The sequence below is a fragment of the Bacillus sp. KNSH39 genome (assembly GCF_052656585.1).
Window position 1 is genome coordinate 3,380,344 of sequence record NZ_JBQXYO010000001.1, and the last position, 230,686, is coordinate 3,611,029.

At 36.1% G+C, this 230,686-nt stretch carries 215 protein-coding genes, 1 tRNA gene, 1 other RNA gene, 2 pseudogenes, 2 riboswitches and 3 other annotated features (2 of these 224 running past the window's edge); of the genes and pseudogenes, 73 read left to right on the top strand and 146 right to left on the bottom strand.

Features of this window, described 5'->3' with window-relative positions; translation table 11 throughout:
- On the top strand, positions 1-1,094 hold the 3' portion of the coding sequence (locus ACUL40_RS17400; RefSeq protein ID WP_000788577.1) for a hypothetical protein. It extends 121 nt beyond the left edge of the window; only the last 1,094 of its 1,215 coding nucleotides appear in the window; the start codon falls outside the window, past its left edge; its stop codon occupies positions 1,092-1,094.
- A 124-nt stretch (positions 1,095-1,218) separates the two neighbouring features.
- Here ACUL40_RS17400 and ACUL40_RS17405 read toward each other — a convergent pair whose 3' ends face one another.
- Complete coding sequence (locus tag ACUL40_RS17405; RefSeq protein ID WP_000546301.1) at positions 1,219-2,532, bottom strand: APC family permease; 1,314 nt, start codon at positions 2,530-2,532, stop codon at positions 1,219-1,221.
- Positions 2,533-2,780: 248 nt separating this feature from the next.
- Positions 2,781-4,328: an IS200/IS605 family accessory protein TnpB-related protein gene (locus tag ACUL40_RS17410; protein ID WP_445422804.1), complete on the bottom strand. Its 1,548-nt coding sequence runs from the start codon at positions 4,326-4,328 to the stop codon at positions 2,781-2,783.
- Positions 4,329-4,497: 169 nt separating this feature from the next.
- Positions 4,498-4,734: a binding site (T-box leader), on the bottom strand.
- A gap of 165 nt (positions 4,735-4,899) precedes the next feature.
- On the opposite strand from ACUL40_RS17410, the gene ACUL40_RS17415 reads away from it, so the two are divergent.
- Positions 4,900-5,127, top strand: a complete 228-nt coding sequence (locus ACUL40_RS17415; RefSeq protein WP_000562231.1) for a hypothetical protein — start codon at positions 4,900-4,902, stop codon at positions 5,125-5,127.
- A 78-nt stretch (positions 5,128-5,205) separates the two neighbouring features.
- On the opposite strand, the gene ACUL40_RS17420 is transcribed toward ACUL40_RS17415, so the two are convergent.
- The 3 genes from ACUL40_RS17420 to ACUL40_RS17430 all read right to left on the bottom strand — a co-directional run bounded on the left by ACUL40_RS17420 (position 5,206) and on the right by ACUL40_RS17430 (position 7,246).
- Positions 5,206-6,021, bottom strand: coding sequence for a hypothetical protein (locus ACUL40_RS17420; protein WP_000730850.1), 816 nt, complete (start codon positions 6,019-6,021; stop codon positions 5,206-5,208).
- A gap of 129 nt (positions 6,022-6,150) precedes the next feature.
- Positions 6,151-6,933: a membrane protein insertase YidC gene (yidC, locus tag ACUL40_RS17425; protein WP_000920524.1), complete on the bottom strand. Its 783-nt coding sequence runs from the start codon at positions 6,931-6,933 to the stop codon at positions 6,151-6,153.
- A 28-nt stretch (positions 6,934-6,961) separates the two neighbouring features.
- Entirely contained in the window at positions 6,962-7,246 is a 285-nt protein-coding gene (locus ACUL40_RS17430) for a hypothetical protein (protein ID WP_445422803.1), read from the bottom strand.
- 277 nt (positions 7,247-7,523) lie between these two features.
- On the opposite strand from ACUL40_RS17430, the gene ACUL40_RS17435 reads away from it, so the two are divergent.
- A complete protein-coding gene (locus tag ACUL40_RS17435; RefSeq protein ID WP_000530044.1) occupies positions 7,524-8,417 on the top strand; it encodes a YitT family protein in 894 nt (297 codons plus the stop codon).
- Positions 8,418-8,526: 109 nt separating this feature from the next.
- Here ACUL40_RS17435 and ACUL40_RS17440 read toward each other — a convergent pair whose 3' ends face one another.
- The gene (locus ACUL40_RS17440) at positions 8,527-9,048 is read right to left on the bottom strand and encodes a GNAT family N-acetyltransferase (RefSeq protein ID WP_000397307.1); all 522 of its coding nucleotides are present in this window, start codon (positions 9,046-9,048) and stop codon (positions 8,527-8,529) included.
- A 460-nt stretch (positions 9,049-9,508) separates the two neighbouring features.
- Between ACUL40_RS17440 and ACUL40_RS17445 the strand changes: the two genes are divergently transcribed.
- Positions 9,509-9,895 carry a DUF3938 domain-containing protein gene (locus ACUL40_RS17445; protein ID WP_001077773.1) on the top strand — a complete coding sequence of 129 codons (387 nt, stop codon included), beginning with the start codon at positions 9,509-9,511 and terminating at the stop codon, positions 9,893-9,895.
- Positions 9,896-10,103: 208 nt separating this feature from the next.
- On the opposite strand, the gene ACUL40_RS17450 is transcribed toward ACUL40_RS17445, so the two are convergent.
- The 5 genes from ACUL40_RS17450 to ACUL40_RS17470 all read right to left on the bottom strand — a co-directional run bounded on the left by ACUL40_RS17450 (position 10,104) and on the right by ACUL40_RS17470 (position 13,194).
- Positions 10,104-10,244, bottom strand: coding sequence for a DUF3985 family protein (locus tag ACUL40_RS17450; protein WP_000404758.1), 141 nt, complete (start codon positions 10,242-10,244; stop codon positions 10,104-10,106).
- 96 nt (positions 10,245-10,340) lie between these two features.
- Complete coding sequence (locus ACUL40_RS17455; protein ID WP_002182986.1) at positions 10,341-11,393, bottom strand: hypothetical protein; 1,053 nt, start codon at positions 11,391-11,393, stop codon at positions 10,341-10,343.
- A 42-nt stretch (positions 11,394-11,435) separates the two neighbouring features.
- The gene (locus tag ACUL40_RS17460) at positions 11,436-12,143 is read right to left on the bottom strand and encodes a DUF3169 family protein (RefSeq protein ID WP_000837717.1); all 708 of its coding nucleotides are present in this window, start codon (positions 12,141-12,143) and stop codon (positions 11,436-11,438) included.
- Complete coding sequence (locus ACUL40_RS17465) at positions 12,133-12,354, bottom strand: helix-turn-helix transcriptional regulator (protein WP_000776168.1); 222 nt, start codon at positions 12,352-12,354, stop codon at positions 12,133-12,135. Before ACUL40_RS17465 ends, ACUL40_RS17460 begins: the two co-directional genes overlap by 11 nt.
- Before the next feature lie 225 nt (positions 12,355-12,579).
- Positions 12,580-13,194, bottom strand: coding sequence for a DedA family protein (locus ACUL40_RS17470; RefSeq protein ID WP_000454754.1), 615 nt, complete (start codon positions 13,192-13,194; stop codon positions 12,580-12,582).
- Between the two features lie 401 nt (positions 13,195-13,595).
- On the opposite strand from ACUL40_RS17470, the gene ACUL40_RS17475 reads away from it, so the two are divergent.
- The 6 genes from ACUL40_RS17475 to ACUL40_RS17500 all read left to right on the top strand — a co-directional run bounded on the left by ACUL40_RS17475 (position 13,596) and on the right by ACUL40_RS17500 (position 18,346).
- Entirely contained in the window at positions 13,596-14,039 is a 444-nt protein-coding gene (locus tag ACUL40_RS17475) for a DUF3978 family protein (RefSeq protein WP_000388769.1), read from the top strand.
- A gap of 30 nt (positions 14,040-14,069) precedes the next feature.
- Entirely contained in the window at positions 14,070-14,531 is a 462-nt protein-coding gene (locus ACUL40_RS17480; protein ID WP_000735063.1) for a L,D-transpeptidase, read from the top strand.
- A 364-nt stretch (positions 14,532-14,895) separates the two neighbouring features.
- Positions 14,896-15,561, top strand: coding sequence for a response regulator transcription factor (locus ACUL40_RS17485; RefSeq protein ID WP_000148833.1), 666 nt, complete (start codon positions 14,896-14,898; stop codon positions 15,559-15,561).
- A complete protein-coding gene (locus ACUL40_RS17490; RefSeq protein WP_000201958.1) occupies positions 15,539-16,981 on the top strand; it encodes a sensor histidine kinase in 1,443 nt (480 codons plus the stop codon). Before ACUL40_RS17485 ends, ACUL40_RS17490 begins: the two co-directional genes overlap by 23 nt.
- Positions 16,982-17,121: 140 nt before the next feature.
- Entirely contained in the window at positions 17,122-18,024 is a 903-nt protein-coding gene (locus ACUL40_RS17495; protein ID WP_000410484.1) for an EamA family transporter, read from the top strand.
- A 67-nt stretch (positions 18,025-18,091) separates the two neighbouring features.
- Positions 18,092-18,346, top strand: coding sequence for a hypothetical protein (locus ACUL40_RS17500; protein WP_000154129.1), 255 nt, complete (start codon positions 18,092-18,094; stop codon positions 18,344-18,346).
- Between the two features lie 41 nt (positions 18,347-18,387).
- On the opposite strand, the gene metG is transcribed toward ACUL40_RS17500, so the two are convergent.
- Complete coding sequence (metG, locus tag ACUL40_RS17505; protein WP_000021601.1) at positions 18,388-20,022, bottom strand: methionine--tRNA ligase; 1,635 nt, start codon at positions 20,020-20,022, stop codon at positions 18,388-18,390.
- 50 nt (positions 20,023-20,072) lie between these two features.
- Positions 20,073-20,343: a binding site (T-box leader), on the bottom strand.
- Between the two features lie 114 nt (positions 20,344-20,457).
- On the opposite strand from metG, the gene ACUL40_RS17510 reads away from it, so the two are divergent.
- The 4 genes from ACUL40_RS17510 (at position 20,458) to ACUL40_RS17525 (ending at position 25,728) form a co-directional block, all read left to right on the top strand.
- A complete protein-coding gene (locus ACUL40_RS17510; protein WP_063220573.1) occupies positions 20,458-21,276 on the top strand; it encodes a class I SAM-dependent methyltransferase in 819 nt (272 codons plus the stop codon).
- 414 nt (positions 21,277-21,690) lie between these two features.
- On the top strand, positions 21,691-23,385 hold the full coding sequence (locus tag ACUL40_RS17515; RefSeq protein WP_445422802.1) for a methyl-accepting chemotaxis protein: 1,695 nt from the start codon (positions 21,691-21,693) through the stop codon (positions 23,383-23,385).
- Positions 23,386-23,598: 213 nt separating this feature from the next.
- The gene (locus tag ACUL40_RS17520) at positions 23,599-25,290 is read left to right on the top strand and encodes a methyl-accepting chemotaxis protein (protein ID WP_326037923.1); all 1,692 of its coding nucleotides are present in this window, start codon (positions 23,599-23,601) and stop codon (positions 25,288-25,290) included.
- Positions 25,291-25,410: 120 nt separating this feature from the next.
- Positions 25,411-25,728: a metal-sulfur cluster assembly factor gene (locus ACUL40_RS17525; RefSeq protein ID WP_000076422.1), complete on the top strand. Its 318-nt coding sequence runs from the start codon at positions 25,411-25,413 to the stop codon at positions 25,726-25,728.
- Between the two features lie 77 nt (positions 25,729-25,805).
- On the opposite strand, the gene nprB is transcribed toward ACUL40_RS17525, so the two are convergent.
- From nprB to ACUL40_RS17560, 7 genes are all read right to left on the bottom strand, one after another.
- Positions 25,806-27,455, bottom strand: coding sequence for a neutral protease NprB (gene nprB, locus ACUL40_RS17530; protein ID WP_000745123.1), 1,650 nt, complete (start codon positions 27,453-27,455; stop codon positions 25,806-25,808).
- A 156-nt stretch (positions 27,456-27,611) separates the two neighbouring features.
- A complete protein-coding gene (locus tag ACUL40_RS17535; protein WP_000488929.1) occupies positions 27,612-28,310 on the bottom strand; it encodes a pirin family protein in 699 nt (232 codons plus the stop codon).
- Between the two features lie 51 nt (positions 28,311-28,361).
- Positions 28,362-28,772, bottom strand: coding sequence for a MarR family winged helix-turn-helix transcriptional regulator (locus ACUL40_RS17540; protein WP_445422801.1), 411 nt, complete (start codon positions 28,770-28,772; stop codon positions 28,362-28,364).
- A gap of 109 nt (positions 28,773-28,881) precedes the next feature.
- The gene (locus tag ACUL40_RS17545; RefSeq protein ID WP_000422806.1) at positions 28,882-29,316 is read right to left on the bottom strand and encodes a DUF3920 family protein; all 435 of its coding nucleotides are present in this window, start codon (positions 29,314-29,316) and stop codon (positions 28,882-28,884) included.
- 137 nt (positions 29,317-29,453) lie between these two features.
- Complete coding sequence (locus ACUL40_RS17550) at positions 29,454-30,047, bottom strand: DedA family protein (protein WP_000900214.1); 594 nt, start codon at positions 30,045-30,047, stop codon at positions 29,454-29,456.
- 84 nt (positions 30,048-30,131) lie between these two features.
- Positions 30,132-31,331, bottom strand: a complete 1,200-nt coding sequence (locus tag ACUL40_RS17555; RefSeq protein ID WP_000380223.1) for a cation:proton antiporter — start codon at positions 31,329-31,331, stop codon at positions 30,132-30,134.
- A gap of 4 nt (positions 31,332-31,335) precedes the next feature.
- The gene (locus ACUL40_RS17560; RefSeq protein WP_001026075.1) at positions 31,336-31,830 is read right to left on the bottom strand and encodes a cation:proton antiporter regulatory subunit; all 495 of its coding nucleotides are present in this window, start codon (positions 31,828-31,830) and stop codon (positions 31,336-31,338) included.
- A gap of 409 nt (positions 31,831-32,239) precedes the next feature.
- Between ACUL40_RS17560 and ACUL40_RS17565 the strand changes: the two genes are divergently transcribed.
- The 3 genes from ACUL40_RS17565 to ACUL40_RS17575 all read left to right on the top strand — a co-directional run bounded on the left by ACUL40_RS17565 (position 32,240) and on the right by ACUL40_RS17575 (position 35,527).
- Complete coding sequence (locus ACUL40_RS17565) at positions 32,240-33,673, top strand: alanine/glycine:cation symporter family protein (protein WP_445422800.1); 1,434 nt, start codon at positions 32,240-32,242, stop codon at positions 33,671-33,673.
- 581 nt (positions 33,674-34,254) lie between these two features.
- A complete protein-coding gene (locus ACUL40_RS17570; protein ID WP_001041895.1) occupies positions 34,255-34,695 on the top strand; it encodes a Dps family protein in 441 nt (146 codons plus the stop codon).
- A 634-nt stretch (positions 34,696-35,329) separates the two neighbouring features.
- Positions 35,330-35,527 (top strand): hypothetical protein, encoded by a 198-nt coding sequence (locus tag ACUL40_RS17575; RefSeq protein ID WP_000656312.1) that lies wholly within the window; start codon positions 35,330-35,332, stop codon positions 35,525-35,527.
- Positions 35,528-35,542: 15 nt separating this feature from the next.
- On the opposite strand, the gene ACUL40_RS17580 is transcribed toward ACUL40_RS17575, so the two are convergent.
- Positions 35,543-35,824 carry a hypothetical protein gene (locus tag ACUL40_RS17580; RefSeq protein ID WP_000390910.1) on the bottom strand — a complete coding sequence of 94 codons (282 nt, stop codon included), beginning with the start codon at positions 35,822-35,824 and terminating at the stop codon, positions 35,543-35,545.
- A gap of 104 nt (positions 35,825-35,928) precedes the next feature.
- On the bottom strand, positions 35,929-36,507 hold the full coding sequence (locus ACUL40_RS17585) for an LOG family protein (RefSeq protein ID WP_001225758.1): 579 nt from the start codon (positions 36,505-36,507) through the stop codon (positions 35,929-35,931).
- Positions 36,508-36,580: 73 nt separating this feature from the next.
- On the opposite strand from ACUL40_RS17585, the gene ACUL40_RS17590 reads away from it, so the two are divergent.
- The 3 genes from ACUL40_RS17590 (at position 36,581) to ACUL40_RS17600 (ending at position 38,784) form a co-directional block, all read left to right on the top strand.
- Positions 36,581-36,904, top strand: a complete 324-nt coding sequence (locus tag ACUL40_RS17590; RefSeq protein WP_445422799.1) for a MazG nucleotide pyrophosphohydrolase domain-containing protein — start codon at positions 36,581-36,583, stop codon at positions 36,902-36,904.
- A 53-nt stretch (positions 36,905-36,957) separates the two neighbouring features.
- Positions 36,958-37,464: a ferritin gene (locus ACUL40_RS17595; RefSeq protein ID WP_000949403.1), complete on the top strand. Its 507-nt coding sequence runs from the start codon at positions 36,958-36,960 to the stop codon at positions 37,462-37,464.
- A 150-nt stretch (positions 37,465-37,614) separates the two neighbouring features.
- On the top strand, positions 37,615-38,784 hold the full coding sequence (locus ACUL40_RS17600) for a DUF418 domain-containing protein (protein ID WP_001076361.1): 1,170 nt from the start codon (positions 37,615-37,617) through the stop codon (positions 38,782-38,784).
- A gap of 44 nt (positions 38,785-38,828) precedes the next feature.
- Here the strand turns inward: ACUL40_RS17600 and ACUL40_RS17605 are convergent, their stop codons facing one another.
- From ACUL40_RS17605 to ACUL40_RS17620, 4 genes are all read right to left on the bottom strand, one after another.
- Positions 38,829-40,010, bottom strand: a complete 1,182-nt coding sequence (locus tag ACUL40_RS17605; RefSeq protein WP_000673874.1) for a NupC/NupG family nucleoside CNT transporter — start codon at positions 40,008-40,010, stop codon at positions 38,829-38,831.
- Between the two features lie 346 nt (positions 40,011-40,356).
- The gene (locus ACUL40_RS17610) at positions 40,357-41,538 is read right to left on the bottom strand and encodes a NupC/NupG family nucleoside CNT transporter (RefSeq protein ID WP_445422798.1); all 1,182 of its coding nucleotides are present in this window, start codon (positions 41,536-41,538) and stop codon (positions 40,357-40,359) included.
- Between the two features lie 295 nt (positions 41,539-41,833).
- Entirely contained in the window at positions 41,834-43,276 is a 1,443-nt protein-coding gene (locus ACUL40_RS17615) for an alanine/glycine:cation symporter family protein (protein WP_000346371.1), read from the bottom strand.
- A gap of 335 nt (positions 43,277-43,611) precedes the next feature.
- Positions 43,612-45,042, bottom strand: a complete 1,431-nt coding sequence (locus tag ACUL40_RS17620; protein WP_001022929.1) for an alanine/glycine:cation symporter family protein — start codon at positions 45,040-45,042, stop codon at positions 43,612-43,614.
- 304 nt (positions 45,043-45,346) lie between these two features.
- Here ACUL40_RS17620 and ACUL40_RS17625 point away from each other — a divergent pair, with 304 nt between their 5' ends.
- Positions 45,347-45,985 carry an NAD(P)-dependent oxidoreductase gene (locus ACUL40_RS17625; RefSeq protein WP_000689902.1) on the top strand — a complete coding sequence of 213 codons (639 nt, stop codon included), beginning with the start codon at positions 45,347-45,349 and terminating at the stop codon, positions 45,983-45,985.
- Between the two features lie 46 nt (positions 45,986-46,031).
- On the opposite strand, the gene ACUL40_RS17630 is transcribed toward ACUL40_RS17625, so the two are convergent.
- The 4 genes from ACUL40_RS17630 to ACUL40_RS17645 form a co-directional block, all read right to left on the bottom strand.
- Positions 46,032-49,832: a putative mucin/carbohydrate-binding domain-containing protein gene (locus ACUL40_RS17630; protein WP_139245377.1), complete on the bottom strand. Its 3,801-nt coding sequence runs from the start codon at positions 49,830-49,832 to the stop codon at positions 46,032-46,034.
- 572 nt (positions 49,833-50,404) lie between these two features.
- On the bottom strand, positions 50,405-51,325 hold the full coding sequence (locus tag ACUL40_RS17635; RefSeq protein WP_001022532.1) for a thioester domain-containing protein: 921 nt from the start codon (positions 51,323-51,325) through the stop codon (positions 50,405-50,407).
- A 109-nt stretch (positions 51,326-51,434) separates the two neighbouring features.
- A complete protein-coding gene (locus ACUL40_RS17640; RefSeq protein WP_000793532.1) occupies positions 51,435-52,274 on the bottom strand; it encodes an aldo/keto reductase in 840 nt (279 codons plus the stop codon).
- 16 nt (positions 52,275-52,290) lie between these two features.
- The gene (locus ACUL40_RS17645) at positions 52,291-53,454 is read right to left on the bottom strand and encodes an MFS transporter (protein ID WP_002026553.1); all 1,164 of its coding nucleotides are present in this window, start codon (positions 53,452-53,454) and stop codon (positions 52,291-52,293) included.
- 373 nt (positions 53,455-53,827) lie between these two features.
- Between ACUL40_RS17645 and ACUL40_RS17650 the strand changes: the two genes are divergently transcribed.
- From ACUL40_RS17650 to ACUL40_RS17660, 3 genes are all read left to right on the top strand, one after another.
- A complete protein-coding gene (locus tag ACUL40_RS17650) occupies positions 53,828-54,172 on the top strand; it encodes a winged helix-turn-helix transcriptional regulator (RefSeq protein WP_000760481.1) in 345 nt (114 codons plus the stop codon).
- A gap of 432 nt (positions 54,173-54,604) precedes the next feature.
- Positions 54,605-55,045 (top strand): DUF1641 domain-containing protein, encoded by a 441-nt coding sequence (locus ACUL40_RS17655; RefSeq protein WP_001115309.1) that lies wholly within the window; start codon positions 54,605-54,607, stop codon positions 55,043-55,045.
- 44 nt (positions 55,046-55,089) lie between these two features.
- Positions 55,090-56,268 (top strand): NAD(P)/FAD-dependent oxidoreductase, encoded by a 1,179-nt coding sequence (locus ACUL40_RS17660; RefSeq protein WP_000043202.1) that lies wholly within the window; start codon positions 55,090-55,092, stop codon positions 56,266-56,268.
- Positions 56,269-56,606: 338 nt separating this feature from the next.
- On the opposite strand, the gene tyrS is transcribed toward ACUL40_RS17660, so the two are convergent.
- The 5 genes from tyrS to ACUL40_RS17685 form a co-directional block, all read right to left on the bottom strand.
- The gene (gene tyrS, locus ACUL40_RS17665; RefSeq protein ID WP_326037920.1) at positions 56,607-57,869 is read right to left on the bottom strand and encodes a tyrosine--tRNA ligase; all 1,263 of its coding nucleotides are present in this window, start codon (positions 57,867-57,869) and stop codon (positions 56,607-56,609) included.
- Positions 57,870-57,920: 51 nt separating this feature from the next.
- Positions 57,921-58,136, bottom strand: a binding site (T-box leader).
- A gap of 97 nt (positions 58,137-58,233) precedes the next feature.
- The gene (gene murB / locus ACUL40_RS17670) at positions 58,234-59,151 is read right to left on the bottom strand and encodes a UDP-N-acetylmuramate dehydrogenase (RefSeq protein ID WP_001057102.1); all 918 of its coding nucleotides are present in this window, start codon (positions 59,149-59,151) and stop codon (positions 58,234-58,236) included.
- A gap of 383 nt (positions 59,152-59,534) precedes the next feature.
- Positions 59,535-59,930 (bottom strand): SET domain-containing protein, encoded by a 396-nt coding sequence (locus ACUL40_RS17675; protein WP_000573649.1) that lies wholly within the window; start codon positions 59,928-59,930, stop codon positions 59,535-59,537.
- A 166-nt stretch (positions 59,931-60,096) separates the two neighbouring features.
- Positions 60,097-61,599 (bottom strand): DUF4077 domain-containing protein, encoded by a 1,503-nt coding sequence (locus ACUL40_RS17680; RefSeq protein WP_445422797.1) that lies wholly within the window; start codon positions 61,597-61,599, stop codon positions 60,097-60,099.
- Between the two features lie 32 nt (positions 61,600-61,631).
- Positions 61,632-62,690 carry an endonuclease/exonuclease/phosphatase family protein gene (locus tag ACUL40_RS17685; protein ID WP_000714050.1) on the bottom strand — a complete coding sequence of 353 codons (1,059 nt, stop codon included), beginning with the start codon at positions 62,688-62,690 and terminating at the stop codon, positions 61,632-61,634.
- A 232-nt stretch (positions 62,691-62,922) separates the two neighbouring features.
- Positions 62,923-62,982, top strand: a riboswitch (Fluoride riboswitch).
- A gap of 54 nt (positions 62,983-63,036) precedes the next feature.
- Between ACUL40_RS17685 and crcB (ACUL40_RS17690) the strand changes: the two genes are divergently transcribed.
- Together crcB (ACUL40_RS17690) and crcB (ACUL40_RS17695) are read left to right on the top strand one after the other, a co-directional pair.
- Positions 63,037-63,441 (top strand): fluoride efflux transporter CrcB, encoded by a 405-nt coding sequence (gene crcB / locus ACUL40_RS17690; RefSeq protein ID WP_000639315.1) that lies wholly within the window; start codon positions 63,037-63,039, stop codon positions 63,439-63,441.
- Positions 63,438-63,794 carry a fluoride efflux transporter CrcB gene (gene crcB, locus ACUL40_RS17695; RefSeq protein ID WP_000568587.1) on the top strand — a complete coding sequence of 119 codons (357 nt, stop codon included), beginning with the start codon at positions 63,438-63,440 and terminating at the stop codon, positions 63,792-63,794. The genes crcB (ACUL40_RS17690) and crcB (ACUL40_RS17695) overlap by 4 nt, the downstream gene beginning before the upstream one ends.
- Before the next feature lie 30 nt (positions 63,795-63,824).
- Here the strand turns inward: crcB (ACUL40_RS17695) and ACUL40_RS17700 are convergent, their stop codons facing one another.
- The 5 genes from ACUL40_RS17700 to speG form a co-directional block, all read right to left on the bottom strand.
- A complete protein-coding gene (locus tag ACUL40_RS17700) occupies positions 63,825-64,064 on the bottom strand; it encodes a DUF3947 family protein (RefSeq protein ID WP_000980930.1) in 240 nt (79 codons plus the stop codon).
- Between the two features lie 79 nt (positions 64,065-64,143).
- Complete coding sequence (locus tag ACUL40_RS17705; RefSeq protein ID WP_025921788.1) at positions 64,144-64,356, bottom strand: DUF3955 domain-containing protein; 213 nt, start codon at positions 64,354-64,356, stop codon at positions 64,144-64,146.
- A 180-nt stretch (positions 64,357-64,536) separates the two neighbouring features.
- A complete protein-coding gene (locus tag ACUL40_RS17710) occupies positions 64,537-65,730 on the bottom strand; it encodes an MFS transporter (protein WP_139372046.1) in 1,194 nt (397 codons plus the stop codon).
- Between the two features lie 5 nt (positions 65,731-65,735).
- Positions 65,736-67,283 carry an ABC-F family ATP-binding cassette domain-containing protein gene (locus tag ACUL40_RS17715; RefSeq protein ID WP_079004601.1) on the bottom strand — a complete coding sequence of 516 codons (1,548 nt, stop codon included), beginning with the start codon at positions 67,281-67,283 and terminating at the stop codon, positions 65,736-65,738.
- Between the two features lie 437 nt (positions 67,284-67,720).
- Positions 67,721-68,236, bottom strand: a complete 516-nt coding sequence (gene speG / locus ACUL40_RS17720) for a spermidine N1-acetyltransferase (protein WP_001071092.1) — start codon at positions 68,234-68,236, stop codon at positions 67,721-67,723.
- Positions 68,237-68,504: 268 nt separating this feature from the next.
- Here speG and ACUL40_RS17725 point away from each other — a divergent pair, with 268 nt between their 5' ends.
- Positions 68,505-68,981 carry a DUF4362 domain-containing protein gene (locus ACUL40_RS17725; protein ID WP_445422796.1) on the top strand — a complete coding sequence of 159 codons (477 nt, stop codon included), beginning with the start codon at positions 68,505-68,507 and terminating at the stop codon, positions 68,979-68,981.
- Between the two features lie 48 nt (positions 68,982-69,029).
- Here the strand turns inward: ACUL40_RS17725 and psiE are convergent, their stop codons facing one another.
- Together psiE and ACUL40_RS17735 are read right to left on the bottom strand one after the other, a co-directional pair.
- Entirely contained in the window at positions 69,030-69,434 is a 405-nt protein-coding gene (gene psiE, locus ACUL40_RS17730; RefSeq protein WP_000834704.1) for a phosphate-starvation-inducible protein PsiE, read from the bottom strand.
- A 49-nt stretch (positions 69,435-69,483) separates the two neighbouring features.
- Positions 69,484-70,443 (bottom strand): nuclease-related domain-containing protein, encoded by a 960-nt coding sequence (locus ACUL40_RS17735; protein WP_000635763.1) that lies wholly within the window; start codon positions 70,441-70,443, stop codon positions 69,484-69,486.
- Positions 70,444-70,886: 443 nt separating this feature from the next.
- On the opposite strand from ACUL40_RS17735, the gene ACUL40_RS17740 reads away from it, so the two are divergent.
- On the top strand, positions 70,887-71,852 hold the full coding sequence (locus tag ACUL40_RS17740; protein WP_079004599.1) for a DUF4822 domain-containing protein: 966 nt from the start codon (positions 70,887-70,889) through the stop codon (positions 71,850-71,852).
- Positions 71,853-71,959: 107 nt separating this feature from the next.
- Here ACUL40_RS17740 and ACUL40_RS17745 read toward each other — a convergent pair whose 3' ends face one another.
- From ACUL40_RS17745 to ACUL40_RS17815, 15 genes are all read right to left on the bottom strand, one after another.
- Positions 71,960-72,148, bottom strand: coding sequence for a hypothetical protein (locus ACUL40_RS17745; RefSeq protein WP_000222858.1), 189 nt, complete (start codon positions 72,146-72,148; stop codon positions 71,960-71,962).
- A gap of 272 nt (positions 72,149-72,420) precedes the next feature.
- Positions 72,421-72,786 carry a YxeA family protein gene (locus tag ACUL40_RS17750; protein ID WP_002164645.1) on the bottom strand — a complete coding sequence of 122 codons (366 nt, stop codon included), beginning with the start codon at positions 72,784-72,786 and terminating at the stop codon, positions 72,421-72,423.
- A 409-nt stretch (positions 72,787-73,195) separates the two neighbouring features.
- Positions 73,196-74,734, bottom strand: a complete 1,539-nt coding sequence (alo, locus tag ACUL40_RS17755) for an anthrolysin O/cereolysin O family cholesterol-dependent cytolysin Alo (protein ID WP_000576727.1) — start codon at positions 74,732-74,734, stop codon at positions 73,196-73,198.
- A gap of 438 nt (positions 74,735-75,172) precedes the next feature.
- Entirely contained in the window at positions 75,173-75,925 is a 753-nt protein-coding gene (locus ACUL40_RS17760) for an iron ABC transporter ATP-binding protein (protein ID WP_000590071.1), read from the bottom strand.
- Positions 75,922-76,986, bottom strand: a complete 1,065-nt coding sequence (locus tag ACUL40_RS17765) for an iron chelate uptake ABC transporter family permease subunit (protein ID WP_000631245.1) — start codon at positions 76,984-76,986, stop codon at positions 75,922-75,924. Before ACUL40_RS17765 ends, ACUL40_RS17760 begins: the two co-directional genes overlap by 4 nt.
- Positions 76,983-77,999 (bottom strand): ABC transporter permease, encoded by a 1,017-nt coding sequence (locus ACUL40_RS17770; protein WP_000042077.1) that lies wholly within the window; start codon positions 77,997-77,999, stop codon positions 76,983-76,985. The genes ACUL40_RS17765 and ACUL40_RS17770 overlap by 4 nt, the downstream gene beginning before the upstream one ends.
- 19 nt (positions 78,000-78,018) lie before the next feature.
- Complete coding sequence (locus tag ACUL40_RS17775) at positions 78,019-79,035, bottom strand: siderophore ABC transporter substrate-binding protein (protein ID WP_000749449.1); 1,017 nt, start codon at positions 79,033-79,035, stop codon at positions 78,019-78,021.
- A gap of 327 nt (positions 79,036-79,362) precedes the next feature.
- Positions 79,363-80,040: a response regulator transcription factor gene (locus ACUL40_RS17780; protein WP_000815809.1), complete on the bottom strand. Its 678-nt coding sequence runs from the start codon at positions 80,038-80,040 to the stop codon at positions 79,363-79,365.
- Positions 80,041-80,440: 400 nt separating this feature from the next.
- Positions 80,441-80,795, bottom strand: a transfer-messenger RNA (tmRNA) gene (ssrA, locus tag ACUL40_RS17785).
- 126 nt (positions 80,796-80,921) lie between these two features.
- Positions 80,922-81,389 (bottom strand): SsrA-binding protein, encoded by a 468-nt coding sequence (gene smpB, locus ACUL40_RS17790; protein ID WP_001123919.1) that lies wholly within the window; start codon positions 81,387-81,389, stop codon positions 80,922-80,924.
- 373 nt (positions 81,390-81,762) lie between these two features.
- Positions 81,763-84,189: a ribonuclease R gene (gene rnr, locus ACUL40_RS17795; RefSeq protein ID WP_000391087.1), complete on the bottom strand. Its 2,427-nt coding sequence runs from the start codon at positions 84,187-84,189 to the stop codon at positions 81,763-81,765.
- Positions 84,190-84,331: 142 nt separating this feature from the next.
- Positions 84,332-85,072, bottom strand: coding sequence for a carboxylesterase (gene estA, locus ACUL40_RS17800; protein ID WP_000761986.1), 741 nt, complete (start codon positions 85,070-85,072; stop codon positions 84,332-84,334).
- Between the two features lie 162 nt (positions 85,073-85,234).
- Positions 85,235-85,468: a preprotein translocase subunit SecG gene (secG, locus tag ACUL40_RS17805; RefSeq protein WP_000557262.1), complete on the bottom strand. Its 234-nt coding sequence runs from the start codon at positions 85,466-85,468 to the stop codon at positions 85,235-85,237.
- Positions 85,469-85,562: 94 nt separating this feature from the next.
- Entirely contained in the window at positions 85,563-86,255 is a 693-nt protein-coding gene (locus ACUL40_RS17810; protein WP_000078309.1) for an LrgB family protein, read from the bottom strand.
- The gene (locus ACUL40_RS17815) at positions 86,252-86,620 is read right to left on the bottom strand and encodes a CidA/LrgA family holin-like protein (protein ID WP_000673222.1); all 369 of its coding nucleotides are present in this window, start codon (positions 86,618-86,620) and stop codon (positions 86,252-86,254) included. Before ACUL40_RS17815 ends, ACUL40_RS17810 begins: the two co-directional genes overlap by 4 nt.
- A gap of 352 nt (positions 86,621-86,972) precedes the next feature.
- Here ACUL40_RS17815 and ACUL40_RS17820 point away from each other — a divergent pair, with 352 nt between their 5' ends.
- Positions 86,973-87,923: a nucleoside hydrolase gene (locus ACUL40_RS17820; RefSeq protein WP_001125050.1), complete on the top strand. Its 951-nt coding sequence runs from the start codon at positions 86,973-86,975 to the stop codon at positions 87,921-87,923.
- A 51-nt stretch (positions 87,924-87,974) separates the two neighbouring features.
- Here the strand turns inward: ACUL40_RS17820 and eno are convergent, their stop codons facing one another.
- The 11 genes from eno to ACUL40_RS17875 form a co-directional block, all read right to left on the bottom strand.
- Positions 87,975-89,270, bottom strand: coding sequence for a phosphopyruvate hydratase (gene eno, locus ACUL40_RS17825; protein ID WP_017657033.1), 1,296 nt, complete (start codon positions 89,268-89,270; stop codon positions 87,975-87,977).
- A gap of 30 nt (positions 89,271-89,300) precedes the next feature.
- Positions 89,301-90,830 carry a 2,3-bisphosphoglycerate-independent phosphoglycerate mutase gene (gene gpmI / locus ACUL40_RS17830; RefSeq protein ID WP_063219974.1) on the bottom strand — a complete coding sequence of 510 codons (1,530 nt, stop codon included), beginning with the start codon at positions 90,828-90,830 and terminating at the stop codon, positions 89,301-89,303.
- A complete protein-coding gene (gene tpiA / locus ACUL40_RS17835) occupies positions 90,827-91,582 on the bottom strand; it encodes a triose-phosphate isomerase (protein WP_001231038.1) in 756 nt (251 codons plus the stop codon). The genes gpmI and tpiA overlap by 4 nt, the downstream gene beginning before the upstream one ends.
- 32 nt (positions 91,583-91,614) lie before the next feature.
- Positions 91,615-92,799 carry a phosphoglycerate kinase gene (locus ACUL40_RS17840; protein WP_001036350.1) on the bottom strand — a complete coding sequence of 395 codons (1,185 nt, stop codon included), beginning with the start codon at positions 92,797-92,799 and terminating at the stop codon, positions 91,615-91,617.
- A gap of 139 nt (positions 92,800-92,938) precedes the next feature.
- Positions 92,939-93,943 (bottom strand): type I glyceraldehyde-3-phosphate dehydrogenase, encoded by a 1,005-nt coding sequence (gap, locus tag ACUL40_RS17845; protein WP_000161236.1) that lies wholly within the window; start codon positions 93,941-93,943, stop codon positions 92,939-92,941.
- Positions 93,944-93,969: 26 nt separating this feature from the next.
- Complete coding sequence (gene cggR, locus ACUL40_RS17850; RefSeq protein WP_001258185.1) at positions 93,970-94,998, bottom strand: gapA transcriptional regulator CggR; 1,029 nt, start codon at positions 94,996-94,998, stop codon at positions 93,970-93,972.
- A gap of 136 nt (positions 94,999-95,134) precedes the next feature.
- Positions 95,135-95,380: a glutaredoxin family protein gene (locus tag ACUL40_RS17855; RefSeq protein ID WP_000869730.1), complete on the bottom strand. Its 246-nt coding sequence runs from the start codon at positions 95,378-95,380 to the stop codon at positions 95,135-95,137.
- 9 nt (positions 95,381-95,389) lie between these two features.
- Positions 95,390-96,697, bottom strand: coding sequence for an RNA polymerase factor sigma-54 (gene rpoN, locus ACUL40_RS17860; RefSeq protein WP_000647955.1), 1,308 nt, complete (start codon positions 96,695-96,697; stop codon positions 95,390-95,392).
- Between the two features lie 301 nt (positions 96,698-96,998).
- The gene (locus ACUL40_RS17865; protein ID WP_000505575.1) at positions 96,999-97,196 is read right to left on the bottom strand and encodes a hypothetical protein; all 198 of its coding nucleotides are present in this window, start codon (positions 97,194-97,196) and stop codon (positions 96,999-97,001) included.
- Positions 97,197-97,215: 19 nt separating this feature from the next.
- The gene (locus ACUL40_RS17870) at positions 97,216-98,436 is read right to left on the bottom strand and encodes an ABC transporter permease (protein WP_063246367.1); all 1,221 of its coding nucleotides are present in this window, start codon (positions 98,434-98,436) and stop codon (positions 97,216-97,218) included.
- Between the two features lie 3 nt (positions 98,437-98,439).
- Positions 98,440-99,324, bottom strand: coding sequence for an ABC transporter ATP-binding protein (locus ACUL40_RS17875; protein WP_000863489.1), 885 nt, complete (start codon positions 99,322-99,324; stop codon positions 98,440-98,442).
- A 316-nt stretch (positions 99,325-99,640) separates the two neighbouring features.
- Here ACUL40_RS17875 and ACUL40_RS17880 point away from each other — a divergent pair, with 316 nt between their 5' ends.
- Together ACUL40_RS17880 and ACUL40_RS17885 are read left to right on the top strand one after the other, a co-directional pair.
- On the top strand, positions 99,641-101,959 hold the full coding sequence (locus ACUL40_RS17880; RefSeq protein ID WP_445422795.1) for a sensor histidine kinase: 2,319 nt from the start codon (positions 99,641-99,643) through the stop codon (positions 101,957-101,959).
- A gap of 3 nt (positions 101,960-101,962) precedes the next feature.
- Positions 101,963-102,604 (top strand): response regulator, encoded by a 642-nt coding sequence (locus ACUL40_RS17885; RefSeq protein WP_000621765.1) that lies wholly within the window; start codon positions 101,963-101,965, stop codon positions 102,602-102,604.
- Positions 102,605-102,698: 94 nt separating this feature from the next.
- Here the strand turns inward: ACUL40_RS17885 and ACUL40_RS17890 are convergent.
- Positions 102,699-102,774: transfer RNA gene (locus tag ACUL40_RS17890), tRNA-Arg, on the bottom strand.
- A 204-nt stretch (positions 102,775-102,978) separates the two neighbouring features.
- On the opposite strand from ACUL40_RS17890, the gene ACUL40_RS17895 reads away from it, so the two are divergent.
- The 8 genes from ACUL40_RS17895 to clpP all read left to right on the top strand — a co-directional run bounded on the left by ACUL40_RS17895 (position 102,979) and on the right by clpP (position 107,564).
- The gene (locus tag ACUL40_RS17895) at positions 102,979-103,185 is read left to right on the top strand and encodes a DUF1657 domain-containing protein (RefSeq protein ID WP_000216166.1); all 207 of its coding nucleotides are present in this window, start codon (positions 102,979-102,981) and stop codon (positions 103,183-103,185) included.
- Between the two features lie 93 nt (positions 103,186-103,278).
- Positions 103,279-103,764, top strand: coding sequence for a YhcN/YlaJ family sporulation lipoprotein (locus ACUL40_RS17900; RefSeq protein WP_001228545.1), 486 nt, complete (start codon positions 103,279-103,281; stop codon positions 103,762-103,764).
- Positions 103,765-103,793: 29 nt separating this feature from the next.
- Complete coding sequence (gene spoVAC / locus ACUL40_RS17905; RefSeq protein WP_000146953.1) at positions 103,794-104,270, top strand: stage V sporulation protein AC; 477 nt, start codon at positions 103,794-103,796, stop codon at positions 104,268-104,270.
- On the top strand, positions 104,271-105,287 hold the full coding sequence (spoVAD, locus tag ACUL40_RS17910; protein ID WP_000938970.1) for a stage V sporulation protein AD: 1,017 nt from the start codon (positions 104,271-104,273) through the stop codon (positions 105,285-105,287). It begins immediately after the preceding gene.
- Positions 105,284-105,634, top strand: coding sequence for a stage V sporulation protein AE (spoVAE, locus tag ACUL40_RS17915; protein WP_000575919.1), 351 nt, complete (start codon positions 105,284-105,286; stop codon positions 105,632-105,634). Before spoVAD ends, spoVAE begins: the two co-directional genes overlap by 4 nt.
- 11 nt (positions 105,635-105,645) lie before the next feature.
- Positions 105,646-105,852 (top strand): DUF1657 domain-containing protein, encoded by a 207-nt coding sequence (locus ACUL40_RS17920; RefSeq protein ID WP_000215909.1) that lies wholly within the window; start codon positions 105,646-105,648, stop codon positions 105,850-105,852.
- A 20-nt stretch (positions 105,853-105,872) separates the two neighbouring features.
- Positions 105,873-106,742 carry a DUF421 domain-containing protein gene (locus ACUL40_RS17925; protein WP_000018924.1) on the top strand — a complete coding sequence of 290 codons (870 nt, stop codon included), beginning with the start codon at positions 105,873-105,875 and terminating at the stop codon, positions 106,740-106,742.
- A 240-nt stretch (positions 106,743-106,982) separates the two neighbouring features.
- Positions 106,983-107,564: an ATP-dependent Clp endopeptidase proteolytic subunit ClpP gene (gene clpP, locus ACUL40_RS17930; protein ID WP_001049162.1), complete on the top strand. Its 582-nt coding sequence runs from the start codon at positions 106,983-106,985 to the stop codon at positions 107,562-107,564.
- Between the two features lie 394 nt (positions 107,565-107,958).
- On the opposite strand, the gene ACUL40_RS17935 is transcribed toward clpP, so the two are convergent.
- From ACUL40_RS17935 to ACUL40_RS18035, 21 genes are all read right to left on the bottom strand, one after another.
- Entirely contained in the window at positions 107,959-108,207 is a 249-nt protein-coding gene (locus ACUL40_RS17935; protein WP_000250307.1) for an HPr family phosphocarrier protein, read from the bottom strand.
- Positions 108,208-108,230: 23 nt separating this feature from the next.
- Positions 108,231-109,181: a DNA-binding protein WhiA gene (gene whiA / locus ACUL40_RS17940; RefSeq protein WP_000006558.1), complete on the bottom strand. Its 951-nt coding sequence runs from the start codon at positions 109,179-109,181 to the stop codon at positions 108,231-108,233.
- A gap of 88 nt (positions 109,182-109,269) precedes the next feature.
- Positions 109,270-110,223, bottom strand: coding sequence for a gluconeogenesis factor YvcK family protein (locus tag ACUL40_RS17945; protein ID WP_000712188.1), 954 nt, complete (start codon positions 110,221-110,223; stop codon positions 109,270-109,272).
- A gap of 3 nt (positions 110,224-110,226) precedes the next feature.
- A complete protein-coding gene (rapZ, locus tag ACUL40_RS17950) occupies positions 110,227-111,108 on the bottom strand; it encodes an RNase adapter RapZ (protein WP_000138459.1) in 882 nt (293 codons plus the stop codon).
- Positions 111,109-111,128: 20 nt separating this feature from the next.
- Positions 111,129-111,587, bottom strand: a complete 459-nt coding sequence (locus ACUL40_RS17955; protein WP_001190080.1) for an NUDIX hydrolase — start codon at positions 111,585-111,587, stop codon at positions 111,129-111,131.
- 229 nt (positions 111,588-111,816) lie between these two features.
- Positions 111,817-112,623 (bottom strand): DUF368 domain-containing protein, encoded by an 807-nt coding sequence (locus tag ACUL40_RS17960; protein WP_000455197.1) that lies wholly within the window; start codon positions 112,621-112,623, stop codon positions 111,817-111,819.
- Positions 112,624-112,788: 165 nt separating this feature from the next.
- Positions 112,789-113,745 carry a thioredoxin-disulfide reductase gene (gene trxB / locus ACUL40_RS17965; RefSeq protein ID WP_001288078.1) on the bottom strand — a complete coding sequence of 319 codons (957 nt, stop codon included), beginning with the start codon at positions 113,743-113,745 and terminating at the stop codon, positions 112,789-112,791.
- 85 nt (positions 113,746-113,830) lie between these two features.
- The gene (locus tag ACUL40_RS17970) at positions 113,831-115,342 is read right to left on the bottom strand and encodes a tetratricopeptide repeat protein (RefSeq protein ID WP_445422794.1); all 1,512 of its coding nucleotides are present in this window, start codon (positions 115,340-115,342) and stop codon (positions 113,831-113,833) included.
- Positions 115,343-115,481: 139 nt separating this feature from the next.
- The gene (locus ACUL40_RS17975) at positions 115,482-115,994 is read right to left on the bottom strand and encodes an acyltransferase (protein WP_001255070.1); all 513 of its coding nucleotides are present in this window, start codon (positions 115,992-115,994) and stop codon (positions 115,482-115,484) included.
- 33 nt (positions 115,995-116,027) lie between these two features.
- The gene (gene ppaX, locus ACUL40_RS17980) at positions 116,028-116,678 is read right to left on the bottom strand and encodes a pyrophosphatase PpaX (RefSeq protein WP_001222403.1); all 651 of its coding nucleotides are present in this window, start codon (positions 116,676-116,678) and stop codon (positions 116,028-116,030) included.
- A gap of 67 nt (positions 116,679-116,745) precedes the next feature.
- Positions 116,746-117,558 (bottom strand): prolipoprotein diacylglyceryl transferase, encoded by an 813-nt coding sequence (lgt, locus tag ACUL40_RS17985; RefSeq protein WP_000922849.1) that lies wholly within the window; start codon positions 117,556-117,558, stop codon positions 116,746-116,748.
- A gap of 26 nt (positions 117,559-117,584) precedes the next feature.
- On the bottom strand, positions 117,585-118,514 hold the full coding sequence (gene hprK, locus ACUL40_RS17990) for an HPr(Ser) kinase/phosphatase (RefSeq protein WP_001127250.1): 930 nt from the start codon (positions 118,512-118,514) through the stop codon (positions 117,585-117,587).
- A 156-nt stretch (positions 118,515-118,670) separates the two neighbouring features.
- On the bottom strand, positions 118,671-119,051 hold the full coding sequence (locus ACUL40_RS17995; RefSeq protein ID WP_001267308.1) for a phage holin family protein: 381 nt from the start codon (positions 119,049-119,051) through the stop codon (positions 118,671-118,673).
- Between the two features lie 188 nt (positions 119,052-119,239).
- Positions 119,240-122,116 carry an excinuclease ABC subunit UvrA gene (gene uvrA / locus ACUL40_RS18000; protein WP_000045572.1) on the bottom strand — a complete coding sequence of 959 codons (2,877 nt, stop codon included), beginning with the start codon at positions 122,114-122,116 and terminating at the stop codon, positions 119,240-119,242.
- 5 nt (positions 122,117-122,121) lie between these two features.
- On the bottom strand, positions 122,122-124,098 hold the full coding sequence (gene uvrB / locus ACUL40_RS18005) for an excinuclease ABC subunit B (protein WP_000441059.1): 1,977 nt from the start codon (positions 124,096-124,098) through the stop codon (positions 122,122-122,124).
- A gap of 150 nt (positions 124,099-124,248) precedes the next feature.
- Positions 124,249-124,680, bottom strand: a complete 432-nt coding sequence (locus ACUL40_RS18010; RefSeq protein ID WP_050229123.1) for a DUF4362 domain-containing protein — start codon at positions 124,678-124,680, stop codon at positions 124,249-124,251.
- 45 nt (positions 124,681-124,725) lie between these two features.
- Complete coding sequence (locus ACUL40_RS18015; RefSeq protein WP_000025211.1) at positions 124,726-125,346, bottom strand: hypothetical protein; 621 nt, start codon at positions 125,344-125,346, stop codon at positions 124,726-124,728.
- Positions 125,343-126,104 carry a MerR family transcriptional regulator gene (locus ACUL40_RS18020; protein ID WP_031312723.1) on the bottom strand — a complete coding sequence of 254 codons (762 nt, stop codon included), beginning with the start codon at positions 126,102-126,104 and terminating at the stop codon, positions 125,343-125,345. Before ACUL40_RS18020 ends, ACUL40_RS18015 begins: the two co-directional genes overlap by 4 nt.
- A 100-nt stretch (positions 126,105-126,204) precedes the next feature.
- Entirely contained in the window at positions 126,205-126,432 is a 228-nt protein-coding gene (locus tag ACUL40_RS18025; protein ID WP_000524139.1) for a hypothetical protein, read from the bottom strand.
- 147 nt (positions 126,433-126,579) lie between these two features.
- Positions 126,580-126,777, bottom strand: coding sequence for a helix-turn-helix transcriptional regulator (locus ACUL40_RS18030; protein WP_000538364.1), 198 nt, complete (start codon positions 126,775-126,777; stop codon positions 126,580-126,582).
- 317 nt (positions 126,778-127,094) lie between these two features.
- A complete protein-coding gene (locus ACUL40_RS18035) occupies positions 127,095-128,117 on the bottom strand; it encodes a YeiH family protein (protein WP_050279521.1) in 1,023 nt (340 codons plus the stop codon).
- Positions 128,118-128,267: 150 nt separating this feature from the next.
- On the opposite strand from ACUL40_RS18035, the gene ACUL40_RS18040 reads away from it, so the two are divergent.
- The 4 genes from ACUL40_RS18040 to abc-f all read left to right on the top strand — a co-directional run bounded on the left by ACUL40_RS18040 (position 128,268) and on the right by abc-f (position 132,031).
- The gene (locus ACUL40_RS18040; protein WP_050279520.1) at positions 128,268-129,161 is read left to right on the top strand and encodes a LysR family transcriptional regulator; all 894 of its coding nucleotides are present in this window, start codon (positions 128,268-128,270) and stop codon (positions 129,159-129,161) included.
- Positions 129,162-129,212: 51 nt separating this feature from the next.
- Complete coding sequence (locus ACUL40_RS18045; protein WP_001219225.1) at positions 129,213-129,581, top strand: MerR family transcriptional regulator; 369 nt, start codon at positions 129,213-129,215, stop codon at positions 129,579-129,581.
- A 4-nt stretch (positions 129,582-129,585) separates the two neighbouring features.
- Positions 129,586-130,131: a flavodoxin family protein gene (locus ACUL40_RS18050; protein WP_065212329.1), complete on the top strand. Its 546-nt coding sequence runs from the start codon at positions 129,586-129,588 to the stop codon at positions 130,129-130,131.
- Between the two features lie 265 nt (positions 130,132-130,396).
- Entirely contained in the window at positions 130,397-132,031 is a 1,635-nt protein-coding gene (gene abc-f / locus ACUL40_RS18055; protein ID WP_445422793.1) for a ribosomal protection-like ABC-F family protein, read from the top strand.
- Positions 132,032-132,131: 100 nt separating this feature from the next.
- Here abc-f and ACUL40_RS18060 read toward each other — a convergent pair whose 3' ends face one another.
- The 9 genes from ACUL40_RS18060 to secA form a co-directional block, all read right to left on the bottom strand.
- Complete coding sequence (locus ACUL40_RS18060; protein ID WP_000637521.1) at positions 132,132-132,443, bottom strand: YbjQ family protein; 312 nt, start codon at positions 132,441-132,443, stop codon at positions 132,132-132,134.
- 65 nt (positions 132,444-132,508) lie between these two features.
- Positions 132,509-134,224, bottom strand: a complete 1,716-nt coding sequence (locus tag ACUL40_RS18065; RefSeq protein ID WP_000944620.1) for an ABC transporter ATP-binding protein — start codon at positions 134,222-134,224, stop codon at positions 132,509-132,511.
- A gap of 231 nt (positions 134,225-134,455) precedes the next feature.
- Positions 134,456-135,640: a PDZ domain-containing protein gene (locus ACUL40_RS18070; RefSeq protein ID WP_000388606.1), complete on the bottom strand. Its 1,185-nt coding sequence runs from the start codon at positions 135,638-135,640 to the stop codon at positions 134,456-134,458.
- 109 nt (positions 135,641-135,749) lie between these two features.
- Complete coding sequence (locus ACUL40_RS18075) at positions 135,750-137,186, bottom strand: S41 family peptidase (RefSeq protein WP_000830313.1); 1,437 nt, start codon at positions 137,184-137,186, stop codon at positions 135,750-135,752.
- A gap of 118 nt (positions 137,187-137,304) precedes the next feature.
- Entirely contained in the window at positions 137,305-138,198 is an 894-nt protein-coding gene (gene ftsX, locus ACUL40_RS18080) for a permease-like cell division protein FtsX (RefSeq protein ID WP_000645027.1), read from the bottom strand.
- Positions 138,188-138,874, bottom strand: coding sequence for a cell division ATP-binding protein FtsE (ftsE, locus tag ACUL40_RS18085; protein WP_000594321.1), 687 nt, complete (start codon positions 138,872-138,874; stop codon positions 138,188-138,190). Before ftsE ends, ftsX begins: the two co-directional genes overlap by 11 nt.
- Positions 138,875-139,159: 285 nt before the next feature.
- Positions 139,160-139,483 (bottom strand): cytochrome c551, encoded by a 324-nt coding sequence (cccB, locus tag ACUL40_RS18090; RefSeq protein WP_000727971.1) that lies wholly within the window; start codon positions 139,481-139,483, stop codon positions 139,160-139,162.
- Positions 139,484-139,922: 439 nt separating this feature from the next.
- Positions 139,923-141,021, bottom strand: a protein-coding gene (gene prfB, locus ACUL40_RS18095) for a peptide chain release factor 2 (protein ID WP_096001716.1) whose coding sequence is annotated in 2 segments (ribosomal slippage) — positions 139,923-140,948 and positions 140,950-141,021 — 1,098 coding nt in all. Because the reading frame shifts where the segments join, the coding sequence is not laid out codon by codon here.
- Between the two features lie 144 nt (positions 141,022-141,165).
- On the bottom strand, positions 141,166-143,673 hold the full coding sequence (secA, locus tag ACUL40_RS18100; protein WP_000579385.1) for a preprotein translocase subunit SecA: 2,508 nt from the start codon (positions 143,671-143,673) through the stop codon (positions 141,166-141,168).
- Positions 143,674-144,030: 357 nt separating this feature from the next.
- Between secA and ACUL40_RS18105 the strand changes: the two are divergent.
- A pseudogene (locus ACUL40_RS18105) lies at positions 144,031-144,180 on the top strand (tyrosine-type recombinase/integrase); the annotation flags it as partial.
- On the opposite strand, the gene ACUL40_RS18110 reads toward ACUL40_RS18105, so the two are convergent.
- The 14 genes from ACUL40_RS18110 to ACUL40_RS18175 form a co-directional block, all read right to left on the bottom strand.
- Entirely contained in the window at positions 144,177-144,704 is a 528-nt protein-coding gene (locus ACUL40_RS18110) for a hypothetical protein (protein WP_033671094.1), read from the bottom strand. The pseudogene ACUL40_RS18105 and the gene ACUL40_RS18110 sit on opposite strands and share 4 nt — an antisense overlap.
- A 41-nt stretch (positions 144,705-144,745) precedes the next feature.
- Positions 144,746-145,384: an ATP-binding cassette domain-containing protein gene (locus tag ACUL40_RS18115; RefSeq protein WP_000371033.1), complete on the bottom strand. Its 639-nt coding sequence runs from the start codon at positions 145,382-145,384 to the stop codon at positions 144,746-144,748.
- A 3-nt stretch (positions 145,385-145,387) separates the two neighbouring features.
- Positions 145,388-146,143: a hypothetical protein gene (locus ACUL40_RS18120; RefSeq protein WP_002094202.1), complete on the bottom strand. Its 756-nt coding sequence runs from the start codon at positions 146,141-146,143 to the stop codon at positions 145,388-145,390.
- A gap of 71 nt (positions 146,144-146,214) precedes the next feature.
- Positions 146,215-146,910 (bottom strand): hypothetical protein, encoded by a 696-nt coding sequence (locus ACUL40_RS18125; protein WP_000466505.1) that lies wholly within the window; start codon positions 146,908-146,910, stop codon positions 146,215-146,217.
- A complete protein-coding gene (locus tag ACUL40_RS18130) occupies positions 146,897-147,685 on the bottom strand; it encodes a hypothetical protein (protein ID WP_000120052.1) in 789 nt (262 codons plus the stop codon). The genes ACUL40_RS18125 and ACUL40_RS18130 overlap by 14 nt, the downstream gene beginning before the upstream one ends.
- A 27-nt stretch (positions 147,686-147,712) precedes the next feature.
- Positions 147,713-148,282, bottom strand: coding sequence for a hypothetical protein (locus ACUL40_RS18135; RefSeq protein ID WP_001211060.1), 570 nt, complete (start codon positions 148,280-148,282; stop codon positions 147,713-147,715).
- 117 nt (positions 148,283-148,399) lie between these two features.
- Positions 148,400-148,882: a hypothetical protein gene (locus ACUL40_RS18140; RefSeq protein WP_445422792.1), complete on the bottom strand. Its 483-nt coding sequence runs from the start codon at positions 148,880-148,882 to the stop codon at positions 148,400-148,402.
- A 271-nt stretch (positions 148,883-149,153) separates the two neighbouring features.
- Positions 149,154-149,696 (bottom strand): ribosome hibernation-promoting factor, HPF/YfiA family, encoded by a 543-nt coding sequence (hpf, locus tag ACUL40_RS18145; RefSeq protein ID WP_000671185.1) that lies wholly within the window; start codon positions 149,694-149,696, stop codon positions 149,154-149,156.
- 322 nt (positions 149,697-150,018) lie between these two features.
- Positions 150,019-150,216, bottom strand: a complete 198-nt coding sequence (gene cspC, locus ACUL40_RS18150) for a cold shock protein CspC (RefSeq protein ID WP_001990088.1) — start codon at positions 150,214-150,216, stop codon at positions 150,019-150,021.
- Positions 150,217-150,342: 126 nt separating this feature from the next.
- A complete protein-coding gene (locus ACUL40_RS18155) occupies positions 150,343-151,047 on the bottom strand; it encodes a ComF family protein (RefSeq protein ID WP_033693505.1) in 705 nt (234 codons plus the stop codon).
- Entirely contained in the window at positions 151,047-152,396 is a 1,350-nt protein-coding gene (gene comFA / locus ACUL40_RS18160) for an ATP-dependent helicase ComFA (RefSeq protein WP_000225359.1), read from the bottom strand. The genes ACUL40_RS18155 and comFA overlap by 1 nt, the downstream gene beginning before the upstream one ends.
- A gap of 126 nt (positions 152,397-152,522) precedes the next feature.
- Positions 152,523-153,968 (bottom strand): C40 family peptidase, encoded by a 1,446-nt coding sequence (locus tag ACUL40_RS18165; protein ID WP_000499476.1) that lies wholly within the window; start codon positions 153,966-153,968, stop codon positions 152,523-152,525.
- 148 nt (positions 153,969-154,116) lie between these two features.
- A complete protein-coding gene (locus tag ACUL40_RS18170) occupies positions 154,117-154,431 on the bottom strand; it encodes a winged helix-turn-helix transcriptional regulator (protein WP_000400857.1) in 315 nt (104 codons plus the stop codon).
- 172 nt (positions 154,432-154,603) lie between these two features.
- Positions 154,604-155,446, bottom strand: coding sequence for a DegV family protein (locus ACUL40_RS18175; RefSeq protein ID WP_000684725.1), 843 nt, complete (start codon positions 155,444-155,446; stop codon positions 154,604-154,606).
- A 236-nt stretch (positions 155,447-155,682) separates the two neighbouring features.
- On the opposite strand from ACUL40_RS18175, the gene ACUL40_RS18180 reads away from it, so the two are divergent.
- Positions 155,683-156,318, top strand: a complete 636-nt coding sequence (locus tag ACUL40_RS18180; protein ID WP_000926669.1) for a YigZ family protein — start codon at positions 155,683-155,685, stop codon at positions 156,316-156,318.
- An 83-nt stretch (positions 156,319-156,401) separates the two neighbouring features.
- A complete protein-coding gene (locus ACUL40_RS18185; protein WP_065382497.1) occupies positions 156,402-157,526 on the top strand; it encodes an LCP family protein in 1,125 nt (374 codons plus the stop codon).
- A 37-nt stretch (positions 157,527-157,563) separates the two neighbouring features.
- Here ACUL40_RS18185 and wecB read toward each other — a convergent pair whose 3' ends face one another.
- Positions 157,564-158,679, bottom strand: coding sequence for a non-hydrolyzing UDP-N-acetylglucosamine 2-epimerase (wecB, locus tag ACUL40_RS18190; RefSeq protein WP_000140145.1), 1,116 nt, complete (start codon positions 158,677-158,679; stop codon positions 157,564-157,566).
- Between the two features lie 74 nt (positions 158,680-158,753).
- On the bottom strand, positions 158,754-160,079 hold the full coding sequence (locus ACUL40_RS18195) for a UDP-glucose dehydrogenase family protein (protein WP_000704930.1): 1,326 nt from the start codon (positions 160,077-160,079) through the stop codon (positions 158,754-158,756).
- 532 nt (positions 160,080-160,611) lie between these two features.
- Here ACUL40_RS18195 and ACUL40_RS18200 point away from each other — a divergent pair.
- From ACUL40_RS18200 to ACUL40_RS18210, 3 genes are all read left to right on the top strand, one after another.
- Positions 160,612-161,685, top strand: a complete 1,074-nt coding sequence (locus tag ACUL40_RS18200) for a glycosyltransferase family 4 protein (RefSeq protein WP_000378319.1) — start codon at positions 160,612-160,614, stop codon at positions 161,683-161,685.
- Between the two features lie 199 nt (positions 161,686-161,884).
- Positions 161,885-162,622, top strand: coding sequence for a polysaccharide deacetylase family protein (locus ACUL40_RS18205; RefSeq protein ID WP_000597149.1), 738 nt, complete (start codon positions 161,885-161,887; stop codon positions 162,620-162,622).
- 104 nt (positions 162,623-162,726) lie between these two features.
- Positions 162,727-165,402, top strand: a complete 2,676-nt coding sequence (locus tag ACUL40_RS18210) for a PRD domain-containing protein (RefSeq protein ID WP_000820967.1) — start codon at positions 162,727-162,729, stop codon at positions 165,400-165,402.
- Between the two features lie 144 nt (positions 165,403-165,546).
- On the opposite strand, the gene exsM is transcribed toward ACUL40_RS18210, so the two are convergent.
- Positions 165,547-165,960, bottom strand: a complete 414-nt coding sequence (gene exsM / locus ACUL40_RS18215; RefSeq protein WP_000207046.1) for an exosporium regulatory protein ExsM — start codon at positions 165,958-165,960, stop codon at positions 165,547-165,549.
- A gap of 187 nt (positions 165,961-166,147) precedes the next feature.
- Here exsM and ACUL40_RS18220 point away from each other — a divergent pair, with 187 nt between their 5' ends.
- The gene (locus ACUL40_RS18220; RefSeq protein WP_065212333.1) at positions 166,148-167,329 is read left to right on the top strand and encodes a chromate transporter; all 1,182 of its coding nucleotides are present in this window, start codon (positions 166,148-166,150) and stop codon (positions 167,327-167,329) included.
- A gap of 39 nt (positions 167,330-167,368) precedes the next feature.
- Here ACUL40_RS18220 and chbG read toward each other — a convergent pair whose 3' ends face one another.
- The 5 genes from chbG to ACUL40_RS18245 all read right to left on the bottom strand — a co-directional run bounded on the left by chbG (position 167,369) and on the right by ACUL40_RS18245 (position 171,580).
- On the bottom strand, positions 167,369-168,073 hold the full coding sequence (chbG, locus tag ACUL40_RS18225) for a chitin disaccharide deacetylase (protein ID WP_016123775.1): 705 nt from the start codon (positions 168,071-168,073) through the stop codon (positions 167,369-167,371).
- 49 nt (positions 168,074-168,122) lie between these two features.
- Positions 168,123-169,448 (bottom strand): 6-phospho-beta-glucosidase, encoded by a 1,326-nt coding sequence (gene celF, locus ACUL40_RS18230; RefSeq protein ID WP_000145750.1) that lies wholly within the window; start codon positions 169,446-169,448, stop codon positions 168,123-168,125.
- A 3-nt stretch (positions 169,449-169,451) separates the two neighbouring features.
- Entirely contained in the window at positions 169,452-169,775 is a 324-nt protein-coding gene (locus ACUL40_RS18235; protein ID WP_000989059.1) for a PTS lactose/cellobiose transporter subunit IIA, read from the bottom strand.
- A gap of 182 nt (positions 169,776-169,957) precedes the next feature.
- Positions 169,958-171,262: a PTS cellobiose transporter subunit IIC gene (gene celB / locus ACUL40_RS18240; RefSeq protein ID WP_001168855.1), complete on the bottom strand. Its 1,305-nt coding sequence runs from the start codon at positions 171,260-171,262 to the stop codon at positions 169,958-169,960.
- Positions 171,263-171,277: 15 nt separating this feature from the next.
- A complete protein-coding gene (locus ACUL40_RS18245; protein WP_001023567.1) occupies positions 171,278-171,580 on the bottom strand; it encodes a PTS sugar transporter subunit IIB in 303 nt (100 codons plus the stop codon).
- Between the two features lie 410 nt (positions 171,581-171,990).
- On the opposite strand from ACUL40_RS18245, the gene ACUL40_RS18250 reads away from it, so the two are divergent.
- Together ACUL40_RS18250 and speD are read left to right on the top strand one after the other, a co-directional pair.
- On the top strand, positions 171,991-173,100 hold the full coding sequence (locus tag ACUL40_RS18250) for a polyamine aminopropyltransferase (RefSeq protein ID WP_445422791.1): 1,110 nt from the start codon (positions 171,991-171,993) through the stop codon (positions 173,098-173,100).
- Positions 173,101-173,128: 28 nt separating this feature from the next.
- On the top strand, positions 173,129-173,500 hold the full coding sequence (gene speD, locus ACUL40_RS18255) for an adenosylmethionine decarboxylase (protein WP_000456821.1): 372 nt from the start codon (positions 173,129-173,131) through the stop codon (positions 173,498-173,500).
- A 160-nt stretch (positions 173,501-173,660) separates the two neighbouring features.
- Here the strand turns inward: speD and ACUL40_RS18260 are convergent, their stop codons facing one another.
- From ACUL40_RS18260 to ACUL40_RS18270, 3 genes are read right to left on the bottom strand one after another with little or no spacing between them, the layout of a single operon-like run.
- On the bottom strand, positions 173,661-173,978 hold the full coding sequence (locus ACUL40_RS18260; protein WP_000379645.1) for a PTS lactose/cellobiose transporter subunit IIA: 318 nt from the start codon (positions 173,976-173,978) through the stop codon (positions 173,661-173,663).
- 9 nt (positions 173,979-173,987) lie between these two features.
- The gene (gene celB / locus ACUL40_RS18265) at positions 173,988-175,289 is read right to left on the bottom strand and encodes a PTS cellobiose transporter subunit IIC (protein ID WP_000617789.1); all 1,302 of its coding nucleotides are present in this window, start codon (positions 175,287-175,289) and stop codon (positions 173,988-173,990) included.
- Between the two features lie 14 nt (positions 175,290-175,303).
- A complete protein-coding gene (locus ACUL40_RS18270; protein ID WP_001023543.1) occupies positions 175,304-175,606 on the bottom strand; it encodes a PTS sugar transporter subunit IIB in 303 nt (100 codons plus the stop codon).
- 224 nt (positions 175,607-175,830) lie between these two features.
- Here ACUL40_RS18270 and ACUL40_RS18275 point away from each other — a divergent pair, with 224 nt between their 5' ends.
- The 3 genes from ACUL40_RS18275 to ACUL40_RS18285 all read left to right on the top strand — a co-directional run bounded on the left by ACUL40_RS18275 (position 175,831) and on the right by ACUL40_RS18285 (position 178,793).
- Positions 175,831-177,048, top strand: a complete 1,218-nt coding sequence (locus tag ACUL40_RS18275) for a dicarboxylate/amino acid:cation symporter (protein WP_000649362.1) — start codon at positions 175,831-175,833, stop codon at positions 177,046-177,048.
- Positions 177,049-177,215: 167 nt separating this feature from the next.
- Positions 177,216-178,373, top strand: a complete 1,158-nt coding sequence (locus ACUL40_RS18280) for an acyltransferase (RefSeq protein WP_000194332.1) — start codon at positions 177,216-177,218, stop codon at positions 178,371-178,373.
- A 39-nt stretch (positions 178,374-178,412) separates the two neighbouring features.
- Positions 178,413-178,793 carry a VOC family protein gene (locus ACUL40_RS18285; RefSeq protein WP_000610162.1) on the top strand — a complete coding sequence of 127 codons (381 nt, stop codon included), beginning with the start codon at positions 178,413-178,415 and terminating at the stop codon, positions 178,791-178,793.
- Positions 178,794-178,933: 140 nt separating this feature from the next.
- Here ACUL40_RS18285 and ACUL40_RS18290 read toward each other — a convergent pair whose 3' ends face one another.
- The 4 genes from ACUL40_RS18290 to ACUL40_RS18305 all read right to left on the bottom strand — a co-directional run bounded on the left by ACUL40_RS18290 (position 178,934) and on the right by ACUL40_RS18305 (position 187,003).
- A complete protein-coding gene (locus ACUL40_RS18290) occupies positions 178,934-179,752 on the bottom strand; it encodes a class C sortase (protein ID WP_000827774.1) in 819 nt (272 codons plus the stop codon).
- A gap of 87 nt (positions 179,753-179,839) precedes the next feature.
- Positions 179,840-181,546, bottom strand: a complete 1,707-nt coding sequence (locus ACUL40_RS18295; RefSeq protein ID WP_065212335.1) for a SpaH/EbpB family LPXTG-anchored major pilin — start codon at positions 181,544-181,546, stop codon at positions 179,840-179,842.
- A gap of 23 nt (positions 181,547-181,569) precedes the next feature.
- Positions 181,570-184,563, bottom strand: coding sequence for an isopeptide-forming domain-containing fimbrial protein (locus ACUL40_RS18300; RefSeq protein ID WP_445422790.1), 2,994 nt, complete (start codon positions 184,561-184,563; stop codon positions 181,570-181,572).
- A 439-nt stretch (positions 184,564-185,002) separates the two neighbouring features.
- Positions 185,003-187,003 carry a YhgE/Pip family protein gene (locus ACUL40_RS18305; RefSeq protein WP_372468244.1) on the bottom strand — a complete coding sequence of 667 codons (2,001 nt, stop codon included), beginning with the start codon at positions 187,001-187,003 and terminating at the stop codon, positions 185,003-185,005.
- A gap of 135 nt (positions 187,004-187,138) precedes the next feature.
- Here ACUL40_RS18305 and ACUL40_RS18310 point away from each other — a divergent pair, with 135 nt between their 5' ends.
- Entirely contained in the window at positions 187,139-188,023 is an 885-nt protein-coding gene (locus tag ACUL40_RS18310; protein ID WP_078385761.1) for a LysR family transcriptional regulator, read from the top strand.
- A 54-nt stretch (positions 188,024-188,077) separates the two neighbouring features.
- Here the strand turns inward: ACUL40_RS18310 and ACUL40_RS18315 are convergent, their stop codons facing one another.
- Complete coding sequence (locus ACUL40_RS18315; protein ID WP_445422789.1) at positions 188,078-189,157, bottom strand: transcriptional regulator; 1,080 nt, start codon at positions 189,155-189,157, stop codon at positions 188,078-188,080.
- A gap of 91 nt (positions 189,158-189,248) precedes the next feature.
- Positions 189,249-189,398 carry a hypothetical protein gene (locus tag ACUL40_RS18320; protein ID WP_000283180.1) on the bottom strand — a complete coding sequence of 50 codons (150 nt, stop codon included), beginning with the start codon at positions 189,396-189,398 and terminating at the stop codon, positions 189,249-189,251.
- A 254-nt stretch (positions 189,399-189,652) separates the two neighbouring features.
- On the opposite strand from ACUL40_RS18320, the gene cydA reads away from it, so the two are divergent.
- The 3 genes from cydA (at position 189,653) to ACUL40_RS18335 (ending at position 193,756) form a co-directional block, all read left to right on the top strand.
- Positions 189,653-191,008: a cytochrome ubiquinol oxidase subunit I gene (gene cydA / locus ACUL40_RS18325; protein WP_000381984.1), complete on the top strand. Its 1,356-nt coding sequence runs from the start codon at positions 189,653-189,655 to the stop codon at positions 191,006-191,008.
- Complete coding sequence (locus ACUL40_RS18330) at positions 191,001-192,026, top strand: cytochrome d ubiquinol oxidase subunit II (RefSeq protein WP_000544187.1); 1,026 nt, start codon at positions 191,001-191,003, stop codon at positions 192,024-192,026. Before cydA ends, ACUL40_RS18330 begins: the two co-directional genes overlap by 8 nt.
- Positions 192,027-192,397: 371 nt before the next feature.
- A complete protein-coding gene (locus ACUL40_RS18335; RefSeq protein ID WP_000021127.1) occupies positions 192,398-193,756 on the top strand; it encodes an arsenic transporter in 1,359 nt (452 codons plus the stop codon).
- Positions 193,757-193,857: 101 nt separating this feature from the next.
- On the opposite strand, the gene thiC is transcribed toward ACUL40_RS18335, so the two are convergent.
- Entirely contained in the window at positions 193,858-195,618 is a 1,761-nt protein-coding gene (thiC, locus tag ACUL40_RS18340) for a phosphomethylpyrimidine synthase ThiC (RefSeq protein ID WP_445422788.1), read from the bottom strand.
- Between the two features lie 112 nt (positions 195,619-195,730).
- Positions 195,731-195,846: riboswitch (TPP riboswitch) on the bottom strand.
- 71 nt (positions 195,847-195,917) lie between these two features.
- A pseudogene (lldP, locus tag ACUL40_RS18345) lies at positions 195,918-197,578 on the bottom strand (L-lactate permease).
- A 296-nt stretch (positions 197,579-197,874) separates the two neighbouring features.
- Between lldP and ACUL40_RS18350 the strand changes: the two are divergent.
- Positions 197,875-198,192: a DUF4870 domain-containing protein gene (locus ACUL40_RS18350; protein WP_001014096.1), complete on the top strand. Its 318-nt coding sequence runs from the start codon at positions 197,875-197,877 to the stop codon at positions 198,190-198,192.
- A 70-nt stretch (positions 198,193-198,262) separates the two neighbouring features.
- Here the strand turns inward: ACUL40_RS18350 and ACUL40_RS18355 are convergent, their stop codons facing one another.
- Both ACUL40_RS18355 and ACUL40_RS18360 read right to left on the bottom strand, forming a co-directional pair.
- Positions 198,263-198,754 carry a metal-binding protein gene (locus tag ACUL40_RS18355; RefSeq protein WP_001139056.1) on the bottom strand — a complete coding sequence of 164 codons (492 nt, stop codon included), beginning with the start codon at positions 198,752-198,754 and terminating at the stop codon, positions 198,263-198,265.
- Between the two features lie 50 nt (positions 198,755-198,804).
- Complete coding sequence (locus ACUL40_RS18360; protein WP_000810369.1) at positions 198,805-199,170, bottom strand: YkvA family protein; 366 nt, start codon at positions 199,168-199,170, stop codon at positions 198,805-198,807.
- 546 nt (positions 199,171-199,716) lie between these two features.
- Here ACUL40_RS18360 and ACUL40_RS18365 point away from each other — a divergent pair.
- The 6 genes from ACUL40_RS18365 to ACUL40_RS18390 all read left to right on the top strand — a co-directional run bounded on the left by ACUL40_RS18365 (position 199,717) and on the right by ACUL40_RS18390 (position 208,997).
- The gene (locus ACUL40_RS18365; protein WP_000665358.1) at positions 199,717-201,645 is read left to right on the top strand and encodes an LTA synthase family protein; all 1,929 of its coding nucleotides are present in this window, start codon (positions 199,717-199,719) and stop codon (positions 201,643-201,645) included.
- A 630-nt stretch (positions 201,646-202,275) separates the two neighbouring features.
- The gene (locus ACUL40_RS18370) at positions 202,276-203,160 is read left to right on the top strand and encodes a D-amino-acid transaminase (protein WP_002026582.1); all 885 of its coding nucleotides are present in this window, start codon (positions 202,276-202,278) and stop codon (positions 203,158-203,160) included.
- Positions 203,161-203,369: 209 nt separating this feature from the next.
- Positions 203,370-205,103 (top strand): C40 family peptidase, encoded by a 1,734-nt coding sequence (locus tag ACUL40_RS18375; RefSeq protein ID WP_059304240.1) that lies wholly within the window; start codon positions 203,370-203,372, stop codon positions 205,101-205,103.
- Positions 205,104-205,470: 367 nt separating this feature from the next.
- Positions 205,471-206,682: a NupC/NupG family nucleoside CNT transporter gene (locus ACUL40_RS18380; protein WP_050292948.1), complete on the top strand. Its 1,212-nt coding sequence runs from the start codon at positions 205,471-205,473 to the stop codon at positions 206,680-206,682.
- Positions 206,683-206,943: 261 nt separating this feature from the next.
- Positions 206,944-207,699, top strand: a complete 756-nt coding sequence (locus tag ACUL40_RS18385) for a diguanylate cyclase domain-containing protein (protein WP_000653222.1) — start codon at positions 206,944-206,946, stop codon at positions 207,697-207,699.
- Positions 207,696-208,997 carry a glycosyltransferase family 2 protein gene (locus tag ACUL40_RS18390; RefSeq protein ID WP_000988752.1) on the top strand — a complete coding sequence of 434 codons (1,302 nt, stop codon included), beginning with the start codon at positions 207,696-207,698 and terminating at the stop codon, positions 208,995-208,997. Before ACUL40_RS18385 ends, ACUL40_RS18390 begins: the two co-directional genes overlap by 4 nt.
- A gap of 622 nt (positions 208,998-209,619) precedes the next feature.
- On the opposite strand, the gene opuD is transcribed toward ACUL40_RS18390, so the two are convergent.
- Positions 209,620-211,134: a glycine betaine transporter OpuD gene (gene opuD / locus ACUL40_RS18395; protein WP_001229103.1), complete on the bottom strand. Its 1,515-nt coding sequence runs from the start codon at positions 211,132-211,134 to the stop codon at positions 209,620-209,622.
- Between the two features lie 664 nt (positions 211,135-211,798).
- Between opuD and ACUL40_RS18400 the strand changes: the two genes are divergently transcribed.
- Together ACUL40_RS18400 and ACUL40_RS18405 are read left to right on the top strand one after the other, a co-directional pair.
- Positions 211,799-212,677: a cell wall-binding protein EntA gene (locus ACUL40_RS18400; RefSeq protein ID WP_000733326.1), complete on the top strand. Its 879-nt coding sequence runs from the start codon at positions 211,799-211,801 to the stop codon at positions 212,675-212,677.
- An 85-nt stretch (positions 212,678-212,762) separates the two neighbouring features.
- Positions 212,763-213,065 (top strand): DUF3910 family protein, encoded by a 303-nt coding sequence (locus ACUL40_RS18405; protein WP_001102539.1) that lies wholly within the window; start codon positions 212,763-212,765, stop codon positions 213,063-213,065.
- A gap of 171 nt (positions 213,066-213,236) precedes the next feature.
- On the opposite strand, the gene ACUL40_RS18410 is transcribed toward ACUL40_RS18405, so the two are convergent.
- From ACUL40_RS18410 to ACUL40_RS18420, 3 genes are read right to left on the bottom strand one after another with little or no spacing between them, the layout of a single operon-like run.
- Positions 213,237-214,616, bottom strand: coding sequence for a zinc ribbon domain-containing protein (locus ACUL40_RS18410; protein WP_000666884.1), 1,380 nt, complete (start codon positions 214,614-214,616; stop codon positions 213,237-213,239).
- A 12-nt stretch (positions 214,617-214,628) separates the two neighbouring features.
- A complete protein-coding gene (locus ACUL40_RS18415) occupies positions 214,629-216,179 on the bottom strand; it encodes a zinc ribbon domain-containing protein (RefSeq protein ID WP_139847063.1) in 1,551 nt (516 codons plus the stop codon).
- 5 nt (positions 216,180-216,184) lie between these two features.
- Positions 216,185-216,676: a zinc ribbon domain-containing protein gene (locus ACUL40_RS18420; RefSeq protein WP_001281754.1), complete on the bottom strand. Its 492-nt coding sequence runs from the start codon at positions 216,674-216,676 to the stop codon at positions 216,185-216,187.
- A gap of 158 nt (positions 216,677-216,834) precedes the next feature.
- On the opposite strand from ACUL40_RS18420, the gene ACUL40_RS18425 reads away from it, so the two are divergent.
- Positions 216,835-218,454: an SWIM zinc finger family protein gene (locus tag ACUL40_RS18425; protein WP_139847064.1), complete on the top strand. Its 1,620-nt coding sequence runs from the start codon at positions 216,835-216,837 to the stop codon at positions 218,452-218,454.
- Positions 218,438-221,194 (top strand): DEAD/DEAH box helicase, encoded by a 2,757-nt coding sequence (locus tag ACUL40_RS18430; RefSeq protein WP_065212339.1) that lies wholly within the window; start codon positions 218,438-218,440, stop codon positions 221,192-221,194. The genes ACUL40_RS18425 and ACUL40_RS18430 overlap by 17 nt, the downstream gene beginning before the upstream one ends.
- Before the next feature lie 72 nt (positions 221,195-221,266).
- Here the strand turns inward: ACUL40_RS18430 and ACUL40_RS18435 are convergent, their stop codons facing one another.
- Entirely contained in the window at positions 221,267-221,752 is a 486-nt protein-coding gene (locus ACUL40_RS18435; RefSeq protein WP_001080707.1) for a VanZ family protein, read from the bottom strand.
- A 111-nt stretch (positions 221,753-221,863) separates the two neighbouring features.
- On the opposite strand from ACUL40_RS18435, the gene ACUL40_RS18440 reads away from it, so the two are divergent.
- Both ACUL40_RS18440 and ACUL40_RS18445 read left to right on the top strand, forming a co-directional pair.
- The gene (locus ACUL40_RS18440; RefSeq protein WP_000963861.1) at positions 221,864-222,088 is read left to right on the top strand and encodes a DUF1659 domain-containing protein; all 225 of its coding nucleotides are present in this window, start codon (positions 221,864-221,866) and stop codon (positions 222,086-222,088) included.
- A gap of 116 nt (positions 222,089-222,204) precedes the next feature.
- Entirely contained in the window at positions 222,205-222,420 is a 216-nt protein-coding gene (locus ACUL40_RS18445) for a DUF2922 domain-containing protein (protein ID WP_001197593.1), read from the top strand.
- Positions 222,421-222,441: 21 nt separating this feature from the next.
- On the opposite strand, the gene ACUL40_RS18450 is transcribed toward ACUL40_RS18445, so the two are convergent.
- Positions 222,442-222,840: a DUF4359 domain-containing protein gene (locus tag ACUL40_RS18450; protein WP_000731405.1), complete on the bottom strand. Its 399-nt coding sequence runs from the start codon at positions 222,838-222,840 to the stop codon at positions 222,442-222,444.
- A gap of 192 nt (positions 222,841-223,032) precedes the next feature.
- Between ACUL40_RS18450 and ACUL40_RS18455 the strand changes: the two genes are divergently transcribed.
- Positions 223,033-223,539: a competence protein ComK gene (locus ACUL40_RS18455; protein ID WP_000997459.1), complete on the top strand. Its 507-nt coding sequence runs from the start codon at positions 223,033-223,035 to the stop codon at positions 223,537-223,539.
- Between the two features lie 55 nt (positions 223,540-223,594).
- On the opposite strand, the gene ACUL40_RS18460 is transcribed toward ACUL40_RS18455, so the two are convergent.
- From ACUL40_RS18460 to ACUL40_RS18490, 7 genes are all read right to left on the bottom strand, one after another.
- The gene (locus ACUL40_RS18460) at positions 223,595-224,065 is read right to left on the bottom strand and encodes a sigma-70 family RNA polymerase sigma factor (protein WP_002026588.1); all 471 of its coding nucleotides are present in this window, start codon (positions 224,063-224,065) and stop codon (positions 223,595-223,597) included.
- 218 nt (positions 224,066-224,283) lie between these two features.
- Complete coding sequence (locus ACUL40_RS18465; protein WP_000387955.1) at positions 224,284-224,952, bottom strand: Yip1 family protein; 669 nt, start codon at positions 224,950-224,952, stop codon at positions 224,284-224,286.
- Between the two features lie 114 nt (positions 224,953-225,066).
- Entirely contained in the window at positions 225,067-226,269 is a 1,203-nt protein-coding gene (locus ACUL40_RS18470; RefSeq protein ID WP_336766284.1) for an ABC transporter permease, read from the bottom strand.
- Positions 226,266-226,946: an ABC transporter ATP-binding protein gene (locus tag ACUL40_RS18475; protein ID WP_000631624.1), complete on the bottom strand. Its 681-nt coding sequence runs from the start codon at positions 226,944-226,946 to the stop codon at positions 226,266-226,268. Before ACUL40_RS18475 ends, ACUL40_RS18470 begins: the two co-directional genes overlap by 4 nt.
- The gene (locus ACUL40_RS18480; protein WP_000937319.1) at positions 226,943-228,136 is read right to left on the bottom strand and encodes an efflux RND transporter periplasmic adaptor subunit; all 1,194 of its coding nucleotides are present in this window, start codon (positions 228,134-228,136) and stop codon (positions 226,943-226,945) included. Before ACUL40_RS18480 ends, ACUL40_RS18475 begins: the two co-directional genes overlap by 4 nt.
- Positions 228,137-228,379: 243 nt before the next feature.
- Positions 228,380-229,714 (bottom strand): MFS transporter, encoded by a 1,335-nt coding sequence (locus ACUL40_RS18485; RefSeq protein ID WP_000477602.1) that lies wholly within the window; start codon positions 229,712-229,714, stop codon positions 228,380-228,382.
- A gap of 19 nt (positions 229,715-229,733) precedes the next feature.
- Positions 229,734-230,686, bottom strand: partial view of an ABC transporter substrate-binding protein gene (locus ACUL40_RS18490; RefSeq protein WP_048655547.1) — the 3' portion only. Its footprint extends 82 nt past the window's final position; 953 of the gene's 1,035 nt are visible here — the last part of the coding sequence; its start codon lies beyond the right edge, outside the window; the stop codon is at positions 229,734-229,736.

Genomic DNA, 230,686 nt, shown 5'->3' on the forward strand with positions numbered 1-230,686 from the left:
ATAAAAATTTTTTAGATGATAAAAAGGCTGTGCTTTACTTCTCATCCACTGCCGATCAAGATTTAGATGGTAAAGGCATTAGTTATGCCATATTTATAAATAAACAAGGCGTTGCTAGCGGATATAAAATGGGTGGTCTAGAGCTCGGCGGTATTGGTGTATCTGACGATAAAAAACAAGTTCTATTAGAGAGTAAAAATACTATAACATTTCTAGGAGAAAATCCTACTACTCATAAAATAAAATACCAACATACCGGTGATTTTAATGGATATTTAGCAAACCAAAAGATATTTGTTACTATTTACAATTCAGGAATGGACAAAGAGAACGGGAACTATAATTCAAATGTTTTATTCGGAAATGAAAAAGTTATTCATAAAAGTAATATCCCTCATTTCATTATTAGCTCTGGATTAGATGGGGAAAATATTTTAGTAGCCACTCAAGAATTAGTTACTAATAAATACGAATTGAAAAAATTAACGTTTAATGATGCAACAATGAATATAGAGAATATTACAGCGCTTAATATAAATGGAAAAGAGGACCATGCTAATCTTTCACCTATTTTAGTAGATTCAGAGAATTACTACATGGTTATGAGTACAATTGATAAGGATGATCCGCTAAAAGGGGAAACATTCTTGTTACGTACTAATAAAGCCACTTTAGAACAAAATACAATATTTATGTATAAAGAAGAAAACTCAACTGCAACCAGCCCATTTTCATTAGATAATTCCGCATATATATATAACAACGAATTATATTTTTTAAACGGTCTTGGTGATATATATACATATAACCCTAAAAATAATACGATGAGCCATAAATTCACCATAGATTACCATGTTAAAGATGGTGTTAGATATAATGAACAAACTTATTTCGAAAACGACTCATTATATGTTCTACGTTATGATGCAAAGCGCAATAATAAATACTATATAGAAAGATACAACTTAACAAACGGAAGAAAAGTATCCGAACAAGAAATACAAGGTATAGAATCTATACTCGCCACTGTGAAAGGCGGAAAGAAAGTTTATGCTTATGACTTTAAAATGTTACTACCCAAAACAGATAATTAACTATACTTAATTACCTGTTTCTAGGTTATAGAATAGGGTAATGTAATTCCCCATAATTCTAATTTTATACTTTCAAATTTTTTCATATAAAAAACAGGCGTATGATACGCCTGTTTTCTAATTATTAAACAGCAGTTTTATTCTTCTTATTTAAATACCAATATACCGGCAGTCCCGTAAAGACAATTCCAATTGATAAGAAACAACTTAGTGGATCGTTAATAATCGCACTACCGATTACAAAGAGTGAGCCCAAAATCGCAACGATTGGGACGATTGGGAATAACGGTACACTGTATGCACGCTCTTTATTTTTATTACGTTTTCTTAAAATGAAGACACCGATAAACGTCATTACGTAGAAAATATAAATAATGAATACGGAAATCTCAGATAGCTTATTTGGATCACTAATAATCATTAAAATAATTCCTAAAATGATTTCAACAGTAATCGCATTTGCTGGTGTTTTAAATCTTGGACTTTCCTTTGCAATAAACTTAGCAAATGGAAGTTGTCCACGTTCTGCCATCGACATCGGGATACGTGGGAATGTTAAAATCTTTCCATTTAAACAACCGAAAATAGAAACGATAATACCGATACTAATAATTTTCCCGCCATATTCTCCAAGTAGCATTCCTGCAGCTGTCGCTGTTGCATTTTCTCCAAGTTCTACAATTTGCGTTGCTGGTAATACATTCAATAACGCCAAATTAATTAATACGTAAGCAGCTGTTACAATTAAAATCCCAACTGTCATTGCTTTCGGTAATAGCTTTGTTGGATTCTTCATTTCTCCACCAATTGACGCAAGTAGAATCCAGCCGTCATAAGCAAATAATGTTGCTAAGATCGCCATCCCGATACTTTGATTTTCTGATATCGGCACAACTACGTTAAAGATATCGCTATTCCCTTTCCAAAAACCTAACACAACAATTAATACGATTGGAATCATCTTCCCGATTGTCGTGATCGTTTGGACGATACCTCCGTATTTTGTTCCCATACTATTTACAACGCCAAGGAACACAACTGTTCCAATTGCGATTGGTAAATTCCATACTTTATCTAAATAGAAAAAATTAATCATTAAAGAACTAAAGTATAACCCTAACGTTCCAATAATAGCTGGCCCATACACAATTGTTTGCATCCAGCCTGATAAATACCCCCAAAAACTTCCATAAATCTCCTCTAAATACGTATACAACCCACCATTTTTCGGGATTTGCGCTCCAATTTCGGCTACTGTTAAACCACTTGCTAACGTTAACAGACCACCAATTATCCAAGCAAGAATCGCCATATTAGAACTCCCCGAGTAATCTAATACGCTGCCTGGTTTCATAAACACACCAGACCCAATAATCGTTCCTACTACGATAGAAAGTGCTACCGTTAAACCAATTTTGTTCTTCTCATCATGATGCATGCTGCGTATCCTGGTTTAAAATTCTTATAAAAATCTATAAATTGTTGGCGAACCAAGTCAAATGCCAACTACCGAAAAGGAATCTCACCTTTTTCCTGTCCGTAAGGGTTGTGACCTTTTCATCCACCTATTGTGAAAGAATGACGGCAGGTTCCTGTTAGGAACGATCTGTCCTTGCATACTACCATTCATCCAAGTCAGTAGTATGCAAGAGGTTATAAGAAATAAACCAGTACCCCCCTTCTCATTTAAATTTTAAATACGAATTGTTGATTGCTCATATAAACAGTTTTATGAAGAATGCTCCACAATTTCCAATTGTGATATTCTTTCCACGTTTGAATTGTTTGTAACCATTTTTTATATACTTTTTGCGTATTCTTTTTACTTTCTTCCATGGAAGCAACAAGAATACGCAGTTTTGTTGTAATTTGGTTTTTTAATAATAATATAATCTCTTGTGGTACTTGTTCTTGCAATTCTAATCCACGTCTTGCGATCGCGAATGCGGCTGCTTCATGAACGCTAATACCGAAATTTTTACTGTATTTTAATTTTCCAATCACACTTGTATAAGCGGGGTTTACTGTTTTAACAGAAAATCCGTTACGAAGAGACATACGAATTAAACTGTTCAACATCTTTTTATACGTAAATTGATGGAAATTACGATTACTGTATTTATCAGTATCATGAGATTGTTGAAACTTTAAATCTTCTAAAACAATTCCACCTACATTGTTTTCCAATAACCATGTTTTAATTTGTTGTACGATTTGTCCAATTATCGTTGCGCGTTTGTTTGTTGAAAACGCATTCAGATTGTGTGGATAAAAAATTTTTGAACCTTTAAAATTACCTTGTTTTGTACATAAACTAACTGCAATACGGTCCGGATTTACATCAATTCCTGCAATTACATCTGATTGTGGTGTTTCCTTGAAATCTAGTACACGACCTATTTCTGTTTCATCAAACGTAATATTCACATAAAATTCATTTTGTTTACGAATGATTTCTACACTATATTTTTGATGCTCTATAATCGGTTTTCCTTTTGGATTTACACCGATTTGCTTTCCCATAACGACATTTGTGATTTGATGATAAAAATGATATGGAATGATAATCGGAACTTTGATTCGTGGGCTTTTTGTTTTTCCATTTGTTCGTCCTAATGGATTTGCAATTTCTAACCATCCTTGCCCACAATCATCAACTGTAATGCGCATGTTCAAATTCCCTTTTTTGCTTTTATCTCCGCGAGAATATAATTGTCGTGTCCGCAAATCTTTCCATTCTTGATTGGATATCTTATCTTTCATTCTTTCATAGAAATTTTTCCGCCCACCAAAAATAATAGGAGGTAATGTTTTATTTTTAATATGTTTTGCATACGTTTCAATTTTTTGTTCTAATTTTTGTTTTCGTTTTCTTAATCCAATTAGACAAGTTTCTAATGCAACTTGTTTAGGTCTTTTTTTGCCGCGTTCATAATCATCTATTTTTTGTAACGTCTTTTCTAACTTTTTTTGATTGTTTTCTAGGTAAACAGGAAGAAGTTCTTTTTGAGAGAAAAGGATCGTTTGCGCTTGTAAAATTGCATCTTCACAAAAACGTTTATTTAACAAATATTTAGGTTGTAGTTTTTTTATCAATTCTTTCTCGTTTTCGCCCTCAATCAAACGATTAAAACTATATCGTTTTGCACTTTCGAACGTACGGATCAAAGTAATTAAATCTTCCGTTTGTTCTTTTGTAATAGAATTGATTTTACAAGTACGTGTTGTTTTCATCCTTTTCCCCCCTTTTCATCACCTGAAAATATTATAGGTTGAATTCTGTAAAATATAAAACCTGTAATTGTAAATTTTTATAGTTTTTTATAGATTCTTATTTACTGTTATTACCTCCTTCCAATTCTAGTGTGATGCAAAAATGAAATAAAAAAACACTCCTCCCTAAAAAAGGGACGAGTGTTGTATTCGTGGTTCCACCCTTGTTTCAATTCGTAAAGTAACACACTTCACCAATTTCTCAAGTCTAAATAACGGTTTTTGCCGGCAAGCAATTACTAGATGCTCGTTCACTGCTGCAGTTCAGAGGTGGTAATCCATTTTTCCGTATTAGGAAGCTCACAGCCAAAGGCTTCCCTCTCTGAAAATCGTAAAAAATTGATCGTGTCCTCATCATCACTTCTTGATGTCGAATTTTGTAGTTATTGTTCATTATATTGAATTGTTAGAAAAAATCAATATATTTTTTATATAACATAGGAAATATTTCTCTTCTTATATTATAACAGAAGATACAAAACTTCCCTATTTCCCTAAAAATGGTATAATCCGTTTAGGAGGTGCACCAATAATGATTGCTGTCTTTTGTATCATTGCTACGTTTCTCTCTATTCTATTCGCTATCATGCATCGGCACAAGTATCCTGGTTATAGCATTTTAGCGGTAGCTATTATACCAGCTGTTTCCTTCTACGTATTGGGTAAATATCAATATACGGAAGTGTTTATCGGTTTTGCAATCTTCTACTGCATCTTCGGATACATACTAACAATGAAAAGAATTTTATTGAATCATTAAAAGGGACCGATTTCTGCTGACAGAAATCGGTCCTCGCACGTACCTTCCGGTTGCCCACACGAAAGATACATAAATCAATTATTTATCTTCTTTTTTCATAAAAAACTTATGGTGCGGTAAATCAACATTCAATGCCTCTAATTGTTTCTTTTCGTTGTCTAAAATCGCTTTTGCTTTTGTTTTTGTTGCTTCATCTAATCCAGCAAAGATGTCTTCATGCTTCTCTTTCTCTGGAAGTTTCACACCTAATTTTGTTAATTCTTCTTTTGCTTGCTCATGCGTTAATTTTCCGGATTTCTTTTGCTCTAAAATTGACTTCGCTTTCTCTTTTGTCTGTTCATCTAAGTTAGCAAACATGTCTCCATGTTTACCTTTCTCCGGCATTTTCACGCCTAGCTTTGTTAATTCCTCTTTTGCTTGCTCATGCGTTAATTTTCCAGATTTCTCTTGCTCTAAAATGGACTTCGCTTTTTCTTTCGCCTGTTCATCTAATCCCGCAAACATTTCTTTGTGCTTACCCTTTTCTGGGAACTTCACGCCTAATTTTGTTAATTCTTCTTTTGCCTGTTCTCGTGTTAATTTACCAGACTTCTCTTGCTCTAAAATGGACTTCGCTTTTTCTTTCGCCTGTTCATCTAATCCTGCAAACATGTCTTTACGCTTCTCTTTCTCTGGAAGCTTTACACCTAGTTCCTCTAACTGTTTCTTTGTATCGTCCATAATTGTTTTTACTTTTTGTTTTGTAGCGTCATCCAAATCCTTTTTCGCCGTTTTTGCAGGCTGATCCACTGCTGGAGTATTCGTTGCCGCGAATGCCGGAATGCCGACTCCTCCAATGATTCCGAATGATAAAGCACCTGCAATCGCTAAATAACCAACTGTTTTCTTCTTCATAGGAAATTTCCTCCTTCATATTTCTAATGCATGTACACTTTCGTATACAATGCCTATAGTAATGTCGGTTTCTTAACATTTCCTTAACGATTTAACAAAAAAACACCGCTCGTAATGAGCGGTGTTTCTCTATGCTTTTTGTAATTGTAACTCTTCACGTTCCATTATTTTTCTTAATACAATTGTTTGTGTCATTGTAAATAAGTTACCTGTTATCCAGTACAACACAAGTCCTGATGGCGCCGCAAACCCCATAAATAGAATCATTGCCGGCATCATAATTTGCTGCATCTTTAGCATCTGTACTTGTTCTCCAGGTGTAATATTCGATTGGAAAACTTTCATCTGAATAAATGTCGTTAACGCTGCAATAATCGGTAATATATGATATGGATCTGCATGTCCTAGGTTCACCCATAAAAACGAAGATGTGCGAATCTCTTCAGTTCTGCTAATCGCATAATACAAAGCAGAGAAAATCGGCATTTGTATTAATAATGGCCAGCAACCAGCAAGTGGATTCCAACCGCCTGATTTCATTAGTTCTGACATTTCTTTTTGATACTGCTTTTGTTTTTCAAGGTCTTTGCTTACATCACCGTACTTTTTCTTTAGCTTCTGCAATTCAGGTTGCATTTTCTTCATTTTCGCTTGGCTGCGATATTGCGAAACAGCTAATGGAATCATTGCTGAACGAATAACGAGCGTCATAATAATGATAGCAATCCCAAAGCTAGCTCCAGGTATATGATGAGCAACAAATTGAATCATAAACGAGATTGGATATACAAAATAATGATCCCAAATTCCCGTACTATGTGCATCAATTGGGGCTGCATTACTGCAACCAGATAAAACAAAAACAAATAATAATGATAAACTAACGAGCACAGCTCGGTATGATTTTAACATGTTCATTCCTCCAATGTTTCGTAATTATTTAGCGAAACATTGGCGTATACGGACCGACCTCGTCATTCTCTTCACTTGATTCTTGTCTACGTACAGAACGAATCATTCCATATTTATAAAAAATAGAAAATAGCGGTACATTTCCCGCACTATCTTCACATGTATCAACTAACGCAAAAGCTCTTTGTCTACTGCTTGATGCTTGTTGACGCACAAAGCGAGAAACATTAGCAAGGAAGAAAACTTCTAATAAACAAAGTGCCGTCGTTACAAACGATATATATAGAATTGCATCCTGCAATAAAAATTCCATCGCTTCACATCCTTAATAAGGTCATTTTAGCACATCGGGCAAATATTCTCTATTTCCTTTTATTTTCAAAAAAAGTATTTTGCATATTTTCTCAAGAAAACAATAATTAAGAAACGTTGTATTCGCTTTCTTTAGCATATTCACACACATCAATGAATAGGCTTGATTTATTAGAAATTTATAAAATTTTTGCATTATAATAAAACTATTGCCAGTTTTTGAAAAAACCTTTATTCTCTTCTTGTAATCAAAAATGAATATGGAGATGAAACATACTATGGGTCAACTAGGAGACGCCGATTACGTTCCCGACACCGCCTTTTTATCCTTCCCAGCAGCTAAAACATTTCACTTAGAATTTATGATACAGTTGGTTGTTATTTTTATAGCTTCTATTTTGTATGCAATTTCTATGAATATGTTTTTTATCCCGCATAATATGATTAGCGGTGGATTCGCTGGTGTAGGGATGATTATCGGTTATTTAATGCACTACAATATCGGTGCACTTATCTTTTTACTAAACATTCCTCTTCTTATTTTAAGTCACTTTTACTTAGGCAAGAAGACAACCTTTTTAACAGCTTACTTTGTAGCTGTATCATCGTTAGCGATGAACATTATCCCGGTACACCAAGTTTCAGACGATATTTTACTTTCTTCTGTATTCGGTGGTGTCATCTGCGGAGCAGCTTCAGGAATTATATTCCGATTTGCTTCTTCAACAGGTGGTTTTGATGTTGTTGGATTGATTGTAGCGAAATATCGAGATGTTTCAATTGGAGCAATCATATTTGTATTCAACTTAATCTTACTTGTAGCAGCAGGTTTTATTTTCGGATGGGATATTACACTTTATACGTTAATTAGTCGATTTGTAGTCAGCAAAGTTATCGACGCTGTGCATACGAAACATATTAAATTAACGATAATGACTATTACAGAAAAAGGCGAGGAAATAAAAAGCGCACTACTACATCACGGCATACGCGGGGTGACAATGGTAGACGCTGTCGGCGGCTATACAAACCATAAGAAAAAAATGATTTACACTGTCGTGACTCGCTATGAGTTAGGCGAAATGAAACGTATTATCCGTCAAGTGGATAACAAAGCATTTATGAACATTACTGAAACAGTTGAAATTGTCGGCCGTTTCAAACGCATATAAAAAGGTTAATAAATTAAAGGGCATAACATATTAGTCATATATAATATGTTATGCCCTTTGTTATTCAACTAACGTACCTTTTAGCATAATAAAATCACTAAGTTTATTACTACAAATCGGAGGATAGCATTCCATATACAATACTATCTGTCCATTCATCTTTATTCCAAAAATCTTGTATGAAATGGGCTTCCTTTCTCATACCTATTCGTTCACACAATTTTTGTGAAGCTGTATTACGTGCATCAAGATTAGCCTGTATACGATGTACATTACATTCATTAAATAATTTCAATACCAAACTACTTACTGCTTCTGTCGCCAAACCTCTCCCAGCTACTTCATTTGAAAAACTATAACCAATCTCAACAGTGTCTTTCATATTTGTGTACCATACGGATAAATCACCAACTACTTTAGTTTTGTATATAACTGCCAAACTTAATATTGTTTCTTTAGTAAGTACATTATTTGCTAACTTCTTATTAAATCTTTTCTGCATGTCTTCATGAGTCCACTTATTATGTAATAGGAACTTACATGTATCATCACTATTATAAATAGCAAATACATCCTGTAAATCAGTACTCTTAAAAGGTCTAATTATTAATCTTTCTGTTGTGAACTCCAAGTTAGCTCTCCTCCCTTACATTCATGCTATAAAACATTTTTTATAGTATTTAAGCCTCATTCTTAGATCTCACCTTGATTACATATTTCATCATAATAAATTAAAATCCTTCTTCCACTAAACTGCACCGTTAATGGTATTTCCTTGCGCTTTTTATTTTTTACACTTATTACAAAATCAGATAATTCTATTATTATGTCCCTAAATGTGTTATAATGAAAGCAGACTCACAAAAAAAGAGTATATAGACTTGGAAGTTTCTCTTATTTTACAAGCAAAAAGAAACGAGCAGTCGGGTATATTTCAGACACCATACACGTAACGGTTTAAACAACCGATCATCTTAGTTACTCTTCAATGATCTTTTTATAAAAAGATACGTACAATTAAAACTCACTTCAATATACTATACCTACCTTTTTGACTTCCAAATCATCTTATTACATAGGGAGATGAACATATGAATCAATATATACGATATACAATAGCTGTCCTGTTTGCTATTATCGGCGGAACAATCTGCTTCTGGACAAACACTCAGCTTGGAGAGAATATCATCTTTAATGGAATCGAAACACTTGTAAGCGCTTCAATTTTAGGCGGATACATTTACTTCCTCTTCAATCCAGAAGAAAACGCTCAAAAAACAATGTTATTAACAATGATCGGAATCGTTGGTGGATGTATTTCCTACTCAATGACAAACTATACATTACCACTTCAATTAAGCTCAGCTTTCTTCCACGGTCTATGGACTTGGTTCATTGCATTCTGCCTAGCAGACGTATTCAACCTTTTACAAGACAATGAAGAAGATAGCGGTCGCCAAATTGAAAGTAACTCTTAAGCTGGAAGATACTCTTCCAGCTTTTTCATGTTGGTTTGCATATCCCCGCATCACGATAAAAAGAAGTTACCCTCACGGCAACTTCTTTTCCACATACCCCACTTCGTATTCACTAAAATATATCAACGATTTTTTTCATTATATCAACGATTCGACGTAGGATATCGATTTACCGACATCCTTCGACACTCAAAACGCACAACATACCCTATCCCCCAAGCAACTTACTGCCGAACTCTACGATTAAAAAGATAATTAATAGGATCGCGAGTATCTTTAATGCTACATATGCCACTTTAAAAACAACATAAATGAGCAAGACTATCAAAATAATTGATAAGATTTCCATATTTACTTCCTCCAAGCTTTGCTCTTCTTATCTCATTTTACTCGCCCTAGGCTGTTTATGGAACGGCATAAGATGACATATAAAAAAGAGGATACCTCACCCATCGTAAGATACCCTCTCTTTCAGCTGCTCAAACCATTCTCTTTCTACTTGTAAATATCCCATCTCACTCTTCTCGGCGCTCTTTAATTCTTGATCGGCTTTCTTCATATAAGTACGGGACGCTTCCATATTACCCTCTACATATCTAATAATTCCTTGTGTACGGTAATATCCACTTAGGTCCATTTTTGTAATAGCCTTTGCATGTTCCTTTGCTTCTTGCAAAGAAAGACTATCCATCTGATAAAGGGCTTTATATAAAAGGTACCAACTATGAAAACTACTAACGAAAAACTTATTTTCTTTCGTTACAGGTAGTTGAACAATTCGTTCTATATACGGTATCGCTCTTTCCATTCCCTCTTGATCTGCACGAGCAAAAAAGACGAGCATAAGTCTACTCATTATCTCTCTTATCCCTTTATTCTCTTTTATTTTCTCCTCACTCAATTCTACTAACCTTTCATCCCAATCTTTCGGTCTTTTATAACTAAATAACTCACTCGATATTTGAATCTCATATAAGTGATTTCTAGCTCTTTCATCATCTTTAATTAAAATAAGAAATTGCATCCCATCACTCATAAGCATTCCTTTTATCGGCACAATTGTAACCGCAAAGATTGCAAAATGGAAAAAGGAAAAATATAAAAGATATTGATAATAACTCACCATATATATGTAACCGGAAGTAATACCAAATAGTAAACTCGTAATCGGTCCACCTAAAGTGAGCCACGCCCACTTTTTCGAAAGATTCGGTGTCTCTATAGAAGGTGGTACTAGTGTTGCAACGCCTCCAAAGTACGCCCACAATTTATTTTCTCGAATGCGTAATTTTCCTTTTTCTTTTTGAATAGTAATGGGTCCTACTGTCATAAATTTAAATGTCAAACCACCTATTACACCAAATACTACATGTCCTAGCTCATGAATGGCTAACACTAACAATGAAATTCCAACTATTGCCCATAAGTTCAAAATTACTTCTAATTTCCCAGTTCGGATTACTCCGTATAAAATGGACAGAATTAGCGCCACTGTCATTGAGCCAGCTGGCCTTCTTAAAATATCCACCTTTTTCTCCCCTTAATAAATCATTTTTCTTTGCATTTCGTACATGAACTTCCCGAGATGCAATATCCAAATAAATGAGATTAAGCCAATTAATACAAAATCGATATCACTAGCAGCTGTATATATAACGGCAGCCCACCATACATATGCCAATATTGTATTCGTAAATTCATACGCTTTATATCCAGCCTCATGCACAATGTGCTTTAATCCTTCATCTGCGTTTTTCGTCCACATTTTCATAGATTCCATATACGTTACACCTTGTTCAGGATATAGCTTATTATAACGATTTTTTGTTATAAGTCCGATAATTACTACAGTAGTTAAACAAACAATAGAAGCCACTAAATTCCACACCGCAAATGAAACATTTGTATCCTGCAACAGTGCACGTCTACATGTAATAACTGCATATACAAACCATGCCTGCGTAACTATATCGCCTACACGTAAATATATACTTATAATGCCTAATTTTCTGCCTTGTACGCTCTCTTCTTCATCGCGTGCCTCTGCTAACATACGTGTATTCTTCCAAGTATAGTACATCATTAAGATTCCAAAAATAGTACATATACCTATAAATGTATTGGATGATAATTTTCTCGGTTCATCCGAGAGTAAATTTAAAGCTATATAAGACGTTAAAAAGCCGCCCATCATACTTAATGCTATTTTCCCCACAGAATCAAATTGTTTTTTTCGTTTACTCTTCATCGTCCTCTTCCCCCTCTACTAACGTAAATATTTCCTCCACCGGTACATTGAAAATTTGTGCGATTTTTAACGACAATACGATAGATGGTGCATAATCCCCGCGCTCAATTAAACTAATCGTTTGCCGTGATGATCCAATCGCTTTCCCTAAATCCCCTTGTGATAAACGATGCTTTGCTCGCAATTCCCTCACTCGATTTTGAAGCTTCATGTCTTCCCTCTTTTTCATTTATTTAATTAAAATTGTAAATAATATCCTTATTTTTGTCAATTATAATTGTCATTACGACTATAATAATTGACAAGATACTTATTTCTTATCCTGTATCAAATTCCTATAAAGAATGTAAAATGTGCATTAAACATAGTCTTAAAAATAAAAAAGTCAGTGCTTTTGCACTGACTTCCTAAATTCTGACATAGAATGGATTTCATATTAACTTGCGTTTTGTAGTAATACTCGTTTTAACTGCTTACGGAAACGAATACCTAACGTAACCGCTACAATCACAATAACTCCAAAAATGATTTTACCGATATGACCTTCTAGCACTCCAAAGATATCATGTAAGTTTCCACCTAACCAGTAACCACCGATTAAGAAGAATGATACCCAAAATAGAGCACCTGAATAAATTGTAATGGCAAAACGACGGAATGGTAAATTAATAATTCCTGCAAAGTATCCTGTGAAATGACGTACACCAGGAATAAAGAAACCAATAAAAATTAAGAAGTACCCATACTTATCAAACCACATTCTCGTTAAGTCAATTTTTCTTTGCGTTAAAAATACGTATTTCCCATACTTTTGAATGAAAGGCATACCTAATTTATTTCCTAAAAAGTATTGAATCGTCATTCCTACACTTGTCCCAATAAAGGATAGAATAATTAAAATCGGTAAACTTAAATCACCCTTATGTGCTAAAAATCCCGCATATGCTAACGTTGGCTCTCCCGGAAACGGAAGTGCAATATATTCTAACAGCAAGCCGACAAGTACAACATAGTACCCGTATTGCTGAAATAATTCATGAATCCATTCCATGTCATCTCTCCTTTCAATCACGTACAACTTCTTACTATTATTGTATAAAAAAATTGTCGAAATAACTATCACAATAGCTTACATTTTTATTACATTTTTGTAAGGGTCACACTAGTGATTTTCGTTCTTTATTAAATAGTAAAAATCATTTTTCAAGTCGAAATAGCGAAAAGGCGCATTAATAACATGCAAATTTTATCCATTTTTTAGCACTAAAAAACCTCTCTTATTTTGTTCTCAATAAAAAACCATCACAAACTCATGCTAACTTCATATTAGCTTCATATACGTATTGTAAGATTATATCGGAATTTGTTGAAAAATTTAACCAATATATGACTAAGCATTAATTTGAATAAATATAAGTCGTTTTTCGAAATTGAAAAAAGGGTGAATACGAAATGGAAGCATATAAAATGCACGATTTTATTAATACAAATGTTGAATCTCATCAAAATGAAACCGTTTTTAATTTACAAATCTGTGAAACAAGTGAATTTGACGTAAGTTTAACAAAATCTACAACACTATCTTTTATCGTTTCAAAAAAGAATATTAAAATTGTCACGAAAAAATGGATTAATTCAAATCAAGAAAGCATGATTGGCAAAAGCTACATCATTCCAACAAAAGCTTTTCATTATTTCTTACCAATCATCTCTGAAAATGAAGATGAGCTAAATATTCAAGTTCAAAGTTTTGGACTACGTGGTGAGCTTTTATTAAATGAAAGATTACTTATTGATAACAACAACAAACACAACAGCAAAATCACTACATTCTTTGAAACATTAGATGAAAATGTAAATAAAGCATTACGAGGATTACAACTTCATTGTATGTAAGACTCTTACGATAGTAAAAGGAGAATAACAATGAAAAAATTATTATTAAGCGCACTATTATCATTAGGATTTTTAACTCTTCCATTCTCTAGCGCAGAGGCAGCTACAACGAAAGATCAATTAATCGTAGACACTCAGTTAAATAAAATGGATTATTATCAGGATGGAAAATTTATAAAAAGTTTTACTGTCGCTACTGGAAAAGCTGCAACACCTACACCTAAAGGCACTTTTCAAATCGTAAATAAAATTAAAAATCGCCCTTATTATACAGGCAAAATTAAAGGCGGCGATCCACGTAATCCACTTGGTGACCGTTGGCTCGGATTAAATATGGCAGGAACTTACGGAACAACTTATGCGATTCACGGAACTAACAATAATCAAGCAATCGGCAAATGGACAACACTTGGTTGTATTCGTATGTATAACAATGATATACACTGGTTATTTGAGCGCGTTCAGCAGCAAGCTACTGTCACTGTAAAATAGCCTAAAAACAAGATTTATGTGTAGCCAAGAATTTTATGTCTTGGCTTATTTTATTTATTCATTTACAGTAGCAAAACAACTGTATTTACATATATAATAGGAATAGATTTGATTAGCTAATATTTAAACATTGATAAACGTAGATATTAAAATTATACAGTTATAATGTTTTATAAATTTTATAATACATACTATAATAGAACTACTGTAATTCTGAACTATTCAGTAACACTAAACTATTCCCCTTGCTACCTTCATGATTATTTTATAGCGGGGGCTTATTATATGTATAAACAATCTGAGTCACTCGAAAAATGATGAATTCGAATATTGCAGTAAAAAGCGTTATTTAGGAGGTGTTACTATGACGCATATACTGGTGATTGAAGACAACCCAGATATACAAGAACTTATTCGTGAATTTCTAATGGCACAAAACTTTACAGTTGATGTAGTTGGTGCTGGAACAGAAGGTATTCTTCTTTTCCAAAAAAATTCATACGATCTTGTCCTCCTCGATGTAATGTTACCAGATATAGATGGCTATAGTATTTGTAAAATTATGCGAGGACAATCTGATGTACCAATCATTATGTTAACAGGCTTACATAATGAAGAAAGTGAAATTAAAGGATTTGAGTTAGGTATTGATGACTATATTACGAAACCGTTCCATTATACTGTATTTATTAAGCGTGTAGAGGCTGTATTAAGAAGGGCAGCAACGAAGGAAGCAGAAGCTGCAACTATACTACAATTCCATGAATTGATGTTAAACTCTACAGCATATGCAGCTTATGTTCATGGTAATCAAATTGAATTGACAACAAAAGAATTTGAAATTATTTATACTTTACTGCAAAATCGAGGAAAAGTATTATCAAGAAGTGATTTGTTGAATAAGGTATGGGGCTATGAACATTATGGTGATGTAAGAGTTATAGATACACATATTAAAAACTTAAGAAAAAAATTAGGAATTCCTTATATTAAAACGGTGAAAGGCATTGGCTACAAAATCGAATCGTAGCAAAGACAACATCACCAAAAATATTTTCATCAAAACCTTATTATTTTGTATTCTTTTATCACTTTGTCTTTATCAAATTATTTACTTTCTAGCTTCAAACTACGATAAAGAACGTTTTGCGAAAGAAAATGGAACGCCGACTACAGAACAGGCCGATTCAGATAAGCAAAACGACGGAAGTAAAACGAAGCAAAATAAAGCTGTGTCAGAGGGGAGCATTTCTAATTTCCAATCTTCTATTATAGATTATAAATCTCTTTCTACAGCTATCAATCACCTTTTGCAGCCTAGCCAAACTGTAAAGGCAAAAGAACATACACAAAATCTTTCGGGGAAAAATAGCACTTCTAATCCGCCTACAGAAGCAGAAAAGAAAGCCGCTAATAATGATGCCTTACATACACAAAATGCAGCAAGTAAAACAAATGATACAAATGATAATCCAAAGTTAGCAGATGCGTTGCAGCAATTAGCTCCACATATTGGCGCGACAATGCTTGCATTATCACTACTCGGATCTTTAATTTATACAAAACTAATTGCCAAACCTTTTCAATATATGAGCGATGCTTTAAAAGATATTATGAATCTTGATTTCTCAGATAAAAAGCTACTTAACAAAAATACAGATCAAACAGATTTTAATTTGCAAGTAGCTGCTTCACAAGTACCAAATATTGTGAAGAATTTACATGCAAGCAATCAAGATTTAAGAAATGAGCTCAAGAAGGAACAACAATTAGAACAATCTCGTAAAGAATTTATGTCTATGGTATCCCATGAATTAAAAACACCAATCGCAGCCGTTATGGGACAACTAGATGGCATGATTCACGGAATTGGAGCTTATAAAGATAGAGATAAGTATTTGAAACGTTCCTACGAGATGATGCAAGACATTAACATATTAACGGAAAAAATGTCGGAATTATCCAAAATACAAAACCCTCAATTTAAACCTAATTTAGAAGTCATTTCTTTATCTAATATTATTGAGGATGTTATGAAGAAAGTAGATTACTTTGTATCTGTAAAACAATTAAATGTACAATCTAATATTAAACACGACGTACAAATTTTAGCTGATCCTAAATTTATTCAAACTGCTATTTTTAACATTATTTCAAATGCAATTCATTATACAATCGACCATCAGCACGTATATATAAAGCTTTATGAAAAACCAAATGGTTACGCATTAGAAGTATTAAATACAGGTTCACAAATTGATGAAGATAAACTTGCTCATTTATTTGAGCCTTTCTATCGCGCAAACCCTGATAAACACGGTTTAGTACAAGGTAGTGGTCTTGGATTATATATCGTGAAACAAATATTAGATAAACATCAGTTTCCTTATGGGATACAAAACACGCCTCAAGGTGTAAAATGTTCTATTGTATTCCCAAAAGCAATGTAAAAACCTACTACAATTTCATACCCCAAATTCATACTTCGTATGAGTGGCGGAATTTTGTAGAGTATATGACTCTGTTTCGTTCGCCCGTTATCCTTATTTGGATAGCGGGCGTTTTTTATTACTTAAAAGGAGGATTTTTTATGGAAAAGTTTAAATATTCATTGCTCGTTTTATTCGGTGCTTGCAGCTATGGCATACTTTCAACTATTTTCAAACTCGGATTCATAAATGGATTTTCAGCACATCAACTATTAGGGGGACAATATGTCTTCGGATGGATTGGACTATTTCTACTCGTTCTTTTCTTTTCACGTCATAAAGTAACAAAAAAACAATTCTTTTCCTTACTAACCGTCGGAACAACAATGAGTATGACCGGGATTTTCTACGCTATTTCTGTAGAAGAACTACCCGCATCTATCGCTGTCGTCCTACTCTTTCAGTTCACTTGGATTGGTGTCATTATCGAAGCAATTGCAAATCGAACATTTCCAAGCCGCGATAAGATTATATCTATCCTTATTTTATTTGCTGGTACATTGTTTGCAGGTGGTGTATTTGAAGGCCTCGGACAAAGTTTTTCTACGAAAGGGATTATCTTTGGACTATTAGCTGCTGTCTCTTTTTCATTCTATGTTTTTGCAAGCGGGCGCGTCGCTACGGATGTTCCGCCTTATACGAAAAGCTTCCTTATGACAACAAGCGCTACTCTTATCGTATGCCTATTCTTTCCGCCAACCTTTTTAACAGACGGTGCTTTGCAAGCCGGTCTATGGAAATATGCTTTCTTCCTCGGATTATTCGGCGTTGTTGTACCTGTCATTTGTTTTTCAATCGGTGTACCAAAGGTTGGAACAGGGCTTGGTACAATATTAGGTGCAGCTGAATTACCAACTGCTATTATTGCTTCTATTACACTTGTACATGAAGTCGTAACGTTCATGCAGTGGATTGGAATTATTTTCATATTAGTTGGGATCTTCACTCCTCAGCTGCTTACGGCTAGGAAAGAAAGGAAACAAAATCGCGTGCATAGCGCTTGAAAAAATACAGAATTTATATAAAAGATATAACTACAATTAAAATAAGTAAATTTATCTGGAGGTATAAATGACTATTTTAAGCATCGTATTTTTTGCTATTATGTGTATCTTCTTCCTAATAAGATATATGAAAGAAAAGAAATTTTACGATTTACTTCTCATTCCCGTTTGTATATATGCAGGAGCAGTGAAAACTCCTTTCGTAGAGTACTTAAACTTTAATACTACATTTAAAATAACGTATGATATTGCAGCTATTATTCTTGTAATCCTTGCTGTACTTTTCTTTTTGAAAGATAAGAAAGAGAATCATACTGCATAACAAAAGACCTTTCATTTACTTGAAAGGTCTTTTTCTCTATCTCATTTTACCGCTCCATACAGCTTCTCTATCTCATGCTCAATTTGTTTTACATCGATTCGCTCAAATAATGGCTGTACGCTATCAATTCTACTTGGCAACGTATTTTGCGGTTCCCAATTTCGTTTCACAATCGACAATGTGTTTCGAACTCTTTCACTTGAAAATGGTAAAAACGGTTCAAGGAGATTTGCAAAATTAGCGATAAGATACACACAGTTATAAATCGTTTCTTCACATGAAACTGGATCATCTTCTCTTTGTTTCCAAGGCTGCTTTTCATCAAAGTATTTATTTGCAAAACGTACTGCATCAAATATTGTTTCTAGCGCCACCTTAAATTTAGTTTGCTCAATCGCCTCTCCTACACGCTTATATAATCCTTCTACTTTATCTTTCAGCTCTACCTCAATACTCCCCTTCGGCACGATACCACCATAATATTTTTCGATAAACTTTAATGTCCGGTTCACAAAGTTCCCGTATGCACCTAATAATTCACTATTATGACTGTAAATAAATTCCCGCCATGAAAAATCAGTATCGCGATTTTCTGGTGCGTTGACGGTTAAAAAGTAACGAATAGAATCTGGATCATAGCTTTCTAATATGTCAGGCACCCATACTGCCCAATTTTTACTTGTAGATAATTTTCTTTTTTCAACTGTTAAATATTCATTCGAAACGATATGACGCGGGATTGCTTCCTCCCCTATTCCAAGTAATACCGCTGGCCAAATGACGGAATGAAACGGAATATTATCCTTTCCGTGCACATAATATGTTTTCGCTTCGCTATCCCAAAACTCTTGATCATCTTTCCCTGTTTCTTCAGCCCAATGTTTACTCGCTGAATAATAGCCTGTCACTGCTTCAATCCATACGTAAATTTTCTTATCTTCATACCCTTCTACTGGAATTGGTACCCCAATTGGTAAATCACGTGATACGGCCCTATCTAGTAATCCTTCCTTTACATATCTCTCTGTTAGTTGAATCGCATTGTCGCGCCATGTCCCTGTTTGCTTGGCAATTTCTACAGCCCTTTTAATTTGCTCCTGAAATGTATGCAATGCGAAATAGAAATGCTCTGTTTCCTGTACGGATGGTGTACTACCACATAACTTACATTTCTTTTCTAACAAATCGAGTGGATCTAAAATAGCAGAACACGCATCGCATTGATCTCCTCTTGCTGCTTCATGGCAATGTGGACATATTCCTTCTACATAACGATCCGGTAAAAACTGCGTACACGTTTCACAATACGCTTGTTCCACTATTTTTTTATAAATATGTCCTTCTTCTAATAAACGTAAAAAAACATTTTGAACCGTTTCATGATGGTGCTCACTATCTGTACGTGTATAGCAATCATAAGTAAAACCAAGGCTACGAAAACATCGCTGGAACTCTTCATGATACTGATCAGCAATTTCCTTCGCTGTCACACCTTCTTGTTTTGCTCTAATTGCAATCGGTGTTCCATTACAATCACTTCCCGAAACATACAACACATTCTCACCTTTGGACCGGTAATAACGTGCTAAAATATCTCCAGGTAATAAACTCGCAATATGGCCAAGATGTAATGAACCATTCGCATACGGCCAAGCGCCCCCAATAAAAATACTCATCTTACATTCCTCCTTTAAAATATAAAAAGCCCCACCCCTATCTTAAAAAAGATAAGGGCGGGGCTGTATAAACAGTCGCGGTACCACCTTATTTCGCCAATTACTCACATAATTAGCCTTAACAAGTACGGAGCTCTATGCTCTTATACTGTGGTTTTGATAACGAGTACCAACTCTCGTCGCCGCCTACTATTATCATTTGATAAGTTCAGGACGAAGCTCAAAGGCCATTGTTCAAATGAATATTCTTGCTTCTTCTCAGCTACCGAAGCTCTCTGGAAAGAATGTGTTCATCCTACTTTTCCTTTTCAACGCTTTTACGTATAACAAGTATTGTACGACTTAATCACAGAAAAATCAAACTTTTATCCAGAACGAAAAGGAAATCCCACCCTCCCGCCGAATACCTATACGTTCACAAAAGGAGTGATAACATTGAACCAAAAACAACTAAGCACTATAAATGAAAAAAGCTGGAATACAGCTGCTTATGAAGCTTGGACGAATCGCCATGGGGCGCCAGAGGATTATGCAAAAAAAATTATGGAAGATCCCACACGCGAAGTAGCACATTATTTACCTTACATACAATCTCCAAAAGGAAAACGTATTATTAACTTACTCGGCTCAAAAGGAAATAAAGGTGTTGCTCTCGCTCTTTTAGGCTCTGACGTAACAGTTGTTGATATTTCAGCAAGTAATGCAAAATATGCAAATGAACTTGCGGACGCAGCAGGTGTCTCTATCCAGTATGTCGTTTCTGATGTATTAAATGTGCAGCTCTCCGAATCATTTGATATCGTATTGCTGGAACTTGGTGTACTCCATTACTTTCTAGATTTAAAACCACTCTTTCAAAAAATTGCTACTTTACTTAAGCGAGATGGAATGCTTATACTTCGTGACTATCATCCTGTTTACACAAAATTATTAGGAGTCGACCACCCATCATTTAAGGCCAATGGAAATTATTTCGATGAAGAATTAATTGAAGATGATGTTGCTTATAGCATCCTTCTTACAGAAGCACAGAAAGAATCGCTACCTAAAACAACCATCCGTCGCTGGACGCTAGGAGAAATCATTACAACACTTGCGGAAGAACGTTTTAAAATCGAAAAACTAGTTGAAGAACATGGATCTCATCAAAGATGGGTCTTTCCTTCTACTGCACCAGAAGGAATCGAAGAACGTATCCCTGGTCTATATACAATAATTGCGACAGCATGCAAAAAAGGATCCCTTCACGGATAGGATCCTTTTTGCATGCTCACGCATATAAGTTGAGGTTGGAGATTACCATAATTCTGTAGAATAGGACACAAGATATTTCAACATTTCGTCTCTGACTTACGTCGTCAAAAAGGGGTATGACCAACATAACGAAGAGTAATGTTTTTAGTTGATACTGATAATCGTTATCAACTAATTAGAAGTATACATGATGTCATTTCAAATTTCAATAGCATTTCTAATATTTATTTATGAATTTTATGATATGCAAATGTATACATTTTAAGAACTTTTTCTAATACTAATCTGACTCCTTCCATTATCTGCTATAATTTTCATTGAACAGATTAATAACTTCATAATAATGTTTTTATTAATTTTGTTTTAAATATCTATAAATCATAATAAACAGTTTAAATGAGGGTAGGGGTAACGATGAAATATGTTAGTATTCGAAAAAAACTACTGTTCACACTCTTAAGCATTTCTTCTTTATTTAGTATTGCTCTTATTGTTATTCTTTCATTCGCCATGAATCAAGCAAGTGAAATCGAAACGTTAAAAAATGATGTATCAAAAAGAGCGACGATTTTAAAAGAACGTGGCGATTGGTTCCAAGCACAAGTTGCTGGTTTACAAGAATATTTGCTATCACATGATCAAAAAGGATTAGATAAGTTCAATCGAGAAGGGAAAAAATTAGCTGATACTAGAGAGAAAGTAACAAGTGACAAGAAGCTCCCAGAAGGAATGAAAGAAGCTATTTTAATGGGTGGAAAATGGCGTAGCGTCATAGATAATGAGGTACTACCTCTTGCGCGTGAAGGAAAATGGGACGAAGCATCCAAAATTGCTTTATCACAAACAGATTATGTAAATGATCTTTTAGGTCGTTTTAATAAATATACAAATGAAGAGAATGAGAAACGTGACGCATTAATTGCTGATGTCGAGTCTTCTTCATCACTTATTCAATATATTATTTTCTTCTCACTTATTACATGTACATTAACGTCTATCTTATTAGCATGGTGGTTCTCTGGTAAACTCGTTAAACCAATTCGACAAATTGATGAGAAGTTAAAAGAATTAGCTTCTCAAGACGGAGATTTAACGGCTAGATTACACGTAACAAGTAAAGATGAAATTGGTGACATTGCAAATTCCTTTAATCAAATGCTCACTAACTTACAGCATATAATAAAACAAGTTCAACAAACATCAACAAGTGTAAAAGAAGCTTCCGAAAATGTATTTATCGAAACAACCGCTTCTATGGAAAATACCGCAAGAATCCAAGAAACTATGAATGCTCTTGAACACAATATTCGTTCACAAGTTTCTAGCATTGAAGAAAGTTCAACCGCAATGGATGACATGGCAACGAGTGTTCAGCGTATCGCTGAGTCCGCCTCTTCTGTTACTAGTTTAGCTGTCACAACTTCAGAAAAAGCAGATGATGGGAATAAAGTCATTGAGAAATCTATTACACAAATGCATACAATTAACGAAGCTGTTAACGCTACATCACAAGTAGTTGAGCGACTCATTACACATACAAACCATATTGATACTGCACTTCAATCTATTTCGAATATCGCTGAGCAAACAAATTTGCTCGCTTTAAATGCTTCTATTGAAGCAGCTCGTGCTGGTGAACACGGCAAAGGATTCGCTGTTGTTGCCGATGAAGTTCGAAAACTTGCTGAACAATCTCAACTAGCCGCAACTGACATTAACCATTTACTTCATCAAATTCAAGCTGATACAAAAATAGCAAATGATATGATGACACAAGGTCAAGCAGAAGCTTCTGAAGGAATTACGGTTATTCGTACCGCCGGATCTTCATTCTCAGAAATTGTTAACCACATTAACAAAGTCTCTACACAAATGCAAGAAATGTCTGCAACTGCTGAAGAGATGGCTGCAAGCTCTGAAGAAATGAACGCAGCTTTAAATAATATCGCTTCTATTTCAAACGAAGTTGCTGCAGAAACATCACAAACAGCGCATTCGGCTGGTGATCAAGTAAACAAAATGAGTATCGTGGCTAACAAATCATCTGAAATGAAAACAATCGTACAAGAACTTGAAGTTCTCGTCTCTCATTTCAAAACAAACGCTTAAAGTGAAAATGACACGAGCTCAAAGGTATAGGAATGAAAGTTTTACAGTCTCTCTTTTTTCACTTTAAAATATCTCTTTCTATCTCTCATTCCGTCTGCTATAATTCCTAAAGGAAATAAGAAAGCTTTATTCCAGCTGGAGTAAAGCTTTCTTTCAATTTTTTACATTTATTAATTCTAATACTAAGATTTCACAAAGGAGGCTTTTAATTATATGAATTTTGTAAGTATCAGAAAAAAACTTATGTTCATGATGGGAACGATTTGCGCTTTATTTGGTGTCGCCTTAGCATTTATTTTATTTTTTGCTATCGACCAATCTCGTAAAGCTGAAACATTACAAAAAGAAATTTCTCCACTGGCAACAGAATTGAAAGAGCGTGGAGACGCTTATCAAGTACAGCTCTCTGCTTTAAGAGGTTATTTACTACAACATGATCAAGTCGAATTAGACAAGTTTAATGAGATGAGTAAACGTCTTGAGGATTCAAAAGATAAACTTCTTTCTAATCCAAATCTTTCTTCGTCCGTAAAAAGTACAATGGAATTAGGGTCTACTTGGAGAAAGTTCGTTGAAGAAAAAGTATTCACTCTTGCAAAAGAACAAAAATGGGAAGAAGCTTTACAAGTAGCTTCTTCAGAAAACGGAACGGTCTATAAAGTAATTGGTGACTTCACAAATTACAGTAATGAACAAGCTAAATTACGTGAACAATCTATTGAACAAATTGATCAATCTTCACTAGGAATTGAATATGCAGTCTTTCTATCACTTGTTATTTGTATTGTCGTTGCAATTATTCTTGCATGGTGGTTCTCTGGTAAACTGGTGAAACCAATTCAACAAATTGACACGAAACTAAAAGAATTGGCCTCTCAAGAAGGTGACTTAACGGCACGTCTACAAGTAAATAGCAACGATGAAATAGGTGCTATCGCAACATCATTTAATAAAATGTTAGAAAACCTACAACATATTATTAATCGTGTTCAAAAAACATCAGTGGAAGTACAAACCGCTTCTGAAAATATGCTAGAAAAAACGAATACATCACGTGAGGCGACATTAAGAGTCCAAAGCTCGATGTCCAACTTAAATGCAAGTATTCAATCACAAACTTCTAGTATGGAAGAAAGTTCAACTGCAATGGATGATATGGCAGTAAGTGTTCAGCGCATTGCCGAATCTGCTTCATCTGTAGCGGAACTTGCTGTTGCCACATCTGAACATGCTAGCGATGGAAGTACCGTTATCCAAAAATCTGTTTCACAAATGACAACAATACACGAAGCTGTAAATGCTACGTCAGAAGTGGTTGAACGTCTAATCACTCATACGAAATATATTGATACTGCTGTACAATCTATTTCTAATATTGCTGAGCAAACAAACTTACTTGCTTTAAATGCTTCTATTGAGGCAGCTCGTGCTGGTGAGCAAGGAAAAGGATTTGCTGTCGTAGCTGACGAAGTTCGAAAGCTTGCTGAACAATCTAAAACAGCTGCAACAGACATTAATCAATTACTACATCAAATTCAAAATGATACAGAAACTGCTAGCTCTATGATGTCTCAAGGCCGTTCTGAAGCATTTGAAGGTATCAATGTTATTCGTGAAGCTGGTACTTCTTTCACAACAATTGTAGAACAAGTAAATAAAGTATCTACTCAAATGCAAGATATATCAGCAACTGCTGAAGAAATGGCTGCAAGTGCTGAAGAAATGAACGCTTCACTTAATAACATCGCTTCTATCTCTACTGAAGTATCGAGCGAAACTGCCGCAACGGCACAATCTGCTGAAAAAAAAGTTATCGTTATGAATGAAATGGCAGTAACTGCTGGAAAAATGAAACAAACAGTTGAAGAGTTAGATCAACTCGTATCTCATTTTAAAACAGAATAGATGTTCAAAAAATATCCCTTCTTTGAAAGAGGGATATTTTTTTGAGCTCATTTCCTGCACATTATGCTCATTTCCGTTATAATGAGAATCGATATCATTAAAGTGTAGGAGGGGCTGCTTATGTCACAAGAAGCATTTGAAAATAAATTACTTGCCAATTTAGAGGCTGTTATTGACCCTGAACTAGGTGTTGATATCGTTAATCTTGGATTAGTTTATGATGTTACAGCAGATGAAAATAATAATGCTGTCATTACGATGACTATGACTTCTATCGGTTGTCCAATGGCTGGGCAAATCGTATCAGACGTTAAAAAAGTATTATCAACAAACGTACCTGAAGTTAATGAAATAGAAGTAAATGTCGTTTGGAATCCACCGTGGTCGAAAGAACGTATGTCACGTATGGCGAAAATCGCATTAGGTATTCGCGACTAAATAAAGTGGAAATTTCATCATTTGCGGATAGCGGGATAAAGAAAAGACCTGACTAGGATGTCAGGTCTTTTCTCTTATTATTTTACACCTACTGCATCATAAGCTTTCGTTACAGCTTGTACAGCTTTAGAGTTTTTACCGTATAAATCTTCAGCTGACTGAAGTGCAGCTTGACGCATCATTTTGAAGTCAGAGTTTGCAGTTAAATATTTCGTAAGCGCACGGTAGTAAATTTTTTCTGTCGCTTCACGGCCCACACCAGTTACTTTCACGCCGTAATGATCTCCGCCTTCAGATACTAAATATGCAGCTTTATTGTTAATACTACTGTTAATATGAACGCCGCCATTATCAGCTGTTCCAGTATAACGTTTACTATAGTGATCTGGGTAACCTTCACTTGGTTTTAATGGGTTTGGAATAGATGCTGGATCTTTTAGTGAACGAAGTGCATCGCCTGGTTTATCAGGTGTATAAATGTCAGCACCTAAATCCCAGCTCTTCTTCTCAACCATAACACCCATAATATCAGATAACGATTCATTTAACGCCCCTGACTCATTTTTGTAAACAAGGTTTGCTGTATGTTCAGTTACAGCATGCGTTAATTCGTGACCGATAACATCAAGTCCAGCAGATAATGGAATGAACGTTTTTCCATCGCCATCACCGTACATCATTTGCACACCATTCCAAGCTGCGTTATTCCAGCTCTCCCCTACGTGAACAGTTGAAATAAGTTTCGCACCTTTATCATCGAAAGAGTTACGATTAAATGTCTTTTTGTAGTAATCATATACTTTTCCTGCATTTACATGCGCATCAACTGCAGCTTTATCTTCGAAGAACTTAGATTTACTTTCAACTTCTTCTCCTGTATATCCAAGCCATTGTGAGAATAAATTAAACCAGTTCTCGTCCATATTTTCTGCATCAAATGTATGAACACCTTGTCCTCGTTTACCATCAAACAAGTTGAATTGTCCTGTTTTCGTATCTTGAGCAATTTCAAATGATTGTCTAGCACCTAATACTCCGTAACCAAATCCAGTAATGTTATCTACAGCGTTATATTTCTCAATAACATTTCCATTCGTTGCATCAACAAAATAATGCCAATACCCTGGAGCTGGTTTTGAAATCGATGCCTTAACTAAGTATGCAAGGTAGTAATTACCGTCTTTTTCATATACAAATAAATCTTTTTTCACACCATCATAACTCTTTACTTTACCAATTTCTTTCTCAATATCTGCCTTTGCAATTGTTTCTGCTTGTTCCGCAGTAATGCTTGCAGCTGCAGGAATATTTTTATCATCTAAATTCGGAATAACTTGTCCGAAGAATGCTTTTACATTATTCTCTTTATCAAGTGTAACAGTTTGATCAGAACCGTACACAGGAATGTTATTATGTTTCTCAACTAGCTTCACATGTGTCGTATCAGATTCAGCGTCTTTTTCTTCCCCAACGATATTAAAATGCTTTTCAATATTTCCTGCTAATTTAAACATATCTTTCTTACTCTCTAAGTATTGAAAGACTGTCTCTTTTTTATCTAGTCCTTCCGGTGCTTTCCATTCTTCACCTATGTATGCAGGTGTTTTAAATTCTTGATGATATTGAATTTTTTGTTCTTCCGCTTTCGTTGTCGTTGCCCCAAACGCTCCAAATCCCCCGGCGATAACAGTTAACGCTAATGCTGATGAAATGACTTGCTTTTTCACTATAACATTCCCCATTCCCATAAAGATTTTTGACACTTTTATACAATTCTTATTTTCCCAGCTGATACCTCTACCTAAAATTTGAGAAACATTTTTCAGACAATTCCAATCAAAAAAAGAGGACATCTATCGGATGTCCTCTTTTCTATAAACCTTTTATTGTTTTTTCAATTCAATTGCTAAATAGTGTGATTGCTCTTTCGCTTGAATATGAATATCTTCTTCTACAGATTCTGCTGCATCCCGCATAACAAACGTTTCACCATTTATTACACTGCTTCCTTCAATTTGTACAAGGTACAATTGACGGCCTTCTTTCACTGGAAAATGAATTTCTTTTCCAGCCTCTAATGATAAAGAATATAAATTCGCATCTTGGTGAATTTGAATTGGTGCATTTCCTTCTACTGAAGATACCATATGGAACCATTCATTTTCACGCTTGCTCCAATCAAATTTAAACTCACCATAGTTTGGTTTATGATCTGCGCGGTCTGGTAAAATCCAAATTTGTAATAAACGCAGCGTTTCATCGCCTAAATTATGCTCGCTATGAAATACACCCGTGCCAGCACTCATATATTGAACATGTCCACGCTCAATTGTTCCGCGATTTCCCATGCTGTCTTCATGTGTTAAAGCACCATCTACAACGTAAGAAATAATCTCCATATCACGGTGCGGATGCATATCAAAACCAGTTTGCGCCGCTACTAGATCATCATTAATAACACGTAACGCTCCGAAGTTCATGTTATTTGGATTATAGTAATTGGCAAAAGAAAAATGAAAATGTGTATTTAACCAACCATGATTTGCTCTGCCCATATTTTTATGATCAACTTTTCTAAACATATCCTTCACCTCATACTATCTCGAATTCGAGATTTATTTTAAAATTTTTTCTTACTGTAACTTTTTTAGTAGTATTAATAATTGCTTTTGTTCCTCTATATTTAAATTATGAAACTTCTCTGCTTGGAACGTTTCTTGAGGTGGGACGATTTCCTCATATAAAGCTCTTCCCTTTTCTGTTAAAGAAATATATTTCGTAGTACCCTCTTGTTCACGCAAAATCCACTCAAGCTGCTCCATTTTATTTAAAAGCTGCGTTACATTTCCTTTCGTAACAAATAGCTTATTTCCAAGTTCTTGCTGCGTTAAACGATTATGTCCTCCAACTTGAGCTAACACATCAAACTGGGCGGCAGATATATTCCATTTTTTCAAATGCTGATTCGTCTCACGAATACTCTTATTATAAAAGCGTGACAAACGAAACCATAATAGTAGCCCTAGTCTATCTTCTGTTTTCATTTCATCACCTCGCTCGTTTCATATCATTAGTTTAGAACTAAACTTATTAAAAGTCAAATACTTATTTTTTATAAGCACAAAAAGCACAGCGCTATTTCTCCACTATGCTTTACATTAACTTTCTACTCTTATATTCATCCAATTTCCTCTCCGCGAACTTCCTCGCATCTTTTTCAATCCACCGCTCTTCGTACCGTTCACTTCCCACATACAATATATCTCTCTTATGCTGCATCGCATGGCGGAATTCATGCAGTAGCGTTTTGAGAACTTGATCATACTCTTCCCACATACAAACGAAAATTAATTGCTTTTCTTTATGATAAAAACCACCTACTGGGAATAGGAACTCTTCTTCCTCTTCCCCTAATGATAGAAGCACATCATTTGCATCACACGTATCACAAAAAATAACGGGCGTTTTACATACTCCAATAAGAGAAAACAAATCCTCTCTCAACTTTTTGACATCCCAAGGAAGCTCCGAATCCAACACATACCAATTCTCTACCTGTTGATATACATTTTGAAACTGGAGTTCCATTTCTCTTTATTCCCCTTTCCAAGCACCCTTTTTCTATATGTATGCCACAATATGATAAATATTAAACGTATTCTTTCATCCTTGAAAAAATGCCAATAAGAAAGGAATCTACGTCGACATAGATTCCTTTTCTGTAATCACTTTTTTTTCATCATTTTTTTTAATACAAAATAACCAATTGCACAAACAATAGCAGCAAGTGCAAAGTATTTCACATATGGCCCCGCAACTTTATTAATACTTTCCCACTCTGTTCCTAATTTAAAACCTAAATATACAAACACAATTGACCACGGAATAACAGCTAATGTAGTTAGCGTAATAAACTTAGCATGTGACATTTTCGCAATACCCGCTGGTATCGAAATAGCATGCCGCACAACCGGAATAAAACGTGCGGTAAAGATAACGCCAGTTCCATAACGATTAAACCAATCTTCAGCATAATCAATATGTTTCTTCTGAATTAAAATATATTTTCCATATCGCTCAAGAACAGGTCTTCCTCCATATCGACCAATCCAATAAATGAATAGTTGTGCAATTACACCACCAATTGTACCGAACGCGACAGCGCCCCAAAATGTAATGCTTCCTGTTGATACTAAATAACCTGCATAAGACAATACGATTTCACTTGGAATAACCTCTAGCATTAATCCAAGCATAATTCCCCAATAACCAAGTCCTTCTAAAAAAACTAAAACCGAATGGATCAACTCTCCTAACATCATGTACCTCTCTTTACTGTTTTCATTACAAAAATGAAAGTACAAGCAGGAAATATCTTGTACTTTTATTTTTTAAAATTTAGTTTAGTTAGTCTTCGTATCCCACTTAAAGATTTTATTTAAGAATTTATATACATTCTTCGACTCTTTTGTCAAAAGTGGGCCTAAAATGGATAGTATAAGCACGTATAGTGCTGAGAATGGTTTCAGTACTGACATTAAACCACCGGCGATACCGATATTAGCCATAATGATGGAGAACTCTCCTCTTGAAACGATTGTTAATCCGATATTTGTTGATGCTTTATGAGATAATCCAGCTTGTCTTCCTGCAATCATTCCTGCTACAAAGTTACCGATTATCGTAAGAAGGACAGCACCTAACGTTAACCATATCGCTCCGCCTAATGAGAACGGATCAATACTTAACCCGAAGCTGAAGAAGAAAATAGCTCCGAAAAAGTCTCTAAATGGAACAACAAGATGTTCAATTCGGTCACTATGCTCTGTCTCAGAGAAAACTAATCCTAGAAGAAGTGCTCCAATTGCTTCTGCAACGTGAATTGTTTCTGAAAAACCAGCAATGAAGAATAATGAAGCAAATACTACAATAATAAAGATTTCATCTGAGCTAATATTGAGCAATTTATTTAATAACGGCGTAGCCTTTCTAGCTACTATAAAGAATAGAAGCATATATCCTAAAGCAATTCCAATTGAAGTAAGGGCACCTAAGAAGGAAGCGTGATCCCCTAGTACTAAACCAGAAACAACTGATAGGTATACAGCAAGGAATATATCTTCAAACATAATAATTCCTAAAATTAATTCGGTTTCATTATTACCAGTTCTTCTTAAGTCCACTAACACTTTAGCAACGATAGCGCTAGAAGAAATCGTAATAATACCCGCAATAATTAAGATCTCTAGTAATGGGAATCCCATTATAAATCCGTATAACAAACCAAGTGAAAAGTTAATTAAAATATAAATCGTTCCGCCAATCGCAATAGAGCGTCCAGATTTAATTAGTTTTTTCATTGAAAATTCTAATCCTAGATAGAACAGAAGGAATAGAACCCCAATCCGTCCAAGGAAGGAAATTACACTTGCACTTTCAATAAATTTGAGATCGATAACACCTATTGTCGGTGCATGCGGTCCTACTAACATTCCAAGAACGATTAGAAAAGGAATTACTGAGAATTTAAATTTTCCAGCAATTACTGCTGCAATTGCCACTAAAACTAAAGCTGTACCAACTTCAAAAATTAACGTATCCATCTAATCAGTCCCCCCTATTTGAAAGTAATTCATTAATGATTTTTTTAATTTCTTCTCTCTCACCTGAAACTACAAGCATATCTCCTTCTTCAATTACTGTTTCTGGTCCTGGATTAAATAACTTCTTCATGTTCTTCTTCATAACCGCGATTATTGTTACGCTATATGTTTTTCTTATTTCAAGATCGCCAATTGTTTTTCCGATTGCTGGAGCTGTATTCTCCACTTTGAACCACTCAATCGCTAAACCTTCAAAAACCATCTCAACATTTTCTAACGCCCTAGGCTTATATACCATTCCACCTAATATTGCAGCGATTTGTCTCGCCTCTGAGTCACGTAGCGAAATACTTGAGATGCTTTCTTCATGATCTGAATCAAAATGATACATTTCTCTACGACCATCATCATGAATGACAATTACCATCTTTTCGTTACCTTTCGTAACGATTTGAAACTTATAACCAATACCTGGAAGTTCACTTTCTCTAATATTCATTTTTAGCTCCTCCATAACTTATTTATTTTAATTTTCTGTTTTTCTGTCTTTTATTCATCCAATCAACTTTAGAAATTCTAACCACTCAGGATATTTGTGATTTGGAAATCTTTTATTGTAATAATAAGTGGACCCTAAAAAGATACTTAAAGATGTAATGATAAAAAATATATTACTTCTCATTTTCAAACTCTCAAGGCTTACTTTCCATAAAGAATTTTCTTTCAAATTATCCCCACCTTCTCGCTTTAAATTTAGTTTTTTAAAATGTAAATAATTCTAAAAATATTACGATGTAACATAATCATAACACAAAAATGATTTAAGTAACATAATTTTTTAGAAAAATTGATTCTCGTATATTTTTTGCATATAATTTTCTTATTACGAAAAAAAGGAAGTGTATTATATGGTTGATATCTTTAGCAGATTCCTTGAGGTAACGAATAATATTTTATGGTCATATATTCTTATTGCAATGCTAATCGGCTTCGGTCTTTACTTCTCTTTTAAATTAAAATTTGTCCAAATTACTCATTTCAGTGAGATGGTCAGCTTAATTAGTAAAGGGTTTAATCGAAAAGAAAAAAAGAAAGATAGCATCTCACCATTCCAAGCATTTTGCTTAAGTGCAGCAGCACGTATCGGTATCGGAAACTTAGCTGGTGTAGCATTAGCAATTTCAATGGGTGGACCTGGCGCAATATTTTGGATGTGGTTTATCGCAGTTATCGGAGCAGCTACTAGTTTTGTAGAATGTACACTTGCGCAAATTTATAAAGTAAAAGATGGAAGTAGGTTCCGTGGTGGACCAGCATATTACATGGAAAAAGGGTTAAACAAACGCTGGATGGGCGTCTGGTTTTCACTTCTTATTACAGTTGCGTACGGATTAATTTTCAATTCAGTGCAAGCAAATACAGTAACAATAGCGTTTGAAAATGCTTTTGGACTAGAGCGAACAATCGTAGGAGCTCTATTAGCCTTATTAGTTGCAGTTATTATTTTTGGTGGTATTAAGAGCATTTCACGTATTACAGAAATGATTGTTCCGCCAATGGCAATCGTTTATATCGGCGTGGCTATTTTTGTCGTTATTAACAACTTCAGTATGTTACCAAGCATTTTCATGGAAATCTTTAACGGTGCATTCGGTTTAGACCAAGCCATCGCTGGTGGTATTGGAGCAGCAATCAAGTTCGGAATTCAGCGCGGTTTATTCGCTACAGAAGCGGGAATGGGTAGCTCTCCTAATGCAGCAGCAACATCTGATGTATCTCACCCTGTAAAACAAGGGCTTGTTCAAGCGTTAGGCGTTTTCGTAGATACATTCTTAGTATGTACATCAACAGCATTTATCGTATTATGTTCTGGACTTTACAAAGGATCAAATTTAGAAGGTATCGAATTAACACAAAACGCATTAAGTTCACAAATTGGACCGTGGGCAAGCACTTTCTTAGCGATTATTATTTTCCTATTCGCTTTCAGTTCACTTCTAGGAAACTACTATTATGGTGAAACAAATATCGCATTCATTAAAGAAAGTAAAACATGGTTAATGATTTATCGTGTTGCAGTTGTCGGAATGGTATTCTTCGGATCAATCGCTGCTCTTAAAACAGTTTGGAGTTTAGCTGATTTATTCATGGGACTAATGGTATTCACAAACTTAATTGCCATCTCATTCCTTAGCAAATTTGCTTACGCTGCATTAGTAGACTATTTGAAGCAAAAGAAACAAGGAAAAGATCCTGTCTTCGTTGCAAACTCTATCCCTGGCTTAAAGAATACAGAGTGCTGGGATGGGCAGGATGTAGAAGAAAAACAAAAGGCCGTTTAACAAATAAAAGCGGAAGTGGCTCGTTCAGAACAGGAGGGTATTGGAACTCCTGATTACGAGGCGCTTTTTGCCTCGAATGAAGGATTGAAACAACCGACTGTTCTAGCCGCTGGAGCTGGATATCATTTAAAGCGGAAGCGGCTCGTTCAGAATCGCAGGACACTTCAAGCTCTCGACCTTGAAGCGCTTTTTGCTTCGAGCGAGAGAGCGAAATGACCGGAGATTCTAGCCGCTGGAGCTGGATATTAATTAAAAGCGGAGGTGACTTGCTCAGAACAGGAGGGCATTGGAGCTCCTGACGAAGAGGCGTTCTTTGCCTCACAGGAAGGCGCGAAATGACTGACTGGTCTAGTCACCGGAGCTGGATATCACTAAAAGCACAAGCGGCTCGTTTAGAACAAGAGCCATATCTCAAACAAAGGCCCTATTACTTCACCGTAATAGGGCCTTTTATTTACAACAGTTCATAATTTGTTCAAATTAATTCCAGCAAAAGGGTTGATTTATAGAGATTACTAGATTATAATTATTATAAATTAGTAATTGATATCACATAACAACTCAAAAGGAGATTGATCATAATGAACAAACAAGTAATCGAAGTATTAAACAAACAAGTAGCAGACTGGAGCGTTTTATTCACAAAACTTCACAACTTCCATTGGTACGTAAAAGGACCTCAATTCTTCACATTACACGAGAAATTCGAAGAACTTTACACAGAATCAGCTACTCACATCGATGAAATTGCAGAACGTATTTTAGCAATTGGCGGCAAACCAGTAGCAACAATGAAAGAATACTTAGAACTATCTTCTATTCAAGAAGCAGCATACGGAGAAACTGCAGAAGGGATGGTCGAAGCAATCATGAAAGACTACGAAATGATGCTAGTCGAACTGAAAAAAGGCATGGAAATCGCTCAAGACTCTGACGATGAAATGACATCTGACCTACTACTAGGCATCTACACAGAACTAGAAAAACACGCTTGGATGCTACGTGCGTTCTTGAATCAATAATAATTAAAAGCGGAAGCGGCTCGCTCAGAATCGCAGGACACTTCAAGCTCTCGACCTTGAAGCGCTTTTTGCTTCGAGCGAGAGAGCGAAATGACCGGAGATTCTAGCCGCTGGAGTTGGATATTACTTTAAAGCGGAAGCGGCTCGCTCAGAACAGGAGGGTGTTGGAACTCCTGATTACGAGGCGCTTTTTGCCTCGAATGAAGGAGTGAAACAACCGACTGTTCTAGCCGCTGGAGCTGGATATCATTTAAAAGCGGAAGCGGCTCGTTTAGAGTCGCTTTTTTATGTAATGGTCGCACTTAACGGTACACGAAATTATATCAACGATTTTTCAAATATATCGATCATAACTCGCAATATATCAACGATTTTTCAAATATATCGATCATAACTCGCAATATATCAACGATTTTTTCATTATATCGATCATTACCCGCAATATATCAACGATTTGACAAAGGATATCAATTTGCCGACAAATCACGACAATATCAGCGCCCCTCTCCCCTACTTTTATCAATATATTACAATCTCATCTATGTTAAAATATAGGAAACACCCTTTAGTATCATAGATCCAAAAAGCTTTTCCAAATTCATCATTTACTACTTAAATGACGGGAGTGGTTCAGTTGAAAGACTACTTAATTAGAGCATTTTTTGCGTTAATAACAGTTGGGATTCTCTTACTTATAGCTAATATTTTCAATATACGTGTCGAGGTTAAGGACTATGCTTTCCTCGTTGTCGTAGCAATTGGTGGCGGCTGGGGTGGCTGGTACCTGTATAAAAAACAAAGCAATCAAAATGATAAAGGCATTCCAAAGTAATATGGAATGCCTCTTTTATTGCCTTCTGTAATAAATAATGAAATTCAGACCACTAATACAACCAATCGCAATAAACATACAAAACGATTGTGGATCTCCACCTAGATTATACTCATCAACGATAAATCCGGACATAAACAACGTTATCGCTGAAACACCGATACACAATACCGAGATAAACCAAAGCGAAAATTCATTAATCAACTCTTTCTTCTGTCTCAAAACAATTAGCATAACAAGAATAGACGCTGCTAAAATACTTTTAAAAACCGGACGTAAATATACGAACTCCTCCATCTATCTCTCCTTTCCCCAAAACATTACATCTAAACATTAACATATTTAACCAAATTAAAAACACATGCCATCTTAAATTAAAACGACATGTGTTTCCGTATTTGCTATGATAGTTGCTTCCACTTCGTTCCCAAAACAGGACGCTCATAATTTTGGATTGCATGAATTAGTTTATCTGCTGTCTCAGCTGAAACGATCAATTCTTTATTTGATGAATTCATAAATCCTTCTTCTGCTGCACGTTCAACCATTTGCAAAATTGGTCCGTAAAAACCTTTTATGTTTAATAAACCAACCGGCTTATTATGTATACCAATTTGTGACCAACATACAACTTCAAATAGTTCTTCAAACGTTCCGTATCCGCCTGGAAGCGCAATAAAAGCATCTGCAAGCTCTGCCATTTTCGCTTTACGTTCATGCATCGTCTCTACTTCAATTAATTCTGTTAATCCTGTATGCACAATTTCTCCTCGAAATAGACCGCGCGGCATAACACCTGTTACACGTCCACCTAAACGAAGAACTTCGTTTGCTACTTCTCCCATTAATCCAACGCATGAACCACCGTATACAAGCTCATACTCGTTCTCAACAAACATTTTACCTAACTGAATTGCCTGCTCTTTGAATTCTGGTCTCTCCCCTAAATTAGAACCTGCAAACACACAAATCTTTCTCATTCCTACACCCCGAAACTATATATTGTTATGATACAATTGACATTGTACAACATATTGAGGAGATGAGGAAGAAATGGATATCGTTGCATTTCAAAGATGGGTTGAGGAATTTTACGAAAAACGAAGCTGGTCACAGTATAATGCCTTTATTCGCTTAAATTTCTTAACCGAGGAAGTTGGGGAAGTTTCACGAGTCGTTCGTGCTATTGAAATTGGCCGCGATCGCCCTGATGAAGATGTGAAAACAGAAGAAGAGCTAAAACAAGAACTAAAAGAAGAACTTGGCGATGTACTATCTAACCTTATTATTCTTTCGCAAAAATATGATTTAGACTTACAAGACATTATGGACGCACACGTCGCAAAGCTTTCAAAAAGGTTCGAAGTATCTAAATGAGAATATTATCAATTATGGTATAATATTCTTGTCACAATACTAAGGGGGATTTTATGTTATCAAAAAAATTGCACGACGCATTAAATGAACAAATGAACTTTGAATTTTACTCTGCCCATGCTTATATGGCAATGGCTGCTTACTGTACAGCTGAGAGCTATGATGGATTCGCTAACTTTTTCCTTGTACAAGCTGAAGAAGAACGTTTCCACGCAATGAAGCTTTACAACTATATTAATGACCGCGGAGAGCGCGCTATTATTACTGGATTTGATAATCCGAATAACGAATACGAATCTGTATTAAACGCTTTTGAAGTCGCACTTGAGCACGAGCGTGAAGTAACGAAACGTATTTACAACTTATCTGATATCGCTTGGGACGAGCGTGAACATGCAACAATTACATTCTTAAAATGGTTCGTTGACGAACAAGTTGAAGAAGAAGCTTCATTCGATAGCATCATTCAAAAATTAAAACGTATTACAAGCGATTCAAACGCACTGTTTATGCTAGATGCTGAATTAGAGAAACGTACATTTACGCCTCCAGCTGAGTAATATTTCAATCACCTTAATACATGTATTAAGGTGATTTTTTTGTTTGCTCTCTATCTTAAAATCACCTTAAATTTCCTCATATTTGACATAGTGCCAGATATAAAATGGTATTATTTTCAATATAAAAACGAATATACGAGGAGAGGAAAAATGAATCAACGTGTAGAAGCTGTTGATGCAATTCGTGGTTTTGCTTTGTTTGGCATTTTACTAGTCAATATGACATTAATTCAATTTGGGTTCTTCACCAGTGAAAAACCAACTTATCTATTTGGCGATCTTGATAAAGGTGCTAATTGGTTTATTCAATTTTTCGGCACACATAACTTTATATCCCTATTTTCTTTTCTATTTGGGCTTAGCATTATTTTGTTACAAAAAAGTATTATCACAAAAGGAAAAAAATTCTTCCCCACATACATAAGACGTATTATCATTCTTTTACTACTCGGCTACATTCACGGCACTTTTGTTTGGGAGGGAGATATTTTATTTGCATACGGAATAATCGGGATTTTTTTAATGATATTCATCAATCGAAAACCGAAAACTTTGCTTATTTGGGCGATTATTCTACTCGCACTTATTACACTTATGTCTTATCAAACTGATCCATCTACAAATATAAATGATTTCGCACCTTATACTGAAAAAGAACATAAAGTCCATCAAACTGGAAGCTATATGGATCACGTCAACTTTAGATTGACTGAAAATCCTTTTGATTACATGGGAATTGACGGTGCATTCGGATTATTTTTCATATCAGTTTTCGCAATAATTTTTATGTCTCCACTGTTCCTACTCGGAATGTATGTAGGGAAAAAAGGCTGGCTATTTGAGGTCAGTAAACATATACCTGCTGTCAAAAAAATATGGTTTGCCACCGGTCTCTTCTCTTTTACAATTAAAATCTTAGCTATGTTCATAAAACACCCGGTTTTAATTATGTTACAAGATGGCCTTACACCAGTAACTATGACCTTCTTTTACGGAAGCACAATCATTTTATTATTCCATTACAAAAAAGCAACCCGTCTACTAACATACATGGCGAACATGGGGAAAATGTCCGTTAGTAATTACTTAGCGCAATCTATTATCGCAACAACCATTTTTTACGCATATGGATTTGGCTTATACGGGAAAATCGGCTATTTCTTCGGTATTCTTTTAACCATCGGAATTTATACAATTCAATTATTCGTTAGCACCTATTGGCTCCAGAAATACCGAATGGGGCCAGTGGAATATGTGTGGAGACTGGGAACTTATTTAGAGAAACCACGTTTTAAAAGAGACTTGGATAAAGCAAGTTAAACAAAAAAAGCAATGAGCCTACGCTCATTGCTTTTCTTAATTTATTAAAGCATAACCCCAACGATAATCGCTGATAATATACTTACTAACGTTGCACCGTATACAAGTTTTAAACCGAATGATGATACAACGTTTGCTTGTTTGCCATCGATACTCTTCGTTGCACCTGCGATAATTCCGATAGATGAGAAGTTCGCAAATGATACAAGGAAGATAGATAAAATACCTACTGTACGAGCTGATAAATCACCAGCTACTTTACCAAGATCAAGCATTGCAACGAATTCGTTCGTTACTAATTTTGTTGCCATAATTTGTCCTGCTTGTAACATCTCTGATGTTGGAATACCCATTACGAATGCTAATGGTGAGAAGATATATCCTAAAATGCTTTGGAATGTGATTCCGAAAATTGAATCGAATACACCATTAATTGCTGTAATTAATGCCACGAAACCGATTAACATCGCCGCTACTGTTACAGCGATTGAGAAACCAAGCATAATATATTCGCCTAACATTTCAAAGAATGTTTGTTTCTTGTCTTCTTGTAATTCTAAAATATCGTCTTCTTCTTTTACTTCATATGGATTAATGATATGAACGATAATAAATCCACTGAATAAGTTTAATACAAGTGCTGTTACTACATATTTTGGATCAATCATTTTCATATAAGAACCGACAATTGACATCGATACTGTAGACATTGAAGATGCACAAAGTGTGTATAAACGATTTTTCGGTAATTTGCTTAGTTGATCTTTTACTGTAATGAATACTTCCCCTTGACCAACGATTGCAGCTGCTACCGCATTATATGATTCTAGTTTTCCTAAACCGTTAACTTTACTTAATAGGAAACCGACTGCACGAATGATAATCGGTAAAACTTTAATATGTTGCAGAATCCCGATTAATACTGCTAAGAAAATAATCGGTAATAATACTGTTAAGAAGAATGGTGCTTGTCCATCGTTTGCTAGACCACCAAATACGAAATTAACCCCAGCTTCCGCAAATTTTAAAATAGCGCCAAATCCATCTGCGATCCCTTTTACTAATACAAATCCGACCTTTGTATTTAGTAAGAAATACGCAAGTACCAATTGAATGACAAGCATAAGTGCAATTGGTTTATATTTAATTTTCTTACGATCTGAACTAATAAGGAAACCTAGTACAAACACTACAAGTAAACCGACTAGAAACATTACGAACTTCATATGTGAATCCTCCACTTCTCCCACGAGTTATTGGTCGTATAACGAATGACGTCTGACCATTGTTGTTAAAAAAATTTAAAACCCCTAAAACTATTCAACTGTCATCTAAAATCAGTAAGCGTTTACATAAATTGCAATTTATAAAAGGTAGCTTCTTCTCTCCTACCATACTTGAAAGTCTGAAATTGATACCACCTACAAATCAAATTGTAAGCGTTATCTAGACGAAATGCAATATAAATTTTAAAAGATTTTTATATGTTAATATATTCCTAATTAATTGGTTTTTTCATGTAAATTTACCATAAAAAAATAGCCCTAGCTATGAGCTAGAGCAATCCTTTTTTTATAACATAACACCAACGATAATCGCTGATAGAATACTTACTAACGTCGCACCGTACACAAGGCGTAGACCGAATGATGATACAACATTTGATTGATTTTCATCGATACCTTTTGTTGCACCTGCAATAATTCCGATAGATGAGAAGTTCGCAAATGATACAAGGAATACAGAAAGAATACCAACTGTACGAGCCGATAAATCACCAGCTACTTTTCCAAGATCAAGCATCGCAACAAACTCGTTTGATACTAATTTTGTTGCCATAATTTGTCCCGCTGTTACCATTTCTGCTTGCGGGATACCCATTACGAATGCTAATGGTGAGAAAATATATCCTAAAATAGCTTGGAATGTAATACCGAACATTGAGTCAAACAAGCTATTGATTGCTGTAATTAATGCTACGAAACCAAGTAACATAGCTGCTACTGTAATCGCAATCGTGAAACCAAGCATAATGTACTCGCTCAGCATTTCAAAAAATGATTGTTTTTTCTTATTTTCTAATTTCAGTGTATCTTCTTCTTTTGTAATATCGTACGGGTTAATAATATGAATGATAATGAAACCACTAAATAAATTTAATACAAGTGCTGTTACTACATATTTCGGTTCGATCATTTTCATATAAGAACCAACGATTGACATCGACACTGTCGACATAGAAGATGCACATAATGTATATAAACGATGTTTTGGGATTTTACTTAATTGATCTTTTACTGTAATAAATACTTCTGCTTGTCCAACAATGGCAGCTGCTACTGCGTTATATGATTCTAGTTTTCCTAGACCATTTACTTTACTTAACAACGTACCAATAGCACGAATAAATATCGGTAAAATTTTAAAGTGTTGCAGAATTCCGATTAAAACCGCAAAGAATACGATTGGTAATAACGCTGTTAAGAAGAATGAAACCTCTCCTTTATTAACAAGACCACCAAATACGAAAACGATTCCAGCTTCCGCATATCCAAGAAGTGCGCCAAATCCATCTGAAATTCCTTTTACTAAAATATAACCAACTTGCGTATTTAATAAGAAATAAGATAATGCTAGCTGAATAATAAGCATAATTGCGATTGGTTTATACTTAATCTTCTTTCGATCGGCACTTATAAGAAAACCGAGTACAAATACAACGAGTAATCCTACAAGGAACATAACAAACTTCATTAATAAAATCCTCCATTTAACTCTTCATTAACGTTGAACGTCTGACCATTCAAAACAAGAAATAATCCGAACTTTCCATTTCTCCTCCAAAATCTTCAATCGGATAGGAAATATCATAAAACCTCTTATTTCAAAGGCATTTTCCATTCTAACACAAATCACAAATCATATCCGCACTTTTCTTTAAAAAATTACATTTTATTATAAAATGTCTATGAATGTTCGTCTTTTACTATCTGCAAATAGTTGAATAAAACAAAAAAAGAGCATCAAGTTTCACTTGATGCCCTTTTCATTATACCGCTTTTTCTTTATCAGCTACCGCTGACTCATCCCAACACTCTGTATTGTTCAAACCTGGAATAGACTCCGCATAAAAGACTGGATCTTTCCCTTGTTTCTTTTGCTTAATATAATCTGATAACGCTGCGAAAGCATACTTAGAAAGGAATACAATTGCTACTAAGTTAATAACAGCCATAATTCCCATAAATAAATCTGCTAAATCCCAAACGATTTGAATTGTCGCTACAGATCCTAGCATAACCATACCAAGTACAGCAATGCGGTATGCATTTAATAGCACTTTACTTCCATTTAAGAATTCAATATTTGTTTCACCATAGTAGTAGTTACCTACTAATGAACTGAACGCAAACAAGAAGATTGCCACTGCTACAAATATAGAAGCCCATGGACCGATATGTTGACTTAACGCCTGCTGCGTTAATTGAATTCCGTTTAAATCAGCTGCATTATGCACATCTGATAAAAGAATAATAAATGCTGTACAACTACAAATTAATAATGTATCAGTAAATACCCCTAAAGTTTGAATGAAACCTTGTTTAACTGGGTGCGTTACGTTTGCAGTCGCTGCTGCGTTCGGCGCACTACCCATACCTGCTTCATTTGAGAATAACCCACGTTTTACCCCTAATAAAATCGCAGCTCCTAATCCTCCGCCTACTACTTCTTTAATTCCGAAAGCATGTAAGAAAATTTCTTTAAATACATATGGAATTGCCGTAATGTTTGTTACAACAACGAATAATGCCACTGCTACATAAATAATTGCCATTACTGGAACAATCATTTCAACCGCGCGAGCAATTCGTTTTACTCCACCGAAAATAATAACTGCAAGTAAACCAGCCATAACAAGACCTACTAATCTACTATCTGTTTTGAACGCCCCATCAAAGGCAGCCGCTACAGTATTAGACTGTACAGCGTTAAAAATCAATCCGAAACTTACTGTTATTAGAACAGAGAACACAACACCTAACCAGCGTTTCTTTAAACCCTTTTCCATATAATACGCTGGGCCCCCACGGAATGCATTCCCATCTTTTACTTTATAAATTTGCGCTAATGTGCTCTCTACAAATGCAGAAGCACCCCCAATTACCGCGATTAACCACATCCAAAATACTGCTCCTGGACCACCTGCTGAGATCGCAATAGCTACACCAGCTAAGTTACCAGTACCTACACGAGAAGCTGTACTCATACAAAACGCTTGGAATGATGATACGCCGCTCTTCTCTTTTTGCGCTTTCCTCGTTTTCGAGCTTGCCCCATCCCCAAGCAAACGAATCATTTCACCGAAGTAACGAACTTGGACAAATTTCACACGAAATGAAAAATAGAGTCCTAACCCAATTAACATCGCAATAATGATATATGACCAAAGGATATTATTTATATCCCCAATTACCTTAGCTAAAAAATCCATAATTGCATTGCCCCCTCTTCCTAACAATAAGAAAATTATATTCTAAAAACTTTTAGTAATCAAGAACTTTATGTTAGATTTTATAACATGAGTACGTTAACTCTTTTAACATACGTGTTTTTTACATGAAAATATAGCCATTACATGCATTTATCCAATACTTAATAACTTATCCTATTCGACCAGCCATACTTTTAAAACAGGACGTTCCCCACAAATAACGAGAGAGAGAAACAAACAAAAAAGTTATATTAATAATTACCTCTCACCCTTTTCATCATTTACTACAACAAAAAAGGCGAGCATCGAATTTACCTCGATGCTCGCCTTTTCAATTACACTGCTTTTTCTTTATCTGTTACCACTGGCTTATCCCAGCACTCTGTATTCGTTAAACCAGGAATAGAATCTGCACTGAAGACTGGATCTTTCCCTTGTTTCTTTTGCCTTACATAGTCTGCTAATGCCGCGTACGCAAATCGACCAAGAAGTGTAATCGCAATTAAGTTCGTGATTACCATTAGACCCATAAATAAGTCTGCCATATTCCATACAACTTGAAGCGTCGCAACAGAACCGAATAATACCATTCCAACTACCGCAATACGGTAAATTGTTAACCACGTTTTGCTTTGTTTAATGAATTCAATATTTGTTTCACCATAATAGTAGTTTCCTAAAAGAGAACTAAATGCAAATAAGAAAATAATAATCGCTAAGAAGCTACTTGCCCATGGGCCGATTTGTGAGCTTAATGCATTTTGCGTTAATTCAATACCTTCTAAATTCGTTGCTTTATATGCACCAGAACATAGTACGATAAATGCTGTTGATGTACATACTAAGAATGTATCTACTAAAACGCCGATCGTTTGAATAAAACCTTGTTTTGCTGGATGCGTTACATCAGCTGTTGCTGCCGCGTTCGGCGCACTACCCATACCTGCTTCGTTCGCAAATAATCCGCGCTGAATACCATATTTCATCGCAGCACCGATACCGCCACCTACAGCTGAATCTAAACCGAATGCACCTTTAAAGATTTCCGTAAACACATCAGGTATTAAATAGAAGTTTTTAATGACAACAAAAATAGCTACCGCAATATAAACAAGCGCCATTGGCGGAACAATCATTTCCGACATACGTGCAATACTTTTTACACCACCAAAAATAATAACCGCAACTAATGCAGCTAATACAATACCAACAATATAACGCTCTAAACCAAATGCATTTTCAAACGCTAATGTTACTGTATTCGCTTGTACTGAGTTAAAAATTAAACCGTAACTAACTGTAATAAGGATAGAAAACCAAATTCCCATCCAACGTTTATTTAAACCTTTTTCCATATAATAAGCAGGACCACCACGGAAGCCACTGCCATCTTTTACTTTATAAATTTGGGCAAGCGTACTTTCTACGAAACTTGAAGAAGCCCCGATAATCGCAATAACCCACATCCAAAATACAGCTCCAGGTCCCCCCATAGATATAGCTAATGCTACACCAGCTAAGTTACCGATACCAATACGAGCTGCTGAACTCATACAAAACGCTTGGAAAGAAGATACACTACCTTTTTTACGCGTCTTTCCAGTTAATCCATCACTCATTAGTCGAACCATTTCCCCTAAATGAGTAATTTGTACGAATTTCAATTTAATAGAAAAATAAAGACCTAAACCAATTAACATCGCAATAAGAATATATGACCAAAGAATTGTATTTGTTGATGAAATAAATTGCTCTAAAATATTCATACAATTAACCCCTCCTTTTCTCCATAAAACGAATTATATTTAAAAAACATTCAAAAATCAACATTTTTCGACAATTTGCAATTTCCAAATATTAGCCAGGTTCACAGTAACAATGTCCTTATGACTGACTACCCTCCCTCTAACTGTGCATACTAAAACAAAAAATAAATTCACAAACAACCCTATTGACAAAAATACCAACCTGTAACTATAATGATTACAACAGGTTGTAACAAACCTAATTACAACAAATTCATTTACTTTCAGATATACACTTTAACAAAACACTTTGGAGGGATTTATTATGAAAATCGGAATTATCGGAGCAACTGGTAAAGCAGGAAGTCGTATTTTAAAAGAAGCATTGGATCGCGGACATGAAGTAACTGCAATCGTAAGAAACGCTGCAAAAATTACAGAAGAAAACGTAAAAGTTTTAGAAAAAGACGTATTTTCTCTTACATCTAACGACTTGCAAGCATTCGATGTAGTTGTAAATGCATTCGGTGCTCCAGCAGGACAAGAACACCTTCACGTAGATGCAGGAAACGTACTAATTGAAGCGATGAAAGGTGCACCTAACACAAAATTACTTGTAGTTGGTGGCGCTGGAAGCTTATTTGTAGACGAAGAGAAAACAACACGTGTATTTGAGACACCAGGTTTCCCGGAAGAATACCTTGCAACAGCTCAAAACCAAGGTAAAAACTTAGAAATCTTACAACAAACAAATGATATCACTTGGACATTCATCAGCCCTTCTGCACTATTCGCATTAGGAAAACGTACTGGTTCTTATAAAGCTGGTAAAGACAACCTTCTTGTGAACGCAAAAGGTGATAGCTACGTAAGTTACGAAGACTTCGCAGTTGCAGCACTTGATGAAATTGAAAACCCAAAACATGTAAACGAACGCTTCACAGTAGTTTCTGAAGCTGAATAATAAAAAAATCTCGTAAAACATTATGTTTTACGAGATTTTTTTATTGTTACACTTGTTCTAAACCATTTGGAGTAATCTTAAAGGAAATTTCTTGCCCCTTCATCGCATCCTCTTTTTTAACTAACTCATTCTTTTTGTACCAATTCAAACGACTCGGTTCCGCATGGTATACTTTCAGCACATCTCCATACTCAAATGCCGTTCCATTTACTTGCCCAGCAAAATTCTTTGAAGTCTCTTGTCCTTCTGCCGTTACATGCTTTTTCTTATTTCCATTTTGATCATAAATCGTAAGGCCTATATACTGCTCATTTACAAAGCGATAATGAATCTCCTCATTTGTAAATGTTGCATGTAATTTCTTTTCAGCGTGGTTTAACGTAACAATTGAACGTGTAACATCGGACACACCTTGATAGACTAGACTATCCCCATATGTCACTTCTACAGGAACTTCCGTCACCTTCTTATTTCCAAATCGATCTTTCGTTTCTACTTTCACTTTTTGCTGACCAATTTTTGTCGTATCTATTTCCCCTACAAAACCTACTACTTCTCCACCCTGTACTTCAACAAAGTTCTTCGCGTCTAGCGTTTCGCTATTTGTTCCGATTACTACTTGCTGCGGATTTGCTTTTACTGTTTGCTCACCGTCTAATCTTTCAAATCCATTTTCAGTTATTTTGAAGACTAATTCCTTTATCTCTTTACTTTTTCCTTCGCCCACATATACATCTTTTTGATACCAATGTAAACGAGAAGATTCCGCATGATATACTTTCACTACATCTCCATACTCAAATGCAATTCCATTTACTTCCTTAGCAAATTCTTGCGTATTCTCTAAACCTTTTACTGCTATATTTTTCTTCACTCTTCCTTCTTTATCGTACAATGTGAATTCAAAATACTTTTCATCTTTAAAGTAATCATGAATTAGGTTCTTTGTATCTGTCGCACTCAGTTTTTTCGTATCATGATGCAAAGTTACAATTGATTTCAAGTCACCATCTCTATAGCTCAGCCCATATACAAGTAGGCTATCTCCATATGTTACTGTTAGAGGAACTTCTGTCACTTTCTTATTTCCAAATCGATCTTTCGTTTCTACTTTTACTTTTTGTTCACCGATTTTTGTTGTATTTGGTTTTTCTACAAATCCAACTACTTCTCCATCTTTTACTTCAACAAAGTTTTTTGCATTTATTTTCTCTACATCTGTTCCGATTACTACCTTCTGTGGTACTGCCTTTACCTCTTGTAAAGTTTCCATTCTTTCAAAGCCTTTTTCAGTTACCTTGAAGAATAATTCTTTTTCTACTTTCGCCTTACCTTGGCCAGCAAGGCTATTATTTTGATACCATTTCAAGCGGTCCGGTTCTGCATGGAATACTTTTACTACATCACCATATTCAAACTGCATTCCACTCACTTGCTCCGCAAATTTCTTTGAAGTTTCTTGTCCTTCCGCTGTTACACGCTTTTTTGTGTTCCCATTTTGATCATATAGCGTAATCCCCATATACTCTTCATTTACATAACGATAATGAACAGGATTACCTGTAAACGTTGCGTGCAGTTCCTTTTTATCATGTTGCAATGTTACAACCGAACGTATTGCATTATCATTAGCATGAAATACTAAACTATCTCCATAAATTACTTCAAGCGGCACTTCTGTTATCTTCTTATTTCCAAAAGCATCCTTCGTCTCTATTTTTACTTTTTGTTCTCCAATTTTTGATGTATTTGGTTTTTCTACAAAACCAACCACTTCTCCATCTTTTACTTGTACGAATTCTTTCGGATCTAGTTTGTCTACATCCATTCCGACTACTACTTTTTGCAGTTTCGCCGTCACTTCTTGTAAACTATCTTTTAATTCGAACCCTTGCTCAGTTATTTGGAATAATTTCTCTTTTTTATTTTTAACTTTTCCTTGATCTACAAGTTCGTTATTTTTAAACCACTTCAAACGGCTTGGTTCTGCGTGGAATACTTTTATTACATCACCATATTCAAAATCCAATTCATTTAGTTCCATCGCAAATCTTTTTCCCGTTTCTTGTCCTTCTGCTGATACACGTTTCTTTTCAATCCCATTTCGATCATATAGCGTTAAGCCCATATATTCTTCTTTTTCAAAACGGTAATGTATTTCATTATTAGTAAAGTTTACATTTAATTTCTTCTTATTGTGGTGAAGTGTCACTGTCGACATTACATCATCTGAAAGTCCTTGAAAAACTATACTGTCATCATAAAATCCGTTAACTTGGACAGGAATTGAATTTTTATTTCCTTTCTCATCCCCAATTTCTACTAACACTTCCTGTTTCCCCTTCTCTAATTTAGGCCATACAATCTTTCCTGTTACTTTTACATTCTCACCTAAATTTCGAACAAGCTTACTTGCTTCATTCTCGTCAGAATCTGTACCAACTAAAAGATTTTGTACTTCATTAGCAGGTTCACCATACGGAACCTTATACAGTTCAACTTGCTTCTCACGAATATCATTACTATCTGTAGCTTTCCAGATTTCCTTTTCTAATTTAGGTAACTTTGATTTTTCTATTTTCTCTCTAATATCATCATTTGGTGTTAATCCCCACTCCTCAAAGAAAGGAATTAAATTTTGCCCTGCCACTTTTGATGTCATATAAATAAATAGCTGCTTTTTCTCTTCATCAGAATGAGGCATTTCACTCTGAGGTAACAAACGATAAGCTTGATGTAACCTAGGATAAAAATGTTCTCCATACACTACATTTAATTGCCAAAACATTGTAAGAGGATTAATGTCATCAATGAATCTTTCTGCTTTAGGCTTCTCTAAATACTCAAATGAGTTTTTATAGTGCTCATCCATTTCTAATTGATTCCCTAACGCCTTTTGAACAGCTAATGAGTAAATATTTACTGTTACTTCCCTTACTTTAGACCACTTCCACGGTTCTTGCTGATGTAAATGACCAACTTCATGCCACGGTCCCCATCCATCCTTCTCAAGTACCTCTATATCTAAAACTCTATTCATTGCAGTTGGAATATATCCTGTATGATAATGTTTCGCAAACATAAAGTCCCCTTTAGCAGGCTTCCGTTTTTCAACAAACTGAACATAATGAGTTGGAGATTTTGCAACCCCAACACTGTCCTCAGATAATCCTGCCACTGCGTTTTCTAAACGGATAATCTTATCATGCAATTTCATTAAATCTGTTGGATCCGTATTCTTCATATATTTCTGCACAGAATCGTAAGTAGTAGTAATTAAGCTTCTCTCACCTTTTAATTCAACTGCATAAGGATCCTTATATTTTTTTAACATTTCATCCCAATCTTTTTTCGTATGCTTACCTAAAATAAATAAAGGAAAGTGACTACCACCATTTGTAACGGAAGCTGTTACTTCTCCTTCGTTATTCATATTATAAAAATATAAAATACCGCCTCTTGAAGATGAAATAACATTTTTTCCTGGTTTTAAATCAAACTCCTCTGGGTCCTTTTCATCATAAGATCTCGTTCCAATAAAACCTTGGATAGACTGCGTTCCTTTTATGTCAATTGTAATCTCTTCATTTGGCTCTGCATAAATTCCAGTCGGTTCATTAGCGGAAAGTTTCCAAGTAACTCTTAAACGATTATTTTCTTCTTCTACGCTACCTTTCCCCGGCAACTGAAATACTCTCTGCTCAAATTTATTCTCTTCTAATTTCCCACCTTTATTCTCTTCCAAAGGCGCCGCATATCCTTTTGATGCTTCGAAAGCTACTGGTGATAATAATGTAGATATACATATACCTGCTACTAATACCCTACTCTTTTTCTTCTTTGACATAATCTGTGTCCCCTGTCCTTTTTTTAGACAAACCATCCTATATATTCGTTTAATGAAAAATCCTATTATCTTTATAAAAACATTTAACGAATAGACTAACACCTCGCGCACCTGTATCTATTACTACCGCATTTCCCTCCATGTATTCGCTTTCTTACATTGTACAATTTTTATGTAATATCCCCTCCTCACTTCTCTCTATTTGTGATGAGTTCTCTTGCTACATAAAAAAGAGAATAGTAAAAGATATTTTTCAGTATTGTCATCTATACATCTAAAAATGTGAACAACAATAGAGTTTTACATTTTCTTCATATATGACCATCTATAGGTAGTTTTTCCAACTGAATTGTACACGCTTTACACTTTGTTTGATAGCCTCTCTAATTAGAATAATGTTACAATTTCGTGAATAAAATCCATTTATTGTAACGTTTAGATTTATCCATATTTTATTATTTTTAAATACTTCTTCAAACGTTAAAATAGTGTTTCACTCGATTAATTATTATCTTGATATATCTTTAAAGAATTCATATGAAAAAGCATTGGCATATACCAATGCTTTTTCATTATCTCTTTTGATTCGGTTTATGCGGTTCATTTGGAGTATATGGCTTATTTGGTTTATTTGGAGCCTCAGCCTTTTTCCAACTTACCGCTAACTCTGGACTTGTTTTTTCTTCACTACGCTCAAGTAATACTACTGCATTTTGAATAGTCGGTGTACCTTTATGCGCAATCCCTTGTAATTTCGTTAAATTTCCTGATACTTTAAAGCTAAATCCACCAGCTGGTGTTTGTTTCGGAATTAAAATGCGGAACTTTTCTCCTACATTAAATTCTGTTTTTGTTTCGCCTTTTTCATTTGCAAATTTCACGCCCGCTGGTGCACCTGTTGCTTGCACTTTATACGTTCCGCTTTTTGCATTTGTTTCTACTGTATATAAGCCTGTTTCAAAGAAATCATTTTTTAAGACTGCTTCTTGTTCTTCTGTAGGAGTTACACTCATCGTAATTTCTTGTAGCTCTTCGCTAGCGTTTGCTTTTGCAACGATATCTTTTGTTACTTTCTCTACATTTTTATTTCGGAAATCTAAATCATTAACATCAATTTGTTTTAACGCATTCCATACTGCAAGCTGCGTTGCGTAATGCGCCTCTCTCCAATCAGATACCCCTAATTCTTGTGGACTCTTTTGTGGATATCCATTCAATAGTACACGGTACACATTAATATCCACTTTCCCCATTTCCGGTAAATCTTGACCGCTTGGAGATTTCAAATCTACATTTAAGCAAAAAGCAATTTTGCCATCTGCCGTTTTAATAAGCTCTGTTCGAATTGGCTTCTTCTTGGACTTACTATAACTCCAATTCATTTCATACTTTGTATGGTCCATCACTTCTGCGAATGCTTTTTGAAGTGGGAATAACACAAATAAAACACTTAAAAACATAGCTAAAAGTTTGAACGATTGCTTTATATTCATGTTTACAGCCCCTTAATAACAAACTTAATACTAAGTAGTATTTATTTAGAAACTATTTTTATGCACAAAAAAAGAGTGCTTTTAAGCACTCTTTTTTCTTACCTTAATCTTAGAAATCGAAGTTATCAGGATCTGGACCAACGCGATGATTTTGATTTAACGCATCGATTTTTTCCATATCTTCTTTCGTTAATTCAAAGTTAAATACATCAGCGTTTGCAATAATACGGTGTTCTTTCGTTGATTTTGGAATTGTGATTACTCCATTTTGAAGATCCCAACGTAAAATAACTTGAGCTGTTGTTTTACCGTGTTTCTCAGCAATCTCTTGTAATGTTTCGTTATCTAATAATTGACCTTGCATTAGTGGTGACCATGCTTCCATTTGAATACCTTGTTCTTTACAGAAAGCTTGTAGTTCTTTTTGTGTTAAACGAGGGTGGTATTCTACTTGGTTAATCATTGGTTTAATTTCTGCATCTTTCATTACATCTTGTAAGTGATGGATTTGGAAGTTACTTACACCAATTGCACGTACGCGCTTTTCTTTATAAAGTGTTTCTAGCGCTCTCCATGTATCTTTATATTTTCCTTCTGAAGGCCAGTGAACAAGATATAAATCTAAATAATCTAGTCCTAATTTTTTTAGACTCTCTTCGTATGCAGCGATTGTTGTTTCATACCCTTGATCTGCGTTCCATACTTTTGAAGTAATAAATAATTCTTCTCTTGCAATACCAGTCGCTTCAATACCTGCACGAATTCCTTCACCTACAGCTTTTTCATTTCCGTAAATTGCAGCTGTATCGATGCTGCGGTATCCTGCTTTAATTGCTGATTTTACAGCTTCTACAAGTTCTGGTCCTTCTTCTACTTTAAATACACCTAAACCGAACCAAGGCATTTCTACACCGTTATTTAATACTGCTTTACTTTGTAAGTTTTTCATTTTATTTTCTCTCCTTTTATTTTACTTGATCTCTTTTTTCTAATGTCATGCTCCACGCTGTTAAAATAACAGCGGCTACTACCATAAGGCCACCTACCCAAGCAGTATGGATTAATCCTAATGAATTCGTTACAAGGCCACCTATATAAGAACCTAAAGCGATCCCTCCGTTAAATGCGGCAATATTAATTGCTGAAGCAACATCAACCGCACTCGGAACAAAGCGCTCTGCCAATATAACTACATATACTTGTAGCCCCGGAACATTCATAAATGCGAATAGTCCCATGAAAATAATTGTGATTAATCCAGCTACTTTAAATGGCGCTGTAAATGTTAAAACAAATAATATAATCGCTTGAATCAAGAACATGTAAAATAGCGCTCGAATCGGATTATGATTCGATAATTTTCCGCCGACCATATTCCCTATCGCAATTGCGATTCCATACACTAATAAAATGATAGTAACAGTACTTGCTTCAAATCCTGTTACTTCTTGTAATAACGGAGATAAATACGTAAATGTTACGAATGTACCGCCGTATCCAAGTGCAGTAATAATGAAAACAAGTAATAGTCTTCCATTTTTAATTAATTTAAATTGATCACGAAACGATACAGGTACACCATTTTTTAAATTAGATGGGACGAGTATACTGTTTGCGATGAAAGCAATAATTCCAATTACAACAATCGCCATAAATGACGCTCTCCAGCCAAATTGTTGACCGATAAATGTTCCAATTGGCACACCAGTAATAGTCGCAACTGTTAATCCAGTAAACATAATCGCAATTGCGCTAGCACGTTTATTCTCTGGTACGATTGCAGCTGCAATTGTAGATCCAATTGACATAAACACACCATGTGCAAACGCAGATACAATTCTTGCAATAATTAATACAGTGAAGCTTGTTGCTACCGCCGCAATGCCATTACCAATAATGAAAATAACCATAATCCACATTAATAATGTCTTTCGCGACATACTAGCCGTTAACGCTGTTAAAACAGGAGCTCCTACCGCTGCTCCTAACGCATATAAGGAAACCGTTAAACCGGCTGTTGTAACCGAAACATTTAAATCTTTTGAAATAGATGGTAGTAAACCGACACTAATAAACTCGGTCGTACCAATCCCAAACGCACTAATTGCTAGCGCTAATAAAGCAAACATACTTCTTCGGCTCGTCTGAGCTTCCGAAGATGGTACTGTATATGAACTCAATTGAATTCCTCCTTATTACAAGAAATCCAATCATAATAGTATGATAAAAAGGCCCTTTTATCTTCTAAAAAATATATTTCATACTTACAAATGCTATTATGAATGGTTTCATTCCTTTTTTGAAGAACGCACTTTAAAGTACGATAGGCACTAAAAAGTAACATAGTCACTTTTTGGTACCGTACTACTCATTTGCCTCTTACATGTGCTATTATGAAACATATTTAACATAATAAAAAGTACGTACTTTAAAGTGCTATAGGTACTAAAAAGTAACATTTGTATGATTTAACTTATTTTACTTACAAAGGGAGGATTTCATATGAAGAAATACAATATTCCTGTAGAGGCGACTTTAGAAGTTATCGGCGGAAAATGGAAGGTTGTTATCCTTTGTCACTTAACGAAAGGTACAAAGAGAACGAGTGAACTAAAACGTTCCATGCCTGGTATTACACAAAAAATGTTAACACAGCAATTACGTGAATTAGAAGACGACGGGGTCATTCAAAGAAAAGTATACAACCAAGTCCCACCGAAAGTAGAATATTCTCTTACCGACTACGGTTGGTCTTTAGAATCCATTCTTGATTCTCTTTGTTCTTGGGGCGAATGCCATCTTGAAAAAGAAGGTAACACATCGATGCTAATTGCAGAAGGTGAATAATAGGAAAAAGGAAAAAACGAACATGAATTTGTTCATTTTTTCCTTTTTTTCTTTATATATATGTACATTTCTAACTGGAACAAAATATTTTATACGCTTTCATACCTTGTCAGCACTACGTTATACACTCAATATCAAATAATTAGGAATCATTTTTATGTTAACATAGGTGTATATAGTATATAATATAGGATATATATTATATACACTTTCCGGTAACGGAGCTTTTCCATTATGCGGACAAGCCATGTATCGGACAGTTCATAAATAATAAGTAAGACGTTATGGTTTTAGATTTATGTCAGCTTACTTGCTGTCATAAATTTAAAGGCATTTTATTGTGTTTTGTGAAACTTTGTATAAAGTTTCGTAACCGTTTACTATCTTACTTATAAAAAATAAGAGTATTGCTATCGTAAAGGAGAATTGGAGATGCCAGAAACTATGACTCAAACAAAGCCAGAACAAGAAACTGTACAAATTTCTGCTAGCCAAGGACAACTTGATGTACTTGATCAGTTGTTAAAACCTGAGGTACAAGAATCATTAACAACACTAGTAGAACAGCTTCCAAAATTAACTGAGCTTGTTAACATTTTAACTAAGTCTTATGACTTCGCTCAAACTGTTGCTACTGATGAAGTATTAAAAAGCGACACTGTTGGTGCAATCACAGAGCTTGTAGAACCTGTAAAAGATACAGTGAAAAGCATGGCTGCTACTGCAATCGAAGCGAAAGATCGTGCTGACGAAAGCAACGAAGTTATCGGCCTGTTCGGTCTATTAAAATTATTAAAAGATCCACAAGCACAAAAAATGTTCCGCTTTGTGAACGCATATCTTCAAATTAGTGCAGAACGTAACAATAAATAAGTTAACTTATAACAACAATTAGTAAAGACGGGGGATATCATACTATGTCAAAACAAATTGTCATCTTAGGCGCTGGTTATGGCGGTCTTCTTGCCGCTTTAAACGTACGTAAATATTACAGTAAATCAGAAGCACAAGTTACAGTGATTAACCAATACCCAACGCACCAAATCATCACTGAACTACACCGCCTTGCAGCTGGTAACGTGTCTGAGCAAGCAGTTGCAATGCCACTTACAAAGCTTTTCAAAGGTAAAGATATCGATCTTAAAATCGCAACAGTTGAGTCATTCTCAGTTGATAGCAAAGAAATCAAACTAGCTGGCGGCACTACTTTATCTTACGATGCACTTGTAGTTGCTTTAGGAAGTAAAACTGCTTACTTCGGTATTCCAGGACTAGAAGAAAACAGCATGGTATTAAAATCTGCTGCTGATGCAAACAAAATCTACAAACACGTTGAAGACCGTATTCGTGAATACGCGAAAACGAAAAACGAAGCTGATGCTACAATCGTAATCGGTGGTGGCGGATTAACTGGCGTTGAGCTAGTTGGTGAGCTTGCTGACATTATGCCTAAACTTGCAAAAAGCCACGGCGTAAATCCAAAAGAAGTGAAACTTCTTCTTGTTGAAGCAGGTCCAAAAATCCTTCCAGTATTACCAGACCACTTAATCGAACGTGCAACTACTAGCCTAGAAGCGCGCGGCGTTACATTCTTAACTGGTCTTCCTGTAACAAACGTTGCTGGCAACGAAATCGACTTAAAAGACGGTCAAAAACTTGTTGCTAACACATTCGTTTGGACGGGCGGCGTACAAGGTAACCCATTAATCGGTGAATCAGGTCTTGAAGTTAACCGTGGACGTGCAACAGTTGATGCATACCTACAATCTACTTCTCACAAAGACGTATTCGTTGCTGGAGACAGCGCTGTTGTCTTCGCTCCAGACGGACGTCCATACCCACCAACTGCACAAATCGCTTGGCAAATGGGTGAGTTAATTGGATACAACTTATACGCAGCACTAGAAGGCAAAGCATTCGAAGAGTTCGCACCTGTAAACTCTGGAACACTTGCTAGTCTAGGACGTAAAGATGCGGTTGCTACAATTGGAGCAAGCAATACTCCACTTAAAGGCTTACCAGCATCATTAATGAAAGAAGCAAGTAACGTTCGTTACTTATCACACATTAAAGGTCTATTCAGCTTAGCTTACTAATCTGAATATAAGCCCGAATCATGCCCTGCATGGTTCGGGCTATTTTTATCCCGCATTAACGGGCAGTAAAACCTCCACCTTAAAATACAGTGAATGCAGGGATGAAGTTGGAAGATTAACTGCCCGTAAAAGCCCGATTGGTTCAACTAATAATCAGTGGGGAGGAACACCCCCCACTGATTAAAGTTTCACTTTATCCGTAATTTTCTCTAACTTATTTATTCGGCAGAAGAATCGTATAACCCTTTTAATTATCTAAATTTACTGATTATTTTATGTCCAAATTGTGTATACGAAAAGATGGAAGTATTCTTCCTACTCCCATCCTTTCACACAAACTATTCGCCTAACTTCACAAGGCTGTAATTCTTCTTCCCTTTACGGATAATAATAAATCGTCCATCAAATGAATTTTCTACAGTAACATCCGTACCCACATCTGTTACTTTCTCACCATTCATAGAAATCGCGCCATTATTAATATCCTCACGTGCTTGTCGTCTAGATGGTTCAATTCCTAAATCAACTAGCCACTCTACGATGTTTTTCGTCTCTTTTGAAGACTGGAATGTTGGCATCTCTTTAAAACCTTGTTCAATTTCATCAGCTGTTAACGATTTAATATCTCCGCTAAATAACGCTGCTGTAATTTTCACAGCTTGCAGGAATGCTTCTTCTCCATGAACGAATTTCGTCATTTCTTCTGCTAGTACTTTTTGTGCTTCACGTTTATGAGGCTCTGTTTCCACCTTAACCGCTAATTCATCAATACGCTCTTTCGTTAAGAACGTAAAGTATTTCAAGTATTTAACGATGTCACGGTCATCTGTATTTACCCAGAACTGGTAAAATTCAAACGGTGTCGTTTTTTCAGGATCAAGCCAAACCGCACCACCCGCTGATTTACCAAACTTCGTACCGTCCGATTTTAATAATAACGGAATCGTTAATCCGAATACTTTCGCCTCATGACCCTCTAACTTACGAATTAAATCTAAACCACTCGTAATATTTCCCCATTGGTCACTACCACCAATTTGCAGTTGAACATCCTCTTTCGTGTATAAATGATGGAAGTCCATCGCTTGCAAAATTTGGTACGTGAATTCCGTGAAAGAAATACCTGTATCCAAACGGCTTGCTACAATATCCTTCGCTAACATGCTATTGATGCTAAAGTTTTTCCCGTAATCACGTAAAAACTCAATAATATTTATTTCATGTGTCCAATCATAGTTATTTACCATCTTCACTTCGCTATTTCCACCAAAATCAAATAGCTTTTTCATTTGTGCTGTTAACGCATCTACATTATGCTGAACCACTTCTAACGTTTGAAGTTGACGCTCTGATTGACGTCCACTCGGATCACCAATTGTTCCTGTTGCCCCGCCAATTAAAATAACAGGATGATGACCAGCTAATTGGAATCTCTTCATCATCATAAACGGAATCAAATGTCCGATATGCATACTATCACCAGTCGGATCAACTCCGCAGTATAGTGAAATCTTTTTCTCTTCTACTAACTTACGTAAGCCTTCTTCGTCAGTCTGTTGATTAACGGCGCCGCGCCATTCTAACTCATCAATGATATTCATCTTTTGTCATCCCCTTTATTTTTTTAAAACAAAAAATCCCTATGTCTATGACATAGGGACGATTATTCACCGTGTTACCACCCAGTTTGTATAAATAGCATAGCTACTCATACCACTCTTAGCAATAATATCGATTGCCAGTCCGCTTAGCATTACCTAAGATACTCCAGAGTGTAATTCACAAGTTTGTTTGTGCTAGGTTCCAGCAACCCCTAGCTCTCTCGTTAACAGTGACAAACTGCTACTGGGCTCTTTCAACGTATGTTATTTGTTAAATTATTAGCCATTATATTGAATTGAAAACAAATTGTCAACAATACCCAAATATTATTTTAAAATAATTCATATCTTCATACGTATTTCTTTATTCCTTATCTTCTCCAATAATCCTTACTTCTCGCTCCAACTTCACGCCAAATTTCTCTTCAACTGTCTTTTGTACGAAGTGAATTAAATCGATGTAATCTTGTGCTGTTCCGTTATCAACATTCACCATAAACCCAGCGTGTTTTAAAGAAACTTCTACTCCACCAATTCGCTTACCTTGTAGTCCTGAGTCTTGAATTAACTTACCAGCAAAGTTATTTGGTGGGCGCTTAAATACGCTACCACATGAAGGATATTCTAGAGGCTGTTTTGACTCACGTTTAAACGTTAAATCATCCATTTTTGCTTTAATTTCTTCATGTACACCTTCTTCAAGTTCAAATCTCGCTTCAAGAATAATGTAATGGTTGTTCGCAAATACACTCTTACGATATCCAAATTCAAATGCTTCTTTCGTCAAAGTACGTAGCTCTCCATCACCTGTCATTACGACAGCTTCTGTTAATACAAACGAAATTTCACCGCCGTATGCACCAGCATTCATATATAATGCTCCGCCAACTGAACCTGGAATACCACAAGCAAACTCAAGACCCGTTAAGTTATGGTCTAAGGCAATACGTGATACGTCAATAATTGCTGCACCACACTGTGCTACAATCGTCGTTCCTGTTACAGTAACACCTGTAATATGAATTAAACTTACTGTAATCCCGCGAATTCCACCATCTTTAATAATGACATTCGATCCATTTCCTAAAAACGTAACTGGAATATTATATTCGTTCGCATATTTGATAACTTCTTGAATTTCATCATAATTTGTAGGCGCAACAAAAACATCTGCTTTTCCGCCAACTTTAATATGCGTATGATTCTTTAACATTTCATCTTGTTTAACATGTCCTTCAGGCAATACCGTACTTAAATATTTATAAACCTCTTGCATATTCATTTTACGATTCCTCTATTTCTATATTCATTTTATCCCGTTATACGGGCCCATAATATCCCCACGTACATGAAAGAACCTAAAGTGGTGGATACAGTGTACCCAAAATCAATTCGAGACACCTATAAACCTCTTAATTTATAAGAGGTGCCACTCATATTAAAATATATATTGCATAATAAAGCAACCCAAATGGACTACTAAACTTGACATGTCATCAGAAAGACAACAATTTGTAAAATATGTGACTTTTTCAAAACACTATCCCTCAGTATCTTACTATACCACACAAAAAGAAAGTGGTATTTTTTTGTACTTTTTACTTTATTTACATCAATAAAAAAAGAGCACATCCGACAGAATGTGCTCTTTCTATACTCTTTATATTACTTTTCGTTCTCTTCTTTTTCTTTATCAAACCATAACAGCTCATCGTTATCAACTTCACCATTATAATTGATTAAAATTTCTTCTCCTGCTTTTATATCCTTATAAGCATAGAAGTTAAACGTATGGTTCTCGAAGACAATATCATACGTTGCATTCGGTGTATATGAATGATTAAATAACATACCGTATCCTAAAAGGATTGCCGTATGATTGATTCCATACTCAAATGCGTAGTCAGCAAGTAATGTTTTCTCAATATGTTCATGCTGTTCATTCGGATAAGAGATAACTGGTGCTGCGTGTATCAACTCACCTTTTTTAATATCACGAGTTGCAAATACACCTCTATTAAATTCTCCATCACTAAGTTCAGAAGTCTTAACTTCGATCATATGCGTCACCTATTTAATTCTTTCTTTGAAGTATTTTAATTCCGCTATTAGCTGAATTTTATCTCCTTAAGCTTGGCAGAAAACGCGCAGAAAAGCAATTAAATTCCTATCAAGTATTCGTTTCAATGAAAAAAGAGCACATCATTCGTGCTCTTTCCAAGCAATATTACTTTTCTAAAATATCTTCTAACAACTTCACTTGCTCGCTAACAGTTTGTAACGTCTTCACTGACGTATCATTTCGATATTTTTCTTCTTCCACACTCGCTAGCACTTCTTCTGTAGCTGTAGAAGTTTGCTGAATTACGTTAGAAGCATGCGTAACATCCTTTACGATATTCGTCGTTTTAACTTGGAAACTTTCTTGATGAACAACAACCTCTCGCATTACTTCATTAATCGCATCAATAAACTTCCCTAAATCAGTTACATTTGTTAAAACGCTTGCTAACATCTCGTTACATTCTTCTTGTACTCTTTCTGACTTTTCTACTTGCACTTCTACCTTACTTGCTTGATTACTAAACTCCTTCAAAATCCCTTGAATTCTTCCCGCAGAACGATTTGATTCTTCAGCAAGCTTTAACACTTCACTCGCTACAATAGCAAAACCTTTTCCATGCTCGCCTGCCCTCGCAGCTTCAATATTTGCATTTAAAGCTAGCAAACTCGTCTGACTTGAAATATTCGTTATTACATCTACAATTTCATTAATTTGTTTCGATTGCATCATTAAATCTCTAAATATAATTCCAGACTGTGAAACAACATCATTTAAACTTCTCATGTTAGTTTCAAAATTTCTTAGAGTATGTACACTACCTTTTGAAATTTCTAAGCTTTCATCCACACGAGCCGATGCAGTTCTTACTTGAGAGATGATTTGTTCAATATTTCCTTCCATATCATTCAATACTTCTACCGAACGATACATCATCTCTGATTGTGATTGCGTACCAACTGCCACCTCTTCAAAGGCAAAATTAATTTCACTCATCGATTCCATCGACGTGTTCATATTTTGTCTTAAATGATTGAAATTACTATCTAGTTTCACAACTGTTTCTTCAATAAGTCTTTGCGTCTCTTCTAACTCCTGAGCTTTTCTCATTACTTCTTGCTTCTCATCACTTAAACGAAGGAGCAGATTAGAACCGATTTTCGTGACGCCCCACATAGCGATTGTTACAATCGCTAACAAACTTGCGAAATTAGCAGCTTCAGACGAGGCTGTATAAGCAAAAAATTGCTCCGGCCAATAGCTACAAAGGATAAATGTGATCACAACAGCTACCCCGCCAAGAATTAAAATGAGGCGCTCACTTAAGTAAATAAGTGAAACAGCTAATGTAAAATAGACCATTTGAAATACAGCCGGGCTTTCATTAAAGGCTTGTACCATAATGTAAGACATTGTAAGCAACATAAATGTCATGATATATTTATACGCTGATTCCATACTTTTTATAAAAGTAAAAAGCGTTCCAAATGCAACGACAGAAATACCACAAATCCAAAACGCTATTGCTCTCTCTGTAAAAATATATCCATAATACCCAATTGCGATTATCCCAAGAAAGAAACTACAAATCGTTATAAACAGTAATAAATGATTTTTCTGTGATTCTTTCTCAAGGTTAGAAAAACAAGTCCTCTTTAACCACTCCATATGAAGCCCCACCTTCTACTTATACATATCAATTACTTCAGTTTAAATACCGCACTTACTGGGTTATGATCGCTATTTTCAAACTTTAAATCTTTCCCTTGTACATTTACAATCTCTACATTCGGTGAAACGATAAAGCCATCAATAATAGTGACGAAATTTTCACCTTCTACATATTTCTTTACATCATCTCTCACAGTCATAACAGACGGATCTACAGCCCACTTAAAGCCACCGTCTGTAAAGTCCTTCGGTAACTCTACTAACCACTCAGGGCGCTCTTTCACAAACTTCGGATCACTTAATTGAGCGTTTGAAACTAATTGATTCCAATCTCCGCCCATTATTACGTAATCACCATTTTCATAATGCTTGTTCATATATTCTTTTAAGTACTCTACTTGCTGTTTTCTAATTTTCCCGCCTTCATCATAAGCAGACAAATGTAAATTTACGAGTCTAACATGTTTCCCATTATTAACAGGAATTTTATATTCCACAATTGCTCGATCTAAATCAAACAAACGCTTTGGCCAAGGCTCCATTCCAGGAAGCTGGAACCTCTTCGCTTCTTGAACAGTGTATTTAGAAAACGTACTTAATCCAGCCTCCGCATATCCCATTGGATTTATTATTGGCACTGGAACCCATTTCGTATCGTAGTTCTTGCCAAATGACGAAACATAATCAGGTAATCCTTTTTTCAAAAATTCATGTTCATTTACATCAAATGAACGAAGTGACTTTATATCAACTTCTTGTAATAGTGCAAAATCACTATTCTCATTTTGTAAAAACGAAAGCATATTCTTTAAATTAGTTTCCGTTTGCTCTTTACTACTTGAACCAGATCCCTTTCCACCATCCATAAAGAAATCTTGATCCTTATCTAACCCAGCATATCCAATATTAAATGTTGTAACTTTAAACTCATTTCCAGTCGCTAATACGCGCTCCTTATTATTCTCCACCTTCAAGCTTATAACATCAGCAGGCTGTTCTTTAGTAAGTGTCATATACGCTAGAAATCCTCCTACAATGCCCGCTACTACTAAAACACATGTAAATACGATTTTTAAAAATTTCTTCAAATAAATGACTCCTTTTCACGCGAATTTATTTTTCTTTATTTTCAGTCAAATAAAACAAAACGACACACATAAGAAACATTTTATCATAATTAAAACCGTATATCACTATATTTAGTTGATAAGTAATCGATCCCATTTTAATTACTTGAAAAACCTTCAGACATCAAAAAAAGAAACGTTACACCCACCTCCTCACTGGAATTTAAACGGTATATTTAGTACACTATATGTAATAATCCTAGGCGATGGAGTTCGCCATAAACGCTGCTTAGCTAATGACTCCTACCAGTATACATACTGGTAGGAGTCTATTTTTTTGAGCAATCTATTTAAAGAGGTGAGAAAATTGATTTATATTATCGTCGGCATTGCCGGTATATTAGGAGCTCTTTCTCGTTATTATTTAGGTCTTAATATCACCACATTTTGGCATCATTCATTTCCATTAGCAACATTACTCATTAACTTAATCGGTTGCTTCTTCTTAGCGTGGCTAACTACTTATATCGCCCGGCTAAACATCTTACCTTCAGAGGTCATCACAGGCATCGGAACTGGATTCATCGGTTCCTTTACGACTTTTTCAACATTTAGTGTAGAAACTGTGCAATTGATCAATCATTCTGAGTGGAGCATAGCCTTCTTATATGTATCATGTAGCATACTTGGTGGCCTCATTATGTCTGGCCTTGGCTATACACTTGGAGATTTCTTAATTAAGAAATCTCTTACGGAAGGTGATTACTCATGATAGAAGCCTTATTAGTCGCAACAGGAGGATTTTTCGGTGCGATTACACGATTTGCAATTAGCAATTGGTTTAAGAAAAGAAATAAAACACAATTTCCACTTGCTACATTCCTTATTAATATAACAGGGGCGTTTTTACTTGGATATATAATCGGCAACGGAGTTACTACAGGCTGGCAACTATTATTAGGTACTGGATTTATGGGTGCATTCACTACATTTTCTACGTTTAAACTAGAAGCCGTTCAACTTCTCAATCGAAAAAATATTAGCACTTTCCTTTTATACTTAAGCGCTACGTACATAATTGGTATCCTCTTCGCATTCCTTGGAATGAAGCTAGGCGGAATATGAAAAAAAGCGACTCTATTGAGTCGCTTTCTTTCATAAGAAATATGTCCCGCCATATGGAATAGAAAATAAACCAGCTGGATGTACATCGTAATGTACAATTTGCATCGGAAGCTGTGAATACGGCATATACTGACTTTGCATCATTTGTGCAAAATATGCTTGTTGTTGCATTTGAATAGCTTGATTCATAGCATGAATTGTTCCCTGTGCCCCAGCCAGCGTAATAGCTGCTCCTACTTGTCTTCCATTATAAAAATGATGGTTCATCATGATTCATCTCACTTATTCTTTTTCTTCCATATGGTATGTTTCTATTTCATAGTGAGTATTTTGTCCCTATTGGTAACCCCTATTTATTGCCCCTTTTCAGCTTTGAAGTAATAAATCCAAATAATAATACGCCAATACCACTAAGGAACAATACATAACTTATCGGTACTAGGAAAAAGAAAGGTTCTTCAAGGAATCCATCCGCTCCTACTTTACTGTTTGAAGCATGTATAGTTAAAGAAATAATCGCTAAAATCATGAAAGAAATAGCTACTACGTATTTATTTTTCATTTCACATTCTCCTCTACTCATGTAATTCTCCTTAGATTCTTAACATCATATTATCCAAAAAACCATTAACAGTCAATAATTATTTATCGTTTAACAATAAATAATTATTGACTAGAATAATAACAAAAAGGTTTACGAAGCATATTAAATCACTTCGCAAACCCTCTGTATTATAAATATTTACACTTCAAACCTCTTGCTTAATACAATATACATTGCGCAAAATAGCACGAATATCCCAGCATAAATTAACAAAATCTCTACACTAAACATATCCGACAATGGCCCAAATATTATCATTCCTAGAGGAAGCGCGCATGAATTCGCAATTTGTACAAGACTGAACATCCGTCCGTGCATTGATGGTTCTACTTTTTCCTGCAATAACACAGTAACTGGTGTATTGAAGCACGGCATCGTTATACCAATTAAAAAATTAAAGACTAAATATATAATAAATATTGGTGCTATTCCGAGTCCAATCATAAGCAGTCCATATAATGCACAAGCTAGCGCTGTTGTATACATACGATTACGAAAACCACCCCACGCCGCAATTAATACGCCACCAGCTGCCGCACCCGCACTAAAGGTCATCTCACTAGCAGTAAGTCTCCACATTTCGGCCCCGAAAGAACGAGTTACCATTAAAGGTGTTAAAAAAGCAGCTGGACTTATTAAAATCATGACGATAATTAATAAAACGATTAGCCTTTTAATAAATACATTTTCTTTTAAATAAGAGAATCCTTCTTTAATTCCTTGTAGATTAGATTTTTGCTTATTCTCTGCATTCACATGTCCCTCTACCTGAATGATAAACATAATACTAATTCCAATCATACCCGTAATAACATCAATAAAAAATGTTGTTTCAATGCTAGCAATAGAAAGAATCATCGCACTTGCTGCTGGAGAAAGAAACATAATTAAAGATGTAATACTGCTATTTATTCCATTTACTTTCATAAGATACTCTTTCGGAACGATTTGCGGAATTAATGCATTCACAGCTGGCGTTTGTACTCCTGTTCCAGCTGAACGAATGAGTAACACAATAAAAAGTAACCAAATACTTTTATATCCTGTAAAAAATAAAATTGCTAAAACTAACGTCGCAATCGCTATAATTCCGTCCGATAACATAATCATCTTTTTACGGTCATAACGATCAATCCAAACACCTGCAAACAAAGATATCGCAATTTGTGGTAGAAAACCGCAAACAGTTGAAATAGTCAACATCACTCCTGATGATGTTGTAAGGGTGATATACCATATAATCGCGTATTGTACGAGAGAGGAACCGAACAACGAAATAGTTTGAGCGGTCAAAAATAATATAATTTTCGTTTTCCAATTGTTTTCACTCATATGTTTCACACCCCCTTAACTATTCCTGTCTCTATATGAAAGATGCTATCTGCCCAATCAAGATAAAAACTCGCTTCGTGAGATACGAGTATAATGCTGCCCTTAAACTTAATTAGCGCCTTTTGCAAAGCTTCCTTCGCTTCTGCATCTAAATGATTTGTCGGCTCATCTAAAATTAATAAGTTACAAGGTGATAATAATAATCCGCACAGTTTCACCTTCGATTGTTCACCACCACTTAACGTACGAATTTCTTGCGAAACGTGCGTATCCTTCACTCCACACGCAGCTAAATGATGGCGTATTTCCTTCATATTCAGTTTAGGAAACTGTTCTGAAATAATTTGAAGCGGCGTTAAAGAATCATTGCTCCAATTTAAATCTTGCTCATAATATCCAATCTTTATTTGCTCTGAAAAGTGAAACTCTCCAGAAATACTAGCAATATTTCCAACGATTGTTTTTAATAAAGTAGATTTTCCTACTCCATTGAAACCTGTAATAACAAGTTTTTGCCTACCCATTACTGAAAAATTCAACTTTGGTAAGAGAGCGAAGTCGTAACCAACTTCAAGGTTATTTACTTCAAGAACTGTCTGAACTGAAATGGGAAGTTCCTGAAAATGAATAGACGGTTTATGAGTAAAACTTGGTGGCGCAATTCTTTCCATACGCTGTAATTGTTTTCGACGACCTTGCGCTATTTTTGAATTCACCCCAGCAATATTTCTACGAATATACTCTTCCGTTTTTTCAATTTTCTTTTGCTGTGCATAATATTGGCGAATATAATCTTTTCGCAAATGCTCCTTTTGTCCTACAAAATCTGAGTATTTACCGTAATACTTCTTAACTGTTCCGAACTCTACATCACATATGCAAGAAGTTACCTTTTCCAGAAAATCAAAATCATGTGATATGACCATAAACGCTCCTTCAAAATTCATTAAATAATTAGCAAGCCACTCCACATGCTCCTTATCAAGAAAATTCGTCGGTTCATCTAGTAATAAAATATTAGGCTCTTCTAATAAGAGCTTCGCTAAAATTACCTTTGCACGCTGCCCTCCGCTTAATTCACCAATAACACGATCCATCCCAATCACATCAATACCTAAGCCGGATGCCACCTTATTCGTAATACTATCTACTGAATAAAAATCATGAGCCTCGAGCAGTCCTTGAATTTCTGCCGCTTTCAATAGTTGATTTTCATCTCCGGTCATCGCAATTTCTTCATATAACTTGTTCATTCTCTTTTCCATTTCATACAAATCATAAAAGGCTCTCTTTAAATATTGAGAAATGGTATAACCCTCATCAATTTCTGCGTATTGATCAAGATGTCCAATTTGAATATTTGGTTGCCACTTTATGTCTCCCTTATCAGAAATAATTTCCCCCACCAATATTTTCATTAATGTGCTTTTTCCTGCACCATTCTGTCCAACAATTCCCATATGCTCCCCTTTATGCAAATCAAAAGAAGCATTTTCGTATAATACTTTATCTATAAAACTATGTGATAAACTTTCCACTTTAAGTAAACTCATTTTTATTCCTCTTTTCCTCAAATTAAAAAAAGCAGAGAGATAGCGTCATTCGACACTAGCCCTCTGCTTCGTGGTTTTTCCTATACTACTCCAATTTACAGTAAAGACTCATCGGAATAATATACACAAAGGGCCATAGACAAAGCATTGTCTATGGCCCCTTAATCTATTTTATACACCAGCTGAAAAACCATAACGAAATAAGCATAGATAAACTATACTTTTTTAGAAAAGTTATTCAGCCGATGAATATAGGGGATTTATACCCCTTGATTAAGCTCCGTACAACGCTTCACCGTATACATTTGTGCGGAGCAAAGTTTTCTAATGAGTTTTACAAATTTTATATAAAGCATATTCTGCACCTTCCTTAATACTTAAAAGGGATTTTAGCATACGGTTTTACGAAACGTCAACATTACTTCCGAATCTTTCAACTACTTGTTTTCAAAATATTGCTTCTGAAACATACACATTCTTATCGCATTATGATAGTTACCATCAACGAAAAACTCATCGATAAGCTCACCTTCTACCATAAACCCAACTTTTTTATAAACATGTACTGCCTTTTCATTTTCCTTATCCACAACTAAATAAATCTTATGCATATTTAGTACGGAAAAAGCGTAATCCATCGCTAAACGCGTCGCATCCACTGCATAACCATATCCTTGATAATTCGGATCAATAATGATTTGGAATTCTGTTCTACGGTGAATATAATCGATTTCTACTAACTCAACTAATCCAACCATTTCATTGTCTTTCTCAACGATAAATCGGCGTTCGCTTTGATCATGTATATGTTTATCGTATAAGTCTTGCAGCTCCACAAATGCCTCATACGGCTCTTCAAACCAATATGACATAATATGCGCATTATTATTCAGTTCGTGTACGAACTTTAAATCTTCTCGTTCCAATGGACGTAACTTCAATTCCTGATTCATTCCTATAACCTCCAAGTAAAAGAAACCTCTTCACTTAATTTCTCAATTTTTTTCGATTTCAAACGCCCTAATTTCATTGTAAACTTTCAAGCAACTTGAAGGTCAAGATGTAACAATATTATGCCGAAATTTATAACCAATTAATAAAGAATGTAGACATTTACAATAACTTAACGAAAAAAGAACAGTCTTTTGGCTTTCCAAAAATCTCAGTAAGATAAAATTATAAATATATCATCGTTAAAAATTAAGAAAGGGAGATGAACCTATGAGAATACAATATAGAAAGTATGCATTACCTTTAATCTCGTTAGTCTTATTTACTCTTATTGGTTGTACTAATAATGAGCAAAAAAACGATAAAAACGAGACATATACTTTTGAGGCTTCTAAAAAACGTGGTGATGTTATTGAAAAAAACGATAAAGTTTATAATATAGAGAAATTAGATACTTTCGTAAAAAACTATAATTCAAATAAAGACGATTCCGTTAGAATTACTAAATTTAATACCAAGGACGAGCCAGTTATTATTGATTTAACTGTAAAAAAAGAAAAGGAGTCTACCTCCGTCTATTATGATGTTGACTATACAAAAACAAATGAGAAACATAGTGAAAATCAAGAGATTCAATATTCGAACAATACATGCCAAAAAATCACAAAAGATATTGAAGACAACAAAGTAACTTATAAATTAGAATGTCCTGACACTATTCATTTGATTACAGCCACCCAATTATAGGATGGATAATTGCAAATAAAAAAGTAGTGCAAACTTATGTCTGCACTACTACTCTTTTCTCAAATCTCTCATATTCGATATGTATAAAGCAATAACTAAAACAAGAATTGCTCCTGCGTATAATAACGTCTCCATCGGTTCCTCATGAGACACAATAATTAATCGAATTAAGGCCGTAATTCCGATATAAATAAAATAACGTAACGGGAAATGATAGTTCGATTTAAAATACTTAATAATTAATGCAATGAACTCGAAGTATAAGAAATAAACGATGATACTTTCAACCAATTTATATGACGTATACTTCTTCGCTGAAAATATGTATTGAATAAAAGTAATCGTCTCATTAATTAAAAAGATAGATAAGACAATGGATAATATAATTAGCGCTATATTTAATATCCACTGTAAAACACTCGCGATAAAATGATCAATATTGAATGATTTCATTGTCTCATTAAACTCCCCTTCGTATAAGTACATATTTATTATAGCAAAATTATAATTGAAGGTGCGTTAAATCATATTTTCGTCCTTTATTAGTGCCGGTGTGTGGGATGTTCATTGTTTTAAGGAGTCTATGAACTGTTGCACTCGATTGAACGTGGAGAAATTCCTTTAACTGCATATTTGTACAAGTCCTACTAATAAGAAGTACATAATCATGTATCGCATCCTCATGTGCTACCTTAGAGATAGCTTTACAATTTGAACAATACCACCCTTTTTTTATTTTCAACATCGGCATTATAGAACAGACCTCACATCGTACGCCGTTTAACAATTCTCCTTTTTTAATTTTAAATTGTTCGAGGATATTTTGCTGTAATGGAGTATGATTCCTTACTATTTGACAAATAAGATCGTCTACATTTTTTATAGTTTTTTTCTTATATTTGCTCTCAAACCATTTTATTTTATGAGGTAAATTTGCACTGTGTATAATTTTATTGGGGAGATTATCGTCTGAAGATTTAATAATAGTTCGTGGATTACTAATAACAACGAGTGATTCAATCGGAAAACGAGAAAACCCATTTAACCTTAACCATTTTCTAAACTGTTCCTCTTGTCTTTTCACTTGTAAAATTGGATCTGGAAACCCTTCTGGATTCCCCTCTGATATTCTAATAAGCTGGTTAAACTTTGAATCAAATAGTAACGTACCTGCTATATTTTTTATTTCGAGGAAAAGAAGAAAATATGCTGAAATGATAATCGTATCAATTTGAAAATGGTGATTTTGATCAGACAACCTTATATCGTGCAAAATACTATATGTTTCTTCTGGCAAAAAACTTAATGGATAATTGATAGCTTGTTCACCTTTGTAACCCGCTTTATGCTTCGCTAAACTTTCTGCAACCATATCCCGTTTCGGATGGTGAGCAGGTAATCTTCTAGATAACGCTTCTAATTGTCGTAAATACATCGGCATTTGTCGTTCTTTCACAATCATTTTTAGCCCTCCTCAAAATATATCAACGATTTTTCAAATATATCTATCATAACTCACAATATATCAACGATTTTTTCAATATATCAACGATTCGACATAGAATATCGACTTACCGACAAAAACCGACACAACATACACCCATAAAATCCTATACACAGTATAGCATCACATCTAAAATCGCACTGTAAGCATAATATGAATCCGCCCATTTAATTACGTCGTTTTCAAAATGAGAAATTTACATTCACCCCATGTAAAAGACCTTTTTATAAATATGAACAAATTTTAGGAATTAGTTTATCTTTTTTTAATGTTTTATTTAGAGGCAGTTTATAGTCGGGTATTAACATAAGAAACGTAGCAACTAAGTTCATATATGACGCACTGCTACTATAATCGCTAACCGTACTACTTGAAATCATAAAATAAGGAGACGATAAAACATGAACAAAAAAGCAAAAGCACTATCATCCGTACTGCTCGGATTCACATTAGCATTAACAGGGTGTGCTGGTACTAAAGCTGAAGAAAATCATGGGAAACAAAAACAAGAACAAGTTGCTAAAGAAACAAAAAAGGAAAATAAATTAACTAAAGGGCAAAAAATGGCTAATATTCTTAGCGAGACAAATTGGCAAGGTACACGAGTGTATGACAAAGATAAGAATGACTTAACAAAAGAGAATGCAAACTTCATTGGTCTTGCAAAATATGATGCGAAGTCAGGCAGATATGAATTTTTTGATGCTAAAACAGGTGCAAGTCGTGGCGATAAAGGCACTTTCTTTGTCACAAATGATGGGAAGAAGAGAATATTAATTTCAGAATCAATGAAGTATCAAGCTGTCGTTGACATGACAAAACTAAATAAAAATGTATTTACTTATAAACGAATGGGTAAAGACGCTAAAGGTAAAGATGTAGAAGTTTTCGTTGAACATGTCCCATATAAAGAAAAAGAACTTTCTTTCACTGATCCGGACAAGCAGCTGAACACGACTACAGGAGATATTGTTAAAAACGTTGATGGAGATAAAATTTTAGGCGGTACCCTTTGGCACGGAACAAAAGTAGTAGATGAAGCTGGTAATGATGTAACACAGTTTAATTCGAATTTTATAAGTCTAGCAAAATTCGATGACAAGTCTAATAAATATGAGTTCTTCAATAGCGAAACAGGTCAAAGCCGCGGTGACTATGGCTACTTCGATGTTGTACACGAAAATAAAATAAGAGCCCATGTTTCAATTGGAAATAACAAATACGGTGCAGCTCTTGAACTTACTGAACTAAATAAGAATAAATTTACGTATAAAAGAACTGGTAAAGACCAAGCTGGTAAGGATATAACTATATTCGTTGAACATGAACCTTATAAAGGTGATATGAAACCACAATTTAGTTTTTAAATACGTTTGATTAAAGATCCTGTACTGAGTTGCAGGATCTTTCTTATTAAGCAAGAGAACGAAAAGACGAAAAACATATAGCTTTTCGTCTTCACAATATTCCCACCTTATAGTTGATGATTTACAAAACCTAAAAACATACCGATACAAAATAAAATAAATCCAATTAGAATTAAGGGAAGAGTGAAGCCACCCCAAGCTGGTTTATTAGCAAACGCCCTTATTTTAAAATTAATCCTCGCTAAAGACATGATAACGATACCCGCTATTGATAAAATTGTAGTTACATAAGTCATCTAGAATAATACTCCTCTTCTATATTGATTTTATATCTCTGCAAACCATCTACATAAGTGTTACAGTCCACTATTCATACATGTCATCCCAATTGTAGCAATCCAGCTTTGTGCCACATCATTTGTAAAATTCATTCTTCATTCCTAAAAAAAGACAGAACCAGACGGTTCGGTCTTTTTTGTTTTATAATAATCTCTTTTATTTTTGCTATAATACCTTTTTCTTATAAATCTTACGCTAACACAGCTTTTGATTAACTTATCCTGAAATATTATGAATTTGCGTTCAACTTATCTAAAATACCTTTATCTATTTTTGCTTGATTCACTTTAGCTATTTTAGAAACAATCCCACGGCGATCTTCCCAATCAATCAAATAATATTGATTTTTTTCCAATTCATTTTGCAAGGAAATTTTCAGTTCTCTTTCTTCCCCTTTTTTATCGTACACCTTCTCATCGTAAACATGATACGTAAGAACTTCTCCATTACTCAATTTTTCGTTTTCTACTTTAGAATCAGTCGTTACTTTTACATAATATTGTTTAGTCAAATAGTATCCATTCCCTGACTTCATATAGTAGAAAGCACCTCCTACTATAGCTAATAACACAAAAATTCTCATGATCCATTTCATATGATAATACCTAACCTTTCTATTCTACTTGTAAGATTTATACCCGTTAAAATATAAATCTTCCTTACCTTAAGTATGCTTTAACCATAAAGATGGTACAATCCAGTTTCCTTACACCCACATTACATTTTTGTAATCCTATCATTTTACAAAAGTTTCTTAAGTTGGCCCAAAACAAAGGAACATAAAGTTTTATTCCTCCAATTGCCACACTTTTAGCAACACTTGTCCAAGTAATAGGAATTTCATTTCAATCCATTTTACGTGAAGAAGTAAATCAACGCCGATTAACTATATTAGGAATTACATTATTAATCAGCCCTCATCAATCGGGCTGCCCGGCAAATAGAGGAATAAAATTTGTGACTAAGTAAAAAAGCGCCCTACTTATAGGGCGCTTTTTTTATACTTAATGACTAATACTAGCTGTTGGGTATAATGTTGTTCCTCCAATTGAAACTTTTATTTCATTTGTTAATGGAACGTTTTGTTCATTAATAATTGTTCTCCACCATTCCCATGCAAGACCTGTACATTCTCTTGCTACAATTTTTATATTTTTTGAGTTCGGTGGAAGAGGGATAACTGTAGAGTAATGAGCCGTTTTGTCTTTTCCGCTACCATCCCATGTTTTATGTGTTAGTACTTCGTTACCCTTTTGGTCAAATGTGAATTCATCCCAAGATACATCAAATTGAGCAACGTAAGCACCGTAATGATCAAGTGTCATTTTAGCACTTGAATATTCTGTAGTTGTCGTCTCAATATAATCTGTATTGTTATGAACAGCAGCAGTTGCATTATCTTTTAAGAAAGTACTTGTATATGAAATTGGGTATGCTGGATTTTTAAGACTTAATTCAGCATTATCTTTAATAATATTTCGGATTTCATTGAAATCTTTAGTAACAACCTTGTTATGCTCTTTCGCATCTCCGCCTAATACTACAGCAGTAAAGGTACTTTCTTCAAAAATATCTTTATACTGTCCACTTGTTTCAACACTGTTATCCTTAAGTAAGGCTTTAAAAGCAGCTTGTACATCTTTGCTCTTAGATGTTGTTTCTAATTTTACATAAATCGTTCTACCATAAGCTACATTTGAAACCATAACAGGTGGAGCCGAATTACTTACGCCTTTTCGAGTTAACTCATCAAAAGTAACGCTATTATCAAAAAGGTCGGATGGATTGTTAGGTAGTTCAGCACTTACCGTATAAAATATTTGCTTATACGCCGCTACCATCACTTTTTTCTCTCCATTTGCAACCGCATTAAAATCAATGTTTAGACTGTTATCAAGATATTTAGCGTTAACATTAAGAGCGCTTGCGATTTGCGATTTACTATAAACCATGGATTCCGTATACTGCATTCTTGCAGGCAACGTATGTGTTGTAGAATACTTTTCATTCCAAGTAGATACTAAATCGTCTACTGCTCCAGCTACATTACCATATGTCGGATTTTGGACAGTGATTGTATTTTCTTTTCTCATGCCCGGTAAGTCTATACTAATATTCAAAGGCTTTCTCTTAGCCACTAATAAACTCGGTTGATTGTCTGCAAAAGCTTTATTTGCAAGTTGTACAGCTCCTGGATACGTGCGATTCACTACAGAATCAATAATTGAAATATCGACTGGTGACGTTGTAAGTGATTTTTTTTCGCGTTCTACTACTACAAATTTACCATTTGAATTGATACTTTCTTTCGGAACAAAACTCTCTACTTTATCACCATTTACAGCTAAAACCTCTTGATTATTATATTTAAGATTTGCTATACCAGTATCAATGCCACTAGCATTTTTGGTTACATCAGTTGCATTACTTGCTTGTGTTTCTGCGAAGGAAATAGATGAATAATTAATAGTGCATAGACTAACTAATAAACATGCAAGGAACTTTCTTCTTTTAGTGTTTTTCTTAATATTCAGAAAAATCACCCCGTTCTTTTTTTAGTAAAATATAATAATGATTGCTAACTAATAAATTTACATAAATGCTTTTAAAAGTTCTTGAATTAACGGGATTACGCCACCTACAAATTTTAAAACTGCCATTGCGATTTCCATATTATTTCCTCCTTTTTATTGCTACGAAATTTTGATTTATCTTTATGCCCTCATTATAGTGACCCCTTACACTTTTATCAATACACTCTGATATGCAATATTACATATAAAAAAACAAGCTGAATTCTTTTAAAAAGTTATACAGAGATATTTTTTTCGTTTGGTACATACTTGAAAAGGTGAAGCATTCTTTTGCATTTTATAAGTAATCACATAAAAAAGCTGCTGCCTATAAAATACAGACAGCAACTTTAACTAGAGTGGCTTGCATAATCTGCGCAAGCTACAGTATTTTTTCACATTTTATAACTAATAAACTGCTATTGGCCCATAAGGACCATTAATAATTTCTATTTTTGTTTCAAAAATATCTGTCAAAAGTGTTGAGTCCATAACCTCTTCTACTGTTCCAAAAGCAGCAATTTGTCCATCTTTCATAGCACAAATTTTATCCGAGTATTTAGCTGCAAAATTTATGTCATGCATAACCGTCAAAATTGTTCTTCCAAATTCATTAGCTGCACGTCTTAAATGCTCCATCATTTGAACAGAACGAGCAACATCAAGGTTGTTCAAAGGTTCGTCCAAAAGTACATATTCCGTCTCTTGGCACAGTACCATCGCTACATATGCCCTTTGTCTTTGACCACCAGAAAGCTCATCTAAATATCTATTCTCTAAACTAGTTAAATCTAAGAAATCGATATATTTAGAAATGATAACCTCATCTTCTTTAGTCAACCTTCCCTTTGAATAAGGAAAGCGCCCAAATCCAACTAATTGTCTAACTGTAAGCCTAGTTACAAAATGATTTTCTTGTCGCAATATAGTCAAAACTTTTGCTAAGTCTTTCGATTTAGATTCAGAAACATCCATATTTGCTACCTGAATTTGGCCTTCATCCATATCTAAAAGTCTGCCAATCATCAAAAGTGTCGTTGACTTTCCAGCACCATTTGGTCCAATTAAAGAAGTAAAGCCTGCTTTTGGTATTTCAATATCCAAAGGTCCTATTTTTACCTTATCAGTATAGAACTTTTTAACATTATCAATTTTTATCATAAAGCCCTCTTCCTTAAAACTATAGTTAAGAATATGATTCCACCAAATAATTCAATAATAACTGAAACTACACCTTGAGCATGGAATACATGATACATTAAAAAGTATGCGCTCGTCATTATTAAAAATCCTATAGCAAAAGCCATCGGAAAAATATATCTATGATCATAAGTTGACGCTGCCTGATAACTCAAAGTTGCTACTAAAAATCCGTAGAACGTAAGTGGCCCAATTAGAGCTGTTGAAATGGACATTAAAATCGCTACTAATACAAGCGTATAAATGACACTAGGTTGATATTTAACCCCAAAAGAAGTAGCAACATCCTTTCCTAGTGACAAAACATTCAAATTCTTAGAATGAGCAAAAATCAATACTGCTACAATTATGATCATAGGAATTACAATAGGAAAATAAGCAGGATCTGCATGATTAACAGAACCAAATAATCTAGCTTGTAAAATATCAAATTCTGAAGGCGCAAGTAGTTTTCTCATGAAAGTTGACACAGAATTTAGCCCGGTACCAATAATAATTCCAACTAAAAGCATAAGTTGTAAATTCCCGTATTTACCGGAAAGTAACCATCCATAAAGTATCAAACTCATGAAGACCATAACAACAACTTGGAATAAAAATGATCCAATTCCATTAAAATTTATTAACGCACTAGCACCAAAGAAGAATACTGTACTCGTTTGAATTGCTGAATAAAGTGATTCGAAACCTAAAAGCGATGGAGTAATAATTTTATTATTCGTAATAGATTGGAAAGCAACTGTCGACAAGCTATGGCAAACCGCAGCAATAATCATTGCAACAATAGCTACTATCCTTCTCTTAACGACTGGGATAAAAGAAGGTGAATCTATCGGAACTGGATTGTTATAAACTAAAAGTCCATATGAAGAAAGAAGACCTAAAGCAATCAATGTTATCAGTAAAATCCAATAACGTCTTGCTTCCTTCTTAGACCGAAAAGCGCTAGCTGATCTACTTTCATTATGAAGGCTAGAATCGATTTCGACATTTTCTTTTTTTCTATATTCTAATGTGATCATCGTAGCCTCCTTGGTTTTCTTTGTCTCAATAAAATAGTAATAAACACGACTGCTCCCACTGTTGCAAGTATTAAAGAAACAGGTAATTCAAAAGGCTGTATAATTGTTCGAGAAATGATGTCACAGGCAGTTATTGATCCCATTCCGATCACACAAACCCAAGGTAAATTACTCCTAAGATCATCACCTCTAAACATTGAAACGATATTTGGCACAATTAATCCTAAGAAAGGTAAGTGTCCAATAACAGCTGCAACAATTCCAACTGCAACAGAGATAAGAGCAGTCCCAAAAAGAACAATTCTATTGTAATTAACTCCAAGACTTGTTGCGACATCTTCTCCTAGTCCAGCTAAAGTCAATCTATTAGCATACATAAAAATAAGAAAAGTAATGATAACAATCAGCCATAAATATTCATATCTTCCCACCTGAATGTTAGCAAATGAACCGACAAACCAAGTTTCAATACTTTGCGTCTTTTGAAAAAGGAGTCCTAAAAAAGTAGACACTGCAGAAATTACTGCTCCAAGCATCAATCCAATAATCGGAACAATTAAAGACGAACGAAGCTTAACTCTTCTTAAAAATAGAAAGAAAATCATAGTTCCTATAAAAGAAAAAATGATTGCACCAGTCATTCTTTGAACTAAAGTCGGGGCAGGAAATAATAAATACACAAAAAGCAGGCCTAAGCCTGACCATTCAATAGTCCCCGTTGTAGTAGGTTCAACAAAGCGATTCTGTGTAATGAGTTGCATGACGAGCCCTGCCATCGCCATCGCAGCTCCAGTAAGCATTAATGCAGCTGTTCTCGGAACACGAGTTATGAAAAACATCTCTGTCCCGTCCTCTTGTCCACGTATATCATAAACTCCAGTAAACAGTGATATAATCCCTAAAATTATAACAACTATAACTGCTATTATAAAAGGTTTTGTCCATATTTTATTTTGATTATAAAACTGGGGTTGAGAAATATTCTCAACCCTAGAAATCATATTTTTTGACACTGTTTCGTACCCCTTTACACTACTTAGCTAAAGTTTTTGCCATATTTCCAAATAACTCTATATAAGTTTGAATTGATTCATTTGTGTAAGTATCTTCTGGTGCATAAATAACTTGTTTTTTAGAAACAGCAGTTGTGTTTTGAAGAGCAGGTGATTTAGAAATAACATCCTTAGCAGGTGTTGACTTAGCTGCATCAGATGTTGCAGCATCACGATCTAATACGAAAATCCAATCAGGATTTGTTTGTGCAATAGCTTCAACAGAAACGTCATCACCTTTATGACCTGCAGTAGAATTTGAAACTTCTAACGCTGGAGTCCAACCGAAAATTTCATACATTGGTCCCCAAACACGACCAGAATGTGGAGCAGCAAAACCAATATTACCACCAGTAACGATAACACTCATAACTTTATCTTTTCCGTTATAAGCAGATTTTGCTTTTTCAATAGATTTATCAAAATCAGCTACTAATTGTTTAGCTTCTTTATCTTTATTAAAGATTTTTCCTAAAGTAACTGTAGAATCTTTAAGTCCTTTTACTAAGTTTTCGCCAGGCTTAGTAGCTTTCTCAGAAACATCAAAATTAAGATCAATAACTGCTGCATTTGGTACTAATTTTTTGATTTCTTCGTAATGGTCAGCAAATCTTTGACCAACAATTACAAGTTCAGGATTTGCCGCTGCAATAATTTCTAGATTTGGTTCACGGTGATTCCCAATATTTTGAACTTTTTCATCCTTTTTATATGCTGAATCAGCAGGCATGATATCCTTTGGAGCAGCCGCTAATTTAATTCCCCAATCAGATAAAGTTTCAAACGTTCTGTTATCCAAAGCAACTACATTCTTTGGGTTTACAGGGACTTTAACAGTTCCATGAGCATCAGTGATTTCAACCGTTTTTGGCTTATCACTACCATTATCTTTATTATTAGCCTTCGAAGTTTCTTTACTTGAATCTGAGCAAGCTACTAACATTAAAGTGAAAACTGCTAGAATACTCACTAATTTTAAAAGCATAGATTTTTTCATATGTATACTCCTTATAGTGTGATTTATTTCGAAAATGATGACATCCATAGATTGAATTAGAAGGTAACTTTTATTCAATTGAATCGCTATTGATAATCATTTTCATTTGAACATCCTGTTAATTAGTATAGTCATTAATTCTGTGAAAATCTTGTGAATCGTATGAATTCATAAAATCAAGCATAAAAAGTAATATGTGCGGTCAGGACTGTTGATTAACCTTCATTAAATACTTTCTCAACAAATACGGGACAGAGACCTTCCCTTACAAAATACGCGCAGTAATAGCTAATATTTCACAGAAACTACTTTATTATCTTATTTTTATCATTCAACCATTGAATAGCCTCTGCCATGTATCGTTTGAATATATCTATCTTTCTTCTCGCACTTTAGCTTTTTTCTTACATACCCAATATATAAGTCTACTACATTCGGATTTACTACTACGTCATATCCCCAAACTTGATTCAAAAGCATTTCACGGCTTAATATCGTATTTTTATTCTTAATTAAAAATACAAGTAAATCGTACTCGCGCTTCGTAAGCGAGAGATTTTTGCCACCTTTTTTCACAATATTGCTAGATGCATCAACAAAGAGATCTTTAAACTGAAAAAAGTTTGTCTCATTTTGCTGGTTATAGTCACTTCTTCTTAAAATAGCTTGAACTCTCGCTACTAATTCTTCCTTCACAAATGGTTTTCTAATATAATCATCTGCTCCTGCTTGTAACCCTGCTATGCAATCCTCGCTAGAAATATTGTTGGTCACAATAATGATTGGTGTCGTTTTAACAAGTCGTATTTGTCTACAAATTTCTGGTCCCGATATACTTAATGAATCCCAATCCAATATGATAATATCCCAATCTTGCTCATATGCTATATTTAAACCTTGGTTTTCATTGTGAAGTTTTAAAATGAAATGGCCCTCTTGCGTTAAACCGCTTACGATTTTCTTTGCTGAAGACCGTTCATTTTTAATCACCAACACCTGCTTCACCGATGGTTCACCTCTACTTCAATATAAATTATTTAGATAAAAAATTATCCCGAAAAAATAATTTAAGATTTATAAATTTAAAACCCCTAAATAATCCATTAAAACAGTTTATTAGGAGAACTCTATATAATCTTACAATAGGTATGGATAAAAACACAAAACATATGAAGATTCGAATAAAGTGAAAAAATAATAAGAACTCAACAATTGGGCGTTTACTAGCAGCTATATTATCTACCTGCTTATCGTCAATAACCATTTCTTCATTTTCTATTTCAGGGATATCGTCCCATCAACTTCAGCATTCTATAAAACCACAAACAAAAAGAACCATAACCTTGCCAACCTGGCAAAGTTATGGTTCATATCATACAAAATAAAAAAACCACCAAATATGTATTGGTGGAGACGGTGGGAGTCGAACCCACGTCCAAAAATATCGGCACTTAAGCTTCTACGAGTGTAGTCGATATATTAGCATTTCGCGAACTCTTCGGCCTATCGACAGGCTTCCAAGTTGCTAGTCTGGTTGTTCTCTTCCTTTGTCCTCAGACGGCGAACTCCGGCGTAGTCCACTTAGTTTGAGTCCCTTACCCTACCACATGGACGATGGAGGGAGGAACCTTTAGTGCAATTAAGCAGCTAAAGAAAGATTGTTTTGTTTGCCAATTATAGGCTTTGACGTTTTAACGAGGCCGATCCCCTCGACTCGCAACCTAAGCTCGAACTATCCCTGTCGAATCCGTAACGTCCCCATGATAAAAATGGAGCATACGAAGAAAATATCGTGATAGCTACTAAGAGCTGTTTTTCAATGTGCAACAACCTTACATAAATTATTATAACATACGCGCTCCATTTTACAAATGTAAATATCTGTATTACATCTTTTGGCGATCACGGAACGCGCGTGCAATTTCACGTTTAGCTTCTTTCTCTTTTAAATCGTGACGTTTATCGTATTGCTTCTTACCTTTTGCTAAACCAAGTGCCATTTTTGCAAATCCATTTTTCAAATAAATTCTAAGTGGAACTAATGCGTAACCTGTTTCTTTCGCAGCGCCCGCTAGTTTATCAATTTCTTTTTTATGCAGAAGTAATTTTCTCGTACGAAGTGGATCATGGTTGAAACGATTCCCTTGTTCGTACGTATTAATGTGCATATTATGAACCCATACTTCACCATTATGTACACGTGCAAACGCATCTTTCAAGTTTACGCGTCCAGCGCGAATCGACTTAATTTCCGTTCCTTGAAGGACAAGCCCTGCTTCGTATGTTTCTTCGATGAAATAATCATGAAATGCTTTTTTATTCTGTGCAATAACCTTACCTGTACCCTTTGGCATATAACGTCCCTCCTCTATTTTTACTATTGTAACAAATGTTAATAAAAAGCGAAAGTGGCTCGCTCAGAATCTTTGGACATTAGAACTCCCGACAGAGGAGCGCTTTTTGCTTCATCCGAGGGAGTGAAATGGCCAACAGATTCTAGCCACTGTAGCTAGATTCCATCAAAAAGCGAAAGTGGCTCGCTCAGAATGTGAGATGGATGGAGCTTCTGACCTTGAGGCGCTCTTTGCCTCTCGGGAAGAAGTGAAGCCGCCGAACATTCTAGCCACTGTAGCTGGATTCCGATAAAAAGCGAAAGTGGCTCGCTCTCAAGCCACGAAGAAAAAAGAAAACGGCCCCGCTTTTCATCAAAGCGAAGCCACTCTTTTCTTACTTACGCTTTTTCTTTTTCTTCTTGAATCCTGGTACGTTTTCGAAGAATGCTTTTTTCTTCTTACCGTTACCATCTTTTTTTCCCGGCTGGCTAGCAGAAGCGGATGCAGATGCAGATCCTCTTCCTTTTCCTTTACCACCACGGTCAAATTTTCTACCTGTGCCACGTTCACCGCCGCGCTCATTACTGCGCTCGCTACGTCCACCGCGTTTCTTTCTGCCTGTTCTTGGCTGCTCGATAACGACTGGACGATCTTTAAACTTACGGCGAGGTGTGCCTTTCATGCCAACGATTTCAAAGTCGATTGCACGCTCGTCTTTGTTTACGTTAATAACGCGAATTGTAATTTCGTCACCGATGCGGAATACGTTTCCTGTACGTTCTCCGATCATAGCGAAATGTTGCTCGTCATAACGGTAGTAATCATCCGTTAAATAACTAACGTGTACAAGACCTTCAATTGTATTTGGAAGCTCTACGAATAAACCGAAGTTTGTTACAGAGCTAATCATACCGTCATACTCTTCACCGATCTTATCAACCATATACTCTGCTTTTTTCATCTCATCTGTTTCACGCTCTGCTTCAACAGCACGACGTTCCATATTAGAAGAATGCTCTGCAATCTCAGGTAATTTTTCACGCCATTTTGCTTGCGTTTCGTTGTCGACTTTACCGTTAATAATGTATTCACGAATTAATCTATGAACGATTGTATCTGGGTAACGACGAATTGGTGATGTGAAGTGTGTGTAGAACTCAGTTGATAAACCGAAATGTCCTAAACTATCCGCATCGTAACGAGCTTGCTTCATAGAACGAAGCATAACTGTTGAAATAACTACTTCTTCTGGCTGTCCTTGAACCATTTCAAGAATTTGTTGTAGCGCGCGAGGATGCACTTCATTCGCACGTCCTTTTACTGCATATCCGAAGTTCGTTACAAACTCGAAGAAACGCTCAAGCTTATCTTCTTTCGGATCTTCATGGACACGGTACATGAATGGTACGTTCATCCAGTGGAAGTGCTCTGCTACTGTTTCATTCGCAACAAGCATAAATTCTTCAATTAACTTCTCTGATACAGAACGATCGCGCATGACAACGTCTGTCGGTTTTCCTTCTTCATCCACTAATACTTTCGCTTCTTTAAAGTCAAAGTCAATTGCACCACGGCGCATACGTTTTTCACGTAAAATTTGTGCCAATTGACCCATCTCTTTAAACATCGGTACGAGCGGCTCATAACGCTTAATTAACTCTTCGTCCTCATCTTCTAAAATGCTTCTTACGTCAGCATAAGTCATACGCTCTGTTGTTTTAATCACACTTTGGAAAATCTCGTGTTTAACAACATCACCTAAGTTGTTGATTTCCATTTCACAAGATAATGTCAGACGGTCTACTTTCGGATTTAATGAACAAATACCGTTAGATAGACGGTGTGGAATCATCGGAATTACACGGTCAACAAGATACACACTCGTCGCTCTTTCCGCTGCTTCTACATCAATCGGAGAACCTTCTTGAACGTAATGACTTACATCCGCAATGTGAACGCCTAGCTTGTAGTTACCGTTCTCAAGCTTCGTTACTGTAACAGCATCATCTAAATCTTTTGCGTCTGCACCGTCAATCGTTACGATCATTTGGTCACGTAGATCACGGCGATCTTTTAAATCTTCTTCTGAAATCGTTTCTGGTACACTGTTTGCATGTTCCATCACTTCTTCAGGGAACGCTAAAGGCAAGTGATGTTTATGAATGACAGATAAAATATCTACTCCTGGATCATTTTTATGACCTAGAATTTGAATAACTTCACCTTCTGCACTTAAACGATTCTCTGGATAGCTCGTAATTTTCACAACTACTTTATGACCTTCTACAGCGCCCATAGATGCACTTTTCAATACGAAAATGTCACTTGTCCAGCGCTTATTGTCAGGTATAACGAACCCAAAGTTTTTCGATTCTGTATATGTACCAACTAACTCTTTCGTTCCGCGTTCTAAAATGCGTACAATTGAACCTTCTTGACGCGAACCACTCGATTGGGAACTAAGGCGTGCTAATACTGTATCGCCATGAAGCGCACCGTTTAATTCTGTAGGCGGTATGAAAAGGTCATCGTCTCCCGTTTTCTTCTCATCTGGTACAACGAATGCAAAACCACGTGCATGTCCAATTAACTTACCGCGTATTAAATTCATCTTTTCAGGAAGACCGTAACGGTTGCTACGAGTACGAATAACAAGTCCCTTCTCTTCCATCGTTACAAGTGCCTTTACGAAATCTTTAAAGCCCTCAGAACCTTCAATTCCAAATGCCTCTTCTAACTCTTGTATCGTTAGCGGTTTATACGCTTCTTCTCTCATAAATAATAACAACTTATCAATATGTTCTTGTATGATTTCTTCCAAGCAAAAATACCTCCTTTAAAACCTTATATTATTTAGTGTATCCGAAAGATAGGGGATGTATAAAGTGAAACTTCAATACTCCCCTTATGATTTTTACAGTTTTCACAAAAAATTCCTTATGAAAAAAAGAGGCAACTAGATCTTACCAATCTAGTTGCTCCAAGAAGTTATATACATCCTCATGTAGCTCGTCACGTTGTTTATCAAGTGTAATGACATGCGTAGAGTCTTCGTACCATTTAATGTCTTTTAACGTAGATTCTACACCGTTATAAATAATGTTAGCACTATCTGTATTAATCATTTCGTCATGACGTGCTTGTACAACAAATGTTGGCGCATAAATCATATCCACATTGTTACGTACGTCAGCAATTAATTGTTGTAATGCTTTTAATGTATTCATCGGTGTCTTTTGGAATTCCAACATTTCTTGTTCAATTTGTTCTGGTGATTTTTGCTCACGTTTTTTATATTCGCGGGCATATGCCAATATACCTTGGTACATCGTTTCTTCGCTCTTAATATACATAGGTGCACACATTGGTACTACACCTAAAACCGGTACTGTATAACCCAATTTTAAAGAAAATACGCCGCCAAGTGACAATCCAACAACAGCAATTTTCTCAAAACCTTTATCTTTTAAAAGCTGATATGCCTCCGTTACATCTTGCCACCAATCTGTAGGACCTGTATGAACAAGCTCTTCTGGTGGTACACCGTGCCCTTTATAAATTGGCGCATGACAAGTGTAGCCTTTCTTTTCTAAGAAACGCCCTAACATACGTACATCAGCTGAGTTCCCTGTGAATCCATGTAGTAATAAAACAGCGCGGTCTCCACCCTCAAATGTAAATGGTTTCGGAGATGCTAATTTCATCATGTACTTCTCCTCTTTCTCTTCTGTAATCTAGTCGTATTCTTTCTATATCTTAGTGTACCATATTTATATTTCTATAATCTAATTAGAAACATCTTTCAAATGGCAAAACAAAAAAAGAAGAACCATTAGTACATTTTACTAACGCTTCTTCTTTCAATTCTATAAGTTCAAGTACGTAACACCAATTGTTAATGCGAAGAACAATACAGCTAAAACAATTGTAATGCGGTTTAATACCGCTTCAATCCCACGTGCTTTTTGCTTACCAAATAATTGCTCTGCACCGCCTGAAATTGCACCTGAAAGGCCTGAGCTATTACTAGACTGCATAAGTACCATAACAATCATTAAAATCGATACAATAATAAGTAAAACTGATAATAACGTATGCACTTGGCGTACCTCCTACAAAGATTCAGTTATTGTAACTGTAGCATAAATTCTATAGAAAAGCGAGAGCTATAGAGGCGCTCTCGCTTTTCTTCTATTACATAAACATCATCGCAAATAACGGTCCAAGTAAACATGTCAAAATTGCTGTTAATGTCATTGTTACCGATCCAATAACACCTTCATGTTCGTTATTTTTCATCGCTCTCATAACACCCATAATATGAGAAGCACATCCAAATCCGATACCTTTACCAACTGAGTTTGTAACACGACTCCATTTTAATAAAAGGGGTCCTGTAATCGTTCCAGTAATACCTGCGATAACAACGAAAGCTGCTGTTAAGGAAGGTACACCACCGACTTGCTCTGAAACACTCATCGCAACTGGCATTGTCACCGATTTTGGTAAAGACGATAAGATTAAGCTTTTATCCGTTCCCATAAGTGAAGCAATCGCAAAATCACTAGCGATTGCAACTGTTGTACCTACCAATACGCCACCAGCAATCGGTACAACATATTTTTGCAGAACATGACGTTGTTTATAAAGAGGAATTGCAAATGCTACAACACCGGGTCCAAGTAGCTTTGCAATCCAGCCACCACCACTTTCCATATAATGTTGATATGGTATATCAAGCACGATAAATAGGAAAGCCATTAATCCAGTTGCTACAAGCATTGGAATGGTGAATGGTGTTGGAAATAATTTATAGATTTTTTTAGATAATTGATATAATAGCACCGTAAAAAGAACCCAACCGACTCCGATTAATATTTGGCTCATCGCGACTCTCTTTCCTTCCTATTCGCAAGATATTGTCCTGTATGTCCTGCGACAATAATAATTAAAAACGTACTCGCTACAACTGTAATGAAAAGAGAAATTCCTTTACTCATAAAAAAAGCACCGTAATTCATTAGGCCAAGCGTTGGCGGAATTAATAAAAACGGCATAATAGCAACGAGTGTTTCTGCTCCTAAATCGAACCATTTCACTGGAAGAACTTTTAGGCTAAGTAAAACAAGTAAGAGGAACATTCCAATCAAACTTCCTGGAATCGGAATATTTAACATTTCTTGCACCCAAGTTCCAACCATATAAAACACGTAAAGAGCAGCAATTTGGACAAGAATCTTTGTAAATTTCATGTTCATCATCCCTCATGTTTATACGATCTTCTGTTAATATCTTTATCATAGTATAAATTGTAAAAAGCTGCAATTTATCAACTTGACAGCAAAAACAGCCTATGTTATACGCTTACAACCTTGATATGACTGCATTTCCAAATGAAAATTACGTCAAAAACCTTGACCTAATATAAAAAGTTTTTATTTTCTGAATTTAAAAGACTATTATTTCAATAAAATAATCTTTTTATTCTTAAACTTACATATATATAAAGTGAAACTTTAATCAATGAGATTCCCCTCATCCTTATTGATTATTAGCCCTCACCAAGCTGGTTTGTACGGGATAAACAAGATAGGTGGTGAACATATGCCCAAAAAAGTTCTCATTTTTTGTGATCCTGGGATTGATGATACGATGGCTCTCCTCTTAGCATTCTTTATCGATGAAATAGAAATCGTCGGTATCGTTGCTGATTACGGCAATGTTCCAAAAAAAATGGCCGTAGAAAATGCTCATTTTTTTAATAACGAAACAAAGAATAGAAATATCAAGATATTCGGTGGTTCAGAACGTCCCCTTACTGGTGCCCCACCTGCGTTTTTTACGGATGTACATGGAAAACAGGGGCTCGGTCCAATTATTCCAAAGGTGAATGTGACTAACGGAGAAATGGAGAATTTTTTTGAAGTCATTCCTCTTATTGAACAGTATAAAGATGAATTAATTATTGTGAGTTTAGGAAGACTTACCTCCCTAGCAATTTTGTTTATCATGTGCAAACAGTTAATGAAACAAATTAAATCTTACTACGTAATGGGCGGTGCCTTTTTACATCCTGGTAATGTTACCCCTATTTCCGAAGCAAACTTTTATGGCGATCCTACTGCCGCTAATATAGTCCTTCAATCCGCAGTTAACATGTACATATACCCATTAAACGTCACTCAATACTCCATCATTACACCAGAAATGGCAGAATACATTGAGGCAAAAGGAAAAGCTCCACTTGTCAAACCGTTATTTGATCATTATTACTACGGATATTATAAAGACGCCCTACCACATTTAAAGGGGAGCCCCTTCCATGACACAATGCCAATACTCGCTTTATTTGATAACTCTATGTTCACGTATCATAAATCACCTATTGTTGTCATGACAGAATCCTCTGCACAAGGAGCAAGCATAGGGGAATTTCGCTCTCTAGTGAACCAGAAGCCATTTATTGATTGGCCGGTTCATCAAATCGCAATTGATTTTGACTATAACCGCTTCTTCAAACATTTCATGTCACTTATGACGGGTGAACAATTTTAGCATAAAAAAACAGACCGCGATTTCTCACGGTCTGTCGTTTATTTTCTACAATTATCGTTTGATGTTATAGAAAGATTTGATACCATCGTAAACAGCTACTTCGCCTAGCTCGTCTTCGATGCGTAATAATTGGTTGTACTTAGCAATACGGTCAGTACGGCTCATAGAACCAGTTTTGATTTGGCCAGCGTTAGTTGCAACTGCGATGTCAGCGATTGTAGCATCTTCAGTTTCACCAGAACGGTGAGATACAACTGCTGTGTAACCAGCACGTTTAGCCATTTCGATAGCTTCGAAAGTCTCAGTTAAAGTACCGATTTGGTTAACTTTAATTAAGATTGAGTTAGAGATACCTTTTTCGATACCTTCAGCAAGTTTTTGAGTGTTAGTTACGAATAAATCGTCACCAACTAATTGTACTTTATCACCGATACGCTCAGTTAATAATTTGTGACCATCCCAGTCGTTTTCGTCTAAACCATCTTCGATAGAGATGATTGGGAAGTCTTTGCAAAGCTCTTCATAGAAATCAACCATTTCTGCAGAAGTTAAGCCAGTACGGCCTTCGCCTGCAAGGTCATATTTACCAGTTTCTTTGTTGTAGAACTCAGAAGAAGCAACGTCCATTCCTAAGAATACGTTCTCGCCAGCTTTGTAACCAGCTTTTTCGATAGCTTCGATGATTACTTCTAGAGCTTCACGGTTAGAACCAAGGTTTGGAGCGAATCCACCTTCGTCACCTACTGCAGTGTTAAGACCTTTGTCATGTAATACAGCTTTAAGTGCATGGAATACTTCAGCACCCATACGGATTGATTCTTTGAATGTTGGAGCACCAACTGGTAAGATCATGAACTCTTGGAAGTCAACGTTGTTATCAGCGTGAGAACCACCGTTGATGATGTTCATCATTGGAGTTGGTAATTGTTTTGCATTGAATCCACCAAGGTAACGGTATAATGGAAGACCTACGAAGTCAGCTGCTGCGTGAGCTACTGCCATAGATACACCAAGGATAGCGTTAGCGCCTAGTTTACCTTTGTTTGGAGTGCCATCTAATTCGATCATAGCACGGTCGATACCAGCTTGGTCAGTTACATCGAAACCTTCGATTTCTGGAGCGATAATTTCGTTAACGTTGTTTACTGCGTTAATAACACCTTTACCAAGGTAACGAGATTTGTCACCGTCACGTAATTCTACTGCTTCGTGTTCACCAGTAGATGCACCACTTGGTACGATAGCGCGTCCGAAAGCGCCGCTTTCTGTATAAACTTCTACTTCTACAGTTGGGTTACCACGAGAGTCAAGGACTTCGCGAGCATAAACATCAATAATTGTTGGCATAATAAATTCTCTCCTTTTTATATAAGCAAATTATTTAATAATTGTTTTACCTGTCATTTCTTTCGGTTGTTCCACATTTAAAAGTGTAAGCATTGTTGGAGCGATATCACCTAAGATACCATCTTCACGTAATTCTACGTCGTTCTTAGTAACAATGAAAGGAACCGGGTTAGTTGTATGAGCTGTCATTGGCTCTCCTTCAGAAGTTAATTCTTCATCCGCATTACCATGGTCAGCAGTAATAAGTGCTACACCATCTTTTGCAAGAATCGCTTCTACAACTTTTCCTAAACATTCGTCAGTTGCTTCTACTGCTTTAATTGTTGGTTCCATCATCCCAGAATGGCCAACCATATCACAGTTCGCAAAGTTAAGAATGATAACATCATGTTTATCATTTTCGATTTCATTTACTAAAGCGTCCGTTACTTCGTAAATGCTCATTTCAGGTTTCAAGTCATACGTTGCAACCTTTGGTGAGTTAATTAAGATACGCTCTTCTCCTGGGAATTCAGCCTCACGACCACCGCTAAAGAAGAATGTAACGTGCGGATACTTTTCAGTTTCCGCGATGCGAAGTTGCTTTAATCCCGCTTGCGCAACAACTTCACCTAAAGTGTTATCAAGGTTCATTGGCTTGAATGCCACGTAACCATCTACAGTTTCACTGAAGTGTGTCATACATACGAATTCTGGAATGTGAGGTACTTTTTCACCACGATCGAACTCACGGAAGTCTTCGTTTGTAAATACACGAGCAATTTGAATTGCACGGTCTGGACGGAAGTTATAGAAGATAACTGCATCATCATCATTGATTGTTGCAACTGGCGTGTTATCTTCGTTAACAATTACAGACGGCAATACGAATTCATCATAGATACCGTTCGCATAAGAGTCTTCTACACACTCTTCTGCTGATTTATAAGTAGGGCCTTCACCATTCACCATAGCACGGTAACATTTTTCTACGCGATCCCAACGCTTGTCACGGTCCATGGAGTAATAACGACCAGAGATAGTCGCGAATTGTCCTACTCCTGTTTCTTTAATTACTTCATTTGTTGCATCGATATAGCTTTGTGCTGTTTTTGGTCCAACATCGCGGCCATCTAAGAATGCATGAATGTATACTTTCTCAACGCCTTCTTTAGCTGCTAAGCGAAGAAGAGCAAACATGTGATTCATGTGACTGTGCACACCACCGTCAGAAAGTAAACCGAATAAATGAAGTGCAGTACCTTTTTCTTTTACGCTTTTAATTGCACTTTGGAACGTTTCGTTCTTATCGAACTCACCTTCACGAATTGCAACGTTAACGCGTGTTAAGCTTTGATATACAATGCGGCCAGCACCGATATTTAAGTGACCAACCTCAGAGTTACCCATTTGACCTTCTGGAAGACCTACTGCCTCGCCACAAGCTGTAAGCGTTGTGTGAGGGAATTTGTTCCAGTAACCATCAAAATTAGGTTTCTTAGCTTGTGCTACAGCATTCCCGTAAGTTTCTTCACGAAGTCCGAAACCGTCAAGAATGATTAAAGCTGTTGGCTTTCTCATTTTACCGCCCCCAGAAGACCTAAGAACGAAGCTGGCTCTAAGCTAGCACCGCCAACTAAAGCGCCGTCGATGTCAGATTGTGCCATATACTCTTTAATGTTTTCTGGTTTTACGCTACCGCCGTATTGGATACGAACAGCTTCTGCAGCTTCTGGAGAAACAGCTTCTGCAACAACTTTACGGATGTGCGCACATACTTCGTTTGCATCTGCAGAAGAAGAAGATTTACCTGTACCGATAGCCCAGATTGGCTCATAAGCGATAACAGTTGCTTTAACTTGCTCTTCTGTTAAACCTGCAAGTGCTTTTGTCACTTGACCTGCTACTAGATCAAATGTTTTTCCGCTTTCGCGCTCTTCTAAAGTCTCACCACAACATACGATTGGTGTTAAACCATGTTCAAATGCTGCGATAGTCTTTTTGTTTACTGACTCATCTGTTTCAGCAAACATTTCACGACGCTCAGAGTGGCCAAGTACTACATAGCCAACTTTTAAGTCGCTAAGTGCTACTGGGCTAATTTCGCCAGTGAATGCACCATTTTTTTCGAAGTGCATGTTTTGTGCACCTACTTGTAAGTCAGTTCCTTCAGTTGCTGCTACAAGGCGCTCTAAGAATAGAGCTGGAGAGCAAACTACTGCATCAACAGCTGAAGCTGCTGGGATTTGACCTTTAACTTCCTCTACGAAGCTAACTGCTTCTGATAGAGTTTTATTCATTTTCCAGTTACCTGCGATAATTGGTTTACGCATGCTTTGCACCGTCCTTTTTCTTTGGCTGCTACTTATTTGTCGTTAAGACAAACTACACCTGGAAGCTCTTTACCTTCCATGAATTCTAATGACGCACCGCCGCCAGTAGAAATGTGGCTCATTTTATCAGCCATACCGAATTTTTCAACAGCTGCTGCAGAGTCACCACCGCCGATAACAGAGTATGTATCTTCTGCATCTGCTAATGCTTGTCCTACTGCTTTTGTACCTTCTGCGAATGGAGTCATTTCGAATACACCCATTGGTCCATTCCATACAACAAGCTTAGAATTTTTAATTACATCTGCATAAATTTCACGTGTTTTAGGACCGATGTCCACGCCTTCCCAGTTAGAAGGGATAGAGTCGATACCAACGATTTTAGTTGTTGCAGTTTCAGAGAATTCCTCAGTGATTACAACATCAACTGGCATGTAGAAGTTTACGCCTTTTTCTTTTGCAAGTTGCATAAATTCTTTAGCTAGTTCGATCTTGTCGTCTTCACATAGAGATAGACCAATTTCATGACCTAAAGCTTTAACGAATGTGTAAGCAAGTCCACCACCGATGATTAAGTTATCTACTTTGTCTAATAGATGACGAATTACACCGATTTTATCTTTTACTTTCGCACCACCGATAATAGCTGTAAATGGACGTTCTGGGTTAGAAAGTGCTTTACCAAGTACATCTAACTCTTTTTCCATTAATAGACCAGATACTGCTGGTAGGTAGTCTGCGATACCTGCTGTAGAAGCGTGAGCACGGTGAGCTGCACCGAATGCATCGTTTACGAAGATGTCAGCAAGTGCTGCAAATTCTTTCGCAAGTTCTGCATCGTTCTTTTCTTCGCCCGCATAGAAACGTACGTTTTCAAGAACTAATACGTCGCCTTCGTTCATTGCTGCAACCATTTCTTGTGCAACTGGTCCGAATGCTTCGTCCGCTTTTTTAACGTCTTTACCAAGAAGCTCGCCTAAACGTGCTGCTACTGGAGTTAAACGCATTTCTTCTACTACTTGACCTTTTGGACGGCCTAAGTGACTTGCTAAAATAACTTTCGCACCTTGCTCTACTAAATATTGAATTGTAGGAAGAGCTGCACGGATACGAGTTTCATCTGTAATTTTGCCTTCTTTCATAGGTACGTTGAAATCAACGCGGCAAAATACACGCTTACCTTTTAAATCTACGTCACGAATTGATTTTTTGTTCATTGGATTTCCCTCCGACTACTAGTTAGGATTGACAAAACCCACTCAAAAGCTTAACACATTTGCTTTTAAAACGAAAGAAGAGAGAGAGGGAACAAACCCTCTCCCTCGTTTTGTCATTGATAACTTATATAATTAAGAATTAAAGACCTTTTGAAGTCATGTAAGCTGCTAGGTCTACTACGCGGTTAGAGTAACCAGTTTCGTTATCGTACCAAGAAAGTACTTTAACCATGTTACCTTCCATTACCATTGTAGATAATGCATCGATTGTAGAAGAAGCTGTACATCCGTTATAGTCGATAGATACTAATGGCTCTTCGCTGTATCCAAGGATACCTTTTAATTCGCCTTCAGCTGCTGCTTTGAATGCTGCATTTACTTCTTCAACTGTTACTTCTTTGTCAAGTTCAACAACTAGGTCAACTAGAGAAACGTTAGCAGTTGGAACACGTACAGCGCCACCGTTTAATTTACCTTTAAGTTCTGGTAATACTAATGCTACAGCTTTAGCTGCACCAGTAGATGTTGGGATCATGTTTTCAGCTGCTGCACGAGCACGACGTAAATCTTTGTGTGGTAAGTCTAAGATTTGTTGGTCGTTAGTGTAAGAGTGAATTGTTGTCATCATTCCGCGTTTTACGCCGAATTTTTCGTTTAATACTTTAGCGAATGGAGCTAGACAGTTTGTAGTACAAGAAGCGTTAGATACTACGTTGTGGTTAGCTGCATCGTATTGTTCGTGGTTAACACCCATAACTACAGTGATATCTTCGTCAGAAGCTGGAGCTGAGATGATAACTTTCTTAACTGATCCACCTAAGTGTTTCTCAGCGTCTGATTTTTTAGTGAAACGGCCAGTAGATTCTACTACTACTTCTACTCCGTAGTCGCTCCATGGTAATTGAGCTGGGTCACGCTCAGCGATAACTTTAATTTCTTTACCGTTAACAACGATGCTGTTTTCGTTAGCAGATACTTCTGCATTTAAAGTTCCGTGAACTGTGTCATATTTTAAAAGGTGAGCTAATGTTTTAGCATCTGTTAAGTCGTTGATTGCTACTACTTCTACCTCAGAGTTGTTAAGAGCTGCGCGGAATACGTTACGTCCGATACGTCCAAATCCATTAATACCAATTTTAGTCATTTGAATTTCCTCCTTGGGGGATTATATTAAAGGGTAAAACCCTTTGTTAACTGTTTTGCTGCACCTTCATCTGTAATTAGAATTGAAGTGTGCCCTTGTTTAATTACAGCCTGTATTGCTTTTGCCTTTGAAGAACCTCCAGCGACTGCAACAACGTGAGATACATTTTGTAAATCCTCTAGTTGCATACCAACTGTTCTTACTTTATGAACAACATTTCCTTCTTCATTAAAGTAGTAACCGAAAGCTTCGCCAACTGCTTCGCTTGCCTGAATCTTTAACCAATCTGCTTCTGAAGTACTTCTGCGACGTGCCATTGTTAACGCATCACCTATTCCATGAATGACGATATTGGAAGATCGAATCAACTCAAGAACTTCTTTCACGGAAGGCTCTGTCACAATAGACGCATATGCTTCGCTACTAACATGGTCTGGAACATACAATAAGCGATAATTACTCATCGTATTTTGCGCCATCTTGGCACAAATGGTATTGGCTTCTAATTCGACGCCTTCTCCAATTCCACCACGTGCTGGGACAAATAGCATATGTAAATCTTTGCAATCAAGTTGCATCATGTCCGCAGCAGCAGCTAGCGTAGTTCCTCCAGCCACAGCAACGATATTATTCGCTGTCAGACGGTCTTTTATACAAGTCACACAAGCACGGCCCATCTCCAGTTTGACCCAAGGTGATTCATCACTATCACCAGGGACAACGAAAACTTCATCCAAGTCTAATGTTTCCTTAAGTTGCTTTTCTAAAACCTTTAACCCGGAAATTTCTTTCATAAAGTCTTCCAAAGCAAGAACTAAAGCTGTTCCTTCTTCTGTCAAAGTCATTCCAGAAGAAGCGACGTGAACTAAGTTTTGTTCTTTCAAAACTTGAACTTCACTTCGCAATACTCGTTCTGTCATACCGAGACTTGCTGATAAGTTTCTTCTTCCAATCGGCTGCATGAGCCTAATGTATTGAAGAATTTGCATTCTCGTTTGCATAACAGGTAGCAGATCAGGTAATAATTTTTTTGTGTTCTGAATCCATGAGCGCATATCTTTTCTCCTCACTACATCGGTTCATTTTTCCTTCGTGGTCACTTTACGTCCCGTAGTGACATTTTGTGTCCCACATAGGTTAAAAAAATAATCCCTGCTACGTGTATTATTGTAACAGGAGATAGAAACTTATTCAACTCTTAACTGCATTCTTTATATAGTTTATTATGACACCTTTGTGAATGTTACCATATTCTACTTGTTTTCCGTCCATTTCTACAACCGGAATCATTAAGTGATATTTTTCTAAAAGGTCATTATCTTCATATATATCTATTTCCTCGATTTGAAAAGAATATTCACATTGTACTTCCTGTAAAACTTGTTTCGCCTTCACGCAAAGGCCACAATCTTTTTTAGTATACAGTACAACTTTCATCTTCTTCACCTATCCGATCGTTTTTCGTAATGACGAAGCTGGGATATGCATTTGTTCTCTATACTTCGCCACTGTTCTTCGAGAAATAACAATTTCATGCTCTTCTTCTAATAATTTTGAAATCTTTTGATCTGAAAGTGGCTTTTTCTTATCCTCTGCCCCAATTAGCGTTTGAATAAATTGTTTTACACGTTTTGTAGAAACTGCTTCATCTTCAGTCGTCGAAACGGCATTGCTAAAGAACGATTTCATCTCAAATAAACCGTGTGGTGTTTGCACATATTTATTTCGCGTCGCACGACTAATTGTCGATTCATGCACACTTAACTCTTCCGCTACCTCTTTTAAAGCGAGAGGTCTTAAATACTCTGGACCTTTCCAGAAGAAATCACGTTGTTTTTCCATAATAATAGTCATTACTTGCAGCAGCGTCTGTTTTCTCTGCTTCAAACTGCGCATAATCCACTGCACATGCTGATACTTTTCTGATACGTAAGATGCTACTTCACTTTCACTATTATTAAGAAGCGCACTATATTCAGAATGAATTTCAATTCTCGGCATATTTCTCTCATTCATTTGTAAAACGAGGCGATCGCCATCTTTTTTCACCGCCATATCAGGCACAATATAAAGTGGTTTATCTGAAGAAAACGCAAGACCTGGTTTTGGTTGTAATGACGTTATACAATTTACCGCACTCTGTAATTCCTCATTACTACATTTCAACACTTGAACGAGCTTTCGCCAATCTTTCTTCACAAAATAAGCGAAATGATCTTCTACAACCTCTTCTGCTAATCCATTCCGCCTTTGTAAGCGCTTCAATTGCAAAGTTAAACATTCCTGAATATTACGCGCCCCTACCCCTGCTGGTTCCAGTGATTGGACAAGCTCTACAGAGCGGTCGACTACATGAATATGCGCAGAAAGGAGCTCTGCTAACTCTTCATTCGTTTCTTGTAAATATCCATTTCCATCCATGTTCATAATAATGAAAGAAGCTACTTTTCGCTCTTCTTCATCTATTTTATAATACTGTATTTGATTTAATAAATGTTGCTGAATCGTTGTAGAATCCACACTGTAGATCTCCATCTGATTCTCGACTTGTTTGCTGGTACTTTTACTGTTGTTAGAGCTCTTTTTCTTCTCCCTCTCAAAACCACCTAACTCAATAAGGGGATTCTCTAACGATTGCTCATACAAAAACTCCGATAATTCTTGTACATTATACTGGAGCATTGTAATCGCTTGCCTTAACTCTTGTGTCATTGCCAAACGTAAGCTTTGTTCTTGTAAAAGACTTGCCTTCAAACTAATCTCCCCCTTGTTTCTATTGTACAATAAGTTTGGTAAAAGGAGAATCCTCACGCAGACACCCATTCCAAAATATTATTAATTTATATGTATTAATGAGATTTACAACTTACAACCTAAATTTGAATAATATTGAAAGAAAATAATAAACTCAATTATTTGTTACCACATACTAATAGTAACCCTTAATTTTATATATAACAACATTAAATTTATCTCTGTTCAATTCCAAAATAAAAAGAGCAGTTTAGGTATAGTGACACTTCACTATGCCTAACTACTCTTTTACGATACTTAATTAAGAAAGAAACCTCTTATTTAAAGCTAAGGAACTTTGATTCCTAATTACATAGGAATCATAGAGATAATCGTTCGATTCACTAGACGCTCCTTGAATTCCTCTCATCTCTTCCACAGACAACTCAACTATTTTTTTCACGCTTCTCTCGTTATTACTATCCATCATTTTTTGTTTTCTTTTCGAAAAAAATCCCATAATTTATTCCCCCCTGCAATTAATTATTTTTTAACAATTGAATGAATTTAAGGCTCTTACCACTTCTTAATACACCTTTCGGATAGACCTTCGCTGCAAACATAGCAATTAAGCTAATGCTAGCCAGTAATACAACCATAGATGTAATAATTTCTAAACTCCCAACGGATCCATTAATAATCCTAACTACCATACTAATTGGGGCTGTAAACGGAACATATGATGTCACCCTTGATACTAGCCCTTCAGGGTTATCAAGTACTACTAATAACTCCACCACTAAGCTTCCCATCAATATAAGAGTAATCGGCATCGTTGTTCCGGATAATTCTTCTGGCCTGCTTACCATAGAACCAAACACTGCGAAAAGTGCCGCATAAACGAAGTAACCGAGAACAAAATATAACAAGAAATATGCAGCATGCTCACCTGTAATCATATTTACATCAATATTCACTCCAAAAAACGAATCCGATACCTTAAAAATTCCAGATTTAATATATAGCGCCATACTAAGGAAGAAAATAAATAACTGTGTCAAACTAGCAAGACCGACTCCTAATATCTTCCCAAAGACCATGTGAACAGGCGACACCTTCGTTACCATCACTTCCATAACACGCGACGCCTTCTCTGACGCTACCGCTGTAGCAATCGCATTTCCATACGAAGTAATTGCTAAGTACATAATCGCCACTAATAAATACACCAGTAAGAATGAGCTTGTTTCTTCGTTATTTAAGTTTTGCTTTTTCGCTTGCACGTTCATCGTCAGTGATTTCACAGCCTCTTCTGATAACTGTTGTTTAACTACCGCACTTTGAAAATACTGATTTTGTACAAATACCTGCGCACTTTGAATCAACTTAGGATTATCCACCTTCATAAAGTAATCTAATACTGGTTCAGCACCCGCACCCTCTTTTAATATAAAGAGCGCTTCGACTTTCTTATCTAACAAATCTTGCTTATATTGATTTAATTTTGTTTTATCACCTAAAGACCAATCCCATTCTGGAAGAGCTTTACTAAGATTAGATTGATCCAAAGTAACATTAGGTGCTTCGGAAATAAATACAACTTTTGCTTTTTCTTTCTCTCCAGAAAACTTTTGTACTAAAGTTGGAAAGGAGAATAAGAATATCCCTCCCCCTATTAATAACAATGTCATCCCAATAAATATTTTCGCCCTCACACGATCCCAATACGTTTGCCCTAAAACAATCCAGAAATTCCTCATTACTTATGCACCCGCCTTTTCAACAAAGATTTGATGTAAAGAAGGTTCTTTAATAGAAACATCTCGGATATATTGTTTAGTTTTAATGTCTTCAAGCAGCGAAAATGCATCCTCTCCATCATTAACTTTAATCATGAACGTACGATTAACTTTTTCAAAATTGAAATTTTTCTTCTTAAGAATCGGTTCAATATCCCCTTCCGTTTGTAACGTCATATATTTGTATTGATAACTTTTCTTAATATCTGACAAGGCACCCGATAATACAATTTGACCGTTTTTCATAATACAAATTTCCTCACAGAACGTTTCTACACTGTCCATTTGATGACTACAAAAGATAATCGTTTTTCTTTGCGCGATTAACTCAAGTACAACATTTTTTAACATCTCTGCATTTACAGGATCCAATCCACTAAATGGCTCATCTAGTATGATGAATTCCGGATTATGCAATATCGCTGAAATCAATTGAATTTTTTGTTGATTTCCCTTTGACAATTCCTCTGTTTTCTTCTTTAAATGTGGTGTCATTTCTAATTTTTCTAGCCACTGTAACGCATGCCTTTTTGCAAGATTAGCTGGCATTCCTTCTAACTTGCCGAAATACACCAATTGCTCCACTACATTCATTTTCGGGTATAATCCACGCTCTTCTGGTAAATAGCCAATAGATAGGTCTTTCTTTGAAAAAGGGCGATTATTCCATAGAATTTGGCCGCTATCCGGTTTGATTAAATCTAAGATCATACGAATCGTTGTCGTCTTACCAGCACCATTTCGGCCCAGCATCCCTAAAATTCCACCTTCTTCTACACGTATATTTAAATCATTAACGGCTTTATATTCACCAAATGTTTTATTTAAACCTTGAATTTCAAATGCCATCCATAACAGCTCCTTTTAGCTTTTTACGAAATAAATAACCGCCATTCCTAATACCATCCCGCCTACCATCAACAAAAACTTTTTCATAACTATTTCCTCCTTCATTGACTTGTTAAGTTGTATCTTTATCATAGACTTCTTTCTGATGCTATTGTCCGCAATCCGTACTGTATTTACCGTAAAAAAAGCGAACCACTCTTATGTGGTTCACCGCAATTTCAACAGATGAAGTTGATTGTATGAAAACTTCTTAAATGTTATTATAAAAATATTCAGAAATTAAACGATATACCTACAAAGAGAGGTGTCCAAACCGTTGCAGATACAACGTAACTTCGTTTTCATTTTATGTGTAACTATCCTGTATTTTTGTTTACAAGGCTATATCTTATATAAAATAAACCAACCATATAGTGGCGTTCTTATTTCTAAAACAGACTCAGCTACATACACAATAGCAAAAATTAAATCCTCCGGTTGGGCTTTTCATACGGACTTAAAAGAAGGAGATATAATCTATTCGATAAATAAAGAAAAGCCTCATTTAGGAATACTTCCTGGATATCAAAACCAATCACTAAATGCATCTGAAATACAAGTTAAAAAAGGCGATATCATCCAAACTTATAAAGGAACACAACATTTTATTGATTCTCGTGACAAAATTATTTCTATATACTTTCCCTTCCTACTCGCTTTTATTTGTTTAGGGTTATCTATTTTTCTTTATACAAAGAAGCCTTTGAGCCGGGAAACATTCTTTTTGATTACGTTTCTATTCATGACTTCCTCAAGTCTTCTAATCGCAGTTGAATCTGGTAAAGGTGATTTTATCGCCCTCATTATTTTAAGTATTGTATTTCAAGGTACACCTATGTCTCTCATTTTATTATTGAATGAGTTATTCAAGAAAAAGCAACTATACGTCATTTCTATGAGATTTCTAAAAATCGATATTGCAATTGGCATTATTTTACTATCACTCTCTATTTTAACGATGTTCATTCCGTTTCCCGTAGTTAATACCGATGGATTAGAACTAATTTACCTTTCAATAAATATTATCTTTTGCATATATTTTTTAATCCGTGCCTATATCAAATATCACAATACAGTACATAAACCATTTTTAAAATTAATGCTCACGATTCATTCCATTGCCTTCTTTCCGTTCGTTACACTCTATGCCCTTCCAGATGCAATATTCAGTACACCGATTCTCTCAGCAGATATTGGAGCTATGTTCCTAATCGCTCTTCCAATCGGTTATTTTTATTTAGTAGCGACGAAGCAGATTTTTGATGTAGATTTTGTATTTGATCGTTTACGGTATTACGCATTTCTGTCATTAATCCCAACTCTATTAATTGCAATCATTACGAGCTGGAGCATTTATTACAAAGACAATTTTCTCTCTCGACTGCTGCAAAGTTTTATTATTATTTTTCCGTTAAATATTCTATTTCTCATATTAAAAGAAAGATTAGATTTTACATTTCGTAATCACCTCTTTCGGACTAAAACAAACTTATACGTAAACATTGAACAGTTTACCGCACAGCTATCATCTATTATGAAAACAGAAGAGTTAGAGAAAAAATTCACTAATGAAATCGTTTCGATGTTGAAACCTTCTTTTATTCAATTTGTTCAATATGATATGAAAGAAAACACATATACACAATGCAACGGATATGGACAACCGAAAGATTTCACACTTTCTAAAAAGAAAAAATGGAGTATGGCAGCATTACTAATTAATGATTTATTAGAGGATGATGGATGCATCGGTATTTACTTATACTCTACTAAACATATAAAACACTACATCTGGATTGGAAGAAAAGTGAATAATATTAAATATAATACGCATGAAAAATCATGGTTCATCACTGTCACGACATACGTCCGTCTTATTTACGAAAACTTGTATACCATTAATGAAATTATTCATTCTCTAGAGCAGGAGAGTTTAGAATCCAAAACAAATTCTGCAAGCTTATCACGCCTACTCTTTCAAATTTCTGAACAAGAAAGGCGCCGACTCGCTTCAGATTTACACGACTCTGCATTACAAGATCAAATCGTATGGTACCGCAAACTAGACTCTTTACTAAAAAACAAATCCGTTCCACTAGAATTAAAAAATGAACTAAAAAAAATCCACTTCGGTATGCACGATGTAATACAACAAATTCGCGACACATGTAATGAATTGCGTCCATCACTTTTATCAGATGCTGGTTTAATTGGTGCATTAAGAGAATTGCTAGCCCAAACACGATTACGTGTGCAGTTTCAAATTCAATTTGATTATGAATCAATTCAAGAACATCATTACGATTTTGACAAAATTTTATCTTTATATCGTATCATTCAAGAACTACTAACAAACGCAGATAAACATTCCGAGGCAACCATCGTATCGATTTTTTTATGGGAAGAGAATAACTGTATTTTCCTAGACTACCGAGACAACGGCAAAGGTTTTAATATAGACACTCCCCACTCTCCTAAGCAGCATATGGGGCTTTCCGGTATAAAAGGAAGGCTTCAATCAATTGGTGGAGAAATACATATAGTATCCGAAGCTAAAAAAGGACTTCAAATAAACATTACAGTTCCGAGGTGGTAAATAATGATTCGAGTATTAATTGTAGATGATCATCAAATTGTAGGCGAAGGAACAAAGAGCATGATTGAATTAGAAGAAGATATGCAAGCAGAATATATTTTAAATGAACAGGAAGCACTTATAAAAAGTGATGCTACACCTTTTGACGTATACCTCTTGGATATGAATATGCCCAATTGCAGTGGTATTGAACTCGCCCAGAAAATATTACATATTCAAACAGATGCAAAAATCATTTTATATACAGGTTTTGAATACGTATCCCAATTCAATTTATTAATAAACTCTGGTATCAGCGGCATTATTAGTAAATCAGCTTCTCAGCAAGAGCTATTAATGGCAATTCGTGCAGCTGTAAACGGATATACTTTACTTCCTATTTCGTTATTACGTCAACTACGTACAGACGATATAACGACTCAACAACTTGAAAATAAAACCGCTCTTCTTACACAAAAAGAATTAGAAATCTTAGAATCCGTCTCTAAAGGAAGTAGCAATAAACAAATTGCTGATGAACTGTACATGAGTTCAAGAGCTGTAGAATACAACCTAACAAAAATCTTCAAAAAATTAAAAGTAGGATCACGCTCCGAAGCTTTAACAGAAGCAATGAGACAAGGCATTTTGAAAGTACACATATAAAATGAGACTTCCATCAGTTTGTTTTGTTTAACCCTCAAATAATGAGATAAACAAAAAAGTCCTAACCTACAAAACGTAAGTTAGGACTTTTTGACGCGCCCAGAGGGATTCGAACCCCCGGCAGACGTGGTACCGGAAACCACCGCTCTATCCGACTGAGCTATGGGCGCATGATTATAGAAAACACTTCATTTTCTTCTCATAATAATAGCAATAAAATCCATCTAAATCAATAAAAATATCCCCGTAATACCTTATGCATCTTAGCTAAAAGCATATAAAATCTATTTCACCCCTAAATTTTCCAATCATAAATTCACCCCAACTCACAAATTATAATCTTTGAATTGATATTCCAAAGGGGGCTTCATTCAATGACTGTAATTACGAAACTAAAGCAAACTGTTTCTGGATTAAAAAGTGCACAAGCTAGCTTAGAGGGATTCGCTCTTGATACGGATAACCAACAAGCGAAGCAACTTTTCCAAACAGCTGCGCAGCAAACACAAACGATTATCGATTCTTTAAACCCACGCGTTGAAGAAGTCCAACAAGAAGAACCACAATACTCACAGCAATAACAAATCAGTCTTGCTGTGAAATAGAAAAAGGATGATATGCAGTCATCCTTTTTCTATCACATTACATATTGTAATAGAAATGGAATGATAATTATGCGAAAACTCGGCCTCATAACCGCATTATTTGCACTTCTATTTAGCTCTTTTACCGGATGTGATAATAGTCCTTTAGATAAAAAAGTGAAAGAAGAAGCAAAACGAACGGAGAAAGAAAAAGGTCCAAAGTTAACAAAGACGAGTACGGAATCCTTTAATCAATCTATATCACAAGGAGCGAAAAAAAGAGCTCTCGCTATGGATGAAATTATAAAAAGCACAGCAGTGAATTCAAATTTAGATCTCTACATAGCAGTTACACCTGAGCATCACGAAAGGTTTGGATTAAAACCTCTTCGTAAAAAGCTTCAAAAGCAGCTAAGTGATGAGCATCCTACTTTCGATGTTCGTGTCAGTACAGATAAAAAAATCTTTATGTTACTCGAAAAACTCGAAAGAAAAATTAAGGAAAAAGAAGTATCTAAAGATGAAATTAATAAACAATTAAAATTCATTGGTAAAAAAATGGAGTCTAACACTTAACGCTTTTTAAAAGAAAAGGAAGGATTGCAATGGCTAGTAAAGATAAAAACTTAACCCCTGTACAACAGGAGTATAAAAAATTCGAACAAGAACGCGAACCGAAACGACCTGTCTTAAAAAATTGTATAAAAGCCTTTTTCGTCGGTGGTTTTATTTGCTTCATCGGACAACTCATTTCTACTTTTTATATCACATATTTTGATTTCACTGAACGCTCAGCAGGCAATCCAACAGTCGCAACTCTCATTTTCATCTCCATGTTACTAACTGGATTTGGTATATACGATCGTTTTGGACAGTTTGCCGGAGCAGGTACAGCTGTACCTGTTACTGGATTTGGTAACTCTGTTATTGCCGCATGTATTGAGCATCGAACGGAAGGATTTGTCCTTGGCGTTGGCGGCAATATGTTTAAACTAGCTGGTTCTGTAATTTTATTTGGTGTATTTTCCGCTTTCGTCATCGCACTTATTAAAACTATTCTCGTTCAATGGGGAGGGCTATAAATGTTACAAGGACACCGAACGTGGGTATTTGAAAACAAACCAGTCATTATCTCAACAGGGGTTGTCGGTGGACCATTTGAAGCAAAGGGGAACATCCCAGAAGACTTCGATATCCTTCATGAAGATTTATGGCTTGGACAAGATTCCTATGAAAAAGCACATAAAATTTTATTCGAAGAAGCTTGTAGCCGCGCTACTGAAAAAGCAGAACTTCGTAAAGACGATATTCAATTCGTACTCGCAGGAGATTTAATTAATCAAATCACTCCAACAAGCTTTGCTTGCCGCACACTTGGCACTCCTTATCTCGGACTATTCGGGGCTTGCTCTACTTCTATGGAAGGTTTAGCACTTGGGGCAAGTATCGTAAATGCAAAAGGTGCAAAATATTTATTAACTGGAGCTTCAAGCCATAATACTGCTGTAGAAAAACAATTCCGCTACCCTACCGAATACGGCGGACAAAAGCCGCCTACTGCACAGTGGACAGTAACCGGAGCAGGAGCCGCTATTTTAAGCGATACTGGACACGGTCCAAGAGTAACCTCTGCAACAATCGGACGAGTGATTGATATGGGATTAACGGATCCGTTTAATATGGGAGGCGCAATGGCTCCAGCTGCAGTTGATACAATTGAAGCCCATTTACGTGAACGCCAAATTGATGCCTCTTACTACGATTTAATCGTAACAGGCGATCTCGGACATGTAGGACGCGAAATTGCTTATGACTTACTACATAAACACGGAACGAAAGTAACGAGCGAACAATTTCAAGATTGCGGAATTATCATTTACAGAGAAGGACAACCTGTCATAGCTGGTGCTAGCGGGCCTGGATGTTCCGCAACAGTCGTGTATGGTCATTTATTAAATCGAATGAAAAGAGGAGAGTTCAAAAAAATACTTGTCGTTGCGACAGGCGCTTTACTATCTCCACTTACATTCCAACAAGAAGAAACAATTCCATGTATCGCTCATGCCGTTTCGATTGAATTTGGAGGTGCAACGCAATGATTTTTTTCTGGGCTTTCGTCATTGGCGGACTCATATGTGTAATCGGCCAACTTATGTTTGATGTCGGCAAACTAACACCCGCTCATACAATGGCAACACTCGTTGTTGCTGGAGCTATATTAGATGGATTTAATTTGTATGAGCCATTAATTGATTTCGCTGGAGCCGGGGCAACTGTACCTATTACAAGCTTTGGTAATGCCCTCGTTCATGGCGCAATGGAAGAAGCTGCAAAACATGGCATCGTTGGCGTTATTACCGGCATGTTTAAAGTAACGAGCGCCGGTGTATCAGCAGCTATTATTTTCGGCTTCATTGGAGCATTATTATTTAAACCGAAAGGATAAGAGGTATTTATATGACTGTTATCGCTAGCGTAAAAACTTGCCTTGCTAGTGTAAGGGGCGCCCAAGCAAGTTTAAGCTCCCTTTCATTAAATTCACAAGACGAAGAATCAAAACGCGTATTTCATGAATGCATGTTAGAAATGGACAGCGTCATCGCTGATTTAAAGGATAGAATTTCAGTATTAGAACGTGAAGAACCTCAATATAAAGGGTTTTAAGTAGACTGGAGGAAACGACTATGTCTCACCTGCCGGAATGGACACTTGTCATTCTTCGCTCTGTATTCATATTAATTATTTTATTCGCTATTACGAAATGGTTAGGGAAAAGACAAATCTCTCAGCTTTCCTTTTTTGAATACATAGCCGGAATGACGATTGGTGACATCGCTGCCCAAGTATCTACAGGGCTCGATTCAAAATTTTTTCACGGCGTCTTTGCGATACTCATTTTCGCTGTGGTACCTTTTTTAACAGGAATCCTCTCTTTAAAGAACAAAACAGCTCGGGACTTCTTTGAAGGGAAATCTACCGTATTAATAAAAGACGGAAAGATACTCGAAGATAACTTGAAGAAAGAAAAATATACGAGTGACGAATTACTGGAACTTCTCCGTGGAAAAAGTGCGTTCAGCGTAGCTGAAGTCGAATTTGCTGTCTTAGAACCGAGCGGAGAATTAAATGTATTATTAAAGAAAGATTCTCAGCCACTTACAGCAAAAGACATCGGTTTAAAAGTACCAAACGAGAAAGAACCACAAACTGTTATTATGGATGGAAATGTACTAGATGAACCTCTTTCAGCAAGCGGACATAACCGCGCTTGGCTACATTCAGAATTAGAAAAACTCGGTGTTGTTATTGAAAATGTCTTCCTCGGTCAAGTGGATTCATACGGACAACTTACTATCGACATTTACAATGACAAACTCCAAATGCCTTCTCCTCAAAACAAACCTTTATTATTAGCATCTTTAAAAAAATGTCATGCTGATCTTGAACTATTTTCCCTAGAAACAAAGTCGAAGTCAGCAAGCGAAATGTATAGTAAAAACGCGAAACAAATCGAAAAGATTTTAAATAAAGTAACCTATCTTTTAAAAGACTAATTATCGAAAGAACGCTTCAGTTAAAAGGCGTTCTTTTCTTTTTTCTCCAGTTTTCGTAACGTTTAAATTTATGTAATTCGGTTATGATGTTGAAGATACATAAGCAGGGAATTTCGAAAACATAGCGAATATTTCATGGTACAACTACATATTTTTTTGATTTAAAGTGGTTTCGTTTGACCTTTATTGACCATAATTGTATTATAAGACTAAGAAAGCTTTATAAGGAGGAAATAACAGATGAATTTAATTCCTACAGTAATTGAACAAACAAATCGTGGAGAACGCGCTTACGATATTTACTCTCGACTATTAAAAGACCGCATCATTATGCTTGGTAGTGCAATTGATGACAACGTAGCTAACTCAATCGTTTCCCAGCTTTTATTCTTGGAATCTCAAGATCCAGAAAAAGATATTCACATCTACATCAACAGCCCTGGTGGTTCTATCACAGCGGGTATGGCAATCTATGATACAATGCAGTTTATTAAACCACAAGTATCAACAATCTGTATCGGTATGGCTGCATCTATGGGTGCATTCTTACTTGCAGCAGGTGAAAAAGGAAAACGTTATGCACTTCCAAACAGTGAAGTAATGATTCACCAACCACTTGGTGGAGCACAAGGTCAAGCGACTGAAATCGAAATCGCTGCAAAACGTATCCTATTCTTACGTGAAAAACTAAACCAAATTCTTGCTGACCGCACTGGTCAACCACTTGAAGTACTACAACGCGACACAGACCGCGACAACTTCATGACAGCAGAAAAAGCTTTAGAATACGGTTTAATCGATAAGATCTTTACAAATCGTTAATAACTAAAAGCGGAAGCGGCTCGTTCAGAATCACAGGACGATGGAGCCCTGATTCCGAGGCGCTTTTTGCCTCGAATGAAGGGGCGAAGCGACCGGAGATTCTAGCCGCTGGAGCTGGATACATAAAAAAGCGCCCTATTACAGGGTGCTTTTTTATTATCATGCACCTCCTTCTGGATACCCACCCTGGTATTCACCTAAATATATCAACGATTTTTCAATTATATCGAACAAAACTTAAATTATATCAACGATTTTTTTAATATATCAACGGTTCGACACAACATATCGATTTACCGACAATCTCCGACAAGGACAAACCAGCTAAATACCCCTCCCCGCTAATCCGCACAAACAACAAAACAAAAAGCTATCGCATATACGCGATAGCTTCTTATTGTACATATGCAGCTAATGCTTCTAAAGCCTCTTCTGCATCTGAACCTTCTGTTGTAATTGTTATCATGCTTCCAGTTCCAATTGCTAAGCTCATAATCCCCATTATGCTCTTTGCATTTACTGTCTTTCCATCTTTCTCGATGAAGATATCTGCATGAAAGCGATTTGCCTCTTGTACAAACAACGCAGCCGGACGTGCTTGTAAACCGTTTTTTAATGAAACCTGAACTCGTTTTTGAACCACAGCTCCATTTCCCCTTTAACCTCTTATTTTTTTACTAACGTTTCCCCCGCGCGTAATTTCTCTGCGATTTCATCGATTTTACGCAAACGATGATTAATACCCGACTTACTAATCTTCCCCCCGGATACCATCTCACCTAACTCTTTCAATGTTACATCTTGATAATCTCTTCGTAATTGTGCAATCTCTTGTAATTTATCCGGCAAAATATCAAGACCAACTGTCTCATCAATATAACGAATATTTTCAATCTGTCTTAGTGCTGCACCAATTGTTTTATTTAAATTAGCTGTTTCGCAGTTCACTAAACGATTTACAGAATTACGCATATCACGTACGATTCGAATATCTTCAAATCTTAAAAGTGCATTATGAGCACCTATAATATTTAAAAACTCTGTAATTTTTTCTGCTTCTTTCAAATACGTAATGTACCCTTTTCTTCTTTCCAACGTCTTACTATTTAAATCAAATCCGTTCATCAGTTCACATATAGCATCATTATGTTCCTTATATAACGAAAAGATTTCTAAATGATAAGATGATGTTTCTGGGTTATTTACTGAACCACCTGCTAAAAATGCACCACGTAAGTACGATCGTTTACAACATTTTTTCTCAATCAATTCTTGTGATATATTTCGAATAAATGAAAAGTCATCTCGAACGATATGAAGATCAGCTAATATTTCGCGAGACTTCTCAACAAGCCGCACAATATATACATTATTTTTCTTCAAGCGCATTTTTTTACGGACAAGCAATTCTACCGTCACGTCATATCCTTTTTTCAAAAGCGTATAAATCCTTCTTGCAATTGCCGCATTTTCCGTTTGAATATCGATAGATAGACGACGGTTTGAAAAAGAAAGCGACCCGTTCATTCGAAGTAACGCTGATAATTCTGCTTTCTCACAGCATTCCTTCATCTCAAGATTCGTCAACTCTTTCTTTGTTTCTGATGCAAATGACACAGTCAACACCTCCTTATACGATTATTATGGAACAAAATTCTTGTCCTATATGAATGAGGAGCGCTACCTCAAACGAGGCAACGCATATTTATAACAATGAATATAAAATGGACGCTAACTTTAACGTATCATGCCTTACAACATGATCATCATACTTCGCTAATCCCTCTTGAATAACATCAATATTATTTTCAACAAAACGTTCTTCATCCACTACAACTGGTGTAGACATTTCTTCCTCATATGACTTGCGTAATTCACAAGGAATCTCACGGTTATTTACAATTGCAGTATTGATAAATGGTTGCCCTAAATGATCGTGTAACGCCTGCACATGATCAAAAGCAGTATATCCCATCGTTTCACCCGCTTGTGTCATAACGTTACATACATATACCTTCTTCGCCTTTGCAGCAAGAACAGCGTCTCCAATTTTGTTAACAACTAAATTGGGCAATATACTCGTATACAAACTTCCAGGACCGAAAACAAGTAAATCAGCTCGTTTAATCTCAGCCAACGTTTCATGCAATGGCTCTACATCTTCTGGAGTTAAAAAGACACGATTAATCTTCTTTCCGTAATAAGGAATCTTTGATTCACCTGTTACAATTTCCCCATCTTCAAGTTCCGCATGAAGTACCGCACTTTGATTCGCTGCTGGTAATACACGTCCTCTGACATTTAATACTTTACTTGTTTCTGTAATTGCATGGAAAAAGTCTCCTGTAATCGAGGTCATACCTGCCAACAATAGATTTCCTAACGCATGACCTTTCAGTCCGTCTCCTGTTGTGAAACGGTGCTGAAATAAAGCTTCCACCAGTGGCTCTACATCCGATAACGCAACAAGTACGTTACGGATGTCACCTGGAGGTGGAATTTCTAGCTCATCACGTAATCTACCCGAACTGCCACCATCATCAGCAATTGTAACAACTGCTGTAATATCAACAGGATATTGCTTTAATCCCCTTAATAAAACAGAGAGTCCAGTTCCGCCTCCCATGATGACAATTTTAGGCTTTCTCTCTTTTTTCATCCCTTAATGGCCCTTTCTCTTCTCCACATCACGATGAGATACATGAACACTATACTCTGGTTTCAAATGTTTCCCAAGGTATTCTGTAAGCGTAACAGAACGATGCTGTCCACCTGTACATCCAATTGCAATTACAAGTTGACTTTTGCCTTCTCTTTTATAATGAGGCAGCATGAAAGTAATCAGATCCGTCAACTTCTCTAAAAACTTATGTGTCTCATTAAATTTCAGTACATACGAAGAAACTTCTTCATCTAGTCCTGTTAATGGCTTCATGTGTGGAATGTAATATGGATTTGGTAAAAAACGAACATCAAATACTAAATCTGCATCAATTGGAATACCGTACTTAAATCCAAATGACATAACATTTACACGAAATGCTTGCTCAGTTTCTGTTGAGAACAAGTGAACAATTTTTTCACGTAATTCTTTCGGTTTTAAATCCGATGTATCAAGCACAATATTCGCTCGTGCCTTCATATCTGTTAATAAATTACGCTCTGCTTCGATTCCCTTTAACGGCAAACCAGTTGGTGCAAGTGGATGCGAACGTCTCGTTTCTTTATAACGAGTTACAAGCGTACTATCTTTCGCATCTAAAAATAAAATATGAGGAATAATCCATGTACGTTCTGATAAATCATCAAGTGCTCCCCATAAATGTTCGAAAAACTCGCGGCCACGTAAATCAATACCAAGTGCCACTTTATTCATTTTCCCTTTTGAATCCGCCATAAGCTCAATAAACTTTGGCAATAACATCGGTGGTAAATTATCCACACAAAAATATCCTAAATCTTCAAAACTTTGTAAAGCTACTGTTTTTCCAGCTCCAGACATCCCTGTAATAATTACCATTTTTATATCATTATTCTCTGTCATTGTATCCTCTCCTTGACGGTTTAACTCGGATCTAATCGATATGAAAGCAACTCAAAATCTGGGGTATATACAAATGTACCGTAGATTATGCCATTTCCTTTAATTAAATAATCAATAATGTGATAATCTCCTGGCGCCATTGCTAAATCATCAATTTTATCAAATGTATGCCAACCAATGATGCCTTCTTCGCTCTCTAGTTTGTTTTCTCCTGCAAAATCTGTCGCTAAAAAGGAGAACATCATCCATTCAGAAACAACTTTATCACCTTCTTGGATGACAAAGGTGAAGACCCCCTTTAACGCTGGGTTTTTCAAATAAATACCTGTTTCTTCACGATACTCGCGAACAACGGAATCTCTTACAGTCTCACCACGCTCCATTTTCCCGCCTGGTGCAACCCACCAATTTCGGCGAGGTTTTTGGAGTAAGAGTACTTCATTATCTCTAATTAACACACAGTTTGTCACTCTTTGCATGTTTCTTCACCTCAGCTACTTGCAGTAAAATTTCTCACTGCATACTTCTTTCATTATACTATCAAAAACAGTTTGCTACAACGAAGGAGCCAGTCCTCTTTCGCTAAGCATATGCTACTCAGCAATTTTAAAAAAGCTTTCTATAACAAGCAATGTAAATGCTTATACTTTGAATGAATAGCATAAAAAATCCCCTTAACGCTTTTTATCGCCAAGGGGATTAAAGTACTTATTTCTTACCGAAATAAGTAACAATCGCAAATCCTAAAACAAAGGTAATAATTGAACTTATAATTGAAAATCCGCCAGTCGGAATCCCAGGGAATACAATTACAATCGAACCGATTACAAGTCCAATAATTGCCGCAAATGTCATACTTTTATAACGATCTAATAAAAAACTAATGCCTTTACTACTTACAACAAATCCAACCATAACACCAGCACCGATAACCACGATTAAAGGTAAGTTAAGTGTAGTTAAAGCGTTAATTGCTGTTGGATACACACCAATAATTAATAAAATAAACGATCCACTAATTCCAGGAAGCAGCATGGCCATACTAGCCATCCATCCTGCGAAAAATAAACCAATTGCATTTAAAATTGTTAACGTCGTAATTGGATCTGCTGCCTTATCTGGTTTAAAGAAAGCTGTAATCGCAACAAGAATTGCTGCAACTATTAATAAAACGATGTGCTTACCTTTAAACGACGACTTTGCATCAGCTTCCCTCATTAACATCGGTAATATACTAATAATTAAACCGAGGAAGAAAAATTGAGTCGGTTCATAATGATTTGCAAGTAAATATTTAATAACGTGACTTAACGTTAAAAATGCCGCTGCCACACCAGCTGCAAGTGGAATTAAAAATCCTAAATGTTTTTTCCATTCACGACTAAAGAATCCACTAATTGCCGCAAGCAATTGTTCATAAATCCCTAACACAACAGCGATTGTACCGCCGCTCACACCAGGAATTAAATCACTAACGCCCATACAAAATCCACGATATATATTACGCCATTCCATACTGAATAAATTCCTCATTTCTTATAGTGATTTTTTCCGTAAAGTCCAGTATATCAATAAGAAAGCTTATAATCCTTATATTTTTTGACAAAACTTTGACATTTTCACACAAAAAAAGAAGAAAGCTCCTGTCGGTAGCTTTCTTCTCACAAGGTATATTATCCCTTATTTTTCTGATACAGTTTTTAATTCCTCTAATAATTCTTCTACGTAATGTTGTGCACTTTGCGCTGCAATACTACCGTCACCTGTTGCAGTTACAATTTGACGAAGCATTTTTTCACGAACATCACCAGCTGCGAAAATACCAGGAATTTTCGTTTCCATACGCTCGTTCGTTTCAAGGTAACCATTTTCATTTGTAATACCTAGTTCAACAAATGGTTTTGATAAAGGTAACATACCGATGTATACGAATACGCCGTCAGTTTTGACTTCTTTCTCTTCTCCACTATTTACGTCCACAAGTGTTACACTTCCTACTTTACCACTTGCTTCGTTGATTTCTTTTATCGTGTGGTTCCAAATGAAATCTACTTTTTCGTTTTGGAAAGCACGGTCTTGTAAAATTTTCTGTGCACGAAGCGTGTCACGACGGTGAACGATCGTTACTTTTGATGCGAAGCGCGTTAAGAACACACCCTCTTCAACAGCAGAATCTCCGCCGCCAATTACGATAAGTTCTTTTCCTTTAAAGAATGCTCCGTCACATACTGCACAATATGATACACCGCGGCCGCCAAGTTCTGTTTCACCCGGTACACCAATTTTTTTATACTCTGCACCGCTTGCAACGATAATTGCACGTGCTTTATATTCTTTTTTACCAGCAATAATTGTTTTGTATTCCTTACCATCGATGACTTCTTTCACATCACCGTATGCATATTCAGCACCAAATTTCTTCGCATGCTCGAACATTTTATTTGATAAATCTGGTCCTAAAATAGACTCATAACCTGGGTAGTTTTCTACATCTTCCGTGTTTGCCATTTGGCCACCTGGAATACCACGCTCAAGCATTAATGTGCTTAAATTTGCACGAGATGTATATACTGCAGCTGTCATACCAGCTGGTCCTGCACCAATAATAACGACATCATAAATTTTTTCTTCTGACACACTATTCACTCCTATCCATTCCTACACAATTAAGTTACCCTCATTATACTGTTAGCATCATTTTTTTCCCAATGATTTGCTTATCTTATGTGTACGTACGCTTAACAGCTTGCACATACTTTCGGACAGTCGCTACAGATACATTATATACATCTCCAAGCTCCGACTGTGTCATTTTATTTCCTTGTTCGCCGCGTACAATGTATTCAATCGCAGCTGACCAGCCGTACACATTTGTAAATATGTCTCCAGATGTATATAAACGTATGAACGTACAAAACCAAAAGTGTAAACACTCTTCAATTAATTCATCATCTTTTTTCGTATAATTGTATAATGCATCCGCGATTCTCGCGCACTGCTCAAATTGCTGTAAATCAGCTGGAATACTCTTATGACTATTAAGTAAAAAGAAGTACTTTGCAAGTTGTGATACGATGGGAACACCGTTCTTCGCTTGCGTTATATCAAAGAAGAATCCCACCTTCTCCGGCGTTGACAATTCATTCATTAAATATAAAGCTAGCATTTGTTCTTCTAGCGTCGCACTTTGCTGAAATGATTTTCGTAATTCTTCAAATAACACGTTTTGTCCTTCATCTGCTAAATTCAGCGCATTCCACGGTTCTTTTCCCTTTTTATCAGGATGCAATTCCACGACATATTGCCACATTTTTTCAGCTAGTTGCTGATCTTTCACCATATAAGCAGAATATGCAAACCAATAATAAAAACTAACGTCTCCCTCATATCCTTGACGCTTTAATAGTTTGAACCATTTATATGCATGCTCGAAATAACCAATTGTTGCAAGTGTAGTTCCCAGTTTCAAACGATGTTCAAATGAAATTGGATATACTGAAACTAGCTGTCCTGCTAATGCTTCTACTTGTTTATGCTCTCCAATTGAATATAGAAAAATAAGTGTATTACAAAGCGCATGTATATTACCAGGATTTTTCTCTAAAATCATTTCTGTTAACTTCAGCGCTTTGTCTACATTACCCGATTGAAAATGTGCAATGGCTAAATTATTATGACCTGACCAAAATTCCGGATAATCTTTCGTAACAATTTCTAATGTAGCAATTGCTTCTTCTAATTGTCCATTACGAATATAACGATTCGCTTCTTCCTGCATAACAATTAAATCATCTTCATCTTCAATCTCTTCCGCACCCATTGCTTCTTCTTCCATAATCTCTAGAAGTTCTAATGTATCTTCTACGAATTCCTTCTCTTTTGCAACTTCTAAATAGCGATCCGCATATTTCTTCGCCTGTTGAAATAACCCCATATATGCATAATTATTTGCAATAAAATAATAGCACTGTTCAAGTTCAGGATTAGATCTAACTAACTTTAAGAAGGTTTGATTCGACTCTTGATATTCACCAGCCTCAGATAATACTGTTGCTAATTGACATAAAATAAACGGCTCCTTCTCACTTTGTGCCGCTCTTCGAAAATATTTAATTGCATCTTGCAATTTTTGTCCTTTGTAAGCTCTCATCCCTTTTTTATAAAAGAAGTCCGCTAATTGATTAAAAGAGATAACTTGTCCGTTCTCCTTATATATCCTTTGATTTTTCCCCATATATCCTCCAGTTTTTTGTTTTCTTCGTTCACACATTCTTCTATCTATAAGTATAAACGATTCCGTAAAAAACAAAACAGTATATTATACTCAATTATTTCCTTTTTATTCATAAAAAAAGAGGAGAAATGTTACATTTTCACCATGAACCTTCTCTGGCGGTCATTTGCTCTTTCGTATAAATAATACGCATTGGATTTCCACCTACGAAAGCACCGCTCGGTACATCTCTATGAACAAGTGTGCCAGCTGAGACAGTCGCACCGTCTCCAATTTTCACACCTGGTAATATTGTTACATTCGCTCCAATCATCACTTCATTTCCAATAACGATTTCCCCAAGTCGATATTCACGAATTAAATATTCATGTGCTAAAAGCGTTGTGTTATAGCCAATAATCGAATTCTCTCCCACAGTTATCTTTTCTGGGAACATAATATCCGGCATTACCATAAGCGCAAATGATGTTTTCTTTCCTACTTTCATCCGTAAAAAAGTGCGGTACAACCAATTCTTCACAGATAAAAATGGCGTGTAACGTGCAATTTGGATAATAATAAAGTTTTTCATTACCTTCCAAAAAGACACTGTTTTATACACATTCCATAATGAATTTTCTCCTGAAACAGGATAGCGCGTTGTCCGTCGCACTTAGCTCGCTCCTCTACTAACTTACTTGGACCTTTATGAACGGTTCATATTAGACAAAATCGGTAGCAAATCACTCATTTTATCTAGCATAAAGTCCGGCTTGTAAGCCTCTAAATACGCTCTACCTTTCAACGTCCATGAAACCGCAGCTGTTTTCGTCCCCGCATTTTGACCACCGACAATATCATGATGATTATCCCCAACCATCAATGCTTCTTCTGGTTTTGCATCTAATAATTCAAGCGCTTTTTGAAGTGGCTCTGGATGTGGTTTCACATGCTCTACATCATCAATTGTCACGACAACATCAAAAAATTCATCAAGCTTTGACAACTGCAATCCCATCTCAACGGTTTGTCTTGCTTTCGTTGTAACAATACCAACTTTATAACCTTGCTTCTTCAACTCTCGAACTGTTTCATATACAGTTTCATATTCTTCTACTAATTCATCATGATGATCATGGTTAAATTCGCGATAACTTGTAATCATCTCTTCAACCTTACTTTCATCAATCTTACTGAAAGTATCATGTAAAGATGGACCGATAAATGGCAATACATCTTCACGCTTATATTGATTTGGATAATATGTATTTAAAGTATGTAAAAAAGAAGAAATAATAAGTTCGTTTGTATTAATTAAAGTTCCATCTAAATCAAATAAAACTGTATTTATTCTCATCGCCTTAGTCCTTTCGCCTTCCTGAATATGAAAGAAGCAGCATCTTATAATAAGATGCTACTTGTCTCTAATTTTCTAAATATCTTTTATCAGCTTGCCCCATTTTTCGTCTCACAATAATGAAAATAATAGAAATAACAACAAGTCCAATTGACATTACTTGTGCAATACGAAGTGGTCCTAGCATTAAACTATCTGTACGTAAGCCTTCTACGAAGAAGCGTCCTACTGAATACCAAATTAAATATGTGAAGAATAATTCCCCGCGACGTAAATTCACTTTTCTTAATGCAAGTAGTAAAATTACGCCTGCAAAATTCCATAATGATTCATATAAAAACGTCGGATGATAGTACACACCCTCAATATACATTTGATTAATAATAAAATCCGGTAAATGAAGACCTTCTAAAAACTGTCTCGTTACTTCATCACCATGCGCCTCTTGGTTCATAAAGTTTCCCCATCGGCCAATTGCTTGTCCTAGTAAAATACTTGGTGCAGCAATATCAGCCAACTTCCAGAAAGAAAGTCCGCGTCGTTTCGCAAAAAGAACACCTGTAATAACAGCCCCGATTAAACCACCATGAATCGCCAAACCACCTTGACGAATATTAATAATTTGACTCGGATTTTGTGCGTAATATTCCCATTCAAAAATAACATAGTACATTCTCGCAAAAAGAATAGCGATCGGTACTGCAATTAATACAAGGTCAACAAATGTATCTTTTGGAATACCTAGCCTTTCTCCCTCGCGAGTTGCCAGCCAAAGACCTAATAGCACACCTGTACCGATAATAATCCCGTACCAATACACAGGAAACGGCCCAAGTTGGATAGCTACACGGTCAAGCTGTGGTACAGAAGCTAACAGCATATGTATATGACCTCCCTCTCCAAAGTTTACTCCTGATTTCCTAACTCAATTGCACTCATTAATCGTTCAGAGAACTGCTGTGCTGCATTGACTCCCATACGTTTTAAACGGAAGTTCATCGCTGCTACTTCAATAATAACAGCCAAGTTTCGACCAGGACGAACTGGAAGTGTAATCTTCGTAAGCTCTGTATCAATAATTTTCATCTTCTCTTCATCAAGACCTAAGCGATCGTAATTTTTCTTTTGATCCCAAATTTCAAGATTAATAACAAGTGTAATACGCTTATAATTTCGTACTGCCCCTGCACCGAATAACGTCATAACGTTAATAATACCTAGACCACGAATTTCTAATAAATGCTCGATTAAATCTGGTGAGCTTCCGACTAACATGTCTTCATCTTCTTGACGAATTTCTACACTATCATCCGCAACAAGACGGTGACCACGCTTTACAAGCTCAAGAGCTGTCTCACTTTTACCAACACCACTTTGACCTGTAATTAAAACACCAACACCGTAAATATCTACTAACACACCATGAACAGCAGTTGTTGGTGCTAACTTACCTTCTAAATAGTTTGTTAAACGACTTGATAATCTAGTTGTCGTTTGAGAAGAACGTAATAAAGGCATACCTGATTCACGTGATGCTTGTAATAACTCATCTGGTACATCTTGATTACGAGTTACAATAATACATGGCGTCTCCTCAGTACAAAGCGCTTTCATTCTCTCTTGTTTTTGCTCTGACGTTAACGTGTCAAAGAACGTAAGCTCCGTCTTTCCAAGAAGCTGCACACGATCTGCTGGATAATATGTAAAAAATCCTGCCATTTCAATTCCAGGTCGTGATAAATCACTTGTATCAATCGGACGATGAATGCCTTCTTCACCACTGATTAACTCCAATTGAAATTGTTCAATTAAATCTTTTGTCCTTACTTTCGGCATATGTATAAACCTCCACTCCGCTGCGGGTTCAGTCTCGTTTGATGTAAAATTCCATTCTATCGGATATTGTACCATTTTTTTCTGGAAACAAGAAATACGGTTTCTAATAAATAGAAAAAAACATTTCATACGAATAATGAAATGTTTTTCTTTTTGTCACTTTCTCTTTTTTTCATATAGAGGTTCAACAATTGCCTTTTCAATTATCATATTAAAAATTGAAATACAAATTGCCGCAACAATCGCTACACCAAATCCTGATATATTAAAAGCATCTCCTAATAATGAATCTGCTATTTTTAACGTAATCGCATTAATAACAATTAAGAAGAAGCCGAAAGTTACAACAGTAATTGGTAGCGTAATTAAAATTAAAAATGGCTTTACGAACACATTTAAAACCGCCAATATAATACTCGCAATAATTGCAGTTTGTATATTTGCTACGTAAAATGCATCTGGTGCAATCCCTTTTAAAAGTCCCGATACAGCGATTAACACAACGCTATTTACAAGAAGTGATACAATCCATCTCATTTCGTTACACATCCTTTTAAACATATATATTTCATCATACGCTAATAGATAATAAACGCAAGTATGATACAAACACTTATATCAACTTATTCTATCTTTCATGCTTGTATACCTACTAACATGCTTACCAGTTTTTCCTCGTAAAATAAAAACCGAGCGTCATTTCCACTCGGTTTTCATCAATAAACTTATTGCGATAACTCTACTTCTTTTATTTTCTCTTTCATTCTTGCTTTATCACGATTTAAAATCTCTTTTAAATACTTACCTGTGTATGAGCGTTCTTCTTTCACTACTTGCTCTGGCGTTCCTGAAGCAACGATTTGTCCACCTTTATCTCCGCCCTCTGGTCCAAGGTCAACGATATAATCAGCTGTTTTAATTACATCTAAATTATGTTCAATTACAAGTACCGTCTCACCGCTCTCAACAAGACGTTGCAGCACTTCTAGAAGACGTGCAATATCATGCGCATGCAAACCAGTCGTTGGCTCATCTAAAATGTATAACGTACGACCTGTAGAACGACGGTGTAATTCAGAAGCTAATTTCACACGCTGTGCTTCCCCACCAGATAACGTTGTTGCTGGTTGACCTAATTTCATATAACCAAGCCCAACATCTACAAGCGTTTGAAGTTTACGCTTAATTTTAGGAATATTGGCGAAGAATTCTACTCCATCTTCAATTGTCATCCCTAACACTTCAGAAATATTCTTATCTTTATATTTCACTTCTAACGTTTCACGATTATATCGTTTACCGTGACAAACTTCACACGGAACATACACATCTGGTAGGAAATGCATTTCAATTTTAATAATTCCATCACCACGGCACGCTTCACAACGGCCACCTTTTACGTTAAAGCTGAAACGTCCTTTTTGATATCCGCGCACTTTCGCTTCATTCGTTTGGGCAAACACATCACGAATATCATCGAATACACCTGTATACGTTGCTGGATTTGAACGTGGTGTACGTCCGATTGGCGATTGATCAATATCGATTACTTTATCTAAATGCTCAAGACCTTTAATCTCTTTATGAGTACCTGGCTTTGCTTTCGCTTTATATAACTTTTGTGCTAACGATTTATATAATACTTCATTAATCATCGTACTTTTACCAGAACCAGATACACCCGTTACCGCTACAAACGTACCAAGCGGGAATGACATTTTCGCGTTCTTTAAATTATTCTCTTTTGCACCGACAATCTCTACTTTACGTCCATCACCTTTACGTCTTTCAAGTGGAACTGGAATAAACTCTTTACCACTTAAATACTTCCCTGTTAATGAATTCTCATCTTGCATAACTTCAGCCGGTGTCCCCGCTGAAACGACCTGTCCACCGTGAATACCTGCACCAGGCCCTATATCAAGTAAATAGTCAGCAGCCATCATCGTATCTTCATCATGCTCAACAACGATTAATGTATTACCTAAATCGCGCATTTCTTGCAATGTACGAATAAGACGATCGTTATCGCGCTGGTGTAAACCAATTGAAGGCTCATCAAGAATATAAAGTACGCCAGTTAGACGAGAACCAATTTGCGTCGCTAAGCGAATACGCTGCGCCTCACCACCTGATAACGTACCAGCCGCACGACTTAACGTTAAATAATCTAAACCAACGTTCACTAAGAACCCAACGCGCTCCTGAATTTCTCTTAAAATTAAATGAGCTATTTTTTGTTGCTTCTCCGTTAGCTCTACATTCGAGAAGAATTCTTGTACTTCTTGAACTGAATACTTCGTTACGTCAGCAATCGTTTTATTGCCAACAAATACAGCTAAACTCTCAGGCTTTAAGCGTCCACCTTTACACTTTGGACAAGCTTGTTCTGCCATATACTTTTCCATTTGCTCACGAATGTAATCGGAACTCGTTTCACGATAACGACGTTCAATGTTTGGAATAACACCTTCAAATAAAATCTCATTTTCCTTTACTTGACCAAATTCATTTACATAGCGGAAATAAACTTTCTCTTCCCCGCTTCCGTACAACACTTTATCAAATAAATCTTTCGGTATATTTTTTACAGGCACATCCATATCAACGCCGTAATGATTACATACAGATTGTAAAAGTTGTGGGTAATATTGTGAACTTGTTGGTTCCCAAGGCGCAATCGCATGTTCATTTAATGATAAATCCCAGTTAGGAATAACAAGCTCTAAATCTACCTCTAGCTTTGAACCAAGTCCATCACAAGAAGGACATGCTCCGAACGGACTATTGAATGAGAACATACGCGGCTCTAATTCTCCAATTGAAAAACCACAATGCGGACAAGCGTGATGTTCGCTAAACAGAAGTTCCTCTTCTCCCATTACATCGATTAACACTCGTCCCCCGCCAAGCTTTAATGCACTTTCAAGTGAATCAGCAAGACGGCTTGCGATTCCTTCTTTTACAACAATACGGTCAATTACAACTTCAATGGAATGCTTCTTGTTTTTATCTAACGCAATATCTTCAGATACATCAAGCATTTCACCGTCAACGCGAACACGAACATATCCTTGCTTCTTAATATCTTCAAGTACTTTTACATGCGCACCTTTACGCCCAGAAACGATAGGCGCTAACACTTGTAATTTCGTACGTTCAGGATATTCAAGAACGCGGTCTACCATCTGCTCTACTGTTTGTGACGTAATTTCAATGCCATGATTCGGACAAATTGGCGTACCAATTCGTGCAAATAATAAACGTAAGTAATCATAAATCTCCGTTACCGTTCCGACAGTTGAACGTGGGTTACGACTCGTCGTTTTTTGATCGATTGAAATTGCTGGTGACAATCCTTCAATCGTGTCCACATCCGGCTTATCCATTTGTCCTAAAAACTGGCGCGCATACGCAGATAACGATTCTACGTATCTGCGCTGCCCTTCTGCATAAATCGTATCAAATGCTAATGATGATTTCCCCGAACCAGACAATCCCGTTACAACGACAAGCTGATTTCTCGGAATGGTTACATCAATATTTTTTAAGTTATGTGCTCTAGCACCTTTTACAACGATAAAATCCTTGCTCTTACTCACTTTTTTCACCCTTCCGCTTTTAATTCTAATAGTAAATCTCTTAGTTCAGCTGCACGCTCGAAGTCTAACGCTTTTGCTGCTTCTTTCATCTCTGCTTCCATCTTCGCAATTGTCTTTTCGCGCTCTTTTTTCGTCATTTTCTTAGCAGGAGTTGCTTCGTATGTTTCTGTCTCTTCAGCAGCTGTCGTTGCACGGATAACATCACGAACGCCTTTTTGAATCGTTTTCGGCGTAATACCATGCTCTTCATTGTAAGCTTCTTGTATACTACGACGACGCTTCGTTTCTTCAATCGCAATTCCCATAGATTTCGTTATACGATCTGCATACATAATAACGCGGCCGTTTTCATTACGCGCGGCACGACCGATTGTTTGAATTAATGAACGTTCTGAACGTAAGAACCCTTCCTTATCAGCATCTAAAATCGCTACAAGTGATACTTCTGGAATATCTAATCCTTCTCGCAATAAGTTAATACCGACCAGTACATCAAATTTACCGAGGCGAAGATCGCGGATAATTTCAATACGTTCTAACGTTTTAATTTCAGAGTGAAGATAGTTAACTTTAATTCCTACATCTTTTAAGTAGTCCGTTAAATCCTCTGACATTTTCTTCGTTAAAGTCGTAATTAATACACGTTCATTTTTTGCAATACGATCTTGAATCTCTCCTAATAAATCGTCAATTTGCCCTTCAATTGGTCGTATATCAATTGGTGGATCTAAAAGCCCTGTTGGACGAATAATTTGTTCTATTACTTCTGGCGACTGCTCTAACTCATACGGTCCTGGCGTTGCTGAAACATAAATAACTTGATTCGTTTTCTCTTCAAACTCATCGAATGTGAGCGGTCTATTATCTAAAGCTGACGGCAGACGGAATCCATGATCCACAAGCACTTGCTTACGCGCTTGGTCCCCGTTATACATCGCTCTTACTTGCGGTACTGATACGTGCGATTCATCCATAACGATTAAGAAATCTTTCGGGAAATAGTCTAATAGCGTATACGGCGTTGCCCCCGCTGGACGAAGTGTTAAATGACGGGAGTAGTTTTCAATACCTGAACAAAATCCCATCTCGCGCATCATTTCTAAATCATAACGTGTACGCTGTTCTATACGCTGCGCTTCTAACAACTTGCCGTTATCATTTAATTCCTTTAAACGCTCTTCTAATTCTTTTTCGATATTTTCAATAGCGACCTTCATCTTTTCTTCACGTGTAACGAAGTGAGATGCTGGGAAGATTGCTACATGATCACGTTCTGCTAATACTTCACCTGTTAACGCATTTACTTCACGAATACGATCGATTTCATCACCGAAAAATTCGATTCGAATACAATGCTCATCAAGTGATGCCGGGAAGATTTCAACTACATCTCCTCGCACACGGAATGTACCACGCTTGAAATCAATATCATTACGTCCATACTGTACATCAACAAGTTCACGAAGCAATTGATTACGGTCTTTTTCCATACCAACTCGAAGCGAAACAACTAGCTCGCGGTATTCTTCTGGAGAACCTAAGCCATATATACACGAAACACTCGCAACAATAATTACATCGTCCCGTTCAAATAATGCAGACGTTGCCGAGTGACGCAATTTATCAATTTCATCATTAATCTGCGCATCTTTTTCAATAAACGTATCTGTTTGTGGTACATACGCTTCTGGCTGATAATAATCGTAGTAACTAACAAAATATTCAACTGCATTATTCGGGAAAAAGTCTTTCAACTCACTATATAACTGCCCTGCTAACGTTTTATTATGAGCCATAACAAGTGTTGGCTTTTGCACTTCTTTAATGACATTTGAAATCGTAAATGTCTTACCCGTTCCTGTTGCTCCAAGCAACACTTGCTTTTTCTTTCCACTATTAATTCCCTCTACAAGCTTCTCTATAGCTACCGGCTGATCACCTTGCGGGGAATACGCTGAGACAATTTCAAATTGACGTTCCAAGAAAATCCGACCTCCTCATAAAAATCTGTATTATTATTTTACCACGAATACCTATAAAAAACCTAAAAAAACGAACAGATATTCGGTAAAGTTTTCGACAATATACACATAGAAAAAGGAAGGAGTAAATACTTCCTTCCTCTACTAACTCTATTTTTTTGATACATATAATAAGTCATATCCATTGCGTCCATCTTCATTCATACAATCCGTTAACCGATAAGTACTTTCTGATTCGCGCTGCTCTTTAACAATACTTTTACAACTATCTTTATGTAATCCTTTATGGTCACCAGCAAACTTGTCTTGTCTACTATCTAACACATAAAGGATATCTTTCCCACTATGCTCTAACGTTTGAAAAACCGGGTCACCTTCATCGGTATACTGTACAATTCTTATTTTATCAACTTCCCCTTGATCAACGTTCATAACGAACTGTTCGAATTTATCTAGATTGGAAGTTCCTACTCCCTTTACAATGACATCATTCTTCTTATCAATTGTAGTGCTAGATGGTGAACATGCTACTAAACTAAAGAGAAATAGACATATACAGCTGATTCTTTTTTCTATTGTCATCCTCTCCTATAAAAATTATTTGTATACCAGAAAAGCTACTTTCAACTATGAAAGTAGCTTTTCTTTTCCTTTCTCCTTCTTCGGAAAAATCACATATGAAAATGAAATTGCTGTATCAACTAAAAATACAATCGCCCACACTTGGCTCACGCGACTTGCAGCTTTATTTAAAACGATTCCCGATTCTAACCAATTACCCCATTGTTCAAATGGAATAAATCCATACGCGAAGAAAAAGAATATGTGCACACCAACGAATAAAACAAGATGTAATACCCAATTTTTTATTTCCTGCTTTGCATAGGCCATGCCTGTTAATTCTACCTGTTCTTCAATAATAGGCGCCGGTTCATTACGCCATTTCGCAACTGATTTTTGTGCAAATATATCAAGCTTCTTCAAATCCTTTTTCCCGTAGAAAACTGCATACAATAAAATAATTACAGTAATAATTTGAAAGTTAGAGAACTTTCCTGTTTGATAATAGTCCACTACTCCTAAAGTTAAAATAAACACTTCATTTACGAGGAGTACAATTCCCATAATAAAACTCGCCTTTTTCAAACGGAATCCGTAGCGAAGTAAAAAGAAACCGATAGCTGATAACCAAAATACAATTTCTGCCCCAATTAAAAAATACCAACGATATTCTGCGAGTATGCTCATTTATCCTTCTCCCTTTCATCATAAATACGAAAAGCCTCATCCATATACACTAAAAGTTCTTCTTCAATTGGATACATGCTCATTTTCTGTGAATCTTCCTTCGATTTTCTAACTTCCCATAACTTATCTAAAAACGCTTCATCACCATTGGCCATTTCTAAACACTTCTGCATTAATCTCTTCATTGCCCCTTGTACCTCATCACTAGCAGCTTCTTTACCGTCTTTCATAAAAGTGCGTAATTGCTTTAATAAATCTACCCATTCTAAAACATTCGGATCTTCCTTACTCATGTTTGGTAAATTATGAAGCAATTTTTGTTCTTCCTTTGAAAATACTTCATTTTGAAATATTTCACGTATACGAGGAGACTGCTTCGAAAGCTGAATCAGTTCAAACATAACTTTCCAATCGAGTTCTCCCTCCACATCTACCGAATAAACAACTGCTTGTAAAACACTCTCCATTCGATTAAATTTCTTTTGTTCTTCCTGTACAAACCGAAGTTGTTTTTCAAGCGAATTTTTTAAATCCAGCTCACCTTTTACTAACATATTCGCAGTTTCTTTTAATGAAAATCCCATTTCTTTTAAAAATAAAATTTGTTGCAAACGAATAACGTCACTTTCACTATATAACCGATGTCCACCCTCTGTTTTTCCGCTCGGCTTTAATAAATCTATTTGATCATAATAACGTAGTGTACGTACTGTAACCCCTGTTTCTCTCGTCAATTCTTGTATTGAAATCACTACCATCACCTCTTCCCTTTCATTATAAAAGATGACGTTACGTAACTTTCAAGCTTTTTGTAAAAAAAATACAAAAAGCTGTTTATACAAAATGTATAAACAGCTTTTATGGAAATAACCCCTTTTGTATGGCGCGCCCACAAAATAAAATAAGTGCTCCAACAACAACACTCGTTGCCGTTTTATGATAATGGGCTAATAATAATAAATAATACGATAAACCTACAGTACCAATCATAATACAAATACTCGGCACTGGATTACGAGAAAAGTTTTGCATTCCCCAAAGAAGCGAAAATATAGCTGTAGCGACACATAACACCGGTAATCCCATCCCAGTTCCCCTTTTTCTATCTATTATTCCTTGTTGCTAACACACTCGTTGATGCGATACTAATTAATAAATCAAAACCAATCCTTATATATTTAAACGTTTACTCTAATTGAAATCTCTCAAGCTTATCATTTATTTTCTTTCTCCTTACTCCAGCGTAAAGATTTCCTCCACCTTCACCCCAAAATATTTGGCAATTTTTAAAGATAACTCTAGACTCGGATTGTAATGATGATTTTCAATCGCCACTATCGTCTGCCGCGTCACCTGCATCGCCTTTGCCATTTCAACTTGTGTTATATGATTTTGCTTTCTTAACTCTTTTATTTTATTTTTCACACCCATAGGATCCACCTTCAAAAGTAAAGATATCTTTACTTAAATTATAAATATTTTCCAGTTATAAGTAAAGATATCTTTACAAATTTTAGAAAAATGTTTCATTGAACATCTACTCTAACAAAGTACAAGAGTAATTCAATTTATATCAGCGACTTTCTAAATATATCAGCGCAACTTGAAATATATCGGCGATTTCCCAAATATATCAGCGCAACTCCATTTATATCGGCGATTTTCCAAATATATCGACATCCGTAGCGCTACTATAAACATAAGAAAAAGCTGTCCCCAAGCACCTTCGGGAACAGCTTTCTCCTCTACTACATAAATCCTAACGCATATACAAGAACGTATCCAAGAACCGATAAGCAAACCGAGCCAATCAGCCCCGCCACAAATGCTTTACTTCCTAATTTACGGAACGTTTTAAACTCTACATTTAAACCGAGCCCTGCCATCGCCATTGCGATAAGCATGTAAGCAAGAACAACAATGTATCCCGCAACAACTTCTGGAATAATCCCGAGCGAATGCACTGCACTCATCGCTAAGAACCCGAAGATGAACCATGGAATTGGAAGGTCGCGCCATGATCTTTTTTCCTCGCTACCTTCACTCTTACCAAACCATAATCCGATTAAAATCGCTACTGGTACAAGCATTGCAACGCGCGTTAGTTTCACGATAACTGCGATATCTACAGCCGTGCTTCCTCCTGGCGCCGCAGCCGCAATTACGTGAGCAATTTCATGCAGTGTCGCCCCTGAGAACACTCCATATCCGTATGGAGATAAACCAAGCACTGGATATAATAACGTATAAATAAGCGTAAATATTGTACCTAAAATCGCGATGATCGCTGCTCCAACTGCTGTTTCGTCATCTTTTGCTTTCACTTGCGGTGCAATTGCCACGACCGCGGCCGCGCCGCAAATTGCTGTACCGCATGCTGTTAAAATCCCAAGTTTCTTTTCTACTTTAAATACTTTCGTTAGTCCGTATACAACAAAAATAGTAAATGTAATAACAACCGCCGCGATGACCAATACTTTCGGCCCCGCCTTCGCAATATCAACAAGATTTAATCGCATTCCAAGTAAGATGATCCCAAAGCGCAGTAACTTCTTACTCGCAAAGTTCGTTCCTGCAATCGCATCATGAGGAACTCCAATTGCAGCGCGCCAAACCATCCCAATTAGAATAGCAATTACTAATTGTCCCATAATATTTAAAAATGGAAGCTCCGCTAAATATTTCGCGGCAATTGCGATTAATAATGTAATCCCAATTCCTTGCGAAAATCCAAAGCCCTTCTTCTTTTGTATAACAAGTGTTTGTTCCACCTTGTACCACCCCAATAATCGTATTGGAACATGCATGTTCTTTCTACTTACATTATAAGAGAGTTTCTATAATAAGTTTAATACCAATACCGAATCTCTATCATCAGAAATACTTATGATAAGATGATAGAAAAGAAAGGAGCCCATTATATGAACGTAGACATTTTAAAAATTTTTGTTACTGTCGTTGAACAGAAACACTTCTCCCGTGCAGCAGAATTATTAAACCTTTCACAGCCCGGAGTAAGTATGCATATACGCAACTTAGAAAACGAATTTGGCACTACACTTATTCAACGCTCCCCGAAGCATGTCCAAGTTACGGAAGCTGGAAACATATTATATATACATGCAAAGCAAATGCTCTCTCTTTACGAAGATGCTAAGCAAGAAATTAATGAACTACATAACGTTGTAACAGGAACACTTCGCATCGGTGCTAGTTTTACAATTGGTGAATACTTACTTCCAAAAATACTCGCTAACTATGCGAATGAAAATCCACGCGTCGAAGTGCATACCTTTATCTCAAATACAGAAGAAGTTTTGCAAAGTCTTCGCTCTAATCAAATTGATATCGGCTTAGTGGAAGGGCAAGTCGTATACGCTGATGTTAACGTTGAAACATTTATGCAAGATGAAATGAAGCTCGTCGTTCCGCCAAATCATCCACTACTCCGCACAAAGGAAATAAATGAAAGCACACTCCAAGATCAAGTATGGGTACTAAGAGAAAGTGGTTCTGGTACACGCGCTTATAGTGACCGCTTTATTCATCAACACCATTTAAAAATGAAACGATTCTTTACATTCAGTAGTATCCAAAGCGTAAAGGAAGCTGTTAGTGCCGGGCTTGGCATCGCTATCCTTTCTGATTGGACTGTACGGAAAGAGCTATTAGCAAAAGAACTATTCCACGTCGAAGTTCCAAATGAACAACTAATCCGTCCGTTTTCCATCGTACGCGGTAAATATTTCATTCTATCTAAAGCCATTCAAGTGTTCTTAAATCATGTAGATTCTTTTGCGAAAAAACAGAGTTGACCCTCACATTAGTGTGAAGGTTTACAATACATGTAGAAGGAGTGAAACGCATTGCGAATTGGAGAATTATCAAAAGAAACTGGCGTTAGTGAAAGATCACTAAGACATTACGAAGAAAAGGGCTTACTCCCTACTAAGCGCCTTGCAAATGGTTACCGTGATTTTGATGAAAGTGCCATCGAAAAAGTGGAGCTTATTCAAATGTACTTACAAATTGGCTTAAATTTAGAAGAGACGGCAAGGATGCTGCGCTGCCTTGAAATTGAACCGCACCTGTACGACAATCCGTGTAGCAGTATCCTTACGCTTTACGAAGATAAACTCAATGAAGTAACAAAGCAAATCACATTACTTTCCAACATCCAAGCGAATTTGCAAAAACACGTTTCACTCCTAAAACAAGCAAAAGAAAAGGAATGATTACATGTTTGTTATACATGGCAGTTCAAGACAAAACGGAAATACGGAAGCTTTAACACATATGATGATTGATGGAATTGAAACAGAACAAATTTATTTACGTGATCACACAGTCTATCCTATTACAGATAAGCGTCATGATGCAGAAGGATTCCAACCTGTAAATGATGACTACGAGCAGTTAACGAAACGCATGCTAGAGCACGACACGATTATCTTTGCTACACCATTATATTGGTACGGAATGAGTGGACATATGAAAAACTTTGTTGATCGCTGGTCACAAAGCTTACGCGATACATCTCTTCATTTCAAAGAAAAAATGAAAGGCAAAAAAATGTATGTTGTCATCGTTGGCGGGGATAATCCAAAGCTAAAAGCATTACCGCTTATTGCTCAATTCCAATATATCTTTGATTTTGTTGGTTCTTCATTTGAAGGTTATGTTATTGGAGATGCGAATGGACTGGATGAAATTAAAAACGATGCTGAGGCGCTAGCAAAAGCACAATTGTATAATAATAAATTCAAAAATAGCGAACAGAAATAAGTTTGACAAACCCTTTTGTATGCGCATACAATAAAAGTAATATTATGAAAGGAAGGTACTTTGACCAATGAAGTTCTAATTCTCTTATTTATTTCATCCATCACAAATAGTGAACAAAAATGATGAAAACTAGCAGGGGATTAGTCTGTCCATTTGTCGATACTTTCTTTCGAAACGATCATGTAAAAAATCGTTTATTTATGTACGATTTTTTACATACAAGGGCGACGTTTATCCTCTCTAGTGAAACTAGGGAGGTTTTTTTATGACTATTTTATTCGCACGTAATATTGAAAAGAGCTTTGGTGATCGCACACTATTTACATTACCATCACTGGAAATTCAAGCACAGGATCGCATAGGAATTGTCGGAGTCAACGGAGCTGGTAAATCTACGTTATTGCAAATATTAAGTAAAGAAATAGAAGCTGACAGAGGCATAGTAACTCATCATAGTTCTATCGCCATCATTCCTCAGCTCAGCGAAGAACTACCGGAAACCACTTCTTCTCTCGCAAAAGGAAAATGGAGTATTTCAAACGTTACCGACGCAATGAGTGGCGGTGAACGAATGCGACTAAAGATTGCGCATGCTCTCGAACAAAATGCAGGCATTTTATTCGCTGATGAACCAACAAGCCACTTAGATATGGTCGGTACAGAGCAATTAGAAAAGGCACTTTCATCTTATAAAGGGGCACTTGTTTTAATATCGCATGACCGTGAATTTCTAGATAATATATGTACCAAAATTATTGAAATTGAAAACGGTATTATTCAAGAGTACAAAGGTAATTATTCAAACTATCGAAAACAAAAAGAACGTGAACGAATACAAAAACAAGCAGAATATGAGCAATATATACAAGAAAAAAATCGTTTAGAACAGTCCATTCTACAAAGAAAGCAACGTGCTTCTAACATGAAAAAAATCCCAACACGGTTCAGTTCATCTGAATCTAGACTTTATAGGTTAAGTGGGGCTCATGGCCAAGAACAGGTTAGTAAAGCAGCGAAAGCATTAGAGACACGTCTCGAAAAACTAGAAAAGAAGGAAAAGCCAAAGGATCTTTCTCAAGCTCAATTTGACGTGCAATACCATACACCCATTCATAGTAAGGTGGCAGTACAATTCAATAAAGCAACAAAGAAAATAGGCGACCGTATACTATTTAAAAATATGAATGGAACTATTGCTCCTGGTGCAAAGCTTGCCGTTTTAGGGGCAAATGGAAGCGGCAAAACCACTTTGTTCAACATGCTTCTCACAAACGAGCGTGGCATGCAGCTATCGAAAAGTTGTAAAATTGGATACTTCGAACAAACATTATCTATTTTAAAAACAGATAAAACCATTTTAGAAAATGTTCTAGAAGAAACAAACTATACAGAAGCATTCGTTCGCACAATACTTGCACGACTTCTATTCCGCCGTGAGGATGTTCATAAACCTGTGCACGTTCTAAGCGGGGGTGAACGAATGAAGGTTGCACTCGCAAAAGTATTTTTAGGAAACTATAATATGCTTCTGCTAGATGAACCGACAAACTATTTAGACTTAGCAACGCAAGAAGAATTAGAAACCATGTTACAAGAATATCCTGGCACAATACTTTTCATTAGCCATGACCGTGCCTTTATTCGCTCTGTTGCAGACCATATTCTACAAGTAGATGAGAATGAACCTAGAGTATTCCACGGTAATTACGAGCAATACACAAAAAGAACCACCGGAGATTCTGTAAACGTTACTGAGCAAGAGTTGTTACGATTACAAACAAAATTAACAGAAGTCATCGGCCGAATTTCCATACCAAATCATCACAATGATATCTCATCTCTCGAACAAGAATACGAAACATTATTAGTTAAAATCCGGAAATGTAAAGAAGCACTCTAATGTCTTCCCTATATATCGACGGGACCTTCCGCATTTCCCAAGAAATATTGAATCTTCGACATAGCATACAAAAAGCCGTGCATCAGCACGGCTTCTCACTTTAGATACGGACAGCAGTCCCGCTCACAGCAACCATTAGCATCCCTTCGCGAACTACTTCGTAATCTACGTCGATACCAACGATGGCATTCGCATTTTTTTGTCTTGCAAGAGTTTTCATCTCTTCCATTGCGATGTCACGTGCTTCTTTCAATTTGCTTTCGTAAGCGCCTGAGCGACCACCGACAACATCACGGACAGAAGCGAAAAGATCACGAACGATATTTGCACCCATAATCGCTTCTCCATTCACGATATCGACATAATCAATAATCTCTTTCCCTTGAATTGTAGAAGTTGTTGTTACAATCATACTGTACAGCCTCCCATATGAGATTTTTACCTACTTATGGTGCACTAATTCAGTACAAATTATATTTACGAACTAAACTGAGCTTCGTATAACCTACTGTATCCTCCGCCTTGCTCAATTAATTCATTATGTGAACCTTGTTCTGCAATACCATCTTTATTTACAACGACGATGCGATCTGCATTTTTAATCGTTGCTAGTCTGTGAGCGATAACTAATGTTGTACGACCAACAGATAGCTCCGCAAGCGATTTTTGAATCGCAAGTTCCGTCTCTGTATCTAACGCAGAAGTTGCTTCATCCAATATTAAAATTGGCGGGTTTTTCAAGAACATACGAGCAATCGCTAGACGCTGCTTTTGCCCACCTGAAAGTTTCACGCCGCGCTCACCGATAACAGTATCTAAACCGTCCGGCTGTGAGTAAATTAAATCTTCTAACTGCGCACGTTTTACTGCCTGCCAAATTTCAGCTTCTGATGCTTTTAAATTTCCGTAAGCGATATTTTCACGAATTGTTCCTGAGAATAAGAACACATCTTGCTGCACAATTCCAATTTGCTTACGAAGTGAAGATAATGTCATATCTTTCGTATCAATTCCATCAATTTGAATCGATCCAGATGATTGCTCGTAAAAACGTGGTAATAGGCTACATAACGTCGTTTTCCCAGCTCCTGATGGTCCAACGAACGCAACTGTTTCACCTGCATGTATTTTCAAACTAATGTCATTTAAAATCGGTTCTTTGTTTTCATATCCAAACGTAATGTTGTTATATTGAATATCACCGTGTACATGCTTCACTTCCATTGCATCTTTAGAGTCTACAATGTCAGGCTCTGTTTCAAGAAGCTCTACATATCTTTTAAAACCGGCGATTCCTTTCGGATAGCTTTCGATTACCGCGTTAATTTTTTCAATTGGGCGGAAGAAAATATTCGTTAATAGAACGAATCCGATAAATCCACCGTACGTTAATTCTCCTTGCAGAACAAACCATGTACCACATATTAAGACGAAGAGCGTTACGAGACGCATGAGCATATAACTAATCGACGAATTTAACGCCATAATTTTATACGCCATTAATTTCGTTGTACGGAAACGAGCGTTGTTCACAGCAAATTGCTCTTTCTCAAACTTTTCATTTCCGAATGCTTGTACAACGCGAATACCACCAACGTTGTTCTCAATACATGCATTGAAATCAGCAACATCTGAGAATAAACGTCTAAATGTACCTGTCATTTTTTTATTGAAGTACAGCGCTAACCATAATAGGAATGGAATGACGAAGAACGTTAATAACGCTAACTTCCAGTTGATCATCATCATAAATGAGAATGCCCCAACTAAAGTCATTACGGCGATAAATAAATCTTCTGGTCCATGGTGAGCAATTTCCCCAATTTCCATTAAATCGTTTGTAAGGCGTGAAATTAAATGACCTGTTTTATTATTATCAAAAAATCTGAATGATAGCTTTTGAATATGATCAAATAATTTCTGCCTCATATCTGTTTCAATGTTAACACCAAGCATATGTCCCCAATATGTAACGACATATTGTAAGCCTGCATTTAACATATAAACTGCGAGTAAACCGAAACAAGCCCATAAAATAAGCGTCCAGTTTTGCCCTGGCAATAACTTATCAATAAATTGATTTACGATAAGCGGGAAGCCGAGTTCTAATAATCCTGCGACAACCGCACAAGAAAAGTCGAGTATAAATAAACCTTTATACGGTTTATAGTACGAGAAAAATTTACGCAGCATATCTTACCTCCATTTTCCAAAATTAAAAAGACTCCCTAAATGATAACCATTATCAAATAATTATTCAAGTTATCCGTCTATGAAACTGAAAATAAGCTTTGCGATAGTTGTCGTTTTTTGCTGGAAAGTCGATATATTTCGAGTTGCGCTGATATAAACTTCATTTACTAACTACTCTCCCATCCCCAAAAACAAAAAAGGTACCACCACAAGGTGATACCATTCCTTCTATTACATCGCTTCCGAATCCCACTCATGCTCCTGTTCAACGAATACAATACCTAATTCGTGATGTCCACCAGCATATAATGCAGTTTGTGCAAGACGAAGCTCACCATTTGTATCTAATACTTCTAATTTACAAAATGCTCCTGTCGTCTTCGTTTGAAGCGCATCATAAAATTCCTCGGCGCTTTTTGGAATGACTCCATTTACTTTCGTAATAATTTCTCCAGGCAGTAATTTCAGCTCTGCTCCAATTGTATTTGGAATTGTATCTAGTACAACGAGCCCATCATTGCGTGCAGCAAAATACGCTGGTCTTGTTTCATCGGCAATTTTTTCTTGCATCGAAATTGTGAAACGCCCAAGCATAGCGACTCCCATCGCGATAATTGCAAGTACGTGCCACCAGTAACTTGCGATTCCTAAAACGAGCACAAGTCCTGCTAACCCATAAACACGTCTTCCTGTAAATAATAAAGCTTCCGTCGGCTCATAACTTTTAATATTTCTCATAAATCCAATTAAAAATGGAACGAGGAATAGAGAATATGTATTTGAACCTATTGAAACGACAGGCCACCATGAAATAAACTGCGTTACCGCATCACCCGGTACAAGAATAAAAATAGGAACGATCCATAAACGCTTTGATTCGTGTAAACCAATCTTTAATCCACGCTTCCCCTGCCTAATCCTCGGCGTCGAATATCCTACTGCGTTTTTAGAAATCAATAAGCCTTCTACAATAAGCATAACGCCTAGTAAAATAACAAGGGATACAATGGTACTCTCTTCACCTTCTCGAAGCTGTAAAAAGGAAACTGGTAGCTTAGAAGATAATAGAACACATACAATCGCAATGCTAAATGTATAAGCCGCCGATAAATATCGATACATAGCCGTTAATCCAAATAGTAACGTCCAAATTAAAATGGCCCATAAGCTTGCTTTAGAAACAACAAGTCCAAGCCCAATCGTAATAATAGATACTACTAATCCGTATCCAATCCCTGCAAATAGAGAGGTTCGCAGTTCAAACCAAATATCATAAACTTTAAAAGAAAAATCTTTTCGTTCTCTTAACATACGTAAGTATCCAACGAAGATACTACTTATTACAAATATATAGACAGCAGGGTGTAAGAAAAAACGTCCAACTGCCCGCATTATTTCAAAAATCCATGCCTCCATGAACCCATTCACCACCATTTATATCATTCTTTCTTTTTATATTATCATAACTAAACAAACGTTTGTTTAACACAAAAAAATACAGGCAGCAAACTGCCTGTATTTCTTCTTATTTTGCCATTAATTTTAATGCTGACTGTAATTGTAGATCATTTTCTCCAGAACGGATTTTTTCGATAATTTTAGTTTGAATCGCTTCAGCTGTCTTTTTATCAAGCTGTCCTGTCGCTTCCATTTCATTTGCATTTTGGAATGCTTTCAGAGCCGATTCTGTCTCTTTACTAAAGTATCCATCTTCACGACCTGGTACATAACCTAAGCTCTTAAGCATTTCCTGAGCATGTTTTACTTGTACATCATTTGAATTGTATGAAAGTGTTTTTTCAATTTGAATTGGTGTCGCATGATAATAATTTGGTTGCTTCACTTCTACTGTTGGCGCGATTCCTTTTTTATGAATCCAGTTCCCATCCGGTGTTAACCATTTAAACATCGTTAATTTAATGTTGCTGCCGTCTTTAAATGGAACAGCTTGCTGGACAGTACCTTTACCAAATGTCTTTTCACCAATTAAATCGTATCCTTCTCCTTCTTTTAACGCACCTGCTAAAATCTCTGAAGCAGAAGCACTTCCATTATCAATTAATACTGAAATTGGATATGGTTTTCTCTCTTTCAGTTCCGTAGAGAATTTCTTCTTCTCACCATTTCGCTGCTCTACTTGTAGCATCGGCTTTTTATTCGTCATAATTTCCCCTAGTATATCTTCTACACTATTTAAGTAGCCACCAGGATTACCACGCACGTCAATAACTAAGCCTTTTATATTTTTCTTCTCTAACTCTTTTAACTGATCCTTAAATTCTTTCGCTGTATTTTCAGCAAAAGAAGTGATTTGCATATAACCGATATCTTTTCCGCTCTCTTGCTTCACAGAACTAAACACTGTAAAGATCGGAATCTTTTCACGCTTAATTTTAAATACAATCGGATCAGTTACTCCCGCACGTTTAATTTCAATTGCGACAGTCGTTCCCTTTTTACCACGAATTTTTAATACTGCTTCTTCACGTGATAAGTCTTTCACACTGTTTCCATCTACAGATAAAATTTGGTCATTCGGTTTAATTCCTATCTTTTCTGCTGGTGAACCTTTAATTGGCGATACGATAATAAGCTTACCGTCCGTCTTGTTCACCTCAGCCCCAATCCCCTCTAATTCGGGATCAAGCGATTCACTAAACTGTTTGGCTGTTTCTTTATCCATATACGTGGAATAAGGGTCCTTCAGCGTAGACAACATACCTTGTATTGCACCTTCAACTAACTTTTCATCTTTCACGTCTTCCACATAACGTGAATCAATTAGTGCATACGCCTCATTAATTTTTGCCAAATTCCCTTGCGCAGTGCTAGCATTCCCACTCGAAATTGTTTGCGTTACTTCTGATGGGTTAACCCCAAATACAGACATGCCTGCAAACATTCCGCCAGCACCAATTAAAAATGCAACAACCATTCCAATAATTGCAACTCTACGTTTCAATGCGGAATTCCCCTTTCCAAAACACACAGGTGGTGTAGCAAAAGGCATCACACAGTGTGTGATGCCTTTACCTATTTCTACTATATGATAAGCTTGTACGAATTATGTTTGCAACTTTTTATACTTTTAAGAAGCGACGAATTGACATTACACTTCCCCACATACCGATTAAAGCACCGATTAACACTAGTAAACCAGCTAATTGGAATACGAATGGACTGTATGGTAGAAGCTCGAAAATTGTTCCGCCAAGTTTTTCATTAAACACACCTTGCAACGAATTATACGTAATTAGAATTAGGCCAATTGGAATAATTGATCCTAATACTCCTAAGAATAATCCCTCTAGCAAGAATGGCCAACGAATAAACCAGTTTGTTGCACCAACAAGTTTCATAATTTCAATTTCTGTACTACGAGCATAAATTGTAATTTTAATTGTATTAGAGATTAAGAACATCGCTGTGAATAAAAGACCAGCAATTAACGCAATCCCAATGTTACGACCAGTTTTTACAGTATCAAATAATCGTTCAACTTGCCCTTTTCCGTACTGAACATTACTAACAAACTGCATTTTTTCAACCTTCTTCGCGATTGTCGCTGTATCGGTTGGTTCTTTCGCTTTTACAACGAATACGTTTTTAAGTGGGTTATCTTGTTCAAATAACTCAAACGTTTTTCCACTATCACCTAAGCTTTTAATTAAACGTTTTAACTCTTCTTCTTTAGAAGAATATTTAATAGAATCTACTTTTGCAATCTTACTCATATCTTCTTCTAATTTCTTTTGATCCGCTTCTTTTGCAGCTGGATCAATGTGTACACGAATCTCTACATCTTGCTCTACTTTCGTCGCAAAATGGTTCATATTCATAATCGCTGTTAAAAAGACACCTACAAGTAATAATGTAACTGTTACTGCACTAACAGAAGCAAATGTCATCCATCCGTTACGTGATAGATTCTTTACACCTTCTCGCAAATGTCGACTAAGGGTCTTAGCCTTCATATCCGTATCCTCCCTCAATCTCATCTCGAACAATTTTTCCGCCTTCAATCGCGATTACACGATGACGGATTGTATTTACGATATCTGCATTATGCGTCGCCATAACAATCGTTGTGCCGCGCTCATTAATGCGAGTAAAAATATTCATAATATCAAGAGCTGTTTCAATATCTAAGTTACCTGTTGGCTCATCGGCAATTACAACCTTTGGTCTATTTACAATTGCTCTTGCAATAGCCACACGTTGTTGCTCCCCGCCCGAAAGCTCACTTGGAAGTGCATCTGCACGATCTTCAAGGCCTACAAGACCTAGAACTTCTGTTACACGCTCACGAATTGCATCCGGTTCTTCTTCAATTACTTCTAAAGCAAACGAAACATTCTCATATACCGTTAATTTAGGTAGCAATTTGAAATCTTGGAAAATCACGCCTAATTGACGACGGAAATACGGAACATCTCTTTCTGCCAATGTTTCGATAGTAAGTCCATTTACATTAATAGATCCTGTAGATGGTTTCTCTTCACGATACATCATTTTAATAAATGTAGATTTTCCGGCTCCACTCGGTCCAACTACGTATACGAATTCACCTTGTTTAATGTTAACTGTAAGACCAGCAATGGCTTTCATACCATTCGGGTACTCCTTATAAACATTCGTCATTTTTATCATTATTTATCACCCAATACTTAATGATTTTTTTCGAAATACTTTTCTGTACATCTGAAAACAAAAGACATCCTTCATTTTCATTTAGTCATCCTTGTTGAAGATAGTTTACTTATGCTTTCTCATAAGCAATACCACTCTATGTAATATATTTCAGCAAAATTCTACAAACCCCATTGTAACATCAAACGGTTTCCAATTTGGATACATTTTTGTTACAGTTATGTTACATACCAGAAAAAAGGAAAACGAGTTGACTATATTATCAACTCGTCCATTTCACCTTTTTTATTTATGTTCAGCTAACCATTCAGACACTTTTTTCGCATCTTCACCTTGAATAAGTCCTGGTGACATTGAACCGCGGCCTTTTTTAATAATCTCTTCGATATCTGCAGCGTCGTACTTACCGCCTACTTTTCTTAAATCAGGTCCAGTTGCCCCTGATAAATCTGTTGCGTGACATCCCGCACAACTTCTTTGGAAAATTTGTTCTGCGCTGTCTGTGCTTGCAGACTGTTTCGAAGACTTACTCTCTTCTTTATTTCCGCATGCTCCTAAAGCAAAAACAACCGATGTCCCTAACGCAATAGCCAACAATTTCTTTTTCACTTCTATCGCTCCCCATTGTTGATATTCTTTTTATTCATAACACACTCATTTTCATTATAAGCATTATCTTTATATAGAAAAACTAAGGTGTATTTCATATTCCTCAAAAATACAGTGAGAACCTTGATAAAATAATGCTTTCATAAGTTGTTTCAATTCTGTGAACAACTAAAAAAACTCCTATAAAGCATCCTTTTTAAAAGGAAAATTAGAAAGTTCTATATAAATCTTTACCATATTACCGATCTATTTTACTATTCTCTACTTTTTACAAAACAATATACAGCATTGTAATCTACATATAATCCCATCAAAAAGAGAAGTTGTCGTTTCCAACTTCTCTTCCTCTTTACTTCATCTATAAAAATAAAATCAAATTCTTTATATCCTCTATTGTCCTCAGCATGCGCCAACAATTTCGTTGGCTTTTTTTCGCTTATTAGATGCGAGAACGTAAGTAAGCATCAATAAATGGATCAATCTCTCCATCCATAACAGCTTGTACGTTACCAACCTCCGTATTTGTACGATGGTCTTTTACAAGAGAATACGGGTGGAATACGTAAGAACGGATTTGGCTACCCCATCCGATTTCTTTTTGCTCTCCGCGAATTTCATCTAATTCTGCTTGTTGCTCTTCTAGTTTCTTTTGATATAATTTCGCTTTTAACATTTTCATCGCATGCTCACGGTTTTTAATTTGAGAACGCTCCGACTGACATGTTACAACCGTATTTGTCGGTGTATGTGTAATACGAACTGCTGAATCTGTCGTATTTACGTGCTGTCCACCAGCTCCACTTGCTCGGTACGTATCAATTTTCAAATCTTCTGTACGTACTTCGATTTCAACTTCATCATTGAACTCTGGTACAACTTCACAAGATACGAATGATGTATGACGACGCCCTGAAGAATCGAATGGTGAAATACGTACAAGACGATGTACACCTTTCTCTGCTTTTAAGTAACCGTAAGCGTTATGACCTTTAATTAATAAAGTTACACTCTTAATACCAGCTTCATCACCTGGTAAATAGTCAACCGTTTCTACTTTGAATCCGCGTTTTTCAGCCCAGCGTGTGTACATACGTAATAGCATAGAACCCCAGTCTTGTGACTCAGTTCCACCTGCACCTGGATGTAATTCTAAAATCGCATTATTTTTATCATAAGGATCACTTAATAGTAACTGAAGCTCATACTCATTCATTTCTTGAATTAAGCCTTTTACTTCTGATTCTAATTCCTCATGTAAATCTTCATCATACTCTTCTTTTAAAAGCTCATGCGTGATTTCTAAATTTTCGAACGTCTCATCTAACTGACGGAACTTTCCAACCATATCTTTTAACGCATTCGCTTCATTAATTACAGCTTGTGCTCCTTGTTGGTCATCCCAAAATCCTGCGCCCATCATTTTCTCTTCTAATTCTGCAATTTGTTTCTCCTTAGTAGGGAGGTCAAAGAGACCCCCTAAAAGCCGCTAATCGCTTAGCCATTTTCTCTAATTCCTGTCTAATTTCTACTAATTCCATTTCCTTCACCTCTATGTAATTGCTGTTACTTTCGTATGAAAACAAGGGAAACTCTCTCCACTTATTACGGAGAGAGTTTAATCCTTCTTAATTATACATTTTTGATATAAAAGTTTGCAAAACAGCCAAAGCTACAGTCCTATATTACTGAACGATACCACAGCAGTTTTTATATTTTTTACCACTACCACATTTACATAAATCGTTGCGGCCCACTTGGTCACCTTTTACAACTGGCTTTTTCTTTGCTTCTTCGCCATCGCTAGAAGGATGAACAGCTTCACCTTGAACAACTTCTTGACGTTCTAAGTTTTGTTCAATTTCAGCTTTCATAATGTAACGAGAAATTTCCTCTTCAATAGAAGCAACCATTGACTCGAACATCGCGAACCCTTCCATTTGGTACTCACGAAGTGGATCGATTTGACCGTAAGCACGTAAATGAATACCTTCACGAAGGTGATCCATCGCATCAATATGCTCTGTCCATTTCGTATCTACAACGCGGAATACAACAACCTTCTCAAACTCACGCATTTGCTCTTCTGGCATAAGCTTTTCTTTTTCATTGTATCGCTCAATTAATTTCGCAATAATTGGCTCGCTCATTTCCTCAGGAGCAAGGCGACGTAATTCTTCTTCTTTTACATCTCCGTCTTGAAGAAGGTTTGTATTTAAGTAGTCAACAAGACCTTTAATGTTCCAATCTTCTTCAATTTCCTCTTGTGTATGAAGAGCAACAGCACGTTCTACTGTAGATTTCATCATACCTTCAATGATGCCGCGTAAGTTGTCAGACTCCATTACCTCTTGACGCTGTTTGTAAATAACTTCACGTTGCTGACGAAGTACATCATCATATTGCAGTAACTGCTTACGTGCATCATAGTTATTTCCTTCAACACGTTTTTGTGCAGATTCTACCGCACGAGAAACCATTTTACTTTCAATCGGCTGAGAATCATCCATACCAAGGCGGTCCATCATTGCTTTCATATTATCTGAACCAAATCGGCGCATTAATTCATCTTCCATCGATAAGTAGAACTGCGTAACACCAGGGTCCCCTTGACGACCAGCACGACCACGTAACTGATTATCAATACGACGACTTTCGTGACGCTCTGTACCGATAACTGCTAAACCAACGTTTTTCACATCGTCTCCAAGCTTAATATCTGTACCACGACCTGCCATGTTCGTCGCGATTGTTACAGCACCTTTAATACCAGCCTCTGCAATGATATCTGCTTCACGAGCATGGTTTTTCGCATTTAAGATGTTATGACGTACACCTTTACGCGTTAACATTTTTGAAATAAGCTCTGAAGTTTCAATTGCAACTGTACCTACAAGAACAGGTTGTCCTTTTTTATGACGATTTACAATATCCTCAACAACAGCATTGAACTTACCTTCCATTGATTTAAAGATTAAATCGGCACGATCATCACGAATAATCGGTTTGTTTGTCGGAATTACAATAACGTTCATATTGTAAATGTTACGGAATTCCTCTTCCTCTGTTTTCGCTGTACCAGTCATACCAGATAATTTTTCATACATACGGAAGTAGTTCTGGAATGTAATTGTTGCAAGCGTCATGCTTTCATTTTGAATTTCTACACCTTCTTTTGCTTCAATCGCTTGGTGTAATCCTTCGCTATAACGACGACCTTTCATAAGACGACCAGTGAATTGGTCTACAATTACGATTTCGCCTTCTTGTACAACATAATCTGTATCACGATGCATAACAACGTGTGCACGAAGCCCCTGATTAATATGGTGAAGAAGTGCTACATGTTTTAAATCGAATAAGTTTTCAATATGGAAAGCTTTCTCTGCTTTCGTAATACCATCTTCTGTTAGCATTACATTTTTCGTTTTCACATCAAATGAATAATCTTTTTCATTTTCTAACGTACGAACAAATGCATTTGCAAACATGTATAGCTCTGTTGATTTTTGAGCTTGTCCTGAAATAATAAGCGGCGTACGTGCTTCATCGACTAAAATAGAATCGACTTCATCGATAATAGCAAAGTGAAGTGGACGTTGAACGCATTGCTCTTTATATAAAACCATGTTATCACGTAAGTAATCGAATCCAAGCTCATTATTTGTGCTATACGTAATATCAGCAGCATAAGCCTCTTGTTTCTCTTCGCGTGACATACTATTTAAGTTAATTCCTACCGTTAAGCCAAGGAACTCATGAAGTTGTCCCATTTCGCTCGCATCACGTTGTGCTAAATATTCATTGACTGTAACAACGTGAACACCTTTTCCTGTTAAAGCATTTAAATATACAGGTAATGTAGATGTTAACGTTTTACCTTCACCCGTTTTCATCTCAGAAATATTCCCTTCATGTAAGGCAATACCACCCATTAACTGTACGCCATATGGACGCATTCCAAGAACACGAGTTGCCGCTTCGCGAACAACTGCAAAAGCTTCAGGTAGTAAATCATCTACTGTTTCACCTTTTGTTAGACGTTCTTTAAATTCAAGCGTCTTTCCTTTTAATTGTTCATCAGTTAGTGGCTTAATAGATGACTCTAATGCATCAATTTGCTCAACTGTCTTTTGCATACGTTTAATTTGGCGTTGATTTACATCAAACACCTTTTTTAAAATACCGATCATAGGAAATACGCTCCTCTTTTTATTAAAATAAAACTTCCGATTGTTTTTCTTTTTCTCTATTACAATCAGTCGTTATAAAAATCAAATGTATGTTATGCCAATTTTTCTCCTAATTAAAAAAACTAAAATGTATATACCTAATGATAATTGTAACACTTGTCTTATAACTATGACAACAATCGGCAAGATGTCGGGCCTCATATTCAGAAAAAGTTTTTATTTCATTTGTTACGTTCCTTTTCTCTGTCTCGCTATTTCAATTTCACGTTACAAATTTCGTATTAAATCTAAGTCATATTCTTTCAAGTTTCCTTTTAAAGAATATGACTACCAAAAATTCCTTAATAAAATCTAAATCAACAATTACAAAAAGCCGGAAACTTCGCAGGTGTAGCATCCATAGATACTTACACCTACAAAAAAAACCCGACTTTAAAAGATATTGTTATGTTGCAAGATCTACAAACAACATTAAAATATAGCTGTATCAATCATAAATTTTATTAATTTATCGGTATTTCTAATTCATGATATTTCCCTTCCTTATCTTTTATACACGAAATGAATTTCACTTTAGTTGATTCATTTGAAAAGTTTTTATAATTTTTATAAGGGTCATCTCCTATAAAATAATTTGTCCCTATATACCCTCGTACTGTTTTACCAGCAGGTATTACAGGATCAAACTGATATTTTTTAGGTAATTCCATTGAATAAGGGATTAAATTATAAAACTCACCTATTTTAGAATAAAACATTGTATCGGAAATAGACTTATTACTAAGCAAGTTAATATCTCGATTTGTTGTATTTGTAATATCTAAAGGTAAAACATACGTCACTACTTCACGGTCTTCATAGGGGTCATAAACTTTTGTAGGATCAAGAGGATTAAGTGCATGAAACGTAACTCCTTGCCCATCTTCAAAAGTTCTATTAGATAAAAACTCATCTTTTACCACTTTATAAGATTCATTATTAAGATTTAATGTTTTAAATCTTAATAAACTAGCAAATATACATAGCAACAGACACAATCCAATACTTATTAAGATATGTTTTCTCGTCACTCTTAATCTACCAACTTTCCATTATTAACATGTACAATACGATCTACCATTTCATTATCTAGAACATGCAAATCATGACTGGCTACAACAATAGTCGTTCCCTTGGCTTTTTCTACTTTCAAAATATCTAAAACATCTTTTATCCCATCACTATCTAAAGCATTAGTTGGCTCGTCTAATAACAGTAATTTTGGTTGTTCCATTAAAGCTTGCGCTATCCCTAAACGTTGTTTCATACCTAAAGAGTATCTTTTATACTTTCTCTTATCTGTTTTATCAAGCCCAACCCTTTGAATAATATTATAAATCTCCTCATCGGAGATTTTATTGTTAATCGATGATAAAAATTTCAAGTTCTGAAAACCAGTATACCCTGGAATAAAACTTGGATATTCAATCAATATTCCCATAGAATCAGGAAATTGCTTTTGTTTTCCAATTATTTCATTATCTATATAAACAACTCCAGAATTCAAACGCATTAACCCTGAGATAGCGCGTAAAATCATCGTTTTACCAGAGCCATTATGCCCCTTCAAAACTAAAAATTCGCCTTTTTTTACTGACAAATTAATATTATCTAACACAACATTTCCTTTTAATCTTTTCGTCATACATTCACATTTAATATAATTGTCCATAAATTATTCACCTATCACATCTAGTTTTTTAAAACAAAAACTACCTAATAAAATCATTACAACAACAATTACTACCCCTATTAGGAGTAAATCATTCCATTGAATAGATTGATTATTACCTAAAGTCAATTGAATTGAACTGTGATCAACAAAATACCAACGATTTGGCATAACAAAAGAGCCTAAAAAATAAATACTATGAAAGAAAATAGACAAAAATAGGTACAACAACATTAGTACAAAAACAATAGTTATCGGTATATAAAAAGTTAAAAACTCAAAAATCAAAGCTAATAAAAAACTTATAATTATTTGAATTAGCATAGTACCTAATATTTTATAAGAAAATTGACTATATAAAGAACTCTCGCCAAAAGTAAGCAAATAGTACACCGTAAACCAAATAAAATACATAACAACCCAAATACAAACTATGTAAAAAAACAAAGATAGCATTTTCGTTAACCACAGAAAATGCTTCTTCTTAACACGAGGAAATAAATAAACACCATTCTGTTGAATATCTGAAAAAGCAAAATTGCCTACAAGCAACAAAGGAGTGATTTGAAAGAATATCCAATAAAAAGGGATAGAAAATCGCCCCTCCTTATAAAAATAAGATAAATCCACAAAGTCTACTCCATGAAAAAATCGATAAAAGGTAACATCTACTAATACAGATTCTTTACCATTACTAAGAGGCTGATTGTATAAAAAAGCAATTGCAATAATAGCATAAATTAAGAATAAAAAAGCCATTATCTTGATGGAATCTCGAAACCTTACATGTAAATCTCTTTTTAACAAATAATATAAGATCATAATGTAAACTAGATCACCTCTGTCTCATCATTCATAGAAATATAACTTTTTTTAGATAAAATCCATACACTTATAAAAAAGATAAAAAGACAGACAAATAAGCGTATACATATACCAGTAGCATCTTCAAAGACATTTATATAAAAAGCATTTGTAAATAAAAATCCATGTAATATAAATCTATCTAATAAAACAGCAGTAATCATACATATTATTACAAGTAAACTAGGTAAAAATAATTGCAATAAAGCACTTATCATACATATAAAAACACTCGCAAATAATTGAATGCAAAATAATAATGGATAATTTACATCAACACTAGTTACAGCCATCATATTTGACATCAAAAACAACTGTAAAATCATACTCCCAGCAAAAAAGTAAACAAAAACAAATAGCTTCAAATAATATATGGAAACTAATTTCAATGCATTATTCACTCTGTAAACAACATAAATACTAAAAAAATTCGACATAGAATATACAGAAAAAACGATAGTTAAAGGAATAAATATAGTCGATAAATTATAAAACGACATAACCTTATACAAAACTTCCAATTCGTTCATTTTCTCTTTTATAATTCCGGTTTCAAAATAATTGAACAAACAACCAATGATACTGACATTAAGTAAAAAGAGAATACTTAACCAAACATATTTCATCCTTATAGTTTCTTTCATAACATTATAAAAGAACATGCTTCCTACTCCCCCGTAAATAAAGAACTACAGAACAAAACCAAATACATAACAGTACACTAAGAAAAATTTGTAATTCAAAAAAGCCAAAATCTTTAATTAAATAATCTTTAGGATTGAGAATCCCTTTTCCAATACCAAGCCAAAAAATATGTAAAATAAATGGAACTAAATAAACAAAATAAACTCGTTTTATAAAAAACGAAACTGATAAAGCTAAACTCGAAAAAACTGCACCGTATAAACTATTTAAAAATACATACATTAGAAAATATAAAGTAGGATACTCATAATAAACCGTATTAAATTGAGCTGTTGGTGAAACAGTAGCCGCCATATAATTTAATATCGGATGCGGAGCAACTGTCGGATAAGTCATCGCATATAAATAAAAATGAAATAGTAAAGGGACACTTATAATAAAAAAAGATACTATAAAATTAATACAATAAAGTAATCTAAAATAATGACGCGTTCCCATCTTAGAAATGACAGGATAAATAAATCCATAATTTTTATCAATTCTATAAATCCCAGCTACAGCCATTGCAGAAATCATAGGAAATATAAGTAGATAAAATTCACTATAAAATGGTAATCTATTAAAATGTAAAATGTTAGATAAATATGGAGATACCTTTATAATCCCAGCATCATTAAATCCTTTAGTTGTCACAAACATAGCAATATATTGAGCAATAACAATTACTAACATAATAAATACAGACAACCAAAACATCCTACCTTTTAAAATCCTTCCTAAAAAGTAACTCATCTATAGCTCCTCCATAAACCATTAAATTTAAATCTTTTTTAATATGAACAATTGATCCGCAACACCATAACATTTATTTTCTTTATTTAACCAAATGTAACGAAAAGAAACATTTGCTCTCTCTCCTTCAAATTTAGGAAACTCAACTTCATACTGATAAACATCATTTGTACCTTTTCTTTTTACACTCTTAACTTCTTGTTTCCACTGAATTATTTTTCCATCAATTTGTTCAATCCGTCCCAAAAGATACGTTGGTTTTTTCTTATTCGTCACACCCGTTAAAAAAACATAATAATTTTCTGGTATCACTCCTGACTTTAATTTTTTATTTGAAAGCTTATCCTCTATTAAGCTATCATTTCTTTCTATTTGACCTTGAAAGAAATCATGACCATTTTCACTTTTTAAAAACACTTGTTCAACAATAGTATTTTTCTTAATTTCTTGTAACTGAATACTTTTCAAATTATCTTTTTCCGTTAAAGTATCTTCAATATTTACAATCGGTTCATCTACTTTCTTTTGACAAGAAACTAAGAAACTAATACTCAATATAAAAAAACAAACTAAAATATATCTTGAGATAAACCTCATTACAACTCCTCCTATTTTAAAAATGAAATAGCAGGAAAAGCCGTATAATCAAGACTCTGAACTATACGACTTTTTCTAGTACTACACAATAAATAATTTCAATTTATAATTTCTAAATCAATATTCAGTGTAAGGTCCACTTGGTCTTACACTATCAGGACTCCAAGCAGTAGGATAAGCATTATTTTCTCTAGAATAACCACCAAATCTCACAGGTACATTTTTTCCATAGTTTTCATATGCGTAATTTTGGAAAAGATACGTTTTACCTGGTTTCACCGTTCCTTCATGCTTACCCGACTCACCTGAAACATTTACCCAATCTCTATTACCTTTACCTTTATTTTTATCAGCTTCTGTCCAAACGTTAAAAGAACCACCGCCCTTCTCACTACTCTTTACACGCATATACATAGAAGTAGGTGTCTCTTTAGGACGTGCATTAGTAAAATCATATGCATTCCAAAGTCTAAAGGTAAATTCTACATGATCATCCTTTGTATCAGCCTTAGTAGGTTCGGTTAAAGCAAAAGTACTAGCTAAAATACCTAACGATAAAACAGATCCAAACATAAAACGACTTTTTTTCTTAATGCTCACTAAAAGCACCTCCGATAATTTGTAGCATTATATTGATTTTATTTTTTTACTAAAGAAACAAACTAAATCTATATAATGCAATTTTAAGATAACAAAAGCAAAATACACTATCAATTGATTCCAGAAAACTTAATATTTTATTTACAATTATAAAATATTGCTAAATTAAACAAAATTAGTATACTCCTAACAAGTACATACTTATGGAGATAATCACATTCAAAATCTCAATACAAAAAAGCGCAGCCATTTCGGCTACGCTTTCGAATTATTATTTAGTTTCGATTAAACCGTATTTCCCATCTTTACGGCCATATACAACATTAGTTTCGTTTGTATCAGCATTTGTGAAGACGAAGAAATTATGTCCTAGCATATCCATTTGTAGGATTGCCTCTTCAACGTCCATCGGTTTTAAATCGAATCGTTTTGTACGTACAAGTTCTAATTCATCTTCTTCTACCTCATCCAAAACAGCTACTGCTTCCGGAAGGATAAAGTTCGTTTTTATAGAACCTTTCTCACGTAACTTACGATTTACTTTTGTTTTATGTTTACGAATTTGTCGCTCAATTTTATCAACTACTAAATCGATAGCAGCGTACATATCGCTATTAGTTTCTTCTGCACGAAGTAATAAATCAGTAAATGGGATTGTTACCTCGACACGTTGCTTGTCAGAGTATACTTTTAAATTAACTTTAATCTCTGGGAATGTATCAAAATAACGCTCTAACTTACTTAGTTTTTTCTCTACATATTCCTTTAATGCTGGAGTTACTTCAATATTTTCACCACGAATGTTGAATTTCATAGATGAATTCCTCCTTTCAAGCCTATGTACTATAATTTCGACATTGGCTTAAAAACTCCTTCTAACTTTTTTAAAAAAATTAGTGGAATTGCGATTTTTTTATCGTTTTTTGTTGAAATGAAAAGATGCATCGTTTCTATCTTTATTTTATCCTATTAACATCGTGAATAACGAATATTTCTGTGGACAATTCGTTACAGAAAAGAAACAACTTTTTGACAACTTACCCTATAACAAAAACCCCTTGCGAAAAACAAGAGGTTCTACTACATATATATAACGTTGCCACAAACGCAGCTTTCTCTTCCCAAAACAATATACCCTACAGTTTCACAACATTAGCTGCTTGTGGTCCACGTGCTCCATCTACAATGTCAAACTCTACTTGTTGCCCTTCTTCCAATGACTTATACCCATCTTGTTGAATAGCAGAAAAATGGACAAATACATCGTCACCATCTTCACGCTCAATAAACCCAAATCCCTTTTCTGCATTGAACCATTTCACTCTTCCTTGCATGTTCATTCCATTCCCTTCACTCTAAAAATCAGGGCATTCGCCCCATATTTTGACTATAACGAATGACAACATATGAAGTCAAAGAAGACTTATCGCCTTTTTATTATCCCTTTCGACACTGTCATATTAACTTCTACAAAGTGTCAAACTAGATACTTCCCTTGCCCCTCTTTCATATAACAAACTTCCGATTTGCCTAACTGTAATCCCTGTCGTATACACGTCATCAACGAGTAAAATATGTTGCCCAGAAAACATCTCTTCTCCCTGAAAATAAAAAGGATTGCTTCCTGACACCCTTTCTTTACGTGTCTTCTTACTTTGCTTTTCTGTTTCCCTTCTTCTTAATGATGGATAAGAAATTTTGACAGGCAAACAAGTTGCTAATAACTCAGCTTGATTAAAACCACGTTCAATTTCCCTTTCCTTACTAAGCGGAACAGCGATAACAGTTGAAACATTGGCAAAACACTTTTGAAATAAACTTCGAAAAGGACGATAAAAAATGTGCACTAACTCTGCATCCCCCCGAAACTTAAACTGCGCTACTATTTCTTTCATCTCATCATCATACATATATAACGAACGGTTTTTAAAAGAACGATACTTCTCCTCTTTCATCCACCTTATACAATCTATACAAATACCGTCTTCTTGAAATGAGACAGGAACAAATTCTAAAGGTCGCCCGCACTCCATGCAAATTTCTCCTATAATATAGGAAAGTTTCTGCTCACATCTATCACATATATATTTTCTATGACACTTTACAAAAAAAGTGTACCAACTAACCTTTTCTACAAAACACTCATCACAAAGTAAACAATGCATTAATCGATCAATCCTTGTTCTTTCGCATTTTTATTCATACCTTGAATATGTTTTTTCGCGCGCACCATCGCCTCTGTCTTGCCATAGTGAAAATAAATGACCTCTCCATATGGTGCTTCAAAGCTCCGCCCTGCTCGGCCCGCAATTTGTACGAGCGCACTTTCTGAAAATATTTCTTCTTCCGCCCCTAAAACTGCAACTTGCAAATTTTTCACCGTTACGCCTCGCTCTAAAATTGTCGTTGTAACTAATAATGGGATTTCTCCCTTTCTGAACGCTGCGACTTTCTCTTTTCTCATCGGATCTTCTGCATGTACCCCTTCAACTTTATTATGCAATGATTTCAATAACGAGCTTATTTCTTCTATATATCGTACATGGGGAACGAATAAAAAAACAGGATACTTTTTGTTTAAGTACATCTTTAACCATTGTAGTAAAACTCGAGGAATTCTTTCACGGTTGAGGCTTTTCTTCCAATTTCCGCACCAGCAAAATAGAGGAACTGGCAACGGATGACGGTGATATCGTCCAGAAACAATAACACCTTTTTGTTCACCTTTTCTAAATTTTCGCTTCCACGTTTCATCTGGAGTCGCAGTTAAATAAATACGCGCCGCTTTTTCTTTCATCGCTTGTTTTACCGCGTACTGTAACATTTGATCTGCACAATATGGAAAAGCATCTATCTCATCTACAACTATGACATGAAACGCCCTATAATAACGTAATAATTGATGCGTGGTCGCAACGACTAGTACTGCATCTTTTTCTTTATCTACACTCCCTCCATATAAAGCCGCTACCTTTATATATGGAAATACTTCTTGTAATCTCGGTGCTAATTCCAAAACAACATCCGTTCTTGGCGTTGCGATACAAACTCTTTCTCCTTTTTGAAGCGCTTCGTTAATACCGTAAAACAACATCTCTGTTTTCCCAGCCCCGCATACAGCCCAAATAAAAAATGATTCTTTTTGCTTAATAGCCTCTATAACTCCTTGCGCCGCCAAATTCTGGCCAGTAGACAACGTCCCGTTCCACTGTAACAAATTTGAATTCTTTTCTCTCTTTCTTTCAGCAATCCCGCGAACAAGTACAGCACATTCACTTACTCTCCCCATCGTTATACACTTCCGGCAATATGTGCACACTTTACTGCACCTTTTACATAAAAACGACGCAAATAGCCGCCGATCTACATTTCCACAGCGTTGGCACATATATTTAGAATTCTTCTTTTTTACACCTTGTACACATACGATCTCTCCCTTCTTTTTCAAATCGTTTAATTTCCTCTGTAAATCTGAAGAAAGTTCTTCTAATAGCAACTGTTTCCCCGCTACCATCAACAATCACCTCCAGCACTACTATAAACCTTTCTCATCATCTCGTAAAAACTCAAAAAAGCCGATAACCTACTTATAAAATAGTAAGCTATCGACTTTATACACTTTTTTTATTGAATTATAATTCTATAATCTTCCGTAACCTAAGAAATGTTTTTGGTTGTAAGAGCTATTTACGCTACCATAAGCAACGCCTGTTGACTCATCAGCAGCATGAATCATTTGACCGCCACCAATGTAAATTCCAACGTGAGATACGCCCGCTCTATATGTGCCTTGTAAGAAGATAAGGTCTCCTGGTTTTGCTTCAGATGGGCTGATTTTTTGTACAGAACTCCATAGACTTCTAGTATCTTGACGACCTAAACCGTAAACGTAAGAGATTAAACCACTGCAGTCAAAACCACCGTTTGAAATTGACGCACTACCCCATACGTATTTTAGACCTACTAAGCCTTTAGCTTTTTCAACAACATCTTGTCTTCCGCCACCATCATTTGTTACTACTGGTGCTGGTTTTTTCGCTTCTTCTTTTTTAGGTTCTTCTTTTTTAGACTCTTCTTTTGGAGCTTGTACAGCATTATTTGCTGGAGCTGCTGGTTGAGCTTGCGTTTGTGCTGGTTGAGCCGCCGCTGGTTGCTGTGCTGGCTGAGCTTGCGCGTCTTTAGCAGCTTGCTCTGCTTGCTTTTGAGCAGCAGCTTCTTGTGCAGCTTTTTCTTGCGCTTCTTTTTCAGCAATTTGTTGTAATTTTAATGCCTGTTGCTCAAGCTCTTTTAATTGGCTTTCCGTACTTGTCATTGTAGTTACAACTGTTTCCATTTTACCGCTTAAATCATTTACTGCAGTTTCTTTTTTCGCTTTTTCAGCGTCAAGATCTTTCTTAGCAGTTTCAATTTGAGCTTGTGCTTCTTTTAATTCTTTTTGTTTCTCTTTTACCGTTGCAACATCTTTTTTCACACTAGCTTGATCTTCTTGTTGTGTTTTCATGATATCTTCATCAGACTCAAGAATTTTAGAAACAGAAGTTAAACGATCAACTAAATCTGCAATGTTTTTAGAGTTTACAAGAACTTCTGTTACAACGTTCGTATTTGGTTGTTCTTGAAGTGCAACTAAACGCTTTCTTAATAGTTCTTCACGTTTTGCAATCTTTGTTTGTAATTCTGCAATATCTTTATTTTTCTTTTCAATTAATTGCTCAGTATCAGCAACTTTTTTCGTTGTTTCATCAAGCTTTGCAGCATTCTCTTGAACAGATTTATCTAAACCTTGAATTGTTTTGTTTAAGTCATTCATTTGCTTTTGTAATTCATCACGTTCTTGTTGTTGTTTATGTAAAGTGTCATTTTGTGTATTAATTTGTGATTTCACGTCAGAAATTTTATCTTCTGCAAATACATTTGGTGTTAGCCCAGAAAACATTAACCCTGCAACTAATGCGCAAGATGCCATTTTTAGCTTTTTCATTTTATTTTTTACACCGCTTTCTTTTTTCTTTTTCCGTATATAACCTATAAAATTTATACCATAATTCGGGATTTTTTTTGCTAATGTTACGTTTTTGTAAAACAAATGTAATATTATATGTAGCTCTAGCGCAAAATTCGTATATTTTTGTATGTGTGTGTAGAAATTTACATACTTTTCTTACTTCTATAAACAAAGAAAAAACGTAAGGAATCCCTTACGTTTTATTAAATATACGAATACAAATGAAATGCTACTTCATCCATTTCTCAGCCCAATTTTGGACCTCATCCATAACACTTTCTAACGCTTTCCCCTTGTCAGTTAAGCCATACTCGATTCGAACTGGTACTTCTGGATAGACATTACGAACTACAATGCCCTCGCTTTCCAATTCCTTCAAACGCTCTGACAACATACGATCGCTCATATTTGGGATAATATCTGCGATTTCTCTAAAACGTTTCGACTCTTCAAGCAAAGATTTAATAATTAAGCCAGTCCACTTCTTACTAAGCAGAGTAAAAGCTGACTCAAACTTTGGACATAAACAAGAATTATGCTCCATATGTTTCACCTCTCTTCTATTATAATATAGTTTCTTGTAAAAAGTAAGTTATAAAACTTTCCTCATTATTTTATTTTACGTACATTTTACCATTTCCAAATATTAACTTGTCAACTAAACGTAACATACCCGTAAAAAAACCCTCTTAAAAAGAGAGCTTTTTATATCTTTATTACTTCGTATACCATCCAAGACCTAATGCACCTTCACCTAAGTGCGTACCAATTACAGCTCCAAAATAACCTGTACGAATTGTGACGTGAGGATATTTTGCTTCTAATTCTTTCTTCCATTCATTCGCTTCTTCTTCACGTTGTGCATGAATGATAACTGCTTCCATAGGTACACCTTTACTTGCTTGCTCATCAAAAATTTCAATGATACGTTTTAATGCTTTTTTACGTGTACGAATCTTTTCAAACGGAATAATGATTTTATCTCTAAAATATAAAACTGGCTTCACTTGTAACAGACTGCCGATGAAAGCTTGCGCGCTATTCAATCGACCACCACGTTGTAAATGATGTAAATCATCAACTACAAAATAGGCGTCCATCGTTTTCTTCATTTCATCAAAACGAGCGATAATCTCTTTTGGGTTCTTTCCTTCACTTGCTAACTTTGCACCTTCACGCACATAAAATCCTTGTACTTCACAACTAATTTCAGAGTCATACGTGTATACATCAATACCCTCTACCATCTGTCCAGCTGTCGTTGATGTTTGATATGTACCACTAATTCCACTTGATAGGTGAATACTAATAACTGCATCATAATCTTTAGCTAGTTCTTCATATAGCTCAACAAACTTTCCGATTGCTGGTTGAGAAGTTTTTGGAAGTTCCTCTTGTTCACGTACTTTCACATAAAAATCATCTGCTGAAATTTCAGCTTCTTCTTGATAAGATTCTGTTCCAAACACAACGTTTAATGGAATCATATATATATTGAGTTCATCACGAATTTGCTTCGGTATATATGCCGTACTATCAGTAACAATAGCTATTTTCATTTTCGTACCTGCCTTATAAAAAGTTTTATTTCCTAATTTTACACGAAAACTACAAATGGTGCATCCATACATGAAAATGCCGGTTGAAATTATACCTACCATCTCGACAAATTACAACAAAAAGATAAAATACTCACCAAAAACTTCAGCATATTTAGAAAAAATGTTTGAATATAAAAAGGCTCGCTTTTAAAATGGAAAGTACTAGTCATTTTGATAGATAGGGGCGTACACAAGTGCTATTACAATATTTAACAATCAAAGACTACGGCGAACACGAAATCGTCATTCAAAAATCAAGATTTATTTGTTATATTAGCCGAGCAACGACTGAGGAAGAGGCTCAAGAATTTATACAAAAAATAAAAAAACAACATTGGAATGCAACACATAATTGTTCCGCTTATTTAATTGGCGAACAAGATCATATTCAAAAAGCAAATGATGACGGCGAGCCTAGCGGTACAGCTGGCGTACCAATGCTGGAAGTACTAAAAAAACGTGGACTAAAAGATACCGTTGTTGTCGTAACACGCTATTTTGGTGGCATTAAACTTGGTGCAGGTGGATTAATTCGTGCATATGGAAAGTGTACAAGCGAAGGCATTAATCATGTCGGTGTTGTCCAGCGAAAACTAATGCGTGTGATGCAAACCGAGATTGATTACACATTACTTGGCAAAGTGGAAAATGAATTACGCAATTCAAAATATGCCATTAAAGATATTCATTATCTAGAAAATGTCACATTTGATACGTATGTAGAAGAAGACGGCAAACAAGCATTTACAGATTGGATGATTGAATTAACAAACGGGAAATGTACAATTACAGAAGGAGATATGTTGTACTTAGAACAAGATGTTATCTAAGCATAACCCTATTTATCACCTTCAAAGATTAATGTAGTGAATTACTTCCCTACAAATGAACTAACGAACTAAGGAGATTATATATGGAAGAACGTTATTATCATCTCCAAAATAGCAGAATAAAAAAGAAGCGAAGAAGGAAACTTTTCTTCTTCCTTATTTTCGCATTTTTATTTGGCAGTATAGGAGTTTATGTATTAAATTCTTACTCTTCTCTTATGGGGATATATAGTGGTTTTACTCGTGAAAAATCAGATTTAAGAGACAAAGATGTAGAAATTACAAAAGAACCTTTTACAATTCTCATTATGGGTATAGAAGATTATGCGACAGATGGTCAAAATGGTCGTACAGACTCATTAATGTTTGCAACAGTCAATCCAAAAACGCAAAAGATTTCACTTATGAGTATTCCTCGTGATTCTCGAGTTAAAATTGTTGGCAAAAATAAGGAAGACAAAATTAACGCTGCCCATGCTTACGGCGGAGAAGAAATGGCAATCAAAACTGTCGAAGGCTTTCTAAAAGTTCCTGTAGACCATTATCTGAAAATTGATTTCCAAGGCTTTAAAGGTATCGTTGATGCTGTTGGCGGCGTTACCGTTGACGTACCCTTCGATTTCTGGGAGCGCTCTGACGTGGATTACTACAAAAAAATTCAATTTAAGCAAGGACAGCAAAACTTAAACGGTGAAGAAGCACTTGCTTACGTCCGTATGCGAAAGCAAGATCCAAATGGCGATTATGGTCGAGCTGCTAGACAAAGACAATTACTGGCCGCTGTTGCTCATAAACTAAACTCCACCTCTACTGTATTTAAAATTAAAGATTTAACAGCTGTCGTTGGAAAATATATAAAAACCGACATTCCTATTTCAGACGGACTTGCTCTTTACAATAAACTTTCTGGATTTGATCCTTCTACAATGCAAACGTTAAAGCTTGAAGGCGAAGACAAAAAGATAGGCGGTATTTATTACTTCCTTCCAGATCCAATCAGTGTAGAAACGGTGCGTAACGAAATTGAAAAAGAATTAGGAGGAAAAGCAAAAAATCCAAATATAAAAAACAACTCAAATCCTGATTCAAATTCAAGTTCTACCTCTAACGAACAAACAAAAAAAGAGACAAACCAAAATAACACACCAACTGATCCGCCACCTTCTACAAATGCTCATGCAGAGTGGATTATGCGCAATCAGCCGTAAAAAAAGGCCCAATCTATCCGATTGGGCCTTTTTTTATTTACTTATTAAAGTGTTGTAAAATCGCTTCTACAATACGCTCTGATGCACGACCATCACCGTAAGGGTTAGATGCTTTCGCCATCTTATCATGAGCTTCTTTATCTGATAACAACTCATCAGCAAGACCAAAGATTGTCTCTTCGTCTGTTCCTGCTAATTTCAGCGTACCTGCTTCAATACCTTCAGGGCGCTCTGTTGTATCACGAAGAACAAGAACTGGTACCCCAAGTGATGGAGCTTCTTCTTGTACACCACCAGAATCCGTTAACATTAAGTATGAACGAGCTGCAACATTGTGGAAATCAATTACATCTAGCGGCTCAATTAAATGAATACGGTTATGTTCACCTAAAATTTCATTTGCTATTTCACGAACAACAGGGTTCATATGAACAGGGTACACAACTTGTACATCTTCATGCTTATCAACAAGACGCTTAATTGCACGGAACATATTACGCATCGGTTCACCTAAGTTTTCACGGCGGTGAGCTGTCATAAGTACAAGACGATCATTTCCAAGTTTCTCTAGTACAGGATGACTATATGTTTCTTTTACAGTCGTTTGTAGCGCGTCAATCGCTGTATTTCCTGTAATGAAAATACGTGACTCATCTTTATTTTCCTTCTGTAAGTTCGTTGCTGATTTTGCTGTTGGTGAGAAATGAAGATCCGCCATTACACCTGTTAATTGACGATTCATCTCTTCTGGGTATGGAGAATACTTATCCCACGTACGAAGGCCCGCCTCAACATGACCTACTGGAATTTGATTATAAAAAGCAGCTAAGCTTGCAATAAATGTTGTTGTTGTATCACCATGTACAAGTACAATATCCGGCTTCGCTTCTTTCATTACTTTATCCAAACCTTCTAAACCACGCGTTGTAACATCAATTAAAGTTTGGCGGTCTTTCATGATATTTAAATCGAAATCTGGCGTAATTCCAAAGATACTTAATACTTGATCTAACATTTGGCGATGCTGTGCTGTTACAGTCACAATCGATTCAATTTTTTCTGGGTGTTTTTGCAACTCTAATACAAGAGGTGCCATTTTAATTGCTTCTGGACGTGTCCCGAAAATTGTCATTACTTTTAAACGTTCAGTCATGTGATTGCCTCTTTTCTTTCACTAATTACAGCTTCTATTATGACATATAAAAATATGCATGAGTACATCCCTTTTTAACGCATAATAGAAACATGTCTATTACAAATACTTTTTCTTCCCACCGAGTAATAATCTATCTTTTGTTTCTTAACATCTTCATCAGTATAACAATTTCTCCCATCAAATAAAATAGGCTCCCTCATAAGTTGTACGTACTTTTCTAACGGATAAGTTTGAATATCTTCCCATTCTGTTACGATAAAAACCGCACTCGCATCTCTAATCGATTCATCTATACATCTACTATATTGTATAGCATCTCCAAATATATTTTTTACATATTGAATTGCCTTTGGGTCGTAAAGAACAATTTCTGCACCTATATTAAGTAATGCTTCTATTATAATAAGAGATGATGCCTCTCTAATATCATCCGTATTCGGTTTAAAGGATGCGCCAAGAACTGCAATCCGCTTTTTACTCATGTTCATAACTTTTTTCGCTTTTTCAATCAATAGCAGCTGTTGCTTATTATTTACTTCAATAACCGCTTTTAACAAACGAAAATCATGAGCAACATTTCCCGCAATTTGCACCAGCGCTTTCGTATCTTTCGGAAAACACGACCCTCCGTAGCCAATGCCCGCATTTAAAAAAGATGCACCAATTCTCTTATCCATTCCCATCCCTTTGGCAACATCCAATACATTCGCGCCTACCTTCTCACATATATTTGAAATTTCATTAATGAAACTAATCTTTGTAGCTAAAAAGGCATTCGACGCGTATTTAATCATCTCTGCACTTTTAATATCTGTAACATACGTTTCTAAACATAATTCACTATACAAACTCTCTACTCTTCTTGCTACTTCCTCGCTATCCGCTCCAATTACAATACGATCTCCATGAAAGAAATCATAAATACCTGAACCTTCACGCAAAAACTCTGGATTCGATACGATATGTACTGTATGCCTCCCTTTTAACTTCTCCTCAATCCATCCCTTCATTACATCATTTGTACCTACTGGAACTGTACTTTTCGTAACAACAATAATATCGTTCGTCGCATATAATCCAATATCGTTACAAGCACTCTGAATATACGTTAAATCTGCCGTCCCATCTAATAAAGGTGGTGTTCCAACTGCAATAAATATAAACTCTACATCATCAAATGCCTCTTCTTTATTTGATGTAAAAATTAAAGCATTATTCTCATATGCATAATTTATTAATTCATGTAATCTAACCTCATAAATAGGTAAATCCCCTTGTTTTATCCGTTCAATTTTTTCATCATCTATATCAAAACATGTAACTGAATGCCCTAATTTTGCCAATCCTACTCCTGTAATCAATCCAACATATCCAGTACCTACTATCGTAATTTTCATTTCCTTTTCGCACAGGAATTTACAATAGAAAAGATATGAAATATAGAACTCTCCCTGCGCTTCCCCCTCTCATATTAAAAATGAGAAAACCCTTTTCCTTCTTCATTATATGAATTACTTCCCTTACTTTTTTTAAAGTTTTTGTAAAATTAAATGCACTATAAAGTAAAACTTAATCAGTGAGAATGAGGCTGCCAGGTCACGTGTAATAAATTCCCACATTTTAACACGAAACTTACTGATTTCTACGTGCAACACTTATAATACTGAAATAAAAGTATTCACTATCGAAGAAAAAGAGGAAATGTCACATTCCGAAGTCCAGTACGATTAACCTTCTCATATGATTCAACATTCTATATACAATTGTCATATATTCTATTCGCTTCCATTAACCGTAAAAAGAAAAAAAGATTGAATTCTAATCTTTTTGTGATACCATATGTTATGAGCCTGTAAATAAACATCATAATTTTCAGATAAATATATTTTCAAAAAAAAATTACGTTAGACTATAAAGGGTGGGGTATTAATGGACTCACAAGTGATTTATGCCATTTTGGCATCTTTCATCACTGTACTTGTCGTTACTCCTTTAGTTATTAAATTAGCTTTTAAAATAGGAGCGACAGATAAGCCAAACGCACGTAAAGTGCACCAAAAGATTATGCCACGTCTTGGCGGGTTAGCAATATTTATTGGTGTAGCTGTAGGATTTGTTGTCGGCGGCTTATATGAGCAAAGAATGTTATCGATAACGCTAGGTGCGATTATCATTGTAATCATCGGAATTTTAGATGATATGTACGAGTTATCTGCGAGAGTAAAATTCGGTGGACAACTGTTAGTTGCCATTATGATTGTAAAAAGTGGATTATTAGTGCAAGTATTATATATCCCATTCCTTGGGGATACTGAACTTGGATGGCTTGCTTATCCAATTACAGTATTTTGGCTTGTAGGTATTACAAATGCAATCAACTTAATTGACGGCTTAGATGGATTATCTGCTGGGATTTCATCTATCGTACTTGCAACACTAGCATATATGGCCTTCACTAGCCCATGGGGTACTGGAACAGCTATTATCTTGCCACTCGCATTAATTATATTAGCAAGTACAATTGGATTTTTATTCTACAACTTCCATCCAGCAAAAATTTTCATGGGAGATACAGGAGCACTATTTTTAGGATACTGTATTTCTGTTATATCGTTACTTGGATTATACAAAAGTGTAACGTTATTCAGTTTTATCGTTCCAATTATCATTTTAGGTGTACCTATATTTGATACGATCTTTGCAATCATCCGTCGTATCGTAAATAAAAAACCTATTTCAGCACCAGATAAATCGCATTTACATCACCGCTTACTTGCAATGGGGTTCTCTCATCGCAAAACGGTACTAATTATATACGCATTCGGTATTTTCTTTAGTGTAAATGCCATTATTTTCACTAGTGCAACGTTATGGCTATCCATTATTCTTCTTTTCGCTTTGATTTTCTTCACAGAAATCATCGCTGAAATAATCGGGCTTGTACATGAACGCTACAAACCAATCATTTCCTTTTATAAAAAAGTGAAAAAACGAGAAGACTAATTGTAGTATAGCCTTTTCAATTATGAAATATTCAAATAGCATCCTCTTTCTTATAAGAGGATGCTATTTTTTATTCTCATTTTATATTTCCAAAATATAGATTGTTTGAGAGTTCCTCTATTGGAGAAAGATATACATAATAAGAAAAGTATCAAGTTTTCTTTTTTACATCTTGATTGTCAAACTGAGGGTGAATGTTATGATCAAGCGAGTATTTCAATGTATTATTTTATTTTTAACGATTACTATGTACGTATCATCTAATACTGAAGCAACAACTGTTATTCCTGCTGAATATCATCCAAATACTGAAACAACTTCTCCTACACAAAAAATTGCGTACTTAACATTTGATGACGGACCAAACAAATATACTACACAAATTTTAAACATCTTAAAAGAAAAGAACGGAAAAGCAACTTTCTTTGTTATTGGTGGAAAAGTACCACATTATAAAAAGACAATGCAACGATTAATTAAAGACGGACATTATATCGGACTTCACAGTATGTCACATGATGTAAAACGCCTTTACACTGGTGACCCTTCCACTTTAATTGCAGAAATGGAGCAAACACAAAGCATTGTCCAGCAAGTTACGAAATTAAATACACATCTCGTTCGCGTTCCATATGGTAGTATGCCTTACTTAAAAAAGAATTACCGTGACGCACTTGTATCGGCCCAGTATAAAATGTGGGATTGGACGATCGATACATACGACTGGAAAAGCTATGACAATCCTTCTGCCATACTCGAAAGAGTACGTAATCAAAGTGATGAACAAGTCGAAGTCATTTTAATGCATGATTCGAGTGTAACCGTACAAATACTGCCAAAAGTAATTGATTATTTACAGTCACAAGGATACAAACTTCTTCCCTATAATCCTTCTTCTCATCTCAAGGTAAATTTTTGGAAAGACACAAGATTGTAACAGCTTTAGTGCCTATGTGCTAAAGCTGTTTTATTTTTCTCTTCCCACCCTTCCCATTTTTGTGTAAAATTTTAAATAGTGATGAAGTTTCGAGGTGAATAGAAATGAAACGAATAGATCTCATTTTTAACGCAATACAAAAAGGCAATTATACAGAAGGTGTAACCGCATCAGAACTCGCTACATTTCTGCAACTAGATCGCGCCAATGTAAGTAGCGATTTAAACAAACTTGTAAAAGATAAACGTTTATTAAAAACAAATACGCGACCTGTTCGTTTTTACATAGAAACGAACACTTCGTTGGAAACGCATTCAAAAGACATAACTTCATTAGATACATTTGCAATTGAAAATACGAGCCTTAAAATTGCAATTGAAAAAGCGAAAGCTTCTATTCTCTATCCTCCAAACGGTATGCATACTTTACTACTGGGAGAAACAGGGGTCGGAAAGTCTATGTTTGCTTCTTTAATGCACGAATATGCAATTGAAGTTGAACAGCTTCCCAAAGATGCACCATTTATCGTCTTTAACTGTGCTGATTATGCAAATAATCCACAGTTACTACTCGGGCAATTATTTGGGATTAAAAAAGGAGCTTATACAGGAGCAAGTGATCAAAAAGGGTTAATTGAAAAAGCACATGAAGGAATTCTTTTCTTAGATGAAGTACATCGCCTGCCTCCAGAGGGACAAGAAATGCTTTTCACCTTTATTGACCGCGGAGTATACCGCCGCCTTGGAGAAACAGAGAACGAACGTAAAGCACAAGTATTAATCATTACTGCAACAACAGAAGAACCAAATTCATTTTTATTAAAAACATTTACAAGACGTATACCGATGACTGTTACGCTGCCACCACTTCGTGAGCGTACACATAAAGAGCGCTTTGCTTTACTACAGCTATTTTTCACAAATGAAGCAATTCGTCTGCGAAAAGACATTCACGTTAGCCCAAATGCAATGCGTGCTTTCGTCTTTTACAATTGTCCCAATAACATCGGTCAATTAAAAACAGATGTTCAAATTGCCTGTGCGAAAGCCTATTCTGATTTGGTCACAAAGAAACGTGATTCTGTCTATGTTTCAAGTACAGATCTACCTTGGTATATGAAAGAAGGGTTGTTCATTGAAAGGAAGAGCCGTCACTTATACCAAATACCAAATGAAACATTTGTATTTACAGGTGAGGAAGGTTGGAGTAATCATAAAACAGAAGATGAAAAACGCTCTTCTATTTACGATTATATTGACTATAAATACGAAGAACTTCAAGCACGTGGTATTGAAGAGGAAGAATTAGAATTACTAATAGAAAATGATGTTCAAAGCTTTTTCGTACAATATTTTAACCAAATATCCAAAAAAACAAGCCATGAAAATGTTTTTAAAATTGTGGATCGTAATATCGTTTCCGTATGTGAAAAAATAGCGGAACTTGCTGAAAAGCATTTATCTAAGACGTTTGATGAAAAAGTATTTCTTGCTTTAAGTTTACATGTACAGACAACTCTACAACGTTTACAAAGCGGAAAACAAATACATCACCCACAATTAAATCAAATTCGTACGAAATATAAAGAAGCTTTTTCCGTAGCTATGCAATGCATTCAACTACTGGAGGAAGAATTACAAATAACAATGCCTATTGATGAAGCTGGCTTTTTAACAATGTTCTTCGTTGTTGATCCAATTCCTGCCTCACAAACAGAAGTAAAAGTATTAATATTAGCACACGGTAATGGCATCGCAACTGAAATGGCAAACGTTGCAAACGAACTTCTCGGTATTGAGGAAGTAACCGGTATTGATATGCCGTTACACGAATCACCGAAAGATTTCTTGGAACGTGTGAAAGTGTATATGAAAACACTACAAAATGTAAATGGGCTTCTCTTACTTGTCGATATGGGGTCACTTGCTTATATCGGTGACATATTAGAAACGGAGTTCAAAATCCCTGTACGTGTTCTCTCGATGACGAGCACACCACATGCACTAGAAGCAGCTCGAAAAGCTCAGCTCGGTTATTCATTAGATGCGCTGTATGAAACAGTAAAAAATTTAACACCGTTTTACTTAAACGTACAAGAAGAAAAGAAAAAACCTCTCTCTCCAATGAAATCTGTTATTTTAACAGCTTGTTTAACTGGTGAAGGAAGTGCTTTAGCTATTCAAAAAATGTTAGAGAACTATTTACGATTTGATAAAGACTTAATTGAAATTATTCCGATTAGTATCGTCCATGAAAAAGATTTAACGAAAATGATCGAGAACATAAAAAAAGAGCGTAATATCATTTGTATCGTCACGAATTTCGATGTGCAAGTGCCGTGCTTAACATATCATTTCCAAGACATCGTAAACTACACAGCGATTCAGCCCATTCAAGAATTAATTACGTATGAAGAAACATATGCAAAAATGGCGGATATTCTTGAACAACAAATGCAGCGTAACGATGGGGCATTACTTATTAAAACAATTCGTTACGCATTAAATACAATTCAAGAATTAATTTCCTTACAGCTAACTCCTGATAGCTTAATGGGGGTTATTCTGCATATGAGCTGTATGGTTGACCGTCTTCAAAAAGGAGAAAGCCTTCTTCCTCACCCTGATAAAGAGAAAAGAAGACAAGATGAATACTGGATGTATATGAAAGTAAAAAAAGCATTGCAACCGATTGAAAATACATTTGAAATACAAATACCTGATGACGAAGTATTTTACGTTATGGACTTCTTTATTAAAAATCAGCCTGTTAAAAATTAATTGAGGCCGTTTTTAAAAATATCGACCGTAACGTGAGTTATATCAGCGATTTTCAAAACATATCGATTTACCGACAATAATCGCTAAAACTAGCACCTTATATAATGAGAAAAGGCTGTTCCAACATATGGACAGCCTTTTCCTCTACTTCTTTACTTTTCTAACTCGCCCTCTTATTTCTCCTCTTTTTTGTGATTTCGTATGAACATTAACATATACATTTGCTTGAATAATTTCTTGAAGTAAATGTACAAATGATTTCCCTTGTAAAGGTCCCTCAAAATCCTCTACATTCACTACACCAGTAATACTTCCCTCGTTCAAACTAATCCCTTGCTCCAGTGGACCATACAAATATAAAACAACAGGACCAATTTGAGTAGACTTCCCTAAATGAATTTGACACGATGTAACCTTTTCTATATTTTTTAGTATTACTCTGTAATGCAATTTCGTTAAATCATCACTAAAAATAAACTCTGCTACCCCAAAAGCTTCTGTATTTACAGGAGGCACTTCCCTCTTACCTGTTAACCTGGCAAAGAAATGTGTTGTCATAAGGCATTCTCCTTATATAAATTTCCCAGCACTACTTCTACTACTTTATGGTTTAGACATAATCATTTATGACTTTTTCAATTTTAATTACAAAGAAAAGATTCACAAAATCTTTACATTAAAATCGTTCCTGTAGATTGAAAGTCTCTTGTATAATGCACATAGAAAAACATTATAGGAGGTTATTTTGAAAAAAAACAAACACATCTTTCACACATTATTAGAGATTTTTCTCGTCTCATTTAAATTAGGACTTACTTCATTCGGCGGTCCTGTCGCTCATCTCGGCTATTTTCACCACGAATATGTGCAAAAAAGAAAATGGATGGATGAACGAAGCTATGGAGATTTAGTAGCGCTATGTCAATTCCTTCCTGGTCCTGCCAGCAGTCAAGTCGGTATGGGGGTTGGATTATTAAGAGGCGGACTATTAGGAGCTATTATTTCATGGATTGGATTCACTTTACCGTCTGTACTTGTTTTGGTTTTCTTCGCCTCATTCCTTAATCAGTTCGATCTTGGAAGTGCTGGCTGGATTCATGGACTAAAACTTGTAGCAGTAGCTATTGTCGCTCATGCCATATGGGGAATGGCGCAAAAGTTAACTCCAGATCGCAACCGTGCGACGATTGCGATTGTAACTGCCGCAATTGCCTTATTATGGCCAAGTAGTTGGACACAAGTCATCCTTATTATAATATGTGGCTTTATCGGCTGGTTTTTATATCGCAACCAACCAATTAGCCAATCTCAAAATATAAAAGTACCTATTTCAAAAAAAATAGCAGTTTCTTGTCTCGTCTTATTCTTTGGACTATTACTACTGCTACCAATATTAAGACCGTTCTCTTATTACATCGCTTTATTTGATAGTTTCTATCGCTCTGGCGCACTTGTATTTGGAGGAGGACACGTCGTGCTGCCCCTTCTTGAAGGTGAGTTCGTACAAAACGGGATGATGACGAAAGAACAGTTTCTAGCTGGATACGGATTAACACAAGCAGTACCAGGACCACTATTTACATTCGCCTCTTATATAGGAGCAGTGTTAAACGGGACGCTTGGGGCAACACTCGCAACAATTGCGATTTTCCTTCCTGCTTTCTTACTCGTTATTGGTGTTTTACCATTTTGGAACAGTGTGAGAAAAATATCTTTCATACAAGGCGCACTACTTGGAGTCAATGCCGCTGTTGTCGGTATTTTAATTGCCGCTTTTTATGATCCTATTTGGACGAGTACAATTATAAATGCTTCAGATTTCGTTTTCGCTTCGCTTCTTTTTTGTTTACTAGCTTTTTGGAAAACGCCACCTTGGGTTATCGTTATACTGGGAGCCTTTGGCGGATATATTCTGTCCATTTTATAAATAAAAAACGACGGCATGATGTAGCCGTCGTTTTTTCTATTAAAACTTCACAAGCTCTATGCCTTCTGGCAACTCACTCTCTGTTAAAATACGCAATTCCTTCACACGATCCATTACGTAAGAAGAACGCTTCACAAGCTCTGGATCAATATAAGCTGGATGAACCATAATTTCTACCGTTTGTTCACCTTGTACTCTTTCTTTTAACTTCACAAAGTAATCTTCCGTCACACCATCCGCATAAAAGTCACTGTAAAACACATCAGAAAATGGATGCACCGCTCTATCTTCCTCACAACGACGAATCGGAACATTATATTTAGCCGCTAATCTCTTAAGAACATCATGTAAAATCGGTAAACCATGCACATGATGATGACTATCTAAATGAGTTGGTGTTAATCCGTAAGATAAAAACTTCTCAATTTGAGCAGTCCATTCTCTCTCAACTTCTTCTGGATTTATATTCCCTTCCCTTACAACACTTTGTTTATGAAACGATCCGTTTTCCCCTACGAGTGACGGTACATCCTTTAACAGTGGTTCTCCTGCCGTTAATACGAGATGTACGCCTACTCCGAGTAGGTTGTACTCTTTCGCTAAGCGTACCGCATGCTCTGTTCCTGGCATATTCATCATCATCGTCGTTGAATTTACAAGTCCATTTATATGCCCATCAATAATGCCGTAATTTGTACCTTCTGTAAGACCGAAATCATCTGCATTTACAATTAACTTAATCATCATAATACCTCCTAATAGAATAAAAAAAGCGGGCTAAATAGCGCCGCTTTTACTTCTCTACCTTTTTGAAGAACTGCGGAAGATACTCTTTATGTGCTTCCAACATTTCATCTAAAATTTGTTTTGCAACTTTATCTGATGGTACAAGTGGATTGATTGTCATAGCAAGCAGCGCCTTATGATAATCCCCTGTAACAGCAGCTTCAATTGTTGTGCGCTCGAATGATTTAATTTGTTGTACTAAACCGCGAACTGGTACTGGAAGGTCTCCAACTGCAATTGGTTTTGGGCCTTCTTTCGTAATAATACAGTTCACTTCAACAGCTGAATCATGTGGTAAGCTTGCAATTGTTCCGTTGTTTCGTGTATTAACAGGCTGGATATCACCTTTATTATTGTAAATAGACGTAATTAAGCTACATGCTGCATCACTATAATAAGCTCCGCCACGTTTTTCTAATTGTGGTGGTTTAATATCTAAGTTCGGGTCTTTATATAACTCAAATAAATCATTTTCTAATTGTTTTACTACTTCTGCACGTGTACCTTTTTCAACAGAAGCTTCTTTCTCTTCTTCTAACATTTCACGTGTTTTGTAGTAGTAACGGTGGTATGGACATGGAATTGCACGAAGTCCTCGAATAAAGTCTGGTTCCCAGTTAAGCGCTGCGATATTTTCCATCGTAATTTGCTTTTCTGGATCTGTCACAAGCTCTAACACACGATCCATTACACTCACGCCATCTAAATATACGTCTAATCCATATACCATATGATTTAAACCTGCGAAATCAACGTGAACACGACTCGCATCTACTTCAAGTAATTTTGCAAGACCCATACGAATTCCGATTGGAACGTTACATAGACCAACTACTCTTTGAATATTTGTATAACGAAGAACAGCTTCTGTTACCATACCAGCTGGATTTGCAAAGTTAATTAACCATGCATTCGGACAGAGCTCCTCCATATCTTTACAAATATCTAAAATAACAGGAATCGTTCTCAACGCTTTGAATAAACCACCAGGACCATTCGTTTCCTGACCGATTACATCATATTTTAATGGGATTGCTTCATCTTTTGCACGTGCTTCTAATAAACCAACGCGAAGTTGTGTTGTTACGAAGTCAGCATCTTTTAATGCCTCGCGACGATCAAGTGTTAAATGTACCTCGATTGGTAAACCTGATTTTTTCACCATACGTTTCGCTAAGTTACCAACGATTTCTAACTTTTCTTTTCCTGCCTCAATATCTACTAACCAAATTTCACGAACAGGCAGTTCATCATAACGCTTAATAAATCCTTCAATTAACTCTGGTGTATAACTAGATCCACCGCCGATTGTAGCAATTTTAATTCCAGTCATGTTTTATTCCCCTTTCGCTTCAAGCTTTTTATAAAGATCGATAAACTCTGCTGCTAATTCTTTCACTGTAATCGCATTCATTAAATGATCTTGTGCGTGAATTAAAAGAACACTAACCTCTGTTTTTTCTCCTCTTGCTTCTGATTGTATGAGCTCTGTTTGGAAATGATGCGCTTCATTAATCGCTTCTTTTGCCTTTACCATCGCTTCATCTGCTTCTACCATTTTCCCCTGTTTGGCAAATTGAAGTGCCTCCATCGCAAAGCTTCGTGCGTTACCACTATTTAAAATCAATTGGAATGGAATTTGTTCTGCTGTAGTCATCATAATTACCGCCCTCTCTATAAGGTTCAACCGATTTAAATACCCCTTCAGTTTGAACATTTCTATTACATTATTATTTTATGAATGATAGTTTGGTGTTCTTGTAGATGAGTTTCATCTTTTTGAACATGATATAAAGGTAATTGTTCTCACAGATCATGTTGTCTGTGAGAACAATTATTATGTTACATAGGTACAGAGTTGTTATTTCCTTGTGCTGCTTTTTCAGTACGAATAACTGAGCGATCGCATGCGACAACGAATGGGAAGTAAATCGCCATTGCAATAACAAAGTTGAATAATTGTAAAATCGCACCAGAAGGATGTAAACCTGTTACAAGATATCCACTAATAATTGGTGGAACGTTCCATGGAACCATCGCTACTGTTTTTGGTACCCATCCTAAGTAAATTGCTGTATAAGATGTAATAACTAACACAACAGGTGTTAATACGAATGGGATGAATAAAATTGGATTTAAAACAATTGGTGTACCAAAGATTACTGGTTCATTAATGTTGAATGCACCTGGCCCAATCGATAGGCGAGATACACCACGTAATTGTGCACTTTTCGCTACAATTAATACAACAACTAAGAATGCTAATGTTGCACCAGAACCACCAAGATATACGAAAGTATCAAAGAACGGTTTTGTAACAATATTTGGAACATCAAATGCAGATGTACCATCTTGGAATAACTTAATATTTTTCTCTAATGCCGGTAAGTAAAGTGGCTCAATAATACCCCCAACAATATTTGGACCATGTAAACCAAAGAACCAAAGTACATGTACTAATAATGCAATAACAATTGCACTTGGTAACGTACCCGCTAAACCTTGTAATGGGACTTGTAACGTATTAAAGATATACTCATGAACACTTGTACCTGCTAGTTTTACTGCTAATTGAATACTTGCAACACCTGTTAAAATCACAAATGCTGGAACTAACGCAGCGAAAGATTTCATTACTGCTGGTGGTACACCGTCAGGCATTTTAATTGTAATGTTTCTTTGTACGAAGAATCTAAATACCTCTGTAACTAAGATTGCAACAATTAATGATACGAATAAACCTTGTGCACCAGTCCAAGCTAAGTTTAAACCGCCCTCTTTTGGTGTTGTTGGTGTAAGAATAACTAAAGCACCAAATGAAATAATACCAGCTGACAATCCATCAACACCGTAAGATTTTGCTAAGTTATAACTTGTGGTAACCGCAACCATCAGAGCTAATACCCCAAAGGATCCTGTCCACATGCCACCACCAATTTGTGTCCAAGTTTCACCGAATAAATCTTTCATAAAATCTTGGAATGCTGGAATTGGTAAACCATTAACTAGTACTGCCATAGAACCCACTAAAATAAGTGGCATAACTGCAATAAATCCGTCACGGATCGCAGCTAAGTGACGTTGCGACCCGATTTTACCAGCAATCGGAACCATGTACTTCTCCATAAATGCAATAAATTTTTGCATTTCGCTTCCCCCTAATTATTTTTTAAGTGTTAATGCATGATCTAAAACTGCTTCTCCATTCATCATGCCGTAGTGCATTGGATTGATAACGTCGATTCCAACGTTTTTCTCATCAGCAAGCGTTTTCATTGAAGAAAGCATGTAACGAACTTGTGGTCCTAATAATAATACATCTGCTTGATCGATATTTGTTTTTACTGCATCCCCAGATACAGCCCAAATCTTTCCTTCTAGACCGCGAGCTTTTGCAGCCGCTTCCATTTTTGTAACTAGTAAACTTGTAGACATCCCTGCTGAGCAACATAATAAAATATTCATTTGAAAATCCCCCTTGTGTAGTATAAAAAATTTATGTTTTATTTATTTTTCTTTACGCTATTTATTAATGCAATTAGCGTGCCAACTTTTTAAAACCACTAAAATCAGTGCTTTTTCGACTGTTTTCTTTGTGTGTTAACGCTTTCAATTAGTGTGTCGTTCAAAAAACACACAGTGTGTTATAAAACAACACGCTTTTAACACATAACTGTATGAAAATAGATTAGTGTTTAGTTGTCTAGTTGTGTTTAATATGAAAAAACACTAAAAAACTTTTTTATCGTAGGAATCTAGTAAAAAACAACATTTTCTTGGGCTCAGTCTTCTATCTATTCTATTGTCCAAGCAAACTCTACTAGATTACATAAAATAAAATAGAATAAAATAACACAATTCGAAAGGGGATTCCTATGCCAAAACATAGAAAACAAAGCAAAATAAAGATTTATAGAATAACAAGCTATAAAAAAGACAAGCGTTCTGAATTAGACTCTGACAAATTTGAACTAGAACAGCAGGACAAGCATGATATACAAGAAAAACAAGATAAACAGGACAAACAGGATGAGCAGAATAAGCAAGATAAGCAAGTACAATCGGAAAATGTAATTATAGTACCTACAGATTCACACAGCTTAGATGTGTGGGATGAAATTTCTCTAAAGGAAATACAAGCTGGTGAACATACAAATTTATTTAAAGAAAAGAGTAATTACCAAAATATTAATTTAGTCCAAGTAAACGATGTTCGCTTATACTTGGACAAGCAACTACAATTCAGCTCCGTCGATGAGCAAATTTATCATGAAGCACTTGTACATCCAATTATGTCAAAAGTAATCGATCCAAAACGTGTTCTCATATTAGGTGGTGGCGATGGTCTTGCCTTACGAGAAGTTTTGAAATATGAAACTGTGCTACATGTAGACCTTGTTGATTTAGACGAGGCGATGATTAATATGGCACGTAATGTTCCAGAAATAGTATCTTTAAACAAAAATGCTTTTTTTGATAATCGAGTGAACGTGCACGTATGCGATGCAAAAGAATTTCTAAATTCACCTTCATCTTTATACGATGTAATAATTATTGATTTTCCAGACCCAGCGACAGAGTTGTTAAGTACTTTATATACAAGCGAACTATTTGCTCGTATAGCTACATTCTTAACAGAAGATGGTGCTTTCGTCTGTCAATCTAATTCACCTGCTGATGCACCTCTAGTATATTGGAGTATCGGTAATACAATTGAACACGCTGGATTAACTGTAAAAAGCTATCATACAATCGTTCCTTCTTTCGGAACTGACTGGGGATTTCATCTTGCTACTAATTCTGCACATGTACTCGATCAAATTGAACAATTATATGTAGTACCAACTCCTCGAACATTGCCTGCTATTCTTTTTCCTTTATTTCAATTTAAAGAAGAACATCTAGAACAACGTAACCTCGCTCTTTTAAATTCAGAATCAAATCTTATCTTACATCAATGCTACGAACAGGAAATGAAGTTTTGACGATATTAATAGTAAGGAGTGCTGCCCTATGGAATACTCTACCTTTGGCAAGCATATAATAGTGGATTTATGGGGAGTGGACTTTTCCCTATTAGATGATATGCACTTTTTAGAATATCATCTAGTTACAGCTGCAGATTACTCTGGTGCCCATGTTTTAAACGTAAGTAAAAAAGAGTTCCAGCCATATGGTGTTACTGTATTAGTGTTATTATCAGAAAGCCATCTTTCCATTCACACTTACCCGGAACAAAATTTTGCGGCTATTGACTGTTATACTTGCGGTACAACCGTTGAACCACAAATAGCGATTGATTATATCGTAAATATATTAAAACCGGAACGGATGCATATAAAAAGATTAATTCGTGGTATAGGAGAAATTGTTACTGCCGATTAATTATAACTCTTACTCATCCGAAAAAAGGAGGATTGTAAAATACCATCAGTGGGATGAACATTCCACTGATGGTACAGGCACATACATAAAATGAAATTTTAATTAGTGGAAGTTTTACTGCCCGTTAATTCGAGATAAAAAAACCTTGCATAAGCAAGGTTCATTCATCCACCGACATCTTCCTATATAACTCTACAAACTCACTCGCTAATTCTTTCACCGTAATTGCATTCATTAAATGGTCTTGTGCGTGTACCATTAAAAGAGTAACTTCGGTCTTTTCACCACCAGCTTCTTTCTGGATAAGCTCCGTTTGTACACGGTGCGCCTCTTTTAATTCCTCTAGTGCTTCTTGTAATTTAGCTTCAGCTTCTGTAAACTCCCCACGCTTCGCACAATCAATTGCTTCCATTGAACAACTTCTCGCGTTTCCCCCATGCAAGATTAAATGAAAAGCTTTCGTCTCTATCGTATCCATTTTAGTTCTTTACTCCCCCTTTTCTTCCGCCAGTTTTTGTTTATCCCATATTTTTAAGAACGGTAAATAAATGAAGAATGCTAGCGCAAAGTTAACAAGTTGTAAAATAACACCTGAAATTTTCCCGCCCGATCCTAAATATCCACTAAAAAGAATAGGTGTCGTCCAAGGTACAGCGGCCCCACTCGGACGTGCGACCCATCCCCATTCCATTGCAAAGTACGAAACAATTGTTAACACAACTGGAACTAATATAAATGGAATTAGTAAAAGTGGGTTCATCACAATCGGCATACCAAAAGTTACCATCTCATTAATATTAAATATACCAGGTGCAATTGACAATCTCCCTAAACTTTTTAATTGTTGACTTCGTGCAAATAGTAACATTCCGACAACTAGAGCAAGCGTTGCACCAGAACCGCCCATATAAATCCATAAGTCAAAAAACTGTGCCGTAATCGTATTTGGTACATCTTGCCCAGCTTGAAAAGCGACTCGGTTTTGATCCATTAACGACAACCAAACGGGGCTCATTACACCACCAACAATAGTAGCACCATGAATTCCACACGACCAAAGAACATGAACGAGAATAACTGCTATTATTGCGCCCCAAAGACTAGCACCAAGTACACTAAGTGGTTCCTGTAAAATTTGTCCTACAATATTATGGATACTGCCAAAAGAAGTATTTTCTATAATTAAGCGTAAAATCCAAATAACTGTTACAACAATAAATCCTGGAACAAGTGCCGCAAATGAACGCGTGACAGCTGGTGGAACTGTCTCTGGCATCTTTATGATTATCTTTTTTTGTACAATAAATCGATAAAGTTCAGTAGATATAAGTGCAATAATCATTGCTACAAATAACCCTTGGCTTCCCATTAATGCAGCTGGGATAGCGCCTTCTACAAGTACACTTTCTTTTGTACTTGGTATAATATATGCAACTTGAAATGGCGTCGCAAGTAAAAACGTCACAAGCGACAATGCCCCGGATGCTAAAGCATCCACTTTATAATACTCTCCAAGCCTGTAAGCGATTCCAAAAACAGCTATTAAAGCCATTATATTAAAAGTTGCACTAACTGGATACCCTAAAGCTCTCTGCCAATTCTCACCAAACAAACCTGCCATAAACTCGTTATATCCGGGTATTGGCAGTGCACTAATAATGAGGAAAAACGATCCAATAATTAAGAAAGGCATCGTTAAAATAATTCCATCTCGAATTGCTTGTAAATGCCTCTGCTCTGCAACCTTCCCTGCTACTGGCATCACGTACTTCTCTAAAAACCGTATCATCTATCCCACTCTCCTCATGGTTTCATTGACAAAGCTGCTTGCAAGATAGCTTCTCCATTACAAAGTCCGTAATGAACGGATTGAATGACATCAACAGGTATCCCTTTATCCTTACATAATTCTTTCATTTTCGGTAATAAATAACGTACTTGCGGTCCAAGTAAAAGGACATCAGCTTTATCAATATGACTATTCACTTCAGAACCTGATACTGCCCAGATTTTCACTTCTATCCCTCTTGCCTCTGCTGCTTTCTCCATCTTTGTAACAATCAAACTGGAAGACATTCCCGCTGCACAGCAAAGTAAAATATTCATCCCGCTTCCCTCCCCTTTTTTCTCTACCTAAATTATGGTGCACTCCTTGCCACCACTAGGTTACAAATATATATGTCTAGATTTCCTGCTGTATGCCGAGCTTAAAAACAAAAATTTCTTGGTTTTCGCGCTATTCCATCTATCCGTATTCTCCTAGTAAAGAGAACTCTAACTCGCTATAATGATTCAGTATGACTTTTTTTAATTGATAGGAGGATATATTTATGAAGGCATATCGCTTTCCACTTATTTTATTATCTTCTATCCTAATTGGTGGTTTCATTGGTTATTTCATGGGTGCCGATGCAGTTGCTTTAAAGCCGCTTGGTGACATTTTCTTAAACTTAATGTTTACGATTGTTGTACCTCTAGTGTTCTTTAGCATCGCATCGTCTATTGCTAATATGGATGGATTAAAACGTTTCGGTAAAATTATGTCTAGTATGGCTGGGACTTTCTTATTTACAAGTATTTTAGCTGCTATTTTTATGATTATTGTTGTGAAAATATTCCCGCCAGCACAAGGTGTTGTACTAGAACTAACACAACCTGACAAAGCCGGCAAAGCTGTTAGTGTTGCAGATCAAATCGTCGGTATTTTAACAGTATCTGACTTCTCGAAGTTACTATCTCGTGAAAATATGTTAGCTCTTATTTTCTTCTCTATCTTAATGGGGATTGCAACTTCAGCAGTTGGCGAAAAAGGAAAGCCATTCGCTACATTCCTACAGGCTGGTGCAGAGATTTCAATGAAGGTTGTATCTTTCATTATGTACTACGCCCCAATCGGACTTGCTGCTTACTTCGCAGCATTAGTTGGTGAATTCGGACCACAACTTCTTGGAACTTACTTCCGAGCGGCAATGGTATACTATCCAGCTTCTCTAATTTATTTCTTTGTATTCTTCACATTCTATGCATACCTTGCAGGTCGCAAGCAAGGTGTACAAGTATTTTGGAAGAACATGGTCTCTCCTACAGTTACATCACTTGCAACTTGTAGTAGTGCCGCAAGTATTCCAGCGAACTTAGAAGCAACGAAGAAAATGGGTATTTCTTCAGACGTTCGTGAAACAGTTGTCCTTCTTGGTTCTACACTTCATAAAGACGGCTCTGTTTTAGGTGGCGTATTAAAAATTGCTTTCTTATTCGGTATTTTCAACATGGAATTCGAAGGGCCGAAAACATTAGCAATCGCACTTGTTGTTTCTTTATTAGTAGGAACAGTAATGGGTGCTATTCCAGGCGGTGGTATGATTGGTGAAATGTTAATCGTATCTCTATACGGTTTCCCGCCAGAAGCACTGCCAATTATCGCAGCAATTAGTACAATCATTGATCCACCTGCAACGATGTTAAACGTAACAGCAGATAACGCTTGTGCGGTAATGACAGCTCGCCTTGTAGAAGGTAAGAATTGGATCAAAAACAAATTTGCTTAATAGAAAGAGGATGCTCGTTTAGAGCATCCTCTTTTTGTCTTTATTTATTGATTAGTCGATACCACTCATTCTCTCTCGCCACAAATTTGTTAAAATCTTCACAAATATTCCACATCCATTATCCATTCTCCGTACTATAATCATGTATGGAAAAGGAGATGGAAACGATGACACAAAGCGCACCTGAATTTAAAGTTTTGCAAAGCATTGCATTTCTCGCTGTCGTTTTGCAAAGTTCCTTATTATATACAATGAATCAAGGAAATGTCTTACTTGAGCAATCCCTCATTATGGGCATGCTATTTAATCTTGCAAAATTCTCAGCACCAGCATTCATATTTATCGTTGGATTTCACTTAATTCGTCACTATACGAAGCAATTAGTATATAAAGAATATATTTCTGAAAAAGCGACACACTTACTCATTCCTTATTTCTTTTGGTCTATTCTTTACTTATTAACAACAAATGATCTTATTACATTACAAGGCGGAATAAAAAGTTTATTACTCGGAACAGCCGCGCCCCATCTTTGGTACGTTATTATGATGTTCCAAATTCACTTATTGTTCCCTTTACTATGCACACTTTTTTATTGGTTTCAAAAACGAACAGAAAATAAAAAAGACATATATAAATATATGACCTTTTTCGCTTGCCTATATTTTCTGTTAATGTGGTTCTCTTCTCACTATATTTTTAATGGAGAAAAATTAACAAGCTCAACAATTTTACATTATACAGATCGATCATTTCTATTCTACTCATTCTATTTCGTTATGGGTGGCATTGCCGCTGTAGCACTAAAAACTTGGCGTCTATTCGTCATGAAACATATCCCGCTTATAACAATATTATTTTTCATCTTATTTTTATTCATCAATTATGAGTTGTTTAGTTTTTACGGAGCAAACTCTATTCATTTAACTGTTTCTACCTATTTAAAACCATCTATGTTTTTATATATCGTATGCGAAATTATCATACTGTATGTGTTATCTATTATGATAGTACAGCGTCGTGGTTTCTTATATAAAACGTTACGTTTCATTGGAAATTACACGTATGGTGCTTATTTAGCTCACTTATTCTTCTTGCAACTATGCACAAAGTTTCTTTCTTTATTCACACTGCAAGAAAATACTATATTATATAGCCTATTACTATTTGTGTTAACGGCTATTATCTCTATTTCAACAATGGTCATTTGTAGCACAATACCATTTCATACTTGGATTACAGGTCCTTCTCCTACAACAAAGATGAAATGGACGAAGGTTGTATTCCGAAAAAATCATAAAAAACTATTCAAGCCATATATTTGATATAATGATACGCATATAAAAAGAAAGCGAGAGACACCTATGATTAATCAAGTTGGACAAATTATGCTATATGTAAATAACCAAGACGAAACAGTACAATTTTGGACAGAAAAAGTAGGGTTCCAAATCATTGCGGAAGAAAATAACGGAAATGGCTTCCGCTGGATTGAAATTGCACCGGCGAAAGAAGCAGGAACAAGCATCGTCCTTCACGATAAAGCGTTAATCGCGAAGATGCAACCTGAACTAAACCTAAATACACCTTCACTTATGTTCTTCTCAAATGACTTAGACCGTCTATATAAAGATCTTTCTGAGAAAAATGTCACAGTTGGACAGGTTGTAGATTTACCTACTGGTAGAGCATTCAACTTTGCTGATAATGAAAATAATTACTTTGCAGTAATGGAACGCAAATAGCGAACTAAAAAATGGTTAACCTTTCATACGTATTACTTGAAAGGTTAACCATTTTTTCCTGCATTAAAGGGCAGTAAAAGCCCAATTGGTTTAACTAGTAATCAGCGTGGGGATGCCCCCCCACTGATTACAGTTTCACTTTATATTTTCTCTATCGTTTTACGTTTTTTCCTTCTGTATAAAGCAAATAGAACTGCACCGACAATAATTGCACCAGCTCCAATCATCCGTTTATCTACTCCAACAACTTCCTTAATCTCCTCTTTTTCCTTTTGATCATACGGAACACGGTGACCACGAACTAGTAACCTATGAGTATTCACACCATATGGCGTACACGTAATTAACGTCACATAATCTTGATTTTCAACAACTGCTAAATCATCTGTCTCTTCCGGTAGCACTACTTTAATTTGATCCACCTTATACGCCAGTACTTTATCTAAAGAATGAATATAAAAAACATCTGATTTCTCTAATTTATCCAAGTCTGTAAATAGTACAGCAGAAGGCAAACCTCTATGCCCAGTCAAGATCGAATGCGTTCCTTCCCCACCAACTGGTAAGGATGAATTTTCTATATGACCTACTCCTCTATTTAAAACACTCTCTGAAGTTCCATGATATATAGGCAATTTTACATTAATTTTCGGTATTTCTACATACCCCATTACCTCGCCGATATTTAACATATCTACATAAGAACTTGAATTTCCACTGCCATCTGAACTAAATGGATCTGTAACTGTCCTTTTCTCATTTTGTAATTTTTCATTGTACTCTTTCGCTTCTTTTTCTCTACGTTCAATCTCTTCTCTTTGCAACTCTTTCACTTTTTCGTCATATGTACTCACTTCAGAATAATGCGCTCGTGTCGCTAACCAATTACTCACCGTCGGGTATAAAAAGATACTAAGTCCCACTAAAAAAATACATCCAAAAATAATATTACGTTTCATAATATACCCCTTCTATTATGTAGAAATAGAAAATAGAGAAAAGAGGAAGATATTCTTTCTTCCTCTTTTCAACCTATATCAGTGCACTTATTGAGCTTTCCTTCTTAAGAACATAAACGCCGCCCCCATTAATACAAGGCCAACTACTGTAAATAGGATTGTCCCGATTCCACCTGTTGCAGGAAGGATCCAACCACTCTTATTATTTTCTACAGTTAAATTTACCGTTTGGTTATCTTTATTAATTGTTACTTTAATTGGCTCTCTTAATTTTTGATAAGATTTCACTTCACCCTTATCATTCTTATAAGTCGGTGCTTCAATTTCGACGATTTCGTATTCACCATAAGGAATCTCTGCCCAATTAATCATACCCTCTGCATTAGATTCGCCCACTTGTTCCACACCATTTACTTTTATAACGTTACCATCTTTATCTTGAAGTTTAAATTTTGCACCTTTTAATACTTCTTTACTTTCACCGTCAATTTTTTTCAATGAAATCTTACCGGCAGTTACTACAACTGTTACAGGAGGTGTTGTTGTTTTATCCCCTGGCTCTGGTGTTACTTTATCACCAGTTTCATAATCAATATTCGCGATATTCTCTATTTTTTCTCCGCCTTTAATATCTGCATTTACTTTCGCCTTAATTTGTAAGTGTAGTTCCTTTTTACCTTTTAAAGCCTCAAAGTTCTCTACAGTAACTGTCACCAATTGACCTTCAGCCGTTTTTGCACCTAATGTTACTTTTACTACATCCGAAGGTACTTCTTTACCATCAATTGTAACAACTGGTGTACCGATAATCGTTAATCTTGGATCAACTTTATCTGTTACAACGTATTTCTTGTACGTATGAATATCACCTGGTAGTGTCGTTTTAATGTCATATGTAAATTCTTCATTTACGTTAATTGGTAGTCCACTTAAATTACCATTGATTTTCTTATCAATTGTCGGTTTTTTATAGTTTGTAATTTCCTTTAATTTTACGATTTCACCATAACCTGCTTGACCATCTTTAGGAAATGCACCTGATTTTTCAACTTTGAATTCATATTTTTTAGGATCTAAAACATATCCTTCTAACGCTTTCGACTCTTTGAAGTAATATTCTCCATACAGTAAACCGTCAACACGGATTTTACCTTCTGCATCTGTCTTTAAACCTTTTAATTCTTTTCCATCTTGCGTCGTTACTACTTTATCAGTCTCTTTATGATATAACGTGAACTCTACATCTTTTAATGGCTTGCCTGCATCATCTTTTTTCGTTAATTCTACTGCTCCACGTTTAATTTCATTTTTAGGATAAATATGAACATCATAGTTTAACTTTTTACCTTCTTTATCAGTCATTGGGATATCAATTGTATATGGTTCAGTATTTAAATTAACGTTTACTGGACCACTAATTTCTTTTACCAAATAACGACCGATTGGAAGATTGTCAAATTTCACAGTACCATCTTTACCTGTTTTAGCAATAAAAGGCTTTGCATTTTCAACTTTCTTTACAGCTTCTTTTACAACTTCTCCATCCTTTGTCATTACTTCAAAAGATTCAATTTGTAAAACTTCATATTCTACGCCTTCTATTGGTGTTGCCCCATCAGGAATTTTCTGGCCATCTTCACCAGTTCCTTCTTCACCTTTCTGTCCGTCTTTTTCATGCGCATATTTATGAATTGTTAAAGACCCCTTTGTTTTGGCCTCATTTGCTGCGAATGCACTCGGCAGCGTTGAAAACATTAATATAAATGCTAAAACCATACTAAATACCTTTTTCATACTTGTATTGCCCCCTTTGTATTTTATAAATTACTATCTCCTTTTCGGAAATAAAGAAATAACGTTAACGCTAGTAATATAGTGCTGAATAAATAAAGGAAGTTTGTCCCTACTCCTCCCGTATTCGGGATTACCCATTCACTCTTGTTATTCTCTATTTTCAACTTTTGCAAAGGTGATATAAGTTCTACCTGAATTGACTCCTTTAAAACCATATAGCCTGTTGGAGCTTGTACTTCTTTAATTTCATATTTACCGAATACTAGCGGTTCAGAAATTGCTTTCCCATTTTCATCGGTTAATAATTTCCCTACTACATTTCCATCTTTATCAATAATTTGGAACTCTGCATTTTTCAGTTTCAATGTATTATCTTTTGCATCTACTTTTTCAATTTCAATCTTTCCTGACGGAGGAGGTTCCACCACTATTTCTACTGATGGTTTTTGTGGAGAAATATTATCACCCGTTACCTTACCTAGGTTCAGTATTTTATTATCTTCATAACCATCTTTTATCTTCACTTGAAATACGATGGTATGCCATTCTGTATCTTGAACATCTCCAAGTTTCCCTATTATTTTCCCGCTCTTATAATGACCTTTGTCTTCATCTTCAGCATCTGTTACTGTCTTCCCATCTACTCGAATTGTCCCTGGTACATATTCCACACCTTCTGGTAATTGGTCTTCTACTACACCATTTTTTAAGATGCTATCTTTCACTGTATTACGCACCTTAATCGTATATTCAATCGTATCCTTTACCTCGTACTTATTCTTACCTTGCTGCGTGTTCTTTACTTCTTTCACTGCTTCAATTTTCGGATCTTTATAATCTATCTTCACTAGTTTCTCTGGTTCTTGAGGTATAACATTCTCTCCTGTTACTTTACCTTTGTTTACTATTTCTTTCCCTGCTTGCTCCGACTTCACTTTCACATGAAAGACAATCGTATGCCAGCTTGTATCTCGAATATCTCCGAACTTTCCTATTACTTTGCTAGACTTATAATGACCGCTATCCCCATCTTCAGCATCCGTTACCACTTTTCCATCCACCCGAATCGTTCCGGGTACGTATTCCACACCTTCTGGTAACGGATCCTCAATGCTAGCATTTTTTATGACACTATCTGTCATACTATTACGCATCTTTACCGTGTATTCAATCGTATCTCCTACTTCATATTTGCTTTTGCCTTGCTGTAAGTTTTTTGCTTCTTTCACTGTTTCCATTTTCGGATCTTTCGGTTCTATCACAATAGATGCCTCTGGTTCTTGCGGGGGAATATTTTCTCCCATTACTTTTCCGACATTTCGAATTGTCTTATCTAACTGATTCGATTTTACTTTCGCTTGGAAGGTGACCGTATGCCATCCTGTATCTGTGATATCGCCTAAATTCCCAATTATTTTCCCTGTCGTATAATGGCCGCTATCTTGATCTAAAGCGTCCGTCACCGCTTTTCCATCTACCTTAATGGTTCCTGATACATAATCTACTCCGTTTGGTAATGAGTCTTCTATTATAATTTTTTTTGCAATGCTATTTGCAATTTTATTGCGCATTTTAACTGTGTATTCAATCGTATCTCCTACTTCATACCTACTTTTCCCTTGCAGGTTTTTCACTTCTTTAACTGACTCTATTTCAGGATTTCTTGCTATGACTTCATTTACAACTTCATTAGAATTTGTATATTCTTTTACACCCTTCAACAAGTTTCCATAATCTATTTTTGCTTTATTTATCACTTGCTTTCCAATATAAGTCGGCAACGCTTTTACTTTAAATTGGACCGTAATTCCATCTGGATCCTCTTCAGTATTTTGTAAATCCCCTAATTTAACATTAACCATCTTATCCTTATAAGAACCTGCATCATTATCATTTTGATCTGTTAATGTTTTCTCAACTCCATCTATTTTCATCTTCATAGAACCAGGTACATATTCTGTTCCTTCTGGAATCATATCAGTGAATAACGCTTCACCGGCAATGTCGCCACCTTCATTTTTAACATTCACTGTGTATGTCAGCTCATCTCCCGCATACACTTTTCCTTCTGGGCTTACAGATTTTGTTGCTGTAACACAAGGTTCTGTTCCAAGAAAAATATCATCTAAGAAGTTACCTACTGATAGTACATTTCCAAATGATTTAACAGCCTCAAAACCAAATCGAGTTAACGTTTGGCCAGCTGGAACTGTATAAGTTCCGCTATAACGTCCCCACGCCTTATTATCATCTTCCATTGTTTGAATAGTAGGTAAAGAAGATATATTTGTACTTGCTGATCCGATACGAACTCGCATCGTATCTTTACCATCTCTTCCTCTATGAGCTAACCGCCAATAAATTGTTTGCCCTGGTGTTGTTTTCACATCCTGATATAACATACCAGGCTCTCTTGCATTCAATTCAGCAAATTGCTCACCTTCTGCTGGAAGTGGTGAAGCCAATGGTATTCTATCTCTCGTTCTCCAAATCTCTATTACTTTATAACGGTCTGTCGTTCTCCAGCCCTCTACTTTGTCTTGATCAATAAAAATGTCTCTAGTTATTTTTGGCTTTTCAAATCCGCCATTTTTAAGTACAACTCTATTTTGCTTAGCACATGTATTATCTACCAAACTTGCTGGTCTCATATCTTTTATCCAAGAAAATGTTCCAAGTCTCTCCTCTTGAACCTCTGCAGGAATATTTTTTGCTACATTTTTTCCATACGGCGGACCTGGGTCAAAATCTTTCACAGTTTCCGGATTCGATAGCTCTATCGCAGAATCTGTCTTCGTATCTTTCGGTTGTTCTGCTGTAGAATCTACTTTCTTATCTTTCGGTTGTTCTACTGTAGAATCTACTCCCTTATCTTTCGGTATAGATTCCGTCTCTGCGTGCATTGTTATGTTGCCAATTAAACTGATAGGTATATCCGCGAACACTAATAAAAGCATTAACAATACTAAAAAGGATTTTTGTCTTCTTAGCTTCTTTTTTCGCCTCCATATGTTCATATACGATATCCCACTCCTCCCCAGATTTCTCGACTTGTTACTACGTCATGTGCATTGTACTTTCCATTTCAAAAAGGAAAATTAATTTACATCATTAAGAGTGAGAATTGGTAGTTTGCAAAGGAACGGTTCATCATTATACGTATAAGAAAATTTACTGAATGAGCATCCAGTCAAAAGTTCAAACAATCTAACATATAAACTATGTACGCCTTCTCTTCCTACCCTAAAAACATTTGAATACCTTTCCTTCCATGTAAAACAATGCCAATATTTAATTTGTACGTTCATTATATTTATTTCAAAAAAACATTTCCACAATATTCTAACAATTGGCATACTCCGATTTTAGAATATTCAAACTTCTATAAATGTAAATATATAATAAATTGCAAAATAAAAATAAGCTATCCGAAAAAATCGGATAGCTTATTTCATCTTAAGAAACTTGTTCTACATTCGTTTCTCTATGCTGTATATGACTCGTGATCCAAGCAATTCCACCGGCAACAACGAGATAACATAACAATATTAAAATTTGCATTTGTAATTGCGACCAATCTCCTAAAGAAATAACATCTTGTAATCCTCTAAGAGAATGAGACATTGGGAGAAACTGTCCAATTTTGCTAAGAACAGCTATGTTTAATTCTCCTGGGAAAGTACCTCCGCTCGTCGCTAATTGCAGGACAAGAAGGGTTACCGCTAAGAACTTTCCAACAAGACCAAATACTGTTACTAACATAAGAATAAATGTCATGAACGTAAAGGAAATAACAATACTTGATAAAACAAAGAGTGGCACACTTGCGACTTCTAATTTCATAACCCCTAGCACAACTACATCTACGAGTAGCGCTTGAATAAGTCCAATTAAATATACCAATCCTAGTTTATTAATAAAATGTACCGTTCCGCTTACCTTCATATTTTGTCTGCGGCCAAGAGGTAAAATATTCGATGCCATAATTCCGCCAACATAAAATGCAAGTGATAAGAAATATGGCGCAATGCCTGAACCGTAGTTAGGCACGTCAGAAACTGTTGACTTCACTAACTGAACTGGCTCTGAGAACATCGTATTACGTGCATCATCATTACGAACATCCGCTATCTTCTCTGCGCCCTCTCCCAATTTCGTAGAAAGTTCTTTCGCACCATCATCAAGTTTAACAAGTCCATTTGTTAATTTACCAGCACCGTTATTCAGCTCCGTTCCACCACTCGCAAGCTGATTTACACCTTCTTGCAATGATGTAAACCCATTTCCCCACTTCGTAAATCCATCAGCCAAATTCGATGCACCATCTGCTATCTTTTTCGTTCCAGCAGTAGCTTCATTTAACTTAACTCCGAATGTATTCATGCCTTCTTCAATCTTATGTTGACCGTCAGCAATCTTCTTCGCACCTTGTGTCAATTGTTGTTGGCTATTATTTAAAGTATTTGTTGCTTTAGCTAGTCCATCAGACGTAGCAACAATTTTTTGAAAAGCGGGATCTTGCTGCACTTCTGGATGATTTTTCACGTACTCTTCTAATTGTTGTTTTACACTATTTGCCGCATTGTCCGCTTTCGCTTGCCCTTCAGCAAGTTTTTCATTTCCATTCACCCATTCATTTGTACCAGCACTTAATTCACTAATTCCTGATTGTAACGTTTTTTCACCTTGTGCTAGTAATTCCATACCACTATGAAGTGATGTCGCTCCTTGACTCAGCTCATTTGCTCCCCCGGTTAAAGCAGATTGACTGGATGCAAGCTTGTCACTTCCTTCTTTCAATTTCGATGTCCCATTACTTAAACGATCAATACCATCCGCAAGCTGATTCGCTCCATTTCTTGCATCGGTCGTTCCTTCATGTAACTTCTCAGCACCATTACTTGCATCACTCAATCCTTGTGCCAAATCTTGAAACTTTGAAAAGACACCTTCTGTATAAGATTTCGTAATACTGTTTGAGATTTTTGTTTTCATATTTTCAACAGCTGTCGTTCCAATTTGAGCTGCTACAAAGTTTTTACCTGGATTTACTTTGTACTGCAACTTTGCCGGCTCTGGTTTCTCATCCATAAGTGTACTTACCTTTTTAGAGAAATTCTCTGGAATCGTAACAACCATATAATATTTATCTTCTTTTAACCCTTCATCTGCATTTTTTTCTGATACGAAATGAAAAGCTAGTTCCTTATTCTCTTTTAAATTTTTAACAAAATCGTCTCCTGCATGAATTGTTTTTTCATCCATCATAGCACCCTTATCTAAGTTCACAACTGCAACAGGTAATTTATCTAATCTTCCGTACGGATCCCAATATCCAGCTAAAAAGAATCCTGAATAAATTAACGGAACGATTAATAAAAAAATTAAAGCGATACGTCCATGTTTATGGTGCCACATCGCTTTCCAATCTTTAAATATAAGTTGAATTCCCTTCATGAAACATACTCCTTCTCCGAATTTAACACCATTAGAATGGTTTAACAGATTTACTATACACGTCACTTTCCATACTGTATAATACATCTTTAATTATCAATTCATTCCTTTTGGTCTATAGAAAGGAGATTCGAAATGGAACTGCTCCAGTTAAAATACTTTCAGACAGTTGCACGACTAGAACATATGACAAAGGCAGCTGAAGAATTGCATATCGCACAACCTTCACTCAGCAAAACAATCGCTAGACTCGAAAAGGATTTAGGCGTCCCTTTATTTGATCGCCAAGGTCGACAGATTACTTTAAATTCTTTCGGAAAAGTATTTTTGAAACGAGTAGAGCGTATTTTTCATGAATTAAGCGAAGGGGAACGAGAAATTAAAGATTTAGCCGAATTACAACAAAGCTCTATTACACTAGCCGTTTCTATTCCGAGAATATTACCAGAACTACTTGGCTCTTTTTTACTAGAACATCCTAACGTTCGGTTCCAACAATTTCTGGCATCCACTCCTTCTATGAAACGACAACTAGATAATATAGAAATTGACTTTTGTATCTCCTCTGTGCCAATTGAAGGAGAAGAAATTGTTTGGGAACCACTTATTACAGAAGAAATTTTCTTAGTCGTCCCTTCAGGCCACCGTTTATCAGGCCGAGAAAATATCCACCTCCATGAAGTAAAGGACGAACCGTTCATTAGTATGAACACTGGCTATGGATTTCGACACTTAACAGATGAATTTTGTAAAGAAGCTGGTTTCACTCCGCATATTGCTTTTGAAGTCGATGAACCGACCGTAATTAGCGACCTCATTAAGCAAGGTCTCGGCATCGCTTTTGTTCCAAGTTTAACTTTATTAAAAAACTCTACTTTAGCATCAAGCAAGTTGCGTATTATTGAACCCACTTGTCAGCGAACCATCGGATTAAGTTGGTCAAAAAAACGCTACTTATCAAAAACAGCTCGGCAATTCCGTGAATTCGTGATTGACTACTTCTCTAATATTAGGACGTAAAATTATATGAACAAATAAAAGGTGCCACCCTCATATGATGGCACCTTTTATTGTTCACTCTTTTTTTAATTCTATTTCAGCTAAAAGTGGTAGTACGTTATCAAAAATATGCGTATTATTATTTTCACCTGTTACATATCCACCGTAATATCTACTAAATACGTTGTCATTTCGGAATGTGGCCATATGATCATACAATTCCTTCGCAAACTTTGTATCACCTGTTTGTAGTACGTACAAAATCGTTAGTCCGTACGCGGCCGGCGATTCATAATTCACAGTTTGTTTTCCCGTTTCTAAATTGTAACGACCGTATAGCTTTCCATCCTCCTGGAACTTCTTCTTTATAAATTCCAAATAAGCAGCTGATGAAAGACCACCTAAACTTCGATGATATGCAACGTATGATTGGTCAATAAGATTCACTTCTTTATCGTACGTAAATGTACCATCTTCTTTATACTCTTTTGGGAATGCCCAGCCATGCCTTGGATAATCTGCTAAAAATTGAACGACTTCCTGATATTGCTGAGCAGAAACTTTGCCGTACTTCTTCATATAGGAGAATGCACGCGGATTTATGTATGATGTTGTTACAAAATTATTTTGTTTTCCTGCATCTGCATCATAATAATCAACATAATAATTATCTTTTTTATTATAACGAAGTACAGCATCACTTAATTGATCGGCAAGGTTTTTATAACGCTCTTCCTTATACATTTCATAAGCACGATATAATTGTTCTATAATACGAAGATCATCTATAAGTGCATTTGTAGCTGACTGCCTCTCTCCCTTTTCAGAGAGTTTCCATAAAACGATATGATTCTTATATATGAAATTATCTTGAATAACCTTTACTTGCTCATCAAATAACGCCTGATCATCTTTATCAAGTGTATACTGTAACCATAATCCCGCCGATTCTGATAAAGCTTCACGTCCCTTAGCTTCACCCGTACCTGCCTTAGTATCTACTAAACGATACGTGGCAAGTGTTCCATTGTCATTCACCATATGTCTTAAAATAAAATTTTCTGTACGGTTTCCTTGTAAAGCTGACCAAAATACAATTCCACCTAAAGCGATTAAGAAGATAACTCCAATCCCTATATATAAACGTTTCCGCAATCTTTTCACCTCCCTAGTAAGGCTAACCTTAATTTTATCAGAACATACATAAATTTAAAAAAGACAATCTATTAGATTGTCTCCCGCATTTCTATCCCCCGCAAACCTCTTTAGAAGGTTTATATAGCGATTGTACAAGTCGATCATATTCACGACGTGTAATTTCTTTATTATATAGCTTCAATAATAAATCTCTATGCTCTTTTGAAAATGCCATCTTTTTAATGACTTCAGGATACATAAAACACCCTCTCCATTTCACATAAACTTCTTGATTCCGAAAAAAGAACTTATGTTCGCATAAAAGATTATAAAAGATTCCTGAGCAAAAAACAAACAAAACATGACCAACTATTTATTTCTTTCTATTCAAAATATTACAACATTATATTATCATATTCACTTTTTAAATACATATATATTTTTGGTAGTTTTTTTGAATAAATCTTCCAATTCAATCAGAAAATAATGGCAAAAAAGAAGAGGAGTTTACATATGGATACGGTAACATTAGCAAGAGCATTTTTTGGTTCTTCATTAGCATTCCACATTATCTTTGCAACACTTGGGGTCGGTCTTTCATTGATGATTTTTATAAGCGAAATACTCTATCACTGGAAGAAAGACTCCGACTATGCCATTATGGCGAAAAGATGGACAAAGGCGTTTGCTATTCTTCTCGGTGTAGCAATTCCAACTGGAACAATCGTTGGTGTGCAAATCTCACTTCTTTGGCCTGGTTTCGCCAAAATTGTTGGGCAAGTTATTTCTGTTCCCTTCCAAATTGAGATTTTCGCCTTCTTTTTGGAGGCTTTATTCATGTCGATTTACGTATATGCAGCTGATAAACTTCCTCCATTTATGAGATTAATCTCGCTATTTTTCGTCATGCTTGGTGCCACGGCATCCGCCGTGCTCATTACATCAGCAAATACATGGATGAATACACCAGCAGGCTTTTCAATGAATCCAGATGGATCTGTTTTTAACGTTGATCCGTGGAAAGCTTTCTTTAATCCGAGTTTTGGCACAAGTGCATTCCATGTCGTTATTACGGCTTATGCAACTGGTGCGGCTGTCATTGCTTCTATCGCTGGATTTAAATTATTGAAGAAAAATTTAAGTACACGTGAAATTGCTTATCATAAAAAGGGGCTACTATTAGGGCTTGTCGTGACATTTATTACAGGCGCTACGATGTGGCTTTCAGGGCACGAATCGGCAATCGCCCTACATAAACACTCACCTGAAAAACTTGCATCTGCTGAAGCTTTATTTGAAACGACATCACACGCACCGCTATCCATTGGCGGGGTTGTGGATCCTAATACACTTGAACTAAACTATGCACTTGAAATCCCAAACATGCTTAGCTTATTAGTGGGACTAGACCCTAGCACTGTCGTAAAAGGTCTAAATGAATTCCCACAAGAAACATGGCCACCATTTTATACACATACACTGTTCAACTTAATGGTCGGCACTGCTGCGTTTACCTTTGCAGTTGCAGCAATTGCTCTCTTATATTGGTACTTCGTTTACCGAAAAAAGGGGACAGAACTACCGAAGTGGTTACTTTGGGGGGCTGCCGCATGCGGACCAATTATGATGCTCGGTATTGAATTCGGATGGATTTTCAGTTGTAGCGGTCGTCAGCCATGGACAATTTATGGTATGCAACGTACAGTCGATGCTTCTACTCGCGCTGATTTCGTCGGTCCTTTATTTGTTTTATTCATCATTTTATATATTGGACTCGCTATTTTAACAGTCTTTGTTCTACGGACATTCTTTAGAAGACATCCATTAAAGAATGATTTACAACACCAAGGAGGCGATTCTCGTGCATGAGGAAAGTATTGCAATCATCATCTTATGGGCCCTTATTTTCGTATACAGTATATTAGGGTCCATCGATTTTGGAGCTGGTTTTTGGGGCATGGTATACGCAAAACATCCAACGCTCGCTGCCAAACTTGCGAATCGGTACTTATCACCAACGTGGGAAGTAACAAATACGTTTCTTGTTTTCGTCGTTGTCGCATTTCTCGGCTTCTTTCCGAAAGCGGCCTTTACTCTTGCGACAGTAATGTTCGTACCAGTTATGTTAATTTTAGTGCTCGTTGCAGTACGTAGTACGTTTATGGTATTTGCTTACTCCTTACCAAAATATCAGTACCTTCTTCGGGTTATTTCAGGTATTACTGGTCTCTTAATTCCAGCACTATTAATTACCGTTTTACCCGTTACAGAGGGAGCCTATATTACAATGTCTGAAGGAAAAGAAGTACTCCTGTATGGAAAACTTCTTTCTAGCCCGGTTATCTACTGTTATATGCTCTTCGGACTAACGTCTGAACTGTTTCTCTCCTCTCTCTTTCTCGCTGATTTTGCGAGAGAACAAAGTTCAGAAGATACGTATAGAATTTATAGAAGAAATGCCATCATCCTTGGTCCTGCAACACTCGTTACAGCGATCATCGCTCTCGTTGTAATGGATCCAGAAACACATTGGCTTATGCAAGGATTAATAAAGCAATTCCCGTGGTTTACAGTTTCTATTGTTTTATTCGTTATCGGATACTCGTCCCTTTGGTGGACAAACAAAAAATACAATACACTAGGATACCCTCGCATTGCCGTTTTAGCTGTCGTCGCTCAATATGCATTTGCAAGCTACGCTTACGGCGTCGCCCATTTACCGTATATTATTTATCCTGACGTAACTGTATTTACAAGCTTTACAACGACAGAAACGTTCTATGCACTGCTCATTCTATACGCAATTGGGATTGCAATTTTATTACCAGGATTTATTTTCTTCTGGAATTTATTCTTGAAGGATCGTACTTTTTTGAAGGAAAAATAATATAGTCTTGGAGTCTGTCCCAAAAGGCATTTTGGAATAGACTCCTTTTGTCATGTTTTGTCGATAAGTCGATATATTTTAAAAATCGCCAATATATTTCAATAATCGCTGATATATTTTAAGTTGCGCCAATATATCTCCATAATTGCCCATATAAATTTCATTTACTATTTTACTGCCCCAATAATTTATAGATTCCTCTCATAATAGTTATTTCACTATTCGTGACACTTGTCCTTTAGCATGAAAAACACATATTCGGTTCATCTCGTTATACGTCTAGTTCTTCTTATTTTTCGCTGAATATACTACCAATATAAACTTGAGACAAGCTACATCTGTTCAAGGGAAAATAGAAAGGTAGGCAAAATATGAGCATTGAAATATGGATTACTATTATTGTATTCTTCTTAACGATGATTGTTATCTTTTGGCGGCCTCGCGGTTTAAATGAGGCGTGGCCAGCAGCAATTGGTGCTGGCATTATCCTAATCACTGGACTTGTGTCAAAACCAGACGTCATAGATATTGTTAGTAAAATAGGAGGGGCCTCCATAACAATATTAGCAACTATTGTTATGGCAGTTATATTAGAAAGCTTCGGCTTCTTCCATTGGTCCGCAGCGAAACTGGCAAATCTAGCGAAAGGTTCTGGACGCCGTCTATACTGGTATATTCAATTATTATGTTTTCTTATGACTCTTTTATTTAATAACGACGGTAGTATTTTAATTACAACTCCCATTTTAATTCTTCTTCTAAAAAACCTTCAATTAAAACCACATCAACAAATTCCTTATTTATTAAGCGGAGCTTTAATCGCTACCGCATCTAGTGCACCAATTGGTGTAAGTAATATCGTAAACTTAATTGCATTAAATATCGTTAATATGACTCTTTATATGCATACTGCTATGATGTTTGTACCTGCAACATTAGGCTTATTATTTATGTCATGGCTCATGTATACAGTTTTGAAGAAAAAACTTCCGAAAAAATTACCTGTTTCTTCATATGATATTGAAGAAATTTTCTTCACGAAAAACTTCCATCCACTAAAAGGAAATAATTCTGTTGATACGAAACAAAAACGGACAAGATTCATGTTAAAAGTATTAGGTTTCGTCTTCCTGATGCGCTGTCTTCTATTCGTTGCATCCTTCTTATCCATCCCAATTGAAATCGTTGCAGTACTTGGTTCACTCGTTCTTCTCATTTGGAGATGGTACTACTTACGAACAAATCCTGTCGACATTTTGAAAAAGACACCGTGGCACATTTTAATTTTCGCCTTCTCTATGTACGTCATTATTTACGGACTCCACAACGCAGGATTAACAGCTGCACTTGTACAATGGCTCGAGCCAATTGTGAATCAGCATCTACTCTATGCTAGCTTTGCAATGGGCGGACTTGTATCCATCCTCTCTAACGTCTTCAATAACCATCCTGCCCTTATGATTGGTACAATCACATTAACAGAAATGGGACTAGATCCAGTCACATTAAAAACAATCTATCTTGCAAACATCATTGGTAGTGACATCGGTTCACTATTACTACCAATTGGTACACTAGCTTCACTCATTTGGATGTATATTCTGAAACAAAACAAAATTAAAGTAAAATGGAAAGACTATTTAAGTGTATCCCTTATCGTTATCCCGCTCACAACAGTCGTCACACTATTCCTCTTATTCTACTGGGTACATCTCTTCTTTGCCTTATAAACAACAGAAGCCCCATTTGCTACCGTCTTAGCAAATGGGGCTTCTTCTATAATAAAGTTAGGTACTACAGTGTGATCAATCAAGTAAAGAGGTGTAACATATTATTGATATAAATGACTACCAGCTTCTTTAAATTCTTCTGCTTTCTCTTTCATTCCTTTTTCAATTGCTTCTGTCGTTTCTAAATCATTTTCTTTTGCATACTCACGAATATCATGCGAAATTCTCATACTACAAAACTTCGGTCCACACATTGAACAGAAGTGAGCTGTCTTTGCCCCTTCTGCAGGCAACGTTTCATCATGATATTCCATCGCACGTTCAGGATCTAAAGATAAATTAAATTGATCGCGCCAACGGAATTCGAAGCGTGCTTTTGAAAGTGCATCATCACGCTGATGAGCCGTTTTATGTCCTTTCGCAAGATCAGCCGCATGCGCTGCAATTTTATACGTAATAACACCCGTGCGTACATCATCTTTGTTTGGCAAACCTAAATGTTCTTTCGGCGTTACATAACAAAGCATCGCTGTTCCAAACCAGCCAATCATCGCAGCTCCAATTGCAGATGTAATATGGTCATAACCTGGTGCAATATCTGTCGTTAGCGGCCCAAGTGTGTAAAACGGCGCGCCCTGACAAACATCAAGCTCTTTCTCCATATTCTCTTTAATTAAGTGCATCGGTACGTGTCCAGGTCCTTCAATCATAACTTGCACATCATGTTTCCAAGCAATTTTGGTTAATTCGCCAAGTGTTTCAAGCTCAGAAAACTGTGCTTCGTCATTTGCATCTGCAATAGACCCTGGACGTAATCCATCTCCAAGAGAGAACGAAACATCGTACTGCTTCATAATTTCACAAATCTCTTCAAAGTGAGTATATAGGAAGTTTTCTTTATGATGGAATAAACACCACTGCGCCATAATCGAACCACCGCGCGAAACGATACCTGTCGTACGCTTTGCCGTGATTGGAATGTAACGAAGCAATACACCAGCGTGAATCGTAAAGTAATCAACGCCTTGCTCCGCCTGCTCAATTAACGTATCACGATATACTTCCCACGTTAAATCTTCTGCAATTCCGTTTACCTTTTCAAGCGCTTGATAGATCGGTACAGTTCCAACTGGTACAGGTGCGTTACGAATAATCCACTCACGCGTCGTATGAATATTTTTACCTGTAGATAAATCCATAATCGTATCTGCACCCCAGCGCGTTGCCCATGTCATCTTCTCTACTTCTTCTGCAATCGAAGAAGATACAGCTGAGTTTCCGATATTCGCATTTACCTTCACATGAAAATTACGCCCGATGATCATCGGTTCAGCTTCTGGATGATTAATATTCGCTGGTAAAATAGCGCGGCCTTCTGCGATTTCCTTACGAACAAACTCCGGCTCTACCCCTTCACGAATCGCAACATACTCCATCTCAGACGTAATAATGCCATTACGTGCATAGTGCATTTGCGTAACGTTTGCACCTTGCTTTGCTCTAAGTGGCTTGCGATCCATCTGCGGGAAAACAGGTGTATGTTTCGAAGCCACTTTCACACCGTCATCCTCTGGTTTCACTTCACGCCCTTCGTATGCTTCTACATCACCACGCCCCATAATCCAAGAATGGCGCGGCGTTGGAATCCCCTTTTCTAACTCCACTTTATACTCAGGATCCGTATAAGGGCCGCTCGTATCATACACACGAATTGGCGGATTTGGAACGCCATTTGTTTCGCTTTGTTCAATCTCACGCATCGGTACTTTCATGCCTTCTCGTGGCCCATCCACATATACTTTCTTACTCCCTGGTAAACTCGATTTCAATTCAATTTGCTCAGCTGAAACAGATTGTTTCATAATTTTTGTTGCCCCCCTGTACGTGACAAGGACGAGATATGGCCAGCGTATGCCAAAATAAAAAGAGCCAGGTCCATAAAAAAATAAGGACCTGGCTCATAAAGACATCATTATGTAAAGCCGTTAACTTCCCTACGCTGGTACGAGCCAGATCAGGTCCAAAGGGTTAAGAAGTTCACGCGCTTCTCTCTCAGCCTACGCATACGTTAGGCACCCCTAGTTTATCACTGATTTAATTTTCAATACTTTCCCATCATACACCATAATCTGAAAAATTCAAAGCTTATTTCTTTTGCTCTTTACGGAATCATCCACGTTAAATAATACGCCTGCACATACGTCATAATACCAACAATAATTACGAAGAATAAGCTATGCTTCACTGTAAAACGGAACAAATCCGATTCTTTTCCAGCAAGACCAACCGCTGCACAAGCGATCGCAATCGACTGCGGGGAAATCATTTTACCTGTTACACCGCCTGTTGTATTTGCTGCAACGAGAAGCACTTCAGATACGCCGACTTGCTGCGCTGTAATGGCTTGTAAATTTGAGAACAGTGCATTTGCAGACGTATCAGACCCTGTTAGGAATACGCCAATCCAGCCTAAGAATGGTGAGAAGAACGGGAATAGGCCGCCAGTTCCGGCTAATGCTAACGCTAACGTAGAAGATAGACCAGAATAGTTTGCGATAAATGCAAACCCTAGTACGAATCCGATAGATAGAATTGGCATTTTTAATTCGCTTAACGTTTCTTTAAATGTCACTACTGCATCTTTTACATTCATTTTCAAAATAAACATGGAAATGATACAAGCAATTAAAATCGCCGTTCCGGTTGCTGATAATACATCAAACTTCAAAATTGCCTCGTAAGGCGTTGATTTATTTACAATCGGCTCTGCTTTCATTACTAGATTATGCAGACCTGGAATTTCAAACTTAAATACAAGACTTGCTAAAGCCCCTCCTGGAGCGAATAATGCCTTAAAGAAACTTTGGCTCCAAATGACTACCATAACCGTTAATACGATAAATGGAGACCATGCCTTCACTACTTTTCCAAACGTTAATTTCGGCATCGATGCTACTGTCGTTGTTGCTGCTACTTCACTATTTGCTTGCCCGGATTGATAAATTTCTTTCGGCTGCCAAACTTTTAAGAACAGCGCTAAACTAATTAAACTTACAAGTGCCGATGTAATATCCGGAAGTTCTGGTCCTAAAAATGTCGCTGTAATGAACTGCGTAATCGCAAATGAACTACCCGCTACAAATAACGCAGGCCACGTTTGTCGTATCCCCTTAAATCCATCCATTAAAAATACGATAAAGAATGGCACAAATAATGATAGGAACGGTAATTGATGCCCAGCCATTTGTCCAATTTTATGTGGATCAATACCTGTTACTTGTCCAGCAACTGTAATCGGAATTCCCATCGCTCCGAACGCCACTGGTGCAGTATTTGCAATCAAACAAAGACCTGCTGCGTATAAAGGATTTAACCCAAGCCCCGCAAGAAGTGCTGCTGTAATCGCTACTGGTGCCCCAAATCCTGCCGCTCCTTCTAAAAATGCTCCAAATGAAAATCCAATTAAAATAACGAGTAGACGATGATCGTTCGTAATCGATAATACCGATGCACGAATCACATCGAATTGACCTGTTTTCACAGAAATTTTATATAAAAATACCGACATAATGATAATCCAAGCAATTGGCCATAATCCGTATAAGAAACCATATCCGGTCGCTGCCATTGCCATCGTGAACGGCATTTTATAAGCGAATAACGCTACTAAAACTGTAAGTACAACTGTAATAAATCCTGCCACATACCCTTTCATGCGGAAAACTGCTAAAGCTAAGAAAAAAAGATAATCGGAATAAGTGCTACCGCTGCCGAAATCCAAATGTTTCCGAATGGATCATAAACTTGTGTCCATGTGTTCATTGTTCTCTCCCCCTAAAGAATCCCCTTTTAAATAGAATAACCTCATCAATAGACTATCAGGTCATCATACCTTTAAGTCTAAAATAAAAAAACGTTTAAGAAAACGTTTTCAACAACTTTCATTTATACTGTACCATAACAATTTCCATTAAAAAAGATTTTTTTGAAAATTTTATCATTTGACGAAAAAATCTTACAAAATCGTCATGTTCCTGTAATGTTCATCGATAGAAAGCTTGCAAAATTTATTGCATAATAATAGTATAACAACGGACATTATTTATGAGGTGATATATATGAATGGAAACAAAATATTAGCTGCTTTATCGTACTTTAGTGTACTATTTGCCCCTATCTTATTCCCAATTATCGTTTGGATTGTGGGGGACGCTGAAACAAAGCCACATGCAAAACGTGCTCTATGGACACACATCATTCCAAGTATTGCTACATTTATCGGCGTAGCCATTTTAGGAATTATGGGCATGGGATCTGACCAAGCAGATGTAACACTTGGAATTGGATCAATGATTGTCTTAGCTATTTGCGGAATCATCAGCTTATACTACTTCATCTGGAACATTGTAAAAGGAATTAAAGTACTGAAAGCTTAATTTTAAACAAACGTTTGTTTAAAAAAGGACCCTTGCAAATTGCAAGGGTCCTTTTCCTAATTCGTTCACTTTATCTTCTGCGTTTCTTCTTTTTTCTCATCATTTTCTTTCGGCGTGTATTCACTTTATCCGCTATAATGTGAAGCGTACTTGCCACAACAATTCCCATTAAGAACGTTACAATTTCAACCTCATGTTTCTTCGCAATTTCTATTAAATTACCATCCAGTGCGATTACATTTAATAGAAATAAAAATGGAGAAAAGACGATTAACATGTACGCAATACGAATCACATCACCAAGTATAATCGTATGCGTAAAGAAAGATCGATGCGGCATTACTTTTTTATAAGGATACCAAAATATACGTAAGAAACCCCATTTGTTATAAGCATTACTGTACGTATCTAAATCTGGTGTTAAAAATGAAGTACCTACTAAAAAACCAATTGCAAAAGTTAATAAAAAATCAAAATTTGTTAATCCATACGAAAAGAGAAAAAACAAAACAACCGGAAGGGATATTAAGTTTATTTTCGTATGCGTTCTTCCTGATGGCATAATGCACTTCCTCGCTTACGTTCGTCCTGTCACCTTATGACAGGTTTCACCTATTGACCTAATTTCTGATCGATAAATGTTGTGTCTATATCCGAACCAAACCATTCTGCCAACTTCACTCGTGCCTTATCTTTCACATCTTCATTGACGTATAACGACACCTGTATTAGTGCGGCCGTTAACGCCCCTAAATCATCCGTATAGCCAATTCCAGCAATGAAATCTGGAATCGCATCAATCGGTGCAATAAAATAAGCAAGTGCTCCAATTACAATAATTTTCACTCGTTTTGGAACATCTGGTCTTTGCAAAACGTAAAACAGTAATAAACTTGCATAAATGACCGACTGCCCTGCTTGCTTTGCAACATGTTTTACTTTCTTCCAAAACGCTTCAACTGAAAATTTTTGTTTCATGTAAAAAGCCTCCCTATTTTTAAAAAGAAATAAGCTACAATATGTTATCAGTAAAAGTTCATGGAAATTACACAAAACCTATCAATGAACTTTTATTGTAACAAACAAACTAAAAAAGAACAAGTGTTCGTTAATTTTTACACGATTTCCTTCATATAATAGATTTCTAGATAACCCTTACCCATCTTCGTTTCTTATTTCTCAACAAAGAAAATTTTCACTTCTACTTAACATTCTGCTCTACCTTTGTTATATTTTCTAGTTGACGGACATATAAACGAATGTTAAAGTTTTCTCTGGTAGTGACAAATCTTATACAAAAAATGTAAAATGTTATAGTGTTTCTCAGAAATGAATTTTGTTGTATAATACAGAAATGACGTTATGCTTATGAGCAACAAAAGAAACCAAAAGGGTATGCATAGTTATAGTCGTATATGGGTGAATATAGAACCTTTAATTATGGCCAAGAAAACTATGTATTTTTTATTTTAGCATTTTTCGCTCCAAAATCGACCAAGCCTGATAGAGAAAGGGTGGAAATGAATGAAAGAAACCTTGAAATCACAATTTCAAAATGTGCGTTTCACTGTATTCGTAGCTTTAGCCTTATGGCTGAAAACTTACCTTATTACACGCACAAGCTTTGACTTAAAACTTGAATCTTTCATGCAAGAATTCATTTTATTCCTTAGCCCATTAGCAGCATCATTACTGCTTGTTGGTCTTGCATTATTTGCAAAAGGGAAAAAACGTAACTATATAGCACTTGGAATTAATTTTGTCTTAACAATCGTTCTTGTTGGTAACGTAATGTTCTACGGATTCTACAATGACTTCGTTACATTACCGGTGCTAGGACAAACATCTAACTTCGGAAGTTTAGGTTCTAGTGTGAAAGAATTATTTAACTACAAAATTATCCTTGCATTTGCAGACATTATCGTTTTCTTCGTTCTATTAAAGAAAATGAAGAACTTTGCACCTACAGAGCGTGTAGCACGCCCGATGCGTTCTCTATACTTCGTATCAACAGTTGCTATTTTCTTCGCAAACTTAGGACTTGCAGAAGCTGAACGCCCAGAACTATTAACACGTTCATTCGACCGCGTTATGCTTGTTAAAAACTTAGGATTATATGTACACCAAGTATACGATCTTGGCTTACAAGCAAAATCAAGTTCACAAAAAGCGTTCGCTGACGGTAGTAAATTACAAGAAACAGAAAACTACGTAAAAACAACACAAAGTAAACCAGATCCAAATATGTTCGGTACTGCAAAAGGGAAAAACGTAATTGTTGTCTCTCTTGAGTCATTACAAACATTCTTAATTGGTGCAACAGTTAACGGACAAGAAGTTACACCATTCTTAAACCAATTTACGAAAGAAAGTTATTACTTTGATAACTTCTTCCATCAAACTGGTCAAGGTAAAACATCTGATGCTGAATTCCTAGTAGATACTTCGTTATATCCACTAGACCGCGGTGCTGTATTCTTCACACACGGTAACAATGAATATACAGCAACTCCAGAAATTTTACGTCAGCAAGGGTATCACACGTCGGTATTCCACGCAAACAACGCAACATTCTGGAACCGTAACATTATGTATCCAGCACTTGGTTATGATCGTTACTACAACGAACTTGACTACAAGATTACGCCAGAAACAAAATTAAACTGGGGATTAAAAGATATCGAGTACTTCGATCAATCTATTGATATGTTAAAACAAGTGAAGCAACCATTCTATACTCGCTTCCTTACTTTAACGAATCACTACCCATTCACTTACGATGACAGTACAAAATTAATCGACGAATACAATTCTGGTGATGGAGTATTTGACCGTTACATGGTAACTGCTCGTTACTTAGACGAAGCAATGAAACACTTTATTGAGCGTCTAAAAGCAGAAGGTATTTACGACAACTCAGTAATCGTATTCTACGGTGACCACTACGGTATTTCTGAAAACCATAACCGTGCAATGGCACAGTTCTTAGGAAAAGAAGAAATCACTGCATTTGACCATATGAACTTACAAAAAACACCGATGTTTATTCACGTTCCAGGTCAAAAAGAAGGTAAAACAATTTCGAAACCAACTGGTGAAATTGACATTAAACCAACTATTCTAAACTTACTTGGTGTAGATTCTACAAATGACGTTCGATTCGGTCATGATGTATTCTCACCTGATAATAAAGGATTCGTTGTTCTTCGTGACGGTAGCTTCGTTACAGATAAATACATGTACACAAACAGTACATTCTATGACCGTGCTACTGGCGAAGTTGTACAATTACCGAAAGAAGAATCTCAACCACTAATTGATCGCGCCCAAAATGAATTGAACATGTCTGATAAAATCATTGAAGGTGACTTACTTCGCTTCTCTGAAAGTAATAAGATCAAAACTGGTGAAGTAAAAACAGTTATTAAAGAAGAAAAGAAGAGTGCTGAGTAATCTCAGCCTCTTTTTTTATTTTCTTCCATACAACTACTTATATTCATTAACTTTAAAATTACATAACCTTTACCAAATATTCACATAGTGTTAATGAAAAATCTCTATAATAAAATATGTAAACGAGGTTCTACATATTTCTTATCTCTCATCTTTCGTAAGATCCCTTAAAGAAGTGTGTAAATCTTTTGTTTCTACTTTCTTATAATTGTCTTTCAACATGTTTTGTTTCCATACACAAAACATTCAACGAGACAATGTCCCTATGAAAGATAGCTACCCTCCTTGTGCAGCATTCCATAAGAATGTTGCTTTTTTTTATTTAAAAGCAGGATTCTCATTCTTATTTTCGAATTTGTATATACAAAATGCTGTAAAGTGAAACTTTAATCAGCCCTCACCAATCGGGCAGCTACGGGCAGTTATTCGCCCAATTCACTTCTTTGCTCCACCCGAATTTTTAAGTAGGAGTTTTACTGCCCGTTAATGCGGGGTAAACCATCCTTACTTCTCTATGATTTACAAATACATATACGGTCATATGTAGAGAATTGCTTACATAAAAATTACTATAGTGATTTTTATCTCGCATGAATGAAAGTTTCACGTTACTTACGTACTTACGAAAGGATGGGACGGAAATTGGCATACGAAAAATTTGTACTTTGGAATGATGAAGTTATTGATACAACAAAACAACAAACGTACATAGAACTTGAAGAAAGAGGTTTGCAGTTCGGAGATGGTGTCTACGAGGTTATTCGCCTATATAAAGGGAACTTTCACTTATTAGATCCGCACATAACGAGATTATATCGATCCATGGAAGAAATAGAATTATCGCTCCCTTTTTCAAAAGCTGAGCTCATCACTTTACTTTACAAATTAATTGAAAGAAACCATTTCCACGAAGATGGCACAATTTATTTGCAAGTATCTCGTGGTGTACAAGCTCGCACACATGTATTTTCATATGACACCCCTCCGACAATTTATGCCTATATTACAAAAAAAGAAAGACCAGCCTTATGGATTGAATATGGTATACGCGCTATATCAGAACCCGATACTCGATGGCTACGCTGTGACATTAAATCATTAAATTTATTACCAAACGTACTAGCTGCTACGAAAGCTGAACGAAAAGGCTGTAAAGAGGCACTTCTCGTAAGGAATGGTATTGTAACGGAAGGAAGCCATTCCAACTTCTTTTTAATTAAAAACGGAACTCTTTACACACATCCAGCCAATCACCTTATTTTAAATGGCATTATTCGTCAATATGTCCTTTCTTTAGCGAATACTCTTCACATACCTGTACAGGAAGAACTTTTCAGCGTTCGTGACGTTTATCAAGCAGATGAATGCTTTTTTACAGGCACAACGATTGAAATTTTACCAATGACCCACCTTGATGGAACCGCGATTCAAGATGGGCAAGTTGGGCCTATCACCAAAAAACTGCAAAAATCATTTAATCAAATCTTGTTACAATCCAATATGGCATCTTCTTAAACCCGAATAATTTCTGTCCTTTCACATTCAATATATGCATTTAAATGGAAATCAAGGTGTAAATTTATGCCTTGATTTTTTCTTGTAATCTTTTTGTCATATTCAGATTCCCACATAAGCCTTGACAGTAATCGACATGCTCTTTAGAATTTTTAACAGTTGGTAAATATTTCTTCACTACATTACAGACAGAAAGGAATCGACAAATTATGAAAAAGTATCTTGCCGGTCTTGCGGCAGTGTCTGTAGCAGGAGGAGCAGCACCTACACTTGATAGTGTTCAAGCTGCACCTGAACAAAATACACAAAAAGCTGCTACAACTGTCCAAGCTTCTGCGTCAAACAACTCATCTTATACGGTAAACGCGAGCGTCTTACATGTTCGTGCGGGATCAAGCACTTCTCACGACATCATCTCACGCGTTTATAACGGTCAATCACTAAACGTGATTGGCGAAGAAAATGGTTGGTTCAAAATTAACATTAACGGAAAAACAGGCTTTGTTAGTGGCGAATTTGTATCAAAAAGTGGAGCAGCAAACAACAATGTAAGCACAGGTGGAAACAATAAAGTTACCGCTGATGTATTACGTGTACGTACAGCTCCTAACACTTCTAGTTCTGTTTCTGGACGTGTATATGCAGGACAAACATTAAACGTAATTGGACAAGAAAATGGTTGGGTGAAAATTAACCATAATGGACAAGTAGGTTATGTAAGTGGCGAATTCGTATCTGGCGTTTCTTCTACTGGGGGTTCTTCAAACAACAATACGAATAATAACAACCAAGAAGTAAAACCAGCAAGCGGAAACTATACAGTAAATGTATCTTCCCTTCGTGTTCGTACAGGTCCTAGCACTTCTCACACAACTGTAGGTTCTGTCAAAAAAGGACAAGTAGTACAAGTTGTTGGCGAAGTTCAAGATTGGTTCAAAATCAATTACGCAGGACAAACTGCTTATATAAGCAAAGACTACGTAACAAAAGGCGGTTCTAACGAAAACGTTACAGAAGGCAACAAACAAGAGCAAAACAATAATGGAACTATTCAAACTGGCGGTTCTTATGTAGTTAACGCTACATCTTTACGTGTTCGTACAGGCCCTGCCGCTTACCATAGTGTAATTGGTGGCGTTTTAAACGGTACAACATTAAACGTAGTTGGATCTGAAAACGGTTGGTTTAAAGTAAATTACCAAGGAAAAACAGGCTTTGTTAGCAGCGAATTTGTAAAATTCGTTAAAGGTGGCACTACTACTCCTGAGCAACCAAAACAACCTGAAAAACCTAACCAAGGTGCAATTGGCGACTATTACATTAATGCTTCTGCACTAAATGTACGTAGCGGCGAAGGTACAAATTATAGAATCATAGGCGCACTTCCACAAGGTCAGAAGGTTCAAGTAATCTCTGAAAACTCTGGATGGAGCAAAATTAACTACAACGGTCAAACTGGTTATATCGGAACACGTTACCTATCTAAAACACCAGTTGGAGGCGCAGTAGATAATAAGCCTAACAATAACCAAAATAACAATCAAAACAATAACAACAATAATAATACAGGTAATAATAGCGGCGACAGTTCTTCCGTACTTGCATATGCAAAATCAATGCAAGGTGTACCATACGTTTGGGGCGGAAGTTCTGCTAACGGTGTTGACTGCAGTGGTTACATCTACCACGTATTTAAGAAATTTGGTCATAACATTAGCCGCCAAAGTGTTGCAGGATATTGGAGTAGCCTACCAAAAACTTCAAGTCCACAACCTGGTGACTTAATTTATTTCCAAAACACTTATAAATCTGGTCCTTCTCACATGGGTATCTACCTTGGGGGCGGATCATTTATCCAAGCTGGAGATAACGGTGTAGCAATCGATTCATTAAGTAAATCTTATTGGAAGAGCCACTTCTTAGGATACACGAAAGCACCTTAATTAATAGTTTCAAAGCCTTCTAGTTTACTAGAAGGCTTTTTTGCTATGAGTTCAACATATTACTCCCTTTCTCCTACCTTCTCTCTACAAAAATAATGTATCCATTCTTCCATTTCATACACTTTATTCTGCAAAAACAATGCATAACGTTATCATAATGTATATATTCCCATAAAAAACATAACCTATTTCATGTCTATTTATTTCATATGTGTTTTTTTGAAGAATTTTCTTTTTATTTAAACTTTTCATTAGACGTTTGACCTCCGATGTCCATTATGATAAGTTACTTAAGATGTTATATTCGTAAACGTATAGACAACTGGTTTATACACTGTTTTTACTATGAGGAAGGAGCATACACTGCATGAATCTTTTATGGGGAATTGGCGGCGTGATTGGAGTATTAGCAATTGCATTCTTACTATCTTCCAACCGCAAAGCTATTAATTGGCGCACAATTTTAATCGCGCTAGCATTACAAATGTCATTTTCATTTATCGTATTACGATGGGATGCTGGTAAAGCAGGTTTAAAACACGCTGCTGACGGTGTTCAAGGATTAATTAATTTTTCTTACGAGGGAATTAAGTTCGTTGCTGGGGATTTAGTCAACGCAAAAGGACCTTGGGGATTTGTATTCTTTATTCAAGCACTACTTCCAATCGTATTTATTAGTTCATTAGTAGCAATCTTATATCATTTTGGTATTATGCAGAAATTTGTTAGCGTCGTTGGTGGCGCATTAAGTAAACTTCTTGGAACTTCTAAAGCAGAAAGCTTAAACTCAGTAACGACTGTATTTTTAGGACAAACTGAAGCTCCAATTTTAATTAAACCTTACTTAGCACGTTTAACAAATAGTGAATTCTTCGCTATTATGGTAAGCGGTATGACAGCTGTTGCTGGATCTGTTCTCGTCGGTTATGCAGCAATGGGTATTCCGTTAGAGCACTTATTAGCAGCTGCAATAATGGCAGCTCCATCAAGCTTATTAATTGCGAAACTGATTATGCCTGAGACAGAAAAAGTAGATAATAACGTTGAACTTTCTACAGAACGTGAAGACGCAAACGTTATCGACGCAGCTGCACGCGGTGCATCTGAAGGTATGCAACTTGTTATTAACGTAGCAGCAATGTTAATGGCTTTCATCGCATTAATCGCTTTATTAAATGGATTATTAGGATTGATTGGTTCTTGGTTCGATATTAAACTTAGCCTTGATTTAATCTTCGGTTACTTATTATCACCATTTGCAATCTTAATCGGGGTTTCTCCTGGTGAAGCTGTACAAGCAGCAAGCTTTATCGGTCAAAAACTTGCAATCAACGAATTCGTTGCATACGCAAACTTAGGACCACACATGGCAGAGTTCTCTGACAAAACAAATCTAATTTTAACATTCGCAATCTGTGGATTCGCAAACTTCTCTTCTATCGCAATTCAATTAGGTGTAACAGGAACGTTAGCTCCTACTCGCCGTAAACAAATTGCACAATTAGGGATTAAAGCAGTTATCGCTGGTACATTAGCGAACTTCTTAAATGCAGCAGTTGCAGGTATGATGTTCCTATAAACTTATATAGAGTCTTCTCTTTCTACAAGAGGAGACTTTTTTCATGCAATCCAAGCGTCTTTTGTGCATCTATTAATCAATTTATGCCAAATATAAGAACATTATGATACAATAATGTTCAAGTCTTTTTATTTTTCTAATGAAAATAGCGATACTACTTGTCGTTGCCCTTCAAAAGAATGTAACGACATGGTCAATTTCTTAATAATTGTGCATACTACAAGTATCTATGGATGAAATAGCTTTAAGGAGGAAAGTTTTGTGAAAGATAAGTTCTATAAAATCCTCTCTATGTGGATTTTACAAATTGTATTTTATTTTACTACTGTACATGTGACGAAATATGAGCATGCGCTCATTTTTACAATAATATACGTAATCGTAAATGTACTATTCTTATTTTTAGCTGACAAAACAGCATTTGTTTTCTTCATACTAGGAACCATTATTTCCGTATTTTATTTGTTCTATCAAGCATGGCTTCATTTATGGAGTACATCAGATCAATGGCAATATATGATTACCCACTTCCTGATGGCAGCTAACTTCTTCATTGTATATATAACAACTCACCTATTGAAAAAAGTGATTCATGAAAATAAAACTTTAACTGAGCGTGTGAGAACATTAGAACAATATATTGGAGAATCAAAATTACTAACAAGACAAGAATTCGAGAGACGCCAAGCATTATTAACAACTGCAATGAATCGTCGTAATGAAACAGGCGTTATCATTTACTTTGATTTCACTTCCTTTAGTAAATATACGAAGGAAAGTGTTATGGACCGTGTAGCTTCCTTATTAGTTGAAACGGTAAGGAATGATTTTGACCTTGCTGCTGAATATGATAATAATACGCTAGTTATTTTATTACAAAACACAAATGAAGCTGGTGCTGACATTGTAATGAACCGCCTAAAGCCAAAAATGGAGCAATGGCTTGCTGCTGAAGCAATCCGAGATATAAAAATTTCACGCGAGCACATTGGAAACAAAGGACAGACACTGTTATGATGACTCTCGTTATACTTCTTTTATTCCTTCTGTTTTGCGTACTCGTTTTTTGGATTAGTATCACATTTTCAATTAAATATGTACTTATTTTTACGGCCTTTCTATTCTCTGGTTTACTCGTTTACTACTCTTTCTTAACAATTGCGGGCTTAATTCATCGAAATAGCAAACGAAAAGATCGTACGCTAGAACATTATCCGAGCGTCGATATTTTCATACCTGCCCATAATGAAGGCGTCGTTATTAAAGATACTTTAGAGGCGATGGCGAAGATTGAATATCCTGGAAAGCTAACTATTTATTTATTAAATGATAACTCTCAAGATGAAACACCTGAAATCGGCGATGATTTCGACAAAGCTTATGCTCATATTCGTCATATTCGTGTTCCCCCCGGTGAACCGAAGGGTAAATCACGTGTACTAAACTATGGGCTTAGTATTTCAGATGGTGAATACTTCTGTGTGTACGATGCAGATAACCAACCTGAACCACACGCACTGCGAATGCTTGTAGAGCACGCTGAAACAACTGAAGATGCTGTTGGAGCTGTTGGACATGTTCGTACAGTAAACGAAAAGCGAAACTGGCTGACGCGAATGATTTCACTGGAATTTCAAATCTTCCAGCTCCTTATGCAATCTGGACGCTGGTTACTATTCCAAACAGGCTCACTGACAGGAACAAATATGCTTCTTCGTCGCTCCGCACTAGAAGAGCTTGGTGGCTATGACCCTTATGCAATTGCAGAAGATGCTGAATTAACATTAAGAATTACACAAAAAGGTTATCTCTTACCAATCGTCCCAGAATCAGTTACTTGGGAACAAGAACCAGAGCATTTAAAAATTCTTATTAAACAACGTACACGTTGGCTCCAAGGGAATTTATACATTTTAGAAAAAATGTTCTCGTCATTAAGTTTCTTTAAAGGAAAACTTCTCGTCCATTCCTTACAACAAGTTCTAGTGTATGTTGTATTTTGGCTATTCCTAATCATTTCAAACGTTTGGTTTGTAATTGGGCTACTCGGGATATTCCAAATTCAATATAGCATTCCGCTACTATTTATGTGGTATGTCGCATATATTACATATGTTTCTCAATTATTTAGTGCCCAGAGTGTCGAACGAACCTTTACACCGACTAATATTTTTATTAGCGTTATTATGTACTTTACGTACGCACAGCTCTTTACGTACTTATTTATTCGTAGCTTAATCTTATACTTACGTGCAAAGAGCAAGAAACAAGTCATTGGCTGGGATAAGACAGTTCGATTCAAAAAAGAGAAATAATAACAATAAGCACAGAGCGCCGTATGCTCTGTGCTTATTTATTGCCGTATAAATTATATATCAGACAATACCCCTTAGCTGAAAGTAATTTCACGTCCATCCCCCAACGAACGATCGACCTTCATTTATATACGAAAAAGTGATTGCTATTTTTGTAGAACCAATTGCTTCTCTTGCTGTTCTTTGCGCGTTTCAGTCTTAGGTTCCGTGCTTTCTTGGACACTACGATGTGCCACACGTTTCAAACAAATATGCTTCCACTTTCTTTCGTAACGTTTCATTATTCTAGATGTCCCCCTTGAATGCGCTTTAAAACTATTTGAAATCGCTTACAGGAAATAATATAGCACATATATATAAACGTGACAACACATTTCCGACATATTTTTGACAAAAATACGAATAGAATTCGTAAGGTATCGAATATTGTCGAAACCTATCGTTTTTTCTTCGTATAAAAGGCATACTACTTATATGGTAAAGTATTTTATTTCCCCTACCCGCATTTCAAATTCCTTCTATATAAAGTGAAACTTTCATTAGCCATCACCAATTGTACTTTTACAGGCAAATAGAGAAATAAAAAAGAGCTGATATGAAATCAGCTCTTTTCCTTCTATTATTAATGACGCTTCATACGCCCTTCTTTTTGTAACTCTTTAAATAATGCTGCCATCATAAAGAAAATAACGAAGACGAACGGGAATGCTGCAATGATAGCTGCCGTTTGTAAGGCTTCTAATCCGCCAATATATAATAGCGTAGAAGCTATCGCGGCTAGAACGATACCCCAAATCATTTTAATACGATTTGGTGGGTTTAAACTACCATGTGTCGTTAACATTCCTAAAACAAATGTTGCAGAGTCTGCCGATGTAATAAAGAATGTTGCAATAAGTAAAATACCTAAAACTGATAAAGCTGATCCAAAGCTACCCATCTGATCGAACATAGCGAATAATCCTACTTCTGTTCCCATTTCTTTCACTTTGTCGAAGATATGTGCATCACCAAACAGCTCCATATGAATACCAGTACCGCCGAACACAGAGAACCAAAGTGCACCAATTACGGTCGGCACAAGTAACACACCGATAACAAACTCACGAATCGTACGACCTCGTGAAACACGAGCAATAAACGTACCTACGAACGGTGACCACGCAATCCACCATGCCCAATAGAAAATTGTCCATGACTGAATCCATTGATTCCCACCTTCGTCTAATGGACTTAAACGGAAACTCATACTTGGCAATTCCTGAATATAAGAACCGATTGTTGAAGTGAAGTAATTCATAATAAAGTTTGTTGGACCTGCAAATAATACAATGATCATAAGTGCAAATGCAAAAATAATATTCGTATTACTTAAATATTTAATTCCTTTATCAAGACCTGTTTGCGCAGATAACATAAATAATACTGTTACGATTGCAATAATAACTAACTGAGTCGTTAATGAGTTCGGGATAGACGTTAAATAACTAACACCACCTGCAATTTGTTTCGCACCAAGACCTAATGACGTTGCAACACCAAATACAGTTGCGAAAACAGCTAACACATCAAATGAATGAGCAATACGCCCGTGTTCCCCGCCCTTAAATAACGGACCTACTGTCGCACTAATCGTACTTGCTTTTCCTTTTCTAAAGGTAAAGTAAGCAATACATAACGCTACAAACGCATATAGTCCCCAAGGATGTAATCCCCAATGGAAAAATGAAAAACGCAGTGCAAGGCGCGCACTTTCCTCAGTTGCACTATCTCCAAACGGAGGTGCGTATAAATGGTTTAATGGTTCGGCAACGCCCCAGAAAACTAAGCCAATACCCATACCAGCACTAAATAACATAGCAAACCATGTCATATAACTATAATCAGGTTCGTCATCATCTTTCCCTAAACGAATAGAACCGTATTTCGAAACAATTAAAAAGATAGACACACCTAAAATAATAGAAACGGAAATAATATAAAACCACCCGAACTTACTAACTAATGCAGTTTGAATTGCGGTTGTTACATTTCCTAAGCTACCTTTTCCAATAATAGATTCGGGAATAATCCCCCAAATTGTAAATGCAATACATAATGTTAATGAAACGATGAATGTTTTTGTCAGTTTCCTCATCAAATCCCCCTTCGTAGGTTTCGCTTTTGTAAATAACATAAATTCCGATATGTAAAATCGGATAGAAAACTATAATTTTGCGGTGATTTTCTTACTTTCACCTTCACCAATTCGAATTCTTATGGACAGCCTTACCTTTCGTATAACCTTTTCACTCTGCAAGAGCTACAAGTTAGAAATACTGCTGTCAAATTGTGTGAGAAAAACGCGGATAGGAATGTATTTTCCTAAAAAAGGATGTGTTACATATGTAAAAAAGGGCAAAATCCTTCCTTGCAACCCTTTCGTTTTGTAACAATTATGCGGTTTTTTTGCTAGTATATAGCACGTGTTTATAGCTTCACAAACAAAATGTTTATGTTTATATAACTATATTACCCATAAAACGGTAAAATACTCAAGGAATGTAATCGTTTAGTAAACATCATGTAACATTCCTGTAATATTTTTATTTACGTCGAAAAAAACATGTTGTATTAAATATTTTGAATATAACTAGAAACCTATGAGTCATATAGAATGAAAAACGCTTTCCTATATTTTTTGTTATATTACAGGATGTTAACGACTTATTACGAATGGTTTGTAATTGTGTGTTTTCCCCAAATCCGAAAAAATCTGTTGCTATAATGAGGACACGAAAACAAACGCAATGGAGGCTATCATGAAAAAATTAATTGGTATAGCAACAGCAGCAGTTTTTGGTCTTGGGATTTTCACATCATCTGCTAATGCAGAAACTGTTGTAACAACAGACGTACTAAACGTACGCGAAAACCCTACTACTGAATCAAAAGTTGTCGGTAAATTACTAAACGGTAATAAAATAGATGTTCAAAATACAGAGAACGGATGGTCAAAAATTACTTTAGACGGTAAAGACGCATTCGTAAGTGCAGAGTTCACAAAAAGCATCTACTACGTAACAGCTAACGTATTAAACGTACGTGCTGAAGCGAACACAAACTCAGAGGTTCTTGGAAAGTTGAAGAAAGACGATGTAATCGAAACAACGAACCAAGTACAAAATGAGTGGTTACAATTTGAATATAACGGGAAAACAGCTTATGTTCATGTTCCTTTCTTAACAGGTACAGCACCTGTAATTGAGAAACAAGAAACAACTGCTCCTGCTAAAGCTGCAGCACCAGCTAAGGCTCAAGCACCTGTAGCACAAGCAAAACCAGCTGCTAAGCCTGCTGTGAAAGCTGCTGAAACTAACACACCATCTGGTGGTCGTGAGTTAACAGTTGTAGCTACAGCATATACAGCTCACCCGAGCGAAAACGGTGGCACATATGGCGGCCGTGTATTAACTGCAATGGGTCATGATTTAACTGCGAATCCAAACATGAAAATGATCGCTGTTGACCCGAAAGTAATCCCATTAGGATCTAAAGTATGGGTAGAAGGTTACGGAGAAGCTATCGCTGGAGATACTGGTGGTGCAATTAAAGGTAACCGTATTGATATCTTACTTGGATCAGATAGCGCTGCTCAAAAATGGGGACGCAAAACTGTTAAAGTGAAAATTTTAAAATAACCAATGACTGCTAAATTACAAGCCGGTTCTCTTTATTGAGAGCTGGCTTTTATTTATTTATAATACATATAAGGAGGCTACGCCCATGAATGTACAAGCAAAAGTAGACTGGATTGGTACGCCAAAACCGTACATATATAAAGATGAAGTAACATATAACGCTACTTCTATTGATTTTTCACTCGCTGGCGATGATAACCGCTATAAGTTAATTGTGCTCAAGTCTGAAAACAATACACATTACAAAATTGTGCAATATGGAATAAAACCAGGCTCTCAAAAGCCATTTCCTATCGACATTCCATTTGAACAAAATATGTTGCCAATTATAGAGCAAATATTACATGATCCATATGTACAAGCGATACTAAAGGAAACACACTCATAATTGTAAAAAAATATATCAACGATTTTTCAATTATATCTATCATAAATCGCAATATATCAACGATTTTTCGATTATATCTATCATAACTTACGATATATCAACGGTTCGACACGAAATATCGATTTAGCTACAAAAAAGAAGCTGTTCAAATATTGAACAGCTTCTCTCATATTAACGAGTTGGACCAGATACATCTTCTGATTTCAACGTATTATTTGCACCAAGAGAATGATACAACATCTTTCCATTTCCATTCACAGTTACAATATGTTCGTTATTAAAACTTTTGAACTTCACAGATCCATCACCGTAACGAATATGATACTCTTCATATGTCGTTACTTTATATTTCGTAGCACTTTGACGCTCTACATTACGAACTTCCATCGTTAATAAGTCTTCTGTAATTCCTTTTTTGTGTAAATACTGTATATAATCACGGTCTTCCTTATACGATTTTCCGCTCTTATCATAATTATTTTCAATTAAACTAAAATCATTTAATGAAATTGCACGTACGTTATCATAAATATGATTTCTTACAAATTCGCCCACTGCTGAACTTGATGTTTCTTTCGGGAATTTTAAGTAATATGTGCTTTGGTCTCCAATTTTAACACTTTCAGATTTCATCACACCAAAATCAGTAGTTTTCTCTAAATGTACTTCTACTGTTTCATCTGTGGATACAGGGCCAAGCTTATAACTTCCATAATTTAATTTTCCACGTTTTTTCCCATTCACAAATACAGTTGCATCACTTTCATCAGAAGAAATGCTTACATACTTGCCTTCAAGCGATAAATCCACTTTCACCTTCTCGCTCTGTTCATCCGCTAAATCTACTTCTTTCTCTGTTTCTAATTCAGTAAGTTCTGTCTTCGCCGTTGCCTTTACAACATATGTACCTGGGAAGTATGGCCCCAACTCTTTCGAATTTTTATCACTAGAAAGCTCTGTTTCTTTTTTGTCATTCACATATATTTCTGCATTCTTTGCAGTTGTACTTACATTCATATAATAAGATTTCATGCTGAACTTATACTTTGGATATAAGAACCACTCTTTTCCCTCTTCTACTATTTCCCCGTCTTTAAATGCAGGTTTATCTTTTGTTAACTTTTGATCTACTGTCTCTTTCTGTAAATAAGACAGTAATTGTTTATTGTAAGAAGGATTCTCTTTTAAATAACGCATGTACGCTTTAATATCCTCTGTCTTAATCTTTAAGCTTGAATCATTTGCTTTTACAAACTCATCAATTGCATTAATATCTTTCTTTTGGAATGCTTCAATCATTACATTTACTTGCTTTTCTTTTGAAAACTTATATGCTCCAAATTTATATGCCCCAAATAATAATGCAGCAATAATGGCAAAACCAATGATTAAAAATAAATTTTTCTTACTTTTCACTGGTTTTGTCTCGCTTTGTAATTCTGTATATGAGGCAGCAGTGTTATCAACGATTACTTCTACTTTACTCCCACACTCAGGACAAAAGTTCAAATGGTCTGCAACGTTCTTTTTACATGTTCCACAAAACTTCAACGTGCTCTCCTCCTATTTTTTAGCTAATTTCATTCCAGCAAATGCTGCTACATATGTCACAATAAAACTAAACAAAATTAAATATGTAAATGAATTTTGCATAGATAGTACTGTTCCGCTTGTTCCAAATAAACTTGTTACAGTTCCTGAAACATTAATTTGGAACTTAGAAATCATATTCATTACAATCATCATAATTGTGTAAGAACCACTGCATACCGCTAATGTAATATATATATTGGCAGTCGGTAATTTAGCTAACTTTCTTCCCGCTCTAAACATAAAGAACAATGGAATAATAAGCAGTAATAAACCATAATGGAATACGTTATTCACTCTATCAAATTCTGCAAGGCTTTCCTCATTTGCTCCTTTTGAAATCAATATCTCTCTAAGCTCTACGCCATTTACAGAGACGCCTGATATAAATGAAAACGATAGTGTGCTCTCATGTGCATTTGATTTCTTACCAATTCTAGTAAATTCCTTACTAAGTGCTGGACTTGATACTTCTAACGGCGCAAAATGAGCCATACTCCATAATTGAGGTGTTAACTCTAATGCTAATAATGTACTTTCAGATTTTAAAGTTGTTATTTCTTTTAATGGTTCAATACCGTCTTCCTTACTTACTAACGCCATAATACAAACCGCTACTGCTGTTACTAAAAGTCCTTTTATCATAGCCGAAACACCGTAATAAACAGACGTTCCATATGGCATTAACTCTTGAAATGCTGCTGCCATATTGTTTTTGCTTGTATGAGCAATAAATCCTAATAAGGTAAATAATGTCCCACATACAAAACCACTCAATAAACTCTTCATCGCTGAATAGCCAACCGTAATCTTACCTGCTTCTGAGAATGGGATTGCAAAAGATTGTGATGCTATAAAACTTATAATGAATAAAAAGACTCCATAAATAATACCAACTGTTGCTGCCATAAAGATTTGATCTTTAATCGTTTTCGCAACATGCTGTTTCCCTAACCAAATTCCTGTACCAGCGAAAATAATAAATGGAATGATTAATAATAATGTAAATGGAGTATGCCAAGATAAAGAAAATATCAATCCACTATCATCGTTAGCTGTAAAACCAAGTAAATGGTAACTTAACATCGTAGAAGTTGCACTCGAATAAAAACTTGGCAACATTTCTAATTCTTTCGCAAATTTGCTAAACATCTCACTTAACATAGAGGCAAATAATAAACTACCAATCCAACCAGCAATTAACATGAGAATACTTGCAACAGCCCCACCAATAAAACCTTTTTGTAAAACGGCTTTATCTGCTTTAAATTCAACTTTAGGAGCACCATCCATTGTAGGCAATTTTACAGTTTGTTCTTTTTTCTTCACAACAGATAAAGAATACCCACACTTTTGACAATATAAATTTTTTTGAGCATTTTCACTGCCACAACCTCTGCAGTATTTTGCAGTATCTTTTTCTAATGTTACTGCATCTATAGCTCCTGCAATCTCCATACTACCTTCATTTGGGCAATAATTTACTTCTTCACCATGTTGTTTTCCACATGTGCGACAATACATTTAATTCACTCCCCACTTTGCTTAATTCCACAAACTGGACAGTAAGTAGAGTTTTTATCGATATGCTCATTACATGAAATACAATTTACCGTTTCACCTTCATTTTCTACTGTTAACATCGGGTTAGGCTTTCCACACGAACCACAAAACTTATCATTTATTGATAAAGGTCCACCACATTCACATGTAGCTTTTTCACCTTGTTGTTTTTGCAATTCAACAATGCGCTTTCTTGCTTGATAAATAGCTACATCAAATTCTTGAACTGGAGCAATCATTTCTTTTAAGCTCGCTTCATTTACTCCACTTCCTCTTAATTGAACATACACTTGCTGTCCAACCTCTAATAGAACCTCTGCTTTTTTCTGCATTTGCACTTGCATTCCCTTTTTCAATTGAGCAATTTCTTGTGCAACTTGCAACTTCATTTTCCCTTGTTCTATTCCTTCTTGTAACTTATTCATTCCACTACCTAACTTCGTCTGTAAATCTGACAAATCATTTCTCCTCCTATACATATATATTTATATATGAAATTAACATTTTATATATTACCATGATTTTCAAGTTATGTAATCCAAATTTCATTTTTTCTGTTTTGAGCATTTTTTGTTTATAATGGTAAAGGAAAGAAATATGTGTACGGAGGAATATTATGCTGCAACACTCTATTACGAAAGATGAAATTATGATGATTGCGAATGAGTTCGTTCAAGGACTAGATCCACAGCAAACAGCTGATAAGGAACATGTCGCTACAGCTCGGCACCTATATCGTAGTGGTGTTGTCTACAACGTTGACTTTGATGGTTATACACTATCAGGAACTGTAGATGCGGAAGGCAACGTATATAGCGTTCATATTCCGATTCGTAATGTCGCTGAAAGTTATTGTGATTGCTTCGCACCAACACAATGTGAGCATATGCTCGCTGTATTACTATCTGCAGCGTCTAGTTTCGGGCAAGTAGGAGATGTATTAACTTTATTTAAAAATAATACGAAACCTTCCCTTCCTCCTATTCGAACTGCAAGACAAGTATTGCAATCATCAGCTTTTGAAGAAACGGATTATAAAAGTTGGGAATCATATTTTGAAAAAGAATATGAATCATTTAAAAAAGAACAAGCTCGCCTTACTTATAAACAAATGTATTTTCTTATGAGTATCTTTACAGATTTCTATACGAAACTTGAGCGGAAAGCTCCGCGCGTCATCGCCATACATGAATTATTCAGGTTACATGCAGTACTTTACTGCTTTCAAAAATTATTAGAAGAAATTCAGGCATTCGAAGCAAACAAAACGTATTCTTATCACCAACCTGTTAATGTCGTTCGCCTATTTGTAGATAAAGTGGAATCCATCGTTCGGGACTTACAATCAGAAGCGATTCCTTCAGAATCTGAAATAATTTTGCAAGAAACAGCTCGTCTTGTTCATGAAGTATTCTTCTCTACCGACGCTTATACGCAAGAGCGATTTTTCATTTATCGCCACATATGGAGTGAACTTTTAAACAATAAAGAGAAAATGCAAGAGGAAGAAAAACGAATCGATACGAAAATTAATCCACTATCTAAAGCGTTAGCGTCTTCTCACCTTCTCTTTTTAAATGAAGAAGATCTACTAGCGATGGACTTACTAAAGAAACAACCTGCTTCTGTTGTGAGTCTATACTTCTATTGGTTAGAAGAACTATTAAGTGCCATGCAGTGGGATCGTGCGAAAAACTGGCTTTCCTTTACGTATAAACAAGTAAAGAAAACGATCCAAGATCACGAAAATACGATTTTTATAAAAGATATCGTTCGGCTATTTGTAATCATGTATGAAACATACGCAACACATACAAATGAACAAGCTGGTTTTGAAATGATCTTGCAGGAACTATTACCGTATAGTTTCACAAACTATGAACAGTACGTACTCGCGAAAAAACAGTATCGTACATGGGCAGAGCTCCATCTCTTATATGGGTTTGAAGCAATTGAACTGTTAAAAGAACCACTGAAAGATATTGAAAAAGAAGCGCCAGAAGCAGCACTTCCTCTTTATCATCTTGCTGCTGTAGAAGCAATTGAAGAACGAAATCGTAAATCATATAGACGCGCAGTTCGTTACTTAAAGAAATTACGTACATTATATAAACGATTAAAACGCACCGATGAATGGGATGCTTTCATTATTCACATCGCCAATCTCCATTCACGTCTGCGTGCACTACAAGAGGAATTACGGAAAGGAAAATTAATCGATGATCAATCAAACTGAAGTAACAATTAGGCTCCAGCATGTTAGTCAAGGTTGGTTCCTTTGGGGAGAAGATGACAGCGGTACTCCATTATCCGTAACAAGTTGGAAACGACATGCATTCACATGGCACTCCACTTCTTTCTACGGTACGTTTCTAAAAGAAGCAACCTTCGAAGGAAAACAAGGTGTGCTACTAACAAATGCACAAGCCTTTGAATACATTGCAAACAAACCGATGAATTCCTTTGCACATATTCAACTGAACGGCCCTATTACAGCACTTACAAAAGATGCAAATGAATTATGGGATGCCTTTACGAGTGGTAGCTTCGTACCAGATATCGAGCACTGGCCCAAACAACCATCTTGGAAAGTTCAAAATACGCCAATTGAAGATGACACATTAGCATCTCTCTTCTCAGCAGCAGTTAATGAAAGCATATTACAAGATAATCGCTCAAATGACGGCTGGGAAGATGCTAAAAGACTATATGAACATTACGACTTTACGAAAAGACAATTGGAAACAGCACTACATGAAGAAGATTGGCTTCGAAAAATTGGTTATATTGAAGATGATCTTCCGTTTACAATCGGACTAAGACTGCAAGAACCACAAGAAGAATTTGAAATGTGGAAACTTGAAACAATCGTGACACCAAAGCGCGGGGCGCATCGCATATATGTATATGAAAACATCGATTCCTTACCGAAAAGATGGCACGATTACGAAGAACGGATTACAGAAACACAAGAAGGTTTTAGTAAGCTCATACCGTGGTTAAAAGAAGGAGATACATTCCGAAATGAGCTCTTTGAAACAGAAGCTTGGAACTTCTTAACAGAAGCAAGCGATGAATTACTTGCAGCCGGCATTACAATTTTACTACCATCATGGTGGCAAAATTTAAAAGCAACAAAACCGAAATTACGTGTTCAACTGAAGCAAAATACAGTACAAACACAATCGTTCTTCGGTATGAATACGCTCGTTAATTTTGACTGGCGAATTTCGACGAACGGCATTGATTTATCAGAAAGCGAATTTTTTGAACTCGTTGAACAAAACAAACGTCTATTTAATATAAACGGTCAATGGATGCGACTAGATCCAGCCTTTATCGAAGAAGTAAGGAAACTCATGAACCGTGCCGATAAATACGGACTAGAGATGAAAGATGTCCTGCAGCAACATTTATCAAATACGGCTGAAACAGAAATTGTAGAAGATGATAGTCCGTTTACTGATATTGAAATTGAACTAGATGGATATTATGAGGAACTATTCCAAAAGCTGCTTCATATTGGAGATATTCCAAAAGTAGATGTCCCTACTTCACTAAACGCAACACTTCGTCCGTATCAACAACACGGCATTGAATGGTTATTATATTTACGAAAGCTTGGATTTGGAGCATTGCTAGCTGACGATATGGGACTCGGGAAAAGTATTCAAACAATCTCTTACTTACTATATATAAAAGAAAATAATCTCAAAACAGGCCCTGCATTAATCGTAGCGCCGACATCTGTTCTTGGAAATTGGCAAAAAGAATTTGAGCGTTTCGCACCGAATTTACGTGTTCAATTACATTACGGAAGTAATAGAGATAAGGGCAATTCTTTTGAAGATTTCCTTCAATCAGCAGATGTTGTATTAACATCTTATGCATTGGCTCAACTCGATGAGGAAGAACTAACTTCATTATGCTGGGATGCTGTTATTTTGGATGAAGCACAAAATATTAAGAACCCACATACGAAACAGTCCAAAGCAGTACGAAACTTACAAGCAAATCACAAAATCGCTTTAACTGGTACGCCGATGGAAAATCGCCTCGCTGAACTTTGGTCCATTTTCGACTTTATTAATCATGGATATCTCGGAAGCTTAGGGCAATTCCAACGTCGCTTCGTCACACCGATTGAAAAAGATCGTGATGAAGGAAAAATCCAGCAAGTTCAACGGTTTATCTCACCATTTTTACTGCGCCGAACGAAGAAAGATCAAACGGTCGCATTAAATTTACCAGATAAACAAGAACAAAAAGCTTACTGTCCTCTTACTGGTGAACAAGCTTCCTTATATGAACAACTTGTTCAAGATACACTGCAAAATGTCGAAGGATTAAGTGGAATTGAAAGACGCGGCTTTATATTACTTATGCTGAACAAGCTAAAACAAATTTGTAATCATCCAGCTCTTTATTTAAAAGAAGAAGAGCCACAAAATGTCGTTGAACGCTCTATGAAAACAAAAACGTTAATGGAGCTCATCGAAAATATAAAAGATCAAAATGAAAGTTGCCTAATCTTCACTCAATACATCGGCATGGGGAACATGCTAAAACGTGTGCTAGAAGAAAAATTCGGCCAGCGTGTCCTCTTCTTAAACGGTAGTGTGCCGAAAAAAGATCGCGACAAGATGATTGAGGAGTTCCAAAACGGAACGTATGACATTTTCATCTTATCCTTAAAAGCTGGCGGAACAGGATTAAACTTAACCGCTGCCAACCATGTCATTCACTACGACCGTTGGTGGAATCCAGCTGTGGAAAATCAAGCAACAGACCGCGCATATCGCATTGGTCAAAAACGATTTGTTCATGTTCACAAACTTATTACAACAGGAACATTAGAAGAAAAAATTGATGAAATGCTAGAAAGAAAACAATCTCTAAACAATGCGGTCATCACAAGCGATAGCTGGATGACTGAACTATCAACAGACGAACTAAAAGAATTACTTGGTGTATAAAGTGAAACTTGAATCAAGCCAGTTAAGTGGAGTTTTACTACTCGCAAAAAAAGGCGCTAATCTCAAATGAGATTAGCGCTTTTTTCTATTCCAAAACCAATTACTTATTATAATTCCCGTTAATCCGCCGCACGTATCAAGCAATGAATCTTGCCACATTGGTGTGCGGTCTCCCGTATACCATTGGTGAATTTCATCAAATGTTGCATAACCCGCAACGAAAAGAAGGGCATATATAAAACATCTTTTCCTCGAATGACCTGATCGATGAAAAGCGTAATAAATCAATGAACCTAGCATAAAGAACACCATAAAATGAGCACCTTTACGAAGGAAAAACTCAATAAATCCGCCTACACCTTTATTCGCAATACTAACAGGGGTTCCTCCACCATAATCAATAGATACCCATGAAAAATGCTCTTTCACAAATTCAACATTTACATATTGTTCAATATCTGAACGCATATCCTGCTTTTTATATGGTTGTGCCGAAGAATAGAAAATCAGCCCCATCCATAGTAATACAGGAATCCAAAATAACCATTTACGATTCATTATCCAGAATTCTCCTCTCTTAATCTTTTAAGGGTACCAAAAAAAAGAAAAAATTTCACGCCAAAACATGACATTTGTACCCTATTTATAAAGTGAAAGGAGGTGATACACATGGCAATTGAAACAATCGTAATGGATTTAACTTTACGTCTTGTCTTAAACAACGGATTAGATAAGAACGGCAAAACAGTTTTCAAGAGCAAACAATTTAAACGTGTTAAAACAAATGCGAGCTTAGATCAAGTACACAACGTAGCTCATGCTCTAGCTTCCTTACAAGCATCACCACTTCACGCTGTACAACTTGTAAGCACATCAGATCTTTCTAAACTATAAAGTAAAACTCGGATCAGTGGGGATTTTAATCATCCCCGCTGATTATTAGACCGCAATTTAACCGGCAGACCCAAATCCCATAAATAGCTTGATAAATACAAAGGAGGGAATAACACATGCAAGTACTAGAGTTGATTTTCGCAAAAGAAGATGGAAAAACAGTCGTTTTTTCTATCGATACGCCCATCACACCAATCGATGCACAAGTCGTAAATCAAGTAATGGATACAATCCTCGCCTCATCTGTATTTTCATCCATTGATGAAAATACACGAAAAAAGGGAGCTCGCCTTGTAGAAAAAAATGTATCTGAAGTTCCAATTACTCTATAAAATGAAAAAGACGAATCTGCATCATTTTGCAGATTCGTCTTTTTTCTTCGGCATTTCAATCGGAATAAAAATCTTTGAGAAACCGACGCATACGTACTTATAATGTTCTTCACCTATATCAAACTCAGTCGTATATGTTGAGAAGAATATATAATCATTTCGCTTCGTATAATGATCAATTAATAACCCAACTTGTGGCTCAACATACTTTTTCGCTAACTTTTTACCGGCCGATGCCAAGTCGCCAAGGAGACCCTCTTCATTCTCTTTTTGAACTTCATCTAGCTTCTTACTCACATCATTACGCTTCATAAACTGCTTCGCTGCCCATTCTGTATATTCGCCCTTACTCGGATTACTGTTTGCTAAATATACTAGGAGAACGACAACTAAAGCCATAATAATATACTTTTTCTTCATACTATATCACCGCCTACTCTTTTCTATTTTCATATATATGTACAAGCGATGCAAATTAGAAAGACTATCACCTATTGATTGTAAACGAATAGCCAAAATTTACAATACAAAACAAAATATTAACACCGAGTTTACTTATTCCGTATATAATTATATTCGAAATATTAATTTCATAAGGGAGGACTTAAAATCATGAATGATGAAAATAACATTATTATTTCTAGTTCTACTATGATGCTTGTTCCATACAATCACCCTTATTATCGTACAAAACTTATCGACAGTAGCGGAAATGATCTTCGTTCCTGCCAAACCGCATTACAACTTATCAAAAAATCTTGCTTAACCCATATTCACTCTACTTATCAAGGTAGACGTAATGCAGTCCAAACAAATTTTAGATTCAAACAAAACGTTCCAATTCCAATTAATCATCGGGAATACATTTGTACTTTTCCAACAGAATCTCCTTCATCTCCAAACTGTATATGGCTATTTTATAACCACATACACGATATAGACTTTTGCCAAAAGATTAAAAAGGCTAAAATACATTTTTCAAATGGCACTACAACAACAATATCTATCAGTCCCCATAAATTGCAGCAACAATTATTAAAAGCTGGATACATACTATCTCGTATGAACATGCAAGATTCACTACAATTTAAAAACCCCTTGTTACATTTACTACATTAAACTAACAAATAGAATGGAAAGCAACATCTCTTGCCTTCCATTCTTATATTAATATTTATCCTCTTACACTATCTCGCATTTTCTCAAGTGCTTGCCGATACATCCATCTTACTTGATAATATGTCATTTCCGTCTCTAAAGCGATTTCTCCCATCGTCTTCCCTACAAAAAAACGTTCAAAAATAATATACTTCTCCTTCTCATCTAACACGCTCATAAAATCCTTCACTCTTATTTCAACATCCTCAAAATGAAAGATATCCTCATACTCACCTACACATACACATCTCTCCTGCACTGCGAACTCTTTCTTCAATCTCTCTAATATATAACCACGCACCGTTACAACTGCATATGCAGGGAAATACCCCTTCTTTGCATCAAATCTTTCATACGCATGCCAAAGACCAATTAAACCACATTGATAATACTCTTCATAATCTTTACGAATACCTAATTTCTTTATTTGATTTACAATCATCCCTTCATACAAAACAACTGCCTCTTTAAAAGTCGCTGGCTTCACACAGTACCCGTTTCTAAAAGGTATACCTTTCTAGTATTCCGCGGTACCTTCACAATATAAAAATAAAGAAAAGATTTCACTGTGAGTCATTTCAAATACTACCGACGGAATCTGAAATTACACTATGTAGAATTTGAAATTCTGTTGGTGGTATTTGAAGTAAGGGTAAAAATAAAAAAGGTGACTCTTGGAAGAGCCACCTTTTCTATCTTATTTCCTTATTGGAACATACCTTGTAAAGCTCCGATTCCAAGAGTTAAAACAAAGAAAACAATAGTAATAATTGTTGCCTGCTTTTTAGTCAAACCTGCTGTAATTTGAAGACCTAGCCATGTAACTACATATCCCCAAATTGTAAACACTTCAAATTTACTTACAATACCTTTTACAACACCACTACTCGAGGCGAAAATTGGTCCTAGGCCAGTGTACATTTCTTGACCCGATCCACCTAAAATATAAGCTAAAATTATATTTATTAATACACCAATTAATGAAATAACACTTGAATATACAGTAATCGCCAATAATTTTTTATAAGAAGTATCATTGCTCATAAACACCATTAATACTTTATACACTACAGCACTTAGTAAGAAACTAAATCCCATACCAAGAGCACCTACACCGAATCCCATACCATATGTCATTCCAGCTGAAACAGTAACACCTAACTCCTTATTGAGCTCAATTGCTTCAGGTGTTAGAGAATATACATAAGCAGCAAATCCCCCAATAAGTCCACCTAATAAAACAAGTAGCCAAAACGCTCCCCAAACTGCATTACTCGTTTTCATTCTTTCGAACTGCACTCCAGGAGAAGTGATCATTCCGAACAATGATGGCTTTTCTCCACCAACTTTTTGCGTATTCAAATTAGCTTCCATTATAACGCCTCCTTCTATTTATATAACCCGTTCTAACGGGCGGTTCACTTCCTCACGCAAGAGGCTACGAACCGCCCACTAGAACGGTAATGTGTAGTTCTACTACACTATTAATTACTCATAACGCAATGCTTCAATTGGATCTAATTTCGCAGCTTTGTTCGCTGGAATTAATCCGAAAATAATACCAAGTGTCATCGAGAACAGTACGCCTCCAACGACAACTTCCCATGAAACGAGTGGTGGCCATTTTGCGAATGTAGAAACGATATATGCTCCGCCATACCCAAGGCCAATTCCGATTAAACCACCTAGAAGCGTCAACATAACTGCTTCAATTAAAAACTGTAATAAAATTTTACTACGCGTTGCTCCAAGCGCTTTACGTATCCCAATTTCGCGCGTACGCTCCGTTACAGATACAAGCATGATGTTCATAACACCGATACCACCAACGACTAATGAAATACCAGCGATACCACCGATGATCATTGTCATAATGTTAGTAACTTTAGAAACATTTTCTTGGAATTCTTTTAAATTAACCAGTTCATATTTACCCGGAATTTCACTTGGCTTACGGCTATTTAATACATCAACAGCTTGTTTCCCTGCTGCTTCTAAATCGTCTACATTTTTAGCTTGAATTGCGATACTTTGAATTTCATCTGTTCCGTATAAAACAGGCCATAACGTAAGAGGGATTAACGCTTCTTCCATTTCAAATCCCATAAATTCATTATCAGATGTATACACACCGACAATTTGCATCGGTTGTCCTTTCATCTCAATAATTTGTCCTACTGGATTTACACCCTTAAATAACGTCTCTTCTGTTTTTGTACTAATCATCACAACGTTATTTGCATGAGAAATATCTGATTCATTTAAAGTATGTCCCTTTACGACCTTTACTTTATTAACCGCAAAATATTCATTATCAAGACCAATAACATTCAAATTTGCTTTTTTATCATTTACATCAAGCACCTCTGTCGTCTGGTTTGTCGTAATAACATGTGAAACATCTTTCACTTGTTTTACTTCCAAAATATCCTCTTCCGTTAACTTCGGCATTTCAAATCCACCTATAGCAAACTCATCATTAATATCTGGTTTAAATTGAATTGGCATAAGGTTATTACCACCAGAACCTGCGAATTTCGACTTCAGCATCGCTTCTCCGCCTTGCCCAATTGCAACGACTGTAATAATCGAACCTACCCCGATAATAATACCGAGCATCGTAAGAGCTGAACGTAATTTATGAGCTAAAATAGAAGATAGGGCAATTTTTATACTATCTAGTAAACTCATACCGCACACCTTCTATCTTCTGTAACTTTCCCGTCTCGCAGTACAATGCGGCGGGAAGAATACGCTGCCACTTCCTCTTCATGCGTAACCATAACAATCGTCGTACCTTCTGCATTAAGCTTCGTGAAAATATCCATAACTTGCTCACCAGACTTCGTATCAAGTGCACCAGTCGGTTCATCAGCCATAATGAACGTTGGATTATTTGCAATCGCTCTTGCAATCGCTACACGCTGCTTCTGTCCACCTGATAACTCATTTGGTAAATGATGCACGCGATCTGCCAATCCAACTTTACCTAACGCCTCCAAAGCACGCTTGCGACGCTCCGCTTTCTTCACGCCACCATATACGAGCGGAAGCTCAACATTTTCCACTGCGGAAAGACGAGGTAGTAAATTAAAATGCTGGAATACAAAGCCAATATATTCATTACGAATTAAAGCAAGCTTTGACTCGTCTGCTGTTAAGATATTCACATCGTTCAGCATATATTCGCCTTCTGTTGGACGATCTAAGCAACCAATAATATTCATAAGTGTCGACTTACCAGAACCAGACGGTCCCATAATCGAAACGAACTCACCGCTCTGAATTGTTAAACTAATACCATGCAAAATCGGCACTGCCAATTTTCCTTGATAATACGTTTTAGCAATATTATTTAACGTAATCATTTCTCTTTCACTTCCATTCCGTCATACACATCGTCGGAAGGATTTTTAACCACCTTTTGCCCCACTGTTACGCCTTCAGTAATCTCTGTCCAGTCTCCATCAGTAGAACCTTTTTTCACATTTTGTTTACGAAGCTTTCCTTTTTCCTCAACATAAACAAATGCATCATCGCCTTTTTCTACAATGCTTTTACTTGGAACAGCAATCATCGTCTTATTCTCTAAGTTTACTTGCAGAGAAACGTGATAACCTGGAGATAAACCATCTTGACTATCAAGGCTAGCTTTATATGTATACTGAGACATATTTTGAGTTGCTTCACCCATGCCGCCAGCTTGCGCCATCTCTGCACTTGTTGGGAACTCACTTACCTCTGTAATCTTACCTGTCCACTTCTTCTTATTATTTGCTTTTGCAGTTACAGTGAATGTTTGATCCTTTTGGATTTGTGACTTTTGAAGCTCAGTTAACGTACCTTGAACTTGGAATGGATCTTTAGAAGCTACTTGTAAAAACGCTTTTCCTTGACCACCTAACGCTTGAGATGAACTTTGTGCCGCATCTTTATCTAACTTTTGAACAACACCAGCAAAATTGCTATAAATCGTAAGTTCTTTCTGCTTCTTACTTAACTCTTCTTTCTGCAACTTTCCTTTTTCTTTCTCAAGGTCAATTGTTTTTTGTCCTATCTCTAACTCGTTTACTTGCTCGTCCATCGGATCTGTTACTTCTTTCCCCGCTCCGCTATCTTTCGCCTTCTTAATTTCTTTCTTCAACGAATCAATCTTCTTTTTCCCTTGATCATAACGCATATCCGCCATCTTCTGATCAAGCTCAGCTTGCTTCATTTGAAGGTTAATCTCTTCATTATCATAAGAGAATAACTTCGTGCCTTTCTCTACCTCTTGCCCTTCTTTTACCTCAATATCTTTCACTTTCCCTTTGGCCGGATCTGCATAGAAGCTTTCAATATTACCAGGCTTCACCTGACCAGAAATTAACTTCGTATTATTCAGCTTACGCTCTGTCACTTTCTCAAAACTTACAGCATCAGCATTTGTTGATGCGCCCTTCTTCTTACCTTGCATAACAAAAATATTAATTGCCGCTACAATAACAATTAGTGCAATAACCCCAATAATAATCCATTTCTTCTTCTTGTTTGGAGTACGAACCGTATTTGGTAACATATTCTCTCTCCCTTTATAAATTAATAGTTTAATAAATAACATAATTGTATAAAACTTTCTGAAAATAAACTGTATATTATTACAATCTTTTTACAAAGTTTTACACATCCATTTATATTGTAACAAAAATTCCAATGATTAGAAATATGACATTATATCTTTTAAGATAGATTTAAGGAAAGATTATATTATATAGAAAAAGCCATCCAAAATGATAATTGGATAGCTTTTTCAAACAAAATATTATGCTACTTTAGGGTCTTTTCTCTCATGTCCACGTTGAACAATAAATAAGAAGATTGTTGATAAAACCGCTCCTGTTAATAATAAGATGAAACAACCATCCCAGCCAGAACTATCAACAATAACACCAATTGCTGCGTTAGCTACAAGACTTCCGCCTACATAACCAAATAGACCACACATACCAACTGTCGTACCTACTGCAAATTTCGGTACTAATTCCATCGCACTTAAACCGATTAAGAACTGTGGTACATAAATTAAACAACCGATAATAGAAACTGCAATACTTACAACAAGTACGCTAGTTGCTTGCCAATATATAAACGTACCAATAACAACTCCAACCATACTAATAATACATAATGGCATACGTTTTCCTTTAAATAATTTATCACTTAAAAAACCAACGATTAATGAACTTGGAATTGCCATACCTTCAAAGATTGCATATGCCGCATGCGCTTCTGCTTTTGAAAATCCTTTAACTGTCGTTAAATAAAGTGGAACCCAGTTAATAACACCGAAACGAATTAAATAAACAAAAGCATTCGCAATACATAAGAACCATACAAATTTATTTTTCACTACATACTTCATTAAAATTTCTTTTGGTGACATCTTGTTAGCATTATCTGCTTTTTCAAGATTTTCATAGTCATTACGATACTCATCAATTGGAGGAAGACCTTCAGATTCTGGTGTATCCTTCGCATTGATCCAAACAAGAACTGCAATTACCATTGCGATAATCGCTGGGAAAATAAATACGCCGCCTTGCCAATGATTTTCACCGAAAATACCTACACCAATTCCGACAAGTGGTGGCACAAGCATTCCACCAACGTTATGTGAAATATTCCAAAGACCTGTTTTCGTACCACGTTCTTTCTTCGAGAACCATTTCGTCATAACAATACTACAAGGTGGTGCTCCCATACCTTGCACAATACCGTTAACAACAAGTAATGTAACAATCATCCCAAATGATGAGGCAAAACCGAAACAAATATTTACAAGCCCTGATAAGAATAAACCGACTGCGATAAAGCGCTGGGCGAAAGCTTTATCTGATAAATTCCCCATAAAGAACTTACTAAATCCATAAACAATTGCCATTACTGAACCTAGTAGACCAATTTCAGCTGTACTAAAACCATATTCTTGTACTAAATACGTACTTGATAACGTAAAGTTACTACGAACTAAATAATAAGCAGCATATCCAACTGAAATGCCGATTAAAACACGAATACGTAGTAATCGATATACACGGTCGATCATATCCGCTGGCAATCTTTCAATTGCAGGTGCTGGCTTGAGCCATTTAAACATATATTTTCGTCTCCTTTTCTCACTTCAGAGAGAGACGCTGTCTATTCCATATCTCGATTATTCCGCTATTTGATATATTTTGGTTTGTTCTTCTAACCGGCTGTCCTTCTATTTCTTTCTCATTCTTCGCAAACATCGTTGGTACGCCAAACGACACTTTTTCTAAAATATGCCCCGCTTCTTCTGATAAACAATAATCAATAAATAAATCCGCAATAATACCACTCGGTGCACGTTTTAGTTTCGAAATCGCATTAACAGATAACCCTGTTTGCTCAGGTTCGTTACTTAAAATCGGAAAGCCTTGTTTTTGAAGCATTCTCTGATCTCCCATAAAGTTGATGCCTATCATATATTCACCGCTCGCAACAAGTTCTGCTGGGATGTAACCATTCACTGTTACTTCTCCAACTTGTTCCGCCAGATTCTTCACATATCCCTTCGCTTCCTCTTCACCTAACATATCAATAAGTGATTGAAAAAACGTATATGCTGTACCTGAAACATTTGGATCGGGCATGACAATCTTTCCTTTATATACTGGATTCAATAAATCTTTCCATCTTAACGGATACGAGAGACCGAGCGGCGCTATTTCCTCGTTCCACCGCTCTTTATTAATCGCAATTGCCAGCTTCTCCACTTCATAACCGTACCAATAACCATCTTTATCTTTAACAGTTTTTGAAATACGATTTGCATGTTGGCTTATCACAGGAATAGAAAGATTTTTTTGCTTCATCATTTGATGCGCATCTACTGTACCGCCAATAATAATATCCGCCTTCGGATTTCCGGCTTCTTCTTCCACTCTACGAAGAAGTTCTTCTGTTGAAAGACGAATAAATTCATACGTACATCCGCGCGGCTTACAAAATGATGAAAGTAACGCTTCACCAACTTCCTCACGAGCCGCTACATACGCAACAATATGACGATCATCCAAAATAGGGAGACCATTTTTACTATATT

Bases quoted from the DNA above. Each gene is read 5' to 3' on its own strand.
- ACUL40_RS17405 (WP_000546301.1), bottom strand. From the start codon at position 2,532: ATGCATCATGATGAGAAGAACAAAATTGGTTTAACGGTAGCACTTTCT.
- ACUL40_RS17410 (WP_445422804.1), bottom strand. From the start codon at position 4,328: ATGAAAACAACACGTACTTGTAAAATCAATTCTATTACAAAAGAACAA.
- ACUL40_RS17415 (WP_000562231.1), top strand. From the start codon at position 4,900: ATGATTGCTGTCTTTTGTATCATTGCTACGTTTCTCTCTATTCTATTC.
- ACUL40_RS17420 (WP_000730850.1), bottom strand. From the start codon at position 6,021: ATGAAGAAGAAAACAGTTGGTTATTTAGCGATTGCAGGTGCTTTATCA.
- yidC (WP_000920524.1), bottom strand. From the start codon at position 6,933: ATGTTAAAATCATACCGAGCTGTGCTCGTTAGTTTATCATTATTATTT.
- ACUL40_RS17430 (WP_445422803.1), bottom strand. From the start codon at position 7,246: ATGGAATTTTTATTGCAGGATGCAATTCTATATATATCGTTTGTAACG.
- ACUL40_RS17435 (WP_000530044.1), top strand. From the start codon at position 7,524: ATGGGTCAACTAGGAGACGCCGATTACGTTCCCGACACCGCCTTTTTA.
- ACUL40_RS17445 (WP_001077773.1), top strand. From the start codon at position 9,509: ATGAATCAATATATACGATATACAATAGCTGTCCTGTTTGCTATTATC.
- ACUL40_RS17450 (WP_000404758.1), bottom strand. From the start codon at position 10,244: ATGGAAATCTTATCAATTATTTTGATAGTCTTGCTCATTTATGTTGTT.
- ACUL40_RS17455 (WP_002182986.1), bottom strand. From the start codon at position 11,393: ATGACAGTGGCGCTAATTCTGTCCATTTTATACGGAGTAATCCGAACT.
- ACUL40_RS17460 (WP_000837717.1), bottom strand. From the start codon at position 12,143: ATGAAGAGTAAACGAAAAAAACAATTTGATTCTGTGGGGAAAATAGCA.
- ACUL40_RS17465 (WP_000776168.1), bottom strand. From the start codon at position 12,354: ATGAAGCTTCAAAATCGAGTGAGGGAATTGCGAGCAAAGCATCGTTTA.
- ACUL40_RS17470 (WP_000454754.1), bottom strand. From the start codon at position 13,194: ATGGAATGGATTCATGAATTATTTCAGCAATACGGGTACTATGTTGTA.
- ACUL40_RS17475 (WP_000388769.1), top strand. From the start codon at position 13,596: ATGGAAGCATATAAAATGCACGATTTTATTAATACAAATGTTGAATCT.
- ACUL40_RS17480 (WP_000735063.1), top strand. From the start codon at position 14,070: ATGAAAAAATTATTATTAAGCGCACTATTATCATTAGGATTTTTAACT.
- ACUL40_RS17485 (WP_000148833.1), top strand. From the start codon at position 14,896: ATGACGCATATACTGGTGATTGAAGACAACCCAGATATACAAGAACTT.
- ACUL40_RS17495 (WP_000410484.1), top strand. From the start codon at position 17,122: ATGGAAAAGTTTAAATATTCATTGCTCGTTTTATTCGGTGCTTGCAGC.
- ACUL40_RS17500 (WP_000154129.1), top strand. From the start codon at position 18,092: ATGACTATTTTAAGCATCGTATTTTTTGCTATTATGTGTATCTTCTTC.
- metG (WP_000021601.1), bottom strand. From the start codon at position 20,022: ATGAGTATTTTTATTGGGGGCGCTTGGCCGTATGCGAATGGTTCATTA.
- ACUL40_RS17515 (WP_445422802.1), top strand. From the start codon at position 21,691: ATGAAATATGTTAGTATTCGAAAAAAACTACTGTTCACACTCTTAAGC.
- ACUL40_RS17520 (WP_326037923.1), top strand. From the start codon at position 23,599: ATGAATTTTGTAAGTATCAGAAAAAAACTTATGTTCATGATGGGAACG.
- ACUL40_RS17525 (WP_000076422.1), top strand. From the start codon at position 25,411: ATGTCACAAGAAGCATTTGAAAATAAATTACTTGCCAATTTAGAGGCT.
- ACUL40_RS17535 (WP_000488929.1), bottom strand. From the start codon at position 28,310: ATGTTTAGAAAAGTTGATCATAAAAATATGGGCAGAGCAAATCATGGT.
- ACUL40_RS17540 (WP_445422801.1), bottom strand. From the start codon at position 28,772: ATGAAAACAGAAGATAGACTAGGGCTACTATTATGGTTTCGTTTGTCA.
- ACUL40_RS17545 (WP_000422806.1), bottom strand. From the start codon at position 29,316: ATGGAACTCCAGTTTCAAAATGTATATCAACAGGTAGAGAATTGGTAT.
- ACUL40_RS17550 (WP_000900214.1), bottom strand. From the start codon at position 30,047: ATGTTAGGAGAGTTGATCCATTCGGTTTTAGTTTTTTTAGAAGGACTT.
- ACUL40_RS17555 (WP_000380223.1), bottom strand. From the start codon at position 31,331: ATGGATACGTTAATTTTTGAAGTTGGTACAGCTTTAGTTTTAGTGGCA.
- ACUL40_RS17560 (WP_001026075.1), bottom strand. From the start codon at position 31,830: ATGAATATTAGAGAAAGTGAACTTCCAGGTATTGGTTATAAGTTTCAA.
- ACUL40_RS17565 (WP_445422800.1), top strand. From the start codon at position 32,240: ATGGTTGATATCTTTAGCAGATTCCTTGAGGTAACGAATAATATTTTA.
- ACUL40_RS17570 (WP_001041895.1), top strand. From the start codon at position 34,255: ATGAACAAACAAGTAATCGAAGTATTAAACAAACAAGTAGCAGACTGG.
- ACUL40_RS17580 (WP_000390910.1), bottom strand. From the start codon at position 35,824: ATGGAGGAGTTCGTATATTTACGTCCGGTTTTTAAAAGTATTTTAGCA.
- ACUL40_RS17585 (WP_001225758.1), bottom strand. From the start codon at position 36,507: ATGAGAAAGATTTGTGTGTTTGCAGGTTCTAATTTAGGGGAGAGACCA.
- ACUL40_RS17590 (WP_445422799.1), top strand. From the start codon at position 36,581: ATGGATATCGTTGCATTTCAAAGATGGGTTGAGGAATTTTACGAAAAA.
- ACUL40_RS17595 (WP_000949403.1), top strand. From the start codon at position 36,958: ATGTTATCAAAAAAATTGCACGACGCATTAAATGAACAAATGAACTTT.
- ACUL40_RS17600 (WP_001076361.1), top strand. From the start codon at position 37,615: ATGAATCAACGTGTAGAAGCTGTTGATGCAATTCGTGGTTTTGCTTTG.
- ACUL40_RS17605 (WP_000673874.1), bottom strand. From the start codon at position 40,010: ATGAAGTTCGTAATGTTTCTAGTCGGTTTACTTGTAGTGTTTGTACTA.
- ACUL40_RS17610 (WP_445422798.1), bottom strand. From the start codon at position 41,538: ATGAAGTTTGTTATGTTCCTTGTAGGATTACTCGTTGTATTTGTACTC.
- ACUL40_RS17615 (WP_000346371.1), bottom strand. From the start codon at position 43,276: ATGGATTTTTTAGCTAAGGTAATTGGGGATATAAATAATATCCTTTGG.
- ACUL40_RS17620 (WP_001022929.1), bottom strand. From the start codon at position 45,042: ATGAATATTTTAGAGCAATTTATTTCATCAACAAATACAATTCTTTGG.
- ACUL40_RS17625 (WP_000689902.1), top strand. From the start codon at position 45,347: ATGAAAATCGGAATTATCGGAGCAACTGGTAAAGCAGGAAGTCGTATT.
- ACUL40_RS17630 (WP_139245377.1), bottom strand. From the start codon at position 49,832: ATGTCAAAGAAGAAAAAGAGTAGGGTATTAGTAGCAGGTATATGTATA.
- ACUL40_RS17635 (WP_001022532.1), bottom strand. From the start codon at position 51,325: ATGAATATAAAGCAATCGTTCAAACTTTTAGCTATGTTTTTAAGTGTT.
- ACUL40_RS17640 (WP_000793532.1), bottom strand. From the start codon at position 52,274: ATGAAAAACTTACAAAGTAAAGCAGTATTAAATAACGGTGTAGAAATG.
- ACUL40_RS17645 (WP_002026553.1), bottom strand. From the start codon at position 53,454: ATGTTTGCTTTATTAGCGCTAGCAATTAGTGCGTTTGGGATTGGTACG.
- ACUL40_RS17650 (WP_000760481.1), top strand. From the start codon at position 53,828: ATGAAGAAATACAATATTCCTGTAGAGGCGACTTTAGAAGTTATCGGC.
- ACUL40_RS17655 (WP_001115309.1), top strand. From the start codon at position 54,605: ATGCCAGAAACTATGACTCAAACAAAGCCAGAACAAGAAACTGTACAA.
- ACUL40_RS17660 (WP_000043202.1), top strand. From the start codon at position 55,090: ATGTCAAAACAAATTGTCATCTTAGGCGCTGGTTATGGCGGTCTTCTT.
- tyrS (WP_326037920.1), bottom strand. From the start codon at position 57,869: ATGAATATCATTGATGAGTTAGAATGGCGCGGCGCCGTTAATCAACAG.
- murB (WP_001057102.1), bottom strand. From the start codon at position 59,151: ATGAATATGCAAGAGGTTTATAAATATTTAAGTACGGTATTGCCTGAA.
- ACUL40_RS17675 (WP_000573649.1), bottom strand. From the start codon at position 59,930: ATGATCGAAGTTAAGACTTCTGAACTTAGTGATGGAGAATTTAATAGA.
- ACUL40_RS17680 (WP_445422797.1), bottom strand. From the start codon at position 61,599: ATGGAGTGGTTAAAGAGGACTTGTTTTTCTAACCTTGAGAAAGAATCA.
- crcB (WP_000568587.1), top strand. From the start codon at position 63,438: ATGATAGAAGCCTTATTAGTCGCAACAGGAGGATTTTTCGGTGCGATT.
- ACUL40_RS17700 (WP_000980930.1), bottom strand. From the start codon at position 64,064: ATGATGAACCATCATTTTTATAATGGAAGACAAGTAGGAGCAGCTATT.
- ACUL40_RS17705 (WP_025921788.1), bottom strand. From the start codon at position 64,356: ATGAAAAATAAATACGTAGTAGCTATTTCTTTCATGATTTTAGCGATT.
- ACUL40_RS17710 (WP_139372046.1), bottom strand. From the start codon at position 65,730: ATGAGTGAAAACAATTGGAAAACGAAAATTATATTATTTTTGACCGCT.
- ACUL40_RS17715 (WP_079004601.1), bottom strand. From the start codon at position 67,283: ATGAGTTTACTTAAAGTGGAAAGTTTATCACATAGTTTTATAGATAAA.
- speG (WP_001071092.1), bottom strand. From the start codon at position 68,236: ATGAATCAGGAATTGAAGTTACGTCCATTGGAACGAGAAGATTTAAAG.
- ACUL40_RS17725 (WP_445422796.1), top strand. From the start codon at position 68,505: ATGAGAATACAATATAGAAAGTATGCATTACCTTTAATCTCGTTAGTC.
- psiE (WP_000834704.1), bottom strand. From the start codon at position 69,434: ATGAAATCATTCAATATTGATCATTTTATCGCGAGTGTTTTACAGTGG.
- ACUL40_RS17735 (WP_000635763.1), bottom strand. From the start codon at position 70,443: ATGATTGTGAAAGAACGACAAATGCCGATGTATTTACGACAATTAGAA.
- ACUL40_RS17740 (WP_079004599.1), top strand. From the start codon at position 70,887: ATGAACAAAAAAGCAAAAGCACTATCATCCGTACTGCTCGGATTCACA.
- ACUL40_RS17745 (WP_000222858.1), bottom strand. From the start codon at position 72,148: ATGACTTATGTAACTACAATTTTATCAATAGCGGGTATCGTTATCATG.
- ACUL40_RS17750 (WP_002164645.1), bottom strand. From the start codon at position 72,786: ATGAAATGGATCATGAGAATTTTTGTGTTATTAGCTATAGTAGGAGGT.
- ACUL40_RS17760 (WP_000590071.1), bottom strand. From the start codon at position 75,925: ATGATAAAAATTGATAATGTTAAAAAGTTCTATACTGATAAGGTAAAA.
- ACUL40_RS17765 (WP_000631245.1), bottom strand. From the start codon at position 76,986: ATGATCACATTAGAATATAGAAAAAAAGAAAATGTCGAAATCGATTCT.
- ACUL40_RS17775 (WP_000749449.1), bottom strand. From the start codon at position 79,035: ATGAAAAAATCTATGCTTTTAAAATTAGTGAGTATTCTAGCAGTTTTC.
- smpB (WP_001123919.1), bottom strand. From the start codon at position 81,389: ATGCCAAAGGGTACAGGTAAGGTTATTGCACAGAATAAAAAAGCATTT.
- estA (WP_000761986.1), bottom strand. From the start codon at position 85,072: ATGAAATTAGCATCTCCGAAACCATTTACATTTGAGGGTGGAGACCGC.
- ACUL40_RS17810 (WP_000078309.1), bottom strand. From the start codon at position 86,255: ATGAGCCAAATATTAATCGGAGTCGGTTGGGTTCTTTTTACGGTGCTA.
- ACUL40_RS17815 (WP_000673222.1), bottom strand. From the start codon at position 86,620: ATGAAATTTACAAAGATTCTTGTCCAAATTGCTGCTCTTTACGTGTTT.
- ACUL40_RS17820 (WP_001125050.1), top strand. From the start codon at position 86,973: ATGCCCAAAAAAGTTCTCATTTTTTGTGATCCTGGGATTGATGATACG.
- eno (WP_017657033.1), bottom strand. From the start codon at position 89,270: ATGCCAACAATTATTGATGTTTATGCTCGCGAAGTCCTTGACTCTCGT.
- gpmI (WP_063219974.1), bottom strand. From the start codon at position 90,830: ATGAGAAAGCCAACAGCTTTAATCATTCTTGACGGTTTCGGACTTCGT.
- tpiA (WP_001231038.1), bottom strand. From the start codon at position 91,582: ATGCGTAAACCAATTATCGCAGGTAACTGGAAAATGAATAAAACTCTA.
- ACUL40_RS17840 (WP_001036350.1), bottom strand. From the start codon at position 92,799: ATGAACAAAAAATCAATTCGTGACGTAGATTTAAAAGGTAAGCGTGTA.
- gap (WP_000161236.1), bottom strand. From the start codon at position 93,943: ATGACTAAAATTGGTATTAATGGATTTGGACGTATCGGACGTAACGTA.
- cggR (WP_001258185.1), bottom strand. From the start codon at position 94,998: ATGCGCTCATGGATTCAGAACACAAAAAAATTATTACCTGATCTGCTA.
- ACUL40_RS17855 (WP_000869730.1), bottom strand. From the start codon at position 95,380: ATGAAAGTTGTACTGTATACTAAAAAAGATTGTGGCCTTTGCGTGAAG.
- ACUL40_RS17865 (WP_000505575.1), bottom strand. From the start codon at position 97,196: ATGGGATTTTTTTCGAAAAGAAAACAAAAAATGATGGATAGTAATAAC.
- ACUL40_RS17870 (WP_063246367.1), bottom strand. From the start codon at position 98,436: ATGAGGAATTTCTGGATTGTTTTAGGGCAAACGTATTGGGATCGTGTG.
- ACUL40_RS17875 (WP_000863489.1), bottom strand. From the start codon at position 99,324: ATGGCATTTGAAATTCAAGGTTTAAATAAAACATTTGGTGAATATAAA.
- ACUL40_RS17885 (WP_000621765.1), top strand. From the start codon at position 101,963: ATGATTCGAGTATTAATTGTAGATGATCATCAAATTGTAGGCGAAGGA.
- ACUL40_RS17895 (WP_000216166.1), top strand. From the start codon at position 102,979: ATGACTGTAATTACGAAACTAAAGCAAACTGTTTCTGGATTAAAAAGT.
- ACUL40_RS17900 (WP_001228545.1), top strand. From the start codon at position 103,279: ATGCGAAAACTCGGCCTCATAACCGCATTATTTGCACTTCTATTTAGC.
- spoVAC (WP_000146953.1), top strand. From the start codon at position 103,794: ATGGCTAGTAAAGATAAAAACTTAACCCCTGTACAACAGGAGTATAAA.
- spoVAD (WP_000938970.1), top strand. From the start codon at position 104,271: ATGTTACAAGGACACCGAACGTGGGTATTTGAAAACAAACCAGTCATT.
- spoVAE (WP_000575919.1), top strand. From the start codon at position 105,284: ATGATTTTTTTCTGGGCTTTCGTCATTGGCGGACTCATATGTGTAATC.
- ACUL40_RS17920 (WP_000215909.1), top strand. From the start codon at position 105,646: ATGACTGTTATCGCTAGCGTAAAAACTTGCCTTGCTAGTGTAAGGGGC.
- ACUL40_RS17925 (WP_000018924.1), top strand. From the start codon at position 105,873: ATGTCTCACCTGCCGGAATGGACACTTGTCATTCTTCGCTCTGTATTC.
- clpP (WP_001049162.1), top strand. From the start codon at position 106,983: ATGAATTTAATTCCTACAGTAATTGAACAAACAAATCGTGGAGAACGC.
- ACUL40_RS17945 (WP_000712188.1), bottom strand. From the start codon at position 110,223: ATGAAAAAAGAGAGAAAGCCTAAAATTGTCATCATGGGAGGCGGAACT.
- rapZ (WP_000138459.1), bottom strand. From the start codon at position 111,108: ATGACAGAGAATAATGATATAAAAATGGTAATTATTACAGGGATGTCT.
- ACUL40_RS17955 (WP_001190080.1), bottom strand. From the start codon at position 111,587: ATGCAAAGAGTGACAAACTGTGTGTTAATTAGAGATAATGAAGTACTC.
- ACUL40_RS17960 (WP_000455197.1), bottom strand. From the start codon at position 112,623: ATGGAATGGCGTAATATATATCGTGGATTTTGTATGGGCGTTAGTGAT.
- ACUL40_RS17970 (WP_445422794.1), bottom strand. From the start codon at position 115,342: ATGGGGAAAAATCAAAGGATATATAAGGAGAACGGACAAGTTATCTCT.
- ppaX (WP_001222403.1), bottom strand. From the start codon at position 116,678: ATGAGAATAAATACAGTTTTATTTGATTTAGATGGAACTTTAATTAAT.
- lgt (WP_000922849.1), bottom strand. From the start codon at position 117,558: ATGCTGTTAGCTTCTGTACCACAGCTTGACCGTGTAGCTATCCAACTT.
- hprK (WP_001127250.1), bottom strand. From the start codon at position 118,514: ATGCCGAAAGTAAGGACAAAAGATTTAATTGAACAATTTCAATTGGAG.
- ACUL40_RS17995 (WP_001267308.1), bottom strand. From the start codon at position 119,051: ATGAGATGGATTGTATCACTTCTTGTAAATAGCGTTGTGTTAATCGCT.
- ACUL40_RS18010 (WP_050229123.1), bottom strand. From the start codon at position 124,680: ATGACAATAGAAAAAAGAATCAGCTGTATATGTCTATTTCTCTTTAGT.
- ACUL40_RS18015 (WP_000025211.1), bottom strand. From the start codon at position 125,346: ATGAGCATACTCGCAGAATATCGTTGGTATTTTTTAATTGGGGCAGAA.
- ACUL40_RS18020 (WP_031312723.1), bottom strand. From the start codon at position 126,104: ATGGTAGTGATTTCAATACAAGAATTGACGAGAGAAACAGGGGTTACA.
- ACUL40_RS18025 (WP_000524139.1), bottom strand. From the start codon at position 126,432: ATGGGATTACCGGTGTTATGTGTCGCTACAGCTATATTTTCGCTTCTT.
- ACUL40_RS18030 (WP_000538364.1), bottom strand. From the start codon at position 126,777: ATGGGTGTGAAAAATAAAATAAAAGAGTTAAGAAAGCAAAATCATATA.
- ACUL40_RS18040 (WP_050279520.1), top strand. From the start codon at position 128,268: ATGAACGTAGACATTTTAAAAATTTTTGTTACTGTCGTTGAACAGAAA.
- ACUL40_RS18050 (WP_065212329.1), top strand. From the start codon at position 129,586: ATGTTTGTTATACATGGCAGTTCAAGACAAAACGGAAATACGGAAGCT.
- abc-f (WP_445422793.1), top strand. From the start codon at position 130,397: ATGACTATTTTATTCGCACGTAATATTGAAAAGAGCTTTGGTGATCGC.
- ACUL40_RS18060 (WP_000637521.1), bottom strand. From the start codon at position 132,443: ATGATTGTAACAACAACTTCTACAATTCAAGGGAAAGAGATTATTGAT.
- ACUL40_RS18065 (WP_000944620.1), bottom strand. From the start codon at position 134,224: ATGCTGCGTAAATTTTTCTCGTACTATAAACCGTATAAAGGTTTATTT.
- ACUL40_RS18070 (WP_000388606.1), bottom strand. From the start codon at position 135,640: ATGGAGGCATGGATTTTTGAAATAATGCGGGCAGTTGGACGTTTTTTC.
- ftsX (WP_000645027.1), bottom strand. From the start codon at position 138,198: ATGAAGGCTAAGACCCTTAGTCGACATTTGCGAGAAGGTGTAAAGAAT.
- ftsE (WP_000594321.1), bottom strand. From the start codon at position 138,874: ATGATAAAAATGACGAATGTTTATAAGGAGTACCCGAATGGTATGAAA.
- secA (WP_000579385.1), bottom strand. From the start codon at position 143,673: ATGATCGGTATTTTAAAAAAGGTGTTTGATGTAAATCAACGCCAAATT.
- ACUL40_RS18115 (WP_000371033.1), bottom strand. From the start codon at position 145,384: ATGGACAATTATATTAAATGTGAATGTATGACGAAAAGATTAAAAGGA.
- ACUL40_RS18120 (WP_002094202.1), bottom strand. From the start codon at position 146,143: ATGGCTTTTTTATTCTTAATTTATGCTATTATTGCAATTGCTTTTTTA.
- ACUL40_RS18125 (WP_000466505.1), bottom strand. From the start codon at position 146,910: ATGTTCTTTTATAATGTTATGAAAGAAACTATAAGGATGAAATATGTT.
- ACUL40_RS18130 (WP_000120052.1), bottom strand. From the start codon at position 147,685: ATGAGTTACTTTTTAGGAAGGATTTTAAAAGGTAGGATGTTTTGGTTG.
- ACUL40_RS18135 (WP_001211060.1), bottom strand. From the start codon at position 148,282: ATGAGGTTTATCTCAAGATATATTTTAGTTTGTTTTTTTATATTGAGT.
- hpf (WP_000671185.1), bottom strand. From the start codon at position 149,696: ATGAAATTCAACATTCGTGGTGAAAATATTGAAGTAACTCCAGCATTA.
- cspC (WP_001990088.1), bottom strand. From the start codon at position 150,216: ATGCAAGGAAGAGTGAAATGGTTCAATGCAGAAAAGGGATTTGGGTTT.
- ACUL40_RS18155 (WP_033693505.1), bottom strand. From the start codon at position 151,047: ATGCATTGTTTACTTTGTGATGAGTGTTTTGTAGAAAAGGTTAGTTGG.
- comFA (WP_000225359.1), bottom strand. From the start codon at position 152,396: ATGGTAGCGGGGAAACAGTTGCTATTAGAAGAACTTTCTTCAGATTTA.
- ACUL40_RS18170 (WP_000400857.1), bottom strand. From the start codon at position 154,431: ATGGAGCATAATTCTTGTTTATGTCCAAAGTTTGAGTCAGCTTTTACT.
- ACUL40_RS18175 (WP_000684725.1), bottom strand. From the start codon at position 155,446: ATGAAAATAGCTATTGTTACTGATAGTACGGCATATATACCGAAGCAA.
- ACUL40_RS18185 (WP_065382497.1), top strand. From the start codon at position 156,402: ATGGAAGAACGTTATTATCATCTCCAAAATAGCAGAATAAAAAAGAAG.
- wecB (WP_000140145.1), bottom strand. From the start codon at position 158,679: ATGACTGAACGTTTAAAAGTAATGACAATTTTCGGGACACGTCCAGAA.
- ACUL40_RS18195 (WP_000704930.1), bottom strand. From the start codon at position 160,079: ATGAAAATTACGATAGTAGGTACTGGATATGTTGGATTGATTACAGGA.
- ACUL40_RS18200 (WP_000378319.1), top strand. From the start codon at position 160,612: ATGGACTCACAAGTGATTTATGCCATTTTGGCATCTTTCATCACTGTA.
- ACUL40_RS18205 (WP_000597149.1), top strand. From the start codon at position 161,885: ATGATCAAGCGAGTATTTCAATGTATTATTTTATTTTTAACGATTACT.
- ACUL40_RS18210 (WP_000820967.1), top strand. From the start codon at position 162,727: ATGAAACGAATAGATCTCATTTTTAACGCAATACAAAAAGGCAATTAT.
- exsM (WP_000207046.1), bottom strand. From the start codon at position 165,960: ATGACAACACATTTCTTTGCCAGGTTAACAGGTAAGAGGGAAGTGCCT.
- chbG (WP_016123775.1), bottom strand. From the start codon at position 168,073: ATGATTAAGTTAATTGTAAATGCAGATGATTTCGGTCTTACAGAAGGT.
- celF (WP_000145750.1), bottom strand. From the start codon at position 169,448: ATGACTGGAATTAAAATTGCTACAATCGGCGGTGGATCTAGTTATACA.
- ACUL40_RS18235 (WP_000989059.1), bottom strand. From the start codon at position 169,775: ATGATGACTACAGCAGAACAAATTCCATTCCAATTGATTTTAAATAGT.
- celB (WP_001168855.1), bottom strand. From the start codon at position 171,262: ATGCAAAAATTTATTGCATTTATGGAGAAGTACATGGTTCCGATTGCT.
- ACUL40_RS18245 (WP_001023567.1), bottom strand. From the start codon at position 171,580: ATGAATATTTTATTATGTTGCTCAGCAGGGATGTCTACAAGTTTACTA.
- ACUL40_RS18250 (WP_445422791.1), top strand. From the start codon at position 171,991: ATGCCAAAACATAGAAAACAAAGCAAAATAAAGATTTATAGAATAACA.
- speD (WP_000456821.1), top strand. From the start codon at position 173,129: ATGGAATACTCTACCTTTGGCAAGCATATAATAGTGGATTTATGGGGA.
- ACUL40_RS18260 (WP_000379645.1), bottom strand. From the start codon at position 173,978: ATGGATACGATAGAGACGAAAGCTTTTCATTTAATCTTGCATGGGGGA.
- celB (WP_000617789.1), bottom strand. From the start codon at position 175,289: ATGATACGGTTTTTAGAGAAGTACGTGATGCCAGTAGCAGGGAAGGTT.
- ACUL40_RS18270 (WP_001023543.1), bottom strand. From the start codon at position 175,606: ATGAATATTTTACTTTGCTGTGCAGCGGGAATGTCTTCCAGTTTGATT.
- ACUL40_RS18275 (WP_000649362.1), top strand. From the start codon at position 175,831: ATGAAGGCATATCGCTTTCCACTTATTTTATTATCTTCTATCCTAATT.
- ACUL40_RS18280 (WP_000194332.1), top strand. From the start codon at position 177,216: ATGACACAAAGCGCACCTGAATTTAAAGTTTTGCAAAGCATTGCATTT.
- ACUL40_RS18285 (WP_000610162.1), top strand. From the start codon at position 178,413: ATGATTAATCAAGTTGGACAAATTATGCTATATGTAAATAACCAAGAC.
- ACUL40_RS18290 (WP_000827774.1), bottom strand. From the start codon at position 179,752: ATGAAACGTAATATTATTTTTGGATGTATTTTTTTAGTGGGACTTAGT.
- ACUL40_RS18295 (WP_065212335.1), bottom strand. From the start codon at position 181,546: ATGAAAAAGGTATTTAGTATGGTTTTAGCATTTATATTAATGTTTTCA.
- ACUL40_RS18300 (WP_445422790.1), bottom strand. From the start codon at position 184,563: ATGAACATATGGAGGCGAAAAAAGAAGCTAAGAAGACAAAAATCCTTT.
- ACUL40_RS18305 (WP_372468244.1), bottom strand. From the start codon at position 187,003: ATGAAGGGAATTCAACTTATATTTAAAGATTGGAAAGCGATGTGGCAC.
- ACUL40_RS18310 (WP_078385761.1), top strand. From the start codon at position 187,139: ATGGAACTGCTCCAGTTAAAATACTTTCAGACAGTTGCACGACTAGAA.
- ACUL40_RS18320 (WP_000283180.1), bottom strand. From the start codon at position 189,398: ATGTATCCTGAAGTCATTAAAAAGATGGCATTTTCAAAAGAGCATAGA.
- cydA (WP_000381984.1), top strand. From the start codon at position 189,653: ATGGATACGGTAACATTAGCAAGAGCATTTTTTGGTTCTTCATTAGCA.
- ACUL40_RS18335 (WP_000021127.1), top strand. From the start codon at position 192,398: ATGAGCATTGAAATATGGATTACTATTATTGTATTCTTCTTAACGATG.
- thiC (WP_445422788.1), bottom strand. From the start codon at position 195,618: ATGAAACAATCTGTTTCAGCTGAGCAAATTGAATTGAAATCGAGTTTA.
- ACUL40_RS18350 (WP_001014096.1), top strand. From the start codon at position 197,875: ATGAATGGAAACAAAATATTAGCTGCTTTATCGTACTTTAGTGTACTA.
- ACUL40_RS18355 (WP_001139056.1), bottom strand. From the start codon at position 198,754: ATGCCATCAGGAAGAACGCATACGAAAATAAACTTAATATCCCTTCCG.
- ACUL40_RS18360 (WP_000810369.1), bottom strand. From the start codon at position 199,170: ATGAAACAAAAATTTTCAGTTGAAGCGTTTTGGAAGAAAGTAAAACAT.
- ACUL40_RS18365 (WP_000665358.1), top strand. From the start codon at position 199,717: ATGAAAGAAACCTTGAAATCACAATTTCAAAATGTGCGTTTCACTGTA.
- ACUL40_RS18370 (WP_002026582.1), top strand. From the start codon at position 202,276: ATGGGACGGAAATTGGCATACGAAAAATTTGTACTTTGGAATGATGAA.
- ACUL40_RS18375 (WP_059304240.1), top strand. From the start codon at position 203,370: ATGAAAAAGTATCTTGCCGGTCTTGCGGCAGTGTCTGTAGCAGGAGGA.
- ACUL40_RS18380 (WP_050292948.1), top strand. From the start codon at position 205,471: ATGAATCTTTTATGGGGAATTGGCGGCGTGATTGGAGTATTAGCAATT.
- ACUL40_RS18390 (WP_000988752.1), top strand. From the start codon at position 207,696: ATGATGACTCTCGTTATACTTCTTTTATTCCTTCTGTTTTGCGTACTC.
- opuD (WP_001229103.1), bottom strand. From the start codon at position 211,134: ATGAGGAAACTGACAAAAACATTCATCGTTTCATTAACATTATGTATT.
- ACUL40_RS18400 (WP_000733326.1), top strand. From the start codon at position 211,799: ATGAAAAAATTAATTGGTATAGCAACAGCAGCAGTTTTTGGTCTTGGG.
- ACUL40_RS18405 (WP_001102539.1), top strand. From the start codon at position 212,763: ATGAATGTACAAGCAAAAGTAGACTGGATTGGTACGCCAAAACCGTAC.
- ACUL40_RS18415 (WP_139847063.1), bottom strand. From the start codon at position 216,179: ATGTATTGTCGCACATGTGGAAAACAACATGGTGAAGAAGTAAATTAT.
- ACUL40_RS18425 (WP_139847064.1), top strand. From the start codon at position 216,835: ATGCTGCAACACTCTATTACGAAAGATGAAATTATGATGATTGCGAAT.
- ACUL40_RS18430 (WP_065212339.1), top strand. From the start codon at position 218,438: ATGATCAATCAAACTGAAGTAACAATTAGGCTCCAGCATGTTAGTCAA.
- ACUL40_RS18435 (WP_001080707.1), bottom strand. From the start codon at position 221,752: ATGAATCGTAAATGGTTATTTTGGATTCCTGTATTACTATGGATGGGG.
- ACUL40_RS18440 (WP_000963861.1), top strand. From the start codon at position 221,864: ATGGCAATTGAAACAATCGTAATGGATTTAACTTTACGTCTTGTCTTA.
- ACUL40_RS18445 (WP_001197593.1), top strand. From the start codon at position 222,205: ATGCAAGTACTAGAGTTGATTTTCGCAAAAGAAGATGGAAAAACAGTC.
- ACUL40_RS18450 (WP_000731405.1), bottom strand. From the start codon at position 222,840: ATGAAGAAAAAGTATATTATTATGGCTTTAGTTGTCGTTCTCCTAGTA.
- ACUL40_RS18455 (WP_000997459.1), top strand. From the start codon at position 223,033: ATGAATGATGAAAATAACATTATTATTTCTAGTTCTACTATGATGCTT.
- ACUL40_RS18465 (WP_000387955.1), bottom strand. From the start codon at position 224,952: ATGGAAGCTAATTTGAATACGCAAAAAGTTGGTGGAGAAAAGCCATCA.
- ACUL40_RS18470 (WP_336766284.1), bottom strand. From the start codon at position 226,269: ATGAGTTTACTAGATAGTATAAAAATTGCCCTATCTTCTATTTTAGCT.
- ACUL40_RS18475 (WP_000631624.1), bottom strand. From the start codon at position 226,946: ATGATTACGTTAAATAATATTGCTAAAACGTATTATCAAGGAAAATTG.
- ACUL40_RS18480 (WP_000937319.1), bottom strand. From the start codon at position 228,136: ATGTTACCAAATACGGTTCGTACTCCAAACAAGAAGAAGAAATGGATT.
- ACUL40_RS18485 (WP_000477602.1), bottom strand. From the start codon at position 229,714: ATGTTTAAATGGCTCAAGCCAGCACCTGCAATTGAAAGATTGCCAGCG.